This window comes from Laceyella sacchari, assembly GCF_004343255.1.
Classification (GTDB): domain Bacteria; phylum Bacillota; class Bacilli; order Thermoactinomycetales; family Thermoactinomycetaceae; genus Laceyella; species Laceyella sacchari.
Genome location: NZ_SMDD01000001.1, coordinates 115,344 through 346,029 on the forward strand (window position 1 = coordinate 115,344; position 230,686 = coordinate 346,029).

213 protein-coding genes, 6 tRNA genes, 5 pseudogenes and 2 other annotated features (2 of these 226 only partly in view) are annotated in these 230,686 nt (G+C 47.7%); of the genes and pseudogenes, 149 read left to right on the top strand and 75 right to left on the bottom strand.

Annotation, left to right across the window (positions count from 1 at the left end; genetic code table 11):
• The 6 genes from EDC32_RS00590 to EDC32_RS00615 form a co-directional block, all read left to right on the top strand.
• Positions 1-274, top strand: the end of a protein-coding gene (locus EDC32_RS00590; RefSeq protein WP_022737800.1) for an ABC transporter permease. Its footprint begins 656 nt before the window's first position; the window shows 274 of its 930 coding nt (coding positions 657-930); its start codon lies beyond the left edge, outside the window; the stop codon is at positions 272-274.
• 7 nt (positions 275-281) lie between these two features.
• Positions 282-1,208, top strand: a complete 927-nt coding sequence (locus tag EDC32_RS00595; protein WP_132219605.1) for an ABC transporter permease — start codon at positions 282-284, stop codon at positions 1,206-1,208.
• 14 nt (positions 1,209-1,222) lie between these two features.
• Positions 1,223-2,239, top strand: coding sequence for an ABC transporter ATP-binding protein (locus EDC32_RS00600; protein WP_132219606.1), 1,017 nt, complete (start codon positions 1,223-1,225; stop codon positions 2,237-2,239).
• 1 nt (position 2,240) lies between these two features.
• A complete protein-coding gene (locus EDC32_RS00605) occupies positions 2,241-3,209 on the top strand; it encodes an ABC transporter ATP-binding protein (RefSeq protein ID WP_102991571.1) in 969 nt (322 codons plus the stop codon).
• A gap of 276 nt (positions 3,210-3,485) precedes the next feature.
• A complete protein-coding gene (locus EDC32_RS00610) occupies positions 3,486-3,869 on the top strand; it encodes a hypothetical protein (RefSeq protein WP_132219607.1) in 384 nt (127 codons plus the stop codon).
• A 62-nt stretch (positions 3,870-3,931) separates the two neighbouring features.
• Positions 3,932-4,309, top strand: coding sequence for a hypothetical protein (locus EDC32_RS00615; protein ID WP_132219608.1), 378 nt, complete (start codon positions 3,932-3,934; stop codon positions 4,307-4,309).
• Between the two features lie 132 nt (positions 4,310-4,441).
• On the opposite strand, the gene EDC32_RS00620 is transcribed toward EDC32_RS00615, so the two are convergent.
• Both EDC32_RS00620 and EDC32_RS00625 read right to left on the bottom strand, forming a co-directional pair.
• The gene (locus EDC32_RS00620; protein ID WP_132219609.1) at positions 4,442-5,686 is read right to left on the bottom strand and encodes an Nramp family divalent metal transporter; all 1,245 of its coding nucleotides are present in this window, start codon (positions 5,684-5,686) and stop codon (positions 4,442-4,444) included.
• A gap of 209 nt (positions 5,687-5,895) precedes the next feature.
• Positions 5,896-6,126 carry a NifU family protein gene (locus tag EDC32_RS00625; protein ID WP_022737806.1) on the bottom strand — a complete coding sequence of 77 codons (231 nt, stop codon included), beginning with the start codon at positions 6,124-6,126 and terminating at the stop codon, positions 5,896-5,898.
• A 354-nt stretch (positions 6,127-6,480) separates the two neighbouring features.
• On the opposite strand from EDC32_RS00625, the gene cysK reads away from it, so the two are divergent.
• The 10 genes and pseudogenes from cysK to EDC32_RS00675 all read left to right on the top strand — a co-directional run bounded on the left by cysK (position 6,481) and on the right by EDC32_RS00675 (position 14,810).
• Positions 6,481-7,410, top strand: a complete 930-nt coding sequence (cysK, locus tag EDC32_RS00630; RefSeq protein ID WP_132219611.1) for a cysteine synthase A — start codon at positions 6,481-6,483, stop codon at positions 7,408-7,410.
• Between the two features lies 1 nt (position 7,411).
• A complete protein-coding gene (locus EDC32_RS00635) occupies positions 7,412-8,545 on the top strand; it encodes a bifunctional cystathionine gamma-lyase/homocysteine desulfhydrase (protein ID WP_132219612.1) in 1,134 nt (377 codons plus the stop codon).
• Positions 8,546-8,571: 26 nt separating this feature from the next.
• Positions 8,572-8,892 (top strand): YuzD family protein, encoded by a 321-nt coding sequence (locus EDC32_RS00640; protein ID WP_132219613.1) that lies wholly within the window; start codon positions 8,572-8,574, stop codon positions 8,890-8,892.
• Positions 8,893-9,212: 320 nt separating this feature from the next.
• A pseudogene (pgsB, locus tag EDC32_RS00645) lies at positions 9,213-10,355 on the top strand (poly-gamma-glutamate synthase PgsB); the annotation flags it as partial.
• 118 nt (positions 10,356-10,473) lie between these two features.
• The gene (gene pgsC / locus EDC32_RS00650) at positions 10,474-10,935 is read left to right on the top strand and encodes a poly-gamma-glutamate biosynthesis protein PgsC (protein ID WP_022737811.1); all 462 of its coding nucleotides are present in this window, start codon (positions 10,474-10,476) and stop codon (positions 10,933-10,935) included.
• 12 nt (positions 10,936-10,947) lie between these two features.
• Positions 10,948-12,117, top strand: coding sequence for a CapA family protein (locus EDC32_RS00655; RefSeq protein ID WP_132219615.1), 1,170 nt, complete (start codon positions 10,948-10,950; stop codon positions 12,115-12,117).
• 32 nt (positions 12,118-12,149) lie between these two features.
• On the top strand, positions 12,150-12,362 hold the full coding sequence (locus tag EDC32_RS00660) for a hypothetical protein (RefSeq protein WP_132219616.1): 213 nt from the start codon (positions 12,150-12,152) through the stop codon (positions 12,360-12,362).
• 34 nt (positions 12,363-12,396) lie between these two features.
• The gene (locus tag EDC32_RS00665) at positions 12,397-13,788 is read left to right on the top strand and encodes a gamma-glutamyltransferase family protein (protein WP_246026864.1); all 1,392 of its coding nucleotides are present in this window, start codon (positions 12,397-12,399) and stop codon (positions 13,786-13,788) included.
• A gap of 28 nt (positions 13,789-13,816) precedes the next feature.
• On the top strand, positions 13,817-14,437 hold the full coding sequence (locus EDC32_RS00670; protein WP_132219618.1) for a hypothetical protein: 621 nt from the start codon (positions 13,817-13,819) through the stop codon (positions 14,435-14,437).
• Positions 14,438-14,570: 133 nt separating this feature from the next.
• Positions 14,571-14,810, top strand: coding sequence for a YuzB family protein (locus tag EDC32_RS00675; protein WP_022737814.1), 240 nt, complete (start codon positions 14,571-14,573; stop codon positions 14,808-14,810).
• Between the two features lie 53 nt (positions 14,811-14,863).
• Here EDC32_RS00675 and mqnE read toward each other — a convergent pair whose 3' ends face one another.
• Complete coding sequence (gene mqnE / locus EDC32_RS00680) at positions 14,864-15,967, bottom strand: aminofutalosine synthase MqnE (protein ID WP_132219619.1); 1,104 nt, start codon at positions 15,965-15,967, stop codon at positions 14,864-14,866.
• Between the two features lie 648 nt (positions 15,968-16,615).
• Here mqnE and EDC32_RS00685 point away from each other — a divergent pair.
• The 3 genes from EDC32_RS00685 (at position 16,616) to EDC32_RS00695 (ending at position 18,193) form a co-directional block, all read left to right on the top strand.
• Positions 16,616-16,858 carry an aspartyl-phosphate phosphatase Spo0E family protein gene (locus tag EDC32_RS00685; protein ID WP_022737816.1) on the top strand — a complete coding sequence of 81 codons (243 nt, stop codon included), beginning with the start codon at positions 16,616-16,618 and terminating at the stop codon, positions 16,856-16,858.
• Between the two features lie 66 nt (positions 16,859-16,924).
• The gene (gene erpA, locus EDC32_RS00690) at positions 16,925-17,281 is read left to right on the top strand and encodes an iron-sulfur cluster insertion protein ErpA (protein WP_054096454.1); all 357 of its coding nucleotides are present in this window, start codon (positions 16,925-16,927) and stop codon (positions 17,279-17,281) included.
• 237 nt (positions 17,282-17,518) lie between these two features.
• A complete protein-coding gene (locus EDC32_RS00695) occupies positions 17,519-18,193 on the top strand; it encodes a hypothetical protein (RefSeq protein WP_132219620.1) in 675 nt (224 codons plus the stop codon).
• A gap of 96 nt (positions 18,194-18,289) precedes the next feature.
• Here the strand turns inward: EDC32_RS00695 and EDC32_RS00700 are convergent, their stop codons facing one another.
• Positions 18,290-18,553: a hypothetical protein gene (locus EDC32_RS00700; RefSeq protein ID WP_132219621.1), complete on the bottom strand. Its 264-nt coding sequence runs from the start codon at positions 18,551-18,553 to the stop codon at positions 18,290-18,292.
• Between the two features lie 210 nt (positions 18,554-18,763).
• Complete coding sequence (locus tag EDC32_RS00705; protein ID WP_132220861.1) at positions 18,764-19,750, bottom strand: NAD(P)/FAD-dependent oxidoreductase; 987 nt, start codon at positions 19,748-19,750, stop codon at positions 18,764-18,766.
• A 305-nt stretch (positions 19,751-20,055) separates the two neighbouring features.
• Here EDC32_RS00705 and EDC32_RS00710 point away from each other — a divergent pair, with 305 nt between their 5' ends.
• Both EDC32_RS00710 and EDC32_RS16175 read left to right on the top strand, forming a co-directional pair.
• The gene (locus tag EDC32_RS00710; RefSeq protein WP_029072035.1) at positions 20,056-21,243 is read left to right on the top strand and encodes an NAD(P)/FAD-dependent oxidoreductase; all 1,188 of its coding nucleotides are present in this window, start codon (positions 20,056-20,058) and stop codon (positions 21,241-21,243) included.
• A gap of 197 nt (positions 21,244-21,440) precedes the next feature.
• Positions 21,441-21,572: a YuiA family protein gene (locus EDC32_RS16175; RefSeq protein ID WP_158283162.1), complete on the top strand. Its 132-nt coding sequence runs from the start codon at positions 21,441-21,443 to the stop codon at positions 21,570-21,572.
• Between the two features lie 70 nt (positions 21,573-21,642).
• Here EDC32_RS16175 and EDC32_RS00715 read toward each other — a convergent pair whose 3' ends face one another.
• Positions 21,643-22,407: a chlorite dismutase family protein gene (locus EDC32_RS00715; RefSeq protein ID WP_054096452.1), complete on the bottom strand. Its 765-nt coding sequence runs from the start codon at positions 22,405-22,407 to the stop codon at positions 21,643-21,645.
• Positions 22,408-22,552: 145 nt separating this feature from the next.
• Between EDC32_RS00715 and EDC32_RS00720 the strand changes: the two genes are divergently transcribed.
• Positions 22,553-22,834, top strand: a complete 282-nt coding sequence (locus tag EDC32_RS00720) for a YuiB family protein (RefSeq protein ID WP_022737824.1) — start codon at positions 22,553-22,555, stop codon at positions 22,832-22,834.
• Between the two features lie 59 nt (positions 22,835-22,893).
• Here the strand turns inward: EDC32_RS00720 and EDC32_RS00725 are convergent, their stop codons facing one another.
• Entirely contained in the window at positions 22,894-23,721 is an 828-nt protein-coding gene (locus tag EDC32_RS00725) for a cobalamin-binding protein (RefSeq protein WP_132219622.1), read from the bottom strand.
• A 27-nt stretch (positions 23,722-23,748) separates the two neighbouring features.
• On the bottom strand, positions 23,749-24,231 hold the full coding sequence (locus EDC32_RS00730; RefSeq protein ID WP_022737826.1) for a divergent PAP2 family protein: 483 nt from the start codon (positions 24,229-24,231) through the stop codon (positions 23,749-23,751).
• A 344-nt stretch (positions 24,232-24,575) separates the two neighbouring features.
• Here EDC32_RS00730 and EDC32_RS00735 point away from each other — a divergent pair, with 344 nt between their 5' ends.
• The 3 genes from EDC32_RS00735 to EDC32_RS00745 all read left to right on the top strand — a co-directional run bounded on the left by EDC32_RS00735 (position 24,576) and on the right by EDC32_RS00745 (position 25,207).
• The gene (locus EDC32_RS00735; RefSeq protein ID WP_132219623.1) at positions 24,576-24,818 is read left to right on the top strand and encodes an FmdB family zinc ribbon protein; all 243 of its coding nucleotides are present in this window, start codon (positions 24,576-24,578) and stop codon (positions 24,816-24,818) included.
• A 71-nt stretch (positions 24,819-24,889) separates the two neighbouring features.
• A tRNA-Leu gene (locus tag EDC32_RS00740) sits at positions 24,890-24,975 on the top strand.
• Between the two features lie 143 nt (positions 24,976-25,118).
• A tRNA-Leu gene (locus EDC32_RS00745) sits at positions 25,119-25,207 on the top strand.
• Between the two features lie 95 nt (positions 25,208-25,302).
• On the opposite strand, the gene EDC32_RS00750 is transcribed toward EDC32_RS00745, so the two are convergent.
• Together EDC32_RS00750 and EDC32_RS00755 are read right to left on the bottom strand one after the other, a co-directional pair.
• On the bottom strand, positions 25,303-25,620 hold the full coding sequence (locus tag EDC32_RS00750) for a hypothetical protein (RefSeq protein WP_022737829.1): 318 nt from the start codon (positions 25,618-25,620) through the stop codon (positions 25,303-25,305).
• Positions 25,621-25,786: 166 nt separating this feature from the next.
• Positions 25,787-27,073, bottom strand: a complete 1,287-nt coding sequence (locus tag EDC32_RS00755) for a glycoside hydrolase family 18 protein (RefSeq protein ID WP_132219624.1) — start codon at positions 27,071-27,073, stop codon at positions 25,787-25,789.
• A gap of 85 nt (positions 27,074-27,158) precedes the next feature.
• Between EDC32_RS00755 and EDC32_RS00760 the strand changes: the two genes are divergently transcribed.
• From EDC32_RS00760 to EDC32_RS00775, 4 genes are all read left to right on the top strand, one after another.
• Positions 27,159-28,301: a glycerate kinase gene (locus tag EDC32_RS00760; RefSeq protein ID WP_132219625.1), complete on the top strand. Its 1,143-nt coding sequence runs from the start codon at positions 27,159-27,161 to the stop codon at positions 28,299-28,301.
• 156 nt (positions 28,302-28,457) lie between these two features.
• Positions 28,458-29,036 carry an Atg14 domain-containing protein gene (locus EDC32_RS00765; protein WP_132219626.1) on the top strand — a complete coding sequence of 193 codons (579 nt, stop codon included), beginning with the start codon at positions 28,458-28,460 and terminating at the stop codon, positions 29,034-29,036.
• A gap of 257 nt (positions 29,037-29,293) precedes the next feature.
• On the top strand, positions 29,294-30,766 hold the full coding sequence (gene cshA / locus EDC32_RS00770; protein WP_132219627.1) for a degradosome RNA helicase CshA: 1,473 nt from the start codon (positions 29,294-29,296) through the stop codon (positions 30,764-30,766).
• Between the two features lie 121 nt (positions 30,767-30,887).
• Complete coding sequence (locus tag EDC32_RS00775) at positions 30,888-31,817, top strand: PD-(D/E)XK nuclease family protein (protein ID WP_132219628.1); 930 nt, start codon at positions 30,888-30,890, stop codon at positions 31,815-31,817.
• 120 nt (positions 31,818-31,937) lie between these two features.
• Here the strand turns inward: EDC32_RS00775 and EDC32_RS00780 are convergent, their stop codons facing one another.
• The gene (locus EDC32_RS00780) at positions 31,938-33,437 is read right to left on the bottom strand and encodes a class I adenylate-forming enzyme family protein (RefSeq protein WP_132219629.1); all 1,500 of its coding nucleotides are present in this window, start codon (positions 33,435-33,437) and stop codon (positions 31,938-31,940) included.
• Positions 33,438-33,653: 216 nt separating this feature from the next.
• Here EDC32_RS00780 and EDC32_RS00785 point away from each other — a divergent pair, with 216 nt between their 5' ends.
• Positions 33,654-34,202 (top strand): M15 family metallopeptidase, encoded by a 549-nt coding sequence (locus tag EDC32_RS00785; RefSeq protein WP_132219630.1) that lies wholly within the window; start codon positions 33,654-33,656, stop codon positions 34,200-34,202.
• 146 nt (positions 34,203-34,348) lie between these two features.
• Positions 34,349-38,665 (top strand): PolC-type DNA polymerase III, encoded by a 4,317-nt coding sequence (locus tag EDC32_RS00790; protein ID WP_132219631.1) that lies wholly within the window; start codon positions 34,349-34,351, stop codon positions 38,663-38,665.
• A gap of 132 nt (positions 38,666-38,797) precedes the next feature.
• Here the strand turns inward: EDC32_RS00790 and EDC32_RS00795 are convergent, their stop codons facing one another.
• The 4 genes from EDC32_RS00795 to EDC32_RS00810 all read right to left on the bottom strand — a co-directional run bounded on the left by EDC32_RS00795 (position 38,798) and on the right by EDC32_RS00810 (position 40,069).
• Positions 38,798-39,199 (bottom strand): hypothetical protein, encoded by a 402-nt coding sequence (locus EDC32_RS00795; RefSeq protein ID WP_132219632.1) that lies wholly within the window; start codon positions 39,197-39,199, stop codon positions 38,798-38,800.
• Between the two features lie 16 nt (positions 39,200-39,215).
• Positions 39,216-39,413 carry a helix-turn-helix transcriptional regulator gene (locus tag EDC32_RS00800; RefSeq protein WP_022737839.1) on the bottom strand — a complete coding sequence of 66 codons (198 nt, stop codon included), beginning with the start codon at positions 39,411-39,413 and terminating at the stop codon, positions 39,216-39,218.
• Positions 39,414-39,554: 141 nt separating this feature from the next.
• Positions 39,555-39,785: a DUF2553 family protein gene (locus EDC32_RS00805; RefSeq protein WP_158283163.1), complete on the bottom strand. Its 231-nt coding sequence runs from the start codon at positions 39,783-39,785 to the stop codon at positions 39,555-39,557.
• A 14-nt stretch (positions 39,786-39,799) separates the two neighbouring features.
• Positions 39,800-40,069: a thioredoxin domain-containing protein gene (locus EDC32_RS00810; protein ID WP_132219634.1), complete on the bottom strand. Its 270-nt coding sequence runs from the start codon at positions 40,067-40,069 to the stop codon at positions 39,800-39,802.
• A 240-nt stretch (positions 40,070-40,309) separates the two neighbouring features.
• On the opposite strand from EDC32_RS00810, the gene EDC32_RS00815 reads away from it, so the two are divergent.
• Both EDC32_RS00815 and EDC32_RS00820 read left to right on the top strand, forming a co-directional pair.
• Positions 40,310-42,019 carry a cell wall-binding repeat-containing protein gene (locus EDC32_RS00815; RefSeq protein ID WP_158283164.1) on the top strand — a complete coding sequence of 570 codons (1,710 nt, stop codon included), beginning with the start codon at positions 40,310-40,312 and terminating at the stop codon, positions 42,017-42,019.
• A 279-nt stretch (positions 42,020-42,298) separates the two neighbouring features.
• Entirely contained in the window at positions 42,299-43,381 is a 1,083-nt protein-coding gene (locus EDC32_RS00820; protein WP_132219636.1) for a thermonuclease family protein, read from the top strand.
• 122 nt (positions 43,382-43,503) lie between these two features.
• Here the strand turns inward: EDC32_RS00820 and EDC32_RS00825 are convergent, their stop codons facing one another.
• Together EDC32_RS00825 and yidC are read right to left on the bottom strand one after the other, a co-directional pair.
• On the bottom strand, positions 43,504-43,959 hold the full coding sequence (locus EDC32_RS00825) for a MarR family winged helix-turn-helix transcriptional regulator (protein ID WP_132219637.1): 456 nt from the start codon (positions 43,957-43,959) through the stop codon (positions 43,504-43,506).
• Between the two features lie 143 nt (positions 43,960-44,102).
• A complete protein-coding gene (gene yidC, locus EDC32_RS00830; RefSeq protein WP_158283165.1) occupies positions 44,103-44,609 on the bottom strand; it encodes a membrane protein insertase YidC in 507 nt (168 codons plus the stop codon).
• Positions 44,610-44,642: 33 nt separating this feature from the next.
• Here yidC and EDC32_RS00835 point away from each other — a divergent pair, with 33 nt between their 5' ends.
• Positions 44,643-45,062 (top strand): hypothetical protein, encoded by a 420-nt coding sequence (locus EDC32_RS00835; RefSeq protein WP_132219639.1) that lies wholly within the window; start codon positions 44,643-44,645, stop codon positions 45,060-45,062.
• A 546-nt stretch (positions 45,063-45,608) separates the two neighbouring features.
• Positions 45,609-45,938, top strand: a complete 330-nt coding sequence (locus EDC32_RS00840; protein WP_132219640.1) for a DUF2606 family protein — start codon at positions 45,609-45,611, stop codon at positions 45,936-45,938.
• A 250-nt stretch (positions 45,939-46,188) separates the two neighbouring features.
• Here EDC32_RS00840 and EDC32_RS16820 read toward each other — a convergent pair whose 3' ends face one another.
• The 3 genes from EDC32_RS16820 to EDC32_RS00855 all read right to left on the bottom strand — a co-directional run bounded on the left by EDC32_RS16820 (position 46,189) and on the right by EDC32_RS00855 (position 55,573).
• The gene (locus tag EDC32_RS16820; RefSeq protein WP_211341879.1) at positions 46,189-46,500 is read right to left on the bottom strand and encodes a membrane protein insertase YidC; all 312 of its coding nucleotides are present in this window, start codon (positions 46,498-46,500) and stop codon (positions 46,189-46,191) included.
• A 364-nt stretch (positions 46,501-46,864) separates the two neighbouring features.
• Positions 46,865-54,913 (bottom strand): type I polyketide synthase, encoded by an 8,049-nt coding sequence (locus EDC32_RS00850; protein ID WP_132219641.1) that lies wholly within the window; start codon positions 54,911-54,913, stop codon positions 46,865-46,867.
• A 306-nt stretch (positions 54,914-55,219) separates the two neighbouring features.
• Positions 55,220-55,573 carry a hypothetical protein gene (locus tag EDC32_RS00855; protein WP_132219642.1) on the bottom strand — a complete coding sequence of 118 codons (354 nt, stop codon included), beginning with the start codon at positions 55,571-55,573 and terminating at the stop codon, positions 55,220-55,222.
• 592 nt (positions 55,574-56,165) lie between these two features.
• On the opposite strand from EDC32_RS00855, the gene EDC32_RS00860 reads away from it, so the two are divergent.
• The 4 genes from EDC32_RS00860 (at position 56,166) to EDC32_RS16180 (ending at position 58,814) form a co-directional block, all read left to right on the top strand.
• A complete protein-coding gene (locus tag EDC32_RS00860) occupies positions 56,166-57,119 on the top strand; it encodes a nucleoside hydrolase (protein ID WP_132219643.1) in 954 nt (317 codons plus the stop codon).
• Between the two features lie 102 nt (positions 57,120-57,221).
• Positions 57,222-57,587 carry a group I truncated hemoglobin gene (locus tag EDC32_RS00865; protein ID WP_022737849.1) on the top strand — a complete coding sequence of 122 codons (366 nt, stop codon included), beginning with the start codon at positions 57,222-57,224 and terminating at the stop codon, positions 57,585-57,587.
• 242 nt (positions 57,588-57,829) lie between these two features.
• Positions 57,830-58,501 (top strand): hypothetical protein, encoded by a 672-nt coding sequence (locus tag EDC32_RS00870; protein ID WP_132219644.1) that lies wholly within the window; start codon positions 57,830-57,832, stop codon positions 58,499-58,501.
• Between the two features lie 145 nt (positions 58,502-58,646).
• Complete coding sequence (locus EDC32_RS16180) at positions 58,647-58,814, top strand: hypothetical protein (RefSeq protein WP_158283166.1); 168 nt, start codon at positions 58,647-58,649, stop codon at positions 58,812-58,814.
• Between the two features lie 254 nt (positions 58,815-59,068).
• Here EDC32_RS16180 and EDC32_RS00875 read toward each other — a convergent pair whose 3' ends face one another.
• From EDC32_RS00875 to EDC32_RS00895, 5 genes are all read right to left on the bottom strand, one after another.
• A complete protein-coding gene (locus EDC32_RS00875) occupies positions 59,069-59,461 on the bottom strand; it encodes a carboxypeptidase-like regulatory domain-containing protein (protein WP_132219645.1) in 393 nt (130 codons plus the stop codon).
• A 174-nt stretch (positions 59,462-59,635) separates the two neighbouring features.
• Positions 59,636-60,019 (bottom strand): carboxypeptidase-like regulatory domain-containing protein, encoded by a 384-nt coding sequence (locus EDC32_RS00880; RefSeq protein WP_158283167.1) that lies wholly within the window; start codon positions 60,017-60,019, stop codon positions 59,636-59,638.
• 62 nt (positions 60,020-60,081) lie between these two features.
• Entirely contained in the window at positions 60,082-61,026 is a 945-nt protein-coding gene (locus EDC32_RS00885) for a trypsin-like serine peptidase (protein ID WP_132219647.1), read from the bottom strand.
• Positions 61,027-61,320: 294 nt separating this feature from the next.
• On the bottom strand, positions 61,321-61,536 hold the full coding sequence (locus EDC32_RS00890) for a YhzD family protein (protein ID WP_132219648.1): 216 nt from the start codon (positions 61,534-61,536) through the stop codon (positions 61,321-61,323).
• A 102-nt stretch (positions 61,537-61,638) separates the two neighbouring features.
• Positions 61,639-62,442, bottom strand: a complete 804-nt coding sequence (locus tag EDC32_RS00895) for a mechanosensitive ion channel family protein (RefSeq protein ID WP_132219649.1) — start codon at positions 62,440-62,442, stop codon at positions 61,639-61,641.
• On the opposite strand from EDC32_RS00895, the gene EDC32_RS00900 reads away from it, so the two are divergent.
• Positions 62,387-63,739: an MFS transporter gene (locus EDC32_RS00900; protein ID WP_246026809.1), complete on the top strand. Its 1,353-nt coding sequence runs from the start codon at positions 62,387-62,389 to the stop codon at positions 63,737-63,739. The two genes, EDC32_RS00895 and EDC32_RS00900, sit on opposite strands and share 56 nt — an antisense overlap.
• Positions 63,740-63,779: 40 nt before the next feature.
• Here EDC32_RS00900 and EDC32_RS00905 read toward each other — a convergent pair whose 3' ends face one another.
• From EDC32_RS00905 to EDC32_RS00915, 3 genes are all read right to left on the bottom strand, one after another.
• On the bottom strand, positions 63,780-65,471 hold the full coding sequence (locus EDC32_RS00905) for a serine hydrolase domain-containing protein (protein ID WP_132219651.1): 1,692 nt from the start codon (positions 65,469-65,471) through the stop codon (positions 63,780-63,782).
• Positions 65,472-65,629: 158 nt separating this feature from the next.
• Positions 65,630-66,544 carry a ribonuclease Z gene (gene rnz / locus EDC32_RS00910; protein WP_132219652.1) on the bottom strand — a complete coding sequence of 305 codons (915 nt, stop codon included), beginning with the start codon at positions 66,542-66,544 and terminating at the stop codon, positions 65,630-65,632.
• A gap of 54 nt (positions 66,545-66,598) precedes the next feature.
• On the bottom strand, positions 66,599-67,402 hold the full coding sequence (locus EDC32_RS00915) for an HAD family hydrolase (protein WP_132219653.1): 804 nt from the start codon (positions 67,400-67,402) through the stop codon (positions 66,599-66,601).
• 182 nt (positions 67,403-67,584) lie between these two features.
• On the opposite strand from EDC32_RS00915, the gene EDC32_RS00920 reads away from it, so the two are divergent.
• The gene (locus tag EDC32_RS00920) at positions 67,585-68,514 is read left to right on the top strand and encodes an MBL fold metallo-hydrolase (protein WP_158283169.1); all 930 of its coding nucleotides are present in this window, start codon (positions 67,585-67,587) and stop codon (positions 68,512-68,514) included.
• A gap of 80 nt (positions 68,515-68,594) precedes the next feature.
• Here the strand turns inward: EDC32_RS00920 and recQ are convergent, their stop codons facing one another.
• Positions 68,595-70,745, bottom strand: coding sequence for a DNA helicase RecQ (recQ, locus tag EDC32_RS00925; RefSeq protein ID WP_246026810.1), 2,151 nt, complete (start codon positions 70,743-70,745; stop codon positions 68,595-68,597).
• A gap of 170 nt (positions 70,746-70,915) precedes the next feature.
• Here recQ and lplA point away from each other — a divergent pair, with 170 nt between their 5' ends.
• Positions 70,916-71,908, top strand: coding sequence for a lipoate--protein ligase (gene lplA, locus EDC32_RS00930; protein WP_132219656.1), 993 nt, complete (start codon positions 70,916-70,918; stop codon positions 71,906-71,908).
• A gap of 84 nt (positions 71,909-71,992) precedes the next feature.
• Here lplA and EDC32_RS00935 read toward each other — a convergent pair whose 3' ends face one another.
• Positions 71,993-72,889: a hypothetical protein gene (locus EDC32_RS00935; protein WP_132219657.1), complete on the bottom strand. Its 897-nt coding sequence runs from the start codon at positions 72,887-72,889 to the stop codon at positions 71,993-71,995.
• A gap of 557 nt (positions 72,890-73,446) precedes the next feature.
• On the opposite strand from EDC32_RS00935, the gene EDC32_RS00940 reads away from it, so the two are divergent.
• The 16 genes from EDC32_RS00940 (at position 73,447) to EDC32_RS01015 (ending at position 83,729) form a co-directional block, all read left to right on the top strand.
• Positions 73,447-74,019: a TetR/AcrR family transcriptional regulator gene (locus EDC32_RS00940; protein WP_022737866.1), complete on the top strand. Its 573-nt coding sequence runs from the start codon at positions 73,447-73,449 to the stop codon at positions 74,017-74,019.
• A 2-nt stretch (positions 74,020-74,021) separates the two neighbouring features.
• A complete protein-coding gene (gene paaA, locus EDC32_RS00945; RefSeq protein ID WP_054096438.1) occupies positions 74,022-74,975 on the top strand; it encodes a 1,2-phenylacetyl-CoA epoxidase subunit PaaA in 954 nt (317 codons plus the stop codon).
• A gap of 11 nt (positions 74,976-74,986) precedes the next feature.
• On the top strand, positions 74,987-75,373 hold the full coding sequence (locus tag EDC32_RS00950) for a phenylacetic acid degradation protein (protein ID WP_132219658.1): 387 nt from the start codon (positions 74,987-74,989) through the stop codon (positions 75,371-75,373).
• On the top strand, positions 75,342-76,139 hold the full coding sequence (gene paaC, locus EDC32_RS00955) for a 1,2-phenylacetyl-CoA epoxidase subunit PaaC (RefSeq protein WP_132219659.1): 798 nt from the start codon (positions 75,342-75,344) through the stop codon (positions 76,137-76,139). The genes EDC32_RS00950 and paaC overlap by 32 nt, the downstream gene beginning before the upstream one ends.
• Positions 76,140-76,144: 5 nt before the next feature.
• Positions 76,145-76,606, top strand: coding sequence for a 1,2-phenylacetyl-CoA epoxidase subunit PaaD (paaD, locus tag EDC32_RS00960; RefSeq protein WP_022737870.1), 462 nt, complete (start codon positions 76,145-76,147; stop codon positions 76,604-76,606).
• Positions 76,607-76,623: 17 nt separating this feature from the next.
• The gene (locus EDC32_RS00965; RefSeq protein WP_054096436.1) at positions 76,624-77,910 is read left to right on the top strand and encodes a phenylacetate--CoA ligase family protein; all 1,287 of its coding nucleotides are present in this window, start codon (positions 76,624-76,626) and stop codon (positions 77,908-77,910) included.
• A gap of 50 nt (positions 77,911-77,960) precedes the next feature.
• On the top strand, positions 77,961-78,272 hold the full coding sequence (locus EDC32_RS00970) for an EthD family reductase (RefSeq protein WP_022737872.1): 312 nt from the start codon (positions 77,961-77,963) through the stop codon (positions 78,270-78,272).
• Positions 78,269-79,132 carry a 3-hydroxyacyl-CoA dehydrogenase family protein gene (locus EDC32_RS00975; RefSeq protein WP_246026811.1) on the top strand — a complete coding sequence of 288 codons (864 nt, stop codon included), beginning with the start codon at positions 78,269-78,271 and terminating at the stop codon, positions 79,130-79,132. Before EDC32_RS00970 ends, EDC32_RS00975 begins: the two co-directional genes overlap by 4 nt.
• Positions 79,122-79,871: a 3-hydroxyacyl-CoA dehydrogenase family protein gene (locus tag EDC32_RS00980; RefSeq protein WP_132219660.1), complete on the top strand. Its 750-nt coding sequence runs from the start codon at positions 79,122-79,124 to the stop codon at positions 79,869-79,871. Before EDC32_RS00975 ends, EDC32_RS00980 begins: the two co-directional genes overlap by 11 nt.
• A complete protein-coding gene (locus tag EDC32_RS00985) occupies positions 79,868-81,076 on the top strand; it encodes a thiolase family protein (RefSeq protein WP_132219661.1) in 1,209 nt (402 codons plus the stop codon). Before EDC32_RS00980 ends, EDC32_RS00985 begins: the two co-directional genes overlap by 4 nt.
• A gap of 30 nt (positions 81,077-81,106) precedes the next feature.
• Entirely contained in the window at positions 81,107-82,606 is a 1,500-nt protein-coding gene (locus tag EDC32_RS00990) for an aldehyde dehydrogenase family protein (protein ID WP_132219662.1), read from the top strand.
• A gap of 10 nt (positions 82,607-82,616) precedes the next feature.
• Positions 82,617-83,009 carry a thioesterase family protein gene (locus EDC32_RS00995; RefSeq protein WP_022737875.1) on the top strand — a complete coding sequence of 131 codons (393 nt, stop codon included), beginning with the start codon at positions 82,617-82,619 and terminating at the stop codon, positions 83,007-83,009.
• Positions 83,010-83,157: 148 nt separating this feature from the next.
• Positions 83,158-83,243: transfer RNA gene (locus EDC32_RS01000), tRNA-Leu, on the top strand.
• A 167-nt stretch (positions 83,244-83,410) separates the two neighbouring features.
• A tRNA-Pro gene (locus tag EDC32_RS01005) sits at positions 83,411-83,487 on the top strand.
• A 43-nt stretch (positions 83,488-83,530) separates the two neighbouring features.
• Positions 83,531-83,607, top strand: a tRNA-Pro gene (locus EDC32_RS01010).
• 45 nt (positions 83,608-83,652) lie between these two features.
• Positions 83,653-83,729 (top strand) — tRNA-Pro (locus tag EDC32_RS01015).
• Positions 83,730-83,763: 34 nt separating this feature from the next.
• On the opposite strand, the gene EDC32_RS01020 is transcribed toward EDC32_RS01015, so the two are convergent.
• Positions 83,764-84,612: an HAD family hydrolase gene (locus EDC32_RS01020; RefSeq protein WP_132219663.1), complete on the bottom strand. Its 849-nt coding sequence runs from the start codon at positions 84,610-84,612 to the stop codon at positions 83,764-83,766.
• A 222-nt stretch (positions 84,613-84,834) separates the two neighbouring features.
• Between EDC32_RS01020 and EDC32_RS01025 the strand changes: the two genes are divergently transcribed.
• The 4 genes from EDC32_RS01025 to queG all read left to right on the top strand — a co-directional run bounded on the left by EDC32_RS01025 (position 84,835) and on the right by queG (position 88,945).
• Entirely contained in the window at positions 84,835-85,407 is a 573-nt protein-coding gene (locus EDC32_RS01025; RefSeq protein WP_246026812.1) for a uracil-DNA glycosylase, read from the top strand.
• Between the two features lie 137 nt (positions 85,408-85,544).
• Positions 85,545-87,263, top strand: a complete 1,719-nt coding sequence (locus EDC32_RS01030) for an ABC-ATPase domain-containing protein (protein WP_132219664.1) — start codon at positions 85,545-85,547, stop codon at positions 87,261-87,263.
• Complete coding sequence (rnhA, locus tag EDC32_RS01035) at positions 87,260-87,691, top strand: ribonuclease HI (protein WP_022737879.1); 432 nt, start codon at positions 87,260-87,262, stop codon at positions 87,689-87,691. Before EDC32_RS01030 ends, rnhA begins: the two co-directional genes overlap by 4 nt.
• A 117-nt stretch (positions 87,692-87,808) precedes the next feature.
• Positions 87,809-88,945 (top strand): tRNA epoxyqueuosine(34) reductase QueG, encoded by a 1,137-nt coding sequence (gene queG / locus EDC32_RS01040; protein WP_132219665.1) that lies wholly within the window; start codon positions 87,809-87,811, stop codon positions 88,943-88,945.
• Between the two features lie 98 nt (positions 88,946-89,043).
• On the opposite strand, the gene coaA is transcribed toward queG, so the two are convergent.
• Positions 89,044-89,955, bottom strand: coding sequence for a type I pantothenate kinase (gene coaA / locus EDC32_RS01045; protein WP_132219666.1), 912 nt, complete (start codon positions 89,953-89,955; stop codon positions 89,044-89,046).
• Positions 89,956-90,461: 506 nt separating this feature from the next.
• On the opposite strand from coaA, the gene EDC32_RS01050 reads away from it, so the two are divergent.
• From EDC32_RS01050 to yhbH, 6 genes are all read left to right on the top strand, one after another.
• Positions 90,462-91,001 carry a methylated-DNA--[protein]-cysteine S-methyltransferase gene (locus EDC32_RS01050; protein ID WP_102991639.1) on the top strand — a complete coding sequence of 180 codons (540 nt, stop codon included), beginning with the start codon at positions 90,462-90,464 and terminating at the stop codon, positions 90,999-91,001.
• An 88-nt stretch (positions 91,002-91,089) separates the two neighbouring features.
• On the top strand, positions 91,090-91,566 hold the full coding sequence (locus tag EDC32_RS01055) for an amidase domain-containing protein (RefSeq protein ID WP_132219667.1): 477 nt from the start codon (positions 91,090-91,092) through the stop codon (positions 91,564-91,566).
• A gap of 55 nt (positions 91,567-91,621) precedes the next feature.
• Entirely contained in the window at positions 91,622-92,086 is a 465-nt protein-coding gene (locus EDC32_RS01060) for a tRNA (cytidine(34)-2'-O)-methyltransferase (protein WP_132219668.1), read from the top strand.
• 79 nt (positions 92,087-92,165) lie between these two features.
• Positions 92,166-92,906, top strand: a complete 741-nt coding sequence (locus tag EDC32_RS01065) for an HAD family hydrolase (RefSeq protein ID WP_132219669.1) — start codon at positions 92,166-92,168, stop codon at positions 92,904-92,906.
• 235 nt (positions 92,907-93,141) lie between these two features.
• Positions 93,142-95,040, top strand: coding sequence for a PrkA family serine protein kinase (locus EDC32_RS01070; protein WP_132219670.1), 1,899 nt, complete (start codon positions 93,142-93,144; stop codon positions 95,038-95,040).
• 60 nt (positions 95,041-95,100) lie between these two features.
• The gene (gene yhbH / locus EDC32_RS01075; RefSeq protein WP_132219671.1) at positions 95,101-96,249 is read left to right on the top strand and encodes a sporulation protein YhbH; all 1,149 of its coding nucleotides are present in this window, start codon (positions 95,101-95,103) and stop codon (positions 96,247-96,249) included.
• Between the two features lie 399 nt (positions 96,250-96,648).
• On the opposite strand, the pseudogene EDC32_RS01080 reads toward yhbH, so the two are convergent.
• Positions 96,649-97,429: pseudogene (locus EDC32_RS01080) on the bottom strand (electron transport protein); the annotation flags it as partial.
• 55 nt (positions 97,430-97,484) lie between these two features.
• On the opposite strand from EDC32_RS01080, the gene EDC32_RS01090 reads away from it, so the two are divergent.
• The 3 genes from EDC32_RS01090 to EDC32_RS01100 all read left to right on the top strand — a co-directional run bounded on the left by EDC32_RS01090 (position 97,485) and on the right by EDC32_RS01100 (position 101,839).
• The gene (locus tag EDC32_RS01090; protein ID WP_132219674.1) at positions 97,485-97,862 is read left to right on the top strand and encodes an ArsR/SmtB family transcription factor; all 378 of its coding nucleotides are present in this window, start codon (positions 97,485-97,487) and stop codon (positions 97,860-97,862) included.
• The gene (locus EDC32_RS01095) at positions 97,843-99,972 is read left to right on the top strand and encodes a heavy metal translocating P-type ATPase (protein WP_170176045.1); all 2,130 of its coding nucleotides are present in this window, start codon (positions 97,843-97,845) and stop codon (positions 99,970-99,972) included. Before EDC32_RS01090 ends, EDC32_RS01095 begins: the two co-directional genes overlap by 20 nt.
• A 757-nt stretch (positions 99,973-100,729) precedes the next feature.
• Positions 100,730-101,839, top strand: a complete 1,110-nt coding sequence (locus EDC32_RS01100) for a hypothetical protein (RefSeq protein WP_132219676.1) — start codon at positions 100,730-100,732, stop codon at positions 101,837-101,839.
• 283 nt (positions 101,840-102,122) lie between these two features.
• On the opposite strand, the gene galU is transcribed toward EDC32_RS01100, so the two are convergent.
• On the bottom strand, positions 102,123-102,986 hold the full coding sequence (gene galU / locus EDC32_RS01105; RefSeq protein ID WP_132219677.1) for a UTP--glucose-1-phosphate uridylyltransferase GalU: 864 nt from the start codon (positions 102,984-102,986) through the stop codon (positions 102,123-102,125).
• A gap of 1,000 nt (positions 102,987-103,986) precedes the next feature.
• Between galU and EDC32_RS01110 the strand changes: the two genes are divergently transcribed.
• From EDC32_RS01110 to EDC32_RS01205, 20 genes are all read left to right on the top strand, one after another.
• Complete coding sequence (locus tag EDC32_RS01110) at positions 103,987-104,169, top strand: sublancin family glycopeptide (RefSeq protein WP_132219678.1); 183 nt, start codon at positions 103,987-103,989, stop codon at positions 104,167-104,169.
• A 74-nt stretch (positions 104,170-104,243) separates the two neighbouring features.
• Positions 104,244-106,397 (top strand): peptidase domain-containing ABC transporter, encoded by a 2,154-nt coding sequence (locus tag EDC32_RS01115; RefSeq protein WP_132219679.1) that lies wholly within the window; start codon positions 104,244-104,246, stop codon positions 106,395-106,397.
• 34 nt (positions 106,398-106,431) lie between these two features.
• Positions 106,432-106,839: a thioredoxin family protein gene (locus EDC32_RS01120; RefSeq protein WP_132219680.1), complete on the top strand. Its 408-nt coding sequence runs from the start codon at positions 106,432-106,434 to the stop codon at positions 106,837-106,839.
• 51 nt (positions 106,840-106,890) lie between these two features.
• Positions 106,891-108,126, top strand: coding sequence for a SunS family peptide S-glycosyltransferase (locus EDC32_RS01125; RefSeq protein WP_132219681.1), 1,236 nt, complete (start codon positions 106,891-106,893; stop codon positions 108,124-108,126).
• 12 nt (positions 108,127-108,138) lie between these two features.
• Complete coding sequence (locus EDC32_RS01130; protein WP_132219682.1) at positions 108,139-108,543, top strand: disulfide bond formation protein B; 405 nt, start codon at positions 108,139-108,141, stop codon at positions 108,541-108,543.
• Positions 108,544-108,887: 344 nt separating this feature from the next.
• The gene (locus EDC32_RS01135) at positions 108,888-110,582 is read left to right on the top strand and encodes a phospho-sugar mutase (RefSeq protein ID WP_132219683.1); all 1,695 of its coding nucleotides are present in this window, start codon (positions 108,888-108,890) and stop codon (positions 110,580-110,582) included.
• A 317-nt stretch (positions 110,583-110,899) separates the two neighbouring features.
• The gene (locus tag EDC32_RS01140; protein WP_132219684.1) at positions 110,900-111,856 is read left to right on the top strand and encodes a threonine ammonia-lyase; all 957 of its coding nucleotides are present in this window, start codon (positions 110,900-110,902) and stop codon (positions 111,854-111,856) included.
• Positions 111,857-111,917: 61 nt separating this feature from the next.
• Positions 111,918-112,553 (top strand): hypothetical protein, encoded by a 636-nt coding sequence (locus tag EDC32_RS01145; RefSeq protein ID WP_132219685.1) that lies wholly within the window; start codon positions 111,918-111,920, stop codon positions 112,551-112,553.
• A 730-nt stretch (positions 112,554-113,283) separates the two neighbouring features.
• A complete protein-coding gene (locus tag EDC32_RS01150; RefSeq protein WP_132219686.1) occupies positions 113,284-113,610 on the top strand; it encodes a YnfA family protein in 327 nt (108 codons plus the stop codon).
• A 323-nt stretch (positions 113,611-113,933) separates the two neighbouring features.
• Positions 113,934-114,650, top strand: a complete 717-nt coding sequence (locus EDC32_RS01155; RefSeq protein ID WP_259436719.1) for an MFS transporter — start codon at positions 113,934-113,936, stop codon at positions 114,648-114,650.
• Positions 114,651-114,694: 44 nt separating this feature from the next.
• Positions 114,695-114,973 carry a hypothetical protein gene (locus tag EDC32_RS01160; protein ID WP_342774488.1) on the top strand — a complete coding sequence of 93 codons (279 nt, stop codon included), beginning with the start codon at positions 114,695-114,697 and terminating at the stop codon, positions 114,971-114,973.
• Between the two features lie 198 nt (positions 114,974-115,171).
• A complete protein-coding gene (locus EDC32_RS01165; RefSeq protein ID WP_132219689.1) occupies positions 115,172-115,651 on the top strand; it encodes a PH domain-containing protein in 480 nt (159 codons plus the stop codon).
• Complete coding sequence (locus EDC32_RS01170) at positions 115,638-117,140, top strand: PH domain-containing protein (protein WP_132219690.1); 1,503 nt, start codon at positions 115,638-115,640, stop codon at positions 117,138-117,140. Before EDC32_RS01165 ends, EDC32_RS01170 begins: the two co-directional genes overlap by 14 nt.
• A 240-nt stretch (positions 117,141-117,380) precedes the next feature.
• Complete coding sequence (locus tag EDC32_RS01175; RefSeq protein WP_132219691.1) at positions 117,381-118,010, top strand: DUF2238 domain-containing protein; 630 nt, start codon at positions 117,381-117,383, stop codon at positions 118,008-118,010.
• Positions 118,011-118,273: 263 nt separating this feature from the next.
• Entirely contained in the window at positions 118,274-118,891 is a 618-nt protein-coding gene (locus tag EDC32_RS01180) for a DUF2306 domain-containing protein (protein ID WP_132219692.1), read from the top strand.
• A gap of 147 nt (positions 118,892-119,038) precedes the next feature.
• Positions 119,039-120,271, top strand: coding sequence for a cell wall-binding repeat-containing protein (locus tag EDC32_RS01185; protein WP_132219693.1), 1,233 nt, complete (start codon positions 119,039-119,041; stop codon positions 120,269-120,271).
• A gap of 131 nt (positions 120,272-120,402) precedes the next feature.
• Positions 120,403-121,089 (top strand): response regulator transcription factor, encoded by a 687-nt coding sequence (locus tag EDC32_RS01190; protein WP_132219694.1) that lies wholly within the window; start codon positions 120,403-120,405, stop codon positions 121,087-121,089.
• A gap of 6 nt (positions 121,090-121,095) precedes the next feature.
• Positions 121,096-122,214 carry a sensor histidine kinase gene (locus EDC32_RS01195; protein ID WP_246026813.1) on the top strand — a complete coding sequence of 373 codons (1,119 nt, stop codon included), beginning with the start codon at positions 121,096-121,098 and terminating at the stop codon, positions 122,212-122,214.
• A 198-nt stretch (positions 122,215-122,412) separates the two neighbouring features.
• Complete coding sequence (locus tag EDC32_RS01200) at positions 122,413-122,613, top strand: copper ion binding protein (RefSeq protein WP_132219695.1); 201 nt, start codon at positions 122,413-122,415, stop codon at positions 122,611-122,613.
• An 80-nt stretch (positions 122,614-122,693) separates the two neighbouring features.
• Entirely contained in the window at positions 122,694-125,099 is a 2,406-nt protein-coding gene (locus EDC32_RS01205) for a heavy metal translocating P-type ATPase (RefSeq protein ID WP_132219696.1), read from the top strand.
• 84 nt (positions 125,100-125,183) lie between these two features.
• On the opposite strand, the gene EDC32_RS01210 is transcribed toward EDC32_RS01205, so the two are convergent.
• On the bottom strand, positions 125,184-126,404 hold the full coding sequence (locus tag EDC32_RS01210) for a cytochrome P450 (protein ID WP_132219697.1): 1,221 nt from the start codon (positions 126,402-126,404) through the stop codon (positions 125,184-125,186).
• 124 nt (positions 126,405-126,528) lie between these two features.
• Between EDC32_RS01210 and EDC32_RS01215 the strand changes: the two genes are divergently transcribed.
• The gene (locus EDC32_RS01215) at positions 126,529-127,056 is read left to right on the top strand and encodes a PadR family transcriptional regulator (RefSeq protein WP_022737916.1); all 528 of its coding nucleotides are present in this window, start codon (positions 126,529-126,531) and stop codon (positions 127,054-127,056) included.
• Positions 127,057-127,148: 92 nt separating this feature from the next.
• Here the strand turns inward: EDC32_RS01215 and EDC32_RS01220 are convergent, their stop codons facing one another.
• The 3 genes from EDC32_RS01220 to EDC32_RS01230 are packed head-to-tail and all read right to left on the bottom strand — an operon-like array spanning position 127,149 to position 130,868.
• The gene (locus EDC32_RS01220; protein ID WP_158283172.1) at positions 127,149-128,261 is read right to left on the bottom strand and encodes a Ger(x)C family spore germination protein; all 1,113 of its coding nucleotides are present in this window, start codon (positions 128,259-128,261) and stop codon (positions 127,149-127,151) included.
• The gene (locus tag EDC32_RS01225; RefSeq protein WP_022737918.1) at positions 128,258-129,358 is read right to left on the bottom strand and encodes a GerAB/ArcD/ProY family transporter; all 1,101 of its coding nucleotides are present in this window, start codon (positions 129,356-129,358) and stop codon (positions 128,258-128,260) included. The genes EDC32_RS01220 and EDC32_RS01225 overlap by 4 nt, the downstream gene beginning before the upstream one ends.
• Positions 129,342-130,868 (bottom strand): spore germination protein, encoded by a 1,527-nt coding sequence (locus EDC32_RS01230; protein WP_132219699.1) that lies wholly within the window; start codon positions 130,866-130,868, stop codon positions 129,342-129,344. Before EDC32_RS01230 ends, EDC32_RS01225 begins: the two co-directional genes overlap by 17 nt.
• A gap of 232 nt (positions 130,869-131,100) precedes the next feature.
• Between EDC32_RS01230 and EDC32_RS01235 the strand changes: the two genes are divergently transcribed.
• The gene (locus EDC32_RS01235) at positions 131,101-131,646 is read left to right on the top strand and encodes a hypothetical protein (RefSeq protein ID WP_132219700.1); all 546 of its coding nucleotides are present in this window, start codon (positions 131,101-131,103) and stop codon (positions 131,644-131,646) included.
• A gap of 88 nt (positions 131,647-131,734) precedes the next feature.
• On the opposite strand, the gene EDC32_RS16565 is transcribed toward EDC32_RS01235, so the two are convergent.
• Entirely contained in the window at positions 131,735-132,892 is a 1,158-nt protein-coding gene (locus EDC32_RS16565; RefSeq protein ID WP_342774496.1) for a polysaccharide deacetylase family protein, read from the bottom strand.
• Positions 132,866-133,495: pseudogene (locus EDC32_RS16570) on the bottom strand (lytic polysaccharide monooxygenase); the annotation flags it as partial. The pseudogene EDC32_RS16570 and the gene EDC32_RS16565, both read right to left, overlap by 27 nt.
• A 356-nt stretch (positions 133,496-133,851) precedes the next feature.
• On the opposite strand from EDC32_RS16570, the gene EDC32_RS01245 reads away from it, so the two are divergent.
• Positions 133,852-134,919 carry a glycoside hydrolase family 64 protein gene (locus EDC32_RS01245; RefSeq protein WP_246026814.1) on the top strand — a complete coding sequence of 356 codons (1,068 nt, stop codon included), beginning with the start codon at positions 133,852-133,854 and terminating at the stop codon, positions 134,917-134,919.
• 91 nt (positions 134,920-135,010) lie between these two features.
• Here the strand turns inward: EDC32_RS01245 and trmB are convergent, their stop codons facing one another.
• Positions 135,011-135,652, bottom strand: a complete 642-nt coding sequence (gene trmB, locus EDC32_RS01250; RefSeq protein WP_132219703.1) for a tRNA (guanosine(46)-N7)-methyltransferase TrmB — start codon at positions 135,650-135,652, stop codon at positions 135,011-135,013.
• 327 nt (positions 135,653-135,979) lie between these two features.
• Entirely contained in the window at positions 135,980-136,780 is an 801-nt protein-coding gene (locus EDC32_RS01255) for a hypothetical protein (protein WP_158283173.1), read from the bottom strand.
• A 317-nt stretch (positions 136,781-137,097) separates the two neighbouring features.
• On the opposite strand from EDC32_RS01255, the gene EDC32_RS01260 reads away from it, so the two are divergent.
• The 16 genes and pseudogenes from EDC32_RS01260 to EDC32_RS01335 all read left to right on the top strand — a co-directional run bounded on the left by EDC32_RS01260 (position 137,098) and on the right by EDC32_RS01335 (position 151,524).
• Positions 137,098-138,165 (top strand): carbohydrate binding domain-containing protein, encoded by a 1,068-nt coding sequence (locus EDC32_RS01260; protein WP_132219705.1) that lies wholly within the window; start codon positions 137,098-137,100, stop codon positions 138,163-138,165.
• 195 nt (positions 138,166-138,360) lie between these two features.
• Positions 138,361-138,556, top strand: a pseudogene (locus tag EDC32_RS16530) (CD3324 family protein).
• 211 nt (positions 138,557-138,767) lie between these two features.
• Positions 138,768-138,869, top strand: a pseudogene (locus EDC32_RS16805) (alpha/beta hydrolase); the annotation flags it as partial.
• Positions 138,870-139,011: 142 nt separating this feature from the next.
• Positions 139,012-139,680, top strand: coding sequence for a type II restriction-modification system restriction endonuclease (locus EDC32_RS01275; RefSeq protein ID WP_211341880.1), 669 nt, complete (start codon positions 139,012-139,014; stop codon positions 139,678-139,680).
• On the top strand, positions 139,673-141,460 hold the full coding sequence (locus tag EDC32_RS01280; RefSeq protein ID WP_132219706.1) for a class I SAM-dependent methyltransferase: 1,788 nt from the start codon (positions 139,673-139,675) through the stop codon (positions 141,458-141,460). The genes EDC32_RS01275 and EDC32_RS01280 overlap by 8 nt, the downstream gene beginning before the upstream one ends.
• 519 nt (positions 141,461-141,979) lie before the next feature.
• Complete coding sequence (locus EDC32_RS01285) at positions 141,980-142,933, top strand: ABC transporter permease (RefSeq protein ID WP_132219707.1); 954 nt, start codon at positions 141,980-141,982, stop codon at positions 142,931-142,933.
• Positions 142,923-143,873, top strand: coding sequence for an iron chelate uptake ABC transporter family permease subunit (locus tag EDC32_RS01290; protein WP_132219708.1), 951 nt, complete (start codon positions 142,923-142,925; stop codon positions 143,871-143,873). The genes EDC32_RS01285 and EDC32_RS01290 overlap by 11 nt, the downstream gene beginning before the upstream one ends.
• Positions 143,867-144,625, top strand: a complete 759-nt coding sequence (locus EDC32_RS01295; protein WP_132219709.1) for an iron ABC transporter ATP-binding protein — start codon at positions 143,867-143,869, stop codon at positions 144,623-144,625. Before EDC32_RS01290 ends, EDC32_RS01295 begins: the two co-directional genes overlap by 7 nt.
• Before the next feature lie 12 nt (positions 144,626-144,637).
• Positions 144,638-145,582, top strand: coding sequence for a siderophore ABC transporter substrate-binding protein (locus EDC32_RS01300; protein ID WP_158283174.1), 945 nt, complete (start codon positions 144,638-144,640; stop codon positions 145,580-145,582).
• 227 nt (positions 145,583-145,809) lie between these two features.
• A complete protein-coding gene (locus tag EDC32_RS01305) occupies positions 145,810-146,352 on the top strand; it encodes an RNA polymerase sigma factor SigX (RefSeq protein WP_132219710.1) in 543 nt (180 codons plus the stop codon).
• Positions 146,349-147,518: an anti-sigma factor family protein gene (locus EDC32_RS01310; protein WP_132219711.1), complete on the top strand. Its 1,170-nt coding sequence runs from the start codon at positions 146,349-146,351 to the stop codon at positions 147,516-147,518. Before EDC32_RS01305 ends, EDC32_RS01310 begins: the two co-directional genes overlap by 4 nt.
• A 184-nt stretch (positions 147,519-147,702) precedes the next feature.
• Positions 147,703-148,653, top strand: coding sequence for an ABC transporter ATP-binding protein (locus EDC32_RS01315; protein WP_132219712.1), 951 nt, complete (start codon positions 147,703-147,705; stop codon positions 148,651-148,653).
• Positions 148,637-149,497, top strand: coding sequence for an ABC transporter permease subunit (locus EDC32_RS01320; RefSeq protein ID WP_132219713.1), 861 nt, complete (start codon positions 148,637-148,639; stop codon positions 149,495-149,497). The genes EDC32_RS01315 and EDC32_RS01320 overlap by 17 nt, the downstream gene beginning before the upstream one ends.
• A gap of 275 nt (positions 149,498-149,772) precedes the next feature.
• The gene (locus tag EDC32_RS01325; RefSeq protein WP_132219714.1) at positions 149,773-150,102 is read left to right on the top strand and encodes a PadR family transcriptional regulator; all 330 of its coding nucleotides are present in this window, start codon (positions 149,773-149,775) and stop codon (positions 150,100-150,102) included.
• Entirely contained in the window at positions 150,089-150,643 is a 555-nt protein-coding gene (locus EDC32_RS01330) for a DUF1700 domain-containing protein (RefSeq protein ID WP_132219715.1), read from the top strand. Before EDC32_RS01325 ends, EDC32_RS01330 begins: the two co-directional genes overlap by 14 nt.
• A gap of 2 nt (positions 150,644-150,645) precedes the next feature.
• Complete coding sequence (locus EDC32_RS01335; protein WP_158283175.1) at positions 150,646-151,524, top strand: DUF4097 family beta strand repeat-containing protein; 879 nt, start codon at positions 150,646-150,648, stop codon at positions 151,522-151,524.
• 342 nt (positions 151,525-151,866) lie between these two features.
• Here EDC32_RS01335 and EDC32_RS01340 read toward each other — a convergent pair whose 3' ends face one another.
• A complete protein-coding gene (locus tag EDC32_RS01340; RefSeq protein ID WP_132219717.1) occupies positions 151,867-152,202 on the bottom strand; it encodes a hypothetical protein in 336 nt (111 codons plus the stop codon).
• A 1-nt stretch (position 152,203) separates the two neighbouring features.
• Positions 152,204-152,416 carry a hypothetical protein gene (locus EDC32_RS01345; RefSeq protein ID WP_132219718.1) on the bottom strand — a complete coding sequence of 71 codons (213 nt, stop codon included), beginning with the start codon at positions 152,414-152,416 and terminating at the stop codon, positions 152,204-152,206.
• A gap of 246 nt (positions 152,417-152,662) precedes the next feature.
• On the opposite strand from EDC32_RS01345, the gene EDC32_RS01350 reads away from it, so the two are divergent.
• A complete protein-coding gene (locus tag EDC32_RS01350; protein ID WP_054096157.1) occupies positions 152,663-154,069 on the top strand; it encodes a helix-turn-helix domain-containing protein in 1,407 nt (468 codons plus the stop codon).
• Positions 154,070-154,182: 113 nt separating this feature from the next.
• Here the strand turns inward: EDC32_RS01350 and EDC32_RS01355 are convergent, their stop codons facing one another.
• The gene (locus EDC32_RS01355) at positions 154,183-155,079 is read right to left on the bottom strand and encodes a DMT family transporter (RefSeq protein ID WP_022737947.1); all 897 of its coding nucleotides are present in this window, start codon (positions 155,077-155,079) and stop codon (positions 154,183-154,185) included.
• Between the two features lie 320 nt (positions 155,080-155,399).
• Positions 155,400-155,963 (bottom strand): TVP38/TMEM64 family protein, encoded by a 564-nt coding sequence (locus EDC32_RS01360; protein WP_158283176.1) that lies wholly within the window; start codon positions 155,961-155,963, stop codon positions 155,400-155,402.
• Between the two features lie 253 nt (positions 155,964-156,216).
• Between EDC32_RS01360 and EDC32_RS01365 the strand changes: the two genes are divergently transcribed.
• The 6 genes from EDC32_RS01365 (at position 156,217) to EDC32_RS01390 (ending at position 165,256) form a co-directional block, all read left to right on the top strand.
• The gene (locus tag EDC32_RS01365) at positions 156,217-156,417 is read left to right on the top strand and encodes a cation transporter (protein WP_132220873.1); all 201 of its coding nucleotides are present in this window, start codon (positions 156,217-156,219) and stop codon (positions 156,415-156,417) included.
• 173 nt (positions 156,418-156,590) lie between these two features.
• The gene (locus tag EDC32_RS01370; RefSeq protein ID WP_132219721.1) at positions 156,591-158,054 is read left to right on the top strand and encodes an erythromycin esterase family protein; all 1,464 of its coding nucleotides are present in this window, start codon (positions 156,591-156,593) and stop codon (positions 158,052-158,054) included.
• A 298-nt stretch (positions 158,055-158,352) separates the two neighbouring features.
• On the top strand, positions 158,353-159,315 hold the full coding sequence (locus EDC32_RS01375) for a trypsin-like serine peptidase (protein WP_246026815.1): 963 nt from the start codon (positions 158,353-158,355) through the stop codon (positions 159,313-159,315).
• Positions 159,316-159,762: 447 nt separating this feature from the next.
• Positions 159,763-161,187, top strand: a complete 1,425-nt coding sequence (locus EDC32_RS01380) for an RtcB family protein (protein ID WP_425460149.1) — start codon at positions 159,763-159,765, stop codon at positions 161,185-161,187.
• 167 nt (positions 161,188-161,354) lie between these two features.
• Complete coding sequence (locus EDC32_RS01385; protein ID WP_132219723.1) at positions 161,355-163,118, top strand: VirD4-like conjugal transfer protein, CD1115 family; 1,764 nt, start codon at positions 161,355-161,357, stop codon at positions 163,116-163,118.
• Between the two features lie 563 nt (positions 163,119-163,681).
• The gene (locus EDC32_RS01390; RefSeq protein WP_132219724.1) at positions 163,682-165,256 is read left to right on the top strand and encodes a hypothetical protein; all 1,575 of its coding nucleotides are present in this window, start codon (positions 163,682-163,684) and stop codon (positions 165,254-165,256) included.
• A 48-nt stretch (positions 165,257-165,304) separates the two neighbouring features.
• Here EDC32_RS01390 and EDC32_RS01395 read toward each other — a convergent pair whose 3' ends face one another.
• The 7 genes from EDC32_RS01395 to EDC32_RS01425 form a co-directional block, all read right to left on the bottom strand.
• On the bottom strand, positions 165,305-167,356 hold the full coding sequence (locus tag EDC32_RS01395) for a chitosanase (RefSeq protein WP_132219725.1): 2,052 nt from the start codon (positions 167,354-167,356) through the stop codon (positions 165,305-165,307).
• A complete protein-coding gene (locus EDC32_RS01400; protein WP_132219726.1) occupies positions 167,349-167,858 on the bottom strand; it encodes a hypothetical protein in 510 nt (169 codons plus the stop codon). Before EDC32_RS01400 ends, EDC32_RS01395 begins: the two co-directional genes overlap by 8 nt.
• Before the next feature lie 15 nt (positions 167,859-167,873).
• Positions 167,874-170,282: a VirB4 family type IV secretion system protein gene (locus EDC32_RS01405; protein WP_132219727.1), complete on the bottom strand. Its 2,409-nt coding sequence runs from the start codon at positions 170,280-170,282 to the stop codon at positions 167,874-167,876.
• Entirely contained in the window at positions 170,221-170,580 is a 360-nt protein-coding gene (locus EDC32_RS01410; RefSeq protein ID WP_022737198.1) for a hypothetical protein, read from the bottom strand. The genes EDC32_RS01405 and EDC32_RS01410 overlap by 62 nt, the downstream gene beginning before the upstream one ends.
• A gap of 8 nt (positions 170,581-170,588) precedes the next feature.
• Positions 170,589-171,587: a conjugal transfer protein TrbL family protein gene (locus EDC32_RS01415; RefSeq protein ID WP_132219728.1), complete on the bottom strand. Its 999-nt coding sequence runs from the start codon at positions 171,585-171,587 to the stop codon at positions 170,589-170,591.
• 84 nt (positions 171,588-171,671) lie between these two features.
• Positions 171,672-171,929 carry a pilin gene (locus EDC32_RS01420; protein ID WP_022737200.1) on the bottom strand — a complete coding sequence of 86 codons (258 nt, stop codon included), beginning with the start codon at positions 171,927-171,929 and terminating at the stop codon, positions 171,672-171,674.
• Between the two features lie 126 nt (positions 171,930-172,055).
• Complete coding sequence (locus EDC32_RS01425; RefSeq protein WP_132219729.1) at positions 172,056-172,835, bottom strand: hypothetical protein; 780 nt, start codon at positions 172,833-172,835, stop codon at positions 172,056-172,058.
• A gap of 579 nt (positions 172,836-173,414) precedes the next feature.
• On the opposite strand from EDC32_RS01425, the gene EDC32_RS01430 reads away from it, so the two are divergent.
• Positions 173,415-175,607 carry a DNA topoisomerase III gene (locus tag EDC32_RS01430; RefSeq protein ID WP_132219730.1) on the top strand — a complete coding sequence of 731 codons (2,193 nt, stop codon included), beginning with the start codon at positions 173,415-173,417 and terminating at the stop codon, positions 175,605-175,607.
• Positions 175,608-175,762: 155 nt separating this feature from the next.
• On the opposite strand, the gene EDC32_RS16185 is transcribed toward EDC32_RS01430, so the two are convergent.
• A complete protein-coding gene (locus EDC32_RS16185; protein WP_158283177.1) occupies positions 175,763-175,915 on the bottom strand; it encodes a hypothetical protein in 153 nt (50 codons plus the stop codon).
• A 124-nt stretch (positions 175,916-176,039) separates the two neighbouring features.
• Between EDC32_RS16185 and EDC32_RS01435 the strand changes: the two genes are divergently transcribed.
• Entirely contained in the window at positions 176,040-176,225 is a 186-nt protein-coding gene (locus EDC32_RS01435; RefSeq protein ID WP_132219731.1) for a hypothetical protein, read from the top strand.
• 239 nt (positions 176,226-176,464) lie between these two features.
• Positions 176,465-177,310, top strand: coding sequence for a YitT family protein (locus EDC32_RS01440; protein WP_054096184.1), 846 nt, complete (start codon positions 176,465-176,467; stop codon positions 177,308-177,310).
• Between the two features lie 96 nt (positions 177,311-177,406).
• Here the strand turns inward: EDC32_RS01440 and EDC32_RS01445 are convergent, their stop codons facing one another.
• The 8 genes from EDC32_RS01445 to EDC32_RS01480 form a co-directional block, all read right to left on the bottom strand.
• On the bottom strand, positions 177,407-178,501 hold the full coding sequence (locus EDC32_RS01445) for a Ger(x)C family spore germination protein (protein ID WP_132219732.1): 1,095 nt from the start codon (positions 178,499-178,501) through the stop codon (positions 177,407-177,409).
• Positions 178,498-179,589: a GerAB/ArcD/ProY family transporter gene (locus EDC32_RS01450; protein ID WP_158283178.1), complete on the bottom strand. Its 1,092-nt coding sequence runs from the start codon at positions 179,587-179,589 to the stop codon at positions 178,498-178,500. The genes EDC32_RS01445 and EDC32_RS01450 overlap by 4 nt, the downstream gene beginning before the upstream one ends.
• Before the next feature lie 25 nt (positions 179,590-179,614).
• A complete protein-coding gene (locus EDC32_RS01455) occupies positions 179,615-181,123 on the bottom strand; it encodes a spore germination protein (RefSeq protein WP_132219734.1) in 1,509 nt (502 codons plus the stop codon).
• 121 nt (positions 181,124-181,244) lie between these two features.
• Positions 181,245-182,195, bottom strand: a complete 951-nt coding sequence (locus EDC32_RS01460; RefSeq protein WP_132219735.1) for a cation diffusion facilitator family transporter — start codon at positions 182,193-182,195, stop codon at positions 181,245-181,247.
• 14 nt (positions 182,196-182,209) lie between these two features.
• Positions 182,210-182,518: an ArsR/SmtB family transcription factor gene (locus EDC32_RS01465; protein WP_022737210.1), complete on the bottom strand. Its 309-nt coding sequence runs from the start codon at positions 182,516-182,518 to the stop codon at positions 182,210-182,212.
• Positions 182,519-182,660: 142 nt separating this feature from the next.
• Positions 182,661-184,961 (bottom strand): glycoside hydrolase, encoded by a 2,301-nt coding sequence (locus tag EDC32_RS01470; protein ID WP_132219736.1) that lies wholly within the window; start codon positions 184,959-184,961, stop codon positions 182,661-182,663.
• A 63-nt stretch (positions 184,962-185,024) separates the two neighbouring features.
• A complete protein-coding gene (locus tag EDC32_RS01475; RefSeq protein ID WP_132219737.1) occupies positions 185,025-186,422 on the bottom strand; it encodes a sensor histidine kinase in 1,398 nt (465 codons plus the stop codon).
• Entirely contained in the window at positions 186,415-187,062 is a 648-nt protein-coding gene (locus EDC32_RS01480; RefSeq protein WP_054096140.1) for a response regulator transcription factor, read from the bottom strand. The genes EDC32_RS01475 and EDC32_RS01480 overlap by 8 nt, the downstream gene beginning before the upstream one ends.
• Before the next feature lie 231 nt (positions 187,063-187,293).
• Between EDC32_RS01480 and EDC32_RS01485 the strand changes: the two genes are divergently transcribed.
• From EDC32_RS01485 to EDC32_RS01500, 4 genes are all read left to right on the top strand, one after another.
• A complete protein-coding gene (locus tag EDC32_RS01485; protein WP_132219738.1) occupies positions 187,294-187,914 on the top strand; it encodes an RraA family protein in 621 nt (206 codons plus the stop codon).
• A gap of 222 nt (positions 187,915-188,136) precedes the next feature.
• A complete protein-coding gene (locus tag EDC32_RS01490; protein ID WP_132219739.1) occupies positions 188,137-189,495 on the top strand; it encodes an MDR family MFS transporter in 1,359 nt (452 codons plus the stop codon).
• Between the two features lie 168 nt (positions 189,496-189,663).
• Positions 189,664-190,089 carry a MarR family winged helix-turn-helix transcriptional regulator gene (locus tag EDC32_RS01495; protein WP_022737216.1) on the top strand — a complete coding sequence of 142 codons (426 nt, stop codon included), beginning with the start codon at positions 189,664-189,666 and terminating at the stop codon, positions 190,087-190,089.
• Between the two features lie 105 nt (positions 190,090-190,194).
• Entirely contained in the window at positions 190,195-191,805 is a 1,611-nt protein-coding gene (locus EDC32_RS01500) for an MDR family MFS transporter (RefSeq protein WP_132219740.1), read from the top strand.
• A gap of 57 nt (positions 191,806-191,862) precedes the next feature.
• On the opposite strand, the gene EDC32_RS01505 is transcribed toward EDC32_RS01500, so the two are convergent.
• Both EDC32_RS01505 and EDC32_RS01510 read right to left on the bottom strand, forming a co-directional pair.
• Positions 191,863-193,386 (bottom strand): flotillin lipid rafts scaffold protein FloT, encoded by a 1,524-nt coding sequence (locus tag EDC32_RS01505; RefSeq protein WP_132219741.1) that lies wholly within the window; start codon positions 193,384-193,386, stop codon positions 191,863-191,865.
• A gap of 8 nt (positions 193,387-193,394) precedes the next feature.
• Positions 193,395-193,895, bottom strand: coding sequence for an NfeD family membrane protein (locus EDC32_RS01510; RefSeq protein WP_132219742.1), 501 nt, complete (start codon positions 193,893-193,895; stop codon positions 193,395-193,397).
• Between the two features lie 213 nt (positions 193,896-194,108).
• On the opposite strand from EDC32_RS01510, the gene EDC32_RS01515 reads away from it, so the two are divergent.
• From EDC32_RS01515 to cdaS, 5 genes are all read left to right on the top strand, one after another.
• The gene (locus tag EDC32_RS01515) at positions 194,109-194,648 is read left to right on the top strand and encodes a superoxide dismutase family protein (RefSeq protein WP_158283179.1); all 540 of its coding nucleotides are present in this window, start codon (positions 194,109-194,111) and stop codon (positions 194,646-194,648) included.
• A gap of 141 nt (positions 194,649-194,789) precedes the next feature.
• Positions 194,790-195,557, top strand: a complete 768-nt coding sequence (locus EDC32_RS01520) for a dioxygenase family protein (RefSeq protein ID WP_132219744.1) — start codon at positions 194,790-194,792, stop codon at positions 195,555-195,557.
• A 277-nt stretch (positions 195,558-195,834) separates the two neighbouring features.
• On the top strand, positions 195,835-197,355 hold the full coding sequence (locus EDC32_RS01525) for a class I adenylate-forming enzyme family protein (protein ID WP_132219745.1): 1,521 nt from the start codon (positions 195,835-195,837) through the stop codon (positions 197,353-197,355).
• A 153-nt stretch (positions 197,356-197,508) separates the two neighbouring features.
• On the top strand, positions 197,509-197,940 hold the full coding sequence (locus tag EDC32_RS01530; protein WP_132219746.1) for a GNAT family N-acetyltransferase: 432 nt from the start codon (positions 197,509-197,511) through the stop codon (positions 197,938-197,940).
• 108 nt (positions 197,941-198,048) lie between these two features.
• Positions 198,049-198,666, top strand: a complete 618-nt coding sequence (gene cdaS, locus EDC32_RS01535; protein WP_132219747.1) for a sporulation-specific diadenylate cyclase CdaS — start codon at positions 198,049-198,051, stop codon at positions 198,664-198,666.
• A gap of 225 nt (positions 198,667-198,891) precedes the next feature.
• Here cdaS and EDC32_RS01540 read toward each other — a convergent pair whose 3' ends face one another.
• Positions 198,892-199,098 carry a DUF1657 domain-containing protein gene (locus tag EDC32_RS01540; protein WP_022737225.1) on the bottom strand — a complete coding sequence of 69 codons (207 nt, stop codon included), beginning with the start codon at positions 199,096-199,098 and terminating at the stop codon, positions 198,892-198,894.
• A gap of 142 nt (positions 199,099-199,240) precedes the next feature.
• Here EDC32_RS01540 and EDC32_RS01545 point away from each other — a divergent pair, with 142 nt between their 5' ends.
• The 5 genes from EDC32_RS01545 to EDC32_RS01565 all read left to right on the top strand — a co-directional run bounded on the left by EDC32_RS01545 (position 199,241) and on the right by EDC32_RS01565 (position 202,914).
• Positions 199,241-200,101: a DUF421 domain-containing protein gene (locus EDC32_RS01545; protein ID WP_132219748.1), complete on the top strand. Its 861-nt coding sequence runs from the start codon at positions 199,241-199,243 to the stop codon at positions 200,099-200,101.
• Positions 200,102-200,112: 11 nt separating this feature from the next.
• Positions 200,113-200,601, top strand: a complete 489-nt coding sequence (gene spoVAC, locus EDC32_RS01550; protein ID WP_132219749.1) for a stage V sporulation protein AC — start codon at positions 200,113-200,115, stop codon at positions 200,599-200,601.
• Position 200,602: 1 nt separating this feature from the next.
• Positions 200,603-201,622, top strand: coding sequence for a stage V sporulation protein AD (gene spoVAD, locus EDC32_RS01555; RefSeq protein WP_132219750.1), 1,020 nt, complete (start codon positions 200,603-200,605; stop codon positions 201,620-201,622).
• A complete protein-coding gene (spoVAE, locus tag EDC32_RS01560; protein WP_132220877.1) occupies positions 201,622-201,972 on the top strand; it encodes a stage V sporulation protein AE in 351 nt (116 codons plus the stop codon). Before spoVAD ends, spoVAE begins: the two co-directional genes overlap by 1 nt.
• Before the next feature lie 282 nt (positions 201,973-202,254).
• Positions 202,255-202,914 (top strand): CBS domain-containing protein, encoded by a 660-nt coding sequence (locus tag EDC32_RS01565; RefSeq protein WP_132219751.1) that lies wholly within the window; start codon positions 202,255-202,257, stop codon positions 202,912-202,914.
• A gap of 243 nt (positions 202,915-203,157) precedes the next feature.
• On the opposite strand, the gene EDC32_RS01570 is transcribed toward EDC32_RS01565, so the two are convergent.
• Positions 203,158-204,798, bottom strand: a complete 1,641-nt coding sequence (locus EDC32_RS01570; protein ID WP_132219752.1) for a SulP family inorganic anion transporter — start codon at positions 204,796-204,798, stop codon at positions 203,158-203,160.
• A gap of 294 nt (positions 204,799-205,092) precedes the next feature.
• Between EDC32_RS01570 and EDC32_RS01575 the strand changes: the two genes are divergently transcribed.
• The 5 genes from EDC32_RS01575 (at position 205,093) to EDC32_RS01595 (ending at position 212,522) form a co-directional block, all read left to right on the top strand.
• The gene (locus EDC32_RS01575) at positions 205,093-205,773 is read left to right on the top strand and encodes a response regulator transcription factor (protein ID WP_132219753.1); all 681 of its coding nucleotides are present in this window, start codon (positions 205,093-205,095) and stop codon (positions 205,771-205,773) included.
• 2 nt (positions 205,774-205,775) lie between these two features.
• Positions 205,776-207,179: a sensor histidine kinase gene (locus tag EDC32_RS01580; protein WP_158283180.1), complete on the top strand. Its 1,404-nt coding sequence runs from the start codon at positions 205,776-205,778 to the stop codon at positions 207,177-207,179.
• Between the two features lie 116 nt (positions 207,180-207,295).
• Positions 207,296-208,000 carry a response regulator transcription factor gene (locus EDC32_RS01585; RefSeq protein WP_132219755.1) on the top strand — a complete coding sequence of 235 codons (705 nt, stop codon included), beginning with the start codon at positions 207,296-207,298 and terminating at the stop codon, positions 207,998-208,000.
• The gene (locus EDC32_RS01590; RefSeq protein WP_132219756.1) at positions 207,997-209,325 is read left to right on the top strand and encodes a sensor histidine kinase; all 1,329 of its coding nucleotides are present in this window, start codon (positions 207,997-207,999) and stop codon (positions 209,323-209,325) included. The genes EDC32_RS01585 and EDC32_RS01590 overlap by 4 nt, the downstream gene beginning before the upstream one ends.
• Positions 209,326-209,417: 92 nt before the next feature.
• The gene (locus EDC32_RS01595; protein WP_132219757.1) at positions 209,418-212,522 is read left to right on the top strand and encodes an MMPL family transporter; all 3,105 of its coding nucleotides are present in this window, start codon (positions 209,418-209,420) and stop codon (positions 212,520-212,522) included.
• A gap of 78 nt (positions 212,523-212,600) precedes the next feature.
• Here EDC32_RS01595 and EDC32_RS01600 read toward each other — a convergent pair whose 3' ends face one another.
• Together EDC32_RS01600 and EDC32_RS01605 are read right to left on the bottom strand one after the other, a co-directional pair.
• A complete protein-coding gene (locus EDC32_RS01600; RefSeq protein WP_132219758.1) occupies positions 212,601-213,908 on the bottom strand; it encodes an amidohydrolase in 1,308 nt (435 codons plus the stop codon).
• Positions 213,909-214,189: 281 nt separating this feature from the next.
• A complete protein-coding gene (locus tag EDC32_RS01605) occupies positions 214,190-214,579 on the bottom strand; it encodes an HNH endonuclease (RefSeq protein WP_132219759.1) in 390 nt (129 codons plus the stop codon).
• Positions 214,580-214,985: 406 nt separating this feature from the next.
• Here EDC32_RS01605 and EDC32_RS01610 point away from each other — a divergent pair, with 406 nt between their 5' ends.
• Complete coding sequence (locus EDC32_RS01610) at positions 214,986-217,178, top strand: Piwi domain-containing protein (RefSeq protein ID WP_132219760.1); 2,193 nt, start codon at positions 214,986-214,988, stop codon at positions 217,176-217,178.
• A gap of 357 nt (positions 217,179-217,535) precedes the next feature.
• On the opposite strand, the gene EDC32_RS01615 is transcribed toward EDC32_RS01610, so the two are convergent.
• Positions 217,536-218,768 (bottom strand): threonine synthase, encoded by a 1,233-nt coding sequence (locus EDC32_RS01615; RefSeq protein WP_132219761.1) that lies wholly within the window; start codon positions 218,766-218,768, stop codon positions 217,536-217,538.
• Positions 218,769-218,945: 177 nt separating this feature from the next.
• Positions 218,946-219,752 carry a Cof-type HAD-IIB family hydrolase gene (locus EDC32_RS01620; RefSeq protein ID WP_132219762.1) on the bottom strand — a complete coding sequence of 269 codons (807 nt, stop codon included), beginning with the start codon at positions 219,750-219,752 and terminating at the stop codon, positions 218,946-218,948.
• Positions 219,753-219,952: 200 nt separating this feature from the next.
• Between EDC32_RS01620 and EDC32_RS16190 the strand changes: the two genes are divergently transcribed.
• Complete coding sequence (locus EDC32_RS16190; protein WP_158283181.1) at positions 219,953-220,108, top strand: hypothetical protein; 156 nt, start codon at positions 219,953-219,955, stop codon at positions 220,106-220,108.
• A gap of 183 nt (positions 220,109-220,291) precedes the next feature.
• Positions 220,292-220,540: a binding site (T-box leader), on the top strand.
• A gap of 64 nt (positions 220,541-220,604) precedes the next feature.
• Positions 220,605-220,852, top strand: a binding site (T-box leader).
• A 154-nt stretch (positions 220,853-221,006) separates the two neighbouring features.
• Positions 221,007-222,350, top strand: a complete 1,344-nt coding sequence (gene brnQ, locus EDC32_RS01625) for a branched-chain amino acid transport system II carrier protein (RefSeq protein WP_132219763.1) — start codon at positions 221,007-221,009, stop codon at positions 222,348-222,350.
• A gap of 85 nt (positions 222,351-222,435) precedes the next feature.
• On the opposite strand, the gene EDC32_RS01630 is transcribed toward brnQ, so the two are convergent.
• Positions 222,436-223,293: a DUF6612 family protein gene (locus tag EDC32_RS01630; protein ID WP_132219764.1), complete on the bottom strand. Its 858-nt coding sequence runs from the start codon at positions 223,291-223,293 to the stop codon at positions 222,436-222,438.
• 264 nt (positions 223,294-223,557) lie between these two features.
• Between EDC32_RS01630 and EDC32_RS01635 the strand changes: the two genes are divergently transcribed.
• The gene (locus EDC32_RS01635) at positions 223,558-223,878 is read left to right on the top strand and encodes a hypothetical protein (protein WP_132219765.1); all 321 of its coding nucleotides are present in this window, start codon (positions 223,558-223,560) and stop codon (positions 223,876-223,878) included.
• Between the two features lie 321 nt (positions 223,879-224,199).
• On the opposite strand, the gene EDC32_RS01640 is transcribed toward EDC32_RS01635, so the two are convergent.
• Positions 224,200-224,820, bottom strand: coding sequence for an NAD(P)-dependent oxidoreductase (locus EDC32_RS01640; protein WP_132219766.1), 621 nt, complete (start codon positions 224,818-224,820; stop codon positions 224,200-224,202).
• The gene (locus EDC32_RS01645) at positions 224,817-225,587 is read right to left on the bottom strand and encodes a sporulation protein (RefSeq protein WP_132219767.1); all 771 of its coding nucleotides are present in this window, start codon (positions 225,585-225,587) and stop codon (positions 224,817-224,819) included. Before EDC32_RS01645 ends, EDC32_RS01640 begins: the two co-directional genes overlap by 4 nt.
• Positions 225,588-225,956: 369 nt before the next feature.
• Between EDC32_RS01645 and fadR the strand changes: the two genes are divergently transcribed.
• From fadR to EDC32_RS01670, 5 genes are all read left to right on the top strand, one after another.
• Complete coding sequence (fadR, locus tag EDC32_RS01650) at positions 225,957-226,661, top strand: fatty acid metabolism transcriptional regulator FadR (protein ID WP_375163174.1); 705 nt, start codon at positions 225,957-225,959, stop codon at positions 226,659-226,661.
• Positions 226,658-227,317 (top strand): sterol desaturase family protein, encoded by a 660-nt coding sequence (locus EDC32_RS01655; RefSeq protein ID WP_132219768.1) that lies wholly within the window; start codon positions 226,658-226,660, stop codon positions 227,315-227,317. Before fadR ends, EDC32_RS01655 begins: the two co-directional genes overlap by 4 nt.
• 133 nt (positions 227,318-227,450) lie before the next feature.
• A complete protein-coding gene (locus EDC32_RS01660) occupies positions 227,451-227,735 on the top strand; it encodes a hypothetical protein (protein WP_132219769.1) in 285 nt (94 codons plus the stop codon).
• A 53-nt stretch (positions 227,736-227,788) separates the two neighbouring features.
• The gene (locus EDC32_RS01665) at positions 227,789-228,430 is read left to right on the top strand and encodes a lysoplasmalogenase (protein WP_158283182.1); all 642 of its coding nucleotides are present in this window, start codon (positions 227,789-227,791) and stop codon (positions 228,428-228,430) included.
• Positions 228,431-228,556: 126 nt separating this feature from the next.
• Positions 228,557-228,982 carry a hypothetical protein gene (locus tag EDC32_RS01670; protein ID WP_132219771.1) on the top strand — a complete coding sequence of 142 codons (426 nt, stop codon included), beginning with the start codon at positions 228,557-228,559 and terminating at the stop codon, positions 228,980-228,982.
• A gap of 134 nt (positions 228,983-229,116) precedes the next feature.
• On the opposite strand, the gene EDC32_RS01675 is transcribed toward EDC32_RS01670, so the two are convergent.
• Together EDC32_RS01675 and EDC32_RS16195 are read right to left on the bottom strand one after the other, a co-directional pair.
• The gene (locus tag EDC32_RS01675; RefSeq protein WP_132219772.1) at positions 229,117-229,467 is read right to left on the bottom strand and encodes an aminotransferase-like domain-containing protein; all 351 of its coding nucleotides are present in this window, start codon (positions 229,465-229,467) and stop codon (positions 229,117-229,119) included.
• A gap of 21 nt (positions 229,468-229,488) precedes the next feature.
• Positions 229,489-229,626 carry a hypothetical protein gene (locus EDC32_RS16195; RefSeq protein ID WP_158283183.1) on the bottom strand — a complete coding sequence of 46 codons (138 nt, stop codon included), beginning with the start codon at positions 229,624-229,626 and terminating at the stop codon, positions 229,489-229,491.
• 385 nt (positions 229,627-230,011) lie between these two features.
• On the opposite strand from EDC32_RS16195, the gene EDC32_RS01680 reads away from it, so the two are divergent.
• Positions 230,012-230,686: the 5' portion of a homoserine dehydrogenase gene (locus tag EDC32_RS01680; RefSeq protein WP_132219773.1), read on the top strand. Its footprint extends 627 nt past the window's final position; 675 of the gene's 1,302 nt are visible here — the first part of the coding sequence; it begins with the start codon at positions 230,012-230,014; the stop codon falls past the right edge of the window.

Here is a 230,686-nt window from a genome sequence, read left to right on the forward strand (position 1 = left end):
CCGCCATGCATTGCGCAACGCGTTGATTCCTGCGGTGACCGTACTCGGACCGCTTGCGGTGAACATCATCACCGGATCTCTCGTCATCGAGCAAATCTTCGCCTTGCCTGGTTTGGGCAAATTCTTCGTGCAATCGATTCAACAAAATGACTACACCATGATTATGGGTGTGACCGTTTTCTATAGTGCACTTATCATCATTGTCATTTTCTTGGTGGACCTGCTGTACGGATTAATTGATCCGCGCATTCGCATTTCTGGGGCAAAGGAGTGATTGGAAGATGGAAAAGGCAAAAAATTTGAGTCCTGATTTGTTTAAACCGGCGCAGATAGAAAAAAAAGAACAAGACGCTTTATCGAGAAAGCCGGTCGGCTATTGGCAAGATGTATGGGGCCGCTTCCGCTCCAACCTCGGTGCGGTGCTGGGATTGTCCTTGATTGTCCTTACCTTGTTATTAGCTATTTTTGGTCCATTGGCCAATGACTATGACTGGCAAACGCAAATGCTGGAAGTCGCGAACAAAGAAAGTTTTTCGGACCATTATTTTGGAACGGATCACTTAGGCCGCGATATATGGCAACGCGTGTGGTACGGGGCGAAAATCTCTTTGACCATTGCTTTCCTGGCGGCATTTTTGGATGTGGTGATCGGGGTCACATTTGGAGGAATATCCGGTTACTTTGGTGGCCGCGTAGATATGATCATGCAGCGGATTCTTGAAGTCATGTACTCTATCCCAAACCTGATTGTGATCATTCTGATGTTATTAATTTTTGATCCGGGCATTGTCCCCGTAGCGATCGCGATGGCGATTACCGGTTGGGTGCCAATGGCACGCGTGGTGCGGGCGCAGGTGATGAAACTGAAATCACAAGAATACGTGTTGGCGGCGCGCACTTTGGGAGCGAGCCATGCGCGAATCTTGCTGAAACACCTGATTCCCAACGTGATGGGCCCCATTATTATCGCTGTTACCTTTGCAATCCCATCCGCGATTTTCTTTGAAGCCTTTTTGGCCTTTATCGGATTGGGGATTCGCCCACCAGAAGCGAGTTTGGGTGTACTGATTAACGATGCGTCTACGTATCTACAGATTTTCCCATATCAATTGATCTACCCGTCGGTGGTTCTGTCCATCATCATTTTGTCGTTTAACCTATTGGGTGATGGATTGAGAGACGCACTAGATCCAAGAATGCGGAAATAGGGGGGGAATCGATAATGAGCAAAATTTTGGAAGTCAAAGACTTGCATGTGTCTTTTAAAACATACAAAGGGGAAGTCAAAGCGGTTCGCGGCGTTGATTTCCATTTGGACAAAGGAGAAACCATCGCGATTGTAGGTGAGTCTGGTTGCGGTAAGAGTGTGACGTCGCAGACGATTATGCGGCTAATCCCCAATCCACCGGGGGTAATCAAACAGGGGGAAATCATTTTTGAAGGCACTGATTTGACCAAAGCGTCAGAAAAGCAGATGGAGAAAATCCGGGGGTCGGAGATTTCGATGATTTTCCAAGATCCGATGACCTCCTTAAACCCGACGTTGACGATCGGCACGCAGATCATGGAAGGGCTGATCAAACACCAGAAGCTGGACAAAAAGACGGCGCGGGAAAAAGCGATTGAAATGTTGCGCCTGGTAGGGATCCCTTCGCCTGAATCACGATTGGATCAATACCCACACCAATTTTCCGGTGGGATGAGGCAACGGGCCATGATCGCGATTGCGTTGGCTTGCCAACCGAAGGTATTGATCGCGGACGAACCGACAACGGCGCTGGATGTGACGATTCAAGCGCAAATCATTGACTTGATGAAAGCACTGCAAGAGAAAACGGGTACTTCCATTATCCTGATCACCCATGATCTCGGGGTGGTGGCGGATATCGCCGACCGTGTTGTTGTCATGTATGCGGGCAAAGTAGTGGAAAGCGGCAAACTGGAAGAGATTTTCTACCAACCAAAACATCCATACACGTGGGGATTGTTGGGTTCCATGCCGCGTTTGGACTTGTCCCGCGACCAAGAATTGCTGCCGATTATGGGGACGCCGCCCAACTTGCTTGACCCACCCAAAGGATGCCCTTTTGCGGCCCGGTGCCAACATGCGATGAGTATTTGCACGCAAGAAATGCCCGAGCTGGATGAGGTGTCTTCCACACACCAGGTGGCATGTTGGTTACAACATCCGATGGCGCCCGAAGTCAAACCGCCAACGGCTGCAGTAGGAGGGGAGTAAGATGAGTAAAAACAAAGAAGTGATCTTGTCCGTTAAAGAACTCAAAAAGCATTTTGATGTGGGCGGCGGCCAAATCGTCAAAGCGGTCGACGGGGTCAGCTTTGATATCTACCGTGGCGAAACACTTGGCTTGGTGGGAGAATCGGGATGCGGCAAATCGACCATCGGCCGAACCTTGATCAGATTGTACAATCCGACGTCTGGTAGCGTCACTTTCAAAGGTGTCAATGTGAATGACTTAAAAGGCCCGGAGCTAAAGAAATTCAACCGCGAAATGCAGATGATTTTCCAAGATCCATACGCGTCCCTCAACCCGCGGATGAATGTGTTGGACATCATCGCCGAGGGTATCGACATCCATGGTTTGGCGACAGGGGAAGAGCGCCGCAAACGGGTGGTAGAGCTGTTGGAAACAGTCGGTTTGAATGCCGATCATGCCGAACGGTTTCCGCATGAGTTTAGCGGCGGCCAGCGCCAGCGGATCGGAATTGCCCGTGCATTGGCGGTAGAACCGGACTTTATCATCGCCGACGAACCGATCTCCGCGTTGGATGTATCGATCCAAGCGCAAGTGGTCAATCTGATGCGCCGTCTGCAAAAAGAAAAAGGGTTAACCTACCTCTTTATTGCGCATGATTTGTCGATGGTGAAATACATTTCAGACCGCGTCGGCGTGATGTACTTGGGTAGCATGGTTGAATTGGCGGATAGTGACGCACTCTATGATGAACCGTTGCACCCTTACACCGAGGCATTGTTGTCGGCGGTGCCAATTCCTGATCCAGAAGTGGCCAAAACGCGGGAACGCATTATTTTGGAAGGGGATGTACCAAGTCCCATCAACCCGCCGAGCGGTTGCCGTTTCCGTACACGTTGTCCCAAAGCGATGGACATCTGCGCCACGGCGGTACCAGAGTGGAAAGAAGCGAAACCGAACCACTTTGTCGCATGCCATTTATATAACGAATGATCTGTTGAAGCCTGGACCTTTTAAGGTCCGGGCTTTGTTTATCTGGAATGGTGATAGACTTAAATTTAAATAGCAGTAAATACAAGCCTAAGCATCCAATGTTTCATTACCTTTTTAATAGAACATTTAAACTAATTAGTTACCATTATATAATATAAAAATTAATTCGTGTAATAAATTGAAAATTATACAACTATTGATAATATTAAGTTATTTGTTTATAATGAAAATGTTTAATTTGGTATTCGAAATATATTACTAAGGAGGGGTTGAAGATTGAAAAAATGCTTGTATCTACTGACCATGTTTTTGTCTGTTATTGCGTTACCTTTTTCTGCTTCAGCTGAAGGCTGGGTGTATAATCTTGCAGAAGGGACTAGGTGGGGAACTAGCAGTTGTACAACCAGTTACAAATATATTAATTTCGAGATTACTCCTACAAAATATGGATATGCAACAGCATATCTGCAAAAGGATACAGGTGGATCTTGGATAAATGTTTTGCCAGGAGAAGATTTATATTCCTGGCCACAAATATTGTCAGCGCCAGCTAGTAGCTCAAGTACAAAATATCGCGTTTATATTAGTGTAGGATTAAATGGAGCAGTCAGTGGAAAAGTAAGGTGTTATGGTAGTAATACGCTACCAACATCAAAGTGATTTTTTCCAGTTTCGTATGAATCGACACGAGAGCTTTTATATAAAAATTCATGGAGGTTAGTATGAAAAAGAAAAGATTTGTTTTACTTATGCTCGTTGCTTTTTGGGTTGCGCTAGTACCTACTTCAGCATTGGCAGTTGGTTGGAATTATGATCTTGTACAGTGGGATCATTGGGGTTCTTCAGAGGTAACTACTGCTTATCCATACTTAGCATGTACCATTACTAACGAATTAGGTAAAGGATTTGCTAGAGTAGAAGTGAAACAGAATGGTGAATGGAAAAACGCTCTTTATCAAACACCTGAACAACCTTCATTGTCAAAGAATACCAAAGTAACGATAAGAACTCCTGCCAACAGTTCATCTGTTTACAGGGTATTTATTTGGACTCAAATATCTGGAGCACGTGGAGGGGTTTCTTGTAAAGGATCATACTAAATCAATCGATTAAGAGTTACCGATCATACTCCTTCAGGTGTTTTGCTTGTCGGCAAAGTTTGTTTGATTGCAGACTTTGCCGACATTTTTTTGTAATAAACTAGGTGATTCACTCCTCCTAACTGATGAAGATCACTGAAAGAGCTCTAAGCATTCTTTGATTGCCAAGATTGCGAACAGGAGGATTCCTACCCACAACATCAGATTGGTTAGCCAACGATTGCGATAAGCATCGTCCATCTGCTTGGCGTTGAGCAGGAACAAGAGTGTGATGGCTAGAAAAGGCATGAACAGGGCCCCTAGCACACCGTATAGAATGACGAGACTGACGGGTTTGCCCCAGAAAAGCAAGAGCATCGGCGGAAAGGTGAGCCAAGCGACATAAAAGCGGTAAGTGGGTGAGGTGGTGCTGATCGGAGTGGTGTCCGGTTCACGTTTAATTTGGCGCATCCAGTCGGCAAAAAGGTAGGAGACGCCATTCCACACCCCTAGCACGGATGTGAAAGATGCGGACCAAAAGCCCAGCAGGAACAACCAGCGAACGGGAGTGCCAAACTTGTCGCCCAACATCCGGGCCAAGGTGATCAGCCCTTTTTCATCTTGGATGACGATGCCGGAGCCATAGAGGAATTCTGCACCCACAATAAGTAACGACAAGGTGAAAATGGCCGTCAACGCATAGGCTAAGCCCGAATCGAGACGCATGACTGACAGCCAAGCCGGGCTGGACCAGCGTTTTTCTTTGATCCAGTAGCCATAAGAGGCCATGGTGATGGAACCGCCCACCCCGCCGATCAGACCGAGTACAAAGATAAAAGAACCATCGGGAGCGTTAGGAATGAGACCTGAAAAGATTTTTGTCCAATCGGGGAAGATCAGCACTGCCGATCCAACCACGGTTACAAACATCAACCCAGTCAAAGCGGTCATCACTCGTTCAAACAATTGATAACGGCCTAGAAAGATGAGGACGAACGCAAGCAAGCTGTGCACGATGGCCCATGTGTTGAGCGATAGTTGTGGAAACATCGCCGTCGCAGCCAGAGCGGTGGAGGTGGGGCCAGCAGCGCCATAGATGAAGCCCCATATCATGAGGTAAGCACCGAAATATACGAGCGTCCAGCGGCCAAGGGTGCGCCAACCCTGCAAAAGCGTTTGCCCTGTGACCAAATGGTAGCGACCAACCCCTTCATTTAGCGTGTATTTCAACAGGGAACCTAGCAGAATTGCCCAGATGAAGGCAACGCCATAATTCGTTCCGGCAACGAGAGCGGCGATCAGGTCGCCCGCGCCTACACCGGTGGCGGCCGCAATCAGTCCGGGACCGAGTAAGGGCAGTTTGTCCTTCAATGAGGAAGGGGGAAGTGGTTCATGCATGGAATGTCCCTCCTAATGATCTGAGTTGTGGAAAAATGTGACCGACAATTTTGCCTTTCACAGGGACTTTTATCTCATTGTAGCAAACGGGCACCCACTGTTAAACTCACTATTCGGAAAAACGTCTGATTTCAAATAATACCTATCAATTTTCTTCCTTTTTCTGTAAAATAAGAAAAACCCCTCTAACGCGTAGAGGGTTTTTGGTCTTAGAGAACTTGTTCAACTTCGCGCACTTCTGGAATTTCTTCCATCAACGCGCGCTCAATGCCGGCTTTCAGCGTGATTGTCGAGCTTGGGCAGCTGCCGCAAGCGCCAAGCAGTCGAACGCGAACGATGCCATCATCGGAAATTTCCACTAATTCCACGTCACCGCCGTCGCGCTGAATGTACGGACGCAATTTATCTAATACTTCTTGTACACGCTCTTGTACGTTCATGGTAACAAACAACCCCTTTCCCACAGAGATGGGTTCACTCAATAAAGCAGGTGAATCACATTCATTGTAGGTTACTTTCTCAACAAAATCAATGTCCATTTGGCATGCCTTTGTTTGTCGTGACAAAACGGGATGTGTCGAAGTCTTTTTAGTTGACATATTTCTTGTTAAGATGAGTATATCGTCCTATATATTATGAGGATGACAATGTATGGAAGAAGGGGATTGACCGGCGCGCTTGCAGCCTGGCTTCGGCTTAACAGCTGAAATGCTCCCCATGCCTGGGCTGGCCCGCGTGTCGTGATAAATCGATCCACCCTCTTTCTGTATCATATGGTTAAAGGGGCAACTCCTATGAAAAAAAAGATTGTTGACGATATTAGAGAGTTGATTGGCCACACACCGATGATCCGTTTGCATCGCATGGGGTTGGCCAAAGGGGTCGAGCTGTATGCCAAACTGGAGTATTTTAATCCTGGAGGCAGTGTCAAAGACCGCTTGGGCATGGGCCTGATCCGGGATGGGGAACGGAGCGGACGGCTCAAGCCGGGTGGTACGATCATTGAGCCAACAGCGGGAAACACAGGCATCGGCTTGGCCTTGGCAGCAGTGGGCACTGGTTATCGCGTCATTTTTGTCGTGCCGGAGAAGTTTTCGGAGGAGAAGCAGGAGCTGATGCGTGCGCTGGGTGCGGAAGTGGTTAACACCCCGACCGCTGAGGGCATGATCGGAGCGATGAACAAAGCGCTGGAATTAACGAAAGAGATTCCCGGGGCTTATTGCCCTCAACAATTTACCAATCCCGCCAACCCACAGACGCATTATGAAACAACAGGGCCGGAGATCTGGGAGCAGATGGATGGCAAAATCGACATCTTCGTCGCCGGGGCGGGTTCTTCGGGTACGTTTATGGGAGTGGCACGCTATCTGAAGGAGAAAAACCCGGACATTCAAACGGTGATTGTGGAGCCGGAGGGTTCAATCATTGCTGGTGGGGAGCCTGGACCACATAAAACCGAAGGAATTGGAATGGAGATGTTTCCTGAGTATTTTGATTGGAATATGATAGATGAAGTGGTCACTGTATCAGATGAAGACGCGTTTCGGCTGGTGAAGGAATTGGCCGCGAAAGAGGGATTGCTGGTCGGCAGCTCTTCCGGTGCGGCGTGCTATGCGGCGTTAAGTTTGGCGGCAAAGGCACCGGAAGGAACTCGAATCGTCACGGTCTTTCCTGACAGCAGTGAACGCTATCTCAGCAAAAAAATTTACCAAGGCGGTGTATGAGATGAAGTTGGATACAAAAATGATTCATGGTGGTGTCTTCGGCGACCCTCACACAGGCGCGGTGAGTGTGCCGATCTATCAAGTGTCGACCTACAAACAAAAAAGAGTGGGAGAACATGCGGGTTATGAGTACTCGCGCACAGGAAACCCCACTCGGGCTGCTTTGGAGACGCTGATCGCTGATCTGGAAAACGGAGCGAGAGGCTTGGCTTTCTCGTCAGGCATGGCGGCGATCTCCACTTTCCTGTCTCTCTTTAACACCGGCGACCACTTGATTGTGGGTGACGATGTGTACGGGGGAACGTACCGGGTGATCAGCCGTGTCTTCAACCGGATGGGTCTCAATGTTACCTTCGTGGACACCAGCGATCCGGATGCCGTCCGCGCGGCACTAAAGCCCAATACAAAAGCGATTTATATGGAAACCCCCAGTAATCCTCTCCTTAAAGTGAGCGATATTGAAGCATTGTCGCATATTGCGCGGGAAGCGGGTGCTTTGTTGGCCGTGGACAACACGTTCCTCACCCCCTATTGGCAAAACCCGCTCGACTTGGGAGCTGACGTGGTAATTCACAGTGCCACCAAGTATTTGGGTGGCCACAGCGATGTGGTAGCCGGCATCATTGTGACCAAAGACGCCCAATTGGGGGAAGAACTGCATTTTCTGCAAAATTCGATTGGTGGCATTCTCGGCCCGCAAGATTCATGGCTATTGATGCGCGGGATTCGCACCCTTGGCTTGCGGATGAAGCAACATGAACGAAACGCCCACATGCTGGCAACATGGCTAAGTGAGCATGACCGCGTGCAAAAAGTGTACTATCCCGGCCTCGCTCAGCATCCAGGGCATGAAGTGGCGGCTAAACAGGCCCGAGGCTTCGGGGGGATCGTCTCCTTTGACGTCGGCAGTGCGGAACTGGCTGACCAAGTCATGGAAAAAACGCGTTATTTTGTGTTAGCTGAAAGCTTGGGAGCGATCGAGAGTTTGATTTCCGTGCCTGCGCGGATGACGCATGCTTCCATTCCTGCCGAACGGCGGCGTGAGCTGGGGATCACCGATGGATTGATCCGCATCTCTGTGGGTGTGGAAGATGGAGAAGATTTGTTGATGGATTTGGAACAGGCTTTATCCTAATCTTCCAGGGGAAAGAGTTGACATCAATGAAAACGATAACCGTATTTGTGTATGGCGCTGAGCAGATTTGCCCCAGTTGCGTCAATTTCCCTTCAGCCAAAGAGACATCGTCTTGGCTGGAAGCGGCATTAAAAAGGAAATACGGTGAACAAGTGGATGTGCACTACGTGGATATCCATGAACCGGTTGGCTCGGCGGAAACGGTGGCGTTTGCCAAACGGGTGCTGGATGAGGATCTCTGGTATCCGGTGGTCGTCATCGAAGGAGAGATTGTAGCGGAAGGAAATCCCAAATTGAAAGAAATCTGTCAAAAAATCGAGCGTGTGGGGGTAAAGCAGTTAAGTTGAACCCGCAGAAAAAGTTCTGGCATCAGGCCAGAGCTTTTTTTATTGTCAACCATAGTTGGAGGTGAGCTCCTCTTTGTAATGCGCTCCAACCATTAGTCTTGATTAATGATATTGTTTTTATGGTAAATATTGATGGATTCAAAATTTATTATTGCTCCGAATAAAGAAATACAGGTAGGATAGGTTGTTATTCCTTTATATAGCAGGAGATTCATGATGTAGACAAATTTTAGATGTAGCAACTCTTTTAGAATTCTTTATTATATAAGATGTTGTGGTGCACTACGGATTGATTAACTCTTGAATAGGAGATGAGAAGTATGTGGCTCATCCCCATATTTATGGGCATTCTTTTATTTTTAGGAATTTGGGAAAAGCGAAAACACCAGAAGAATATTGATTCGATTCCGCTACGTATCAACATCAACGGAATTCGCGGTAAATCAACCGTTACGCGCCTGATCACCGGGGTGATGGTGGAGGCAGGATACCGAGCGGTCGGCAAGACGACAGGAACGGCGGCGCGTATGATTTATTGGTACAAGGATGAAGAGAAGCCGATCAAAAGACGGTTGGAAGGCCCCAACATTCGCGAGCAAAAAGTGGTGGTGGCTGAAACGGCCCGGATGGGAGCCAACTGTCTGGTGAGTGAATGTATGGCGGTCAATCCTGACTATCAGATCATTTTCCAAGAAGAGATGTTACAAGCCAATGTTGGGGTGATCGTGAATGTGCTGGAGGACCACATGGATGTGATGGGACCTACCCTGCGCGAAGTGGCTGACGCCTTTACAGCCACCATCCCATACAATGGCCACTTGATCGTCTCAGATGGGCCGTATGTTCCTTTTTTCAAACGTGTGGCAAGGCAACGTAAAACACAAGTACATGTTGCCGATAACTCCCGTATTTCCGAGAAATTTTTACGTCAATTTGATTACATGGTTTTTCCTGAGAACGCCGCTTTGGCGCTAGCAGTTGCAGAAGCGGTGGGAATTGATGAAGAAACGGCATTCCGTGGCATGCTCAATGCGCATCCCGACCCGGGTGCCATGCGGATTCTGCCATTGGAACATAGTGACACACCCTCTTACTTTGTGAATGGATTCGCGGCTAATGACGCGGCTTCCACCTTGAATATCTGGGAGCGGGTTAAAATGCTGGGCTATCCGACGCAAGATCCCATTGTGGTGATGAATTGCCGTCCGGACCGGGTGGATCGCACAGAACAGTTTGCTAGAGATGTGTTGCCGCATATGCAGATCGATACGTTGGTGGTGATCGGCCAAACGACGCAACCGATTGTGGATGCCTATCAGGCAGGTCTCATTAAATGCAACACATTGTTAGATTTGGAAGACCAACCGACGGAAGCGATCATGAAGGCTATCAAGCCGAAGCTGCAAAATCGGATGGTGTACGGAGTTGGCAATATTCACGGTTCCGCCGAACCGTTGTGCGAGATTTTTGAGCACATGAATCAGCAAGCGAAAGAAGAGCGAAACCGGGCTTATAAAAAGAAAGAATCCCTCGGGAAAAAGGTCAAAGTTGCGCAAATTGTCAGCTAGGAGGAAGATTTCGTTGTTCGGTTCAGACTTATACATTTCTTTGATTATCGGCGTTGTTCTCAGCCTGCTATATGCAGAAAAAGTGGGCGTCGTGCCTGCGGGCTTGATCGTGCCGGGGTACATGGGCCTCGTGTTCGATCAGCCCATCTTTGTTGGAACGGTATTGCTCATCAGCTTTTTGACGTATTTGATTGTGACGAAAGTGGTGGCGCGGTTCACCATCTTATATGGCCGCCGCAAATTTGCTGCGATGCTCATGGTAGGGATCGGATTGAAACTGATTTTTGACTTGTTCGCTCCGATGGTTGTTCCTTATGTGCCTTTTGAAATGCAAGAGTTTCGCGGGATTGGAATCATTGTTCCGGGGCTGATCGCCAACACCATCCAACGGCAGGGATTGGTTCCGACAGTGGGCAGCACATTGCTACTCAGTGGATGCACGTTCCTGATCATGTTTGTTTATCAATTGTTCTAGGAAGTGAAAGAAATGTTGACCTGGAGGCAAAAACTGCAACGATACATCAAGAAACAAAAGAAAAAAGCCACCGTTCACACCGTGATCGCGACGGTTTTCACGGTGGTGTTGATCAGCGTATTGAACGCTACCGACAGGCCTCAAGAAGTGTCAGTGAAAAAAGATCCCAATAGCGTACTGACCATCTCCATGGTTGGGGATATCATGTTTGGCCGGTATGTCGGCTATGCCATCGTTCCGCGGTTTGGTTATGACCATCTGCTCAAATACGTGAAGCCGTATTTTGCGGCATCTGACTATGTGACAGGGAATTTTGAAAACCCCATCACCAACCGCGAAGGATATCCGGAAGCAGATGTGCAGATTCATCTCAACACGAAGCCGGAAGCGGTCAACGCATTGAAAAAAGCCAAATTTTCTTCGGTCAATTTGGCCAACAACCATATTAAGGACTATGGAAAACAGGGATTGTTGGATACATTAAGAGCGTTTGACGGGCAAGATATTGATACGGTGGGCGCTGGACGTGATTTGAAAGAGGCGAGCCGTATCTCATATCAAACCGTCAATGGCATCAAAGTGGCCGTATTGGGTTTTTCTGATATCATTCCTAGGGATTATCGGGCACGAAAAGACCGTTCGGGCATTGCACCGGCGGACCCGGATGTGTTTTTTCCTCTGGTGGCCAAAGCGAAAAGCAATGCAGACCTTGTTTTGGTGCATATGCATTGGGGCTTGGAGTATGACAGCGGCTATCATCCGCGTCAACAAGGCTTGGCCCGCGCTTTGGTGGATGCCGGCGCAGATGTGGTGGTCGGGCACCACCCTCATGTGTTGGAACCGGTGGAAGTGTATAAACAAGGCGTGATTTTATACAGTCTCGGCAATTTTGTGTTTGACCAAGGTTGGTCCCGCACCCGAGAAAGTGTGCTGGTCCAATACAAACTTTTGCAAGGCGGAAAAAAAGCCAAGTTGGAACTTCACCCCATGGTGATTCGCGAAGGGCAACCCCGTCCGCTGACTGGTTGGTCGAATGTGTACCGGCGTGAGAAAATCTTCAATCAATTGACAGAGGAATTCATGTACAGTGATAAATGGAACCAGACATGGACACGCGAAGGGGATTACATATCCCGGATCATTCCGCTGTCTGGTAAAGGAAGACCGCCTGCAGGCAAATGAGGCAGCAGGAAAAGAGGGGAAGGGAGAGAAACGTGAGCAATAAAAACATGCATATCCTTCTTTCCATCCTAGTTGTGGTAGGAATGATATTTGCTTATGTGTATGAAGGAAATAAGTATAACCCCAAGGTGTTTGAACAAACGATCCCCACTCAAAAAAATTATAAGTATGGTGTCGCCGCTGCCCATCCGGAAGCGGTAAATGTGGGGATGAAAGTGCTGGAACAAGGGGGGCAACGCCGTTGATGCTGCGATCGCCGTCGGCTACGCGTTGGGCGTGGTGGAACCGTTTGGTTCTGGTATCGGAGGGGGCGGTACGATGTTGATTCATCCGTACAGCAAGAAACAGAAGCCAATCGTGATCGATTACCGGGAAACTGCCCCGTACACCGGGTTGATTCCTGCCAACGGTGTAGGCGTGCCCGGGTTTGTCAAAGGGATGGAACTGGCGCACAAAGAATATGGGTCGATACCGATGGATCGCTTGATCCAGCCTTCCGTCGAACTGGCAGAACGCGGGTTTGAGGTGACGGCGTTGTTAAGCGGTCGGTTGCGGGATGCCCAATTTCGCATGAATGTGAAGCAGTTGCCCCACTTTTATCCGGATGGCAAACCGATTCAACCTAAGCAATTGTTGCAACAAAAAGAGTTAGCTGCGACATTAAAAGCGATTCAAACCAACGGTGCCAATGCTTTTTACAGTGGCATTATCGCCAAGGATATTGAACTCGCGTCGAAGGGTGTCAAGGCAAGTGACTTAAAACGTTACCAAGCGGCGAAAAAAGAACCGTTAAAAGTGAAGTATAATGGTTTTGAAATGGTGACAACCCCACCGCCGAGCGGAGGGTTGATGTTGGCGGAATCCCTGTTCATCGCCGACCAGATCAATGTCGAAAAGACCAAAGACCTGTCGGCTGATTTTATCCATTTGCTCGGAGAAACGGAAAAGCGTGTACAAGGGGCGCGCATGAGAAACATTGGTGATCCCAATTTTATCAATGTCCCGGTGGAAGATATGTTGAGCAAAGATTATATTAAACGCTTGTCCGCCGACATCAACAATGAACGCATCTCCCTCCAATACAAACAAGTGGTCGATTCGATGGCTGATAAAGAGGATCATGACAACACGACCCATTTTGTGGTTGTTGATAAAAAAGGGATGATGGTCTCGGTTACCAACACGCTCAGTAACTTCTTCGGTTCGGGTATTTATGTGGACGGATTTTTCCTTAACAACCAGCTGAAAAACTTCAGTATCCTGTCAGGTTCGCCCAACCGGGCCCAATTGGGCAAAAAGCCGATCAGTTATACGGCGCCGACCATCTTCACCAAGAACGATCGGCCAGTGCTTGGGATCGGTAGTGCCGGGGGGAGAAGAATCACACCGGTATTGACGGAAGTAATTTTGCGGCTGTTAGAGTATGATATGCCGATGCAAACGGCAATCAACCAACCGCGTTTCATCGTTGAAGGAAATGTCATCTATGTGGAGAGAGCCTTGCCGCCGGAAGTAGAGACGGAATTGAAACGAAAAGGGTATACGATCGTGCTGAAACCGGCTAACTTGTTCTACGGCGGCGTGCAGGGGATTCGGGTGAACCGGAGCCAAAACACGATCGAAGGAGGATTTGATAGCCGGCGTGATGGAGCGTTCCGCTTCTCAGACTAATGGAATTTTTGTGGAGGCATGACGGAAGATGAAACGGTTAATCAGCATTCTCACCCCATTTCTTGTGATTGGGTTCATCATGTACATTTTGATTGATTTTCGGCGGGTCGAGGTGCTAAGTGCAGAAGAGAAACAGGCGATTGATCGCTATCGCCAAGAGTTGGTTAAAGGAACGCTACTTAACAATAATAAAAAAGATGGGGTTTTTTTAAAGCAAGATTTCGACCAAATCGCTACATCGCTTGAATTGCTACATGAGCACTCCCATTATTATGTCTTCGGTCCAGCATGGGGGGAAAGATTGGCTAACCCCGCTCGTGAATTCAACAAGATCCAAGCGATTCTCAACAAGCCTATGTATAAAGGGGACATCGCGCACCAAGCATTTTTACAATCATTGCAGGCTGATCTGGCAGAGTCGCGCAAGCAGATTAACAAGCGATTGGGGCACGATATCTTGGATGACTTGGCGACGCTGGTGTTTACAAACGAGATTACCGAAGAACGGCAATGGAGTAATGCGAAGACCATTCAGGTGATGAAAGATCTCGGCGTGAAACTGATTAAGGAAGACGCGAAGGCTGGCGTGACCCCTCCTGGTCAACAGCCTGCCAACGCGCCGGCTGGCACACAACCGAACCAGCCGTAATAAGAAGCTCTCGGGTACTTGGTGCTCGGGAGCTTCTTGTCATTTGCCCTATCTAGCGGGGTTGTTGGGAAAGTGAAGGAAGACGTGTATAATGTTTTATATGTAGTGAAGCATATTATTGGAGTGAAGATAGATGATTCCTTTGGTGGAGTTTTGTATAAACAACCTTACGCCGGAAGTGCTTGAAGTAAAGAATAAATTGGAGCAAGACCCCGGCATCGATGTGCTGGAGTATGGTTGTTTGGGGAATTGTGGCATTTGTGCCCAAGGGCCTTATGCCTTGGTGAACGGAGAAGTGGTTGCGGCTGGGACGGGGGATGACCTGTACCGCAAGATCAAAGAAGCCATCGATGAGATGGAAGTACGTTATTAAACGCGAAAACGTAAAAAGGGTACGGAGTTTAAATGCTCCGTACCCTTTTTGCATCATTCATAGACTTTGATTTCATTGTAGAACGTATCGCGTTCCACGGCAGTGCGATTAGCTCCTTGGATCAGCCAGACGAGTTCATCACGGGTGAGCGCTTGTTGTGTCAGTGCCCCTGCTGCATGGCTGATGCGTTCTTCCACCAGCGTGCCGTGCAAATCAGAAGAGCCAAAATGCATTGACAGCTGAGCCAATTGGGTACCGATGTTGATGAAGTACGCTTTGATATGCGGGAAGTTGTCCAGCATCAGACGGCTGATGGCGATGGTGCGCATGTCGTCCATGGCGGAAGTGCGACGCTTGATCGAGGCGTTGACACTGCGCGGTTGCATGGCGAGCGGAATAAAGACCATAAATCCACCGGTCTGATCTTGCAGTTCGCGGACACGCAACATGTGAATCAGGCGTTCCTCCAAGGTTTCAATCGAGCCGTACAGCATCGTGGCATGGGTTTTCAACCCCAAGCGGTGGGCGATACCGTGAATTTCCAGCCATTGGTCGGTGCTGGCTTTATCCGGGCTCATTTTGAGCCGATAGCGCTCAGTCAAGATTTCGGCGCCGCCTCCCGGCATGGTGTCCAAACCGGCATCGATCAGCTCTTTGAGAACATCTTCGTAAGAACGGCCGGTCAGACGTGAGAAAAACTCAATTTCGGCAGAGGTGTACGCTTTGATGGTGACATGAGGATAATGTTTCTTCAAAATGGAGATGGTCTCCAAGTAATAGTCAAACGGAACGGTGTGATTGTGACCGCCGACAATATGGAATTCGCGAATTCCTTGTGTGTAACGGGTGCCTACATATTCCAAGATTTCATCAGCAGACATGGTGTAAGCGCCCTCAGCGCCGGGATCGCGCCGAAAGCCGCAAAATGCACATTTGGCTTCGCAGACATTGGTTGGGTTGATGTACATATTTTGAATGAAGTACACTTTGTCGCCATTCCGTTTTAAATTCACTTCATTAGCCAATTGGCCGATGGTGAGCAAATCGGGTGATTGGTACAGTGTCAACCCGTCTTCAAGGGTCAGGCGTTCTCCATGCTGTACCTTTTCCACGATAGGAATCAAGTTTTTGTCCGTAGGGGTGATCGTGAGTGACATGCAATGTCCTCCTTCCAAAACCGCTTCTTTTTGGATTTAAGCTTTTATTGTCCCATTCAATCAGGATGATTCCACCTTATCATATCGACATATGGAAGGCATGCTGCTTTTGCGATCTATGCGACTTTTTTGCACGGGCGCCTGTCTTAGCGTGTGTCATGAGCCGAAATGCAACTGAAATGGGCAACCCTCAACTGTGAAAAATTGCACATGAATGCGTAAAGCTTTACATGCGCTTGGCAACTCCCGTCCTCTTTATTTCGATTGCCTAAATAATTGGTTGCAATTTCCCCTATCCATTCTAACACAAAGACTGAGTGCTGAAAATAAGCGGAAAAAATCGGGGGTCATGTCGAAATGCTTGTCGGGCATGCCGACTGGTGGATAGAAGCAGAAGCAAGAAATGGGTGCGCATGCCTCTGACTGCGAACAAAGAGCGAATAAATGTTGACATTTTTTTACAAATTGGTAAAAATGCCGTTTTGCCCTGTCGGTCTCCTTGACAACATGTTGTCTAAATGGTAAGTTTAATCAAACAATTTGTAAAATGAACATCTAATGTTCTGCTTTTTGTCAGTTCCTACAAAGAGAAAATGTTTTTTCGAGGTTAGAGAGGGTTGGGTCAGATTAAGGGGAGGAGGGCTTAGCGTGGAGTTTTGTGGTTCGCTCGCTGAGCGCATGGAATGTGTCCGTAAGCGGATGGAAAAGGCTGCGCTAGACTTGGGATTGGGACATCCGCAGGTGTATCAACTCAGTCAAGAATTGGATCACCTGCACAATATGTGGGAAAAGTCGTGTTCTGGTCGAAAAAGGGAGAATGTGTACCATATTCGGTCAAGTATGGTGCAATCCAAAGAAGCGAACGAGCATATAAGATATAAGGTCATGTAGCGAGTCGCTCGGTTGTGTGTCGGGGTGATTCCTTAGTATACTGGTATCAGAAGGAGGGGACACCCGATGATTACGTTGACTGAGCAAGCCGCTTTCAAAGTAAAAGAAATGATGCAAGATCAAGAGAACCCTGAAGCCCTGTTTCTGCGCGTAAGTGTGCAACATGGCGGATGTAGCGGATTTTCTTACGGGCTGGGGTTTGATGAAGATAAACAAGACGGTGATGCGTTGCTGGAACAGCATGGGGTGCGTATACTGGTCGACAAAGACAGCCAACCCTTGCTGAAGGGCACCGTGATTGATTACAAAGAATCCATGATCGGAGGCGGGTTTAGCATTGACAATCCCAATGCTATCGCCACCTGTGGCTGCGGCTCTTCATTCCGTACTGCGACCGATGCAGGTAAACCGAGTGATTGCTGACGGCAGTTGTGAGGATCGCATAAGAATAACGCTGTAACCATGGGCTCGCCCCCATCTGCTTCGCCAAGCTGCGACGCGGTGGGGGCGGGCTTCATTCATGTATAAAGCCAGCTTTACTGCATACAGGGTTGTTTTCCTTGAAAGCAGGTGTCATGGCGCGGTCACTTTTTGCGGGTAAAACGACCGCTTTTCGCTGGTATCATGGTGGATATCACTTTGCAAAAAGGGGAGAGAAGGATGCGACTGTTTGAGCGGTTTGGCAAACAGAGCAGAGATGCGGTGGATGAGCTGCAAGAGGTCTACGAGGAAATGGTACAGTTACATAACCGGCTGGAAGCTTGTGAACGCGAATGGGCTCGGTTACGGGATGTGGATGAACAGTTGCGGGAAGCTGAGTTTGTAAGGCATTCGGCCAAAGCGGTTTCTGACAAACTGAATGAAGTCTATCGGGATGTGCAATTGATCAGTGAAGCGATCCGGACAGATGACAGGGAAACAAGACGGTTTGTCGTGCAACAAGTTCACCAAATGGAATCGCTGGCCAATCAGACGATTGCTGAATCAAAGGAAGCTCTGGCAACCGAAGTAGCCGCATTAAAAGAGGAGTTGCAGAAGTGGATCAAGGAGTCGCAAGCTGAATGGTGGGCGGGGGTGGAAGCGGAATGGCAAGAACGCATGAGCCGCCTGGAAGAAAAACAGAGCCAACTCGAGTCGACGATGCAATCGTTGCAAGATCAACTTTGCGAGCAACAGAAAAAGGAACAAGCGCTGGACGATGTGGTTACGAAGTTTGCGCAAAAAGAAGCGGACTGGGAAAAGAGGTTGAAGCGAAGAGGGCGCTTGGTCATGATTGCCATACTGGTGTGCTTTGCCCTATCGGTATGGTCACTGTATACGTCGTTAATGGTCTAAAGGTGGAGTAAAGCCCACGGCGGTGATCATGGTAATGTTCCGCCGTTTTTTTATTTGCTTCACTCTTTCGTGTGTGTCACTTGATGCCAGGCATGGCTAGTACTTCTGTTCTTGAATAAGTTGCACTCCTTCATAACCGCAATGTCGGCAAGTGGCATAGTGTGGGCATTGATGAGTGCGGGCATCGATGAGCCCATCGGTCAGTTTGGCATCGTCAATGGGACGATATGGGCTGTAATCCCCAAATAGATCCATGTAACGGCCGTTGTCCACTAGTGGTTGCCCACAGGTGGGGCATGAGGCGGCAAAAGGGCTGAAGCCGTTGCAAACGGGACAAGACAATGTCGACTTGGGCTGCATGGTCATCCTCCTTTGCCATTTAATTTGCCTCCAGGTGGGGAAAACATGCAACGTGTGGAAAACGGGCGAGACGGGCTCATGACAAAGTCAAGTGTTTTCGGAAAGAATCGATGCGGATTTACTTCCCTTATCCCGAACAAGGAACATTACGCACGAAAGTCGTTTTTGACAGTGATCAAGCTTAAAACTCCCGCTGGCGCGGGAGTTTTGTCATAATTTCAAGTTGGAGCTGTGGCCGGGTTGCAGTCTTGCTTCGGGGTCTAAGTATTGTTTGGCGTTGTTTACGGCAGTGGGCGCTTCACCAAAGCCCACGGCGATCAATTTCACTTTGCCAGGATAGGTGGCGATGTCACCGGCGGCATAGATGCCTGGGATGTTGGTCTCCATGCGGGAGTTGACTTTGATGGCACCGTTTTCGATTTCCAAGCCCCACTGTGCAATCGGCCCAAGGGAAGAGACAAATCCGTAGCTTACGATTAACGCATCGGTCTCCAATGTTTCGGTCACCCCGCTCTTTTTGTCGACCAGAGTGACGCGCTCAATGCGGTCATCCCCGTGCAGGGCTTCGATTTCACGTGGGGTGATGACACGGATGCTGGAGTTTTTCATCTGTTCCACACTGTGCTCGTGGGCGCGGAATTTGTCACGGCGATGCACCACGGTGACACTGTTGGCGATTGGTTCCAACATGAGGGCCCAATCTACCGCGGAATCACCACCCCCTGCGATCAAGACGTTTTTACCGGCAAATTGTTGCTTGTCTTTGACAAAATAGAAGAGGTTAGCGTTTTCAAAGCGTTCGGACCCGGCTAACCCCAGTTTGCGGGGCTCAAAAGCGCCGCATCCCGCGGTGATGATCACAGACTTGGCGCGGTGAATTTGTTTGTGCGTGACAATCTCAAACAAGCGCTCTTCTTTTTTGTTCACTTCCAACACTTTCTCATCCAAGCAATAAATAGGATTGAAGTGTTTGGCCTGCTCAACCAGATTGTTGACCAATTCTTGGGCCGTCACGCGGGGAAAGCCTGCTACGTCATAAATGTATTTTTCAGGATATAGTGCGGATAGTTGGCCGCCCACCTGGGGCATGCTCTCAATTACTTTGACCGAAGCTTGGCGCATTCCGGCGTAAAACGCTGCAAACAAACCCGCGGGACCTGCTCCGATAATGGCGATATCAGTCACCTGCGCATCCATGTGTGGTTGTGTCATGTGAACACCTCCGCAATATTCTTAATATGGCAATTAAATCTCTATGCATTTTCTATATATAATACCTTAAACCAAAAGAAGGGGACTATACGAATTGATAAAAAATTACCAAGCCAGATACACAGAGGATAATGGTGAGGGATGTGTGACAGAATGAAAACAAAAAGCTCTTGCCAAAAGAACGTGAAAATCATATCATAAACAATGGCATGATTCAATAAGGACGATAAGGTAAGACTTCCCCAGTTTGTGAGGAATTAATCATAACAAGTAGATGGATGTGATCAATGATGAGTGTACCTAAAATTGTTATTCTGGGTGCAGGCTATGGCGGTCTCATGACAGCAAAAGGCTTGGCGAAAGAATTGAAAAGCAACGAAGCAGAGATCACGTTGGTGAACCAAAACTCTTACCATTATGTGACGACGGAGCTTCATAAGCCGGCAGCCGGTACTTCCCATCATGACCATGCGCGTCTTTCGATTCCATCCGTGATCAATACGAAACGGATTAACTTTATTCAAGACCGCGTGACGGCGATCAAGTTGGAAGAGAAGGAAGTCCAATTGGAAAGCAACGAGCCGCTCAAATACGATTATTTGGTCGTGGGCTTGGGAAGCGCGCCGGAGACTTTCGGTATCAAAGGTCTGATGGAGAACGCATTCTTCATCCGCAACATTGCCAGCGTGCGCGCAATCCGCGAGCATATGGAATATATGTTTGCGCGGTATGCGCTCGAGAAGAAGGAAGAGTTGATCACCATCGTGGTGGGTGGCGCTGGCTTCACAGGGATCGAGTATGTGGGAGAATTGGTTGACCGGATGCCTGAACTGTGCCGTGAATACGACATCCCGTTGGAGAAAGTTCGGATTGTCAACGTGGAAGCTGCGCCGACCGTGTTGCCTGGATTTGACAAAGAGCTGGTTGAATATGCAGTGAAATACTTAGAAAGCAAAGGCGTCGAATTCTTGATCAGCACCCCGATCGAAGAATGCACCGAAGAGGGTGTCATTTTGAAGGGTGGACAAGAGATCAAAGCGGCCACTGTGGTGTGGACCGGAGGGGTGCGCGGCAACAAATTAGTTGAGGAATCGGGTATCGAGACCATGCGTGGCCGCGTCAAAGTAGACGAATACCTGCGCGCGCCGGGTTATGACAATGTCTTCATCATTGGGGACAGCTCTTTGGTGTTCAATGAAGAAGAGCGCCCATACCCACCGACAGCGCAAATCTCTACCCAACAAGGACAGTACTTGGGCAAAAACTTGGCTGTGAAGTTGCGTGGCGGAGAAATGAAGCCATTCAAATATATGCCAAAAGGTACCGTTGCTTCTCTCGGCCGCAAAGAAGCGATTGGTGTGGTTGGCAACAAGAAATTGATGGGTGGATCAGCAGCATTCATGAAAAAGATGATCGATTTGCGTTGGTTTTATCTTTTGGGTGGTTTGTCATTGGTATTGCGCAAAGGAAAGCTGTAATCAGTCACCGGCCCTTCAACTGGAAGGGTCGGTTTCTTTTTGGTTTGATGATGTATTTATTTGAAAAAAAGAGAAACTACTTATTGTTATCGCTTACATCCATGTTTTTAAGAGGATACCAAATCATTTGCGTGTTTATTTATTTATTAATATCATATATAATATTCGGAAAATAGAGTAAAAAAGGGGGATGAATCATGCTGAGATCGACTAAAAGCAGAAAAGACACGTGCAAATACTGTGAGGGAAACGGTTATGTCACCTTGCTCCTGGGTGGTTCGGAGACGTGTTATGCCTGCAAAGGGAGCGGGAATAAAAAATCGCGTTAACATATAATATACAGAAATTTCACAATCTTATATAAATTATGCCCAGTCCCGTAGCCCGGGACTTTTTGCTTTATAGTGTGTTTAGCGCATCCATAATGTCTGCATGGTTAATACAGGTAAACATGGGCACGTCACGCAATGTGTAACGGCTTGCTTCGGTTTCGCGCAATTCCTGCACGAGGTTTAAGAAGTCTTTGGCGTCATCCGTTTCAAACGCGACCACAAACTCTTGGTCGTCAATGCCGAAGCTGTAAGTGGTATTCAACTTGACGGTTGGATATTTGCTTCCCACTTGGATATGCTCGTCCATCATCCCTTGACGTGCAGGGAAGGAGAGTTGGTACCAATCGCGCGTTTTGACAAAAGGATAGATGAACAGATATTTGCTCCGACCCGGAATAATGTGGGTGCGGGGATTTTGATGTTCAGGGTCCATTTTGTCCACGTATACGCTACGTTTCGTCATGGAGAGGTAAGAATATGTGATAGTTAGGTATTTACCCAAGCCGGTTCGCATAAGTTGGCTGGTCATTTCTTGGAACGTTTCCAATTCGTTGGCGATCCGCCAGAGCATGATTTCGGCATCAGCGCGAATTCCTACCAACGAATAGGACAGAACAAACATGCCTGGTTTGTTTTGGAACTCTTTCACAACCGCGGCAAACTCTTCTTTGCCTTTTTGTTGTTCTGCGTCGCTGAGGCGGCGCCATGCCGGATCTACTTTGAAGAATGTAAAGTTGACGAATTGGGTTGGGAGATTTGGGCGTTTCGGCGCTTCTTCACCGGTTTGTGCCCCTGGTCTTCCTGAGAAGGAAGGTCTGCCTTGTGGACGCATAATGAAAGTCCTCCTTTTACTTTATCCAACCCCTATTGTAGCGAAAGAGGAGAGAAAGAAGCAAACGGCTTCAACAAATCGCCATCATTTCCCGGCCGCATTTGACCAAATGGGTTATTTTCAGTACAATGAGTGAGGATTTTTAATGATGACGGAGGCGGTCAACTTGTATCTCGCCCAGTTGATTATTTCCATTCCACTGCTCTTTGTGCTGTTTTTTGGAATTGGATTTATCTTAAACATGATCCTAAAAACCACATGGCTTCCACTGATCATCTTTTTCGGAGTCGCCTTTTATGTGGGTAAAGATGTCAACCAAATATTTACAGTGGTCAACGCGGTTCTCTTTTTCTCGGGTTTGGCGGGCGCGATCGGTGGTATATGGACGATCAAGACGTTGCGCCAAAAAGGGTATCGCATGTTTTGATCTGGTGCGCGAAGTGATCCGGAACCCAAGGTTTCGGATTTTTTTTGTGCTTTGGCCGCTCATGGGCGAAGCCGTGAGTCCTGATACGGGTCTCCTTCTTCAGGCGCGCGAAAGCGATCAGGGTAAAGCAGGTGTGCCACTTGTTTGACGCCGAGCAATAGACGCGGAGATGGACGGCAAAACCATCCTTCTTCTAAAATGTGTATGTTGCCCTTTTCGATCAGGGGGGTTCCCTGCCAAGCGGGACGGGAGGTGAAGAAGGCGGGTTTGATTCGTTCTCGCGGCACACCCGTCCATGTGACTAACACATAGTCAGGTTGCCGTGCGGCCACGTCGTCCCAGTCCGTTTGCACGCTTTCGGTGTCGTGATCAGCATAAATATTGGTTGCGCCGACGAGTTGGCAAAGTTCCGTCAGCCAACTTTTTCTGCCAGGAGTAAACACGGGTTTGGGCCACCACTCAAAATAGAGCCGCGGTGGGGTTGTTTGACGTGGAATGGCAGCCTGAATGAGGGATATCTCCTGCAAAAAGCGTTGTTTGGCAACTCGCCCTTGTGAGGGCATACCGAGGGCATCTCCAAGATAGACGAAATCTTCTGCAATATCTTGCAGGGTCTTGGGATTGAGAACCAAGGCGGGAATGCCTGCTTGTTTAAGCTGCGAGATGTTTTTCTCCATTCCCGGTACACTGAGGGAGGCGATGACCAAATCTGGACGCAACGCCTTGACTTTGTCCATGTCTATGTCCAGATCTGGTCCCACCCGGGGCAGATGTTGCCATGTATGCGGCCAGTCGGAAAAGTCGTCCAGGCCGCATACTTCTTCACGCAAGCCCAAGAAGTGAAGCATTTCGGTGTTACTCGGACAGATCGATATGATGCGTTTCATTCCCATGCCTCCTCTTGAGTTGGGCTGTTAATACCAAATGTAATACATCAAAATGGCAACCAGCGTGCCGAACCAGGCGCCAGTGAATACTTCAATTGGTTTGTGGCCCAAAATCTCTTTCAACTTGATTCGGGTTTCCGAGGACGGTTTTTCATTTAGATGGCGAATCTCGCGGAGCAAAAGCGAGAAGTCTTCTGCCAGTTGGTTCAATACTTGAGCGTGCATGCCAGCTTGTCTTCTTACTCCAGTCGCATCATACATGACAATGATGCCAAAGATCGTGGCAATGGCGAATGCAGGTGAGTTCCAGCCTGAGGTCAACCCGATGGAAGTGGCCAAGGAAGTGACGGCGGAGGTGTGGCCGCTGGGCATACCGCCCGAACTATATGACCAATTCCAGTCCCACTGGCGGGTGATGGTGTAATTCCAAGGAACCTTCAGCAGTTGGGCCAGTGTGATGGCGATAAGTGATGTCCAGAGAGGAAAATTGTGTGCCAGTTGTTCCAGCATCGATCGGGGTCACCCTTTCTGAGAAGTGCGGTAAACGAATTCTACGCTTCATCGGCTCATTTTAGTTAATGTGTGTATTCGTTTTTGACGGGGGCATGATCCCCCGGGCCACCGAGGATGGTGGTTGTGTAAGTGGCGGGTTTCCGCCATCTTTTGCTATTTTGTCAGAGATAAACTATTTCATTATATTATATCCTACCCTTTTTTTAAAACGACGGATCCTCTTTTTTGAAGAGGAGATTAGAAGCGGATGGGCGAATCTTTCTTATGCCTTTTTAAACATGGATGGAAGGGGGAGAACTTTGCGGAGGCGGATTTGAATGACTTGTATAGGAGGCAAGCCAATGAATAACTATTTGCCGGGGTTCGCCCGACTGCTTGATCGATGTGAATGTCCCAAATGTGGAAAGAGTTTTGGAGTGTTGCAAGGAAAGTCTGACATCGTTCAATGTCCCACCTGCGGCGAAAGGGGTTCAAAACACCTTTTTTTAACGACAGACAGTCTTTTGTTTGAATTGGCCCTTTCGCGGCAGAAGATGGCCAAAGCGGTGTGGCAAGCAACAAAGGATGCCCGGCCCGACATGTAAAAAAATTTTTTTATAAAAAGGGTTGTCAATCGAGTAAAGCTGTGATATATTTAATTTCGTTGTTACGAGTTGCCGAAGTGGCGGAATTGGCAGACGCGCACGACTCAAAATCGTGTTCCCGCAAGGAGTGTGGGTTCGAGTCCCACCTTCGGCACCATCTTACATACCGAAAACTCACCACATATTCATTGGGATATGTGGTTTTTATTTTTTACAGCGCCTCAAAGCCGTTATCCCATTCGTTCTTGACTTAGCCGTGAACGCGTGTTAGATTGAATTTCATCAACCTGCCGATATCATGCTGGGGTGGCGGAATAGGCAGACGCACAGGACTTAAAATCCTGCGGTGGGTGACCACCGTGTCGGTTCGAGTCCGACCCTCAGCACCAACCAAGCCTTGACCTGTTGCAGGTCAGGGCTTTTGCCATTTTTACGGATCAAAAGGCAAAAACGCCCCGAAACTGTCGAGGCGTTTTTGATGATGTCAAGTGAGTGAGGCGACATAATAGGAAGAACCCGTCATGCGCAACAACTCGTTTTTGTCTGGGCCTTCGTAAATCGAGTCAAGAATATGTTTGAGCACAAGGTAAGCGGACAAGGGCTCAGCGAGGTAATTTTCCATATAGAAACGGCGTGTCTCCGGGCATAAGATGAACGCACGCAAGTCTTCCAATTGCTTTACCCGGTTTTTGATCACTTCCAAAATGTCCGGCCGATCTGCGAACAGCTCGCCTTCGCGCCATGTCAGGGTGATATGGTCAAACAGCCAGCCTTTGACAGTGAATTCTCTTCTATGTTTCATGGCTTCCTCCTTTTTCCCGATTGCTTTAGCGACCTATTATCCTATACGGCGTTAAGGAGGACATTCCTGCTATAGATAACGAAGAAATACTATTGAATCAAGAAATAATATTCGGATAAGTGCGAGGTCAGGGTTTTATGGCGTTTAGGGCGCGAAGGCGGTATACTTATCTTTTTTTGACCACTTGGAACTGATCACCGATCAAGAGCCAGTTTTGGGGGAAGGCAAGACCGAGCCGCCAATAGCTTATGCCACGAAGCCCGAGCTCTTTGACTAAATTGATTTTGGCCTGGATGGAGCGGGCGTCTTCAAACCAGACGGTATGCCGGTTGCCATCATCGTCGACATAATTGAAGTGGGGTGCTTGCGCGACAGGGTCATACTGAATCTCTACGTTTTCCCTGGCGGCGATGGCGATGGCTTGTTGTGGGCTCAAGCCCCTGGCAGGCGGATTGCCTGGGCGATATGGCAAGGTCCAATCATAGCCGTATAGATTTTGACCCAAAGAGATTTTGTTAGCAGGCATTTCGCTTAAAGCGTAATCAACCACCCTGCGAACTTCATTGATGGGGGAAACCGCCATAGGAGGGCCACCACTGTATCCCCATTCGTAGGTCATCAGCACCACAAAGTCGGCAACGCGGCCATGAAAGCGATAATCATGGGCTTCATACCATTGCCCGCGTTGACCTCTGCTGGTCTTGGGAGCGAGTGCCGTCGAAACCGTAAAGCCCAGCGGGCGCAGGCGGTTGACTGCTTTTTCAAGAAAGCGGTTGTATGGCTCGCGATCAGGGGGAGGAAGAAATTCAAAGTCGAAGTGGATGTCACTGTATCCCACGCGGTTAGCTGTTTCGACGATGTTGTCCAATAACCGATCCTGCACATCGGTGTTGTTCATGATGATGTGCCCAATCTCCTCGCTGAATTGATCTTCTTCTTGGTTGCTTATCACCATTGCCAATGCGACGCGGTTGCGGCGGGCGATGGCAGGCAGTTGGTTTGTTTCCGGGGCTTGTAGCGAGCCATCCCGCCGAACGCGGTAACTGGCGACAGAAAGGTAGGTCAGGTATGGAGAGACTTGTTCCGTCTCCCGGCGGAGTGCTTCGCTCAATTGGGTGTCTGGCTCAATGTAAGCGTTTATTTCGGCTGGTCGTTTGGCTGCTGGTGGGATGTAAAGCCGCATACCGATACGCAAAGGGGTTTGCGGGGACAAACGATTGATTTGAGCCAGCCTGAATGGGGGTACACCGAAGCGTCTGCCGATCTTGTAAAGGGTGTCCCCTCGCTGTACCCAATAATATTGCCCTGAAATGGGAATAACCATCGCTTGCCCAGGTACCAGATCTTGCGGATTGGGCAAGCGATTGGCCTGTTCGATCACATCCGCCGAAAGGGAATAAGCTTCGGCGATGCCAGGCAGTGTTTGTCCCCTGGCCACGACATGGATTTGCATGGTGAAAACTCCTTTCGCCGCAAACATTTCTTGTTTCATATGTATGAGACGGCAGATCAATTATTCAGATGGGAGAGATTTCGTGATGAGAGTTTTACTTGCTCCTGATTCGTTTAAAGGTTCTTTGGCCAGTGTGGAAGCGGTACGAGTGATGGACAGGGGATTGCGGCATGTTTTTCCCGATGTGGAGACGGTGCCTTTTCCCATGGCGGACGGGGGAGAAGGGACGGTTCGTGCGCTGCGGGAGATCATTGGCGGCCAGGATACCAATGTCTCTGTTACTGATCCCCTGGGTCGAAAGCGGTGGGCTTCGTATCTGTGGGTGGCCCAACAGCGGTTGGCTGTCATCGAGACGGCATCCGCTTCCGGCTTGCCGCTTCTTGCCGAACAGGAGCGTGATCCGGCGCGAGCGTCCAGCTACGGAACAGGATTGTTGATTCGGCATGCGTTGGATCAAGGCGCAGATACGCTGATCCTGGGCTTGGGCGGCAGTGCTACCGTGGATGGGGGAATGGGGTTATTGAGGGCGTTGGGGGCGCGTTTCACAGACTCGAAGGGAGAAGAGCTCATGGGTGATGGCGCTTCGTTGTTGCGGGTGGCACAGGCGGATTTGGCAGGGCTTGATCCCCGGCTCAGACGAGTTGATGTGATTTTGGCGACCGATGTGGAAAATCCGTTGCTTGGTCCCGAGGGAGCGGTGTCAGTCTTTGGGCCACAAAAGGGAATGCAGAGCAGAGATATCCCTGCTTATGAAGCGGGGATGAGCCGCTACGCCGAAGTGATGAGGCGGGTGACAGGCAGGGATGAGCGGTACGCACCGGGGAGTGGAGCGGCAGGCGGGATTGGATTCGGTTTGTTGTCTTGTTTGGGATGCCGGAGGAAAAGTGGGTTTGATTTGATTGCTTCGCAGGGCGGACTCATGGAGAAAATGGCCGAGGTGGATCTTGTTTTCACTGGGGAAGGGTGCTTTGACAGCCAATCTTTCTATGGCAAAGTGCCCGTCAGCATCGGGCGAATGGCTAAACGGCTGGACGTACCTGTTATTGCCTTTGCTGGCCGAATCGAAGGGGAGCAGGTGACTCTGCCGGATGCGGGTATCTCATTGTTGGTCCCCATCGTGGATCAGCCGATGTCATTGGCAGAGGCGCTCGACCAAGCTGAACCGTTATTGGAAAAGGCAGTGTGGCGGGTGGCTACAGCGATCAAGCTGGGAAGAGGGTGGGATTAACAATCTATTAGATATATATAAAAGATATATTGAATATTTTAATGATGAGAGATATGATATTTCTTGTTGTACACATTTAGCGAAGGGGTTCATCACATGAAAAGAATAGCCATTGTTCTTGTTATTAGTTTATTGTCACTGGTAGGTTGTTCAATCATGGACCAAGCTGACGCTGAAAAAGTGGTGCTGGAAATCAGCAAACTCGTTGATAAAGGTAACGCTATTAACAACCGCTTGGCTGCCACTGTTGACAATGTAGCGATGGACACGGCCGTCAACACGTTGAATATCAGCTTACAAAAGGGAAATGTGGATAAAGAGGCGCTGAATAAAGTATTGGAGTTGACGAAAAAACAAAAGGAAAGCTCTGAAAAGGAGCGCAAAGGCTTGCAGGAGATCAAGGCGCAAATTCCGGCAGTTCAAGCCAAAACAGCCAACTTGTCTGAGAACCGCAAAAAAATGGCTGACCAAACATTGGCTGATTTGCAAACCTTGACAGAGAACGAGCTCAAATTGAAAGACATCGAGATCGAAATGTTTGAGCTGAACCTGAAGTACTATGAGGCGATTGGTCAAGGCAAAGAACCTGCCGAAGACAACTATGAACAATTGGAAGGCGAAAGCAAGAAATTGGAGTCCCAAGTGAATAGCGATCTGAAGAAATTTAATGATTCTTGGAACGCGTTCCACAAAGATGTGCGCGGCACAGATACAAAAGCACCGATTGGTGGATAATTTGTCAATCTCATGCCAACCCTTGACAATAAATGGGTTGGTTTTTTCTATGGGAAAAATGGAATACATTTTCCTTGCAGTATGATATGATGAGTATTCATTCTTACATTTCTTCAAACGGCTCATCTGCTGAATGAAGATGTCAGGGATGGTTATCGATATTTTATTTGGAAATCACGCTTAATGAGACATCAGCTCCATCAATCGAATGGGGTGGATGATTTCGGTGATGGAAGCTGAAAGGGGCTTTATTGATATTGAAAACATTTCATGACTTCGGGCTTAGCCCGGATGTGTTAAAAGCGGTCGCGGGAATGGGCTTTAACCAGCCGACTCCGATCCAAGAAAAAACGATTCCGCTCGCATTGGATGGCCAAGATGTATTGGGCCAGGCGCAGACTGGGACGGGGAAGACAGCGGCATTCGGCATCCCGCTCGTGGAGAAGATTTCCCTCGATTCGGATGGGATTCAAGGTCTGGTCATCACGCCGACCCGTGAGCTGGCGATGCAAGTGGCTGCGGCGCTGCACCGGTTGGGCAAGGTCAAGCGGGTGCGGACATTGGCAGTGTACGGAGGTCAGGAGATTGAAAAGCAAATTCGCTCTTTGAAGAAACGTCCGCACATTGTCGTGGGTACGCCAGGACGATTGCAGGATCATTTGCGCCGGCGAACCATCCGTTTGAGCGATCTTCGGATGGTGGCGATTGACGAAGCAGACGAAATGTTGCAGATGGGCTTTATCGAGGAGATTGAATCGATTTTGGCACAAGCGCCTGCCATCAGGCAAACGTTGTTATTCTCAGCGACAATGCCACCGGCGGTCAAAACGTTGGCAGAGAAATTTATGATCCAACCGGTTCATGTTAAAGTAAAAGCCAAAGAAGAGACGATTCCGAGCATTGAACAATACTACATTGAATTGCACCCAAAACAGAAGTTTGATGCCCTTTGCCGGTTGATCGAAACGCAAGCACCGGAATTGGCGATGATCTTTGCGCGCACTAAAAAACGGGTGGATGAGATAGCGGAAGGGCTAACCAAGCGTGGATACCATGCTGAAGGATTGCACGGTGACCTTTCGCAAGCGCGCCGGACAGCCGTCATGCAACGATTTAAACAAGGGATGATCTCCATTCTTGTGGCTACGGATGTGGCGGCCCGCGGATTGGATATCAGCGGTGTGACCCATGTCTACAACTTTGACATCCCACAGGAAGCGGAAAACTATATACACCGGATCGGCCGTACCGGCAGAGCAGGGAAATCGGGTGTGGCGACCACCTTTGTCACCCGCCGTGAAATGGATCATCTGCGGATGATCGAACAGGTGATTCGCCGCAAAATGACACGAGCGGAAATTCCGACTATCAAAGACGCGTTGCGGGAACAGCAGCGCATCGCTGTCGAGCAGTTAGCAAAAGTGGTTGATGGGCAAACGGACAGCGATTATGCTGTATGGGCCAACCACTTGCTTGATAAGCACGATCCCGTGACGGTCGTTGCCGCGGCACTGAAACTGCTGACCAAAGAGCCCAACACCACGCCTGTGCAAATCTCGGAGGATGGTGGCGGCTTCTTCCCCAAAAAGAAAGGGATCAGAGGAAGAGGCGGCTCGCGTAGAGGTGACTGGAGCAAAGGCAAACCCCATCGCCAGAATCGCTCTGCCGGCAAAGGTAAGCCGTTTGTAACCAACAAAAAAAAGGGTAAAAACCATCATGTTGATGTGTGAAGAAACCGCCGCCCCATACGGGTGGCGGTTTTTCAATCCCCTCTGTTTGCCATTGACCCGGTCAAACGTCAAGATGTAGCATTAGCAGTGTGATATAAACAAAGAAACGGGGAGCGGACGGATGACGATGGGACAGATTCCGGCATATCCAGAGTGGTCTTGGTCGCAATCACGGCACCATCTGTTGACGGAGTGCAAGCGTAAGTATTACTACCACTACTACGGTTCCTATCCGGGTTGGCTGGCGGAGGCCTCCGATGAAGCGAAACGTTTATATCGGCTGAAACAATTGCGTACATTGAACCTTGTGTTCGGTGAAGTGATGCACCGCCTGGCTCATGTGGCCTTGCAGCGTTGGGAGCGGGAACGTGCTTTGCCGGGGGAGGAGGAATTGCAACATATCGCGCGCATGTTGTTAAACCAAGCCGTGCGGGATTCGCGGGACCCGGTGGAATGGTGGGAAATGCCAACGCGGCGGACCATGTTGCATGAACTTTATTATGGAGGGACGCTCCCGGCGGTATTGATTGCCGAATTGAAAGAGAGGTTGCCGCTGTGCATCCGCCATCTTTTGCAAAGCACCAGCCTGCGTGAGCGTTGTGACTCTGCTACCGCGGAAACAGTAGAGGCAGAACATTTGAGCAAGTGGATTTTGGAAGAGACGAAGGTGTACGTCAAAGTGGATTGGATTTATCGGGTTGGGGAGAAATGGGTGGTCGTCGATTGGAAGACGGGTGAAAAAGAGGATGCCCATGCTACGCAACTCAAGTGGTATGGGTTGTATCTGCACCAATGCTACCATGTTCCTTTGTCACAGATCGAATTACGCGCTGAATACTTGTTGACGGGGGAGTGCGAACAGTTTGGTATCACTGAGCAAGATATGGATGAGGCCTTAGGGCGGATGCATGCCAGTGTGCGAGAGATGAGAGAGTTATTGGCTGATCCAGATCGGAACGCCCCTTTGCCGGAGGAGGCTTTCCCCCCCACTTCTGACGAGCAGACGTGCCAGTGGTGCAATTTTCAAGAAGTTTGTCGTGCACGCCGATGAAAGCACTTTGTTGTCATGATGGTAAGGGAAGAATGGTTTGCGCTATATTTACTCAAATTGTTAATTCCGGAAGATGAAATAGCCGAAAGAGGAGAAAAGGCCTCCTTTTTCGGCTATGCTTTATTCTTGCCGTGCTTGTTTGCGCAACACATATTTCAATACTTTGCCCATGCCGTTTTTGGGTAATTGATCGATAAATTGCACTTGGGTGAGTTTGTATTTGGCTAAACGGGAGTGGCAATGCTCGAGGACATCGGTTTCGGTGAGATCTGACTCAGGCGCTTTTACCACATAAGCCCGGGCAAGCTCGCTCCAAACCGGGTCTGGCACCCCGATTACCGCTACTTCTACCACGCCATCGAGCTGATGAATAACGGCTTCCACTTCCGCGGGAAACACTTTTTCTCCGCTTGTCGCGATCATGTCTTTATACCGATCAACAATGTACAAATATCCTTCCTCATCGATCTTGCCTGCGTCTCCGGTGTGAAACCATCCATTTTTTAGGGCGTTGCGGGTTGCTTCAAAGTCGTTCCAATATCCATTGAACACAAAAGGGCCTTTTACCACGATCTCACCGATTTGGCCTGGCGGTAGCTCTTGGTTTGTATCGGGATCGATAATTTTGATTTCGCCCACGAGAAGTTTGCCGACTGAACCGATGTGATCCATGTCGCGTGATTGCCAAAAAGTCACACCCCCGGTGCATTCGGTTGTCCCATATCCCACATTGAGCGGATAACCCAAGGCATCAAATTGTTTAATCAGCGATTCGGGAACGGGAGAGCCGCCGCTGTATATTTCTTTCAATGTTGCGAAGTCCTGGCCGGACTTTAGCAAGCGAGGCAACATCAGGTGAAGCAGGGATGGCGCTGCGAACAGCGTGTTGATGTTTTCTTTTTCCACCATATCCAATATATAAGCCGGATGGATGTGGGGGATGAAGACCAGCGTGGAGGCAAATAGCGGTGCCGCTGAAATTGTGCACACCCCGCTGATGTGAAACAATGGGGATGAGGCTAATTGTCGGTTGCCATAGGCAGGTTGCGTAGCCAACATGGAGGCCATCGTGGCGTGGTACAGATTGGCGTGAGTGGTACACACCCCTTTCGGTTTGCCGGTTGTGCCGGAAGTAAACGTGATCACACAAGTTTCTTCCATATCTATCTCTATGTAAGGTTCCGTGTCGGGATAAAAGGTGAAAATTTGCCCAAACGAAGGATCGAGTTCATCGCCAATGCTGACTTTGATTTTCTTTTCTATATCGGTGGACAGTGAATCAACGATGTTGGAGAACGCCTCGTCATAGAACAGGAAACGGGGCTTGCTTGATTCCACCATCCAATCGATTTCTGTCGACGTTAACCGATAGTTGATTGGGACGAGAATGGCCCCCACTTTGGCAATCGCGTAAAACAGTGTGCAAAAAGGGTGGTCAGTCGCGCATAATACAGCGATGCGCTCCCCTTTTTCCACTCCTTCCGACAACAAGTAGTGGGCCACTTGATTGACACGGTGGTTATATTCACGGTAGGTGATGCGGGTTTCATTGGAAACCAATGCCTCAAGATTGGGTGAAAAGTTTGCTCTTCTTCTAAGAAATTCCCCCACTGGATACATGCAATCACCCCAGTTGATAAAAATTCAGATTTCACACAATATATATTAAACTAGCAGCTCACAAGTAGCAATCATCAGCGGGTTTCCGATTGTGTTGGTTTTTTCATTAGAGACCTTTGATAGAAAGCGATTGTTGGGGGGATTGGGCTCAGTTAAAATTGGGAAAAGGATGCGAGATGTATTCAATTTTTTAAAAAATGAGAGGGAGCGGCGCAAATGAAAAAGAGAAGTTTGCGCATCTGGCTGGGCACAGCGGTGGTCGTAGTCGGAGTGATTTTGATGGTCGTTTGTTGGCGGGTGCTGACGGCGCAGTACTCAGTGGCTGGTTTGCATCCCCAAGTGGCCCAGGCCAAGGAGCAATTGATCGAGAATTGCAGGAAACGAGGGATTTACATCCAGATCACAGAAGGGTTCCGCTCATTTGCGAAACAAGATCAACTTTATGCCAAAGGCCGGACAAAGCCGGGGAGGGTAGTGACCTATGCTCAAGGGGGCGAGTCCTACCACAATTACGGACTGGCAGTGGATTTTGCGTTATATGATCCCAAACAGAAGCGTCTAAGTTGGGATGTGGAGAAAGATGGCAATGGGAATGGGGTGCCCGATTGGGAAGAAGTCGTGCAAGAAGCCAAAGCGCTGGGCTTTGCGTGGGGCGGGGATTGGAAGGGATTTAAGGATTACCCGCATTTGGAAATGACCTTTGGGCAGTCAATCGTCGAATTGATGCTTGCCAAGAGATGGAGAGTGTGGATGGGTTGGTGGTAAGCCCATCCTTCAAGTTTACTCACGGAGGCGGAAAATCTTTGCCTCATATCCTGTTTTTTCATTTGCCGCTAGCGGTTTTTGATATAGTCGGGACTTCAACTTTTTGGTAAACTCGTCTTTGTAACGAAAAGATCAGGGGTGAGGGGATGACGGGGCAAGAGGCGTTAGTGAATTTGTTTAAGGAAGTCCAATTGCCGACAGAATGGTTAGACCAACAATTCAAAGATGGAACAATTACTGAAGTCCTGGTCGACCGGGCTGCACAAGCCTGGAAAATCCGAATCCGCTTGCCAGAACCGATTGATGCGGGGATCTGGCAGGAATTCCAAGTTCGGATTAAAAAACATTTTCAACCACACATCCAAGTCAACGTGTTGTTTGACTATGATCACATAGATCATGACACCGTATTGAATATGTACAAGGGCTTTATCCAGCGGTGGATTCAGGAAAGAGTTGCCCCGGCCGCTTCCACATGGTTTGGACAGACAGAGTGGCGGATTCATGATGGGGTGATCCGTATCGATTTCCCCAATCCGGCCACACTGCAAATGGCGGAGCAACGTGGATTGGAACGGCACATCACCCGTTGTTACCAGCGGATTACTGGAGCGGAGTTGCGGGTGCGTTTCGTATGTGAAAAGCCTGAGTCAGAGGTTTCGCCAGCCGCCTATTTTCAGGAGAAGAAGCAACAAGAAGAGCGGCAGCTAGTGGCGCAAGCGCTGGCTGAACAGAAAGAAAGAGCGGAGAAGGCCAAATCGGGAGAAAAGCCTGACGCACCTAGTCCTGTGCTTGAGAAGAAGATTGGTTACGCGATCCAGGATGAACCGGTTTCGATCGCTTCCATTACTGAAGAAGAGCGGAAAGTGACGATCAAAGGGAAAGTGTTCAAAGCGGAAGTTAAGGAATTGAAGAGCGGAAGGAAGCTGTTGACGTTTAACATCACCGACTACACCAATTCCATCGCTTGCAAATTCTTCGCTTCTCCTCGTGAAAAAGAGCAAGAACAGATCATTGCCATGATCAAGGACGGGGACTGGCTGAAGGTACGCGGTTCTGTGCAGTTTGACACGTTTTCCCGTGAGTTGGTCATGATGGTTAGCGATCTGATGGAGGTTCATGTCCCTGAACGGATGGATACGGCTGAAGAAAAGCGGGTGGAGTTGCACTTGCACACCTCCATGTCCACCATGGATGGCATCACCGCCGTTGGCAAAGTGATTGAGCGTGTAGCGAAGTGGGGACACCGTGCGGTGGCAGTTACCGACCACGGTGGGGCGCAAGCGTTTCCTGACGCCTATGACGCCAGCAAAAAACATGGGGTTAAAGTGTTGTACGGATTGGAAGCCAATGTGGTTGACGACGGGGTGCCGATGGTGATGAATGCGGCTGACCGGGTGCTCGCTGACGACACCTATGTGGTGTTTGACGTGGAGACCACAGGGTTGTCGGCGGTGCATGATGTCATCATCGAATTGGCTGCTGTCAAGTTAAAGAATGGGGAGATTATCGACACATTCTCCGAATTCGCCAATCCCCACAGAAAACTGTCGCAACAGATCATCGAGCTGACCCACATCACGGATGATATGCTGACAGACGCCCCGGAGATTGATGATGTGATTGCCCGTTTTCTGTCCTTTATCGAAGGCAGTGTTTTAGTCGCTCACAATGCTCGCTTTGACATGGGCTTTTTGCAAGAAGCGGTGAAACGCATCGGTGAAAAGCCGGTCACCAACCCGGTTTTGGACACGCTTGAGTTGGCTCGTTTTCTGTTTCCAACCTTGCGTAACCATCGCTTAAACACATTGGCTGATAAGTTGGGAGTGAAGTTGGAGCAACATCACCGGGCCATCTACGATGCGGAGGCCACAGGGCATATCTTGTGGAAGATGCTTCTCATGGCCAAAGAGAAAGGCATCACCAATCTGGCTGAATTGAATGAACAACGCAACGATACCGATTATACGCGGATGAGGCCATTTCATGCCATTTTGTTGGTGAAAAACCAGGAAGGCATGAAAAATTTGTACAAACTGATCTCGATGTCGCATTTGAAGTATTTCTACCGGGTGCCACGCATTCCGCGTAGCGAATTGATAAAACACCGGGAAGGGCTGATCATCGGTTCCGGCTGTGAGCGAGGGGAATTGTATGAAGCGGCGCTTAACAAGGCGCCCAGCGAGGTTGAAGAAATTGCCCGCTTTTATGATTACCTTGAAATCCAACCTGTCGAATACAACATGCATCTGGTTGAGAAAGGGTTGGTGGAAAGCCCGGAGCGCCTCCGTGAAGCCAATCGGTTGTTGGTCGAAATCGGGGAACGGTTGGGCAAGCCCGTTGTTGCTACATCCAACAGCCATTACTTGGACGAGCATGAAGCCATCTTCCGTGAGATCATCGCGATGAACCAGACCGGTGCTAAGCCGCAATTACCGTTGCCAAAGGCGCATTTGCGGACGACCGATGAGATGTTGGAGGAGTTTTCCTATCTGGGGGCGGAGAAAGCGAAGGAAGTGGTGGTCACCAACACCCAGTTGATCGCTGATCAGATCGACGATGGTATCAAGCCGTTCCCGGATGAAACATTTACCCCTGAGCTGGAAGGGGCAGAAGAAGAATTAACGGAGATTTGTTACAGCACTGCTAAAAAATGGTATGGAGACCCGTTGCCGGAAATCGTCAAAAGCCGGTTGGAGAGAGAGCTGGGTTCGATTATTAAACACGGGTTTAGCGTGTTGTACATGATTTCGCAAAAAATCGTGTACAAATCGCTCCAAGACGGGTTTTTGGTCGGTTCGCGGGGATCGGTTGGGTCTTCATTGGTCGCGGCCTTGAGCTTCATTTCTGAAGTGAATCCGTTGCCTCCGCACTATCGTTGCGAGAGTTGCCAGTACAGTGAGTTTATCACCGATGGCTCTTATGAGAGCGGATTTGATTTGCCTGACAAGAAATGTCCGAAGTGCGGGACGGACCTGTGGAAAGACGGACACGACATTCCCTTTGAAACCTTCCTGGGCTTTGAAGGGGACAAGGCGCCCGATATCGATCTCAACTTTGACGGCGAGTATCAACTTCGGGCTCACCAATACACCGAGGAATTGTTCGGCAAAGCTTATATTTACCGCGCGGGGACGGTGGGCACCGTCCAAGAAAAAACAGGATATGGGTACGCCAAAAAATACGCGGAGCAAAAAGAGATCACCTTGCGGCAAGCGGAGCTGGATCGGCTGGCGCAAGGATGCGTTGGAGTCAAACGTTCGTCGGGTCAGCATCCAGGGGGACTGATGGTTGTGCCCCAAAATAAAGAAGTCTTCGACTTTACCCCGATTCAGCATCCAGCCGATGATATGAAGTCGGGCACGATCACGACTCACTTTGATTACAACGCGATCAGCGGGAAAATCTTAAAGTTGGACCTGTTGGGGCATACCGGGCCGACGATTCAGCGTTATCTGCATGAAATGACGGGCATCGACCCGACCAAAGTGCCGCTCGGTGATCCCAAGGTGATCGAACTGTTCCGTAGCACAAAAAGTTTGGGGATCAGTCCCGAAGATATCAATGGCATTGAACACGGTACCTTGGGCATTCCTGAGTTTGGCACCTACTTTGCCCGCGGGATTCTCAAAGATGCCAAACCCAAACGCTTTAGTGAACTGGTGCGCATTTCCGGGCTGTCACACGGAACGGACGTATGGCAAGGAAACGTGCAGGATTTGATCAATGAGGGCGTTTGTACCCTGTCAGAAGCAATCTGCTGTCGCGACGATATCATGTTGTATCTGATTCGCATGGGCTTGCCAGCCAAAGCGGCCTTCAAAATCATGGAGAAGGTACGTAAAGGAAAAGGCTTAACTGAGGAAGAGGCGGACTTGATGCGGCAAAACAACGTACCGGAGTGGTATATCGGTTCTTGCCAGAAGATCAAGTACATGTTCCCTCGGGCCCACGCTGCTGCTTATGTGACTGCTGCGGTGCGGATCGGTTGGTACAAGGTGTATTATCCAGCAGAGTTTTATGCGGCTTTGTTCTCCACCAAAACGAAAGACTTTGATATCGAAGAGGTGCTCAAAGGATATAATCATGTATCTCGTTTGATCAAAGAGATCAATGAGAAAGGATTCCAAGCGTCTGCGAAGGAGAAGGCTTTCTTGACGGTGTTGGAATTGGTGCAGGAAATGTATGCGCGCGGAGTCAAGATCAAATCGGTGGATCTCTATCGTTCGCCAGCGGAGAAATTTACGGTGATCGATGGTGAGCTTGTGCCGCCTTTTGCTTCGATTTCGGGTGTGGGTGAGAGCGCCGCACAAAATATCGTGGAAGCGCGCAAAGAGGGCGAGTTCCTCTCAAAAGATGACTTGCAAAAGCGGGCGCGCCTGTCCAGTACCGTGGTGGAAGTGCTTGATCGGCTAGGGTGCTTGGAAGGTTTGCCACAAAGCAATCAATTGGCGTTGTTTTAAATGAAAAGATAAAGCCCCCTTCTCTTAAAGAGGGGGCTTTTTTGTATATGGTGCCTGCATCATCGCTGTTTTGCCAACGCGATCAACCCCGCCTTCGGTTGAAAGCGGGGTTGGTTGTTAAGAAGATATGGATTATCTGTATCTACGCGCTACAAAAAATTGGACTAAAGGGTGTAGAACCAGTACAAAACATAAGGCCGCAAACAAAGAGATGTTGCCGAAATCCCCTTTTCGTAAGAAAACAATCCGATCGACAATCCAAAAGACAAACAAACTGAGAACGGAAATATGGTAACTAATGGTGGCGCTGTGATGGGTGATTTGTTTCCCCATCTCATCGTTTGCCATTTTGAAATCGGTTCCCCAAGTGAACAGGTGCAGCGCCAGCACAAACAGCATGACGAGCGTCATGACATCCCCTTGATCAAACGGTTCGCCACGAAAATATTCAACCGTATTCAATCCGATGACCAACAGACATAACAACCCTACCAATGTAATGAGAATGGGCGAACGTGATAACCGCTTTTTCATCTTATCCCTCCAAGTGTCAACTTTTTTTGAACTGGAATAATTGATCCACAGTCACACCAAGCACAGCCGCCAATTGGAACGCCAAGGCTAAGCTGGGGTCATATTTGTTGTTTTCAATCGCATTAATGGTTTGGCGTGAGACATTGCATGCTTTGGCCAACTCATCTTGCGACAGGCCATGCATTTTTCTCAAAGCTTTGATTTGATTTTCCATAGGCTTCCTCTGCAATTATGTAAAATATATTTTACATTTTTAGTGTACCGCCCCGTCAACTCGATGTCAAATATTTTTTACATATAAAAGCTAAAAAAGCCCGCCACAATGGCGGACCTGTTGGACATGAGCTGCTGATGATTAGCACCAACCCAGATCACAATGCTCGACATATGAATCAGCGGTGGAAGTAGCCGGCTTGGCTGTTAATTGATACAGCTGTCCGTTTTCCAGTTGGTACGTTGGCGAGAGCGCAAGCCCTTCATCTGAAACACGCATTTCGCCGATCACTTGGCTCCCGAGGGAAAATACCAATTTTCCATTGTCCAATTTGATTTTTACTTGGTCAGTCACATTTGTTTTTCTTTGCATATATGCCATCCTCCTCATTTTTGGTTTGGTTTCCCATTAGCCGCACATTGCCCGCCTGATTGCAACATTTGTAGGACACGCAACACTTCTTCCGCATTGCGACCGACATCCCCGTCAGTGGTCATCTGAAAACGAATAAACCCATTTTCCGTGTCTGATAAATAGGCCAGCGGCTGTCGCTCCTCGAGAAAGAATTTTCCGTTGCTTCTTCTCTCTAACTTGATTTGGCATACACACCCTAGTGGGTATGATGGTGCAGGGAGTCCCACTTGTCGTTGCATCATGGCGATGCTTCCTTGTTTACCGGTGTAATATCAAGATAACAAACAATGATAATTATTGTCAATATCAAATTAGAATTATTATCTTTAAATAACTATTGTTGTTGAGTGGTCAGAGAGCTGAAAGGCGCGAGGTACGGTGTGTTGCATCAGTGTCGTTCCCGCTATAATTTGTCACAAATTTTTGGCGAAAGGCGTCCCAAATTAAAAAGAATATGCGAATGAATATAGTGGATGCAGTGGATGATTGACTGGAAAGGGGATTTTCGATTGAAGAAAAAGTTTTTCACAGGCGTTCTAGCCACAGCTGTGATCGGTTCCTTGCTTGTACAACCGGCGTTGACTGATGCCGCGCCAAGCAAAAAGGTGAATTTGGCTGATGAAATGGTAAGTTCGTTGCGTCATAAAACCATTCATAAACTAGAAACTTATAAACAGAAAAAAACGGGTTCTTTCTCTCAGAAGACCGTGCGCGCCATGACGGCCGTAACACAAGTCACGGTGGCTAACACCTTGAAGCCGAGCAACTTTCATTCTTACAAAATGCAGGTGACCAAAGGAGGTACCTTAAACGTCACTGAGCCGGCATCGTATAATTATGGATATGTTGTCGTGAACGAAGAGACCGGCAACGAATACTTCTCTGGTGACACATTGCCGGCGGGTACTTACCATTTTGTAGTCTTCAGTATGTCCATTGCGCCGGTTACCTACAGTTTGAGCGTCAGCGGTGTGACCATGGAGATGGACACCCAGTTGCCAACGCTGAGTGTGACCAGCCCAAAAACCATCGATCATCGTTTGCCGAAGAATACCACGGCTTTGACGCTGAGCGGAAGCGCTACGAATGCCAGCAACACGTTCTATGCGCTAGATGGTTCAGATGATATCTCGTTCAACAGCACCAGCTTCAACAAGCAAATTACGGTTTCCACCGGTTACCATGGGGTGGATTTGGGGGCAACCACAGCTTCAGGCAACATGGTGGTGCAAAGCCATACGGTGACGGCTCCAGGGTTGAAGCGCATCGCCGGAGCTGATCTCTATGCGGTGTCGGCTAACGTGAGCAAGGAGGCATTCCCTTATGGTGCGGATACGATTGTGCTCGCGCGCGGGGACTTGTATACGGATGCCTTGGCAGGTGGGCCGCTGGCGGCATTGAACTTTGCGCCGATGCTCCTTACCACCACCAATGCCTTGCCTGCGCCAATTACTGCAGAGATCAAACGATTGCAACCGTCCCGCGCCATCATCTTGGGCGGAACCGGGTCAGTGTCCACTGCAGTGGAAAACTCATTGAGAAACATGGGTATGACTGTGGAACGGATCGCTGGTGCAGACCGCTTCGTGGTTTCCGCCAACATCGCGTCCCGGATGAAAGCAGATGGCTTTGAAACCGATACAGCTATCATTGCCAGCGGATTGAATTATCCTGACGCCTTGTCCGCATCCAGCCCGGCCGGCCAAATTCCTTTGCCGATCTTGGAAGTGTCGACCAACTCCGTTCCGGCTTCCATCGAGACTTACATCAAAGCCAACGGCATTAAAAACTTCATCATTGTCGGCGGACCGAGTACTGTGTCCGACACAGTGAAAAACAAGCTCAAGTCTTTCGGCGGCGTGGTTGATCGCATCAGCGGAGCCAACCGTTTTGAAGTGGGCGTGAACATCGCCAACTACTTCTATGATGAACAATACGGCTTGATGGACCCCAGCAAAATTGTCTTTGCGACCGGACTGGATTTCCCAGATGCCATCTCCGGAAGCCCGATGGCGGCTAGCATCTATTCCCCGATGTTGCTCACCTATCGGGACAAATTGGACCCCATGGTAAAATCGTATCTGGAAAAGACGGTACCAAGCATCACCAAGCGTGATGTGTTCTACTTGATCGGCAACACCACAACGGTGAATACCACCGTGGAATCGTATCTGAAAAGCTTGATTGACTGATTGGATTCCCCTTAGCAAGAAGAAATCGAAAAAAGGCTGTTGGCTCTGAACCGGGTCGACAGCCTTACTTTTTTCAGGCGCGTCGGTGTTTTATGTGATTTTGGGGATGCTCGGGCTTAGCCTAAATCAGCATGATGGGCAACAAGTGATGCCAAAGGCGGATTTTTCTTAAATTAGTATAAACGTATAATTAAGAAAAAGAATATTTATAAAAAACGAAATATATTTGTGGTATATATGAAAAAGTAAGTGCTTAACTTCTAAGAGGAGGTTCACATCATGAAAAAGCGCTTGCCTGTGCTTTTCGGTATCATTGCGATTGCTATTGGAGCGAGTATTTCAGTCTTTGCCCCCACATCGAAGGCGGCCACGTATACTGCGACAGTGGACCGTGTGGTGGATGGGGATACGGTTTATTTGAAAGAGACCATCAAGGGCACGAATAAGGTGCGCATGTTGTCCATCGACACCCCGGAAACCAACTATCAAGGTGCGGCCCAAGAACCCTGGGGCACCAACGCCAAGAATTACTTGGCCCAACTCCTTCCCAGCGGTACCAAAGTGACAGTGGAGACGGACGTGGAAGAAACAGATGCTTATGGGCGCTTGTTGGCCCATCTCCACAAAGGTAGCTTAGATGTGAACAAAGAGATGGTGCGTCAAGGACATGCTGTCACATATTATATTTGGCCCAACTTGTTGCACTTCAGCGAATACCAAAATGCGTATCTCGAAGCGAAGCAGAATGGGCGCGGGATGTGGAGCGCTGCCAATCCGATCAAGGAATTGCCGTTTGAATTCCGCGATCGAATCTCGGGGCAACCTCAAGACAAATTTGTGGGCGATTACAGTACGAAGAAGTATGTAGTGCCGGCCGACTATAAGCAAGTACCTATTGAGAAACGGGTGTTTTTCTTCAGTGAAGCAGATGCGAAAGCAGCGGGTTACACCAAGTCAAACAATGGTGGGACGCCTGTGGCCAACCTGGTTATCAATGAAGTGCTGCCTGCCCCTTCCAGCACATTTACCAACGAGTTTGTAGAGATATACAATCCCACTTCTTCTACAATCGACCTGTCCGGTTATGTGATTGATGATGTGGTTGACGGCGGCGGAGCACCCTATGTGATTCCGAGTGGTACCTCCATTCCGGCCAAAGGTTATTTTGTATGGGAAACGAATAACTACTTCAACAATAGCGGTGGAGATGATGTTACGTTGAAAGCACCCAATGGGACAATCATTGATCGGTACCACTATGGTTCCACCGGTTATGATCGCTCATGGTACCGCTCGCCGGATGGTGGTGATTGGTCCGCAACCCAAGACACAACCCCAACTAAAGGAGCAGCCAATCACTAAGCGAATAAATGAATACACAAGCGCGTCCCGGATGTATGTTGGGACGCGCTTGTGTATGTTGAGGAGGGGGAATCAGGTTGCAGTTTGGGGCTTTATACTATTGTGCACCAAGGTATACTGCCTCAGGAGTCGTGATGCAACCTCCGGGTGACTTTCTGCAAGCGGTCAAATAAATGACGCGCTTCCTGCATCAATTGGGACAGTTCTTCAGGAGAGATTTCGTTTTGTTGGACGAGCTGTTCTGGAATCCGGCAAGCGTCTTCCTTGAGTTTCCTTCCCGCAGCGGTCAGGTGGATCAACACTTTCCGCTCATCTTCAGTGGAACGTTTTCGTGTGACCAATCCCATGGCCTCCAACTTTTTCATGAGCGGGGTTAAGGTGCCGGAATCGAGGTACAACCGCTGCCCCAGTTCTTTCAGCGTCACTCCATCTTGTTCCCATAAAACCAACAACGCCAAATATTGAGTATATGTGATGCCCAAGGGATCGAGGATGTGGCGGTACAATCGGCTGATCTCGCGAAAACAGGCATAAATGGTGAAGCACAGATGATTATCCAAATTCAATACTTTTTCCACCTCGTCATGGTCGATGATAGGATAGCTATTTCGTTTATATAAATCAATCTACATTCTGTCAAATGTTATTTGTGTTTAGCTGATGTTGATGAAAGGATGGTAACAAAGAAGCCCCCTGCGTCGAGGGGGCGTGTTAGCAATAATCATTTGCTTACAACCGTTGTAGCGCTGTTTGCTTTGTACATTCGTTGTGCAAGAAGGTGTTGAAAGATCGGAAACAACCCGCTCACGGACCAGTACAAAGGCAATACCGCCGGGGCGTTAAAGGAGATCAGCCCGATGAATACGGGAGAGAGATAACTCAGCATGGTCAACGACTTTTGCTGACGAGGCATTGAGCCGATCTCAGATACCTTGACGTTTAATAAGGAGACCAGTATGGCAATGATCGGCATCACTGTATCGCTGTGTCCCAAGTTGAACCAAAGAAAGGAATGTGTAGCGATGTCAGGTGAGCCGGTGATCGCATAGTAAAAACCCATCAGGATAGGCAATTGGACTAGGATAGGCAAACAGCCAAATGCCGCCACGGGATTGAAATCGTGCTTTTTGTACAGTTGCATCATTTCCTGTTGTTGCGCTTTGGCATCGTGTGGCTTGTCACCGTACCTTTCCTGGAGTTTTTGCAATTCGGGTTGTATGAGACGCATCTTTTCGTTCATCGCTAGCAAAGCGGTGAGACAATGAGACCCGTAACAGTAACTAGAATTATCCGGGAGGAAGCCTTAGCGCTTCCTCCTTCTCGCGCATTAGACGAGTATGTTGGTTATCTCATCATGGGATACGAGGAAAGCGAATTGCGCCGGGTATTTTTGGATGAAAAGAAAACCACCTTCAAAATGACCCGGTGGGTAAAGAATGGGGAACCCGTCTATGTTCCTCACTTCTCAACGGATGTTAAAGACGCTTTTCTACTCGTTGAGACCATGAGGAAAGAAGGTTGGGTCTTCCACTTTTCCAGTTTGGCAGATGGGTATAAGGCCACCCTTCAACGATCGGGCACGTGGGGAATTGAACGGTTTGAATGTGACCCACCCTATCCCAAACGCTTTACCCTACCAGAAGCCATCACCAAGGTTTGCATCATGGCCAAATCAAACTAGCCCTACTGGAATCAGTGGGGCTAGAAAGGAGGGAACCATATTGAACAATCAGATAAGGAATCAGATTCAGACCATCGCATGTAAAGCCATACTCTCCCTCAACCATCAGGATTTAGAAGAAGTTCAAGTATTGATGCAAGTGGGGTAATGTCCGAAACCAAAAAAGGGTAGCAAAAAAACTCCCACTACCCTTAAGGCCTTTTTACTACTTCATTAGGCAATATATGTTTTTTATGTTCCTCACGCTAAAGTCGCCCAATCATGTTTAACATCTGAATAATTAACTCGATCCGAACTGGGAGGAGTGGATTCTATCCATTGGGATGGGACAAAAAAGTCTGTAGAGTATACCCAATCATATGGGAACAGGAATAACATTTAAAATACTAAATGTGACTGTAAGCAACAAGACGCCACAAAAGGAAAGAATCTTCTTCACTAATGTATCCTCCCGTTGTTCAATTAGGTAAGAAATTCATGTTACAAAAAGATTATATATATTTATAAAATTAAAATAAATATGTTTTTATAGAAAGGGGATCGACATTGCGTATCTTAGCCGGTATCCTCGTTTGCTTAATGTTAGCTGGATGTGCCCATGAAGAAAGTCAGCAATCTAAGTTAAGTCCTGTTACTATTCGCGTTCTGGATAAAGAAGGGAAGCCCGTTTCTAGAATAGCAGTCAGCATTACAATGGTTATTCCTGAAGAAGAAAGGGAGAGTGTAGGTGCTATTCCTCAAGCAGGATTAACCAATGAAAATGGGGAGATTAAAGAACAGTTAGTACCAGATAAAAAGTACATCATACAAATACCAAGCATGAAAAAGGAAGTTGTCATTTCCGATAAACCGATGATAGTCGAACTTACCAAGTGAACCCAGTGACAGTTCCTTCAGACTGGTTCCTAAGTAAACCGAAACGGTCCGATATGAGATGTCTATCAGGAGTCCACCCAAGTACTGATGAAATAACGAATACGATGAGGTAAGATCTCGTATGATGTAGTCTGTCAGGGAACGGCATTGTTGGGTTTCCGCTGGGTAAACTACGGTTCGGTGATCCGAAAGGAAACGGATTCATCGCCTCCTTGGAAGCCGTGGGTCGCCTAAAATCAGATGAGATTCTTCAAATGGTGATGGAGTATAAGCAACAATACACCCAACAGTCATCAGATGAAAATCGATAAAAACAACGCTGTTTCAGCATGATTGGCAACAGCGCCAGTCTGATCAAGAGGGTGATCATGATGATGGACAAGCCGTAATTGTCACCAAACAACCCGGCCACCATCTTGATCAAGTCGGTAAAAGGCCCGGCCAAGAGGCCCGCGAACCAACCCGGATCGTGGGTGCCAGGCGCTTGGCATCCGCCCAACAACAATAGCGCCGCGGCTAGGAGTAGCATGGGGCCAAAGCGCCTGATGAACGTGCTCATCATCCTCAGGCCCTTCTCTTCTTTTTATGCTACGCGTCAGCCATTGCCGTTTGCGTATTGTTTCGCGTGGGGGCGTCGGCGCGGTAAAGAGGATTCGCTTCACCATTTGGTCCCGGCCAGCCCGGATCAGTTTGAACGCGAGTAAAAGGGTCAAGATGACGCTGATGGATACCAGCATTGGGATCATCTCGTGGAACTCAAACCACGTCCGCATTCACCTCCTCATCGGCTTTTATGTTTCTTCTCAATTATCTGGCATGGTTAGGCGGATGTCAAAAGAATGATGCATCAGAATTGCCGAGCTTGCCAGGGACAACAACAAAAGGGGTTGGCCAGATGCCAACCCCTTGTTTAGGATGGATGTCCGTTAGGACAGGACCCCTACCGGTTTTTGCGACAAGGCTTCATCAAATGCTTCGGGAATGGGAGCCGGTTGCGGGTTGCCCAGTTCGTCCCGCGTCATCCAAGCAATTTCTTGCTCTCCGTATGCCAGCTTATGTCTTTGGCCGTTTTCGTCTAATCTGTAGTATTCAAAAAACAGGCTTAATCCAGATTGATATCGTTTGACCAAGGACATGTGCACTTCAATCGTGTCAAACGGCATGGCTTCCCGCAAGTGGTGCACTTTGTTGTTCAGTGGCACCCACTCTCCATGTTCTCCCGTCCCTTGGAACAATTCCGGTGCCAGGGAGTGGAAGAAGCGGTCGCGCACCCGGTTTTGCCACACGGTATAGTTGGAGAAGTACACATTGCCGACAAGATTGGACTCTTCCAAGCAAGTTTCAAAGGTGCCCGTTTGCAACACCCAGCGATTAGCCGGACCCGACGGAGCGGTGAACACCACTGGCCCCAATAACTCTTTGGACAAAGGCGTTTCTGTGCGGGTGACCGGGCCGTTGTGCCCCATGACCGTCAATTTCTCCCGCAAGAATTGCGCGTAGTAGTCAGGGAACGGAGCAGGGCGAACCACGCCGTGGCCGATGATTTCCACCCACGTCAACCCTTGTCGGCTGGTCGCGATCAGGTCTAATGCTCCATTCGGAGACACTTTGTACCAGTAGTACACCAGCTCCATGTATTGGTTGTCCTGGATATGATCGATTTGTAAGTGAACTTCAATCACATCATCGGATGAGGCCTCACCAACAATTTCTGTTTGGGCGAAATTGGTTACCATGCCCCATTTACCGGAGGCAAACTGCTCCGTAATCCGGCTTTGGACAGTAGAGAGGGATAACTCCCTGACTTTGCCCATCCATTCGGCGAAGCGGGTGAGACTCACTTTCCGGCTCAACGTGGCCGCGTCTTTGAATGTGAGCGGGAAGCGATAGACAAAGCCATGTTCGGGATGAAACTCACCGAAGGATGGTGTGGTGTCTTTTTCCTCACGTTGACAGACGATGACAACGGCCACCATCCGCTTCACCGGTAGTGATAATTGGACCGGCAAAGTGAGGACAGTCAGCTCGGCGGTGTCTGTGATCGCACGCAGCAATACTGCTCCGTCGGCTCGCTGTCCGATTTCAAATTGCCGCACTTTTTCCCCGCTGGCCTTTTCGGCTGCCTCCCGGGCGCTCCAGATGCGGCTGCCAGCCAGTGAGACTGAATCACCGTGTGCTACCAACGCTTGTAACAGCGGATGGTGATTGGATGTCAGCAGGCGATGCCATTCTTCTTCGCCCCGTTTGTCGTCAATCGGAAGAATGTCACAACCTTGCTCTCCTTGACCGACGGTGCAGATGGAGATTTCGTCGTCATGGGAGAACGAAACATGGAAACGGACAGCTGACCCGTTTTGCCCTGTCACATGAGGTTTGCCGTTTTCATCCCAAGTGAGCGGATATGTTTCGTCTCCACCGGCCAAGGCGATTGCTCGTTGATACAACGGCAGGAGCTTCTCATGGCGCATTTCGCGCGGTTGTTGATGAATGCCGGGACAATGGGTGAGCGTGATGACCGGTACATCCACCTCCAGCGTGTGCGCATGCGACTGAATCGCCTTCGCTAATCGCTGTTCATCGATGTATGCCGGTGAGCAAAGCTCATTTGCCGTCGGCAGTTCTGGGAAGCGCTCCATCAAGTGTACTTGGTAGCCGTTCAGGCGCTGGATGACTCGGTTGTGTTCATCCAACACATCTACCATGTAGGTATAGGAAGTATCTGTTTGCTGTTGTAGCTTTGTTACCGCGCGTCGTATTCCCGACCCGGCCAGACCCTGTCCCAGGTGTTGGAAGGAATCGATTTTCACAGGCAAGCACAAGTCTTGCGGTGTGATGATTCGCGCAGATTGCAACAAGGCATCGTGGAAGTAAGGATCACCGAGCACATATTCCCCTTCACCAGTTTGGGCGGTGAACAAGCAATGACCGGTTTTTTGCTCCGGATCGTGCGATGCTTCGTATACATCCGCCAACCGATGGAAGGAAGGACCTTGGAACAGGAGTGGTCCGTACAGATCGGTTTTTGGATCGATGGGCAATGCTTGTGCCGGGAAGGTGATGGGTTCCGTGATCGTCTCACGCTCAGCCGGGAACGCAAACGTCGCCGTGAAGTAAGGTTTGGTAAACCCATTTTTCTCTGTACGAATTTCCGTTTTAACCCGACCATCTTCCAATACTTCCGCGCGGATTTCTATCAGCGCCCCAGTGTGCGGATCAAGCGTGATCGGCAAGGAGAAGCGAATGTCCTCGATTTGGGCATGGCTGAAATCAACGATGCCAGTGACATAAGAGACGGCTTGAGCCATCGCTTCCAGACCAAATACGGCAGGGAACAGATAAGTGCCGTTGTACACGTGATCTTTTACATACGAGTCTTGCTCCAACGTTAAGCGAACACGGGTGATGAGCTCCACTTCGGGATGATCGTAAAGAATGTCCCCGATGTATCGGTAGGAGCGCTCTCTTGGCACAGGACGAGGATGCCAAGTGTCCAACCCGCCCAGCTTGGCTGTGATAATTACTTGTTTCGCCGCTGGATCGTGCAGGAACAGATGGACAAACCGGCCCACTCCTTCCGCGACAGGAATGGCATAGGTTCCCTTCTTCTCCAAGAAGTCGATGCTACCGGCCCGTACACCCATACCGACTTCATCCCATACGCTGAAAGCGACGGAAAGTACTTCGGTTTCTGGATGCTCCATGCCAAATCGGCGCAAAATCAATTGCAACGCTTCGTTGGAGAATCCATAGGAAGTGTTTCCAGCCATACCGGTGACACCCGCCAGGGAGGAGATGCCTACAAACAGCTTGGGCGGTTGATCTTGGAGTGCTTTCACCAGGTTAAACGCGCCCAACACTTTGGGGCCGATCTCTTCCATGAATCCAGCCAAAGTGATTTGTTCAGCCCGTCGCGGCTTCATTAAGGCAGCCCCATGGATGACCCCCGTCACTTGTCCCAGTTCTTCGCGCACGCGGTTAATCAGCAACTCGACTGCGGCTTGATCGGCCATGTCGCACGCATAATAACGGCAAATTAATCCTGCTTCTTGGAATCGCGCCAGGGTTCGACGCACATCCGGATGGTCTGCGCCGGAACGGCCCACCAAGGCCATCTTCACGCCGGTTGTCCGGGCTACTGCCAATGCACATTCTGCCGTAATTCCTTTGGCCCCACCGGTTACCAGCACCACATCCTCACCAGTCCAGGAGATAGCGCGGGCAGGGTAGGTTTGAGGCTGTTGAACGACAGATTGCGGAACGCGTCTGATTTCGTTTTGATCATAACCGACGGATACAAACGTTTCTGCTGCCATGATTTCTTCCAAAATCGGTTTCGCCATGTTCACAGGAGATAACGCCGGGCTCAGGTCAATCACTCGAATGGCGGCGTTTGGACGTTCCATGTGAAGGCTGGCGGCAAAAGAGTTAGCAGTGCAGGTAGCCAGCTGAATCGGTTCGGTGCCGCTTCCGAACAGGCCACCGCCAAATTGGATATAACTGATCGACGTCCGGTAACTTAGTCCGTTGCCGGGGGTGATCACGCATTGCAACCGTTTGACCATCTCCGTCAATTCTTCTTTGTCATCCGCTTGCGGCAAAATGACCACGGCATGGCTGATTTCTTCCTGCCGCGCTTGCTTTTGTGCGGACAATTCTGCCAAGGTGGACAGCTCTACTGGTATCTGGTGGCTGGATAATTCCGCAACCAGTGCTTGCGCCCAGGCTTGCTCCGACGGTTCTGCGACCAGCAAGAAGCGTGTCGTCTCCGGGAAGGAGAGAGGAGCTGAGCTGTGGCGCGGTGCTTCGACATAATTGATAACAAAGTTTCGCACCCATGCGCGTTCCCCATGCTCTGATTGAACCGGTGCCGGTACAGGGGCAACAACAGGTTGCTGAACTGGCGCCGGAGTGAGAGCTTGTTCGATCTCTCTCAAGGTAGCGTTAGCGAAATCGCTCGGGTCTACTTTTTCCTCTACGCCCATTTCTTTGGCCACATGGCTCACTAATTCAGCCGATTTGATGGAGTCCAAATTCAAATCATCCAACAAGCGCATATCCATATCAATGGAATCAGCCGGATAACCGGTCAGTTGGGCAGCCCAGCGCAACAAAGAATGGGCGGCGTCAATCTTTTCGATTACTTGGCCACTCGACGCGACATGTGGTTCCAGTGCTTGGCACACTTCTGCCAAAGTGGCATTGGCAAAATCGCTGGGATCCAATTTGTCAGCCACCGCAAATTGTTGCGCCAGGGAAGAGACGAGCTCCGCCGACTTGATGGAATCCAAGTTCAAATCATCCAGCAAGCGCATGTTCATGTGAATGGAATCAGCCGGATATCCAGTCAGTTGGGCGGCCAATTGCAACACGGTTTCCGAAACATTCGGCAGCCGGTTTCGGTTTGCGGCTGGAGCGATGTGCATCTCCAGCGCATGGCATACTTCTGCCAAGGTGGCATTGGCGAAATCGCTGGGATCGATTTTGTCAGCGACTGCAAATTGTTGCCCCAAGGAAGAGACGAGCTCTGCCGATTTGATCGAATCCAGGTTCAAATCATCCAACAAACGCATGTCCATGCGAATCGAATCCGCCGGATAACCAGTCAGTTGAGCGGCCAACTGCAACAACGTTTGAGATATGTCCGGTTGCCCGGTTTGGTTCGCGACTGGAGCGATGTGCATCTCCAGCGCTTGGCACACTTCAGCCAAGGTGGCATTGGCGAAATCGCCGGGATCGATTTTGTCAGCGACCGCAAACTGTTGCGCCAAGGAAGAGACGAATTCCGCCGATTTGATTGAATCCAGGTTTAAATCATCCAACAGCCGATGATTAAGCGTGATCGATGCGGCCGGATACCCCGTTTGTTTTGCGGCCAACTGAATTGCCGCTTGAGTGACAGATGGGGCGTTTGTCGATGGCGCTGTGGGCTCTGTGGATGTTGGCGTCGGCCGAACAATGGACGGCGTCGGCGCATGCCCGGTTTGCTGCCCGGAAGAGGGCGTCAGGCGCATATGTTTGAGATCAGCTTGAATCACATCGTACAAAAAGGCTCCTCGCTCTTCCAGATATCTTTCCCACACCCCTGGCGGCAGGTCGGATGGTTCCGGCAAAGATACAGTAGCCGTCCCGCTGAATGGGGATTCGGGAATGGTTAACGGGTTTTCACAAGGATTTACAATAAATGCTTTTTCAGCAGCTGGTACAAACGGACGGATCAGGCGATTTGCATACAACCATGTCCATTGCACGTCTCCACCGTGTGTAAAATACGCCGCCAAAAAGCGATGCAGATCTTGCAGCATGCCCGGTGCTGATTCGACAGGGAAGCAGGGTAAGTTGATGGAACTCTCAGCCACCAATCCCGTCAGCACCCGTCCAGGACCGACTTCCACCAGCAAATCGCATTGGTTTTTTACTGTGGAAAGCAGGGAGACAAAATTCACTTTTTCCACGATCTGCTTGGCGAAATAATCGTTTCCGTCTGCAAGTGTGTCCATCCGCTCACCGTCAATGCCAGAAATGAAGGGAACAGCCAACGCCACTGGCTCAGCAGGCAACGGAGCTTGTTTACGCAACGAGAGAGAGGCTTGTTCGACCAATTTGGAATGGAAAGCATTGGACACAGACAGTGGGATTGCTTGAATCTGGCGTGCTTGTGCCCGAGCTACCACTTCGGCGACCGCTTCTTTTTCACCGGATATTACGGTTTGCGACGGGCTGTTGAGGTTGGCGATCACCACGTAACCCGGCACATCAGCCAACAACGCCTCCGCTTCTTGCCGATTACAACGCAGGCTGGCCATCGTTCCTGCCTCTTCCGCCGGAGCAGACATCGCTTTGCCCCGGGCTGCCGCCAGACGGAACAGTGTCGCTTCATCATAAGCACCCGCAGTGTGTAAAGCTGTCAGCTCGCCTAAGCTGTGTCCGGCGGTGAATTGGGGTTGAATGCCCAACTTTTCCAAAAATGTTCGCCACAGCGTAGATGCTAAGCAAATGGCTGGTTGAGCCACTTCTGTCTGGCTTAGTTCTTTGGACCATGTGTTCAGTTCCTCACGATCTCGTGCCCGATCAAGGGGACGGAACATTTTTTTCTGTGCTTTTGGAGCGGCTTCCCACGCCCGCTCGGCAATTTCCCGCGCCCAAGGGAAGCGTTCGACCAGCAGTCGGGCCATGTTCAACTTTTGCGATCCCTGGCCTGGGAACAAGAATCCGACACGGTGCCGACTTACTTGATTGCTGATCCAGACCTGTTTATCCATATCAGTGAATACTTCCCCTTTTGCCGGGAAAGCCTGTTCCAGCTTATCCGACACAAAGGCCAGTTTTTCTGCTAAACGGTCAGGATGGTCGGCGATGAGTGCAGCCCGAACCTTCGCTTTTGGCTTTACCCGCTCAGCGAGCAGATGGGCCAAATCGGCCAACTCTGCGATACTGATGCCAGCCGCAAGCTGTTGGGTCTCCTTGATTTGAGCCAGCAAGTCCTCTTTGTTGTCAGCGGCAAATACAAACAGCTCCGTGTCCTGGTTGGAAACGAGCAATGCTCTCTCGTCAAGCTCCGGTTTGAGCTCTGGCTTGGGCAAATCGGCCGACTCCAATGTGACATGGCAATTGATGCCGCCAAAACCCATCGCGGAAACCCCGGCGCGAAGACGTTCTTCTGGCGCGCGAATTTCCCCTTGCAGGATCGGATAGATGCTCTGCGCAGTGGTTTGGAAAATGTCATTTGGTTCATGGCAAGCAGCAGTTGGTGCAAGTACGCGTTGGTTCACGCACAAAACGGCTTTAATCAGTCCGCCGATGCCGGCAGCTGCTTTGGTGTGGCCGACCAAAGATTTGAAGGAGGTGACCCCACAAGAGCGCGCCTGCGGTTCTCCATATGCTGCTCGTGCTTGGTTGATGGCTTGCAATTCAATGCGGTCGCCAAGGACGGTACCGGTACCGTGTCCTTCTATGAAATCCAGTTCATGCGGAGAATAACCGGCCATTTCGTATGCGCGAAGCAGAGCCAGGGCTTGTCCTTCCGCTTTGGGGGCAGTGATGCCGCCTTTGCCGTCGGAAGAGATGCCCCATCCTTGGATGACAGCGTAAATATAATCGCCATCCCGCTTGGCGTCTTCCAACCGTTTCATCATGATGAAGCCACAGCCTTCACCCGGAATAAAACCGCTGGATTGACGGTCATACACATTCATATCGTTTTTGGTCAATGCGCCAGCTTTGGCGAAACCTACCACTTCCAATGGGTCAAGGCTGATGTCCACTCCACCGGCCAATGCCAGATCCAGCTCGCCATTCGCCAATTTTCCGGCAGCCGTGGCCACAGCCAGCAAGGAAGAGGAGCATGCGCCGTCAACGACATAGCCGCCGCCGTGCAGATCATAATAGTTGCATATTCGTCCGGCGATGGTGTTGGACAATCCGCCAGCCAGCGTATCTTCCGTAACCGGTGGGAAAGCTGACTTATAGATGCTCTCCATCTGTTGTTCCAATTGTTTAATCATCGCGTCGGATAAACCTTGGGACTTGCCGGCAGCCCGAAGGGTCTTGCGGACATACGGCCAGCGGAGCCGCAAGGTGTTGGCGCGGGTGAACTCGCCGGTCAAGGTGTTGCCTACGATGACCCCTGTTTTGTCTTTAGGGATCTTGTCCCGGGTGTACCCTGCGTCGGCCAATGCCTGTGAGGCTACCTCCAACGCCAACCAATGTACAATATCGGAACCTTCATAAGTGGCCTTAGGAATGCGTCGCTGAGCCCAATCAAATGAAAAACCGTCAATCACTGCGGCAAAACGGCCGTATGTTTTGTCAGGGGCGTCAGTTCGTCGATCATAATACTCATCGAGCGGCAACCGTTGCTTAGGCATTTCTCGAAATTGCCGCCGTCGGGATAGGATGTTTTCCCAAAGTTCTTTTAAATCGGATGCACCTGGATAATGACTTCCAATTCCGATAATAGCAATAGAACTCGGCTTCACGTGAATGTTCACCTCTATGTATGGGTATTCAATATTTTAATTATACTATTTCATAACACAAGTGAGCTAATTTTTTGACCAGAAATACATATAATTATAAATTCAAATTAATATTTTTTGGATTTGTTTATTGCAATCAATTAATAAATTCTATGAATGGGTAGGATTGGAAATGAGGAGAAAAGCGCAAAAAGAAGCAACCTTCGCTGCCGTTTGCGAAGGTTGCTCAATATGATATGGATCAGACCATTGTTCTATTTGTAATAGATAAGTGCGGAACCAAGGTGTGGCTTTCAATTACAGGCATTAAACGTTTTCCGGCGTATAGTCAACAATGCAGGAAATGTACAAGTCGGTGTATTCGGACGCTTTCACGATTTCATCCACAAGATAAGCGTTATTGAAAGAATTCATCGCTTGCTGGAAGTCGATGACACTATCATAATAAATGTCCATTTGCAGCACATGTTGTGGCTCCGTTTGGGCGCCATCCTGTGTCATTGCAAAGGTAAACGGGGCCAAATGGCAAAGCTCGACGTGAGAAACTCCCTCGACTTCTAAGATATTGGGAATGATGTCGTTTTGTAAGAATAAGGTGTATCGGTCAGTATCTCTTGTTTCTTCATGGTTCCGAAACAGAAAAGAGAACTTCATCTTCATGGCAAATCCCTCCTTTGTGAAAAAAATGATAGGTTGGATCATATTTTTCATCCCATCAATCTATAGATTACACTGTTTTTTCTAATAAAAGAAGAGTGATTTCTGATATTTCAAGATGAATTAAAGCGCTTAAACGATGGAAAACAGACTTTTCCTTTAATTAGGGCAGAATTGGTAATTTTTTTGGGCTAAGTTATGACCGCAATTTTCATTGCTGAGTGAGCAGTTGTTGGGGTGTGTCTGGCATGGGGAAGAAGCGGTTTTCTCGGGGAGCGCTTCCGCCACGCGTGAAGCGGATGAGAAAATGGTTTTGGAGCCGCTGGCTTATTCATCAGACACGCTCTAAAAGATTGTTGGTTGCATCTATTGCATTTTCCCGGCAAGCAGTTGACTGAATTGTCGATAAACAGATGAGTGCCGTGAACGGAAGCAACGCTGAAACGGACGCATACAACCGAAAATTTGACGGGTGAAACAGGCATAGGCGGTCATATGTTATTCATATCAGTACTCAATCGTTCGGTACTGCCATGAGCATTGGCGTATTTGACGTACAAGAAAATAAACACAGCTGATCAAAGGAAGGGTGGATATGGATAAGAAAAAAGTGTTGTTGTTTGCCGATGTCGGCATTGATGATGCAGTCGCATTAATCTATGCTCTTTTGCATCCCCGCATCCGCGTGTTGGGGGTTGTCGCCAGCTTTGGAAATACTCCCAGAAAATATGCTATCCGCAATACCCAGTATATTTTGAAATTGGCAGGCCGCCAAGATATCCCTGTCTTTGCAGGGGCAATGCAACCTTTGGCCGGTTTGCAGCCCGCCTTTTACCCGGATTTCCACGGTCCGGCGGGTTTGGGATCATTGCGTCCCGCTCCGCAACGCATGCCACTTTACAGTGACCAAGAGCTGTTCGGATTGATTCGGCGCAATCAGGAAGACGTGCACATTGTGAATTTGGGTCCGCTGACTTCATTGGCACAGATGTTTCTCAAACATGAGAAACTGATGAAACAAGTAAACCATTATTATATGATGGGAGGCGCGTTTTTGGTTCCAGGCAACGTCACTCCGATCGCCGAAGCCAACTTTTGGCACGACCCTGTTGCGGCCAATATTGTGTTGCGCCGTATCCGGCCGAAGTGCGCCCGCATCTTTCCCCTCAACGTCACCCAAGCTGCAGTTGCCACTCCCTGCATGGTCGATCAGATCGACCGCCGAAAGAAAACCCGCGCGCAAATCATCATCAAACCTGCGCTGAATTTCTATCTTCAGGCATACAAACATACCAACCCTTCGTTTGGCGGTGGCCCCTTGCATGACTTGGTGCCGGTCAGCGCCGTGGTCAACGAAGGTTGGTTTACTTTTATTGATCGTTCCGTGGCAGTCGTGCAATCTGCCACATCGGTGGCCAGAGGAGCAAGTGTGGCCGATTTCAGAGAAATCCCTGCCCCTAGTGAACCTGGGAAAATCATACACCGGATCGCCATCAGCATGCAGAAGAAGGCATTCATGCAGGAATTTTTGCAGGTTATGACCAAATGAAGCAAACGCCCCTTCCGCTTTTTTCTATGTATAAAACCAAGTCGTGTGTTCATAATACAAAGGGAATTGCAACAGAAAGAAAAAAGTGGAGGGAACAGGGTTATGCCTCAAACAAGCACGCTCTACGAAAAGCTTGGCGGAGAAGAAACCATTGCCAAAGTCGTTGACTACTTTTATGAATTGGTATTAGCAGATGATACAGTAAACCATTTTTTTGAGAACACCGACATGGAGAAACAGCGCCGCCATCAGACCAAATTTATCAGCTTCGCATTGGGCGGTCCAAATCAATACAGCGGTCGGTCCATGGCAAAAGCACATGAAGGCATGAACCTGCAACCAGAGCATTTTGACGCGATTGTGAAGCACTTGCATGATGCCCTCGCTCACTTCGGTGTGGCTGAGTCGGATATCGACACCGCATTAAATAAAGTGGCGACTTTAAGAGATGACGTTTTGTACAAATAAGCAAGCGATCAACCCGATGCCAGTTTGTCATCGGGTTTGTTTGATGTGCGGAGATGACTATTAACATAGCGGAAATAAGACTGATCTTATCGTAAATGATTTATCGATTATAGTGACTAACTATTAAAATGAAGACATCATTAAGCTTTTAACCCGGCAACCAACTCCTCACCTGACACAACCATTCCATTCCACCATCTTCTGACATGGCCTCACTCGCTGATTTTATGCAAGTGGATACTGTGATCCCAGAACCTGATACATGGGCTAAGGTGAATCATGAAGAGATTCGCTTCCAGCAGGTTTTGGACTCTAATAACACCAGAGAAAGTGCTCAAGTCACTAAGAAAAGAATCGTTGATGAAATATTTGCCCGAATCACTAACCCTGATCTTTTTTCCGGCTTGGAGAGGTTGGCCAAGGATTTGGCGGACTATTTCATTCACATCCAATATCCGGATTGCTTGGCGAAGGAAGCGATTGGCAAGCTGATCTGCCAATGGGCTCAAACGTCTTCCAAAGGCATGCTGGCGGAGGCGATTCAATTGGCCGCTCGCGACACATTTGCTTTGGATCAAGCCGATGTCAGCCGGTTTACAGGTGCTAGCACCAATCCATTCTACAGTCATGGAGCGACCATTGGGGAAGTATTGAAATTGATGAAAGCTCACACCGCAGATTACTTCAGAAAGATTGGAGTCACTCAGTTAATTGCTTTATGCCGCGGCATTAACTTTCCAAAGAGTGAAAATGTGGTGGCCAATGGCGTTGTCTTTCGACATGCGCTCCAACCACTCTCTTCATTTACCATCGATCCTGATGTCGCCAAGTTGTTCGCTCACGATTACGCAGATCCGAACAGAACCGATGCTAAAAGGGATGATCAACCTATTTATCTTCCTGACAGGAACTAACCAAAAGTCTCCTTACTTGTTGGGAGCGGTTGAACTATTCCCCTAAGTGCATATATCCGGCAGGCTGTGCATACAGCTCGTAATTTTTTGAATCCGAAACATTTTTTGTTATTTTCGTCGTATTTAATGGAGGTGGAAGTAGTTCATGCGTAATTTGATCATCATTTTCTGTTCTATTTTCGTTTTGGCAGGGTGTACAATGCATGAAGAATCAAAGAAAATCAATATAGTCAAAGTCGAAGATCGCGCTTTTCTCATTTCGGAGCAGCAGTTTCCTGAAAGAGCTTCGTTTTTTCAAAAAAGCTTTCAATGAAACGAAAAACACTGCTTGTACGTTGAACAGGCTGAGAAATGGTTACAAAAAGAGTTAAGCAAGTATTCTGATGGGACACCTCTTTTCTTTCATATTGGAGAACGACCAAAGATGAATATCATAACAGATAAAAAGGACTGAAAATAAATAATCGTGGTTATTAGCTTGAAAAACCTCTGACGCCAATGTGGTCGAATGGATTACTCAAGCAAACCGTCGGTGCAACAAAGCCCCCATGTGAAGGGGGCTGTTTGTTATGTGGACGGCATCAGTCGCACGGTGATTTGTGCCTTTGTCTTGGTGGTGTCGACGGAGATGCGTTGCCCTAAGTATCCGTTGCGCTGAAAGGTAAAATCGTAGGTGCCGGGTGGCACCGGCCAGGTGAATTTGCCATTGGCGTCAGTATAACGCACGATGCGCGGCAAGGCGACAGGGTGCGATCCGGTGGGAATGGGGGTGACGATGACACCAGGGAGAGGGTTGCCCAGCTGGTCCAAGACTTGCCCGGATACGTTGGTCAGTGTCTTCGGGTGTGAGGCTTGCTCTGGTATGGCAGATGAGTGCGGGTTGGTCGTTTCCGCCGTTCCCCCGCAAGCGCTGAGCAGGCAGCAGAGGAGCAGGATGAGCGGCGTGGTTGTGCGCATCATTATTTTTTATCTCCTTTCAAGATGGAGTGGCCTGTCAATCATGGTCGGAGTGGAGCAATATGTTCAACGTTATCTGAGTTTCCTTAAGATGTAAACACGATACATCCTGTTTTTGCTCATGATCAAAGCAGTTACCCCGTTTTCTGCCTCTGGAAAACGGGGAATTCTTGCGGATCAATTTGGTTTGAGTTGCACTTGCAGGTGGGGGGCTTGTTTGCCAGGTATGGCTTGTACCCGCTCCTTGTGAATGGCGTATCCTGGCTTGCGAAAGACAAAGTCATATGTGCCAGGAGGAACCGTCCAGGAGAAACGGCCTTCCGCGTCCGTGTAGACGGCGATTTCGGGAATGGGTCCGCTTTTGTCGTCGGCAGGTTCAGGCATGACAAGGACTTGGGCGATAGGATGTCCGTCTGTGTCCACGACAGTGCCCGTGACAGTGATGCGTTGCCCCGGTTGGGGATTGGGCGCGTCTCCACTGAGATTGCTGCATCCAGTGCTGACCAACATGCCGATTGAAAGCAGAGAGAGGAAGAAGCTGGAGAAGCGTGTCCGGTTCATGATCATGATCCTCCTTTAACAAAAAAAGATAGAGGGGAAACTCCCACCCTATCTTATAGACGTCATTGCGCTTTCCAGGTGTTCAAATTTTCGAAAACCTCTTTTGTGATTCTTGTGCCGCGGTTATAGCTGGAGCCGCCGTACACACCGTTGGTATGGATCGCGATGGAGCAGACACCGCAATAGGCATAGCTGTTCTGGTAAACAGGAGAGCCGCTTTGGCCGCCATAGGTGTCGTTGGCGTATAACAGCTTGTGTTTGTGTGTGTCGCGAATGCGATCGGCGTGTTGCCATTGGGTTCCGTAAGGCTTGTCGCCGGGATAGCCGCTGATGTTTTCAGCTGTCCCGTTCATGGAGCCGGACTGGTATCGGTATCCAAACCAACCGGTGGAGTCGCCGATGCGTTTGTCCAGCTTGATCGCACCATAATCATAGTTGGTGTTGCCATCATGCACCCAGCCGGTGACCGAGAAAAATTCTGTGCCATCGGCGGAGCCATAGGGAAGGTAGTCGCCGTTTCTTCCCGGATAGACGGTAGCGAAAGAGGCCCATTTGTCTTCGTTGGGATCATACAAGCAATGGCCGGCGGTGGCCACGGTGTCCGGACCGATCATCCAACCGGTACATCCACCGATGTCGCTGACGATATGTACAATGGCGCTATAGGGGTAGATGGCTGTGTTGTTGACCCGGGTGCGGTTGTCTGCGCCGATGATCGATTCGGTACCAGAGCCGCCTTTTGATTTGGCTTCAGATGGGGAGGCTGTGAGATCGAGCCGTTCTTGGGTGCCCTTGTGTCCTTTTGTGTAGGCTCCATCGCGTTGTTTGACTGTATCCTTGCCGTATGGGACGGGTTGAATGGTGGCACCTTTATTGGAAACGGGAGTGTGGGGGGATGGGGCTTCTGTAACCGTCGCATAAACGGCAAAGCCGCTGGATGAAAAGACGATGGCGCAAACGAATGACAAGGAGGCAGCTAACGCAAACAGCTGTTTCTTGTGCAACATGAATGAATCACTCCTTTAAGGGAATTGGGTCATGGGAGCGGAGACGGTGAGTAGGGAATGAATAAACGATATGAATATTATAGGGAATATGGAAAATATATACAATCCGAATGTTCCGTTAATTATTTACGTTTTTGTGACCCATGGAGTGAGTATGGAAACAAGCGTCGAAAAACCTTTACTGGAGCGAATGAGAAAATGGTTTTGGAGCCAGGCCTATTCGTTAGACAGGCTCTGGATTAGTTCCAACCAAAGGCAAAATCCCCGGCAAGCGGGGATTTGGGGCGGATTGGATCAGATTGTGGCTTTACCTGTTTTGGTGTCAAATTGGTGCGGCTTAAACATGACAAGGCGACCTGTGCGATGGAAGACGCGATGTGGTTTTGTCTCGTAACCTTTTTCTTGCAAGATCCGATGTGCTTCCTGTTTGGCAGCGGTATCGGTCGTAGCTTCCACGGCTTGGTCAATCAATACCTCCCCGTTCTCACTATACACGGTCATATGATACATATACCTCTCTCCTTTCCGCAACACAATTGGTAATAGTCTTATTATAGCCAATATGCGCAGAAAAGAGGAGATGTTTGCCGGTTCATGCCTTTTGCGTGCGGCCTAGGTTGCGCTGACTCTAGCGAATTCACTTTGGTCCAGCGCCATTTTCAGTTCTTTGCGCATTTCCCGCTCCACGCGCGCCTGCTCTCCGTTTTCCGTGCGGGCGTAAACGCGAATCACGGTTTCGGTCGTGTTGATGTTTTCCACTCCCAACACGGAGGGTCCCTCAACAATTGCCGGGATGTGGTGTTTCATTTTGCGGCACGTCTCTTCCAAGTATGCGATCATTTTCTCCACATCGATGTCCGCTGGCAAGGGGAGATCGACGGTGGCTTGCATCACGCCACGGGAGTGGTTGGTGAGCGATTTGATGTCGCGGTTGAGCAGGAAATGAAGGTCACCGTTGGCTGAACGAAGTTTGAGCGTTCGCAAGCCCACATGCTCCACGGTGCCGCTAAAACCGTTTACCGTAATTTCTTCCCCAACATGCACTTGGTCTTCCATCAGCATGAAGAAACCGGTGACGATGTCGCTGACCAAATCTTTGGCCCCGAACCCGATGGCCAGTCCCAAAACGCCAGCACTGGCGAGAAGAGCAGAAATATTGATGCCAAATTCAGGCAAGATGGAAACCAAAGCGATGAAGAAAATCACATAGGAAGTGATGTTTACCAAGAGGCTTTGGATGGTTTGAATGCGTTGCTGGGTGCCTTTGTTCAAGCGTTTGCTAGACACGGTGGCGCGAATGATTACTTGCTTAAGGACGGCGTAGGCGATGCCGGCCAAGACCAGGATGATTATCGATTTGATGATTGAACCAAAGACACCACTGAATAGGCCATTGGCTGAAAAAGTTGTAAACAATGGGGTTCCTCCTGTCTTATTTTATTTCGTATTGCTAATTTTCCTGTCAAGCACTATAATCCTTTGCGGAGATGATGAAAAGGTGGCTGATGTTGATATGAGTCAAACATGGTCAATGAAACGGTTTTACATATTGGTTTTTGTCGTATGTATTACCGGGTCGACACAAGGCTTGCTGATTCCTTTGCTGACGACGTTCTTGGAGGAGCGGGGCGTCAGCGCGGATGTGAACGGACTGAGCGCAGCCGCACTGTACGTGGGCATCATGATTGCCTCACCGCTGTGCGCGTGGATGGTAGGGCGTTACGGCTACAAAAAGATGATCTTGTTGGGCCTTGGCATCACCACCGTGGCGGTTGGATTGATCCCCTTATTCACCAATATCTGGGTGTGGAGCGTTTTGCGGTTCACAGTGGGGATTGGAGACAGTTTTCTTCATTATGCTACCCAATTGTGGATTACCTCAACCGCACTGCCAAATGAACGAGGAAAGCGTATTTCCCAGTACGGTTTTTTCTACGGGTTGGGGTTTGGGATCGGCCCGTTGGGTCTGAATTTGCTGTCGCTAGGCGAAAATGTCCCTTTGTGGACGATGTTTGCGCTTTTAGTTGGTACGATTGGCTTAGCAATGCAACTAAAAGAAGACCAAGAAAAGGTCACCAGCGAAAAAAGGGAAGAGAAGGCGGCCAAACATCATGTCGCCGTGGTGTACCGGATCGGCTTGGTCGCTTTGTGTCCAGCCATGTTGTATGGTTTTTTGGAAGCGTCACTGGCAGGCAACTTCCCAGTGATTGGACTGCGTGAAGGTATTTCCAAAGGATGGATTTCCGTGTTGATTTCCGCCTTTGTGTGGGGAAGTTTGGTCTTCCAGATTCCGCTTGGCATCTTGGGCGATAAAATCGGCCGCAAACGGTTGCTCATGGCTGTGTGCGCCTTGGGGGCCGTAGGCATGTTCCTCATCCCTCATCTGATGCCCAACGCTTGGGCTTTGTTTGTCGCTTTCTCCCTCATCGGTGGGTTGATCGGTTCCATTTTTTCCTTGGGACTGGCTTATGTGACCGATCTGTTGCCTCCCCGTTACCTCCCTACAGCGAATATGATCGCCTCCGTTCATTTCAGCTTAGGGAGCATGCTGGGGCCCTATATGGGTGGACTGCTCATTAAAGGGTGGGGAGGACATGCCCTGTTTTACCTGATTTCCGCTTCTCTGGCAGCCTTTGTGCTGTTGGCACTCGTATACCGGCACACGGAAGCCTCCGAATCCTCCCTACCCGTACAGGAAAAGCAGATTGGCTAACTGGAGTGGCTCCTTCTTGCGGTCGCAGAAGGGGCTTTGTTTAATGTTCTCTTCGTTCCCACTCATTTCCTGTCATTTTGAGAGGGAGTATCTCGCCGTTTTCCAGCTTGACAGTGGGTTGGTCAACATACCATCCCCGCCCGTTGATTGAAACATCCGTCTGATAGCGGAAGCGAAGGTAGCGGGCGTTGGCAGGCAGGGACAAGCTTACTCGATTCCAGCCTTCACTCCTGCCAGTGACCGAATGCAAGGGTTTCCAATTTTTACCGTTCGCAGATGTTTCGACAATGCCAAAATCAGCATTGGTTTCGAGATGATGCCAAGTGGCGAAGGATAATGTTTTTTTGGCGGACGAAGCTGGCAGATTGGCTGTCAGCGTGCGGTTTAACCCATCGCCGTACCCTGCGAACCAAGCCGGCCTCCGCATGGCGACAGGTATGGCGTCAGCGGCCAACCGCGCCGCTTCCCTACGAACGGGGTTGAGTGAAGGCGTTTCCCGGGTGGGATGTACCCGATTGGTTAGCAGAATGGCGATGGTGGCTTGCTCCCGGTTAACGACGAGGGATGTGCCAGTAAAACCTGTATGGCCAACAGTATGGGGGCTGGCGAGGGCGTCCATGTACCATCCCTGATTCAGCTCCCAGCCGAGGCCGTGGTCATCACCGGGGAAGTCGGTGTTAAAGTTGTGTTCCATTAAGGCCACGGTTTGTTCATTCAAGATGCGGGTGGTTCCGTATCGGCCACGTAATAGGAAGAGATGGCCCAACTTGGCCAAGTCGGTGGCTGTAGAGAATACACCGGCATGGCCCGCCACGCCATCCAAGGAAGCGGCGTTTTCGTCATGCACTTGACCCCAAACCAGCCCACGGTCGGGATTGGACTGGTATTCAGTGGCGGCGATGCGATGCTTGTAAGACGCGGGTGGATTGTACATCGTATCAACCATTCCCAGAGGCCCTGTGATTGTTTCTTTCACATATTGATCCAGCCGCTTGCCAGTAAGGCGTTCCACCAGAGCGCCCAACGTAATCATGTTAAGGTCGCTGTACACATAGGTGCTTCCGGGAGCATGGTCGAGCGGGCAACGGAACACTTCTTGCAGGCGGTCATTTCGGTTGCCATTCACCTGATATAAGGGAAGTCCGGGGCGGAATCCAGATGTATGCGTCAGTAATTGTTTGATGGTGACGTTCGCTTTGCCGTTTGTCGCGAATTCGGGAATGTAGCGGCTTACGGGATCATCGAGTGCGAACTTGCCTTGTTCATAGAGCTTCATCACGGCGATGGCGGTGAAGATTTTACTGATCGAAGCCACGTCAAACAGGGTATGGTTGGTCATGGGAACGGGTTGGGCGAGAGGGGTTCGTGAGGAATCGCGGTACTTGGCGGCATAGCCGTACGCTTGGTGCTTGACGATGACACCACGGCGGGCGACCAGCATCACCGCACCAGGCATATGGTTTTGTTCAATGGCCCGGTTCAGAGCGGTGTCCAATGCACGTAGTGGTTCGTTTCGCATTCCTGCTGCTGATGGTGGGCCCGCACGTAAGGTCGGGCTGGTGGGGAGGGGGAAATCCCAGCTTGCCGGGAGGGCGACATTCACTTGCTTTGCGGGTGGGAGTGGCTTGCTTTCTTTTTCTGATAAAGGGGCATACGCGGCGAGAACGGGAACCGGCATCAAGCAGGCCAGAAGCAGGCTAAACAAGGATACCCCGAAGGGATGGCGGCGCATGGGGCGTTCTCCTCCTTTGTGTGATGGATGCCTTATTGATATATTTTACCAAAACGTGAGCGGTTAAGACAAAAAGTCGTTCCTGTAAAAAACAGGCGCCTCATCGATAGGCGCCTGTTTTCGCCGGGTAGTTGATGAATGGCCTGGTAACGAAACGCTCATAATTGATACCGGAACCCGTCATGTGCGATCTGGACGGCAGAGAAAACAGTTTGTGCTTCTTTCAACAATTGCGCATGATCCTCTTCCATGAATCGTGAACTGATGTGGGTTAGTATCAGCGCTTTGGCGTTGGCATTTTTGGCCACAGTGGCCGCTTGGACACACGTGGAGTGATGGTGGGCGGTGGCCAACTCTTCCTGACCGGCCCCGTAGGTGGACTCATGAACCAACACATCGGCGTGGTGCGCCAAGGCTTCTGATGAAGGAGTGGGTCGGGTGTCTCCGAGAATGGTCAAGATGCGCCCCGGTTTGGGGGGATGGATGTAATCTTGTCCATTGATGACGCGCCCATCGGGGAGAGTTACCGTTTTCCCCTGTTTAATCTCTTGATAGTGAGGGCCAGGTGGGATGCTTTGGGCTTTCAGTTTCTCAATATCCAAGGCCCCAGGTTGCTCCTCTTCTTGCAAACGGTAGCCGAAGCAGGGAATGCCGTGATCCAATTTTCCCACCGTCACTGTAAAAGGGCCTTCCTTCAATGTGTCCCCTTCTTCCACTTCATGAATGGTGAGGGGATAACGCAAGTAGGTGCAACTGGTTTGCATCGCCACTTCAATAAAGGAACGCAAACCTTTGGGGCCATAAACGGTTAATGGCGTCTCGGCTCCTTGAAAACTTCGGCTTCCCAATACGCCGGGAAGCCCGTAGATATGATCCCCATGAAGGTGGGTGATAAAAATCCGGCTTATCTTTCCTAAGCGGACGGGATGTTCAAGTATTTGATGCTGGGTGGCTTCACCGCAATCAAACAGCCAAGTGTCTCCTTTGTACTCCGGCATGATGAGAGCGAGGGATGAAACATTTCGCTGTTTGGACGGGATGCCAGCGCCGGTGCCCAAAAACAGAAGTTCCATCGCATAATCCCTCCTTTCTTCAACAGGAAAGTTTAGTCCGATGAGGCAAGGGGTTCATTTTGCTGAGATTTGGCTGTTGTACGCCAATACCCAGCGGGCTGCTTCCGCTACAGAGGCTACGGTATGGGTCGCTTCCCGTTTTACTGCGGTATCGGCGACCGCCATTGCAAAGCTGTGCTTCGTCAGTCGGAGCATGGAGATGTCATTATAGGAATCGCCGATGCAGGCTACTTCCTCTTCCTTCATGCCTAAGTGATCGATCAGCCGTTTGAGACCCACCCCTTTGGAGACGCCAGGAGGCATGAAATCAATGCAATGCCGGTCGGAAATGAAGGAGTCAACCCTGTCGGCAAAATGTTCTTTCACCGTGGCTTCCAACTTTTTGATTTCGTCCATGTCGCCGATGTAGCATAGCTTGCTGGCGAAGATGGAGGTGCCTAAGCAGTCGAGCACATCAGCCCGTTCTTCAATCGGCATGCGCATCTGGGTTTCAATCTGTTGAACCATCTCACTTTTACGCGGTACAAACATGCCATCTTCTTGGCTAATGAAGCCAACCAGCTGATAGGGTTCGGCGATCCGGAACAACTCGCGGGCCGTGTCCCCGTCGAAGTGTGCGGAATACAGGCGTTGATTATTCGTGTCATAGATGAACGCGCCATTTTGGCTGATGCGGTGGAACTCGCCTTGCAGTTCGTTCATCACACTAACCAATTCTTTATCCATGCGCCCGGAGGCGAGGCAGACTTGCACTCCAGCGTCGGCAAGTGCCATTAAGGCTTCTTTGTCCTCCGGATTCACAGTTTTTTTGTCATTGAATAAGGTGTTGTCTAAGTCACTCACAAATAAACGGATCATATTGGATGACACTCTTTCTGTTGTGATAATAGATGCATCTCTGTTTAGGTTAACATAAATAAGTGGATAAACACATCATCCAGGAGACTTGCCTTATTTATATGAATGTTTCATTTTATATGCATAATGGGTTAATCAAAATGGGTTATGGTAAAAAATATAAAAAAGCAGGGGATGGGAACATGAGCCTTTTTCTGTGGTTTATACTCATAGCGGCATTGGTTGCGGTGCTGTCGGTTCGCCGGGCCAAGCGGCGGACGCGGTTGGTGAAGCCGGACCGGTTGCTCAAGCCGGCCGAGTGGTCTGCGGAAGAAGTGACAGTTGGTTGGATCGGTCACTCGACCGTACTGATGAATATATACGGGGTGAAAGTAATCACAGATCCGGTGCTAGGCAGACGTGTCGGACAGCATCTGGGGATCGGCGATTGGCAGATCGGCCCTCGCCGTCATGTTGAACCAGCAGTCACTTATGATGATTTGGGACAAGTAGATGTGATTCTGTTGTCCCACGCCCATTTTGACCATTTTGATATTCCTACGTTAAAGCGGCTGGCGCACCCTGATTTGTTGATGGTCGTGCCCAAAAACACGTCCAAGCTGTTAAAAGGTTTGCCATGTCGGCGAATTGTGGAATTGAGTGGGGAAGAGGAAGTTCAGCTGGGCGAATGCGGCCTGACCATTAAAGCGGTGCCGGTAAAGCATTGGGGAAATCGTTATCCATGGAATGTGGATTATGGGTATACCGGGTATTTAATTGAAAAGCGGGACACGCGGATCTTCTTTCCGGGAGACACCGCCTACACCCCGGATTTTTACCGTCTGCGCGAGCGGGGGGAGATCGATCTGTGTTTCATGCCCATCGGTGCATACAGTCCAGACAAATACCAATGGGCACATTGTACCCCCGAACAGGCGTGGCAGATGTTTCTCGATACAGGAGCCAATGTGTTGGTGCCGATTCATTGGGATACGATTAAGTTGTCGCAGGAGCCTTTGCACGAGCCATTGGAGCGGCTACTCGCTGCCAGCGGAGAACAACGGGATCGAATTGTCATCACAAAACATGGGGAGGTTTATGTGCTGGTCAAGGATAAAGTCAGCCTGTCATAACGCTAGCTTTGGTGTATTTAAGGCGTGTTCCGGGGAAGCGGTGCCAGAACACGCCTTCGTGTTGGATGAAGTGGGATGGATCACTGCGTTTGCAGTTCGGCTAGCTCTTTTTTTAAGATGGCAGCTTTGATAGCCATATAGTCTACCTCGTCTGGCAACGCGTCTTTGAGCGGACGGAGTTTGTGTGCGCCCAGCTCGTCGATTTTGCGCATAATCAGTGCTTCCCAGCGAGCGGGGATGAAAGCGTCCCAATCCAGAGGATGACCGTCCAGGCCAGCGCGGATGAGATGATCTTCGATCGTTCCCCGCGTCAGTTGCCGCAGTTTGGCGATCTCATCGATCGTTTTTCCTTCTTGGAATAAACGGTAGGTGAGCAGGTGGCTCTGTTCTTTTTCCGGCTGTTCGGGAGCAGAAGGTGTTCGTCTGCGTCCATGCTTGTCCACGTATTTTTGAATCAAGGCCAGAAAAGCATGGCCGTGTTTGGCATATTTCAGCTCACCCACACCGGGGATGGCTCGCATCTCCTGTTCGGTGATCGGCAGGCGGCGGCACATCTCTTTAAGCGTGCTGTCTTGGAAAATGATGTATGGTGGCAATTGTTCCCGCTCGGAAATCGATTTCCTGAGTGCTTTCAGTTCTTCAAACAGCAGGGAACCTCGGCTGAGCTCAACTGTCGGCGTGCGCGTTTCTTCGCGGTGGAGCAATACGCGCCGGGAACCTTTTAAGACGTCGATCGCCAAGGGCGTCAACTTGGCAACGGGCACGCTGGGGTGTGACAGATCCAGGGTGAGGTAATGGTTGCTCACCAACTGGTGGCAAAGCTGGATGATTTCTTTTTCGGTTTGGTCTTTCATGATGCCGTAGGTGGAGAGGCGATCCAACCCCCAGCTGAGAATGCGCTTGTTTTTGGACCCGCGCAACACCTTGGATACCACGGTGAAGCCGAAGCGTTCATTCATGCGTTTGATGCAGGAGAAAATCTTTTGCGCATCAATGGTGCGGTCTTCCGCTTCACCCAGCTTTTTGCGGCAATTGCCACAGGTGCCGCAAGTGTAGGGATGATCATTGCCAAAATACTGGATAAATGCTTGCTGGTAACACTCATCAGTAAAGCAATAATCCACCATGCACCGTAATTTGCTAAGTTCCAGTGTTTTGCGCTCCGGAGTCATCTCAGAATGGTCGATCAGGTATTTTTGCGTTTCAATATCCTTCGGTGAGAACAGCAGGATGCACTCGCTTCGGTCGCCGTCTCTTCCGGCCCGTCCCGCTTCCTGATAGTAACATTCCAGATTGCGGGGCAGGTTATAATGGATCACGAAGCGGACATTGGATTTGTCGATCCCCATGCCAAACGCGTTGGTAGCGATAATGGTTTGAATCCGGTCATAGGAAAACGCTTCTTGGGCCCGATTGCGCTCCTGATCGCTCATGCCTGCATGATATTTGGCGACGGGAAAACCTTCCTCTTGCAAATAGCGATGCAACTGATCTACTTCTTTGCGGGTGGAGCAATATAGGATGCCGGTCTGCCCTGGGTGGTCGCGCAGATATTGCGCGATGAATTCACGCTTTTGCCCGTCGCGGTGGACATAAAAAGAAAGATTGTTCCGTTCCAATTTAGTCGAGAAAATATGCTTGGGCGAGATTTGCAACAAATTGGCGATATCATCGCGCACATCGACCGTTGCTGTCGCAGTCAAGGCGGCGATCAACGGTCTGCGCGGCAATGTCAGCAATCGTTCGGCCATGGAGCGATAGCTGGGGCGAAAGTCATGTCCCCACGTCGAGATACAGTGCGCTTCGTCGATGGTAACCAAATAGATGGGTAATGTCTCAAAAATCGCTTGGAAGCGCTCTGATTCCAAACGCTCAGGAGCGATGTAGAGCAATTTGACTTCGCCGGAGCGAAGCGCTTCGATGCGCTGGTCGATCTCATGGGGTTGTAGCGTGCTGTTGATGTATGTAGCGGAAATGCCTAGTTGCTTTAAGCCGTCCACTTGATCTTTCATCAAGGAGATCAAGGGGGAAATCACGATGGTGATCCCTGGAAACATCAGCGCCGGAATTTGGTAGCAAATGGATTTGCCCCCGCCAGTCGGCATGATGCCCATCGTGTTATGCCCGGCCAAGATGCTCTGGATGATTTTGCGTTGTCCCGGACGGAAAGTAGCGTAACCGTAAAATTTTTGCAGGAGTAGTTCCGCTTGTTCGATTGACACTCGTTTCACCCACTTACAAAGCATAGCTCGACATGATATGCAATCATTTTACATGATTTTTCTGATGTTGGCATGATGGAATTCCCCAGGAAGCGCGCTATCATCCTGGCTCCCTTGTAAGCAGAGGGCGTCCAAGGTTATCCTATACAATGAACGCAACAAGAGTGGAGGAACGAAACATGTTATTCATCGACAATCGGAACATCACCGATCCGCGGATCAACTTGGCGATAGAAGAGTATGCCCTCAAGCATTTGGATATAGAGGAGACATATCTCCTGTTTTATATCAATGAACCTTCCATCATTATCGGCAAACATCAAAACACAGTGGAAGAAATCAATGTCGATTATGTGCGGGAGAAAGGGATTCATGTGGTGCGCCGGTTATCTGGTGGTGGAGCGGTGTACCATGATTTGGGCAATCTCAACTTCAGCTTTATCACCAAAGACGATGGCAAGAGCTTTGCTAATTTCCGCAAGTTTACAGAGCCGGTCATCTCCGCGCTGGAGAGTTTGAACATCAAAGCCGAATTAAGCGGGCGGAATGATATTTTGGTCGATGGGAAGAAAGTGTCCGGCAACGCCCAATTTTCAACGAGGGGACGCATGTTCAGCCATGGCACGCTGATGTTTAATGTCAATATCGAAGAAGTGGTTAAAGCACTGCAAGTGAAGAAGGAAAAAATCGAATCCAAAGGGATCAAATCGGTGCGGAGCCGGGTTGCCAATCTGGTGGATTATTTGGCGGAACCGATGTCCATCCAGGAATTTCGGCAGGTGTTGTTGACGCACATCTTCGACGGAAAGCAACCGATTCCGCAGGTTGAACTGACCGCCGCAGATTGGGCCGAGATTGAAAAAATCGCTGACCGGCGCTACCGGAATTGGGATTGGAATTTCGGCGAGTCGCCGGAATTTAACGTCCAACACAGCAAGCGGTTCCCGATCGGATCGATTGACATCCGTCTCGATGTCGGGGAAAAAGGCGTCATCCGCCAATGCAAAATCTATGGGGACTTTTTTGGTGTGGGAGATGTGGCCGATATTGAACAGCGCTTGGCAGGGATTCGATATGACCGGGATGCCATCGAGAAAGCGTTGGCAGATGTGGATGTGAAGCATTATTTTGGTGATATCACCAAAGAGGAATTTATCGACTTGGTTTATTGATGACCAAACACGCCACCCAAGGAAAGAAGATAGTTGGTATTGACACTGGAAAAAGCGATGTCGTCAGCGGGACATCGCTTTTATTTATACTATGTGTTTCAATTCCCCTTCTGCTAAACGTTTGTTGAACGCCGTCAAAAATGCTTCTTGCTTATGGTGGAGCACATGTTCTAAAACGAATTCCTGATAGCCTTGTTCAAGGAGGAAATATAATACGCTGCGGAATAGTTTGGGGCCGTGGGGGTTGGTGGGGTCGATGAGTTGGAAGCTGGAATTGTACTCTTTGATCGTTTCCAGTAGAAAGAGGGTGCTTAAGCGCCCATTGGGCAAGGTGAACGCATATTCTTCCAGTATATAGCGATTGCGGTTGCCGCTGAATTGTACGCGTTCTTTGGGGATCAATGGCGGATGTTGTTGGTTTAGGACATGGGGCGCGATCGTCAAATCGAGCCGGTCGTGTTGGGTTGAGATGAAGCGACGAACCGCTTTGTAGTTGTTGAGGGCGGGAACAAGGGAAATGCGGCCGAGGAATGTTTGGATGATCAATTTATCATCGATGATCTTATAACCAAACAATATGTCTTGATCGATAAAGCCCCAGCCTTTTGGTGACAAGGTAATGCGGCCCAAATGCAGGAGCTGTTGCAATCTGATTCGCAGCAGGGAGAGACTTGGGCAAGGACTGATTCGCTCTGTCCAACGTTCATACGCATGGTTGTCGATGTGAACGGTCAATTCCATGGATGCGGTGGAAATGCGTGTGCGGGGCGTATGGCGGCGTTGCCGTTTTACCACGCGCATCAGTTCATGTTTGTTGAGATAATGGTCGTGATGAAGAAAGCATGTCCAATCGGCAAGTTTAATTTTTTTATTTATAAACGTCTTACTATTTAAGACCTGATAACTTAACGGATTTCGCTTTAACTCATTAAGCCAATTTTTGGAAGGGAGTGGTGTGTCAAATGGCCTGTGGCTATGCATGAAAGCCACTCCTTTCTGTATTTGGTCAAGTTGGAAGCCTGCCAATTTTGTTTGCATCCGTGTCGATAAGCGGAAAAACCGATCTGTGGAGGGCGGTGAGCCCAGGTGCAAAGGGGTTACTTGGTGCACTCCACCATCCATATCTCTCCATCCAAAAGATGGGTTAAACCTTTGAAAAAAATGGGGTTGTATATTCATATTACCATAAATAACCCAATTTATGCGAATATTTTTATACATTAATAAGAGTAGTTTTTCACGTCAATCCGTTGTGGGGTGCGCCTTTTTTGATTGAAATTCAGCCAAGAGAGCCGGTTTGAACAGATGGGAAAATCATTCATTAAAACGTAGGTAAGTCACAACTTGTCTAGGTCGATGGTATCGGTCGGGCAAGCGGTGGATGAAAGGAATCGGCTGGCGTATGTTAATGCTGTAATAGATTAATACCCGTTTTGTAGGAAAGTTATGATTAAATTCTCATAAAACCTTGACAAAACTCTGAATATTCTATTACGATAAAAACAAACAAGCGCTTGTTTTAAAGAAGGGATTTAGCTATGCCAAAAAAAGGGAGAAGAGAAGAAATCCTAGCCATCGCTTGTCGCTTGTTCAGCCAAAAAGGATACCATGGCACCACGATTCGTGATATTTCCGAGGCTTGTGGAATTTTGGCGGGCAGCTTGTATGCCCATATCAATACCAAAGAAGATTTGTTGTTTGAGATTACCAATCGGGGGGCGGATGCTTTCTTGCAATCATTGGCCCCGATCGTGGAGAGCCGGGTCACGGCCAAGCAGAAGCTGAAGCAAGCCGTTCGCGCGCATATCCAAGTGGTGGAAGCCAATCTTGAAGCGGCCACGGTGTTTTTCCATGAATGGAAGGCATTGACGGGTGAGCGGTATAAGCAGATTCAGGAGAAGCGGGATCAATATGAAGGCATGTGGTCGGCCATTTTGGCGGAGGGTGTGCAAGAAGGGATCTTCCAATTGCAAGATGAGAAATTCGCCCGCCTGTTAATTTTATCGGTGGGCAACTGGATTTACCAATGGTACCGCCCTGATGGCGGGTTGAGTGCCGAAGAAATCGCAGATCGGTTTGTAGCGTTGATGCTACACGGATTTGTGAGATAGGGATGGGAGGGAGAGACTTGCAAGAACAAGATTACCGTTCGTTCATGGAGCGAATCGAACGTGGAGAGAAGATCGAGGCGACCGAATGGATGCCGGATGAATATCGCAAGCTTCTAGTCAAATTGATCCACATGCATGCAGTAAGTGAGATCATGGGCGCATATCCGGAGAAAGAGTGGGTTCCCAAGGCTCCCAGCTTGCGGCGCAAACTGGCGATTATGGCCAAGGTGCAAGATGAGATGGGCCATGGGCAGTTGCTGTTGCGCGTTGCCGAGGATTTGTGCGCCCCGTGGGGCAAAACGCGTGAAGAGCTGATTTCCGACATTTACAGGCAACGGGTGAAATTTCACAATGTCTTCCACATGGAAGCCCGTACTTGGGCAGATGCGGGTGTGATCGGTTGGTTGGTCGACGGCGCCGCCATCATTAACCAAGCAGCGCTCCTAGAAACCTCTTATGCTCCTTACGCCCGGGTGTTGAAGCGGATCTGTGCTGAAGAGAGCTTTCACATGCAACATGGGGAGAACATCATTTTGGCGCTGGCCATGGGGACAGAAGCGCAACGGGAGATGTTGCAAGAGGCCGTTAATTACTGGTGGGAATCGTTGCTGTTCTTTTTCGGCCCCAAAGAGGTCACCCCGGCGGCTGAGCGTATGCTTCATTACCGCATACGCATTAAGACGAATGAGGAGTTGCGGCAAAAATTTTTGGACAAGTATGTCCCGCGCATCTGGTCGCTGGGCTTGACGGTGCCCGATCCGCAGTTGCGTTATGACGAGGAAGAGAAGTGCTGGCGCTATTCGGAGCCCGATTGGGAGAAATTCGGCCGGATTGTGCGCGACTGTATGGGTCCCAAGTCGCAGGAGCGGATGGCGTTGCGTCGTCGCGCCCACGAAGGTCAACTCTGGGTGCGTGAAGCGATGATTCGCTCCCGGGCTTTGATGCATGCGGTGTGAGGTGGGATCAAATGACTGAAAAAATGGAATATGGCGTCTTCGAGGTATTTGTGCAGCGGACGCATCTAGATCATCATGTCCATGTGGGAAACTTGCTGGCCCCTTCCGCCGATGTGGCAGCGCAGATGGCGCGGGAGAACTTCTTGCGGCGAGAGAAAGTGGTCAGCCTGTGGGTGGTTCCCCGGGACCAGATTACCGCTGTTTCTGAACATGGAGAGTGGTTGGGGCGCGAATTGGATCGGAGTTACCGTGAAGTGTCCGGGTACACCGAAAACGGACGGCTGTGGCGCATGTTTAAAGAGAAAGCGCTAACATTGGAGGAGATCGTGGCATATGTGGAACGGCGGAGCGAAGGAGGGAGAAGGAATGGAAATCAAAGACGCCCATCAGGCTCGTGAGCATCCAACTTATCACCAGGCATTGATCCGGTGGATCACTCAGTTGGCCGATGATGAATTGACATTGGGCCATCGGGACTCGGAGTGGCTGGGACTATGCCCTGACATTGAAGGAGATGTTGCATTTAGTTCGATCGCGCAAGATGAAGTGGGACATGCCACCTTCTACTTTGAGCTCTTGCATGAATTGGGTGAACCTGATCCCGACAGGCTGGCCTTTGCCAGGAAGAGCCACGAACGGCGCAACGCCAAGCTGGTGGAACAGGAAAATGGCGATTGGGCTTACTCCGTTCTCCGCCACACCCTTTACGATATTTTTGATGGGATCCGACTGGAAGCGATGCGCCAATCCAGTTACCTGCCGCTCAGGCACGGTGTGGCGAAGATCCAGCGGGAAGAGGCGTACCATTTGTTGCATATGAAGACATGGATGGTCCGCATGGGCAAAGCGGGCGGTGAAGCGAGACAATACTTGGAGGAAGCGGCAGTGCGTCTATGGCCGCAACTGGATGACCTCTTCTCCTTTGGAGATGCGGATGAGGAAACGCTGTTGCGGTTTGGGATCATCGGATTTGGCTCCGCCGAATGCAAGAAACGATGGGAAGAACAGGTGAAAGCCGTTTTCAGCCAAGCGGGTCTGCCCTGGCCGGGGGAGATTCCAATAAGTGGGCGCGATGGACGGCTGGGGCAACATGACCCCGCATTGGCCCAGTTGCTGGAGACGATGACAGAAGTATACCGCCTTGACCCCGTAGCGAGGTGGTGAAGGAAATGGTGACGGAGGCGGAATATTGGAAACGGTTGCAAGAAGTGAAAGACCCGGAGATTCCCACAGTGAGTGTAGTGGAGATGGGGATGGTCAAGCGGGTGGAGGTGAAGCCGGGTCGGGTGCTTGTCGAGATGATGCCCACCTTTGTGGGATGCCCGGCGCTCGACTTGATCCGCAAGCAAGTGGTTCGCCAATTGTCTGAGCCAGACGCTTCCGTTGAAGTAGAAGTTGATTTTGTTTTCGATCCCCCATGGACGAGTGAGCGCATTACTGCGGAGGGCGCACGGAAGCTGAAGGAGTTTGGGATCGCACCACCTGGTTCGCAGGTGGATGAGCTGCCATCCTGTCCATATTGCGGGGAGGAAAAGGGGCAAGTAGAGAATTTGTTCGGACCGACGGCCTGCCGCGCAATCTATTATTGCACGCGTTGCCGGCAACCGTTTGAAGGCATGAAAAAAGTGTGATCAAAGGAGTTGGCGCCATGTACCAACCCGCAGTGGAGGCGATGGAGAGGCGGGAGCTGAACCAGTTGCAGGAACGGCGCTTGTTGGAAACGGTGCGTCGCGTGTATGCACATGTGCCATTTTATCGGTCGAAGCTGCAACAAGCAGGCATTGATCCCGAGTCATTTCGCGGTTTGGCCGAGCTTACGCGGCTGCCATTTACCCGCAAATCGGATTTGCGTGACCAATATCCGTTTGGCTTGTTCGCCACGCCGCTCGCCGACGTGCGCCGCCTTCACGCTTCATCGGGAACAAAAGGGAAGCCGACGGTAGTCGGTTATACTGAACGCGATTTGCGCTTGTGGAGTGAAGTGTGTGCACGGGCGCTGGTGACGGCTGGAGGCCAGCCAGGAGATGTATTTCACAATGCTTATGGGTATGGCTTGTTTACGGGAGGATTAGGGATGCATGCCGGCGCCGAACGGTTAGGCATGGTCACGGTGCCGGTTTCTGGCGGCGGGCGCATGAGGCAGTGGACGTTGATTGAAGATTTCAGCCCGCGCGTGATTGCGGGAACACCCTCATTTATTTTGAGTCTGGGTGAAGCGATGATTCAAGCAGGCAAACATCCCCGCAACAGCTCAGTCAAAGTGGGGATTTTCGGCGCCGAGCCGTGGTCAGAAGAGATGCGGCAGGAATTGGAAGCGTTGTGGGGCATCCATGCGGTGGACATTTATGGTTTGTCAGAAGTGGTTGGGCCGGGAGTGGCCATTGAGTGCTGGCAGGCAAAAGAGGGCTTGCACATCGCTGAAGACCATTTCTTGGTGGAAGTGATTGACCCGCACACCGAAGAAGTTTTGCCGGAGGGCGAGGTGGGTGAGCTGGTGTTTACCACATTGACCAAAGAAGCGCTTCCTGTCCTCCGTTACCGAACGGGGGATTTGGCTAGTGTTACGAGCGAACCCTGCCGTTGCGGGCGGACACACCGCCGGATGTCCCGTGTCAAAGGGCGGATCGACGACATGTTGATCATCCGGGGAGTCAATGTGTTTCCGATGGAGATTGAGCCCATCGTGATGGCCCAGCCAGAACTGAGCCCTCATTATCAGCTGGTTGTAGAGAAAGAAGGATCGATGGATCGGTTGACGGTTGAAGTGGAAGTATTGGAATCTTCATTTAATCTTGTTGATTTTTCCGCGTTGACCAAACGGTTGGAGGAGGCGCTGAAAGAAAATTTGGGTGTCTCTGTCCGTGTGCGCGTGACGATGCCGGGATCATTGCCGCGTAGTGAAGGAAAGGCTGTTCGCATTCTTGATCGGCGGTAAGGTCTGTACGGCGAATTTATTAAACTATCCAGTTTGGGAGGATGATCAGTATGGTAAAATTGGTCGCTCTGTACAAACAACCGGAAGACAAGCAAGCGTTTGATAAGCATTATTTTGAGGTTCACCTGCCATTGACCGAAAAAATGCCCGGGTTGATCAAAACGAAAGTAACCAAGTTTTCAAGCACTCCGATGGGAACCGAGTCCCCGTTTTATTTGCAGGCCGACATGTACTTTGAGTCGGAGGAGGCACTCCAAGCGGCAATGAAATCCCCTGAGGGCAAGGCGGCTGCCAAAGATGTGATGTCCTTCGCCGGAAAGCTGATTACCATGATCATCGGGGAAGAGGCGGAAGCTGAGTGAGCGGGTCGTGGCTGACAACACCGGCAGTGGTTGGCGCCGGTACGATGGGGATGGGGATTGCGGAGGTGCTGGCGGCGGCCGGCTATCCGGTGTTGGTATGGGAGATGTTGCCGACGATGATGGAGCGCGCCCGCAAACAATTGAAGGAGCGGTTGGCGGCGCGGGTAGCCAAAGGACGCTTGTCCGCTGAAGACGCGGAGGGGATGTTTGAGCGCATCCAACCGGTGGAGAGTCTTGATGAGCTGGCGAAATGTGAGCTGGTGATTGAAGCGATCGTGGAGAGCTTGGAGGCAAAGCAATCCTTATTCGCGCAGTTGGATGAGCTTGTGTCCCCCACCGCAGTCCTTGCTTCCAACACCTCTTCGCTGTCGATCACTGCGATCGCCGGTGCCACCAAGCGACCTGACCGGGTGTTGGGTATGCACTTTTTCAATCCAGCGCCTCGCATGCCCTTGGTCGAGGTCGTACATGGTGCGCAAACAGCGCCCCACATTCTTGAACAAGTCTACGGGTGGTTGTCTGGCCTGGGCAAAGTGCCGGTGCGGGTGGCAGATGCTCCCGGCTTTCTGGTAAACCGGGTAGCCCGTTCGTACCATACCGAGGCAGTCAAGTTGGTTGCCCAGCAGTCAGCTCGCAAAGAGCAGGTGGATCGCATTTTGGAGGGAGCTGGCTTTCCGATGGGGCCCTTCAAACTGCAAGACCTGATCGGAATCGATGTCAATTTGGCGGCGTCTGTTTCCGTATATGAAGCGACTTTTCATGAAGCGCGGTTCCGTCCGCATTATCACCAACAGCGGATGGTGGAACAAAAGGCGCTAGGACGCAAGACGGGAAAGGGGCATTACGAGTATGGCGGATAAGGTGGTGATTTTGGGGGATGGCCCTTTCCGGGAGCCGCTGGCAACATTTCTCGCGTCGCAGCAAGTAGCTTGCATCTCGCCGGAGCAGGCGGATGGCCGTGACGTGTTGGCAGTGATTGATGTGCAAACCGGGTGTGACGGGGGCAAACGCGATTGGCTGGTCGGTGCGGAGCGCGTGATCTCCGAGCAGACGCCCATTTTCACCTCTGTCTTGCACCGGACGGCTACCGAGATCGCCTCTTGGTTGGCCCATCCCGGGCGGGTGGTGGGATTTTCACCCGTGCAGTTCGCGGACATGCCGGTGGTCGAAGTGTGCCGCCCCCTGCAAGCGGAGGAGGATGCCAGCTGGACAGATCATCTGCAAGTACTTGCTGGTTGGGGGAAAGAGGTAGAAGAAGTGGGAGATGAGCCGGGGTTGGTGTTTCCGCGTACCTTGGCGCTATTGGTAAATGAGGCGGCTTTTGCACTGGCGGAAAAAATCGCTGACAAAAAAGATATCGACTTGGCGATGCGCAAAGGAACCAATTGGCCGTACGGGCCGCTGGAATGGGCAGACCGCATCGGCATCGACCAGATTGTCGCCATATTGACCGGATTGGAGAGGGAGCTGGGAGAAGAGCGTTACCGTCCGGCGCCGCTGTTGCGCAAAATGGTTTACGCCGGGTATCTGGGCCGGGCCAGCGGCCGCGGGTTCTACTGTTATGATGAGCAGTCGGTGCGGAAGGGAGCAGAGGGATGAGGCGTCGTGAAGCGGTGATAGTGGATGCCGTGCGCACCCCGATCGGCCGATATCGAGGGGGACTGAGTCGGGTGCGCCCCGATGATCTGGCGGCTCATGTCATTCGGGCTTTGGTTGAGCGCAATCCGCAACTGGATCAAGCAGAGATCGAAGATGTTGTGTTCGGATGCGCCAATCAAGCGGGGGAAGACAATCGGAATGTGGCTCGGATGGCGCTGTTGTTGGCTGGATTGCCAGAAGAAATCGGGGGAGTCACGGTAAACCGTTTGTGCGGTTCGGGATTGGAAGCGATCAATCAAGCTGCGGCGGCAATCCAGATGGGGAGCGGCGATGTGATGATTGCCGGGGGAGTGGAGAGTATGACCAGGGCGCCGCTGGTCATGATGAAGCCGGAGCAAGGATGGGCCCGTGGTGATCAGGTGTTGGTGGACACCACTTTGGGTTGGCGGTTCATTAATCCCCGGTTAGCGGCGCGCTATGAACCGATCAGCATGGGAGAAACCGCAGAAAATGTGGCTGAAAAATGTGGCATCACCCGCGAGGAGCAAGATGCATTTGCCTATCAAAGCCAAAAGCGGGCTGAACAAGCACGCGTGCGAGGCACGTTTCAGGCAGAGCTGGTGCCTGTACCGGTGGCAGAGGAAAAGGGGGAAACCGTCTGGGTATCTGCGGATGAACACCCCCGGCCTCAGACGACTCTCGCCAAGCTGAGCCAGCTTCCACCGGTGTTTCGGTTAAACGGCACGGTGACTGCTGGCAATTCGGCAGGTATTAATGACGGAGCGTCAGCACTATTGCTGATGGAACGTGAAACGGCCATTCGCTTGGGTTGCCGTCCGTTGGCCCGTGTGGTGGCATTTGCTGTGGCTGGTACCAACCCGCTGACCATGGGGCTGGGGCCGGTACCTGCTGTGCGCAAAGTGTTGGCGCGGGCAGGGCTTACGGTGGACGATCTGGATTTGATCGAACTGAATGAAGCATTTGCCGCCCAAGCCCTTGCTTGCATACAAGAATTGGCGTTGGACCCGGACAAAGTGAATGTCAATGGCGGCGCGATTGCACTTGGACATCCACTTGGAGCCAGCGGCGCACGAATCATGACGACATTGGTACACGAGTTGGTACGACGAGAAGGGCGATACGGTTTGGCAACCATGTGTATTGGTGTGGGACAGGGGATTGCCACGGTGATTGAACGTATTTGAAGCATCTTATCAACCAAAGGAGCGTGTGACATGCATATGGAGAAAGTGGCTCTTTTAAAAGAAAAATACGATTTGCTGATCAATGGAGAAGCTGTACCAGGTAGCTCCGGCGAGACGTTCACCGTCTACAATCCGGCCACGGGAGAAGCGATTACGGAAGTGGCGAAAGCGACCCGTGCGGATGTGGATCGTGCCGTGGAAGCGGCTCGTGCGGCTTTGACGCAAGGCAAATGGGCACGCTGGCCCGCTTCGCGCAGAGGACAAATCTTGAACAAGATTGCTTCCATCATGCGGAGCCGTTTTAAAGAATTGGTGGAGTTAGAAGTGTTGAATACGGGGAAAGCGCTTTCCGCGGCTAAAGGGCAAGTGATGCAGGCGATTGAAGACTTTGAGCTTTACGCGGGGGCAGTCTCCACCATCCAAGGTCACACCAAACCGGTGCCAAACGGATTTTTCCATTATTCGGTCAAAGAGCCGGTCGGCGTGTGCGCGCAAATTATCCCTTGGAACTATCCATTGATGATGGCGGCATGGAAAGTGGCTCCCGCCCTGGCCGCAGGATGCACAATCGTTTTAAAACCGGCGAGTTTGACGCCATTGACCGCGCTCGCTTTGGCCGATATTTGCCATGAGGCAGGGGTGCCCAACGGAGTGATTAACGTCATCACGGGAAGCGGCTCGGATGTGGGAGCGTACTTGGTGGAACATCCCGGGGTGGACAAAGTGGCGTTTACCGGGGAGACGACGACGGGTAAAGACATCATGGCTAAAGCATCCGAAACATTGAAACGGGTTACGCTGGAGCTGGGAGGAAAATCGCCGAACATCATCTTTGCTGATGCTGATTTGGAAGCGGCGGTCAACGGTGCTGTCTTTGGAATCTATTACAACACCGGGCAATCCTGTGAGGCGCGGTCCCGCCTGTTGATTCACGAGGATATTTATGACGCGTTTATCGAACGATTTATTGAGAAAACAAAACAATTGCGTCTGGGTGATCCGTTCAGCGAAGAGACCCACGTGGGAGCGGTGATTTCGCAAGCGCAATGGGATACGATCCATAGCTATGTGCAAGCGGCGGAAGCGGAAGGAGCACGGGTTCTTTGCGGCGGTAAGCGGCCCGAGGGGAAAGAGTTTGAGCGGGGGCATTGGTATCTGCCTACTTTGATTGGCGATGTGACCAATGACATGCGAGTTGCGCAAGAAGAAATCTTCGGACCGGTAGTCGTGGCAATCAAATTCAAAGATGAGCAAGAAGCGATTCGTTTGGCCAACGACACCGTGTACGGATTGGCGGCAGCTGTTTGGACGCGCGACCACGCGTTGGCCCACCGGGTGACCGGACAGTTGAAGGCGGGTGTCATCATGGTGAACAATCCCTTCTCCACTTTCCCAGGCTTGCCGTTTGGCGGATATAAGCAATCCGGGTTTGGCCGGGAGCTGGCGCTGGAATCGCTGGACTTGTACATGGAAACCAAAAGCGTGCTCTCTTATGTCGGGCCAAAACCGCTCAACCCTTTTGGTCTATAGGAGGAAGAGCATGAAGCAGGGGCTGGAACCAGGACATCAAGAAACCATCTCCATTGTCGTAACTGAGGAGATGGCCGCCTCTTTCGCCGGGCAGATGGTGCATCCGGTTTTGTCCACGGTGCATATGGTGTACTACATGGAGTGGGCTGGCCGCAAAGTGATTCTGCCGTTTTTGGAAGAGGGAGAAGAAGGGATCGGGGCTACCATTCACATTCGTCACATCGCCCCCGCCCCCATCGGCAAACGGGTGGATTTCACTGCGACGGTCATTGAGCGGACTGACAACAAAGTGGTGTGCCAAGTGAAAGCCGAACACGACCGGGCCGTGGTGGGAGAAGGGGAATTTGTGCAGGTTATTCTGCCACTCTCCAAGATCGAGGCCAACATCAATCGGATGAAATAAGTGCAAACCGCCGCAATATATTGCGGCGGTTGCTGATTTTATGGAAAAATGATGTGGGCAAAAAAAATTGAAAGTACCTGTTGACATTATCTTAGACACATGATAAATTTATAAATGTCGCTACGACATAATGAAATTTCATAAACGAGCCGAAGTGGCGGAATTGGCAGACGCGCACGACTCAAAATCGTGTTCCCTCAAGGAGTGTGGGTTCGAGTCCCACCTTCGGCACCATATTTAAACTAGAGATGATTCTCTGGTTTTTTTATTTTTGCCAGATTTACTTGATCGCACGCCAAGGATAAGAACAATAAAAAAATGTATGTAAGGTTGTTGACTTTATCTACAATGCGTGCTAAATTATATCTTGTCGCTTAAACCATGACTGTGAATAAGTTTGTCGGGATGTGGCTCAGCTTGGTAGAGCACCTGGTTTGGGACCAGGGGGTCGCAGGTTCGAATCCTGTCATCCCGACCATTTTCTTTGTTTAACGCCGTGATGCGATGAAATATATATCCATCGGGATGTGGCTCAGCTTGGTAGAGCACCTGGTTTGGGACCAGGGGGTCGCAGGTTCGAATCCTGTCATCCCGACCATTTTCTATTTGTTTAACGCCGTAGCGCGATGAAACATATATTTATCGGGATGTGGCTCAGCTTGGTAGAGCACCTGGTTTGGGACCAGGGGGTCGCAGGTTCGAATCCTGTCATCCCGACCACACAAAAAAGGAGGCCGTCTAAAGGTCTCCTTTTTTATTTTGCCGTTTTTTTCGATGCGGTTGGCAATAAGTGGTGTTCGATGAGATGGGAGACAGCATGTTCATCATGGCGAGCCACGATCACATCTGCCTGCTTTAAGACTTCGGGATGTGCATTGCCGACTGCAGCCCCCAGACCGGCCAATTTCAACATGTCCAAGTCGTTGCAGTGGTCGCCGATTGCGGCCAATTGTTTCGGCTCCATCTCTAGTTGCTCTATGAGCTTAGCGGCGGCCGCTCCCTTGGACATACCGCGCGGCAATATTTCAAAATAATTATCGTAAGACAGAGTGGCGTCGATTGGGAAGGCGGTCAGCGTGTCCGACCATGTGATCACTTGGTGCATTTCCTGCGGATCAGCGATAACAACCAGTTTGAGGTACGGGACATCTGGGAGATCATTAAACGAAGGCAGAGACACCACGTTCAGGTCTTCCGTTTTTTCAGCGGCTAAGGCGGCTTCCGTAGCGGGACGTAGCTGGGTGATATAGATGGCGTCGATGCCATAGATGATCAAGTCCATCGGACAGGATAAGCGTTCTAAGGCGTTGGCTACCAACTGCCGGATCATGTCGGCTGGCAATGTGGATACAGGTGACAAGTGTCCGCTTGCCGGATCAAACAGCAGTGCTCCGTTGCAGAGAATGACTGGAACCTCCAGGCTTAATTCGTCAATGAAGCGTTTTGCTTCCATATAGGTGCGACCGGTGGCCAGAGTGAAGATGCCCCCGTGCTCCCGAAACCGTGCGATGCTACGTTTGTTTTCCGATGATATCCGATTGCCGGTGCCAAGCAAAGTGCCGTCAACATCAGATACCAACAAGGGATAAGGCAACAAACTCATCACAATCCACTCCTTTATCTCTTTCAGTGTACGGGTATAAGGTCAAGCGGAAATTGAGAAATGATTCATTTTTGATGAAGCTTGCCAACCAAGTATATCATGCCGAAGCTCTCTTCGCCGCCCTTTCCATTGGCGGCCGCACATCGTACAATGAAAAGGTCTTGACAACACGTTCCGCCGCCAGTGAAAAAACTTGGGACAAATAGAGAGGAGATAGAGAGGATGCAGATGGGATTGGATGAATTATTTCATCGGGTGCAACATTGCACGATGTGCAGATTGCATGAGCGGCGAACACAAGTGGTCCTTGGAGAAGGCAACCCCCATTCCCCGTTGATGATTGTGGGTGAAGGGCCGGGAGCGGACGAGGATATCCAAGGGCGCCCCTTCGTCGGGAAAGCCGGGCAGTTGTTGAACAAGATGTTAGCGGCGGCGGAAATCCCGCGGGAACAGATTTACATAACCAATATTGTGAAATGCCGTCCGCCAGGCAACCGGACGCCGACCGAGGATGAAATGAACACTTGCATCGTCATTTTGCGGCGGCAATTTCTCGTGATTCGTCCCAAAATCATTGTGACATTGGGCTCGGCTCCCACCCGGGCATTGATTGATCCTAAGGCGAGAATCACCCGTGTCCGCGGTCAATGGGTGGAGAAGAAAGGTGTGCGGTTCATGCCGACGTTTCACCCGGCATACCTGTTGCGCAATCCGGAAGCCAAACGGGAGGCCTGGGCGGATTTTCAGCAGATTCGGGACGCATACAAAGAAGTGTTGGCCGGTATGAACAGTTGATGAAGACGTGTCTGGTGAATGGGTAAGCAGGATTACACGTGACAGCGCTCATTGAGAAAAAGGCTTTTCCTTCCACTGCACCGCTTGTTTGCCAGGCATGCCCCATACGCAGAATAAAGGAAGCAGGTGATCAGACGATGGAACGATTGCGGAGCATCCTGACCCGCATCGATGGAAAAGGATACAAAGCGTATAAAGATTTAACAGGAGAATATCGGTTTCCCCACTTCCAATTGTTTGTCGACTATGTGCAGGGAGATCCTTTTGCCTCGCCGTCCCGCATACGCGTGCGCATTCCCGGTGCACGTATCTCTTGGAAACAGGATTGGATGGCAAGCACTTTCCGCAGGACGGCCCTGGAAGACTGGTTTGTCCGCAAATGGGTACGACAGCTTGACCGATCGGCACCCCGTATCTCAGGCACAGGCAAAAGCGGCCTGATCGCCATTGATCGTCCTGGGCAAGCGATTTTACAGCGTACGGCAGTCGTCGTTACACCGGAGTGGTTGGAAGCACGCCTCCACATCGGGTTGCCGGCGCGGGGGCGGACGGTGATGGGCAAAGCTGCCGCTGAGATGTTGTGTACCGTGTTGCCTCAGTGTGTCCAGCAAGTGGCGACCCTGAGTGAAGCGGATCAGCGGGCCATCGAGCAGCGGATGTGCTTGGTGGACAATCAGCAAGCGATTCGCCAAGCGATGCGCGAACGGGGTTGGGTGGCGTTTGTGGCAGATGGGGCAATTTTGCCACGCGAAAGCGGCATCAGTGACCGACCCTTGCGCGGAGAGCAGGTCATACCGTTTGCCGCTCCCCCGTCCCTGCGACAAACCGTGCCGGTTCCACATGGGGAATCCATCAGCGGGATGGCGATTCCCCGCGGAATCACCTTGATCGTCGGCGGAGGATATCACGGTAAAAGCACCTTATTGCAAGCGATGGAACGAGGTGTTTACAACCATATTGAAGGAGATGGACGGGAATATGTGCTGACCGATCCCGACACGGTCAAGGTGCGTGCAGAGGACGGGCGCCGAGTAGAGAGAGTAAATATTTCACCCTTCATCAATCAATTGCCTTTGATGCGAGATACGACACGTTTTTCCACCGAGGATGCGAGTGGTAGCACCTCGCAGGCTGCCAACATCATGGAGAGTTTGGAAATGGGTTGTCGTTGCCTGCTGATAGACGAGGACACCAGCGCCACCAACTTTATGATTCGCGACGCCCGAATGCAGGCCTTGGTAGCTAAAGGAAAAGAACCAATTACTCCATTCATCGACAAAGTGCGTCAGCTGTATGAAGAAAAAGGCGTGTCCAGCGTGCTGGTCATCGGTGGATCAGGAGATTATTTTGATGTGGCTGATCTTGTGATCATGATGGATCAATACCTGCCTCAAGATGTGACTGCTAAGGCGAAAGAGATTGCTGGCAACCAACAGAGCGGACGTGTGCGGGAAGGCGGTGCGACTTTCGGGGAGATCACTGCCCGTTCACCGTTGGCCAAAGGGCTGGAAGCGGATCGCAAAGGGCGGGAAAAAGCGGAAGCGAAAGGCCGACATGCCATTCTTTACGGTACGCAGGCGGTTGACTTGTCTGCCAGTGAGCAATTGGTGGATACCAGCCAGACCAGAGCGATTGCACTGATGATGCGTTGGATCGGCGAACGTGCAGATGGACGAGCGAGTTTGCGGCAGCTGATTGAAGCTGGTTTGAAAGAGGTGGAAGCACACGGATTGGATGTGCTTTCGCCATTCCGAGGGAAGCATCCGGGTGATCTGGCTTTGCCGCGTAAGTATGAGATCGCCCAAGCAATTAATCGCTTGCGTTCTCTGCATGTAAAAGGAGGGGACAAAGGATGAAGGAAGTGATCATCTATACCGACGGTGCCTGCTCACACAATCCGGGGCCGGGCGGATGGGCGGCGGTGCTCTTGTATGGTCAGCACCGCCGGGAGATTTCCGGAGGGGAACGGGAGACGACGAACAACCGGATGGAATTGATGGCCGTCATTGAATCCCTCAAGTTGCTGAAGGAACCATGCCGGGTCAAATTGCATTCAGACAGTGCTTATATCGTGAATTGTTTTCAGCAAAAATGGTATGTCAAATGGATCAAGAACGGTTGGATGACCGCAGGCAAAAAGCCAGTTGAAAACAAGGATTTGTGGCAGGAGTTGCTGGCCTTGTGCGAGGAGCATGAAGTGGAGTTTATCAAAGTGAAAGGGCATAGCGATGTCGAATTGAACAACCGCTGTGATGAATTGGCCCGCGCGGCCGTGCCGAGATAGGGGAGAAACTGGCAAGAGCGCAGGGAGATCGCCATGGTATAATAACATCTCGAATTGTCGACGGAAGGGGCAGGTGCCGCCAAGCGGAACAACATCTAAGGAAAAGGAGGGGACCGTGTGAACAGTGCAGATTTGAAACAGAAACTCATCAGCAAAGCAAAAGAAATCGGCATCGACAAAATCGGATTCACCACCGCTGACCCATTTATCGCGTTGCGGGAGCGGCTGAAAGAGAGTCAGGAGAAGGGATATGCATCAGGATTTGAAGAGCCGGACATCGAGAAACGGGTTAGACCAGAACTGTCGTTGCCCGAGGCTAAATCGATTATTGCCATCGCACTGGCCTACCCCTCCAAACTGAAGAATCCACCCCGTTCGGAGTCGGGTGCGTATCGAGGCATTTTCTGCCGCGCGTCGTGGGGCGAGGATTACCATCATGTTCTGCGGGAGAAGCTGAGCTTGCTGTCCGTTTATCTCCAAGAGTTGGTGCCTGATGCGCGAACCCAAGTGATGGTGGATACAGGAGCTTTGTCAGATCGCGCGGTTGCCGAGCGGGCTGGTATTGGATGGAGCGGGAAGAATACATCCATCATCACGAAGGAGTTCGGCTCATGGGTGTATCTGGGGGAAATGATTACGGATGTATACATTCCACCTGACACACCGGCCACAGATGAATGTGGGGATTGCACAATCTGCATCGATGCCTGCCCCACTGGGGCAATTGTGCAGGCAGGGCAGTTGAATGCGCAGGCCTGCATCGCCTATCTGACCCAAACAAAGGGTTTTCTGGCGGAGGAATATCGGAGTAAGCTGGGCAATCGTTTGTACGGGTGTGACACGTGCCAAACGGTATGCCCGAAGAATCGTAAACGCCACTTTGACCATCAGACTGCGTTTCAGCCGGATCCCGAAAAAGTGAAGCCGCTGTTAAAGCCGTTGCTCCAGATGAGCAATCGAGAGTTTAAAGAGAGATTTGGACGGATGTCAGGGGCTTGGCGTGGCAAAAAACCGATTCAACGCAATGCTATCATCGCGTTGGCTCATTTCAAGGATCAAACGGCGATTCCCGATCTGGTGCGGCTATTGGCAGAAGATCCTCGCCCGGTGATTCGGGGTACTGCCGCATGGGCTTTGGGGAAAATCGGCGGAAAAGAAGTGCTGGAAGCATTGCAAAAAGCCCAGGAAAAAGAAGGGGACCAGGAGGTCCTGCATGAGATCGGCAAGGCATTGGACATGGCGCAAAACGCATGAAAGTACACAACCCCCCCCGGCGGGACGTCAATGTGACCGCGGGGGGTTGTTGTGTAGGTAGCATCTGTTGCCGGTTCATCTGGCAGACGGAGGCTTTTTCACCACGTCCGCCAATAGATTTTTTCCACTTGATGGTTGGCACCTTTTTTTATGATGAGTTTGGCCCGATGGCGCTGGGGATGGATGTAGGTTTGCAAGTTGGGCAGATTAATCTCCTGCCAAGCTTGCTCGGCAATAGACAGGGCTTCTTCATCAGGCAACTGGGCCAAATCGTAATAATATGATTGTGGCGCATTGCGCGCCAGATTCCGAAACTCCTGAAACCGTTTCATAAACCAGTGAAACAAGTGCTCCGGCTCTGCGTCAAGATAGATGAGCAAATCAAACAAGCTTTGGATCGGCGTAGCGGACAAGGTTGTTTGCGGATGAAGCAAGTTGACACCTTCAATCAGCAAAATGTCTGGTGCAGCAATGGATTGCGACTGATCGGGAACAAGATCATACAAAAGGTGCGAATAGACGGGAATCTCCACTTCATCTGCGCCGGTCTTTATATCCAACATGAATTGGAGGAACCGCTTCCAGTCGTAACTCTCAGGAAATCCTTTCTTCTCCAATATGCCCCGCTCATGCAAGATGCGGTTGGGCAATAAAAAGCTGTCCGTCGAAACAATCTCCACACGGGGTTGTTCGGGAAAACGGTGGAACAACTCTTTCAACACTTGGGCGAAGGAGCTTTTGCCCGAAGCACTGCTGCCCGTGATGCCGATCAGATAAGGGATGTTGGGCCAAGGGCGTTGGAAAAAGTTCTCCCACATATGTTGCGATGATCTCGTTTGCGAGAGTTGGAGATACAACAATTGGGAGAGAGGAAGATACACCTCGGCCATTTCTTCATCAGAAACCAGCAGCGAGAGCGGAGCGGATGGCAAATGGGAGGATGCCGTATATGCGGGCAACCACTGTTGAAAGCTTTGCCGGTCAAATGTAAAAAAGGCCTTATTTGACATGCGATCACCTTTTTTCCAGTAATGGTCTCATCAACCGTGTGAGAGAAGGTTTCCTGTGCGGCGGGATGCGGTTCTCTTGAAGTAAGGGAAACATTTTCTTTCATTATAGTGGATTTGTGGGGGAACACGCACAGCACAACGAGGCTGATTGAAAGAGCAAGGAGTTGATAAACGGCAAAAAATTCAGATAAACATAGAAAATGGGCTCCTTGCAACGGGGTAAACCTTTGATGCGTCAGCATCTGAAATGTTTTACATACGAGCAGTATGGATGAGAATTTCTTCCGCTAAGGAATTCATGTGCCAATTCGGAGTGAAAAGAGGTAAGATAGATGGGAGGAGAGAGTAGAGCTTGACTGTTCATGTTTTGAAAAAAATGAAACTTCCTATGCATTGGTAACGTCTATTTTAATTGGAATCAGTAGATTGCAGTGGGATATTGTCTCGCGAAAGTCATAATTTCATTGTAAAATAACAAAGACTTGCAAATAGGGAGGGTTCCTTTGATGACCCCTGGGTCACAGAGCATAGTCTGGAGTCAAATTGACAGTCCGATCGGGCCGCTAACCTTGGTAGCCAGTCACCACGGTTTGTGTCATATCATGTTCAGCCGCAAAAACTCGCCAACAAGAGGCTTGCAGATGTGGTTGAACAATTGGTTTCCAAATCCGAGATTGGAACGGAACGATCACGAGTTGCAACCGTACATCATCCAGTTGGAGGAATATTTCAGACGGGAACGGCGCGAGTTCGACCTGCCGATTGATTTATACGGAACGCCATTTCAAAAGTTGGTCTGGCGTTATTTGCGTACCATTCCTTACGGGGAAGTTCGCAGTTATAAAGAGGTGGCCCAGGGCATTGGCGCTCCCAAGGCGGTGCGCGCGGTGGGTGGGGCTAACAATAAAAATCCCGTTTCCATCGTGATACCTTGCCATCGAGTGATCGGTTCCAATGGGTCACTGGTAGGGTATGGTGGTGGACTCCATATCAAGGAATATTTGCTTACTTTAGAAGGCTGGCTTAAGCCAAACGAAAGGGACTGAAGTGGAGCAGCGTAGGCTGCTTTTTCTTTTTGTAATAGATGCGCACTCCTTCTCATAAAGGTTTTATAAAGATGGGAGGAGTGGGAACATGGCTTATGATCGGGCACGCGCGGTGGAGTATGCAGAAACGTTTTGGAGTCGGCCCAACCCTTACTACAAGGCGTTTGCGGACGATTGCACCAATTTCGTGTCACAATGCCTGCGAGCTGGAGGATTACCCATGGCCCGCGGTTGGTGGTATCGGCGGGGGCGGAACGGACAGGCGAGTTGGAGTCACTCGTGGGCGGTGGCCCATTCGTTGTGTCTCTTCTTGAAGCGTGGCGGACCGACGGGGAGAACGCGGGAGGTAGGGGATGTCGGCCAGTTGCAATTGGGGGACGTAATCTGTTACGACTGGGAAGGAGATGGCCGGTGGAATCACAACACCATCATCACCGCGTTTGCCGAGGACGGTAGTCCGTTGGTCAACGCCCGCACCATCAGCAGGCGGCATTTCCCATGGGATTACAAAGCCTCTCATGCATGGACCCCGCAGACGCGCTACGCTTTTTTACATATTGAATAGGTTGCGGTAAAATAGGAACGTGATCGAGTCATAGATAGATGGAAGGGATGTCGCTGTGCCGTTTCATATTGTGCTGGTAGAACCGGAAATTCCACAAAACACAGGAAATATCGCCCGGACCTGTTCCGTGACAGGGGTGCAACTGCATTTGGTGCACCCATTGGGCTTTAAGATTGATGATGCCAAACTGAAGCGGGCTGGGTTGGATTATTGGCATGACTTAAATATTCAACATCATGATTCATTTGCTCAACTGAAAGAAAAATACCCGGACGGGCGTTTTTTTTGCGCAACGACCAAGGCGAAAAAAACGTATACTGAACATCAGTACCAACCAGGGGATTTCTTTGTGTTTGGCAAAGAGACGAAAGGACTAGCCCCGGACATCTTGTCCGCCCATGCGGAGACGTTGATTCGGATTCCGATGAAGCCGCAGACCCGTTCACTGAACTTGTCGAACTCCGCTGCCATTGTTGTGTATGAAGCAATGCGTCAAATCGGCTTCCCGGGTCTTGTATAAGAGCGTCGCCGCCCCTTCTGGGGAGGGGTGCGGCTTTAATTGACCGATCAGTATAAATGTAGAGAGAAGGGGAACAGGCATGATTAAAGCGTGCTTATTCGATCTGGATGGAACACTGCTTCCCATGGATACGGAAGCGTTTGTGAACGTGTATTTGGGTGCCTTGGCTCCGCAAGTAGCCCATGTCATTCCACCGGACAAGTTGGTGAAAATGATTTGGCACGCCACAGAAGAAATGATTAAAAACACCGATGAACAACTGACCAATGAGCAAGTCTTCGAGCGGACTTTTCTGGAAGTGTCCAAGGTGAGCAAAGAAGAGATTTGGCCTGTGTTTGACCGGTTTTACCGTGAGGAATTCCCGAAACTACAAACCCATGTTGGCCGGGAGCCGCTCATGCGCGAAGTGGTGCAGGCCGCGTTGGAGCGAGGATACAAAGTGGCTGTGGCTACTAACCCGGTTTTCCCCAAAGAAGCAATTTGGGAACGGATGCGCTGGGCTGGGGTGGATGATTTGCCGTTTTCGCTTGTGACAGTGTATGAAGAGATGCACTTTTGCAAACCACAGCCCTGTTATTATCTGGAAGTAGCTGATGGCTTGGGTGTAAAACCGGAAGAATGCGTCATGATCGGCAATGATATGCAAGAGGATATGGTCGCTTCCACGGTGGGTATGAAAACCTTTTATCTACAGCAACACCGCATTGACCGTGGCCAGCCTGTTTACCCTTTTGATATGGAAGGAACCGCCGCCGAGCTGTTGTCAGCGATTCGCGAGGGCAAAGAGTTGTTTGCCGCGGAGGCATTGAAGGTGAGATAACCATGAGTGAGTGTGGAAAAACCTTGGTTTTTGCACCAAGGTTTTTCTATCTTTTTCCTTTATTTTTTGATAAAATAGAAGTAACAACTTTCGATCTGTAGCATATATATGCTATAAATCTACTCGTTCACTCTCTATCATTCATTCTCTATGAAATTGAAAATCTTTTCAGATTTTTATTCAGAAAAATCAAACACCTTGTTTGGTCGCTTGACCGAAGGAGAGGAGGCTTTCCATGGATATTCTCAAGCGCATTGCCGAGTATCGAAACCGTGAGAAAGAACTTCAATGGGAAGGAACCTTCGCCGAGTACCTGGATATCATAAAGAAAAATCCCCGAGTAGCTCAAACCGCGCATTCCCGCGTTTATAACATGATCGCCAAAGCCGGTATTGAAACCGACTCGCAAGGGAATAAAAAATACCTTTTCTTCAGCAAGGAATTATTCGGACTGGAGCGTGCCATTGAACGCCTCGTCGAAGAATATTTCCACTCGGCCGCGCGCCGCTTGGATGTGCGCAAACGGATTCTGCTGTTGATGGGACCTGTCAGCGGCGGGAAATCTACCATTGTCACTTTGCTCAAAAAGGGGTTGGAAGAATACTCGCGCACCGATGAGGGCGCCCTTTACGGCATTAAGGGATGCCCGATGCATGAAGAACCGCTCAACTTGATACCGCGTGAACTTCGTCCGGAATTTGAACAAGAGTTTGGCGTCCGCATTGAAGGCAATCTATGCCCCTCTTGCCGCTTTCGGTTGCAAGAAGAGTATGGAGGCCGTATCGAAGATGTGATCGTTGAGAGGGTACTCTTGTCCGAAGATGAGCGCGTCGGAATCGGCACATTTAGTCCCTCTGACCCAAAATCGCAAGACATCGCCGACTTGACCGGTAGCATCGATTTCTCCACCATCACCGAGTATGGTTCAGAATCTGACCCACGCGCTTACCGGTTTGATGGAGAGCTGAATAAAGCCAACCGCGGACTGATGGAGTTTCAGGAGATGTTGAAGTGCGATGAGAAGTTTTTGTGGAATTTGCTTTCCCTGACGCAAGAAGGGAACTTCAAAGCAGGCCGCTTCGCCTTGATCTCCGCCGATGAAGTGATTGTGGCCCATACCAATGAGACGGAGTACAAAGCTTTTATCGCCAACAAAAAGAACGAAGCGCTACAATCACGGATCATTGTAATGCCGGTGCCGTATAACTTAAGTGTTACGCAAGAAGAAAACATCTACAAAAAATTGATCCAACAAAGTGACTTGGCTCACATCCACATCGCCCCACATTCGCTTAGAGCTGCCGCTATCTTCTCCGTCCTGACCCGCCTGAAAGAATCCAAGAAGCAAGGTGTCGACCTGCTCAAAAAGATGCGCCTTTATGACGGCGAATCAGTCGAAGGCATGGCCGACATCGATATCGAGGAACTGCGCAATGAGCATCTCGACGAAGGCATGGACGGGATCGACCCTCGCTATGTGATCAATCGTATCTCCAGCGCATTGATCAAGACAGAGGCCAACTTTGTCGGAGCATTAGATATCTTGCGCTCCCTTAAGGAAGGACTGGATCAACATCCGTCCATCACCCCCGAACAACGTGAAAAATTCCTCAACTTCATTTCCATCGCCCGCAAAGAATATGATGAAATCGCCAAAAAAGAAGTGCAAAAAGCTTTTGTCTACTCCTATGAAGAATCGGCCAAAACCTTGATGGACAATTATCTCGACAATGTCGAAGCATATTGCAACTGGCAAAAGATCCGCGATCCGATTACTGGAGAGGAGCTGGAGCCGGATGAAAAGCTGATGCGCTCCATCGAAGAACAAATCGGCATTTCTGAAAACGCCAAAAAAGCATTCCGCGAAGAAATTCTTATCCGCATTTCCGCTTATGCGCGCAAAGGCAAGCGTTTTGACTACAACACCCACCCACGCCTGCGGGAAGCAATCCAGAAAAAGCTGTTTGCCGACTTGAAAGACGTAGTAAAAATCACCACTACCACCAAGACGCCAGACGAAAACCAATTGAAAAAAATCAATGAGGTGATCAATCGTCTGGTCGAGGATTACGGGTACACTCCGGCCAGCGCCAATGAACTGCTTCGCTATGTAGGCAGCCTGTTGAATCGTTAAGCTGGTGTTACAAATGGTTCCCTTGTTAGTCACCCAGATTCCATCCGGGAGGTGAAAGGTATGTCACACCCCCATTTCAGCGTGTCAGAGGAAGACTGGTCGCTTCACCGCAAGGGTTATGAAGACCAACGCCGCCATCAAGAGAAGGTGAAAGAAGCCATCCGCAAAAATTTGCCTGACCTGGTCAGCGAAGAAAGTATCATTATGTCCGACGGGCAACAGATTATCAAAATCCCCATCCGCTCCATGGAAGAATATCGCTTTCGCTACAACTACAACAAAGGTAAACACGTCGGCCAAGGCAATGGCGACAGCAAAGTTGGGGATGTATTGGGCAAGGATTCGTCGTCGGGCCAAGCCGGGCCGGGCAAAGGTCAAGGCGCCGGTGACCAAGCGGGCGTGGATTATTATGAAGCAGAAATCTCCATCGCTGAGCTGGAAGGGATGCTCTTCGCCGAAATGGAGCTGCCCCACCTCGAGCGCAAAGAACAGTTGGAAATCACCACTGACGACATCCGGTTCAACGACGTCCGCAAAAAAGGCCTGATGGGCAACATCGACAAACGCCGCACTTTGCTCTCCGCCATCAAGCGAAATGCTATGACTGGTCGCAAAAAAATCCGTATCCATGACGACGACCTGCGCTTCAAAACGTGGGATGACGTCGTCGTACCCCACTCCAATGCTGTCGTCATCGCCATGATGGACACATCTGGCTCCATGGGCGTCTTTGAAAAATACATCGCCCGAAGCTTCTTTTTCTGGATGGTTCGTTTCCTCCGCACCAAATACGAAAACGTCGAGATCGTCTTCATCGCACACCACACCGAAGCCAAAATCGTGAGCGAAGAATCCTTTTTTACCAAAGGGGAAAGCGGGGGAACCATCTGTTCCTCCGCTTACCGCAAAGCCCTCGAAGTCATCGACAGCCACTATCCCCCAGACCGCTACAACATCTATCCCTTTCACTTCTCCGACGGGGATAACCTCAGCTCCGACAACGAACGGTGTGTTGGACTGGTCAAGGAAATCCTTAAACGATCCAACCTCTTTGGCTACGGAGAAGTAAACCAGTACAACCGCAACAGCACCTTGATGAGCGCTTACCGGCATGTAAAAGAAGATCGGTTCTCTTATTTTGTGATCAGAGAAAAAGCGCAAGTATATGAGGCGTTGAAGCATTTCTTTGGGAAGAAACAAGAGGGTTAAATTCGAGGAAACAGTTCAACTTTAGACTCATCAGCTTTTTTTCTAAGATAGGTCGCTTTCTCAAGTACAGACTTGAGGAGGCGATTTTTTTATACACATCATCCGTTTCACGGTAGGTAGACAAACGTTTTTTACTTTAGGAATGAACTTGTTTTTTCTTTTCTCTTTTGAATCTCCGATTCAATTTCTTCTTCAAGTGCTTCTATTTGGTTTTGTGTTATGCTGATTTGATCTTTAACAATCTTTTGTCGCTTCATGAACGTTTCAAAAGTGTATTGCTTTGTTTCAAGTAGTTCGTGTTGATAGTTTTCTTTTGCTTGTAATTCGTAAAGTACTTGTTTTAGTTTTATGAGTTGGACCTTTTTGAACTTGATAAACGATGATGAATTTTCTTTATTTGGATCGGAGGATAGCACCCAAATACATATCTTTATCGATACCAAATAACGGCTTACTGATCTTGGATTGAGATAGTGAATCAGAATTTTGTGCGTGCACATTGATGGAGAAAGTACTTAACCCATGGAAAGGGCCAGCAGACGCGAAACCACTCCAACCAAAAGGATAGTCACCAATAATGAATGAATCGGGGATTTTGGTTGGGTTGCTCTTCAAATCAATCGTTGAATCGAAAAAGCCCGGTGGCCACTTTAGAAAGGTTCGATCTACCTGTTTTTCCACTTTTTCAACATCAGGTAAATTAACCTTTTTCCCCTTTTGTTTGAGGTGATGGCGTAATGATTTTAGCTGATTGGGAGTGAATTCTGCGTGAGTAAAATATACGGCTGAATTGGTCGCCATCGCCATGAGAAGACCATTATTCAAGTTCAGATTAGGAGCTCCTTCCACAACGAGGCCAGTCTCCCTTTGCATTGTCGCATGACAGGCTGCACAACTGATTCCTACCTTCATCCAGCCTTCTGAAAGCTTAACAGGCACCTAGCGGAAGATATGTCCCCTTTGGAACATTGATTATCGTATCGACCAATGTTCCTTTTCTAAATGTTTTTCCACCTACAGTCACCGTTTTTGCTAGTTCTACTTTAAGGTTATCCGTTCCTTTTCCTCGTAATTTGATAATCGCTTTCATGATCGCAGGGACAGAAATCGCACCATCGACCATTCCCATGATGTCGGTCAAGAAGGCTTCGTTGCCAAACGTTTCTTTATAAAACGCTTCATGGTTAAAATATAATCGAATGATCATTTGACTGTTTAAGTGAGGTGTTTAATCCATGAAGAAGGACCAATGTGAAATTTACTGTTATGACGAAGAAAAGGTCAAACAGGTTCAAGCTTCGTTAAAAACTGTTGATCCGGTGGATACAGCAAAACTCTTTAAAGCTTTAGCTGATCCAACCCGCTTGAAAATTGCTTATGCATTGGTGGAAGAAGAAGAGCTATGTGTCTGTGACGTAGCCAATATTATTAATTCCTCTTTGGCTACTGCTTCCCTTCATTTGCGCTTGTTACGCAATATGGGGCTGGCCAAGTATAGAAAAGAAGGAAAGCTGGTTTTTTACTCGTTAGATGATAATCATGTAAAGCAAATGGTCCGTTTGGCCTTTGATCACAATAAGGAGATGAGTGAGTATGGAGCAAGCGCAAGATAAAAAAGTGTATCGTGTTCGAGGCTTTACTTGCGCCAATTGTGCGGCACAGTTTGAGAAAAATGTAAAAGACATCCCTGGCGTAACAGATGCAAAGGTTAATTTTGGAGCCTCTAAAATTGCGGTATATGGTACTCAACCCACGATTGAGCAATTAGAGAAAGCAGGGTCTTTTGAGAATCTCAAAGTGGCTCCTGAGAATCAAAAAATCCGAGTGGAACGGGTTCCTTTCTGGAAAAACAAAGAAAATATTCGTCTCTTTCTTTCCCTTGCACTTCTGTTAGCGGGTTGGGGAGCTAGTGAGTTTTATGGCGAAGAAGGATTACTGACGATTTTTCTTTACGCTTCTTCTATTCTCATTGGTGGATACCGACTCTTTATTAAAGGAATTCAAAACTTATTCCGTCTCCAGTTCGATATGGGTACCTTAATGACGATTGCAATCCTTGGTGCTGCGGCCATTGGTGAATGGGGAGAAGGAGCAACCGTTGTTATTCTCTTCGCCGTTAGTGAAGCTTTAGAACGGTATTCAATGGACAAAGCTCGTCAATCCATTCGCTCTTTAATGGATATCGCTCCCAAACAAGCTTTGATCCGACGGGGAAACGAAGAACTAACTGTTCCAGTGGATGAGATTCACATCGGGGATATCATGATTGTGAAACCAGGACAGAAGTTAGCGATGGATGGAGTCGTAGTGAAAGGAACCTCTTCCATCAATCAGGCAGATATTACAGGTGAGTCGATTCCAGTTGCGAAAACAGTCGATGACGAAGTGTTTGCAGGAACGTTGAATGAAGAAGGATTATTGGAAGTCAAAGTAACGAAGCGGGTTGAGGATACCACCATTGCGAAGATCATTCACCTAGTGGAAGAGGCTCAAGCGGAACGTGCCCCTTCTCAGGCTTTTGTTGATCGGTTTGCAAAAATTTATACGCCTGCCATTCTGATTTTAGGACTACTTCTAGCTACGGTTCCTCCATTACTCTTTGGCGGAGAGTGGAGTGATTGGATTTATCGTGGGCTAGCCCTGCTAGTGGTTGGATGCCCTTGTGCTTTAGTCATTTCCACTCCAGTTTCGATTGTGACAGCGATCGGAAATGCGGCTCGAAACGGAGTTCTCATTAAAGGTGGGATTCATTTAGAAGAAGTAGGAGCACTCTCTGCTATTGCCTTTGATAAAACAGGAACCTTAACGAAAGGTGTTCCTGCGGTGACAGACATCGTGGCATTTGTGAAAGAAAAAGAAGATGAATACTTAGCGATTACTGCTGCGATCGAGAAAAATTCGCAACATCCTCTTGCTTCTGCGATTATTCGAAAAGCAGAAGAAAAAGGGATGGATATTAAGTCACTGACAGTAGAAGACTTTACCTCCCTTACAGGTAAAGGGGTTCAAGCGAACGTTCAAGGAAATCATTATTATGTGGGAAGTCCAGCATTGTTCAATGAGCTATTACCTAATGGGTTATCTGAGGAACATTCTCAGCTGATTCTCCAACTTCAAACCCAAGGGAAAACAGTTATCGTTCTGGGAACCAAAATCGAGGCTCTTGCTCTGATTGCGGTGGCAGATGAAGTTCGTGAAAGCAGTAAAGAAGTAATTCAACAACTTCATCAATTAGGAATTAGGAAAACCGTGATGTTGACTGGAGATAACCAAGCAACTGCAAATGCGATCGGTCAGCGCTTAGGAGTTGGAGAGATCCAAGCCGATCTCCTTCCTCATCAAAAGTTAGAGTTTATTAAGCAACTTCGTTCAGATGGTTCCAGAGTTGCGATGGTCGGTGATGGAGTCAATGATGCTCCAGCACTCGCGTCTGCTACTGTGGGGATTGCCATGGGTGGAGCGGGTACGGACACTGCTTTGGAAACAGCCGATATTGCACTCATGGCGGATGATCTACGAAAACTACCATTTACAATCAAATTAAGTCGTCAAGCCTTACGGATTATTAACCAAAACATTTCATTCTCCTTAGTGATTAAAGCGATCGCCTTATTACTCATTGTTCCAGGTTGGCTCACCCTCTGGATGGCGATCTTTGCAGATATGGGAGCAACGTTAATCGTAACCTTGAACGGACTTCGGTTATTAAATGTAGCTAAGTAAAACTGAAACAGCCGATTCTATAGAACGTAAGACAATCGTCTGTTTCATCCACAGCTAATTTACTGCCAATGGAGTTTTTAACAAAAGATATGGAGATGGCATGGATGGAGAATTTGACACCTTTAAAAGCAGCTATAGATATTTGGAAGATGAAACATGGCAAACCGGAAGTCATACTCTCCCGGCAACGATCTCGTTTGGCCGACCTCATCCGTTTTTGTGATTGAACTCCCCTTATTATGCGAAGAGTTACCATAGAAAGTGTAAAGGAATTCGTGTCAGATATGTCGTTAGTCGGACATCTTTATTTAGGACGCTATATGGTTTCGACCACTTCAGGGTCAACCGGAGTGCTTGGGATCTTTATTCAGGATAAAGTTTCAGATACGATCATGAAAACGTTGATGGATACTCGAGGAACCAGAAAATTAAAATGGAGTGACATGTGGAAAATGGTGGTCAAAGGCGGCCGGAATGCGGCAGTATGCGCTACAGCGGGACATTTCACAGCATACAGCACGACTGAACGTATGCTTTTAAAACGCCCCCCCTAAGTGATCGTGCATAGTAATAAAGTTCTGAGTCGGGGCGAAAAAGACAGTGATCTCACTCAAAGGGATCGGGTTAAGGAGAAAGTGAAAGCACGAGAAAACAAAGCTTTTCAAACGAGTCTTAGAATGATCAGGGAGCCACAGCCAATACGGCTCCCTGAATATTATTGGTTAAAATCAACCTTCACAAGAGGAGTCGCATAAGAATGAAAGCGCATAATGCAGAAAAACCATTATCCTCCCCAAAGGAGTTGGAACCTGGAGAATGGTGTGAATATTATCGGCAAAGTCGAAGGGCTTATCTACACCCCGTCAAAGATGAGCTGTTTGTAATAAAGAACAGCGGTCAGCTAGGTCGTTGGCGTTATATACCAGAGCTCACATTTGTGGATGGATTTGAAACAGCCGATATCCAAGATTTAGTCTTTTCCCCAGAGGGAAAGTGGTTTGCCATCATGGTTCAGTCGCTTAGTCGGATTGAGATACGAAGTACAGCCGATCTAAGTTGCTTGCATCAGATCAAGAATGAGTTCATACACGAAGAAGCTTTTGATATGTGCCTTAGTCAGGATGGGCGCTGGCTGGTGGTTGATACCTACAAATATTATGGAGAGGCCGATGAAGCAGAAGGGATCGCTTGGATTGATTTAGAGACAGGAGACTCATTTGCCCGTTCGTGGTGGGAAATGAATTATATTGAACCGGAAGAGATTGGTTATGGAGCTGTTGTTCATAAAATGAGTATTTCACCTGACCAAAAGCAGCTGGCGGTGAATGAGTGGAAATATTGTAGTAGTGCAGTGTTGCATCTCTTTCCGAACTTGCATCATAAACATCAACCCGTGGAAGAACAGCCATTAAGTTATCATATCGGTGACAGAATTTCTGATTTTTGTTTCCACGCCAATTCCACCAACCTGTTCTGTTTTAAGACGATGGGTCCGAGTGAATGGAAAATGAGTGATCGTCAACACTATTCCTCTGGATGGCTAGGAGAGTTGATCGCCCTATCAACAACGCGTCAGGATGAATTGTGGCGGGTAACGATCGATTATCGCTTGACCGGCTTGGAATGGGGAATCTCAGAAGGTACTTATGGTTCTAAAGGATATGCAGGCAAAGTATTGGTTGGAGAAAAGGAAGTAGTTTGCACAGCCCCGGGTGGTCAGTTGCTATTCTTTGATATGGAAAACGGAACATTGAAGCTGAAGATGAAAGTGAACGGAAACTACATTTACGCCATTGGCTGGCATCGTGATGGGGACAAAATCCGGGTGGCGACAGATCAAGAACTGCAAGTGATTGAGTGGAAGTGAGGTGAGCAGTTTAGTTGCCATGTAGAAGTTTATTATAGAAATGAACATGTGCGGTATTCAATTTGTTCTGATAAGTCTGATGTAACGAAGTTTTGTATAGAAAGGAGAATGAGTAAAGGTAAAGTCCACCTCTCCGGGCAGCAGCTTGGGGAGGTGGTTTTTTAACTTCATGGATCACTAATGGTGGTAAGTTGACTAAAATCAAGAGAATTTTAAAAGGTAAAGGAGGAAATAAGACATTTAGATACTACCTAAAGAGGTCAAATAGTTAATGATGGCAGAATTACTCAAAACTTTGTAAGTATCTTTTAACGTTATGATTGATTTCTTGATCTTCAATAGCAAAATCAACAACAGCTTTTACAAATCCAAACTTATTTCCAATATCATAACGCTTGCCTTGTATAATTTGCGCATATATTCTTTTGTTCATTGCCATTTCATTTAGTGCATCAGTTAACTGTATTTCGTCGTTTACGCCAAATTCTGTTCTAGACAAGAAATTAAATATATCACTATCTAAAACATACCTGCCTATTACTCCTAAATTTGATGGAGGATTCATTTTGGGTTTTTCGATTAATTGACGGACTGATACTAAATCTCCTTTTAAATTCTTACTTTCAGGGTCTATTACTCCATATCTGTGTAACTCTTCTTCAGGAATTTTTTGGATACCTATTATTGGACGTTGAAGCTTTTGATAACTGGTTATAAGCTGGCTCAAACCTGGTACTTCACTTTTAATAATGTCATCTCCTAATAATACGGCAAATGGTTCATTGTTAATAAATTCTTTTGCACATAAAATGGCATGACCTAAACCGAGTATCTCATTTTGATAAACATAATTTATATTTGCTAAATCGGAAAGCTTCTTGACTATATTCAAATATTCATTTTTGTTTTTCCTTTTTAAAAATGCCTCTAGCTCTGCAGATTGAGTAAAGTAATCTTCTATTGATTTTTTATGGCTACTCACAACTATAATGATATCTTCGATTCCTGAATTAATTGCTTCTTCAACAATAAATTGAATAACTGGTTTATCAACAATTGGAAACAACTCTTTAGGCAAGGACTTTGTTGCAGGTAAAAGCCTTGTCCCCCATCCAGCAGCCGGAATAATTGCTTTTTTAATCGGCATTAATAACGTCCTCCACATTACTTGTTTATAGATGAGTACAATGGTGAAAGTAAAGAAGCCGGTTATTAATTAACCAGCTAATTAGAGTGTATCTGGTGAATCGATTATGAATTTCCTGGAATGTTAACAACAAAAACAAGAACCGAGCCGTTTTGAACGGAATTTTGCGGAAGGTTGGAATAAGAATTATCTAGTACGAAATCACTTCAGACTTATTACCAAGCCGTTTCCAATGTTGATATGTTTGTCTGATCCCATCAGCACGTCGTAGACTCGACAAAAAAGGCGGGCATTACTTCTAGTATAAGGGACTTGAATAAAACCATAGAGGTCTGATAATTTAAATCCATCTTACTGGTGAGAGATGGTTTACCGCCTGCTTTTACAATTACTCCCTGTCATCAACATGCCTTTACCCAATTACCAGAATTACTCAATGCCGTTTCCTTTCCAAGTTGTGCTCAACAAGGCTTCGCACTAGGCCGGATCATCTTATTGACGATCAAGTCTGTTGTAATTCGTCATGTCGTCGATTTATTCAAAATGTCGGAAATCTCACACCCCCTGTAGAGATAAAGTGGAGCGTCAGGCTCAAAAGCTGGGGCGTCTCTGACTTACAAAGAATCATATTTACGCAAATGCTATTATTTGTTTTTATTACCAAATAAAAAACTACATAAATCAATTATTAAACATTTTTTATAATATTATTATCGAAAATAAATGGAATTTATAAAATGATTATCGGTTTAATGTAAATTATTTTTTATCATTGGTGCATTTCACATAATCACCCCCTGAAATGGCTCTATTTAATTTATTATAACAACTTATGCTTACTAATTTACATAAAAAATCATGGTAATAATAAATCGATTCGATCGTAAAATGAATAATTTTATATAATTTTGTTAATTAGTTATTGACTATTAAAGTATGTATTTATTAAAATGATGGAGTACAAAATAATTTTATTCAATTCTTTACAGAGGTGATATTGATGGATCAACTATTTAAAGAATTGAAGTTGGAAGAATTGGAACAGTATGCTGGTAATGGTTTTACTGCAGCTCAATGTGCAGCATTTTTTGTTCAATGTGCAAGTGGTGGAACCATCGGATGCGGTGGTATGTGGCATGGAAGACCTGCTGCCTGTGATCTCTATGATCAATATTGCAAATAACTAAATTACATTGAGGAGGAAGGAGTTATCCGCCCTCCTCATATTACATTTATTTTATTTTTGAGGGTAGAATTATGGGTACTAATAATTTTATACATACACAACAATATAGAAGTCATGATTGTGGTTTGGCTTGTGCATCTTCAATACTTAAGTATTATGGTTATGATTTTGGGATAGATTATTTAAGAGACCTCATTATAGATAAAAAAGGGTATAATTTAAAAGATTTAGTTTCTATCTTTAAGAGCTTTGGTACATTTACTTGTAAAGCGTTTGAAGTAAATAAAGAAAAGCTAGTAGAGGTTTTTGATCATATAGACAAACCTAGCATTGCTTTAGTAAAGGTAGATAATAATAATGATCAAGAAGGGCATTACATTGTCATTTATCAAAAGAAGGGCTTAAATCTCATAATTAGCGATCCACAGAAAAAAACATTAACCAAACTTCCAATTGATGAGTTTAACAAAAACTTTACTGGTATTTTACTTGTTATTGAGCATAACGGTTCTACTTCCGAGGCGAATTATAAAGATAAGAATAGCAAAATAAACATTATTAAAGATTTTATTTTAAATAATAAACTGTTTGTCTCGGCGATTTTCTTTTGTTCCCTGGTAATCGTGTTTGTAGCAGTCATTGTCTCTTTATTTTTAAAGTCGATAGTGGACTTTATCATTCCTATGTACTTATATGATATGTTAAATATTATTGCTTTAATGTTTTTAGGTGCCAACATTCTTAGAGTGATCTTCTCTTACCTCAGAAATCACTTTATTATTAAATTATCCTGTACACTGGATAAAAAAATAAGCGACAGCTATTTTAATAAAATAACGAAGCTGCCAATCAGATTTTTTAAAAATAGAGATGATGGAGAGATTATTTCTCGGTTCGACGATAGTATTTATATTAGAACCATTTTTAGTACGAATGTAATTGCCGCTGTGTTAGATTTAATTATTATTCTTGGTATCGGAACAGTTTTGTATAAAATTAATCAAACTTTATTTCTTACGACGCTATTGCCATTATTATTGCTTGTCACTTTAACTATTTTGTTTTATGAGACCTTGGATAAGAAAAATAAAGAATTAATGCAATCTCGTGCTAATACAACTTCATTTTTAGTCCAATTCATTAAAAATATGCCAACAATTTATGCATTTAATAAGAAAGATTATTTCCTTAAATCCTTCAAAGAAATATATTCTAATCAATTAGATGCTATGTCAAAGGAAATGAAAGTAGTATCTATAAATGACACTCTAAAAATTCTTGTACAGACTTCTTTTTCAATTATTGTTTTATGGGTTGGAGCACAACAGGTATTAAATGATTCTATTACTTTAGGAACGTTATTGTTAATTAGTTCCCTTGTGAGCTTTATGATGGGATCTTTAGATAGTTTAATCAGTATTCAATCAGAATTGCAAAAAGCATTTGTGGCTGCTGAGAGATATTCTGAAATTATTAATTACCCAGTTAATTCTCCAACACAACAAATGAAAAAGTTAGATAAAGTAAAAAAAATTGAGTTTAAAAACTTCACTTATAGCTTTGATCACATAAATAATACATTCGAAAATGTGAGTGCTTCATTTTATGAAAATGAAAAAATACTTTTAGCAGGGAAAAGCGGTGTCGGGAAAAGTACATTAGTACAGTCTTTAGTTAAATTCTATAACATCAAGAATTCGATGGTGTTTGTAAATGAGATCGATATTAATTACTACGATCATAATGAATTAAGAAAAGAGATTATTTACCTTAACGAACATCCCTTTTTATTTAAAGGGACAATTAAAGAAAATCTCTGTATGGGGGCTGATTTTACAGAAGATGAGATAATCATTGCTTGTCATTTGGCTGGTATTTATGAACATATTGCCTCTTTGCCTAAAGGATTACAATATTATTTAAATGAACAAGCTACTAATCTTTCAACTGGACAAAGACAAAGGCTCTCTTTAGCAAGAGCAATTCTTCATAAACCAAGTGTATTAATATTAGACGAATCACTAAGCAATGTAGATCCAGAGAGTTTAAAAGTTATAGTGAATAATTTACTAAGCTTAGATTGCATGATTATTTTTATTTCGCATAACATAGAATTTGTGGCAAATTTTGATCGTAAATTTATCCTTGAAAATAATAGTTTAATTGAAATCTCTGGTGAAAGCCCAACGAAAGTTATTCAAAAACAACCTGAATCTCCTTTATAAGTTGTTATTGTATAGGATTTGAGGTGATAGGATTATGAGAAAATATATTGTACTCTCTCTATTATTAATTACTTCTGTTGCTATTGTGTTTATGATATTTAACTCTAAGAACCTAGAAAAGCCACTTTATGAAAAAGTAACATTAGCGACATTAAAAAAACAAATAAAATCCAATGACACTTTGACTGTATATATATATAAAACCAGCTGTCCAGCATGCCAACAAATGAAGCCTATTTTAAATAAGATAATCAAAGAAAAAAATATTAATATTAAAGCTCTTAATACAGAGGAAAATGGTAATTATGACTTATCCTATTTTAAGGATAATAAGATATCGAAGACACCGACAATAATACATTATAAAAATGGCAAAGAGGTAAGTCGGATAGAGGGTTTTCATTCAGAAAAAGAAACGGCTGAGTTTCTGATGAAGAAGTAATAATGTAAGTTAGAAAGGAAGATTAGATTGAAAAGCATAGGTAGTCTTTATATGGAGCTAAAACAGCATTATCCCCAGTCTTCCCTGTATTCTGATTTAGGTTTCATTCTAAATGTTGAATCTTGTAAGCATATTGAATTGCCATATGTTAATGATTTAAAGTCATTGGTTGCTAACTACGAAAAAGCTGATGTCCCGGATATTTGTTGCGGCATTATGACATACAATGAAGAAAGGTGTATTTACAGGTGTTTAAATAGTATAGTAGGCGAGTTTGATGAGATTATTTTATTAGATTCTTTTTCAACGGATAATACTGTAAAAATCGTAAAAGAGAATTTTCCTGAGGTTAAAATTTTTTTCGAACCCTGGATAAATGATTTCTCTCATCATAGGAACCAAATTATTAAACATGCTTCTACGCAATGGGTTTACTTTATTGACGCAGATAATTGGTATGATACTGAAAACAAAGGTAAAGCAAAGAGGATTGCAAAGCTGATCGAATTCCTGAATATTAAATGTTTGATTAGTCCTCTTATTCATGAGCATAATGGGAACATACAAATAGATAACAGGAAAATGTTTCCGTTAAAATATGATATTAAGTTTTACGGTAAGGTTCATGAAGAACCTCTTTTTCCTGACTATACGGTTCCCCTTAATATCGATGTAAATATCAAAGTACACCATGATGGGTATGATGCAACAATAGTTGATCAGAGAAAAAAGATCGAAAGAAATTTGAATTTAATAAAGGAAATGATAGAACAAGAACCACAAAACCCTAAATGGTTTTATTTTTATGGAAGGGAATTATATGAATATAAAGAGGATATACAGGTAGTAAAGAATATTCTCTTGAAAGCAGTTACTCTGTATAAATCAAGTTCCTACAAACGATACTATTTTGAAACAATTCTATTGTTTTGTGATGTTCTATTACAAACGGGCGATTTTAAGATGTTATATGAACATATAATGTTATTGGAAAAAGAGTTCCCCGAATGTATAGACACAGACTACTTTAAAGCATCTATGATATTTGTAGACATTAGAAATAAAACTAAAAATTTGATCGATTCTTTGGAAAAAAGCATCGGAAATTCCCAAAAATACAGTGTGATGAATCCAAAGCTAGATCATATCAGATATTTAATATCAAATATGTATTTGTTTCTATTAGATATAGATAGTGTAAAAAGAACTTATAATCAGATTGAATCTGATGATTTTAAAAACGCATTTAAAAATAATGTTGATGAAATAAAAAAGATTGATTTATAAAGGATGTAACCAATGAAACAAGTATCCCAAAACATATATTTAATCCTTTCTTTATCCATCTCATTGGTAGCTCTTGTGGGGAGTTTGTATTATAGTGAGGTGGTTGGTTTAGTTCCTTGTGAATTATGTTGGTATCAAAGGATTTGTATGTTTCCATTACCACTCATTATAGTCATTTCTATTTTAAAAGAAGACCCAAATGTCAAATATTATACTGGAGCACTTTCTTTAATAGGTCTTACTATATCGTTATATCAGTATGTAATTCAAATGCTACACACAAAGAGTAGTTTTTGTAACATTGCTAGTGACTGTTCATCCATTCAAGTTCAATATTTTGGCTTTATTACTTTGCCGTTATTGAGTGGATTTGCTTTTCTGTTAATCTTAGTTTTCTCATGTCTTATTAAGAAATAAATAATTCTTAAATAAAACTGTTGGTTCCAACTAAATTTCGATTGAAGGAACCCCTGAAAATATAAAAAATTCGACTGTCAAACCAGGTCCAAAACCGGCGCAATTAACTTAATTTGCGACGGTTTTATTTATGGGTTGGGTAACTAGAACGTGTCTAGTGAAACAAGGCGGAAAAAATTTTTCCCAATGAGTAGCAAATGGTAAATCGCTTTTGGAGTCTCTGACCAAATAATAAGACTTGTTCTAAAGAAATGTTGAATGTCCTGAATATCCTATTAGAAAATAAACCGCCCAAAGTGACTTTAAGGAATGTATAAGAATAATCAAATTGAGTGGTGTTTTGTATGGATTACATGAAAGAATACGAACGCTGGATGATGGATGATCAGTTGAATCCAGAGCTTAAGCAGGAATTAGAACTAATAATGAATCAAGACAAGGAAATAGAAGATCGTTTTTATCAGTTTCTCGAATTCGGCACAGCAGGCTTACGCGGAATAATGGGGGCGGGAACCAATCGAGTGAATGAATATACGGTGCGAAAAGTTGCTCAGGGATTATCTCAATATATAGCCGGGCAAGGGGAGAAAGCTAAGCGAAAAGGAGTAGTCATCGCTTATGATTCCAGGCATAAGTCTCCGGATTTCGCCCGGGAAGCGGGACTCGTGTTAGCAAAAAACGGGATTAAGGTCTATGTGTTTGAGGGGGTTCGTCCCTCACCGGAATTGTCCTTTGCTGTACGTTATTTGAATGCAACAGCGGGGATTGTCATAACAGCGAGTCACAACCCTCCGGAATATAATGGGTTCAAAGTATATGGACCTGATGGGGGACAAATAACCACGGAATTGGCCGATGCCATTACGGCGGAAATTGCGAGTGTTCCAGATGAATTAAAAGTGAGGGCAGCCTATATGAGTTGGGCTCAGGAGAAAGGGCTTTTTGAGTGGATTGGGGAAGATGTGGATGAAGCTTATCAAGCGAAGCTTCGAACACTTGCTACGCAACCAAAGGAATACAACAAGGATTACAAAGTGGTTTACACTCCACTCCATGGAACAGGCAATCAACCGGTGCGCCGTTTACTTGCTGATCTTGGGTTTAACCATATCTTTGTCATACCGGAGCAAGAGCATCCCGATCCGAATTTTTCCACAGTTCGATCTCCAAATCCTGAAGAGTATGATGCATTCAAATTGGCTATTGAAGCCGCAGAAAAATGGGGGGCGGATATAATCATCGGAACTGATTCAGATGCTGATCGGGTTGGAGTCGTAGTTCGGGATGAAAAAGGACGGTTTGCCATGTTAAATGGTAATCAGTTGGGAGCGCTTTTATTGGAATATATTTTGTCACAACGTGCGCAAAAAGGAGATTTGCCACCAAATAGTGTAGTCATAAAGTCTATTGTGACTTCGGAGATAGGCAAAGCTATTGCCACACTATATGGTGTGGAAGCGATGAACACGCTAATCGGATTTAAATATATCAGTGAAAAGATCAAACAATTTGAAGAGACGAAAGAAAAAACATTCATATTTGGATATGAAGAGAGCAATGGTTATCTTGTTGGTGATTTCTGTCGCGATAAGGATGCGGTGCAAGCATGTATGGTCGTAGCAGAAATGGGGGCATATTACAAGAGACGAGGGTTAACCCTGCACCAGGCTTTGCTTCGTTTATTTGAGAGGGTAGGTTCTTTCAAAGAAGAAACGGTATCTATCACGTTAAAAGGCATTGAAGGTCGACATAAAATCAATCACATTATGGAACAGCTTCGAAAAGAATCTCCGACATCACTTGCAGGTATTTCAGTCATAGACTGTAAAGACTATATGCAGGGGATTGAAGGCCTCCCGAAATCGAATGTGTTGAAATTTTTTTTGGAGGATGGTTCTTGGTTTGCTGCCCGTCCGTCGGGAACTGAACCAAAGATCAAATTTTATTTCGGTGTCAAGGGAACAAGCTTACGAGATTCCCAAACAAAGCTGGATAAGTTAAAAAAGAATACTTTAGCTTTATTTTTCGGCAAGTCATGAGACCTCCTCTAATTTAAGAGGAGGTTTTAGTTCATCTTAAAGATACAATACTATACATACTATAGAGAAAGAAAAGAACAGGTTGTTGCGGGTCTGTAATCACCATTCTTCAATTTTTTTGTCCTTTTACTGCAACTTCGTTCAGATGGTTTAAGAGTTGCGATGGTTGGTGACGGAGTGACGCTCCAACATTTGCTGAAAATACCTTACTCTGTATTTTGTATATCTGTCCCTCGCGTGATTTCCGTACTATACCACTTCAAACTTCGAATAATTATCTATAATATAACTATTCCGAGGGAATGAGGGAGTGCCATATGAAACGAAATGTTAGTTTTTCTGATGTTCTAGAGGCGTTGGAACGATTAAATGGTGTAGCTCATCGAACGCCAGTTGTGACCTCACGTATCTTGAATAAGATGAGTGATCAAGAAGTGTATGTGAAGTGCGAAAATTTCCAGCGTGGGGGTGCGTTTAAATTTCGAGGTGCGTATAATGCGATCAGTCAGTTATCAAGAGAAGAGAAAAAAAGAGGAGTCGTTGCTTTCTCATCTGGAAATCACGCGCAAGCTGTTGCTTTGGCTGCAAAAGAATTGGGTATACTTGCTGTAAATTATATGCCAATAGATTCTCCTTCAATAAAGAAAGAAGCGATGAAAGAGTATGGGGGTGAGGTAGTCTTTTATGATCGGATGAATGAGGATCGTGAAGCAATCGCCAGGAAATTTTCAGAAGAAAAGGGGATGACTATTATTCCACCTTTTGATGACCCCAGAGTGGTTGCGGGAGCAGGTACATCTGCACTTGAGTTGCTCCAAGATGTAGGAACAGTTGACGTAATGATGGTTCCTATTGGTGGAGGCGGATTAATTTCCGGGACATCTATTGCTGCACATGGTTTTGATGCCCGTATTAAAGTGATTGGCGTGGAGCCAGAAGGTGCACATGATACTCTTTTATCGTTAAGAGCGGGCAAAAGGGTTGGCATCCCACCTTCAAATACGATTGCCGATGGACTACGTGCCACGATTCCAGGGCGTTTTACCTTTCCTATTATAGAAAAACATGTAGAAAATATAGTTACTGTCAATGATGATGAAATCATCGAAGCTATGAGATTTGCTATGACCAGGCTAAAAATGGTGGTAGAGCCATCTGGTGCAGTTACTTTGGCAGCTTTACTGTCAAAACGGTTACCGTTTAAGAATAAACGTGTTGGCATTATTATTAGTGGTGGAAATGTTGATCCTTCTCTGGTAGCTCGTAGTCTCTAAGTGAAGCAAAGGGATCAAGTCCACGATGACAGCGGTTATGGTGAAGGTGGAGGGATGTTATATGATCACAGTACAAATTGAAGAAATAGATGATATATCAATAGATGTTGGATCAGAAGATGACGTACCACCATTATATTTATTAAGTAAAAAGAAAAACGGAGTGAAAATTTACCAAATTAGTCCTGCTGATCATGAGAAAAGACCAATAGAAGCAGTTAAGCATGTGCTTACAAACTTCCTTATCCAAAAAAATAAATTTCCTATATATTTGTATCTTGAAGTTTATCCTGATTTGATGGTTGATTTTAAACATGAAAATATTGATTTTGAAGTAGTACACTTGGAGGACTTTAAAAAACGCGATTATGAAGGAGATCGATTTGTTGGTTTTTATCAGGTTTTGCGAGTAAAAATTGATAATGAGTCTGTCCTTCGACATATTATTAATAGAACTTACAATTTGGCTACTATTCATTTCCTTTACCAATTATCATATAATGAGCATCTGGATTTTAAAGTGTATAAATCTCCTGTAGATGCAGTTGTGCCGATTTATCATATGCTAGAATCCAGTTCGTATATTATCGCTGGTTACGATGGTCTATATTTAGAGTTAATTACCAATGAGCCGGAATTTATGGAATTGCATCAATTAGCTAGGTTTTTATCTGCGATTGTTAATGTAAAGATTTGAGATAATAATATCGCTGTATGTGGATGAAGGCTTGAACCCGCCTCTCTAAGCAGAGAAGCTTAGGGAGGCGGGGATTTTGGAATTAGTGAAAATTACCCAATTTGTTTAGAGGATGTTGCCCAACAAATCACTCAAGAGGATAACAACGCTACTCACAATATTTTGTTCTTCCATAACATAGCGGCACGCATGGGTAGCTAAACAAGGGATACCTACAACCCAAAAGAATAGGATGAAACTCATATGGAAAGTTATGATAATTACCCAATCACTTAATTTGAATATATATTTAACGATAATAAGTGGGAGTAAAAAAATAATCAAAGCGACAAGGTAATTAACTAAATAATTCTCCAAATAGACGGGTAGCGTTTGAGATGGATTTTCTGTAGGACCTAGATGGATTTGTCCAATCACTATGCCTACAAGGACAGAGAGGGCAACAAGAGAAACAGAGCTGAGAATAAACTTACTTAGTATATGTTTGATCATTGAACCACGTTCCTTTAGGAATTTTTTATATTTTATATGATACCGACACATAGCTCACTTCTTCAATATCGGTAAAATATCAATGGGTGTTTGCAAGAAACCTAAATGAAAAGATGAGTACCCATTCAGGCTTGCATCGCTTAGATCCCAAACGTTAGTCTGACAAGGAGACCTCCTCTGAATTTTTGAGGAGGTTTTAGTCTATTCCGAACCAATATAAGGGAAAGGGAAGATTAGCATGTTAAAAGCCATGATATTATTTCTTTTTGCGGGTTTGGCGGAAATCGGTGGAGGTTATCTTATATGGCTATGGTTAAGAGAAGGCAAACCATTGTATTGGGGTGTTTTTGGAGGAGTAGTTCTTGCGTTATATGGCGTAATTGCCACGCTCCAATCCTTTCCGTCTTTTGGCCGAGTATATGCAGCTTATGGTGGCGTTTTTATTCTGCTCTCAGTTTTATGGGGTTGGGGGATCGATAAGAAAACACCTGATCTCTATGATTGGATAGGAGCAACCATTTGTTTAATCGGTGTGAGCGTTATACTCTGGGCTCCAAGGAATTAAGAGATCTCTCTCAGATTATGTTGCGCCCTAAAAGCTTGTTGAAAGGATTTGGGGGATATATTTAGAAAATAGAATTTTAGACAATACCAAAAGATAGCCTTTCGGAAATTAAGCAAATTGGAAAGAGGTGCATGGGGTGAAGAGTGGGCTGCTACGACGAAATCTATATTTTCGTTATCTATGGTTTGCACAGTCAGGCAGTTTTTTGGGGGATTGGTTTAATCAAGTGGCGATCACGCAAACGGTATTGAGCTGACTAATTCCGCTTCGGCCGTCGGCATGTTGCTTTTATTTCGCGCATTGCCTCATGTGATCTTAGGTCTATTGCCAGTCCACTTGTAGACAAATGGTCTAAAAAAAACATCATGATCGTGACAGATATCGTCCGAGCTTTTCTTGTGTTGAGTTTTATATTAGCAATTTACTTCAAAAGTGTATGGATCTTATATGTTAGTTCATTTGTCTTCGGGTTGATGAGTGTGTTATTTAATCCAGCCAAACAAGCCTTTTTGCCATTGATCGTTGACCGTAAGGATTTGGCAGAAGCAAATGCTTTTTCCTCTGCAACAAGCGCAGTGGTAAATATTATTGGTGCGGTCTTGGGTGGGATCGTATCGGCCGGTTTTAGCCCAGTGACGTGTTTTATTGTAAACTCCTTGTCCTTTTTCTGGTCAGCGCTTTACGTATACAAAATCAAGTACCAGGAAAGTAAGAAAGTGGAGGAACAAAAAACGCCGTATCTCCAGTCATTGAAAGAAGGGTTTGTGGAAACGAAACGGAATAATCTGGTTCGCTACATCATTTTGATTGGATTGACTTGGGGGTTAGTTGGTGGCGGATATTACATTTTGATCCCCTATCTTGGAAACAACATTTATCATATGGGCGGACTGGTAATTGGGGCGCTGTATGCGATTGACGGGCTGGGGATTTTGTTGGGGACCTATTTCGTCAAAAAATATATCAACAGTCATATCAAACGGGCCTTAACCAGTTTTGGTATAGCCTATGCATTCCAATCCATTTTTTTGTGTTGTTAACACAAACCACCGATTTTTATTATGGGGCTCTATGTTTATTTTTAATGAGAGTTTGCGGTGGAGTCATTATTCCCTTAAGCACTTATATGGTTCAGCTGGTTACCACCGATGAGATCCGCGGTCGGGTTTTCGCTGTCTATGATTCTTCCTATACGGGTGTGATGCAAGTTTCATATTTAGGAAGTGGTTACGCTTATGAACATTATGGCGTTCCCATTGTTGGAGCTGTCAGTGGAGCGGTGTCGATGTTGTGCGGGGTGATATGGTTGTCTCAAGTAATGAGAGGGAAGTTTCATTTGTTTTTGGAGACGGCGGAAAAATAGATTTTAAAATATTTATGTATTTATAAATTGATATTCTTGTCGAAAGTGGTTATGCAACGGTTTTAATCGGGAATATTGCAAACAAAGTGGGATGATCGAGGTGTAAACCAAGATTGCAAACAATAGGGAAAATCATGTTGTAAATGTCGAAAAACTTCGATCTTGCAACAAGAAATTGCCTATCGAGGAGAGGGTTAAGTGAGTAACGATCAATTTAAGCGATTGGACCCGAAAATGGTGGCGGCTAAAAAGCAAGAAGGTGTCATCACTTTGTTTGTATATGGATTGATTTGCCTTGCATTGCTTTACTGCACGTTTCAGTGGGATTGGCCGATGTGGATTTTCGTTGTTGCAATAAGTTTGACCATCGCTTCTGCACCGTTTGATATTTATTTTGTGCCGAGGTGGACATATCAGCGATGGAGGTATTGCATCAGCGAAACCAGTATCCAAATCGAAAAAGGCATCTTTTTTAAACGGAAAATATTAATTCCCATGGGGAAAATTCAACATGTTGATGCAAAACAAGGGCCTATTTTAAAAAAGTATGGCTTGTCCACCGTGATCTTATCGACAGCTGCAGGCAGTCATGAAATTCCGGGGCTAGCGGAAGAAACAGCCGATTCTATCCGTAAAGAGATCGAAAAGCATGTGAGGTTAGACGATGAACAAGTCTGAAAAGGTAGTGAAGCACCACCTCCATCCTGTTTCTATGCTCTATTTTATGGTTACCGTTGTGAAGGAGTCTTTCTCATTTATTTGGCTGTTTCCGCTAATCGTTTTATATGTGCACCAACACATCAGTGAGCAAATTTCCTCCTTAGCCATCGGGATTGTTTCTGTTGTGGTCCTGCTGATGTTGTTTTTGATTGTTGTTTTTTTAAGATGGCGATCATTTACTTACGAAATTCACGAACAGGCGATATATATTGAATCGGGGTTGTTTGTAACGAAGAAAAGATGGGTGACGCCAGATCGCATTCAATCGATCGATTCTACCGTGCGCGTGTATGACCATTTCTTTTCCACGCGAACCTTAACCATTGAACTCGCCGGAGGAGAGGAGTCCAGTATCACTCTCAGCTGCATCTCCAGCGAAGAAGAAAAGCGCATCCGTGGGGTTTTGGGGGCGCAAGCCGGAGACAAGCCCGCTGATCCGTTTGGGGAGTCCGTGATTCGGTTGTCTAAGAATGACCTGATTTTGCACAGCCTTTTCTCCCCTAGATTCGGGGCTGTGTTTACACTCCTGTCTGTCGGGTTCTTCAAGTATTTGGATGTGACGGAAGAGGCGGATCGCAACCTTTTGATTCATTATTTATCTAGCTGGTTTGGCACAAACTGGATCATCCTGACGCTTGTCATTCTGTTGTTTTTATCATTTGCCATTTCTTTGCTGACGACTTTTACAAGTGATTATGACTTCACGTTGCATAAGAATGACAAAGGGGAACTTGAAATCACGCAAGGGCTGTTTGAAAAGAAAAAGCGGACGATTGCCCAAAACCGTATTCAGGCCCTGTGGATCATCGAGCGGCCATTGCCTCGCCTCTTGGGATATGTGTCAATCGAAGCGGTTGTTATTCGCAATGGACAAGATAAAGAAACACAAAAAAACATCACTCTTCTTCCCTTTGTTCAAAAAGATATGGCCCTGTCCATGCTGGAACCTTTAACAGGATATCATGTGGATAGTCATTTGCACCGTCTCACAAAGAAAGCGAAGTTTTCTTACATGGGGATTCCATTGATCCTGGGATGCCTTCTTGCCATTCCAGTCTGGTTGTTTGTACCAGGCCTGTATCATTATGCGGCTCCGCTCATCCCGCTGGGATTGTTCTTCTCAGGGTGGATGGAATACCGGAAGATCGGTTGGAATCAAAGTGAGAACTTTTTAACCTTGCAATTTGGAAAGGTGACCCGCAAAACGGCGTTGATTAAACGCGGGCGCGTACAATGGGCATCCCTGCGCCAAACAGCGTTGCAAGCAAAAAAACACTTGGCATCTGTGCGGGTTGCGGTGGCCTCTGGGAAAGTGAAAGTAAGCATGGGATTGCGTCATATCCCTCTGGCGGAAGCAGACAGGATTTATCGATACACGCTCAAACCAAAGAGAGAGACCAACGTGGCCAGTGTGGATCAGAGTGCGTCACGCGAGGCAAATGGGTGATAGTATTGATTGTTGCTAAGACATAGATTGGTGATTCGCTTAGGAAAGTCTACGGATTTGTAGACTTTCTCTTTTTGTGTCTGCTGGATGAATGAGATTAACAGCATCAATTGACAATGGATTGTCTCCGGTTGTCAAAATCGCGCAAATGGCTCTGCATGCCGTGGAGGAAAAATTGTATGATTTATTGCTTTTTTGCCCAATATAATACTGAATCTGAGGATAGAAGAGGACGGCTGGATGAGAGAGCGAGTTTTGTATATTTTGATGATCATCTCCGTATTGGGGGTGTGGATTTGGTCTGCGATTCAGCCGGCTGATCGCAAGCTGTGGTTTTATGAAATGATTCCGGCTGTGTTGTTGCTGTTGGCACTCATTTTTACTTATCGATCACTGCCCTTTACTCCCTTAACTTACTTTTTCGCTTGGGTTGGCATGATCGTAATGCTGATAGGGGCGCATTATACATATGGTAGCATGCCTTTGTTTGACATGTTGAAAGATGCCTGTGGTTTTTCGAGGAATCATTTTGATCGGTTGGGGCATTTCTTGCAAGGGGTGTTGCCCTCTCTTTTTTTCAGAGAAATCCTGATCAGAAGAAACCTGGTTCACAGAGGTTGGGTCTGGTTTTTTATTATCAGCATCAGTACGTTTTTTAGTGCAGGATATGAGATATTCGAATTTCTCTATGGACGGTTGATGGGCGAAAACATGGAAGACTTTTTGGGAACGCAAGGGGACCAGTGGGATTCGCATTGGGATATCATCTCTGCCATGTTGGGCTCTACATTTGTTTTATTATTTTTGAGTGGGTGGCAGGATCGGCTTATTCAAAAAGAAAAACAGATGTCAACGCGCGTCTCTGGTTAAAAATAAATGAAGGGTTCGCCCCTTCCAAAAACAGAGATTCGGCTTCGAGCCATATTGTCAACCAAAGCAAGCGCCTTCTTAAACATAAGAAGGCGCTTTTTTGATGTTCTTCACCAAACAGCATTTCTTTTTGGTGAAGAAATGAAAAGGTATGCTGTATAAGTGGTATATGCTTTGGTGTTAAATAACACTTTCTCAACCATTTGATTTTCTTTATCATTGAGTATGATGTCTGAATCCCATTTGTATAAGGAGTCGTATTCATGAAGCGCAAACTGTTTATAGCCATTCTGTGTTTCATTGCAATGATGTGGGGACTTCATACTCTGTCCAAAAATTTTATGGTTGACCCGTCGTTTCATTCGTTCTTAGCTAAAAAAGATGTCGCTTTGACCAATCAAGAAATCTGGATTTTGATGATCCGGGCTCATATCCTGCTCGCTTTGGTAACCTTGATTGCGGGGCCAATCGGGTTGAGCAAACGGATTCGTGTCAGATTTGCGCCCGTTCATAAGTGGAGCGGGAGAATCTATGTCTTATCCATTCTGTTGAATTTCTTTCCAAGCTTATATGTGTCTTTCTTTGCTTCTGGTGGCATGCCCAGCACGATCGGCTTTCTATTGCTAAACACTCTCTGGTTAGTAAGCACTGTGCTTGGATACACATCGATCAAAAAGAAGAATATGGTTCAACACACCAAGTGGATCATTCGCAGCTTATTTCTTTCTTTCGCCAATATGACCATTTATATAATTGTGGCTATCACGCATAATGGTTTTAAGCTTGAATATGGGTTGGCTTATTCGATTGCCGTTTGGCTGAGTTGGATGGTCAATTTGCTCATTGCCGAATGGACGATCAGGAGAAAATTGATTGTTTAATATGTACAAATGCAAAGAAACCGACTCCTGGCTTACAGGTTAGTCGGTTTCTTTGCGTTTCATCTTCATAAGAATCTCATATTTTTAGTTTAAGATTTTCGTGAATATACACAGTGGTGATAATGATGTCAAAGGGGGAACTGTCAGATGAAACGACTCACTCTCATGTCTGTTCAATTGCTGATGGGCATGGCTGTCGTTTTGACGGCTTGCAATAATGGAAACCATACTGACAACATGCAAGGAACGGATCATAGCAAGATGGGTCATGGAAGTAGCGGAGTGACGGAGCAAGGAGTAACGCAAAACCTCCTTACGCTAAACACGAAAAATGTGACACGGGTCAACCATGATGATCCTGTCAAGGTGGCTGTAACAACCTCACAAACCGTTTGGCCGGCGACCATGGATCAGAATCGGCCGAGCACTGTGATTTTGGGTTTGAAAGGGGACTGGAAAGTGAATTTGCCTTCAGTCACCTTGATCCATCATCCTAACAACGGCCCGTTGCTCTATGCTGAGAAAGACCGCATCCCGGCCGATACGATGAAAGAGATTCAAAGATTAAAGCCATTGGGAAGCCCAGCAAATGACGGCGTTCAGGTGATATTGATTGGTGATTTCGCTACCAATGTAAAGCAGCAGTTGGTGGAAAAAGGGTTTAAGGTGGACAGCATTGCCGGGAATGAACCGGCGCAAATGGCGAACAAACTGGATGCATATTACGCCGAAGCAAGCGGCGGCAAGCTCCCTGAAGGAGTGATTGTCGGCTCATTGGACGCACCGCAATACACCTTGCCTGCGGCCAACTGGATTGCACACATGCCGGAATCCCTCCTTTATGTGAAGAAAGACAGCATCCCCAATCCGACGGTCGATGCATTGAAGAAAAGAGCGGGGAAAGCTAACATTTACATATTGGGGCCAGAACAAATCATATCCAAAGCGGTGGAAGAGCAATTAAAAGAATACGGCAAAGTGACACGTATCAGCGGGGCCAATCCGGAAGAGAATGCAATTGCGTTTGCCCAATATAAAGACGAGGACACGGGCTTTGGTTGGGGTGTGACGGAACCTGGGCATGGATTTACGTTTCATCGAGCTGACCATGTGGACGCGGCCATCCCCACAGCCGCTTTTGCTCATCTGGGGAAACATGCTCCAATGCTGATCTTGGATGGAGAAGGTGTTTCAAATAAACTGCACAAATATCTCATGCGGCTGCAACCCACATTTAAGGATGATCCCACCGTGGGTCCGTATAACCATGGCTATGTGATTGGCACCAGTAAATCGATTTCATTTGTCACGCAAGGAATGATTGATCAAATGCTTGAAATTACATCTGAGGGCGGAGGCGGCCATGGTGGCCATCACTGAAGCGATCAGTGGATGAAATAAAGAGGCGTTTATTTAAAAAAAAGTGGCCCGGAGCGGATGGTAGCTTCAGGGCCGTTTTTGCGAGAAACTGATCCGCTGTCCAATGCAAAAAAGGAGATGGGGAATCAGAAATGAGAAAAATTTTGATTGTGGATGATGAGGAAAAGATACGTGAAGTGTTGGTTTCCTACCTTGAGAAGGAAGGTTACGCAACGCTGGAGGCGGCAAACGGGACTGAGGCACTAAAGTTGTTTAATGAAGAAGCGCCTGATTTGGTAATCCTGGATCTGATGTTGCCGGATGTTTCCGGGGAAACGGTCTGTCAGCGCATCCGCGGGCAATCGCCTGTTCCGATTTTGATGTTGACGGCAAAAATCTCGGAAGGGAGCAGGATTGAGGGATTTGCTTTAGGTGCGGATGATTATGTGATTAAGCCGTTTAGTCCCCGGGAAGTGGTGGCCCGCCTAAAAGCCATCTTGCGCCGTTCGCATCAGGACTTGTTGGCGTCGCGTATCTCTTACCGGGACGGGGAGTTGATGATAGACACGGACAGGAAAGAAGTGTTTATAAGAGGAGAGGCGGTTTCTTTAACACCAGCCGAGTTTAAGCTGTTGTTGATCCTTGCCCGTCATCCCGATCGCTCCTTTTCCCGTGAGGAGTTGATTGAAAAAGCGTTTGGCATGAGTTATATGGGCGATGACCGCATCATTGATCAGCATATCAAAAATCTGAGACAAAAAATTGAGCCCAACCCTAAAAAGCCACAGTATATCATAACCGTGTATGGCTTTGGTTACCGGTTTGCGTCGAAGGGGTGAGTAAGTGTGAAAAAGCGCTTGGCGTGGGCCTTTGTTTGGGTGGCGTCTGGAATGATCTGTTTGTCTGCTGCCATATTCATCATGGGTATGCATTATCATTTGTCCATGTTTTTAAAAGAGATTCCATTGCCCAACCCGCAAGTGATCAATTTAAGCCATCACTTCGAACAGGCCTTGATTCAATCGATAGTGTGGACGTCGGTGGGCACGATCATCTTGGCTGTAGTGATCAGTTTTTATGTCGCCCAAAAGATTGCTGCCCCTTTGATTGAAATGAGAAAGGTGGCGGAGAAAATCACCCAGGGGAATTTGGAGATGCGGGTCCATTTGGAAGGTAAAGACGAATTGTCAGAGTTGGGACAAGCATTGAATCATTTGACGGAGGAACTGAAAAAACAAGAAGCATTAAGGCGCATGCTGACCTCGGACATTGCGCATGAGCTACGGACGCCACTTGCGACTCTGAAGAGCCACATGGAAGCATTTGAGGACGGCATCTGGGAACCGACGCCGGAACGAATTCGGTCTTGCCACGAAGAATTGGAGCGATTGATTCATCTGGTTGGGGATTTGGAGCAATTAACCAATGTGGAATCACCCGGATTCACATTGAGCAAAAAAAGAGAGTGTTTGGGAGAGATAGTCGAGCAAAGTGTGAAAGCGATGGAAACCGCATTTCGGACAAAGAACATTCAATTGAAGAAGGTAATTTCGACTAAGATACCCGTATGTGTTGATCGGAACCGGATCATGCAAATATTGATTAACCTGTTGTCCAATGCTTTGAAATTCACACCACCAGGCGGAGCAGTTTCCATCGAGGTGAAAGAAGAAGATGGCAAAGCATGCATCATTGTGAAAGACACAGGCGTGGGAATGCCCGCTTCAGAGACGGCAAAAGTGTTTGAGCGGTTTTATCGCGTGGACAAGTCGCGTAGCCGAAAGTCGGGTGGTAGCGGGCTTGGCCTTACGATCGTGAAAAAGTTGGTGGAAGCGCATGAAGGAACGGTAGAAATCCAAAGTAACCTAAATGAAGGAACGCGTGTGGTAATCATGTTAAACAAGGATCAACCTGCTGTGGCTGTTGGGTGCAAACAGGAAGGGAACGGACAAAATCCAAATTGAACAATACGTCTTTACATACCTTATGGGGGTATAGTATATTGGGGGTAAGCAGAGAACACGCAATGAATCGTGCCTGATTTGACCTGGTGAAATCTAGTTGCAAGAACACATGCTGCTTAAATTCATGTGAAAAGTAGTAGTCGGCCGGCAGGATGGAGACACTAACGTTAACGATGAGATAAAAGGAGAGTACGCAAAATGAAAAAAGTTGAATTGCAGGTAGAAGGCATGTCTTGCGGCCATTGTGTCAATGCGATTGAAGGCGCATTGAAGAAACTGCATGCACATGCCGTGGTTGATCTGGCCAACAAGACCGTCACTGTGGAATTTGATGAGAATGACCTAAGCGTGGAGCGGATTAAAGAGGTGATTGAGGAGCAAGGATATGATGTGATGTAACGCCTCTTATTGGAGGGCATTTTTTTAGGCTCCAATATACCCCGTAGCGGTATGTTGGAGCCGCGAAAGGGGATTGGAGCATGTACACTAGACAAGCGAACATACGGATATCTGGCATGACGTGTGCTGCTTGCGCCAATCGGATCGAAAAAGTTCTGAAACGAATGGATGGAGTGACTGAAGCCAATGTGAATTTCACTTTGGAGAAGGCCACTATTTCTTATGATCCGGAGCTTGTCAGCCTCTTGGCACTGGAAGAAAAGATTGCGTCCCTGGGTTTTGAGACAGTGAAAGAAACGGCTGAACTCGAATTAAGCGGCATGACGTGCGCCGCTTGTGCGAATCGGATCGAAAAGGGATTAAACAAAGTGCCTGGCGTAAGCAAAGCAACAGTAAATTTCGCTTTGGAAACGGCCAGAATCGAGTATCAACCCGATGAAGCAAATGTACAAGACTTCATCAATAAAGTAGAACAATTGGGTTACCAAGCGAAGGTTAAAGATGAAGGCATTCAAGAGGATCAACGGCAGAAAGAAATCCAAAAACAGCAACGAAAGTTCTTATTCTCAGTTATTCTTTCTTTTCCGTTATTGTGGGCGATGGTGAGCCACTTTACGTTCACTTCATGGATTTGGTTACCCGAGCTGTTTATGAATCCATGGTTTCAGCTTGCTCTGGCCACACCGGTGCAGTTTATTATCGGCGGACATTTCTATGTTGGTGCGTATAAAGCGTTGCGAAACAAAAGCGCCAACATGGACGTGTTGGTGGCGCTTGGTACGTCGGCTGCTTATTTTTACAGTATCTATCTAACGGTTCAATCGATAGGGCACGGCACGCATCAGATGGAATTGTACTATGAAACCAGCGCGATTCTTATCACGCTGATCATTCTTGGCAAACTGTTTGAAGCTCGAGCCAAAGGACGGTCTTCCGAAGCGATCAAGAAGCTCATGGGATTGCAAGCAAAAACGGCGTTGGTGATCCGTGACGGCAAAGAGGAAAGCGTTCCGATAGAACAAGTGGGAGTCGGTGACCTGCTGATTGTCAAGCCGGGAGAGAAAATTCCGGTTGATGGGGAAGTAGTTGATGGCTTATCAGCTGTTGACGAATCCATGTTGACAGGGGAAAGCATCCCTGCTGAAAAACGAATCGGAGATACCGTGATCGGTGCCACGATCAACAAGCATGGACGCTTGGTTGTGAAGGCGACCCGGGTGGGGAAGGACACGTCATTGGCGCAAATCATCAAAGTGGTAGAAGAAGCACAAGGATCCAAAGCGCCGATCCAACGGGTGGCGGATCGAATTTCAGGGGTGTTTGTGCCGATTGTGGTTGCGATAGCTTCCGTTTCGTTTCTGGTGTGGTATTTGCTTGTTGATCCGGGGCAATTCGCAAATGCTCTTGAAAAAGCGATTGCTGTGCTGGTGATCGCCTGCCCCTGCGCCTTGGGCTTGGCCACTCCCACCTCGATCATGGCAGGTTCCGGACGGGCGGCGGAGCTGGGTGTTTTGTTCAAAGGCGGGGAACATCTTGAAACGACCCAACAAATCGATACGGTTGTTCTTGATAAAACAGGAACGATCACGATGGGCAAGCCGCAACTGACGGATGTGATTCCGGCTGAAGGAATGGACGAAACGGAATTTCTTGCCTTGGTTGGGTCCACAGAAAAACTTTCTGAGCATCCACTGGCGGAGGCGATTGTGGAAGGGATTCAAGAGAAGGGTATCTCCATTGCACGTGCGGAAGCGTTTGAAGCGCTCCCCGGCTTTGGGGTGCGTGCAACCGTTCAAGGCAAAGAAGTTTTGATCGGGACAAGGAAGTTGATGGCAAAACATCAAGTAGATGTAGAAGAGATTTCACCCCGGATGTCTCAGCTTGAATCCGCTGGAAAAACAGCCATGCTGGTCGCTGTTGACAAGCAGTATGCCGGTTTGCTGGCTGTCGCTGACACGGTGAAAGCGACCTCTAAAGAAGCTGTTCGCCGTTTAAATGACTTGGGAGCCGAAGTGATCATGATCACGGGGGATAATCAGCGGACGGCGCAATCGATTGGTGAGGAAGTAGGAGTTGACCGGGTCTTGGCTGAGGTGTTGCCTGAGGGGAAAGCCGAAGAAGTGAAAAAGCTGCAACAAAGCGGAAGAAAAGTGGCCATGGTCGGAGATGGGATTAATGATGCACCAGCTCTTGCCGTGGCAGATATTGGCATGGCGATGGGGACAGGCACGGATGTGGCCATGGAAGCAGCTGACATCACGCTGATCCGCGGAGATTTAAACAGTGTCGCCGACGCTATGTTAATGAGCAAGAAAACGATGAGAAACATTAAGCAAAACCTTTTCTGGGCCTTTGCTTACAATGTGATCGGCATCCCTGTGGCCGCGTTTGGGTTGCTCGCACCTTGGGTTGCCGGTGCTGCCATGGCGCTTAGTTCTGTCTCGGTTGTGTTAAATGCATTGCGCTTGCAGAGAGTGAAGGTATAAAGCGGGATCACGAGCCAGTGATCCCGCATTCACAAAATGGTTTGGAGTAGTTGACTAGTGATTGTTATACGGACAAACAAGCGTTTAAGCCGTTTCTACGCAGATCGGCAAACTCTTCAGGGATTGGCCTGTGGCCGATTGAATCAGGTGTTCGGTCACGTCAAACGCTTCCACCGGGCGAATGTCGGCAAATCGTTTTACAAAGGTGGACAAAGCGATGTTCGCTTCCATACGAGCCAGCGGAGCGCCCAAGCAGAAATGAGGGCCGGCACCAAAGGTGAGATGCGTTTGATTGTTAGGGCGGTGAATATCGAATGTTTCTGCATTGGCAAATTGCGATTCATCTCGGTTTGCGGAACCCATCCACGCGATGATGATCTGTCCTTTTTTCATCTTGTGCCCAAAGACGGTGGTATCTTGAGCCACTTGGCGATCTATGGCAACAGGAAACCGGTAGCGCAACACTTCTTCAACCAACTTGGGAATCGCTGTTGAATCGGCTCGCATCTCCTGATAGATGCCTGGTTGGTCAAACAACATGGAGTAAAACATATTAGAGATCAGCATGGTTGTGGTTTCATTTCCCGCGCCTAAGAGTCCTATGCCGGACATCACCACTTCCATATCTGTCAGTTGTTCGCCTTCTAAATTCGCTTTTGTTAAGTCAGAGAGGATGTCATCGGCGGGATGTTTCCGTTTTTCTTGCACGATGGGGTACAAGTACTCTTGGAATTCTTTCATGGCTCGCGCCTTCTTGTCGGCGATGTCACCAAACGCTTCTCTCTCATAGGGGTAAAAGAGAATGTCTGACCAGGCTTTGATCTTTTCTCTGTCTTGGGAAGGGACACCCAACAATTTGGCGATGACAATCACGGGCAGGGGAATAGCCAGCTGTTGCACAATGTCCACCGTCGTCTGACCTTCCATATCTGCGACCAACTCGTCAGCAATGGCTTGGATCCGCGGTTCCCATTCTTTCAGGCTTCGAGGTGTAAACGCTTGGGCGAGGAGGGCTCGGCGATGCCGGTGTTCCGGTGGATCGCAAAAATTGACATTGCTTCGGTTATTCACTCTGGGAACGGGAATTAAACTGCGTTCTTTTTTGTTGGAGAATAGCTGGTGATCAAAAAGCACGCGTTTGGCATGATCATACAAAAACACATTCCAGACGTCTTGTTCGGCATCATAAAACACCGGGTTATGTTCTCTCATTTGTTTATACCAGGAAAAAGGGTTCCATTGGTCCAGTTTTGAATTGAGCTTGGATATTTCGTGCAAAAGGATGGTTTTACTCGTTGAACGCATTACAATCCCTCCTTGTGTTAAAATGACCTATGTTAAATATACATATGCCAACCTATGTTAATTTAACATATTAAATAAGTGCCAGAAAACCATTTTCACAAAGAATTCAGAATGGGTGATGACAGTGTATGCAGAGATTTTAATCTTGGGACAACTCCTGACAGGCCCCAAACATGGTTATGAGATAAAGAAAAACATTCAAGAGGCGCTCGGTGAGGAATTTGAAATCAATAATAACCTGTTGTACCCTACTTTGCGCCGATTTCTGGAGATGGGAGCCATCTCCAAAGAAGTTGTCAAGGTTGAAGGCAAACCAAATCGACATGTCTACTTTATAACTGATGTCGGGGAAGAGATATTTAATGAAATGATCCGGGAATTCCCAAGCAAATTGGCTGCCAACCAATCTGAATTTTTGGTGCGAGTGGCATTGTTTGACTGGTTGGAACAAGATATGCAACAGGAGATTCTTATGAAGAGACAAGAAGTGTTGCAGAAAAAGCTTGACTTCTACCGCCATATTGAAGCGATTCATCCTAAAAAACCTTATGTGATTGAAGTGGTTCGTTTTCAAAAGTCTCAGGTTGAACATGAATTGGCCTGGATTGAGGCATTGCGACAAAAAGGGGAAACGCTCGAGATAAAGGGTTGATGTCAGCATCATCGTCGATCAGATGCCTCCCGGCGAAATCCAACGGGGAGAACAAACCTTTAGCAAAAAAAACAGCTGCCTGATTCAGGCAGCTAATAAATGATCCCTGTTTCCAGGATTTTGATTTTCAATTGGGGATGGAAACGGACCTTGGCATAATCTTTTTCCCAATCTTGTTTTTTCCAGAATTCGGGATGATATGCAGCGAGATGGCGCCCGATGCTCAAGGCATCACAGTTCGCCCGCTGTATTTTGTCCAACACGCGTTTGACCTCAAGGCTCAATGCCCGGGATAACTCACGGTTAAGCTGTTCCAGACGCCCCGATTCAGCTAAATGGTCTTCCGGAAATTCGGCCACTTTTGCATAGATCGTGCCGGAATAAAAGACATCAATTCCTCCGCTGGGAGAGATCTTCACTTCTCTCTTCAGTCGGGGCTTGAGCATGTCGATCGTGATGTAACTGAGGGGGGTTTCCCCGTGTTGCGGGTGGATTTTTATCGTCAGTTGCGCCTTCTTTTTGATTTCATTGATCAGTATCAAATACAAAACGGATTCTCTCCGGTTTAACTCGCCTGTCCATTTGTCCCCGTGGAATAGGGCCGTTCCCACTGCGGCCACTTCGCCATTCCCTGTTTTTCTCAACAGCGGGATCAGGAAGTCTTGCCCCGGTTCCAGAAGCAGGGGACAAATGCTTTGCACATTGGTCCTGGGGAGGACACCGGCTTCTTCTTCGCTTTCCAACACTTCGTCCACATGCTCGGCAATCAAGGTATCACCCACGCGGCGCAGGTAGAATACTTCGCTGGCTTCTCCGTCAACAATGGCTATCCGGGAGTTGAGGGAGGCGCGGGGATCACGGTAAAACACATCCAGATGGGGGAAAATCCCTTTTTTAGCGATTCCTTCCCCTAACAATAATGCCCTCACCTTATAAGTTTCCAGTTTTTCAGAGATACTGCTGTCCAGCAGATCGCGCGTCTGGCGTGCTGTGTTTCCAATCACGCTGTGAACTTCATTTGAAGGATTTTTGCGATCCCCAGAGGGCATGTTGCGGATTACTATGGTTGCTTTCACCTTTCCTTGCGGCGCCTGGTCAAACGCCACCCCATAGATTAAACGGGCGTCTCGCAAAGAGGATCGATCCCAACATCCGGGCAAAAACAGGAGACTGACACTGACCAGAAGCAACATGATTCGCTTCATGCATTTGTCTCCCCTTTCACTTTGAACAGATAAGACCATCCCAGTAGCAAAAGCGGCACCACCATAATCATGATGAAACTCCCAATCGAGAAGATTTTGTCGTACAACTGGATCTTCTCAGGTTGCCCAGCCCACATGGCAAGTATGAAACAAATAATGCCCGCCCACCACGCCGCTTTTTTATGATTCCCTTTGTGATAATATTGTCCCAGGCCCATCATGCTCATAAAGATGTAAGAGATGAACGTGGTGAATACGCTCACGCTCCAGATGGACAAAAAGATCAAATCAATGCGCTCAATAACATTGAAAGTGAAGCTCTTTAACATGTACAAAAGGGGTTCAGGAATCACTTCGATCTCTCTGGGACTGAAGATGACTAAGCTGGTGAATGTCATAAAGGCGTACAAGAGAGTGACGATCAAGTTTGCCAAGGAAATGGCTTTCAGTTTCCCGCCGCTCTTCCCTTCGACAAAAGGATAAGCCAATAGGATCAGCTCAAACCCCACCATGGAAAAGAACGCTTTTTGCGAGCCTTTGATAATATTGAGCCACCCTGCTTCCGTCAGCGGGAAGATGTAATCCGGATGGATGTTAACCGTCAGCGAATAAATGGTCAATGCCAAGAAAACGGGAATCAAAATACTTGTTGCCACTAAAAAGCGGGAGATGGTGCGCAGGTTTTCCACCGCCATGTACATGCAAGTGCCGATCACGATCAATATGACTACCCATCTCGGGGTTGCAGGCAATATCCAACGGCTGACGATGTCGCTGAACAAGACGAGGATATCCGCTGCGGTAAAGAGGGCATACGATACATATGCCAATCCCAGAATGGTGCCTGCGAACTTTCCAAACAGTTTTGGGAGAAATTCGTAGATCGTTGAGTAAGGAAAACGCTTGACCAATGCCCAGAGGAGCAAAATGACCAGTTGGCTGATCAACCCAGCGATTAAAATAGATATCCAGCCAGCACCTTTCGCCTCAGATTGGACTTGATGGGGCAGGGATAACACACCCACCCCAATCTGAGTTTGCAAAACCAAAAACATAAATTGCCCTTGTGTAATGGTGTTATCAGTTATCTTCATCATCTTTCCATCCTCTCGATGGCTCCTCTTGCTTCATGCGTTGGGGATGGGGGTCATGTGGGCGTTGATTCAATTTCCAAATAGGCAGCCGGATAAAGGTATCCTTCATGTCTTTGACGCGAAGCGGCGCAAAGGGTGCTAAGTATGGCGTGCCAAAAGACTCAAGCTTAACCAGGTGCATGAAGATAATGACCATTCCTACCGCAATGCCAAAAAAACCGAAGGAGAATGCAGCCAGCATTTGTGGAAACCGCAACACCCGGATAGCTGTGCTCATCTCGTGGGATGGCACCACGAACGAAGAGATCGCCGTGAGCGCGACAACAATTAACATCGTATTGGAAACTAAGCCCGCTCGGACCACTGCGTCCCCAATGACCAGACCGCCGACAATACCAATCGTTTGCCCGACGCGGCTGGGGAGACGGATTCCCGCTTCCCGAATCAATTCAACGGTTAACTCCATCAATAAGGCTTCAATGATGGCGGGAAAAGGAATTGGTTCAATCGAGCTTTTCAAGCTATATATCAATGAGATAGGGAGAACTTCGGGATGAAACTCCACAATGGCGATATATAAAGAAGGAAGCAAAAAAGCGATCAAAAAACTCATCAGCCTTACAAATCGGACAAATGATCCGATCATCCACCGGCTGTGATAATCGTCCGGTGTTTGGTAAAAAGCGAATAATGTTACGGGAAGCACGACGGCTGTGGGATCACCTTCTCCCAGCATGACAACGCGCCCTTCCATTAGGTTGGAGACGACTCGGTCGGGCCTTTCCGTATACAATACCTGAGGGAAGGGGGACGCCGGGCAGTCCTCCATAAATTCTGTCATAAAACCGGGTGAGATGATGGTGTCAGTCCGAATCGCGTTGATCCTCTTTTCGACCTCTTTCACCAAATCAGGGTGAGCCAGATTACGCATATAGATCAAGGCCAGTTTTGATCGGGTCTCCGACCCTACACGGAAAAATTTCACCGTGAGATTTGGGTTTTGGATTCGGTGGCGGATATTGTACAGATTTACCCTGATGTTTTCCACCAATCCGTCGTGCGCTCCGCGAACCACGGTTTCGTTGTCGGGTTCCCTCAGGCTTCTTTTTTCAGTGGCGTCCGTTCCGACGATGAAGGCTTGTTCGGATCGGTTAAACAATAAGATGCTGTCTCCGCGCACCAAATGTTCAATGATTTCATCGAAGTTCTCAGTCTGCCGTAGATAGGTCGCGATGATCACTTCTTCCAGCTTGCCTTCCCGGACTTTTAACAAGGGCTTAATGATCGATTTTTGCACCTGGCTTTGATCCGTTAAGGGTTCAATGAATACAAGAACGCCTTTTTGGCCATTGAACTCGATGGAACGGAAAACCAAATCTTGCGAACGGCAAAGCTTTTCATTTATGTTATCGATATTTTCCTGCAAAGAAGAAGACACGCGCGTGGTAGTGTCTTCCACTTTGGCAGTTTGCTCGCTTTTTCGTCTTTTTCTTCCTCTAAATATGGATCTCATTGTCGCTCCCCATTTGCGTTGAAAACGTTGTTTATAATAAAATTGTGACCCAATTTGGAGATGACAATTCGTCGTGGGTTATAAAATCATTTATCTAAGTGGGTTGAATTTGTTGGTATACTTAATGGATGAATTTGTTTACGGCTGTAAAACTATCCGAATAAGAATATTCTTCTGATATAATGTAATCGGGCTGTTTACCATATATAGATAGATGAACGGGGTGTGCAATATGAGCAGCATTACCATTGATCCAGATCAGGGATTGGCTTGGTGTGAACGGCTGGCGCAGTTTCGTGTGGAACTGGAGCAAATCTCAGGATACATAAAAGAGGAAGAGAATAGATCAATTGAATGCACGTTAAAAAAAGATAAAAGAATGCATGAACCAAACGAGTCGGTAGATGTGGTAGATCAATTAGCTTTTCACACTCTGAATGAGGATTGCCAAGCCGATGAACCGGTTCAGGAACCCGTGTTTTTCAATAGACGTCCGGTTAAGTTGTTTAAACGGGCTCGCATGGTTGAGCATCCATCATCTGGAGCCCTTCAATCCAAGGCAAGGGGAGCGATCAAAGAGCTTCACCATTTGTCCGAGCAGGTTGAACAGCAGTTGAAGCATGGAAAAATCGATAAGGACCAATTGATCAAGCTAAATAAAAAATTGGGTGAATTCCAGATCAACTATGGACATATCGCCGCTGTCGCGGTCACCATATCTGCCATGATCAGCGGTTTAAACGATCTGGTTGAATTGATTCAAAAGCTGCAACCTTGACCGGATGAAACGCCGAAACCCACCTCGTTTTCGCTTATGCGAAAGAGGTGGGTTTTGTTTTCAATGAAGGGATATCCGATGAAGTTTTTTATTTGTAAGCCGGTTTGCCCAGCAATTGGTTCACGGTGACAAGTTCATACCCTTGGCTTCTGAGCTGGGAAATGAGGGTACGCAAGGCTTGTACGGTGCTTGTACGGTCGCCTCCGGCATCATGCATGAGGATGATGCTTCCGTTTTGTGCATTGGAAATCACTGTTTGCACTATTTCTTCTGGTGATTTGCCCTTCCAATCTTCGGTGTCCACATCCCATTTGATCACAGATAAATTTCTTTCTCCAAGCGTGGACAATACTTCGTCATTCACTTCCCCATAAGGTGGGCGCATCAGGTTCATCTCTTTTCCCGTCACCTTTTTTACAATGTCTCGGGTGCGATCCAGCTCCTTGGCAACGTCTTTTTTGGCGATTTGTGGGAGATGAGGATGATTCCAAGAGTGGCTAGCGATCACATGACCATCATCCACAATTCGTTTGGCAAGGTCGGGATGGTTCTTGACACTGCTTCCCAGCACGAAAAAGGTTGCTTTCGCTTTTTGTTCTTTTAAGATATCAAGAACTTGCGGAGTGAATTGCGCGTTTGGCCCGTCATCGAAAGTAAGGGCGATCCGTTTGGCGGTGCGGGGTCCATTCTCAATAACGGTGGCTGGTTGAACGGGTGAGGTCGATGGCTTTTTATTTTCGTCAGTATTGGGCTGTTTGTTTTCATCCGTGTTTGTTTTTTTGTTTTCATCGGGATTTGGCTTTTGCTGTGTATCTTCAGCCGGTGTTTTTTCTTTATCTGCCAAGTATTCATTGATTTTCTTCATCAATCGTTTAATCTCTTCTAACAGTCCTTGCTCTTTATCTTCTGGTTCTGTGTTTGCAGGCTTCTGGTATTTTTGATGGTTGTGATGGTGGGTCTGATGATTGTCGGCAATGGGTTTCCACAATGCTGGTACGATAGACGGTTGCCAATTTGGCAGGGAGGAATGAGCTTGGATGCATTCGTATGTGGTGCCATTGAAGGTGACGATATCGCCCACTTTGTAATCGTGGTACGCTTTCCAATCTGTTTTAACGGAATCGGTCGGTTTTTTCTCAGGGGTATTTGTATTAGGTGGTATGGGTGGTTGCTGAGTTGTGTCCTTTTTTTCGTCGGGTTTGTTCGTTTGATCTTTGTGGTTGTCTTGGGTGCCGTTGTTATTCAAATTTACATCAATGACTTGATAAAAAGCATTCGACGTGTCGGCGATTTCCCAAACACCGAGGATCAAGTGATAACCGCTGTGGTCAGTCGGCACATTGCATTTGTGTTCTTCGATGGCAGAGGGGCGTTTGCCACCGAAGTCATGCGTACAAAACAATTCGAGATTGGCTCGGGTTAAGCCCATTTCAGGCTTCCAGCCCTTTTTGGTGATGTAGTATTTCCAATTTGACGTGGCGTGTGCTGCGGTCAGCATCCATTTGAAGGTTTGTTCGCCACCATTTAAGTTGACTTTTGTCCAGCGATCCGGCGCTTGAACGTCCAGCTCTGCAAAATCTCCCCGGACACCGCCGCTGGCGATTTTGTTGTCTGCCGGCCCGCCGTTCGGGAATCCTTTTGGCGCTTCGATGCTTTGCGGCTCATATTGGATTTGGCCGCAATTGACGTTTTGGCCCTGTTTGCACAGATAAGAACGGCTGGCAGGTGCCTCGATATAACCGTGAGCAAAGGTGCTTTCAGCAAACAAAAGCATCCCGGCTCCGGTTAGCAAAAGTATTCCAAACGCCGTAAGGAGTTGCGAACCTCTGCACAACAGTTTTTTTCTAATTGGTTGCTGCGCCATGATTACTGCCTCCCAACAATCTTGAAAGATATGATTTTGAAATAAGGAAAATATATCATAAAAAGATTTTGTTATAAATATTCTAAATCAAATTTTTGTGAAGAAACCATTAAAAATTAAAATGGTGTTTTGGCATAATTGGCGAGAATGACAAAAAAATGCAGATTATCGTCGGCAAAAATTGTAAAACGATCACTTTTTTATTGATATTTAAAAAGAAATTATTGACTAACTATTTGGAATATCATATTATTTTTTTACTGATTCATGGTTATTCGCATCTATGCGTTTAATCATGGATGAAGCATTTCTTCAAGGAGAATCACAAGGAGGTCAAGTGGATGTTCAAAAAGAGATTCCTCTCGCTCTGTTTGGGTCTCGCTTTGCTAGGAATGAGTTTGTCCATCACTTCCCCTACGTCAGCCGCATCTCCTTCAGTCGGATCGATTCCGGCGTCTTCCATTCCTGCTCCGACTGGCAATGGCGTCATGACAGTGAAAGTGATGAATGGAACCAATGGTGCTTATAGTGACGATCAAATTTATTGGGGTGTCATTGGTATTGATCCGGCCACAGGCCGTTGGAGCTATTTGGACTTGAATGGCTATCTGCATCCAATCTCCACTGCATTGAACGACGCCCCTGGGCATTTGACGAAAAATGGCGTGAACTATGCCAACATTTATCACAGAGTGAGTGATGCCGAGTGGGTCAGCCTGCCGAAAATCACTTCTGGTAGAATGTTTCTTTGCGTAGGATCGCCGTGTTACATCAAAACATATGACAACGGCTTTGCTGGACCGGACTTCAACAACCCCACTGATCCCAACTTAGATGTTTTCTTGGATTTTGTAGAGTTTACAGTGGATGATGCCGGCTATCATGGCAATACCACTCGTGTGGACGGATTTGGATTCCCTATTCAACACAGATTGGTGAATAAAGCAGGAAACTATGACAGAACAGTCGGTGAACTTGAGTCGGAGACCCGTGCAGGCTTATTTAGCAAATATGTGAATGAAGTGCCTTCAGAATTCAAATCGTTAGCCTCATTGCAAGCTCCTTATCGCATTGTTGCCCCCATTTACGGACCTTTTGCTCCTGGACGTGAACATAGCAATTACTTCGCCAGTGTCACTTCTATACCGACCCAGGATATTTTCCGCTGTATTGGTGCAGCTGCCGATCCTCGGACTTGCGCCAATCTGAACCGCAATGGCTACGATGACCAGTGGAACGGGCCGCAAAACCCCGCAAATCCCGCTCCCGCTAACCATTATGCGGCTTTTTGGCATAATCACAGCATCGACCGTTTGGCTTACGGATTCCCCTATGACGATGTAAATAATCAAGCTGCGTATCTGGAAGTCGGCGATCCCAAAGGGTTGATCATCCGGGTTGCGTGGTAAGTTGCACAGAATTGTTTAACAGAAGCCATCCTTTTCCCGTTGGGAGAAGGGTGGTTTTTTCTTGGGGACGATAGTGGGGTAGGATGTTTTTTTATCGCGGAGGAACCACTCGGGCGTAAAAAATATTATAACCCATGTCAATGGAGATCTCTTCCCACTCCGACATCACATCCGGATTGTGCCACTCGCTGTGAAGAAAATCATCCGTCTGTTCTAACACTTCCCAGCCTGACTCGGCGAACGCTTCCATGGAGAAGTCATAAAAGCCGGTATGATCCGTTTTGAAGATGAGATCCCCGTGGTTGGATAACAGATCGTGATAAATCTTTAAAAAGCGAGGATGGGTCAATCGTTTTTTGACGTGTACCTTTTCTTCCCACGGTGTGCTGAAGTTTAAGTAGAAGCGGTTTACCTGTCCCGGTGTGAAAATTTGTGGCAATTGTGCGATATCCATCCATATGTAACGCAGGTTGCTGTACGGTGTGATCTTTCTGTGTCGTAGGGCTTGGAATAGGTGTTCCGGTTTTTTCTCGATGCCGATCCAGTTGGTTTTGGGGTGTTTCCGGGCGGATTGGGTTAAAAATCGTCCCTTTCCCGTGCCCAAGTCCACATGAAGGGGGCGGTTCGGATGGGCGAACAAAGCGCGAACCTCGCCTTTGCTGAGGGTTTGTCCCTGTTTGTAAGGGGTGGTGACCAACACCGGATCGGCCAAAGGGTTTTTGGAGAATGTCATACGGTTTTATCACTCTTCCCATAAATTTTACCAGTGATAAGCTTTGGCAAGTTCTGAAGGATAGCAACGCGCTTGACTGCTGATAACGGAGCAGATGCGTGAGGTGGCGCGAAATTGAACTGGGTTTGGAGAATGAAGGCATAAGTTTGGCCTGCGAGCAGTCCATTCTTTTTATCGAATGTTCCACCGCAGGCACTTTTTTTTTTTTTTGTTATGTTTGTTTGCTGAAAAAAGACAAGAAACGATTGCTGAAACGATTTGCTACATCTTCATACTCACTGAAGGAACGTGCGCATTTCAACAGAATCACGGCTGTGCTGTTGTGATTCAGGGGTTTTTCTGTCCAAAGACCTTGGGCCAGGTGACATGGTTGTAGATGATGAGATTGATCGCCGTTACTAACGCGACCAATACGGTAAAGAGGGCGACCATCCAATTCCGTGTGGTGTACTTCATATCGTGATCGGCCTTTTGCATATCCTTTTGGGCCTTGTCCATGTCCACATGGGCCTTTTGGATGTCCACATCGGTCTTTTGGATATCCCGTTGGCCTTTGGCAGTGTCTACTGCGGCCTTGTTGGTCTCCTCCACCGTCTTCTTGAGCGTCAGAATTTTGCTCTGAAGCTCGACGAGTTTGGTTACCTCATCTACTTCGCAGTTGCCCAAGTGCTGAAGCATCAGCTCGGTGATCTGCTCGACGGAGTTGCACTGACCAATTCCTCTGAAAAACGCTTCGTAGTCAGAGAGCTTTTTTCCAGAGGTTGGCTTGGCTGCAGTTGAAGCGTTCGCACCACTGGCACCAGGTTTCGGAGCGAGGCTGTTCCCAATTGAAATGAACGCTTGGGAAAGCTTGCTCATGATCTCGGGCAGTTGCTTGTCCTGTTCCGAGATTTGAGCACGAACGTCTCCAAGCAGCTTGGTCAGCTGCTGGAGCCCATCGCCAGACTCCTTGGACAACTTTTGCACCTGTGCCGAGAGATGTTGGGTCGATTTAACGACCTCGTCCAACTTTTGTTGAACATCTTCGGCTTTGGCAGTGTCTTGGACAAGGCGTTGGAGAGTCTCGACGATTCTCGCAACGTCAGCAGAAATGTTGGTTCCTTCAGGATTGGTAGATTGGTGATTCATGTTGATGGTGGCTGCGTGAAAAGCTGAGATGATGTGATAGATTGGGTTGCGGTGTTTTGACTGGAACGGATTGACGCGTCTGCAGATGTGAAAGCTAGTGTTTGGACACTTGTATTATAAATGATAAAATGCATATAGTAAATTGATTTATAATATTCGGAGGAAAAAATTTTTTCTCTTATCCGCTGGTTGAGGATGGGGTGCATTGAAGAAATGACAACAGGTTGTCAATAACGATCGAATTATTCCCTATTGAAAAAATATTATAATGAATATTAATTGGTAAGAAACTCTAGATGAAAGAAAGGAGGAGCCTTGTGAGGAATAAGGCACCACAGGAAACAGCGTTCTCCTCCTTGAAGGGGTTTGATACGTCCCAAAAAGGTGCAGGCCATCTTATCAAAGAAACGAGTAAAAAATCGGCTCCTTTCTCCGGATTGGACGTGATAGGAAAGGTGGGGGAAGGATTGGCGGCGATCCCACTGAAACCCGTGTTGATTGGTGCAGTGGCTATCGCAGTTGTGGCTGGTGGAGGGTATTTTGCCATGCAGTGGAAGAGTGCCAGTCAACAAGCAGCAAGGGCGCCTGAATCGCAAACACCACCTAAGCCGGTCATCGCCCAAAACCGACAGTTTCACCCGAAGCTCTGGGTGTACAGAATGGGGATCGAGACGGGAGCGCAGGGGAAGTTGACGGCAGTAAGTGAACCGGAAAAAACAAAAGACATGAAAGATACAACCCCAGTGGAGGGAGGCGAGAAATCCGCAGCTGAACAGACCGACTCGATGGTCGCGAACAAGGCAAAAACGACAGCGGAGGCGCCAAGCCGCGACCAAGCAGAAAGAAGAACGCAACCGGCAGGGACAAGCAGTGCGACGGTGGCAAAAGCTTCAACGGTGCAAAAGCCTGCCACTAATGCTTCCAAGCGGCTCATCGGGGTAAACGTGTTGAAAAACAGCGGGTTTGAAAATGGTCTTACGAACTGGCTCAGTTGGAATCCTGCGGGCCAAGGGCCGATTCACGCCATTGCCACGGATTATCCCTATAAGGGCAAGGGCGATTTGGTACATTGGTCTGACCGTGCTTACCAACATAAAACATATCAAATAATCACTAATTTGCCGGATGGAACGTATGTTGCACGTGTGTGGGTGCGCTCTGGCGGCGGGCAAAGAAAATTGACCTTGGAGGTGACCCGTCACAATCATGGTGAAGGGTCCGTGGTAACCGACATTGGAAGAAATGCCTTGCCCGACAAGTGGAAACAGATGACCTCCCCCAAAATCAAGGTGCGGGGTGGTACGGTACATGTCGGGGTATATTCCGACGCTCAAGCCGGTAATTGGGCCGACTTTGACAACTTGGAGTTTGTACGTGTGGAGTGATTTCACTACAAGCGAAGGTGGCCCGTCATGTGGATGGGAATGAAACGCTTAATTAATCTTTGAGAAAGATTCATTAGGCGTTTTTTATTTATTGGCAAGGAGGTGCTGGACAAGGCAGGAAAAAGAAGATGCCGGAGTCGGCGCCGACACATGCAAAGCCTGTTATTTGCTATCAAAGAATAAGGAGTGGCGCAAGTGGCCTACATCAAAGCGGAGGCAGTTTTGCCAGAAAAGCTGTTTCAGAAATTCAAAAGTATGTTCAGGGAGAAATGATTTATATCCCTAAACCGAAACATGCCCATGAAAAATGGGGTGTTCGCTCAAGGGAGAGAAAGTGGATTGACGATAGAAACTCTGCGATGCATTTGCAAACGGGAGGACAGTAGAATAGTTGGCTGAGGAGCACCATCTCGCCGTTAAAACAGTCGAAAAAATTGTTTATGCAAAATAGTTGCCACTGCACTGGTTCGATGAGCCAGTGCGGTTTGCTGTGCGGAGTTTGTTTAAAAGTTGTTTTCGCCATATGAGATCATTCCCAAATCATTTAACCTGAAAGTGGGATGGTGCTAACCATGCAAAGCACCAAATGAGAAGGGATGGGGATGAAAATGGTTAAAACAGGCATTTTATCCGTGCTTGGTTCTCTTTATTATGAGGTGCGCGGAACAGGACCTGTATTGTTGATGATCCATGGCGGGGGAGGGGGCTGATAAGCTTTATGCTGTCACCCCCGCAATAATCTCTATTGAATAAGTAGTAACAAACAGTTTTTTCTGATTACTAAACATGGTATATGTTATATAATCATAGACGATATAAAGAGATTACAAACTTGGAGGAAGAAACATGACAGATATTAAACAATTAACTCTAGATTTACTAAAAATGGAAGCTAAAGAATTTTGTAATTATCAACAGAATAATAATATTCCTAAACTATATGGAGTTAATGATGGGAAGGCTATAGGTACGCATATTGAGCAAGGGTTTAAAAAATATTTAAAAGAAAAGTATGTGTTTGAAGATGGTAATTCTGCTAAAGGAATTGACCTGCCAGGTTTAGAAATAAATACAGACATTAAGGTTACATCAATTAAACAACCACAATCCTCAAGTCCATTTAAATCAGCTAGAGAAAAGATTTATGGTTTAGGATATAACCTGTTGCTATTTGTCTATGAGAAGACAGATGATCATGAGACTAAAACTGCCAACTTTAAATTTGTAAGTTGTGCATTTATTAGTAAAGAGCGAACAGCAGATTATCAAACAACAAAATCAATTTCAGACATACTAAAGAATAATGGCACAAAAGAGGATCTAATAGCCTTTTTTGAAGACAGAAACTTGCCAGGGGATGAAATTGTATATAATATGTTAGCTGATGAAATTCTAAAGTCTCCACCTTTACAAGGTTACTTGACTATTTCTAATGCTTTACAATGGAGACTACAGTATCAAAGAATTGTAAATATGGATCCAAATAGTGTGGAAGGAATTGATAAGATTGTATGAAAAAGACCAAAGTTTTTTAGAGGAAATTTTAGAGCAAGAAAATGACTTGTTTAAGTTAAATAAACAAATGCTTAGAGCGACAAAGATTAAAGATTTTTTTAGAAGTAAAGAAGAGCTAAATGTATGGAGAGACTGGTTAAATAAAGGTCAGCTAAATGTTGGGCCAAGGGAGTTTGGTGACTTTCAAACTCCTCCTAATCTAGCTGAAAGAGTCTGTAAAGTTATTTTGTCCCATAATATTAACCCAACTGTAGTAATTGAGCCTACATATGGAAAGGGGAATTTTATAAATACTTCTTTAAAGTACTTTAGAGACTTAAAAAAAGTATATGGTGTTGAAATCCAAAGGCATTATGAATACTTTTTCAAAATGTCTAGAACTATGCTTGCAGACAATCTGGAAAATGAATTGAATAATGACTGTGTCATTGAGGTATACCATGATGACTTTTTCAAGCATGAGTTTCCTGAAGAGCTTTTAACAGAGAATGATGAATTGCTAGTAATAGGAAATCCACCTTGGATAACTGTTGCAGAGTTAAGCAGATTAAGCTCCTCTAATATTCCGGAAAAATCCAATTTAAAGGGTTTTAGTGGAATTGAGGCTATGACAGGCAAAAGCAACTTTGATATATCTGAGTATATTCTTATGAAATTGCTTGACCTTTTAAGTAAGGTTAAAAAAGGCACATTAGCAATACTTTGTAAAAATTCCATTACTAAAAATATTGTTCATTTAACATCTAGAAGAAATTGGAATATAACAACAATGAAACTTTTCAATTTTGATGCTAAGAAAGAATTTGGAGTTGCTACAGATGCATCATTATTTTTTGTTAGAGTTGGAGAAAGTGGAAAAGAAAGAATTCAGACTTGCGAGGTATACAACCTTGATGATCCTGATAGTAGGATCAGAGTCTTTGGATGGGTTAATGACAGGTTTGTTTCAGATGTAGAGAGCTATAAAGAGAGTTACAAAATTGACAATAAGTGTCCTCTTGTTTGGAGATCAGGTGTTAAACATGACTGCTCAAAGATAATGGAACTGAAAGTTCAAGATAACAATGAGCTTCAAAATGGGTTAAAAGAAGTAGTTGATCTAGAAGATACTTTAGTTTACAGCTTGGTAAAGAGCTCTGATCTGAAAAAAGAAACAGTCAATCAAAGCAGAAAGAAAGTAATTATTACTCAAAGTAAAGTTGGACAAGATACTTCTTATATTAAAGAAGCATCTCCAAAGCTTTGGAAATACCTAAATGAGCATAGAGAACATCTTGATAAGAGAAAGTCAAGTATATATAAAAATAATCCTGACTTCTCTATTTTTGGCATAGGTGGTTATTCATTTGCTCCTTATAAAGTAGCTATTTCTGGTATGTACAAAAAATCTAAGTTCTCATTGGTATCACCAATTAATGGTAAGCCTGTGATGCTGGATGACACTTGCTACTTTCTAAGTTTTAATAGGTACTTAGATGCAGTATTTACCATGTTAATTTTAAACAGTGACTTGGTCCAAAAATTTCTAAGTTCAATTACATTCCTTGATACAAAAAGACCTTACAACAAGGATAACCTGATGAGAATAGACCTCTTAAAAGCAGCTAAGAATATTTCTTTTGATGAAATCTTAGAAGCTATAAAGGACTATGGCCTTTGTGTGCCTGCTGTATCAGAAGATGACTATAATGACTTTATTGAAAGGCTTGAAAAACAACCTTTGTCTTTTTTTAAAGATGAATTAGAGGTAGCAAACTCACAGCTAGCATTACAAATATAAAAAATAACAATGGTAGAGGGAGAGGATAAAAACCTCTTTTTTTACCCTTTTTTTCTGGACTGATGAATAATTTTTCCATTTTTGTCTTCTATTCTCTATCTATCCAGTAATCTCTCACATAGTCCTGATCGGGAATTTCAGATGAAGGCGACAAGATCATGGACTGTGGATAGTTTCTGCGTGTGGGAGCCAATCTCTGGCAGGGGGGAGATTGGCTCTTCAGCTTGAGATGGGGATCATCGACTCGTTTCAATGATTGGAGAAAAAAGGGTTGTGTTTTAGCAATCAAACCATCGATTTGGTTAGAGAAAACAAAGGGGAATGAACCACCCTTTTCCAGGTTATGTGAGGAGAACTTGTTAGTATCCGGAAAATCAGGTTGACAAATGATAATGATTACCACTATCATCTTAATTGTTGAATGCTTCATCTAACTTGAACCAGAAAGTTATTTTTTTTGGCTAGTTATTGATAATGATTCTCTTTCGCAAAAAATGTTGTAAGGAAGTATGCCCAAGAATGAAAAAAAGATATTTGATCGCAGCGTTGATTGTGTTGTCGTTCTGCTCCGTATTCATCGGCGTCAAAGATGTAAATCCGTTGGTTCTGTTCCGCTTAGACGAAGAGGCAACGCAAATATTGCTGATCAGCCGGTTGCCGCGTTTGGCCAGTATCATCATTGCTGGGGTGAGCATGAGCATCGCCGGTTTGATCATGCAACAATTAAGCAGAAACAAATTTGTGTCGCCGACGACTGCTGGAACGATGGATGCCGCAAGGATGGGGATTTTGGTGTCTATGATGCTGTTCGCCTCAGACAGCCCTTTGCAAAAAATGTTGGTGGCCTTTGGATTCGCCTTGGTTGGAACATGGGTGTTCATGAAAATACTGGAGAGAATCAAATTTAAAGACACCATCTTCATTCCGCTTGTAGGCTTGATGTTTGGGAATATCGTCAGTTCCGTTACCACGTTTTTCGCGTATAAGTATGATTTGATCCAGAACATCTCTTCATGGCTACAAGGAGATTTTTCGTTGGTCATCAAGGGGCAGTACGAGCTGATCTATGTGAGTGTCCCGCTGTTGGTGATCGCCTATGCCTTTGCGAACAAATTTACTGTGGCCGGCATGGGGGAGGAATTTTCCATCAATCTGGGGTTGAACTACAAACAGATCGTAAACATCGGCTTGATCATCGTCGCCCTCGTTACTAGTGTGGTTGTGCTTACTGCGGGCATGATTCCTTTTTTAGGGCTGATCATCCCCAATATCGTCAGCATCTACCAAGGAGACCATCTGAAAAAAAACCTTTCCCACACCGCTTTGCTGGGTGCCGTGTTTGTGCTGTTTTGCGATATTCTGGGCCGGGTCATCATTTACCCGTATGAAATTTCCATCGGTCTGACCGTCGGGGTGATTGGTAGCGCAATTTTCCTTTATTTACTGATGAGGAGCAAGAAATATGCATCATAAAGCGAAGATCGGGGTTCTGGCCATTGTTTCAGCTATGTTGATCGCCATGTTCTTATTTCTCAATGCTGGTGGCAATTGGGATTATATTCTACCGAGAAGAATATATAAGGTCTTGGCCATCATGTTGACGGGGGCCTCTATCGCATTTGCAACGGTGGTGTTTCAAACCATTACCAACAACCGGATCTTGACCCCAAGCGTATTGGGATTGGATTCGCTTTACATGTTGATTCAAACCGTCATTATTTTTACGTTTGGCTCCGCCAACCTGACCATTGCCAATAAGCAAATCAATTTTCTTTTATCTGTGGGTCTCATGATTTTGTTTATGGGGGTGTTCTACAAAATCCTTTTCAAAAGAGAAGGGCAAACGATCTACTTTTTGCTTTTGGTCGGGTTGATATTTGGCACATTGTTCAACAGCCTGTCATCATTTATGCAGGTGTTGATCGACCCAAACGAGTTCTTGATCGTACAAGACAAAATGTTTGCCAGCTTCAACAACATCCATACCGATCTGCTCATCATCACTTTTGTCGCCTTGGTGCTCATTTCTATCTATGCTTCAAGGTACCTCAAATATTTGGATGTGTTGTCACTGGGCAAAGAACAGGCGGTTAACCTTGGGGTGGATTATGATTTCATCGTGAAAAGATTGTTGGTGTTGGTTGCTGTGCTGGTTTCCATCTCAACGGCGCTGGTAGGGCCAATCACCTTTCTGGGATTGCTGGTGGCCAATCTCGCCCATGAGTTTTTGAGAACGTATCGCCATACATATCTGATTGCTGGCTCGATGTTGATCAGTGTGATTGCTTTGGTTGGAGGACAACTGATTGTAGAAAGAGTGTTTACGTTTTCGACGACGTTGAGCGTGATCATCAATTTTATCGGGGGCAGTTACTTTTTCTATCTTCTATTAAAGGAGAACAGAGCATGGTAGAAGTGCGGGGAATTAGCAAACGATATGGTAACAAATATGTGGTCGATCAGGTAACGTTAAACATTGCCAAAGGGAAAATCACTTCATTCATCGGCCCCAATGGCGCGGGCAAAAGCACCGTCTTGTCCATGATGAGTCGCCTGATCAGCAAAGACGCCGGGGAGATCCTGATTGACGGGAAAGAAATCGGCGAATGGAAAAGCAATGAACTGGCCAAAAAAGTGTCTATTCTCAAGCAATCCAACCATATCAATATCCGGTTGACGATCAAGGAACTCGTTTCGTTCGGGCGTTTCCCTTATTCGCAAGGGAATTTGACAGAAGAAGACTGGAAGCATGTAGATGACGCGATCAAGTATATGGAGTTGGAAGACATCCAAGACAAGTACTTGGATCAGCTCAGCGGAGGGCAGAGGCAACGGGCGTACATCGCCATGATCATCGCCCAGAATACGGAGTATATCTTGTTGGATGAGCCGCTCAACAACCTGGATATGCGGCATTCAGTGCAAATTATGAAAGTGTTGAGGAAGTTGGCAGACGAGCTGGGCAAAACCGTGATCATCGTGATACACGATATCAATTTTGCGTCCTGCTACTCCGACTATATTGTGGCCTTGAAGGATGGCAAGGTGATCAGAGAAGGTCCTGTTGATGAGATCATTGATCCCGCCGTCTTGAAAGGGATTTATGATCTGGACATTCAAGTGGAGACCATCAATCAGGACAAAATCTGTATTTATTTTTCATAAGAGGTGATAGTGATGAAAAAATTATGCGCAATTTTTCTCGCATTGGCGTTAGCCTTGATGGCAACGGCATGCAATGCAAACAGCACCAGCGGCAAAGGGAATTCATCCGCAACGGCGCAAGAGACATTGACCATCAAGCATCAATTGGGAGTAACAAAAGTGAAGAAAAACCCACAAAAAGTGGTCGTATTTGATTTTGGGGTGCTGGATTCGCTGGATAAGCTGGGGATCGAAGTAGCCGGTGCCCCGAAAAACAATTTGCCATCTTACCTGGCAAAATTCAAAGACGCCAAAGTTGAAAATGTGGGTGGCTTGAAGGAACCCGATTTTGAAAAAATCAACGCAATTGCTCCTGATCTGATTGTGATTTCCGCAAGACAAGCGGAGTCGTACAAGGAGTTCTCCGAGATTGCGCCAACGATTTATCTGGGAGTGGACTCCACTCGCTACATGGATTCATTCAAAGAGAATATGGATACCCTTGGCAAGATTTTTGGCAAAGAAGCTGTTGTGAAGCAAGAACTTGATAACATTGATCGCGCGATTGAGAATCTGAATAAAAAGGCTAGCGTCAGCGACAAGAAGGCCTTGATCGTGTTGGCCAATGAAGGCAAAGTGAGTGCATATGGTCCAGGTTCCCGCTTTGGGCTCATCCATGATGTGTTCGGAGTGAAACCGGTGGACAGCAACATTAAGGCCTCAACACATGGACAAAGCATTTCTTTTGAATATATCGTGGACAAAAATCCGGACTATCTATTCGTCATTGACCGGAGTGCGGTCGTAGGTGGACAATCCGGTGCGAAACAAGTGATTGAAAATGAATTGGTGAAAAAGACGACTGCGTTTAAAGAAGGTCACATCGTCTACCTAGATCCGAACTATTGGTATCTCTCCGGCGGGGGGCTCGCCTCTGTCGCTGAGATGGTACGGGAAATAGAGCAAGGTCTGAAGTGATGACCCATATCCTTACTATCCTCCTTGGCGACAAGGAGGATTTTTTATGCTGTTCGTAGCAAAGGGTGGTCTCTGGTTAAGGTTTGGGTGGAGACAAGTGGATTTTTAAAAGAAGGTAGGCGTGATATCGGTTCAGAGGGGTTGGGAAAAATGATTGGGCTAAGGTGTCATAAAAAATTGCTTGGTGGTTTCTATAAAATGAAGGCGGTAGAAAGGAGGTTCCAACTATGGGAAAGCCATCTCCTTCAGAAACGGACCAAACCCTGGAAGATCATAACGAATTTGAAGAATTGTTTCGGACTTATTATCCTTTTGTGGTGCGGCAAGTGATGCGAATCCTGCCGTCGACATCGATCGCTGAGGATATCGCCCAAGAGGTGTTTGTCCAATTTTATCATACCGACCGTACCGTGATTGAGAATATCCCTGCTTGGTTGGCCAAAGCAACGATCCATGCCACGTATAATCATTTGCGCTCAGAAAAAAGGCACCTGGCTCGGGTGAAAAAGGAATCGCTTTATTTGCTCGATTCGTTTCCTTCAACAGAAAGCGAATGGTTGAGTCGGGAAGATGTGGTGATGGTTCGCCGCGCGCTGCTTCAGATGGATGATCGGGAGCGAACCCTTTTGCTGATGAAGTACGCCGGCTTTAGTTATGAAGAGTTAGCACAGGTGATGCAAATAAAAAAAGGGTATGTAGGAACCCTTTTGTCTCGGGCGAAGAGCAGATTTCGCAAGTTGTTTCAACAAGTGAGGGGGGATGGGGAATGAAATGCTTGGATGAAGGGCGATTGCAAGCTTATCTGGATGGAGAGATCTCACGCAAAGAGCGGAAAGAGATCGCCGTCCATCTGGAGCATTGTCGGCAGTGTCAAGCATTGCTGAAAGAAATGAAAACGTTGGATGATTGGGTGCGGCTTCGCTTGGAGGGAAGCTTTGTGCTTCCATCCCAACCGCTGATCCAAACTGATCAGGCTTGGGGACGGTTCAACCGCCATCTGCAAGAATCAGGGGCGAAGAAGCCGTCGCCGTACACAACACGAACACACAAAAAAATGAAATGGGGATGGAAAAACATGAAACAAGGGACAAAACGGTGGATTTCCGGTATTGCCGCAGCAGGTATCATCGTGGGAAGCTTCAGCATTCCACAAGTGCAAGCGGCTGCCAGTGAATTCTTATCCATTTTCCGCGTGAAGCAGGTGGAGTTCGTCAAGGTGACGGAAGACGATTTGAGCGAAATGGCTAGCTGGCTTGATGAACGGAAGACTGGCACGCTGGATTTGAAAGGGCTAGGAAAAGTGTGGACGGATACGGATGCCAAACAAGGGCAAAACCAAACTTATCAAACGGCGGAGCAAGCGATGAAAGTGGGCCATGCCGTACCAAGCCTGCCTAAAGGCTATACAGTGATTGAAGTGAGCGTGCAACAGCCTGTCACGGTGAATTTAAAACTGAACACCGATGCAGTGAATAAGATGTTGCGCCAATTAAAAACAGGTGTCAGCCTCGACGCGAAGCTGAATGGAAAAGTATTTTCGCTGGACGTGCCCAAGCAAGTGCAGATGCAGCTCAAAGATGAGCGTGGTGTGTATTTCGAATTTACGGAGATCGACCCGGTGAATCTGAGAGCGGACAAAGGCGTCGATCTTGCGGAATTGCGTCAAGCGTTGCTTTCGCTTCCCTTCCTTCCTGAAAACATCAAAAAACAGTTGATCGATATTAATGATTTTGATAGTACGCTACCTGTTCCCGTCTTTGATAGAGGAGGGAAAATCAAAGAAGTGAAAATCAATGGTGCCAATGGTATGGTACAATCGGATCAAATGGGAAGCTCCGTGTTCTGGGAAAAAGACGGAAAGCTCCGTGTCTTAACCAATTATCAAACTAATGGCGATTCCCAACAATTGGTGCGACTTGCGCAACAAATGAACTAGGGTATGTCTGGGTCATCACGTTGGTGAATAACGCCTTTTCCCGATGAGTGCTTTGTTACGTGTGTAATGAATGGGAAAAGAATATGGAAGCCCAGTAGATATACACGAATTTATGAACGCAGGCTGGCAGAGTGACTCCGAATATGGGGTGGCTCTGCTTGCTGTTTCAGGAGGAAGAATGCTCATGAGCGATTATGTAATTAAAACCCAGGATTTGACCAAGTTATATGCTGGCGACAAAGGTTGCCGCGAGATCACTCTTCAGGTGCCGCGTGGCGTGGTGTATGGGTTTCTGGGGCCGAACGGAGCGGGGAAAAGTACATTTGTGCGCACCTTGTTGGGATTGATCCGGCCGACCAGCGGGACAGCTTCGATAATGGGACATCCCATTTCATCTGTCGCATCCCGGCAGCAAGTCGGATATTTACCGGAGTTGTTTCGTTATCCGGATTGGATGACCGGAATGCAACTGCTGAAATTCCATGCCGACTTGTGCAAGGTGCCGCGCACCGAACAAAAAGCGAGAATCCATCACTTGTTGGAACGGGTAGGTCTTCATCAACGTGGAGAGGAGAAGATTCGTGGTTATTCCAAAGGCATGCAACAGCGGATCGGTTTGGCATGTGCCCTGGTTTCCGACCCGGCGCTTGTGTTTCTGGATGAACCAACCTCGGCGCTCGATCCCATCGGCCGCAAAGAGGTGCGCGAGTTGATCAGCGATCTCAGGGCAGAGGGGAAAACGGTCTTTTTAAATAGCCACTTGTTGAGCGAAGTGGAGAATGTGTGTGACCATGTTGCCATCATCAACAAAGGGCGGTTGGTTGTCCAAGGAGATTGGCGGGAGCTTCGTACCGTGCAGGCGCAGGTGGAAGTAACGATCTCCGATGTAGAGGACGAGTGGTGGGCCTCTTTGTCTGACCTGGTTACCGGGTGGAAACGGTTAAGCCGCTGGGATGGCAAAAGTGCGTGGCTGTTAACCCTGTCTGAGCCCTCCCAGATCCCGGCTCTTGTCTCGACCTTAACTTCCCGGCAAATAGATGTGTATCAAGTCACCCCGAAACAACAAAACCTCGAAGAGATTTTCATGTATTGGATTAACAAGAAAGAAGGCGCGGAACATGTGGACAATCGCTAAAATAACGGTAAAGGAAATCTTGTATAAATGCATTTTTATTGTGATCTTTTTGATGTCTTTAGCCTTTCTTTGTTTTTATGGCATTGGAACGCATTATGCGGGGAAAGAAATGGCGTCTTCAGGAATGGGAAACATCCAGAATGTGTTGGCAAACAATTTTTTCGCGACGCAATTTTTGGGCATGGGGTTGTATTTTGCCGCGTTTATCACATCCTTGCTTGCGATTTTCAGTAGTGTAGGCAGCTTATCCAGGGAAATAGAGAGCCGCCAGATTGAATCGGTCTTGTGCCGTGCTCTTCCTCGCCATGCATTTGTGTTGGGGAAACTGATCGGATTGGGTGGCATTCTTCTGCTGTTCGCCGCGTTTTTATTTGCCGGCGTCCTGCTCATCAATCAATGGTTTGGAGGACAATTGCGCGTCGTTTTGGACTTTGGCCAACTCATGCAGGCATCCGGATTGTTTCTTCTGCAAGTTCTGTTCTTAACGGCCGTTTCGCTGGCGTTTAGTGCGCGGATATCGACGCTGAACAGTGGCATCATCATGATCATGTTGTATATCATCAGCATGATCGGCGGGTTTATTGAGCAATTTGGTGCTGTGCTGAAAAAACAGGTGTTGATTGACACCGGCATTGTGATTAGCTTGATCTTTCCCTTGGACTCTGTGTTCCGCAAAATGATGGTCTGCCTGTTTGACTCTGCGGATAATCCGATTTCCTTTGTTTCCCAAGGACTGTTGGGCAGCATGTCTGTGCCCAATGCTTTGATGATCATTTACGCTTGCTTATATGGCCTCATCGCTTTAGGTTTGGCGATTCGCACGTTCGCGGCCAGGGACATCTGAAACCCAAGGGCTGTTGCGCTGATGCCATCCAGCGTTGATATCGTAATGTACAGAGGAACATTTGCATCGTAATCAAAAAGTACTGCGCCACCTGCGCAGACTGCATCAGCCGACGGGTTTAGCTGATAAGCGGGCCTGTCGGCTGTTGTAGCAAGGAGAATAAGTTGGGGTAAAATTTTATATAGTACCTTGCATTGATTAATAGCTGATGATACAATCTAGTCATAGATCAGTACCTGTTATTAATTAATACCTCGGGGAAGTTGGGTGATCATGTGAATGTGCAATTTAAAAAGGGAGTCCTCACGTTGTGCGTGATGGTGCTTACTTCCAGTAAAGACCGGTATGGATATGAATTGGTAGACCGGATCTCCGAGAAATTCATGATTGCGGAAGGAACCATTTATCCGCTCCTGAGACGGTTGACCAAAGAAGGGTACTTCACTACTTATTTGGTCGAGTCTCAAGAAGGTCCTCCACGCAAATATTATCAGCTGACGGAGGCCGGCAATAACTATTTGAAGGAATTGGTTGAGGAGTGGAAGATGTTTTCCCGTGCTGTCGACCAAATCATAGAGGAGGGGCTCCAACTTGAAAAAGAATGAGTTCATCAACCAGCTCCGCGCCCAACTAAAGGATCTTCCAGCGGCTGAACGGGAAGAGATTATCTCTGATTATGAAGAGCACTTCCGCCATGCTAAGGAAAAAGGCCGAACGGATGAAGAAGTGATCAAAAGGCTCGGCAATCCCAAAACGATTGCGAAGGAGTTTACCGCCGACTACCATCTGGGAGAAGCGAAGGCCAATCATTCATTGCCCAGCCTGACGCGTGCAGTGTTCGCTTCGCTTGGATTGGGGCTGTTTAATCTCATTTTGGTGCTTACGCCTTTTGTTGCCGTTGTCGGTTTCATTTTTTCGTTGTATGTCTTGTCGGGGGCTTTTGTATTGACGCCGTTGGTGGCGGTTGCCGCTTTCGCCTGGGAAAGCTCGGTAGCCAAAGCAATGTTTAACCTGTTTGTGACACTGATTCTGGCAGGCGCGGGGATGATGCTATATGCTGCCATGAATCGCGTTTCCAAAGCATTGATTCGATGGTTTACCCGTTATCTGCAAGCCAACCTGAAAATAATCAAAGGGGAAAAATGAGTATGAATAAAATCGTTCGTATCGGAGCGATCACCATGGCTGTTGGCATCATCGGAGTAGTTAGCATGGTGTTCTTCCTGGGATATAACTTTTTTTTGGATGATGTTAAACACGTGAATTTGCATAAAACAGTTAATGCGAAAGAGGCTACGCAGATCGAGATCAACTCCAATGTTGGGGACATCAACCTGCATCTCAACAAGCAGGATGAAGTGTTGGCAGAAATGACGGGCAAGGTGCCGAAAAGGAATGAAGTGAAGTTTGAGGTATCTGAAAGCAATCATAAAATCACGGTTACCATGGAGCAAAGAGAGAAACGCTTATTTGATTTCTCATTTGGAAAAATAAGTGAGCCGCCTGTGCTCAATGTCTACATTCCCGAAAAAATGTATGAGTCCCTGTATGTAAAGACTCGCCTTGGCGATATCCATGGGAATCATGCATTGTTGGCCAAAACAATGACCGTAAATACCGCATCAGGCGATATTTCGCTTTCTGGCTTCCATGGCGACCAATTGAACGTCCGCTCCAATCTCGGCGACATCGAGTTAGGCCAGATCGACGCGACAGTCGATGTGACAGCGGACAGTGGCGATATCACAGTTCGCCCGCTTCTCAACGCCAAAAAGGATAACCGCATTCAAAGCAAACTCGGTGATGTGACTGTGCAACTCCAATCGCTTCCAAAATCGCTGTATGTCGATTTGGCAACCAACTTGGGCAGTATTGATACCGACTTTCCTGTGACTGCCGTGACGAGCGGCAAAAAAGAATTGGTTGAAGTCCATGCAGGATTGAAGGGTTATATCGGGGAGCAATCTGACAATAGCGCACAGTTGCATGTGAAAACAGATTCGGGCAATGTCATTTTGCAAAAATGACCCTTGATGCTCACACCGCCATGAATAGAAAGACCCTTTCATCAAGCAAGAGCATTGCCAACCATGGTTTAACCCGCTTTGTTGACAAGCGGGTTGTTTTTTTGCGCATCTGAGATGACCACTTAAAATGAATCAAGAATAAGCACATAAGAGATCACACAGGATAAAACGCCCCACCCGAAGCGTGGAGCAACGGACAGGGCGTTGGTTGTATGGGTGTGATTGATCGAACCTGGTCTAATTAGCAGTCGTGACACATGCCTGAATGTTTTTAAAACATAAGAAGCTTACGCTTGGGGTGGCTCCCCTTTGTAACGTTTCACCATACTCTTTCACCTCCTTTCACTCCGTTTCTATGTCATCCATGATGATCCACGGAGGAACATCTGGTTGGATGCCGATATCTGACAGGCGTTGGCAAGTTTCTTCAAATGGTAGATAAATGAGCTTTTTATTCGTGTTAAAATAACCTTCTCTTAACAGCCAAAAGACATCGTTTACCATTACAACGCGGAATTCAGTGCGGTTTATTGGGATACGATAATTTCGCAAGCATTCGCAAAACAAAATATAAGACCACTGCAAACCGCGTGCCGTATAAAATGTGAATGTTTTTCCCTGGGGATTGTGACCATCTTTTCTCCAAAAGGTATATTCATATGAAACAATGCGGTTCATGCTACTCAGCCCTTTGGGATGCTTCTGTTGCTGTTGGTAACCATGCATTCCACTGTGATTTAATCTGATTAATCAATTGGGTGTATAAAAGGGTGTGATGATGATTGGTGATTTCATTGTCATGTTGAATTTGTTGTTCAAGTGATTTCACAAGTGCTCTTTTTGTTTCGTTTGTGAGTTCCAAGGTGATCTGCCTGGTGATCAAATCCGTCATACCCCCTCAAAATGTGCCTCTTGTTCTTGTCCTCATCTTCGCATATTCAGAAGAGTCAATCAAAAACCTTGAAGGGATAAATGATTATTTCGATTGCGTTTTATTATCATGAATAAATGGTGAGTAAGCTCATTTTATTGGAGATAGACCAACCTTTTGTTGCAGGATTTTCATATAACACCGTTAAATTCCAACTATGATGCACAAAATTTTTTTTGGAAAAAGATTTGATGAGGGAGAGACGAAATGGGGAAAAATCGCATTTTTGTTTCGACGGAGCTGGGGGAGTTTTTTCGTAGCGCAAGAAAAGAGAGAGGATTAAGCCAGCTCGAACTTTCGGCCGAAATTGGTGTGCACCAAGGGATTATCTCTAATATTGAGCGTGGAGCTTATCAAGCAGAACCAAGTCGGTTAGAAAAGCTATGTCGATTTTACGGCCTGCAAGTGAGCGATTTAGAAAACTATCGTGTGCGTAAGTATAGAGATCAACTTGATTCGGGTCTGAGATTGATTGCGATTGAACACGTTCTACTCGTGGATAGAGAAAGCGGGTACACCCAACTGCGTGAGTTTGAAGAGGAAAAGAAAATTGAAAATGGAAGCAAGGACACAACTTTTGATCCGACTCGTGCCGTCACTTACCATCTTAAAGGGAAATATTATGAACGGAAAAAGGAATGGAATGACGCACTTGAACATTATGAGCTCGCAGTAAAATATGTGGATCTTCATCCTGAACTATTGCCGACCAACATCAAGGCTGCCAGTTATAATGCGCTGGGGCGTGTATGTAACAGAATGAACCACTTGGATCGGGCTCTTTATTATATCCAAAAAGGATTGGACTCGTTTGTCGAAGGTGGTGCTCGATCCCATATTCGCGCTCATTTACAAATTACCAAAGCTATTGTATTAGAAAAACAAAATCGAGATGGGGAAGCATTAAAGATAATTGAAGAACTGTGGAGCGAAAAAGACCAATTAAAAAGTGGATCAGCTCGATTGAATATCACTCAGATCCGAATTGAATTGCTTAACAAGCTAAAGAGGTATGATGAAGCGATAGAATATGCACTCGCGGATTTGCATGATGCTCGATTAAATGGTTTATATGACCGTTGCTTTGAACTTTGGACTTCATTAGGAGAAAGTTATGCCAGTATTGGTCAAATATCTAATGCAGAGCTATGTTATAGAACTGCACTTAAATTGGAACCACAAATTAGTGAAAATTACCTCACAATCACCACCTACACCCAATTAGGTTTGCTATACTTAGATCAAGAACAGATCGAACTCGCTCAGTCTACTCTAGAAGAGGCAGTTAAAAGGGGCAAAGAACATAAAGATAGTTATCGTTTAGCAAAAGCACTAATTGCCTTAGCAGATTGTTGGATAATGCAAAATGAAGACGAGAAGGCATTAGAAAATTACCAAGAAGCACTAGAATTATCTGAAAAACATTCTTTTGATGTACTGAAGTTTGATATTTTATTAGAAATAACGGAAATAGCTAAAAGAAATAATCTTTCTATTTATCAAAAATATATAGACGAATTCCGACAATCTGCGCTATCATTACGTAATAGAAGGGGAGGTAAAACGAAAATGAAAGCTAAAATTAATCTAAGTGATCCGCCGATTGAAGATTAAAAATTTCTAAATAAAAGGGAGTTCGGATAATTGCCGAATTCCCTTTTTATATTGATATTGCAAGGGTTAAAGTAGATGACATAAAATGTGAAAAACATAAATTCGCAAACAAATTATACGACCTTTCCTTGTTTATTAATTAGGAATAGACCGATAATAATAAACGCCATTCCTAAGCAAGCCACTAACGACAGTTGATTTTTAAAAATTATGTAATCCATTAGTGCAGTGACAGGTGGGACGCCATACAACAAACTAGTGACGTTTGTCAGATTCCCTTTTTGGATCATAAAGTACAATATCATTGAAGCTCCTACCGAAATAACAAAAGCCATCCAAAACAAACTGAGGAGGAAAGTGGAATTCCATTGAACGTGCCATCCTCCAAAAAACGGGAGAAGCATGAGGATTATCAAGAGGCCTCCGGAATATTGAATGGCCATGTTGATTGGCTGACTGATCTGGATTTTCTTTTGCATAAAAGTACCGATCGTTATACAGACCAAACATAATATTGCACTGATTAAGCTGTATAGTGTAAAGTTTGGTTTTGTGATATTATCGGCAACGACTAGGATTAGTCCACTTAACCCTAAGAAAAGCCCAAACCATTGATAGTATCTAGTTTTGGTTTCTCCAAAAAAAGCCGTAATAATCGGTTGTGCACCTAAGATGATGGCTAAGATTCCAGGCGACATGTGTTGATCTAGTGCGGTGAAATAAAAAATTTGGTATCCAGCTTGCAATAGAAGACCCGTAACTACAATGTACCCCCACTCTTTCACTGTTTTCGGATAAGTGGTACGGATTGTCAGACAAATCCCCCAGAGTAATATTGTTGACAATAGAAAACGAAGAAATACGAACGTAAAAGGATTGGCATACTCTAAACCCAGTTTGACAAAGATTGCTCCACTGCTCCATGTTAAGATAAAACTTACGGGAACAATCCATTTCCAATTGCTTAACTCTTGTGAGGGCTTAGGCTGCAATTGAATATTCTTTTTCACTTTCATTCACCTCATTAAAAATGGGCTCTGTCCTAAGACAAAGTCCATTTTAATTTATGTAGTTAGTTCTTTCCAGTTGTTAATAGAAAATTGCTCGCCCAGCTATTACCTTTAATGTAATACGAAATATAATATCAATTATGTTTGCTTAATAATGAAATTAGTGAACAAAGACTTTAAATGGATTTTGTGTCGTTTCAACATTCTAAGTGACCGGGGCATGGGCAACACAGGGGGAGACTGTATATCAAGAGGCGGGCATCGGCCTGTCCATCGTCTCGCTGATGGTGCGAGTAGAAGGAGCGGAGCCCGCATGTCTTTTATTGCCCGTCGTTGGCTTTGGCGCGCCTTTTTAACACCACGTATCCCACTGCGACGGCAATCAGGGTGAGTGTGACTTGCACCGCATTTTGTTCGATGTGGATGAGACCGTGACTAAACCACACTTCCAAAGCCATTGACGGAATCTTGCCGATCGCGGTGGACAAGAAAAACACCGACAAGGAAACAGTGGTCAACGCACCAACGAGGTTGACGGCCCCGGCAGGAATGAACGGAGTGAGACGGGCCAGGATGAGCGCGAGCCATTGTCTTAGGGGAGATAGATTGTTTAAGGTCTGCATCCATCGCCAATGCGTATGCCGCTCCACCTTTGCTAGTTGAATACCTTTGCGGTAAAGGAGAAAAGCGGCGACCGAGCCGATCACTTCCCCCAGCCAAGATAATAATCCGCCAAGCCAAGGCCCCCAAATCAACACATTGACGGTGGTGAGAAACACTGAAGGGATAAAACCGAGGACTTGAATGATGCCATTGAGTAACAAGCTGGCGAGAATCGCCCAATATCCGAGCTCGGAGAACAGGTGCGCCAATGAGTTTTCCATTAAAACCCTCCAATCCAAGACTTCCATCTTACATGCCTTTTGATTTGTTATAACATAAAACCGTTCCCGACATCGCCTTTCGTCGGCCATTGCCTAAAAACGTCCTTTACATACTATGGTGGGGTATAGTACCATGGGTGAAAAGGAGCTGATAAGTCACTCGATGCGATCTGTTTTATATGCGGCAGAGTGAGTGTTGAGCGTTGGGCTCCTATTGAAAATAATGAAGAAAAGAGGCGGATTCCGCATGCGCATGATCAAAGAAACCTTGCGGGTGGAAGGCATGTCTTGTAATCATTGTGCCAATGCTGTCACCGGGGCGCTTAAGGATTTGACAGAGGAAGCGACGGTTGATTTAAAAGCCGGCATGGTTACTGTGGCATACGATGAGAGTCGGGCCAATATCGAACAAATCAAAGCGGCAATTGAAGAGCAAGGGTATGATGTGATTTAATCGCTTGATATCTGTAAAGTGAAATTGTCAGGCCGTGGGTATTCACAAATCGTAATGCCCACGGCCTGCTCGTTTTGTATCGTCTTGTAGCGCGGGTTCACCATTTGTTCAACTATTGTTTATTTAATGTTAAGGAAATTCGGGTAATAAAGGATACGGAAAGGGGTGCTTTCATGAACAACAAGAGAAAAAGATTTGCTCTTGCCATGGCGGCCTGTTTGTCTGTAACAACGATCTTGTCAAGTAACATCAGCTTTGCCGCAACGACTGCTTCGACAGAAGATCCTGCATGGACAACCTGGTTGCAAAAGCGTTCTCATGCTGTGGAAAAGCTGGCTCCTAGCCAAGGGGACACCTTTCGCGATTTACGCTTTTTGAAAAAGGTTCTGAAAGGCAAACGAGTCGTCATGTTGGGGGAAAGCTCACATGGTGCTGCTGAGTTTAACTCCTCTAAAGCGAGATTGATCCAGTATTTGCATGAAGAGCTGGATTATGATGTCATCGCTTTTGAATCGGGTCTGGTTGAAACGGCCGCCGCCGATTTGCACGCAGGACAAGCGACTCCGCTAAATACAATGCAGAACGCCATTTATGGCATATGGCACACAAAAGAAACACTCCCGCTATTTGAATATTTGAAAAAGGAGAAAAGCGGCAAAGATCCGCTCACGCTTGCTGGATTTGACATGCAACCACAAGGCAATTATCAAGAATTTTTGAAGAAATGGTTTGAGTCTGTCAATCCAGCCATGGCGGAAAAAGCGTATCAAACGGAAACTCGTTTTCTGCAAACCTATGCCACGGAAACCGATGTGGAGCGGTTCCGCGCTGAAAAAGGGTCATTGATCAATAATTATAAGGAGTTGCTGAAGTTTGTTCGGGACAACAAGCGAGCCTTGTCCAGCCGTTACCCGAAACATCCCAAGTTGATCACAATTACTGAATATGCTCTGCAAGACCGCATTCACACCATCGATCACATTTTGGAGAAATATATCCTGTTTGCCAAGTATATGCAAGAGGAGAAATACGAAGAAGCTCAAAAAGCGTTGGACGAAGCCTCCGTGTTGCGGGATCAAGCAATGGCGAAGCACCTCACTTGGTTGGCCGAAAAGCTGTATCCTGACAAAAAGATCATTGTATGGGCGCATAATATCCATATTCGAAAAGCCAACACCAAGACCGTTAACCCATACAGAGCTTCCGTACCCACTATGGGGCAACTGTTGCCACACCACCTGAAAAACAAATCGTATGTGGTGGGTCTGTACATGAATCGTGGGGTATCCGCACTTAACAACAGGGAGCCTGCGCCGGTGCGCTATCCTCATCCGGAAGGCAATCTGGAGTCCATTCTGGAGAAAGCCGGACACACCAATTTGTTTGTGGATTTGTTGCGTCAAGGCAACACACCAGGTACCAAATGGATGTACACGGAACGTCAAGCCTTAGACTGGGGGCTGTGGGATGAGAAGTTGGTGCCACGCGAACAGTATGATGGAATTTTATTTATCGATGAGACGCACATGCCTGCATATATAGACAATCAAAACAAATCTCTTAAGTCCGCGCCCTCCGTTCGTTCTGCATCCGGGATGGAGCCTTGGGTTTACGGATCGATTTGGGGACACAGATAAATACATGCTTAACCAGCGGCCCAATCCCAAAGCAAGGGATTGGGCCGCTGGTTGTCGTTGGAATAGCATAAACCAGTCAACAAAAAAAGGTGGATCAAGCTAAATACTCAATAATTTTATCCATATATTTCATTATAAAATACCAAAAGTACAAAGGAGATGTTTGTTTTTTAGCTTAATTTATTATTATAACAGTTAATTCATTTAGAATTTATAGAATATATCTTGACAATAATAGTTATCTGATGAATAATATTTTTGGAAGTTGAGTTTAACATTTTAGAAAGGTGTGAATATATTGACCAAAAAGAAGCGCATAGGGCTTTCGATTGTTTCTCTGTCCCTTTCGGCTGTTCTCGCTATGCCGTTTGCAGTGGGGACACCAACCGCAAGTGCGACATCGGGCAAGCTTTCACCACATACGCCTGTGTCCAGTGACGGCACCGTTTTTGAAGCGGCGAAGACCTTTAGCGGTGTTGTGACCGAGGCCAATGGCTCCTATGTGAAAGGGTATGAAGGAACAGGCAAAAAGTCCCCGGTAAAGATCAAAGGTGGCAAAGTGGCTCCCGTCCGTTCCGCTGAGGGGAACGAAGGCGACGTGAGCACCGAATCCGTGATCGGCACGGATGAACGCACCCGGGTGACCAATACGACTACATATCCCTACCGCGCTATCGCTCATATTGAAAGCGATATCGGTGGTTGTACCGGTTGGATGATTGACGCTGACACTGTGGCGACGGCGGGTCACTGCATTTATGATCCGGGTTCCGGCAAATGGGCTTCTTGGGCAAAAGTATACCCTGGGCGCAATGGAAGTACCGCTCCGTATGGCTATGCCAATGCGGTCAATTTCTTCTCCGTCACGGGCTGGACGCAAAATGGCGACACCAACTATGATTATGGTGCGATCAAATTGGATAAGCCCATCGGCGACAGCACGGGATGGTTTGGTTTGCGCGTGGTATCCGGTTCGTTGAATGGGATGGCGCAAAACATCAGCGGTTATCCCGGTGACAAAACCTACGGCACCCAGTGGGAGGATGCCGACCAAGTACGTGAAACGTACACATATAAAGTGCACTATGCTAATGACACCTACGGTGGACAAAGCGGCTCGCCGGTTTACAACTCCAGCAGTTGCGGCACTTGCAGCATCGCGATCCACACCAATGGTGTATACGGCGGCAACCCATACAATCGAGGAACTCGTATTACTCAAGAGGTATTTAATAATCTGAACACTTGGAAAAACAGATAATCCCATATAAATATGATTACCCTTCCCTGAGTGGTGCTGTTCAGGGAAGGGTTGTTTTAGCCGTGTGGTATGGAGATTGTATTTGAAGCAGGGAGCCATGTGCTACCAGCTACCGGAGCAATGGATAACATTACGTAAGAGAAACACCACTTGTTTCGACAGGTGGTGTTTTCTGTTTGACTACCTGGAGTGCGTTTGGCAAATCAAGTTGGCAGGGAAGAAGCGACGGAAGACCCTTTTCTCAAAAGGATCGTTTATATTTTTAATAAAAATAAGTTTAATCAGAAGTGCGTTTTTATTTAATATTGATATATACCTTTTATGTTGTATGAAATGTATTGGGCGGCTGGTGGTAAAAGGCTGATGAGCCAGAGGCTGAAGGGTCGCCGAGGTGAACATCAGTCTTTCTGACGATGTGCGGCGAAATCACAGACAGGAGCGATGAGCATGGCCAGGGAAGTTGGGAAATACCATCAGACGGTAAAGTTGCGCAACGGGGTGTTGCATTTGTTTGCCAATGCGGAAGTGCTCGCTTCGTTGGACAGAAAAGTATACAAGATGGCGGATAACAATCTGCGCATACCACGCAATCATTTTATGAGTTATACGCCGGATGCGCACGTGTCGTCTGGTGCGTGCGTAGGCACAACGGCGGTGTGGAAGATGAGCGATGGTTTCGTGTCCCCGTCCATTGTGGGCTCAGATATTGGTTGTGGCATCAGGGTTCATTTGACCCCCTTACATAAACGGGATCTGCAAGATAAAAAGGTGCGGCGCAAGCTGATTAAAAGAATTGAAAAATACGTTCCAACCAAACGGATTGCCTCTCCTTTTCGCAACATTGAGCTGGAACGGGTGGTGAAAGAGGGGGTTTACGGTCTGCCTGCGGAGTATCTGCCCGAACGGGGTGACGTGAGTGCCGTTCGCTCCGTTACTCATTTGGAGCATGCCCGGTTTGCGTATGATATGGCTGCGCTGGAGATCCTTCCTGAGCGTATATGGAAACAAACAGGCAGGGAATTGGGGACGTTGGGCGGGGGAAATCATTTCATCGAAATTCAGCATGTACGGGTGGATGAAGGGCAACGGAAGATAGCTGAGAAGTGGGGGTTGTTTGACGGCCAGGTGGTAGTGATGATCCACTCCGGGTCTCGCGCTTGGGGGCGAATGTTGAGGTCGGAATATACGAACCGCATCAAAGACGCGATGGAGATGTGGGGCATCGGCACCCGTGATCCCAGGCTTATTTATGTCCCGATTCATGCAGAAGAAGGGAGATGGTACCTCAATCTGATGTATTCGGCTTTAAATTATGCCGTCGCCAACCGGCACATGATCGCGTTTGGCGTGCGAGCAGCGTTCCAAGAGGTGTTCGGCACCGATCTGGAAATGCCCGTTTTGTATGATTTGATGCACAATTATGCGTTGGAGGAAACACATCGTGGCCAGTCGATGTTGGTTCACCGCAAAGGAACGACCCGCGCATTACCTGCCGGACATGAATTGAATCCCGAACCTTATCGGGCAACGGGGCATCCCGCTTTGATCCCAGGTTCGATGGGAACGGCGTCGTATATCATGGTGGGAGCGAAAAGCGGGGAGAAGAATTTTTATTCCATCTGCCATGGTGCGGGGCGCATTTACGCTCGGGATGCGGTGCGGGAACATGTGTCTGTGGATGCGTTCGCCCATTCGATGAATGTGGGGACGGAAGAAGAAGTGGTCGTCAACCGCTGGACATTGGAGCATATTTTGACAGAGTGTCCGCAAGCGTATAAAGATGTAGATCAAATCATCGATTCGGTAGTAGGAGCGGGACTAGCCTCGGTGGTAGCGGAATGCCGCCCGATGGCAGTGGTGAAAGGAACGTGACCGGAGAGGGACTATTTGACTGATTGATTTCAAATCATTTTTATAGATTAACTATTATAATAAATAATACAATGCTGTTAAATGAAAATCAGAGGCGAGGGGATTCGCGTGAAAGCGAACCGCGCGCCAAATTATAACCATTCAGTAAAACGAAAAAGGTGAAGCTCATGCTTAAAAAGCTGAACATTTCTCCGGGCGCGGCGGTGGGCGCGCTGGTGGTGTTTTTGATGATGTGGGGTGCAATCGGGTGGCTTGGCGCCGGAATTATGCATTGGGGGCCGCGCCTTAGCAAGCAGGGACCTCCGGATGGGGTAGTGTTTTGGAGTTACATGTCTAACCCGGTCAGGGTTTTTCAAGAAGCTTGGCAACAGGAAAGCTTTACAGAGTTTTTGGCGTTTGCTTGTGTTATCGCGTTGATCTTGGCCTACTTGGTTTATCGCTTTTTTGCTAGGGATACTGTGTACAAGGAAGCTTCTTCATATGGAGCGTACGGAACTTCCCGGTTTGCCAACAGCCGTGAGATATTTAACGACAAGACGTTTGCCAAGCGCACTAAAAATATGAGCGGCCCCAAAAATATGAACAATCCCGCCGGGCTGATCTTTGGCTTGTATCGCAACAAACCGGTGATCTTGCCTGAGACGACAAAGATTCCCAACCGCAACGTGTTTATCGTAGGTTCTCCCGGTTCGGGCAAAACACAGTCTTATATCCTTACCAATATCATACATGAACGAGAGCGGTCGATTGTGGTGACCGATCCCAAGGGAGAGATTTACGAGGCGACCGCAGAGTTAAAACGGCAACAAGGCTATGAAGTTCGTTTGGTCAATTTTAAGGAGATGACTATCAGCGACCGGTATAATCCCCTTGACTATATTCACAAAGAGATTGATGCGGAGCAAATCGCCACCACGATTGTCTTGAACTCTCAGACTGACATCAAACCGGATTTTTGGACGCGGGCTGAAATCGCCTTGTTGAAAACGCTGTTGTTGTACGTGAAGTACGAGTATCCGGAAGAGGCGACGATGGCCAAAGTGAAGGAGATCCTGACGGTACAAGGGGCCAATCCCAAGCGGATGGACAGCACGTTTAGGAAATTGAAAGAAGACCATCCGGCTTATCAAGCCTATTTGGTGGTGAAGATGGCAGAAGAGCGGGTGCGAGCCAGCATTTTCATTTCTTTGGGCGTCACATTGTCCAAGTTTGATCCCACCGATGTCCGCAAGTTTACGGAAACAAGCGATTTCAAACTGGATGACATCGGCAAACGCAAAATGATCGTCTACTGCATCTTGCCTGTGGCTGATGCCACCTGGGAACCACTTATCTCCACTTTTTTCAGCCAAATGTTTCAGCGCTTGTATGATGTGGCCGACAAAAACTTCAACCGGCTGCCAGTCAAAGTGAATTTGTTGTTGGATGAGTTCCCCAATCTGGGTACGATTCCCGGCTATGAGGAAATCTTGGCCACTTGCCGCAGTTATGGCATCAGTGCCAGCACGATTATCCAGTCGATCGGTCAGCTTATCGACAAATACAGCCAGGACAAAGCCGAAGCGATTGTGGGCAATTGCAGCTTACGCTTTTTGCTGGGAGTGGGGGACAAGCTGACGGCGGAATATTTCAGCCAATTGATAGGACAAACGACTGTTAGAACGTCGTCCACTTCTTCGTCCATCCAACTGGGAGATCCGGGTTCGGTTTCGAAAAGTTATTCGGCCAGAAACTTGCTGACACCAGATGAATTAACGCGATTGCCGAGGGAAGAAGCAATCTTGTTGGTCGCCGGCATGCATGGCATCCGATTGCGCAAGGCATTCCAATATGAGTTTTTCAAAGGGGTTTTAAATGAATCCAATTTGACGAGCCGCTTTGATTATCTTGCTCTCAGGGAGTTTCAATCTCACCAAACGACCTCGTTTTGACATCGACGAAAGAGAGATGGAAAGGTTTCGTATGTTGATAATATATAAATTTATGCTATAATTAAGGCGCTTTTATCACCACAACCATTTGCAGCAATGACACAACCCTTTTCAAACTCAAACAAATCACTTCTATAGCGTGTCTGGTGAATAGGCCAGCGGCTCCAAAACCATGTTCTCATTCGCTTCACTTGTCCATCAGCGCTTCTTGAGAAAAGGTTTTTCCTGCCAACCTGATTTGCCAGACACACCTTACCATCCCTATCCATTTCAAATTCGAGTCAGGGAAATGAGAAAGAAGAGACAACAAAAACCTTATCAACGGTGGATGCATGCAACAGGCTTGATTCGCATGGATCAATGGTTGATAAGGTTTTTCCTGTCTTCATTTGAGCTGGACGGCTGAAGTGAAAGGGTATTATTTGTTTGAAGTGGATTATTTCTTTTTAGTGAAAATCAACTAGCGGCAAATCGATGTTGTTAAAATTTGTGATATTCTCAATTTGAAAGGGATGTTAGTTTTGGTTTTTGCTTGATGTATGCGACAGAGCTGGAGGCGAGAGATGTTGTCATTGTTTCGCGACGAACATGCTTATAGAGGTTGTTATCACATCGAACAGACCGTTTCATTCTTTGATGGGCAATTGGCCATTGCCAAGTCCGAATCTAAGCGATATTACCTGCAAGCCGTTCTCTTGCGGAAGCCAGCTTCTTCTTGGGCGATTCAACAATATCGATCATTGAATCATCCATTGGTGATTCCTTGCGAGGAAGTGTTTGCTGATAAAAACTACCTGGTGCTGGTTCGTCCGTATGAACCGATCCATCCTTTGTATGAAGCGGTGGCCGAACAGCGGGATGAATCCCAGTTGATTGAATGGACGAAGCAGTTGCTCGATTTGGCTAAGAAGTTAAAGGAAAAATCGTTGCCGATGTATTTGTTGCCCGATCCTCGCAATATTGGCTTGAACCAGCATCATCAATTGCGGGTGTTGTTTTGCGGGATAGAGCAAATCACTTCTCCACAACCACCGATGAGTTGGGGCACTTTTTTGTTCAGTGCCCTGTCAGGTGAGTTTCCTGATGCGCCACTCAAGCGGTTGCCGCGGGGTTTTTCCGCTTCCAGGCCGATGATTCGGCTTATTGAAAAAACGTTGGGCGAGAAATCGTTTAACCAAATATTGGAACAGATCGACCAGTTTGAGAAGCGAAAGGAGAATCAAGGAAGCGGAACCCTGTTCAGTCGCTGGTTTAGTGGAAGTGAGCCGACGGGGGTGAAGTCACCGCCACCCGTACCGCCCATGCCGGCAACCAAACAGATTGAGTCGAGCGGGTCACAAACGCTGCCGCCAGCTGAAAGTGAGATGGTGCTTGAGGAAGAACCGCTACAGCAGGACTATGCAGAGCAATTGCGGCTCCAATACGAACTGCTGCGGCATGAACAGTTGGAACAGCAACGCTTGGAGATGGAACAGCAGATACGGCAAATGCAGGAGATGTTGGCACAACAGCAGCGGGAGCTTGAGAAATTGCAACAGGAGCAGAGGAACAAACTGAAAGCAAAACCGAGCCAAGCATTGCAGGTTGATAGCCCACCAGAAAAGGAACAAGAGCGGGAAGAAGAGCAGGAGAAGACGACAGAGAAGCAGAAGCGGGCAAAATTGGAGAAGAAAAAAAGGCCAACCAATGAAAAAGCGCCAGCGGAACAGGAGGCGCAGATCCTGCCGGAGTCTGAAACGCCAGATGCAAAGGCGGATTCGTCAGAAACGAGTCACTCCTCTGCCGATGACAAAGAGCGAGCGAGTGAAGAGTTGAAACGGTTGAAACAGGAATGGACAGAATGGAAGGCGAGAGAACATGAGCGGCTGGAGAAGGAGCGGGAGCAACGTCGTGCCGTGGAGAAAGAGCTACGGCAGAAGTTGGAGGCGCTCAAAAAGGAACGGTTGGAGTGGGAACGACAGGAAAAAGAAAAGCAGGATTTGAAGCAGAAAGAATACGAACAGCGTAAACAAGCATTGCTCCAACAACTGGGCTTAGCTACAGAGGAGAGTGGGCCATCAACGGGCACCAAACCGCGGAAGAAAAAGAGAAATGCCAAACAGGCAAATAGCCATTCAACAGAAGAACATAAGGAATGAGAAAACAGGGCGATCATCTGATCGCCCTGTTCACGTTGTGCGCTGAGATTACTGAATCGTATATGGCTTGTTTTCCCACTCAAAGGTGAAAGGGCCGTTCAGGTCAAAGTTGCCACTTTTCACGATTTGCATCAGGGAGCGAACTCGGCCCACCGAGCGAGACCATTCATCGCGGGTGTCGGGGTTGTGCGCATGGGACAAGACATCTTGACGTACCGTTAGAAACATTGTGACCCACTCTTTTTCATTGACCCCAGATTTGGGTGTGCCGTTGGCTTTGTTGCTGGTTTTCTCAATCAGTGCGGGAAATCCGTCTGGGTCGTCCCCTTCCCCGTGCTGGATGATTGAATCGTAGAAAATTGCTTTTCCCAGCGCGGTTGTTACACCCACACGTTCGGCGTGCTTAAGGGCTGGGTTGTAATACATTTGATCGGTAACCGCGTCTTGTGCAGCCAGGAATTGGGGGTCTTTGGCGGCTTGTTTCCACGCTTTTTCATACCCGACCAAACCGGAGATATCATCGGGGGCAGTAGCTGAGATGAGCCGTTTTAGCTCCGGTAGGAAACGGGCGAGCGGATTGTCAGGGACGCGGTTGGTATATTGGCGGACAACTTCGTAAGCATCACCGGTGCCGGTGGTGAATCCGGCCTTCCCGCTGGTGTATCCCCGTCCGTCGTTTAAATATTCCACATAGTCATATTGGATCTCGGTTGTGCCGTTTTCAAAGACACTGGTGATTTGTTCCGTCCGTCTTTTCTGCGCTGATGATGAAGGTGGCAGGTTGGATTTGGCGGGAGGTTTCGTTTCACCAGACGGCTTGTCCGTTTGCTCGTTGCCTGGAAAAACGACTTTCCCGGTCAGGTAAGGCATGGGGTCCACCGGAGTTCCGCGAATCCGCACTTCAAAGTGCAAGTGCGGCCCGGTACTCCAGCCAGTGGACCCGATCAGCCCGACCGTTTGACCATTGCGCACCGTCGAGCCTTTGCTTACCAAGATTTTTTGCAGATGGCCGTATAGTACGGAAATGCCGCCACCGACATCGATCACCACCGTGTTGCCATAGCCGCCCATCTGTCCGGCGAATACCACTTTCCCATCGGCGACAGCCGCCGCCGGTTTGCCGGCGATCCCCGGTGCCGCAATATCGACACCAGTATGCAACCGCCGGGTTTTCTTGATAGGATGAACACGGTAACCGAAGGGAGAGGTGATGGTGCGGGTGAAGGGGGTTGGCCAGCTCAGGTTCTCGGGCGGATTGATATCGGTGGGGATATCAGAAACCGGATCTGAGCCGTTGCCATAGCCAGGCACGTCTACCACTCCGCTATCAATTGGTCGGATGGTGTAACTGTTTGCATCGGAGGCTTGCTTTTCGATCTCATGGTAGTAGTACAACACATCTTGTGCATATTCTTGGGCCTGGAGATCGGTACCGTCGCGATTATCCTTATAGTAAGCGATCAAATGTTTTCTGAGTTGATCATCCGATTGGTTGAGAGCAATGCCTTTCACTTGCATGTAGCGGGCGGCGGTGAATACCGCATCCCAAGTTTGTTTTGGGTCGGCGTAGCTGTCTTGATCGGCATCAACACCATAACCACCAGCATCACTGATACGCTTTGCTGGGAAATATTCCACATCTTGCTGTTTGTACGGGGTGTAATTGGAGCCGACCCAGATTTTGCGCCGCAGGTTGAAGGAACTTAGATGTGTATTATCGTTTAGTTGTTCCCCCACTTTATTGTCGGAGTTTGGCGTTACTTTGCCTCCGAATCCCGATTCTTTGTAATGGACGGCGGCTACCAAGGCCCAAGGCACTTGATATTGCTGTTGTGCTCCTTGGTAATATGCTTGCAAGGTGCCGGTCATTCCCAAGGGGCCGATCTGGGATTCCGCCTGTTGATCTGCTTCTCGGTCCACATCGCTGGGAATGTCAATGCTGTGACCAGTGATCAAGGTGAAGATGGGGCCTAAGATCATGGCCAAAAAGGCGACGAAGGCGACGATCAGCAGAAAAGGGATCAAGAAAATGATCATGCCCGATCCGGCGATCGCGGCTGAGACCATTGCGAACAGTCTGGCGAGGACTTTTTCACCCATCGGAGCTCACCTGCAACTCGCTTACGCGCCATTTCCCATCGCTGTCCTTCACCACGGTGACCCAAAACCATTCTTCATCATCCATGGTCGTTCCGCTCTTCAGGGTGAGTGCCTGAACTGTCACCACATTCCATTCCATTTCGGTTGCATTGCCCCCGTCAACGGGAAAAACCTTCAATGCTTTTAATTCTTTTTTGGTAATTTCGGAACCGGTCAATGAGCCGGTTTTTGCAAATCGCTTAAAAAAATCGTTGGTGACAAACGGTTGGATCTTGTCGATGTAGGCCAAGGGATTGTCCGCATCATAAGGGACATAGTGGCGGACGAATGACTCTGCCACCTCTCGAGACTTGATCGCATCCTGCTCCGTCGCTGTCGGTTTGGTTTCCGCGGGGGAGCCGCCACCCCCAATCACCCATGAGAAAAGGTTGACATGGCTGAATCCAAAGCCGAACAGCCCGAGGATGCCAATGACGAGCAGGATTCTGACATGTTTGTTCATGGTCGCCTTCCCTTTCTACAGTGATTGGTGAAGTGCGCGTTCCATTTGCTCTTTGCGGCTAAACTTGTTTTCTGTCACTTTCAGATTGAGCACTTTTTGTTCATCCGGCGAAGACTTCACCTTCATTTCAATCCGTTTCCCCGCAGCAATGTGAATGCAATATCCTTGCTGTTTTCGCTTGCCGAGGATGCTGAGCTCTTTTTCTGAGAAATTCATGAAGCGGGATAATTCTTCGATGTCCTTCTCAGACATGCGCATAAATGTTTTGATAAACGCGTTGTTAAAGATGGCGGTGCCGTATTTCCCGATGGTCAGGAAGTCGTCGACGTTTTGCGTCGCCGTGGTCAGGAAGCCGCCGTATTTACGCACCCGTTTGGCGATTTCGCGCAGGAATTTCATCGTCTGCTGGTTGTCTTCATCCGCTAAAAGCCAGGCTTCATCAACATACAACCCTTTTCTTTCGGAACGGTCAATCTTCATCTCTTCCCAGATTTCTTTCAATAACAAGTCCATCAAGGGACGTTTCACTTCATCGCTTAACTCGTGGATGTCAAAGATGGTAACCTTGCCATCCATGTTCCAGTTGGTCTGCCCGTTGAACATGCTGGAATAGGGGCCGGTCACGTATGGTTTCAAGGTGGCGATAATCTCTTGGGATCCCTCTTGCTTTTCCAAGATCCGAACCAAGTCACTCAAGGTGGGGAATTGGTCGGGCATCTTCGCATCATCGCCATGCAAGGTGAGCCCTTTCTCCTCATAGGCCCGTTGGATCCCTTCTGTCAGCAGGGCTTTTTCAATCGGGCTTAAGTTGGGGCAGATCCAGGAAAAGAAGCTCATCATTTCCGCGATTTTTCGCCGCAAGTACTGTTGGATGTCATTTTTTCCGTCAGTGGTGCTGTCATCGCTGTCCACGACTGTGGAACGGATGTGAAATGGGTTGGTCGTGAATTCTGACCCCAACCGGAACAAAATCCGCTCGGCATGAGGGATAAAATATTCGCGCTCGGGATCGATCACGAAGATGCGCTCGCTGCGCCCGGTCGTGATGTGGCGCAACATGTCCAGACGTAAGTAAAAACTTTTCCCCGAACCCGACTCCCCAAACACCACTTCGTTGGGGTTGTTGAAAAAGAGGTTGTTGTAGCGGTCATAGATGACCGGGCTGTCCGTTTTGCCGTTCATGCCTTTTAAGACCCCTTCATTAAAGTTCAGGTCTGAAGAGTTGAATGGCAAAATGGATGCGACCAAGGTGGATTGCATCGGCCAGCCGACACGGCGTTCAAATTCCAGATCGGCGGCATAGCAGATCGGCAGGAGATACCACATCAACTTATGCCCTTGGTACAAAAGCTTTTTGGCGCGGAAGCGGCTGGATGCGATCGCCGTTTCCAACCTTTTTTCGGCGGACTTCAGCTCATCCATGTTCTCCTCTTTCACACAGATGATGAAGGTGGTGCTGAATAAGTTTTCTGCATCGGATTGCAGACTTTGCATCAATTCTTCCAAGCTCTGCCGCTCCCGCTCATATTTTTGCTGGTACATGGGGGGAAGGGAGCCCATCAATTTGCTCTCCAGCTCAATGATCTTGGCACTGGTGGAGCGGACGAACAGGGTTTTGTCAGTCGGGCGCAAGATGATGGACAAATCCAGGTTAGCCTTGGTACTGACAACGCGTTTAAGCCAGGCGGCACCCACTTCATCGGGGAAATTGGAAAAGGTGTAGAAGCTGTGGTACATCTCGTCCATTTCCAAGTAGCGACCTTGGTGATCCCGGATTGCAAGGGGAGCGATTGCTGACAGCTTCATATCGGGATAGTAAGGCTGTCGTTGCGATGTTTGAGGGTTCAGTTTTTCATAACAAACTTTTTTGATTTCATCCCCGGAAGCAGGAATTGCTCCCATGCCCCCGGACTCCAGGTATTCCATCATGGACAGGGACATGTCGTACAGCTGGTCGTGCGCGTCCACGGCATTTTTGACGTTGGAATGCAAGATGAGGTAAAAGTTGTGAATGTTACGGGCATTTTGCGCATAGTTCTGCAAAAACAGTTTTTTGGACAAAATGCGTTGCAACAGATAGTTGTCGTCCTCCTCTTCTGCTTGCTCCGCTTTTTTGTCCAGATATTCGAAGTATTGCTCGATGTCGATCCGCTCGGATGAGATGAGGATTTGCACGGCATTGTCAATCGTCACCGCATTGAGGCAGGATTGGATCGCTTCCACCGCTAACACGATGTCGTCATCCGACAACAAATCAGAGTTAATGGTGTCTGTGATTTTCAGCACCATTTTATAATATCCGTCTATCGTTTGAACGTAATGGGATTCAATGCTTTGAATGGGTATCTGTTGGACTTCTTCCTCATTCTCTTTCCCTTTTTTTGAGGTCAACCCTAATTTTGAGAGTATCGATTTTTTCGCCATGATGTTGTTCCCCCCAATAAAGTCGCACTTTTTGTGAATAGGCCCACTTTAAGATGTCAATCAAGAAGGCGCCGTTCATTGCGCCGCTCCGTTCATCGGTCATGAACAGATAGAAGAACATGCCCCCAAGTGTGCCGGCGACCATCACGCCAGCGACCGGCGTTTGGGTCAGCAGGTAGCATCCCCAGCCGATCGCACCGCATGCCACCGCGGTCGGGGCGAAGTAAATCCACCCCTTAAACTCCAATCCGAGAAAGCTCTGCCCTTTTTTCACATTGCGCGGAATGGTGTACCGCATGATTTCACCTACTTTCCGCTTGCTGCTTTATTTGTTTTCGCGGTTGCTCTCGCATACCTGAACCTAGTCATCGCCTGGCTGGCTTTTGATCTGACGATTGAACCGGCTCCACCCAGGCCAGCGCCTTGCAAGTATTGGCGCAGGAGTTTCGGTCCTTGCAAAGCCACCATGACGATGGCGACCGCCAGAATCAGTTTCGAGAAGAAGGCCCCGTTCAAGCCCAGTTCCATATTGCGTATCAGCATCAACAACAGGGTCAGCAAAAAGAAGTGGAGGCTTTGCGTGAAAATGACGGCAATGCTTTCCGTCCAATAAGTGGTGTACAGATTGCTGCGATTGGTGTAGGATGTGGCGAACAACGGACCCAAGAAATACAGCAAAATCAACTCCACATAGCGCATCGCACTCGCATATGCGAAAATAGCGAAGGCGATGAACAGAATGATGCGGGTAAACACGCGTTGCCACGGGTCTTCCAAGGCGCAGAAGTCGACCATCTTGGACAAGCTCTCGCCGGATTGAATCTTATAGGTGCCCGAAATGCTGATAAAGCTGTTCAACATGTCGACATTCAGTTTCAGCAGGAAATTGGAGAAGATGTATGGAGTCGCCATCACGAGTACCAGACTGACTGCATAGGAGCCCACGATTTCGGCGAAGTTGGGCTCTGATTCTCCAGTCAAGTTATCGCGCAACCCTTTCAAGATGCGGACGATGAAAAAGATGGTGGCAAGGGTAAAACCTCCCGTCACAAACCATTTGTCCAATGTGGTGAAGATGGCTTTGTCTTTGGTGAAGATGGTACCGATCGAGTTGATGAAGTAGTTGTTGCCCCCGCCGTGTGCGCCGTCCATCTGCACAAACGTGGCCAAAGCGGTGGTCAGCCATGTGCTGATGGGATCGACAAACACGATCAGGATTTTGTCTAAGACGAACCCGAGCAAGTCGACGACGAATCCGATCGGGTCGCTGAAAATTTTCCAAAAGCTTAATCCGCTTTTGCACATGTCTTCATGCCTCCTTCCGCAGAGGAAAAACAAACCCCCATCCCGGCTCATGGGATGAGGGGAAGAGAAAATGGAGTATCCCCGTTATTGGCCGCCGCCCAAAATCTTCCAAATCCAGTTTCCCAGCCATGTGGCGCTCCCAGCCAGCGCAGCGCCGATGATGGCTCGGGTCATCCGTTCCTTGATCGCGTTGGTCTCTGAACCGTCTTCCGCTTTGGCCAGCATCAGGCCACCGATAACCAATGTCAAGATGATGACCCCCGGCACCAAAAACAGCATCCAACTGCTGATCGATTGTAAAATCTGTTGCAGTCCGTTAACAAACTGTGGTGTTCCGCCCAAGATAATCCCTCCTGATGTGTGTGACACAAATGAACATTTTTAATAGGAATACAAATATCATGATATCGAAATATTGAAACCGAATGATTTTTTAATTAGCTTGTAAACCCATGTGAACAAAGCGCTTCACTTAATCCTGTAAAATTGCACATCGTCAAAATCGGCCCAGTTTTCCGCTTTGGCTTCGCTGTAGATGAACACGGTGGCTGTGCCCGAGGTGACCTTGATGTCGGGTACGGTGAATTCCGTCCAGACATCGGGGATTGCTTTGTTTTTGAGGTCAATGGACGCCTTTTCACCTTTTTCTTTTCGGTCGTAACTTCTCACGCCGAATTCCAGGTGGCGTTGCCCGCCTCCGCTGCGCAACCAGATTTTTGCTTCATAAACGCCGTTTGGCAGGTTATCTAATTTTTGGTATATTCTTTGCTTGTAAGGTTTGTCCGACCAGTAGTTCAGGTCTTTTTTTCCGGTGTGTGGGAAATCTTTTACAATGCTAGTGACATGATTTTGCCCGTCGGGAGCCCATCTGCGCCAACCCTGTAGGTCATTTTCAAAGCTGGGGTTTTGCACGAGGTTTTGCCGCAATGGAGGATCTGTCGAGCGGTTTGATTCTTCTGTCGTTTTCTCTTTGGAGACTGGCGGCTTCTCGCCCATGGTGGTCGGTTTCATTTGCGTGTTGGGCGCCAAAAAGAAAAGATAGCCACCAACGGCCAGCAGGGCGAACAAGATGAGACCGCCCGTCAGGAGAATCCAAAATTTGTAGCTACGAGTTGATGTCGATTCGGGTTTGTGTTGGGGTGAAGGAGGTGTTTTTTTGGAAGTGTCCAGTTTAGTGAATAGTGCTATCGTGTCAAATTTCTTGTCGGAAGACGGACCCTGCTGGTGACGGCGGTTGTTCTTTTTCACGATTTCCTCCTTTTCTTTTTTGGATTCTCTTCCCCTACCAGAGTAATGCAGAAAGGAGAGGAGATTGGATGACTCTTGTCAACCATATCCTTGCTGAGTTAATCCCATTATATAAACGAATAAAAAAATAGTAAATATTTATTGTTGACGATAAATAGATAATTTAAATTAACAACAAAATAATTAGATTATATTTTGGATTTATACAATAGATCCTCCTTGCAACCAGTGGGAAAGGCGGTCGGCTTTGCCATGACTGCGCTGGAACATGTGCGCAACTGAACATTGATCGCGAAGATCCATGTGGTGATATGTTGTCTTGGTCATCACATCGATTTGTTTATTGATGCGGCATCATTACGCTAAATCGATGGAAAGCACAGGGGAAGGAATCATAAAGAGAGCAGCAGTGAGGGATTGAATTTTTATAAATGTATGAAAATCAATCGCCGGTCGAAAAGAGGGGAAGACGAAGATGGGGTTTGGTTTCCAGCTTTTCTTTGTTATACAATGTTGATTGTTGATGACTTCACAAGATGGTAGAAACAGCAGGCGCGGATGCATGAAAGGATGTTATAGATGAGCAAAACAGTGGTGTTGGCTGAAAAGCCTTCTGTTGGTAAAGATATAGCCAAGGTGTTGCGCTGCCATAAACAAGGCAATGGGTATTTCGAGGGGGACCGGTATGTGGTGACCTGGGCCTTTGGACATTTGGTTACCCACGCCGACCCGGAAGCGTACGGAGAGCAATATAAGACATGGCGCTTGGAGGACTTGCCCTTGCTCCCTGATCGCTTGAAATTGGTGGTGATCAAAAAGACGGGCCGGCAATTCCAACAGGTGAAGCAATTGATGTCCAGGCCGGATGTGAAAGAGATCGTCATCGCCACTGACGCAGGGCGCGAAGGGGAATTGGTGGCGCGCTGGGTGATTGAGAAAGCGCATATCAAAAAGCCGATTAAGCGCTTGTGGATCTCATCCGTGACGGACAAGGCGATCAAGGAAGGATTTCAACGCCTCAAGGACGGCAAAGAGTACGAGAACCTATATCATTCTGCTGCGGCGCGGGCGGAAGCCGATTGGTTGGTGGGAATCAACGCGACGCGGGCCCTGACTTGCAAGTATAACGCCCAGCTTTCTTGCGGACGGGTGCAGACACCCACGCTGGCGATGATCGCCCAACGCGAAGCGGAAATCAAGAACTTTAAGCCCAAAGCTTTCTATGGGATGGAAGCGGTGGCCGAAAATGGCCTCAAACTGGTGTGGCAGGATGGCAAATCGAAGGATTGGCGCATCTTCTCGCAAGAAAAGCGCGATCGGTTGCTATCCATGTTAGGTGATCGGGAAGCGATTGTTACCGAAGTGCGGAAGAGCAAAAAGAAGCGTTTTGCCCCATCGCTTTATGATTTGACCGAATTGCAAAGAGAAGCCAATCAGCGGTTTGGTTATTCCGCAAAGGAAACGCTGTCCACCCTGCAATCGCTGTATGAATATCATAAAGTGGTCACGTATCCCCGTACGGATTCCAGGTACCTCTCCTCAGACATCGTGAGCACCTTGAAGGATCGCATCGAGGCTTGCCGGGTCGGGCCGTATGCCAAGCTGGCCCAACAGGCCCGCCTTCATCTGAAACCGGGCAAACATATTGTGGATGACAGCAAAGTATCGGATCACCACGCGATCATTCCTACAGAAGAACCGGTGTTTCTGGACAAGTTGAGTGTCAAGGAGCGGAAGATCTATGATCTTGTCGTCAAGCGGTTTTTGGCGGTGATGTTCCCGCCGTTTGAATATGAGCAAACCACGGTGCGGGCAAAGATTGGTGGCGAGACATTTGTCGCCAAAGGGAAAGTGATCTTGGCGCAGGGTTGGAAACAGGTGTATGGCGATTTAGTGGAAGAGGAAGAAGAAAAGGAAGGCATCAAAGAGCAAATCCTGCCGAATCTGACGGAAGGACAGCGACTCGCCATTCGCGCGATCAACCCGACCCAAGGGGAAACCAAGCCGCCGGAACTGTTTACGGAGGGAAGTCTGCTCGCGGCGATGGAGAATCCAGCCAAATTCATGGGCAATGAGCGGAAAGATTTGATTAAAACATTGGGGGAAACCGGTGGATTGGGTACAGTGGCTACCCGTGCCGACATCATTGAAAAATTGTTTGACAGCTTCCTGATCGAAAAAAACGGCAAGCATATCCGCATCACTTCCAAAGGAAAGCAACTCCTCGATTTGGTGCCGGAAGAATTGAAGTCGCCGGCATTGACGGCCAAATGGGAGCAAAAGTTGAGTGCCATTGCTAAAGGGAAGCTGAACAAAGCCGCTTTTGTCTCGGAGATGAGGGGTTATGCCAAGGCCGTGGTCAACGAGATCAAAGAAAGCGAGAAAACATTTCGGCATGATAATCTGTCAACCAAAAAATGCCCGGACTGCGGCAAACGGTTATTGGAAGTGAAGGGCAAAAAAGGGCAGATGCTGGTTTGCCAAGATCGGGAGTGCGGGTATCGCAAGAGTGTCTCTATCATCACCAATGCCCGATGCCCTGAATGCAAGAAGAAGCTGGAACTGCGTGGAGAAGGGGAGGGCCGGATCTTTGTCTGCATCTGCGGCCACCGCGAGAAGTACGCAGCATTCCAACAACGCAAGGAGAAAGAGAAAAAAGGCAAGGTGTCGCGTCGGGAGATTGCCAACTATATCAAACAGCAAAACAAGCAACAAGAAGAAGGGCATCCTGCTTTGAAAGAAGCGTTGTCCAAGTTGTTTAAACAAGATTAATTTCGTTTGGCACAAGAAGCCGTTAACTAATTAAAAACCGCTCGCCTTCTGTCATCTGATGTGGAGGCGGGCGGTTTCATCACTGATTGTATCGGCGATCCGTCGAAACCGAGTGTGTCTTGGATAACTGGGTGGTTTACTCAGGTATCATGGCACTAGCTGAATTTTTTAAGAATTTGCCGCAAGGCGAACAATGACAGCAAGAAGGCAGTAGAAGACAACGTGAGCGAGGCACGGGCAAAGAATCGTTGCACCGCGTGGCTACAACCATGGGTGTTCACCCGTAAGATGCGTGTGAATGTTTTCATATTTCACTCTCCTGCTTGCGGAATAAAGCAATACATTGGACTATAGGCATGTGTATTTATATTTATATAAAACATTATATCACCCGTAATGAAGAGAATCATAGCGGTGAAGGAGGGTGAATTGATGACAATGCTGGAACAACTGTGGATCGCGGAGAAAAAAATTCTTTATGAAGAGATGTCTGCTCCAAAAGCGAAAATCCGTGTAATCAAAGGCTTTTTTGTAGGTTTGTGGCAGGTCGGAAAAGGGAGCTCGAACCATTTTGTACCGATTGTAGCCAGCGTCAAGTGCAAATTTGTGTTAAACTAAAACAAAAGAAAGTAATATGTTAAGTGTTTTTTGGATACAGAAGGTGTGCTGACGGTACCCCCTCGAGGGATTCCCATGCTGCCTGCGTCCGAAGGATGCACTGTGGACATGTGATGGCAAAATATGGGTGTTGCCATCCGTCCCAAATCTAACCAAACCACTAGTCAAAGGAGGAATGGCATTTGATTGCTGTTGCTGAGAAAAGAAATGAAGGAACCAAAGAAGAAGAACGCAAGAAGTTGGCATGGCTCAAAAGCTTGAAGCGGATCACCTTCATTTTGCTGGGTGCGATTCTTGTAGCCGTGGCGTTGGAAATTTTTTTGGTCCCCAATGATGTAATTGACGGAGGGATTGTGGGTATTTCCATCATTTTTGCCCACCTTTCCGGTTTAAACTTAGGGGTCTTATTATTTGTACTCAACCTTCCCTTCTTCTTTATCGGATATAAACAAATCGGGAAAACCTTCGCCCTGTCTACTCTGTTGGGCGTTATTGTCATGTCTGTTGGAACCAACTTGCTCCACTCGGTACCGGGTTTAACAGATGATCCTTTGTTGGCGGCGGTATTCGGAGGAATCATTTTGGGGATTGGCGTCGGCTTGGTCATCCGCAACGGAGGTTCCTTGGATGGAACGGAAATTTTGGCCATTCTGTTTAACAAAAAATTGCCGCTTTCCGTGGGTCAAACAGTGATGATTTTCAACCTGTTCATCCTTGGCAGTGCAGGGTTTGTGTTTGGTTGGGATCGGGCCATGTATTCCTTGATGGCTTATTTTATCGCTTTTAAAATGATCGATGTAGTGATCGAAGGTTTTGATGAAACGAAATCCGTATGGATCATCAGTGACAAACCGGAAGAGCTGGGGAATTGCATATTGCAACGTCTGGGTCGGGGCGTCACTTACTTAAACGGTGAAGGCGCCTACACTGGTGACTCCAAAAAAGTGATTTTTTGCGTCGTGACCCGTTTGGAAGAAGCCAAACTGAAGTTGATTGTAGAAGATGTGGATCCCCAAGCTTTTCTGGCGATCGGCCATATTCATGATGTACAAGGCGGAAGGTTTAAAAAGAAAGATATTCACTAACACAACAAGCTCTTTTCCCTTCCCATCCGGGAACGGGTTCATAAGCATCGCCTGTTCAAGCGACGTCTTGAACAGGCGATTTGTCGTATTTATGGGTTAATCCAATCCGTCAACCACCCCGATCTCAACGATGTTCACCCGGGGAACAATTCGCACTTTGACCCGCGGATACTGTTTTTGCCATGTTTTGAAGTCCCAGTTTCGGGTGCGGCTGCGCACATAATCCCCGAGCCCCAGGGGATCGATCCCCAATTGTTGAAACGTGCGGATCAGCTGATGTCCTTGTTGCGAAACCTGCTTTTTCAATGCGTGTGCCGTCTGGCTCACATGTTGGGGCTTCAAGTGTTTCCCGGAGAATTCGTTGATCGAACCTCTGATGTTTAAGTCGATGGTGATTTCGGGAGTTGTTTGCGTATTGCGGATGGAGATTCTTCGGCTTGAGTTGATCACCCGCATCGCGACGAATTTATCCCCGATTTGCACTTTGATGCCGGGAAAGCGATTGTTACCATAGAGGGTGTTGAAGGTGAACTGGTGACTACGGTTCAGTTGGAAGACCATACGGTCTTTTTTAAAAAAAGCCAACCCTGTCAGCATGATTTCCCCATCAGTTAATTTCAATAACGGCAAGAAGGGGTCCTTGCCCTTGGTGTAATACGCAGACAAGAAATAATGCAGACTGTTATGGGGGATCAGGCCGTTTTGGGTGTTGTGTTCAAGCATGGATGCGATGTAATGGCCCGTGTCGCGTGTGCCGAACGATTGGTTCAGTATTTCTTTGGTGTTTTCATCCGTCACGGCCAAGCTGAGGCTGGTTCCGATGTTGGGATCGCGATGCAAGATGTCGATCGTGTGGAGGAGCCCGCGCTTGGCCATTTCCTTGTTGAATAGGGCGACTTCCAATTTTGCGTTGGCCAGGTTGGCGCTACTTTCTCTGTTCAATGAGGTCAAGGCTTCTTTGCCTAAGTTGGCGGTAATGGAAAGCGTTTTGTTTACAATCGAGGCGTCGGATCTGAAGACGGGGGTAACTGCGGTCATTGTTGCCGTTTGTTCATCGATATAATCATAACCGACGGCGGTGACCAGTTGAATTTCATCCAATACGTTTTTTCTTACATTGCCGAAAATGATAATACAGATCGCAATGATAATCAATGTGATGGGTTTCATCCATTTGATCCACTTCTTCATGATCTCTTCCTCATTTTGTGTCGGATGTGGTAGATGATGAACAGAATGGGGATGTAAGCGTACAAAAGATAGATGCCGATCATGGAGACAAGGGAGTTGAAATGGTCAATCTGCATCCGGTTGTTTAACAGGCAGGTGATAATGAAGCTCCCTGCAAGCAAAATGAGCAAGGCACTGCGTTGAGTGATTTGGAAAATCCGTTTCACCCCGCGGCTGGCAGCCCAAAACGCGGTGCAAATATTGGGTAGGATGATGATGGTCCACGCAGATATGGCGACATACTCAATCCGCTCAAGCACCGGCAACTTAATCACCTTCCACATGGTCAGGGTGGGCCATATTTCAACTTGTAAATGATCTTCGCCGTAATAGGCGAAGGTGACGATAGCGACTCCCGCATAAATCAACGTCGTGAACAGATTGCCGTAATGCGCCCATTTTTGCGATTTCTCTGGTTCGATGAAATACGGGTAATAGAGCATCAACAACTCGAATCCCAAAATGGTGAATGTCATTTCTTCCACGGACTTAAGCAAATCTGTGACGGAGTGATCCATAATCGGTAGCAAATTCCGGAAATTGGCGAATTCCAATGGGGCCAAAAAAGTGGGTATCAAAATGAGCGGAATGATGGCCCCAAAATAGCAAGCTCCCGCAATGGCACGAAATCCATTGCTCACGATATAGTACACAGAGGTCAAAAACACCAGGGCGAACGGCCATGTTTTGAACAGGGGAAACACCCACACCTGAATTACTTCAATGAAAGTCCGTAACACCGTCGTCCCGGAGATAAATACTTGGAGGATAAACAGAAAGCTAAGCAGGTTGCCGATCCATTTGCCAAAGACGGTTTGATGAATGGAGATCAAGTCGTTTTGTTCTTTGTTCAGTATTTGGTACATCATCCATAAAAGCAAATGGATGATGAGCCCGGACAGGATGACGGCAATCCATGCGTCATGCCCGGAGGTTTTTGCGATATAGCGTTGGAATCCCAACACTCCCACGCCGAATTGCGTTTTATATATCAAGAAAAATGCTAGGTAGGGTGAAACGCGATATTGTCGATTCACATGCGCTTGCATCGGATCAGCCTTCCTTCTTGCGGAATCATTCATCTATATCCCGCGGTTTCTGCCTCCATGGGGGTGTGAGGCCCTGTTTGTTCTGTGTCTGGAGATATGCAGGGCGATAAGATTGTTTATTGAAAGGTAACCGAATGAAAGAGTCGCGCAAGTCTTTCAAGCGGAGAGGATAGATGGGCTCCAGATAAGGGCGCCCCAACGAAGTCAGCCGCAGCAGATGCCCCATCACAAAGATGAACGCAATCGCTACCCCTATCAATCCCCATAACTGGGCAAACAAAAGAAACGGAAACCGGAGCAGACGAATAGCGTTGCCCATGCGATAAACCGGTGTTGTGAAGGATGCCAGCGCCGCCAGCGCGACGAAAATCAACAGCACGTTGCTGGTGAGACCCGCTTGCACGGAAGCGGTTCCGATGACAATCCCGCCGACGATACCGATGGTTTGGCCTACTTTTGTCGGCAAGCGGGCCCCTGCTTCACGCAACAATTCGATCGTCAATTCCAATATCAACGCTTCCAATATCGGGGGAAACGGGACGATGCTCCGCGACGTAACCAAGGTGACCATCAAATCAGTTGGAATCAGTGCGTAATGATAAGTGACCACCGCGACATAAATGGGGGTGATCAGGATGGAAAACAAGACGGAAAACAACCGGACAATCCGGAAGAAGGATGCCATTTGCCAATTAATGAAGTAATCTTCAAACGCTGAGAAAAATTCGACTAGCGTGGTAGGAGCGATCAGGGCATGGGGGGAACCGTCCACCATGATGACAATGCTCCCTTCGGCCAAAACGGCGGCTACGCGTTCAGGCCGTTCCGTGTCCAACATCTGCGGAAAAATAGAGTTGCTGTTGTCTGTGATAAGTTGGGAAATGTAGGAGCTGTCAAGGATTTGGTAAAACTCGATCGCTTTGATTCGTTGTAATACCGTGTTGACATTTTCTTCATTGGCCACTCCGTCGATATACAACACTGCCACTTTGGTTTTGGAATATGTTCCGACGGTGAACTCTTGTAACTGTAACTCTTTGATGGGCAAGCGTTTGCGAACCATATTTAGATTGGTTGTCAATGACTCGACAAACGACTCCTTCGGGCCGACGACGGAAAATTCTTCTTGGGGAATGGAGACGGCCCGCGATTTGTCCAATTCGGCGCGCGCCAACACTCCTTCCAGAACCCGGTCACTAAATCGAATCCATACGTACCCGCGCAACAACAAGTCTTGGATCTTTTCAAGATCATCCGTAATCTCTTTCTCCTCAATGGGAATCACGGATTCGACTTCTTGCAACGTAGGAAAAGATAGTTTGTTTAAATAAGGCAAAATGTCCCGGTGCAACACTTCCGGGTCCACCAACGAGGTGATGTGTGTAATCCAGTACGGATGGGTTGTATTCGTATGATGGGTATGGGTGAAATCACCGCGTTCCCAAAAAGGTTCAGCCCACGTGGATGGCGGTTCAGCCGTTTCCTGTCTGTTTTTTCTCGGTCTTCTGATGCCGGTCACCCCCTCGCGACGCATGATTATCCTTTATCGTTGCCCGGTTGGCGTTTTTTTATTTGTGTTCGGTAAGCTAAAATGGCTAAAACGCAACAAGCCCACTTTCGCCTTGATGGAAAGTAGGCTTGTTGGCGCAAAGCACTCAGGTGCTCGCGCATTGTCCGCAAATGTCATGTTGGCACGATTGGTGGAAGTCAGAAGTTTCTACTTGGATGGTAGTGTGTCGAATGAGGAAATGCGTTTCAATTTGTTGGATGGCTTGCCGTAAAACAGTTTGACTGTCGGCGGTGTCTTGGATGAGCAGATGGCATGACAGGGAATCAAAGCCAGAAGTGATCGTCCAGATGTGCAAATCATGCACATTGACCACTCCGGGAATGCGCATCAAGATTTCTTCTACTTTTTTGCGATCTATGGTGATGGGAGTGCCTTCCATCAGGATGTGCACCGAGTGGGCGATAACTCCCCAGGCGCCTTTCAATATCAAGACGGCTACCACCGCGCTAATCAGTGGATCGGCTATATACCAGGAAAAGGAGTGCATCAACAAGCCGGCGAGGATGGCTCCGACCGAGCCTAAGGCGTCGCCTAGCACGTGCAGGTAAGCGCTTCGCACGTTGACATTGCCCTCCGTGTCTCCCTTCATTAAGGCCCAAGCGCTCAGCAAGTTAGCGATCAACCCGACGGCGGCGATGGCCATCATGGAACCACTGGCCACGCGCGGAGGCTCCAGCAAGCGGTGAAATGCTTCCCACATAATCACTCCGGCAATGGCGAACAATGATAGGCCATTGAAGAGAGCGGCCAAAATTTCAAAGCGGTAATAGCCGTATGTTTTGCGGGCGGAAGGAGGGCGCACGGCGAACCACATGGCGGCAAGACTGAGGGCGAGTGAGCCGGCGTCGCTCAACATATGCCCTGAATCGGACAAGAGAGCCAAGCTGTTGGTCCACAGTCCGCCAACAAACTCCAACAGCATGATGCCGGCCGTAATGGCCAAGGCAATGGTCAGCCCTTTTCGATTGGCATTGCGGGTGTGGGTATGACTGTGATCGTGCCCGTGGGCATGGTGATGGTGGTGATGATGGTGCATCGGCCATCTCTCCTTTATAAATGTTCAACATGGCTAATTGTTTGCCGCAACAGGTTAACCACATGCTCATCGTCACAACTGTAGTAAATGATGCGCCCTTCGCGCCGCGTTTTGACCAAGCGCAAGGAACGCAAGAAGCTGAGTTGATGGGAGATGGCTGAGTGGGAAAGACCTAACACTTCGGCGATGTGGCTGACGGAGCACTCTTCTTCGGACAGTAGGTGCAAGATCCGGATGCGAGTGGGATCTGCAAGAGCTTTAAAGATCATGACAGCATCTTCCACGGATCGTGCTGCCAGCGTCTTATGCTCCTCTTTTTGCATGATGCACACTCCTTCATCTCCAATATTTTAATATATGAGCATATGTTCATATATGATTGTAAAGGTCAACGGAAACAAGTTCAAGTGAAAAAACGGTTGCCATTGAAAACCCCCATGATCGACAAGGATCATGGGGGTGAGATCATTGGTTGTCAAATTGGGCGGCGTTGAAGAGCTGTTTTTCTGTTCCGGTGTAAATCACTGCCGATTTGGCAGGGATGGTCTCGCCCTGATAAGTGTAGACATGGGTGGAAAAATTGGCGATGACCCGCATGTCCTTGCCAAAGCGAGTCTCCTGCACGAGACGGTCCGGGCTCAATGTCTTAAAAGAGGTTAACTCACGTTGTACGGCTTCTCGGTGAAAGGGAGACCACACTTTGATGAAGGCGCTGATCCGTTCTTTGTCTTTCTGCCAAGAACGTTCATCCACATGATAAAGGGGCGGGACATTGTAGAGTAGTTCCTTTAACATGCGGTCAGAGATTTCTCCTTTAATCTTCAGGCTTCCCCATTCCCAATGGTGCGTGGTGATCACGGAGTCGTTGTACACCAACTTATACAGCTGAATGGAGTAGACGGGATCAAGGTAGATGTGTTGATAACGTTTCTTGATGGGTACGGGTTTGCCGAACCGATCCGGGGTTCCGCCTTGCTGAGACCAATATGCGCCGATATAATACGGGCTTTGTTTATGTTGGCGCATATCTTTGTCACTCCAGGCGATCACGGGTGTTTCGATTCCATGCGCGAAGGCGATGACCCGGCTGGCGAAGTCGTTTCCACCTTCCGAACCAACCACCATGTGATAGCGTGTGGCGATGACATTCATCCGCTTCAATCTCGCCTGTAGATCTTGCGCTTGCGTGGTGAGATGTTCGGGAGTGTAATCATCATATATCTCACCAGTGGCATCACAATCCACAAACCAAGAATTAAAGGCGATGCCGTTTTTGAGAATGTCACGGACACGTTGGTTTACGGCGGGCAGGGAGAGGGTGGGGTTCAACTTGCGGCCCCGGCCCAGGAACCCTTTCACTTTTTGTCCGTTTATATCTGTGATGGTAGCTCGTTCATACAGAGTGGGGTCTTTGAAACTGGCTGTGTTCCAATCCATGTTTTGCTCTTTATGAATCGAGTGGTAAGAATCGTAAGGGCCGATTAGATAACCTGTTTTATTGGCGGTGTTCACGGCAACCGGATTCATGAGCCCGTCAGCCCAGTTGGGCAGTCCGATCCATGCCCGGTTCAGCCCTGAGCGAGACATGTCACGCATGAGATCAGATATGCTTTCCCCCCATGTCTGGACATCAGTCACACTTTCTCCCAACGCGCTTTTTAGCAAGTGCTTGTTTAACGTATACAGCTCTTGCTCGCTTAACTTGTCGATCCCTTTGGCCAAAAGGGCACGGGCCTCTTTATCGGGATGTGGGAAGTGGTTGGGTTCGTATAATGTTTTCAGTTTCAAGGCGGTGTTTAACGCTCTTATGATGACTTGCTTTTGGTAACGATCCCAAGCTCCGGGGGTATGGCTTTTTATAACTTGGGCCAGTTCTTGCCCGCTGTCAGAAGCGTTGGCATTCAACACTTCCACAATCCGGCCGAAGGTGGGGCCTTTCAAGAGCGAATCGAGTTTCTGCCAGCGCAAATCGGAGTCGGTCAGTATCCCATCATTCCACAGATAGATGTGGGGAGCGCCAAATAGCTTGGCTACGTTGCTGTTTTCTTTTGCTTTTTGGGCAAGGCTTTTAAACTGGCCCAGTTCCTGAATATGCCGGCGATAGATTTTGGCGATTTGCGTTGGGTCTTGATCTGTCAGATATAAGCGGAAACCATACGTCTTTTTCTTGTTGATGATTGGAAATTCATGTGAAAAATGAAGTTCCAGGTTCGGGTTGTTTTGGAACGTCACTTGATCGTTGAAAATGTCATCAGCGATAAACACAACAGCATGTCGGTTTAGATTGGCCGCCAAAAATCGCATGGAGAAATCCTCTCTGAAATGTAAGGTTTCGCCGCCGAGATACGCCTGCCAATGGGGGTCTCGGCTGGGAATTTGTTTCCCTTCCCACAGAGGGAGGGTGTAACTTTTCCCTCTCAACACGGGCCATTCAAATTTTGACGCGCCAGTTGATTGAATGCGTACATCCAGATAAGTTTTTTGTTTGGTCAGATTTACACGGATTTTTTGATCTGGGTATTCCCAAGATGCCTGCGTTTGGTTCTGTTCAAACCGGGTGACGCGCATCGGGGTAAGTGGCTTGGACACTCTTTCTTTTACGCCGTTCCGGGTGAGTGTGATGTCAAAGGTTTCAGGCTGAACCTGAAATGTAAAATCGTAATCATGCACCTCTATTTTTGGATTGATCGTGTCAACGGTCTGGCATCCGCTGAGCAGGGCTGTAACCAGTGCACCGCTCAGACATGCAGAAATCAACTTTTTCATTTCAGCACCTCCTGCCAGACCACTTTAAGCGGTGAATGTTACATCAGTTTGACATTCGCCGGATTAATTATGGTCCGTGTGAGGCACCAGGGTCATGCCGATTGAAAACGTGATCCAACCATCGTGTTGCTTGACGTTGTAGCTATAGCCATGGCGTTCCAAAATCGTTTTTACGACGGCTAGCCCTAGACCGGTTCCGGAACGGCCTTTGTCCCTTGCTTCGTCTAAGACGAAAAACGGTTTCCAAATATGGTTCAAGTGTTTTGGTTCCTTCGCCAGCCCATTGGCAATATGCAGGAAAAGGTGTTGTTCTCCGGCAGACCAGTGAATTTCAATCTGCCCGTTTTCCGTGTATTTTGTTGCGTTGCGTAGCAAGTTGTGAAAAACGATTTTCAATTTTTCCGGGTCGGCCCGAATGTGCCATTGGTCTGGCTGAGGCGGTTCAGTATAATGACAGGTGATTTTCTCCGTTTTGAAGATGACCCGATGCTGAGCCAGGCAGGATTCCCACAACGCTACCGGATGACAGAGGGTTAAGTGAAGGGGGTCTTGTTCCAATTTCGCATAGCTTAATAATTGATCGATTAAGCTGGACATCCGTTCAGCCTGGGAAACGATCGTGTCGAGATAGGTGCCGTCATCCAAATCATCTTTGATGCCCATGGAGTAGGCTTGAATCAAAGCCAAGGGGGTCTTCAATTCATGTGTCACATCCGCTGTCAGGCGCTTTAAGTCTTGGTTTTTCTGGGTCAGCTCCTGATGTGCCTGTTGCAGCTTTTGGCTCATCTGATTGATGGAGTGGGCCAGCTCTTCAATTTCATCGTTGGTTTGGATGGCCACTTGTTGGAATTTCAGGTCCGCGATCTCCTGTGCTGCCTGTTTAAGCTGATCCAATGGCTTGGTGATGCGCCGAGAGAAGGCCCACACCCAAATCAACGTGACGACAAGCGCCAAGGTGAACAATAATCCGTTGAACTGATTTACCATCTGAATGATTTCGTTCATGTGGGCCAAGGAAATGCCGATCAAGATGATGTTATTTCCTTTTGTTATATATCGCACATAAAAGCTGGATTTTTGCTTCTTTTGGTCATAAATTTTGTTGACGGAGTGTCTTGAATCAAGTTGACTGATCACTTCAGTTGTGATCCAAAACCGATTGAGGGAAACGCCCTGCCGTGAAAGCAAGCGGGACGCATATTCATTTAATGCATCAAGTGACTGTGACCGGGGAACGGCGACGATTGCCACGTCACTGTGTTGGTTGAGCGATTCGATTTTGCGTGGCAGATTTTCTGTGGACGTATCAGCCAGTTCTTGCGAGATTTGCAATAATCGTTGTTTGGTCTGATGCAGGTAATAGGGACGAAGGAAGAAATGGGAGACAAGCAACAAGCACACCAGCAAACTTAAAATGACCGCTGACACGCTGATGGCGATCTTTGCACCCAGCTTATTCATTGGTCGTTTCCCAACTATATCCCAAGCCGCGATGCGTTTTGATCCAGCCTGCTCCGATCTTTTCGCGGACACGGCGGATGTGCGTGTCTACGGTTCGTTCTTCTCCGATGTAATCAAGTCCCCACACCGTGTCCAGCAGTTGCTTGCGCCCGAAAATTTGTCCCGGATGAGTAGCCAAGCATTTTATCAGTTCAAATTCGGTTTTGGTCGCCATCACGTCAACCCCGTCACAGTAAATTTTATTTGCCCCCAAATCGATCATGAGCGCTCCATAGCATAATCGCTGATCGGCGCCGAGTAGCCGTTTGGCCCTGGCCAACAAGATGCGCGGATCAAAGGGTTTGCGAAGGTAATCATCTGCCCCCGCTTCCAAAGCCAACAGTTCATCTTCCACTTCACTCTTGGCAGTTAACAGCAACACTTTGGTTTCCCTGATTTTTTTCATTTCCTGGCACACATGAATCCCAGAGCCGTTGGGCATCATCCAATCTAAAATGGCCAGGTCGATCGGCTTGCTATAAAACAGGTGCATGGCGGTCTCACCGTCTCCCGCTGTCATCACCTCATATCCTTCTTTTTCAAAATAAGCTTTTAAAATCAATTGCATCGGCTTTTCGTCATCAGCTATCAACACTCGCATGGTTTCATTCCTTTGCTGAGAAATATTTCATACATAGACCTGTTTGGCAAAATAGGGTACGTATCGTAGTCTACCGCAAACGAACGCCTTGATCGGTGAATTTTCTTTTGACATCCAGAAAGTCATGTTGGATAAAATAAAATATATTTTCTGAAAAATGTTATAATAGAGAAACCGTTTCGGTTGTGATCTACCGACTTCTCATCATGGACCAGACAAGGAGGAAGCGGGATGGAGTCGATCATCAACCAATTTAAAGACATTCCCACCACTTGCATCTCCGATGCGATGAAAGGGATGAACAGCCTTGATCCTGCCATCAAACCGTTGCAAGAAGAGTATAAGATCGCTGGCCGGGCGTATACGGTCAATCTGCCGGCGAACGACAACTTGGCCGTTCTGAAGGCGATCAAAGAGGCAAAGCCTGGGGATATTGTGGTCATTGATGCCAAAGGCTACATGAATAATGCCATAGCTGGTGATTTTGTGGTGGGCATGGCCCAAACGATGGGGTTGGGCGGGCTGGTTGTGGATGGTGTCATTCGCGATTCGGTCGACATCAAGGCGTTAAGATTTCCCGTCTTTTGTCGGGGGACGACTGTGGCCGCCAGCAGCAAAGCGGGAGCAGGACAAACGGGTGTGCCTATTTCCTGTGGAGGGGCTCCGGTCCATCCGGGGGACATGATCGTTGGTGATGCGGATGGGGTGATCGTGATTCCGCGCGCATCGGAACAGGAGGTATTGCAAAAGGCGTTGAACAAATTGGCAAAAGATGAAGAACGTGCCCGTTCTGTATTGGGAAATCCCGATGCGGTCATCCGCTACATCGACCGCATGCTGGATGCAAAATGAATCGAAAAGAACATCCAATCCCCTGGTGGTTGGGTGTTCTTTTCGGTTCATTGATAAGAAGAATTTTAGAAGAAGCACGGTTTTTTCGCTGTGAGAATAGGGGGAAAAAGTTTCTCTGTCATCGAATTTCATTTTACTGTTCACAAATAATGAAAAAATCATCGGCGATATTTTTTATTGGAACATTAAAATTGAAATAGGGGCTGCGGGGTGATATTTGTAATGATTGAAACGAAATCATACCCATCGCGCGCAGACAGATATTTACAAAAACACTTGCATCCGCTGGTTATTTTCCTCCTATTTGGAACGGCGCTCATCCGCGTTGCCGCTTTTATGAGTTTGCCGTTTTTAGCCTTTTACTTGACGTCGACATTCCATTTTAACTCCTTTCAAACAGGGGTTGTCATCGGTATGTCCGGCCTTGGAGGGGCAGTCGGGGGGATCATCGGCGGAGGATTATCCGATCTGTTCGGGCGTAGGCGTATATTAAACCTGACTATGATCGGGTGGACAAGCATTTTTTTCATGTATTTGTTTGCGTCGGAGTATGTGCATTTTATTGTGTTAAGTTTTTTGCATGGATTGTTTCGGTCATTTTTTGACCCGATTTCACAAGCATGTATGTCAGATTTGACGTCAGAAGAAAAGCGGTTGCAAGTATTTAGTTACCGTTATGTGGCTCTGAATGTGGGGATGGTGACGGGTCCCATGCTAGGGGCGTATTTGTTTCACTGGCTCGGCATTCAGACCTTTGCCGTCGCAGGAGCCATTTTTGCCTTGTATAGCGTGATGCTTCGGTCTCGGCTTTCCCGTTACCGCCATCGGCTAAACAAGCCTCCGGCCAAACGGAGGGCGCATTTGGTCAACTGCCTCAGGGTTATCACCCGAGATCGGGCATTGGGTTATTATATCTTGGGAGGCATGCTGTTTTTTATGGTGTACGCCCAGATGGAATCCAATTTGCCCATCTATTTGTCCAATGAAATTCCGGACGGCAGCAAGATTTATCCCATTTTGCTCGTGATTAACGCGGGTCTGGTGATTTTAATGCAACGCCTGATCTCCAAATGGTCAGAAAAGAAACATCCGCTAAGCAGCATCGTGTTGGGTTCTTGTTTGTATACACTGGGCTTTTATTGTTTTTCAGTAAATGAAAATCCAATCATGTTTATAGCGGGCATGTCATTTCTCACCTTTGGCGAGATGTTTATCTTTCCCGTCACCAACCAATTGACGGATCAATTGGCAGATGAGAGATACCGCGGCGCTTATTATGGGGCAGCCAATTTTGCACAGCTTGGTTTGTGCGTGGGCCCGATTCTTGGTGGGTGGCTCTTGAAGCAGTTTGATGGCTTGACTATGTGGAACATTACCGCGGTTATTTCCATCCTGATCTTGTGGTTTTACGCCATGGGCTATCGGAAATATACTTCCAGGCGGCAGGTGGCGGTGGTGGACATTGTCTACCGGGTGTTGTTGGATCTCAAGCTCGTGTTTGTTGTCAAAGTGTTTCTCAAATTAATTCCATTTGCCGTTTTCTCTGGGATCATCTGGCATCTAATACATAAATCCCCCTAATCGATGAGCACTCCCCGTGTTGGCTTTTGCCGCACGGGGTTTTTTCTGTCTGGAGTGAAGATATTTTCTTGACAAAAAGGTTAACCGACATTAATATTTAGGTTTGTGTTATATTTATGTCATATAATTAATTGTGCGGTTTAATATTTGGGGTGATGATCAAAAAATATGGACACCTACATCAACCGATTGTTCCGAGCCATCTTGCTGGCGATGGAGCAAATGAAGCCTGGGTTGAAAAAGAGCTTGGAAGAGGAAGGTGTGACTTCGACCCAATTTTACATTTTGCTCTATCTGCTGAAGAATGGGGGAAGCAAAGTGTCCGACCTGGCCAAGTGGATGGAGGTGAAACCCAGTGCGGTGACGACGATTATCGACCGACTGGTACACCATGGGTTTGTCTCGCGTGAGCATGATGAGGCGGATCGCAGAATTGTTCGTATCCGTTTGACTGAGGGTGGCAAGGAACGATTGGAAGGGATCAAGAGCAAGCGGTTAAACATTCTTAAAGAGCAGTTGACGCATCTGTCTGAGGCCGAGATTCGGATGCTTACGGACTTGTGTGAAAAAATCGCAGGCATTACGCCTGAATAGAAAGGAGTTCGCAAGAGGAAGAACAAAACAAGATGTTTTTCCTCATCCGCGAACGATTAAAAACCATTGTTTGTCAAATTTATATATTTGAAATGAGGTACTCATATGGCAGAAATTTCTCAGCAAGCCACGATTGAGTCGCCGCAATCGAAAGAGGCCAACCGCGGTTGGTTGATTGCAGGACTGATTATCGCCATGCTGTTCGCAGCATTGGAAGGCACGATTGTGGGGACGGCGATGCCGCGGATCGTAGGAGATTTGGGCGGTTTGAGCTTGATGACTTGGCTGACCACCGCTTATATGTTGACATCGACCACGATTGTGCCCATCGCCGGTAAATTAGCGGATTTGATGGGGAGAAAGGCGATTTATATCACCGGTTTGGTGATATTTATGATCGGCTCCGCTATGTGCGGACTGGCGCAGGATATGACACAACTGATCATTTTCCGTGCGTTCCAAGGCCTTGGTGGCGGGATTATGATGCCTATGGCCATGATTATCATCGGGGATCTGTTTGTCGGTAAAGAACGCGCCAAATGGCAAGGTGTTTTTGGCGCATTGTACGGGATTTCTTCCGTGATCGGGCCGCAAGTGGGCGGTTGGATTGTGGATTATTGGGATTGGCACTGGGTGTTTTATATTAATTTGCCTGTCGGCATTGTAGCGACCATCTTGATCGCCAAGGGTTTGAAATCGCATAAGGCAACCGGCCCAGTCAAGATTGATGTGGGCGGTATTTTCACCATGGTGATCGGGGTAGTCAGCTTGTTGTTGGCCCTGACTTTGGGGGGAGTCGATTATGATTGGGATTCCTGGCAGATCTTAGGGATGTTTGCTTTGGCGTTTGTCTCCCTTAGCGCTTTTGTAGTAATTGAATCAAAAGTGGAAGAGCCAATCTTGCCAATGCACTTGTTTAAAAACAAGCTGTTCACTTTGCTCAACGGAATCGGCTTTTTCATGAGTGTGGGCATGTTTGGGGCCATCATGTTTGTGCCGTTATTCATGCAAGGTGTAGTGGGTGTGAGTGCGACCAAATCAGGGACGATCATGACACCCATGATGATTACGATGATCGTGTCCAGCATTATTGGCGGCCGCATTGTTTATAAAATCGGCGTCAAGGCGCAGATTGTCACGGGCATGATTATCATCGCCATTGGCTTTGGTTTCATGACGACCATGACCGAAACCACTACCCAGCTGGTGGCCACTTTGTATATGATGGTGATGGGCTTGGGGATGGGTCTGGTCATGCCAACCATTACCCTGGCGTTACAAGAGAGTTTTCCCAAAAACCAGTTGGGGGTAGTTACCTCTTCCAGCCAGTTTTTCCGTCAGATTGGCGGCACTTTTGGCATGACGGTGTTGGGGGCGATTATGAACCATCACTCTACTAAAACGCTGAGTGACCAGTTATTGCCCCATTTGGAGAAGTTGCCGGCGGGGGCGAGCCAGTTGACGGCTCACTTCAAAAAGATGGTGGAGACGGACCCGCAAGGGTTGTACTCTGGCTTGTTAAACCCTGATATGTTTCGGCAAATGCCGGCGCAGGTGGCAGACATGATTGTCCCCATTCTGAAGGACGCACTTGTCTCTTCCCTCCATCAAGTGTTTTTGTATGGATTGATCTTTGTTGTGGTAGGAGCTATGTTCACGCTGTTTTTAAAACGAATTCGTTTAAGTGAAAAACGGGAAGACAAACAAGCTGCTTAAGCCGAACAATAGTTGAAAAAAACTCCAGGCACGCGACAGTGCCTGGAGTTTTTTGTTTTATTCTTTTTCTGTTAATTTCGCAGTCGATTCTGCCGATTTGCCTGGAGTCTTGTTGGTTTGGATCAACCCTTGAATAATTTGATTCAAGTCGATGCCGGAAACGCTTTTCAGCATTTCTGGGGTTTGTGCCATCAAATTGGTGACATAATTGCTTACTTTGGAGGCGCCTTGACCGTTTTCACCAGAAGCGTCAACCACGGTCAACTTATCGATGTTGCTCAGCGGTTGAGCGACTTGTTTTGCCAGCTCAGGCAGCATTTTGGCGATGAGATCAAGTACGGCGGCTTGCCCGTAACTTTCAAACGCTTCCGCCAGCTTTTGTTTGGCTTCTGCTTCTGCCAACCCTTTGGCGCGGATGACTTCTGCTTGGGCAATCCCTTCCAATTTCTCTACTTCCGCTTGTGCCAACCCTTTGGCTTTGACTGCTTCCGCTTCGGCATTCCCTTTGGCCTTAATGGTAGAAGCTTCTGCTAGGGCGCGGGCTTCCTGTTCAAAGCGGAGAGCTTTGGCTTCTTGCTCTTTGGCGTAGCGGTCAGCGTCCGCTTTTTTGCGCACTTCGGCATCGTATTGTTTTTCACGGCGTGTAATTTCTTTCTCTTCCAATTCGATCATTTTTTGCTTTTTGACCAGTTCGATTTCCATCTGTTCGCGAACCACTTGCTGTTTAAAACGGTTTTCTTGCAAATTATAGGCTTGGTCTGCTTCCGCCCGTTTCATATCCTGTTCGATTTTAAATTCGGAGATGCGCAGTTCTTTGTTCTTTTGCGCTTCAGCGATGTTGGTTTCAGAAATGAGAGAAGCTTTGGTTCCTTCTTCACGCGCTTTGGCGGTTTGGATTTCCGTGTCGCGGATGGCGTTGGCTTCAGCGATATCGGCGTCGCGGCGAACCATGGCGATGCGGGGACGGCCGAGCGCTTCGAGGTAGCCGTTTTTGTCGCGCACGTCTTTGATGGTGAACGACACGATCTGTAAGCCCATTTTCTTCAGGTCACGTGCGGCGACGGTTTGCACTTCTTGGGCAAATTTCTCCCGGTTTTTGTACACTTCCTCTACGGTCATCGTACCGAGAATGGCACGCAGGTGCCCTTCCAGCACTTCACGGGCTTCGTCGTTTAACACATCATCACTTTTGCCCATGAACTGCTCGGCTGCTGTCGCCACATCTTCTAAAGCCCCGCCGATCTTGATGATGGCGACGCCGTCCACCATGATCGGCACGCCTTGTTCGGTGTAGACTTCAGGGGTGGAAACCGTCAACTTATGGGACAGCAGGCTCAATTTTTCGGCTCGTTGGAAGATGGGAACGATAAAAGCGCCACCGCCACGAATAATTTTGATTTTCTTGTTATCGCCATCGGTCAACACATTTTTGCTTCCCAACATACTTCCGGTGACAATCATGGCTTCATCTGCGCCTACGGTTTTGTAACGGGCCCAAAAGGCTATTCCTAGAAAAACCAATGCAACGAAAACAACCGAAATAATTTCAAAAATTTCCAAAAGAATCGATCTCCTTTCCATTTTGATCGCTAGCGTGGAGTTACATATAATACTTGGTCTTTCACGTCGATGACGACTACGGTGGAACCCATCGGAATTTCTGTTTGCTCGTAGCTTGCGGCAATTTGATTGGTTTGGCCAGAGGCGGTAAGAATCATGACTTCTCCAAAACCATGGCTGGGAATGGTGACGGTCACTTCTCCTTTTTTACCCCGTAAATCGGTCAAGCGAAACCCAGTTGAATTTTCCGCCAATTTACTTGGCCGCACAATCCCGATGTATAACAGAATGGAGGAAATCACGGCTAAGATGAGCGCCCCGGCTAGACTGGCAATGCTGGAGAGCGAAGTGAATTGGCTTAGAATTAACCCAGCTCCGCCGAATACGGTGATCGCCCCAATCAGGGTGACCGGATGAATGGCTGGGATGCCGATGTCGACATCCATAAGGCCGTCTCCAATCAAAAGCATGATAATGGCGAACAGGAATCCGCCGGCTAGACACCCCCAAAAAATAATGTGCAGATCCATGCGGCGCCTCCTTTGTAGCTTCTCTTTTTATTATACGAAAAGGAGAAATAACGAGGCTTGTCAATTTTAGAAATATTATTTTATAGAAAATAATCTTGGTAAAAGGTCTGGACAGCTACTTTGTAGTGAGTGTGATTTCCCAACTCTCGCTTGACACGCGATCGATATTGTTAAAATAATGAATAAATGGAAAAGTCAAGGGGAGTGGGAAGTTTGCATATCAAATGGGGTTGTCTCATTTTGGCTTGCTTAGCCGTGACTGGTTGTGCCGGCAATGTACCCGTTAGCGATGACAAGCCGTCTGTCACTGTCAACCTGTTGAATTCGCAAGGAGTCAAGATCGGCACCGCGGTGTTAACAGAAGAGAAGGTCGGAGAAGGGGTGAAAATCCAGCTCAAGGCGTGCCAGCTTTCTCCAGGGCCACATGGCTTCCACATTCATGAAACGGGTCAATGCACACAGCCCGATTTCAAATCGGCGGGCGGACATTTTAATCCTCATCACAAAGCGCATGGAAAGTTAAACACCAACGGCGCCCATGCCGGCGATTTGGATAATATCGTCGCTGATGCAAAGGGTAATGTGCACAGCGAGCAAGTGGCCAAGGGAGTCACTTTGGCCAAAGGCCAACTGCATTCGTTATTTAAAAGCGGGGGGACGTCCTTGGTGATCCATGAAGGACCAGATGATTTGAAAACCGACCCTGCGGGAAATTCGGGAAAACGCGTTGCCTGTGGCGCTATCCAGCCATGATTGGGTTTTGCTCATCTCCGGTTCGTTTTGGGCACAATAGAGGGAAGCTGAGCAGCGCTCTTTCTTGACGCAGGAAATTTATTTATATAAAGTAACTAACATAAAGTAATTTTAACTTATCGTACGTTCGGAGGGGTTTTCATGCTTCCCACCTTATTTTTGGCACATGGATCGCCGATGTTGGCAATCGAACAGACAGATTACACGCAGTTTCTTGAGCAGCTCGGCCAGACGTTTAAACTGAAAGCGATTGTCATTTTTTCAGCGCATTGGGAAAGTGAAGTGCAAAGCATTTCTTACACTGACGGCGTGTATGAAACGATTTGCGATTTTTATGGCTTTCCAGAAGAGCTATATGCCATTCGCTACCCGGCCAAAGGATCGGTACAGTTAGCTGAGCGGTTGACTGAGATGTTTGCTGATGGTGGGATCGAGGTTCGTAAAGATCGCTCACGGGGATTGGATCATGGTTCATGGACGCTGTTGCATCGCATGTACCCGCAAGCCGATATACCGGTGATCCAGCTCTCTGTCAATCCTTTTTTGCCTCCTGAGACACAGTTCAATATAGGGGCATGTTTGCGCGGAATCGGAGACCAAGGGATCTTGGTGATCGGAAGCGGTGTGACCGTGCATAATTTACGGGCGCTCAAATGGGAACAGACCTCCCCTGAGCCTTGGGCCGTCGCCTTTGACGATTGGCTGGTGGAAAAGGTGCAAGCCAAGGATTGGGACGACTTGTTCCGATACGCAGAGTTGGCCCCTTATGCCGGCATGGCCGTCCCCAGACCAGAACACTTTGTCCCGTTTTTCATCGCTATGGGTAGTGCAAGTCCGCAGGCGGAAGCGAAAGTGCTACACCGTGGTTATGACTTGGGAACATTGAGCTATTTGTGTCTGCAATTCTAGGGAGCAATTACCTGATTACCAAGGAAGAGACTGGGACTGTCTGGCAATGCAAGTGGGCGCGTTCATCAGGTATGAAGTAAATGGTAAACTTTTTATCAACTATACCTTAAATTAAAAGTCCTTTTTTCGAGAAGTTTCGGAAAAAGGACTTTTTTGTATGTATAGATGATCGTGATAGAATTCAGTCCATCGAACGGAAAGATTCTGGTTTGTATATTATTTGGATAGGTATTATTATCATTTATATCTGACATGCATCTTGGGGGAGGTTAACAACATGACAACAATTGGAAAACTGTTGGATGCACGTGCTGCATTATCACCAAGATTAGAAGCCTTGGTGAGTCACGGTGAACGAATAACGTTCCAGGAATATAAAGAAAAGGTTAATCAATTGGCTAACTATCTATTGGATTTGCACGTGGAACCTGGTGACCGTGTTGCATTTATTTGCAAGAATACATACGCTTTTCCCATCATATATTTGGCTGCAGTCAAGATTGGTGCCATTGCCGTGCCGATCAACACACGGTTGAAACCAGCAGAGGTTCGATATATCGTCGAGGACTGCCAAGCGAAAATTCTGTTTTACGATGAAGAGTTCAGGGAGGCACTGACCTCGCTTCCCCCCTGTGTCGAAAAAGTGATCCGCGCAGCGGTGGGAGAAGAGATGGACGAGCATTTCAAGAGCATCTTTGAAATCGCCTCCACTAAAGAGCCGGCCGCGACGGTCACTGAATGGGATACGGCCATGATCATTTATACATCTGGTACCACTGGTCAACCCAAAGGCGTGATGTGTACCCATGCCAATGTGTACGCGGCGGGAATAGCCAATGTCAACACGCTCGATTTGCGTTTTGCTGACCGCTTTTTGTTTGTGACGCCACTGTTTCACATCAGTGGGATGATGTTTATCGTCAACGCTTTGATTCGCGGTATCACGTTGGTAATGGCGCCCAACTTCACCCCTTCCCAATTGTGGGAGCTGATTGATGAAGAGAAGATCAACAACATGATGTCGGTGCCGGCGATGTTGCCGTTTATGTTGGAAATGTTGAAAACGATCGACAAGGACTTGTTCAGCCTGCGGGGAATTGTCTGCGGCGGGTCCCGGGTTCCCGAACGACTCATCAGGGAGTTTGACGATCTGGGCTTCTCTATCATCCAAGTGTACGGCGCGACGGAATACACAGGAGCGATTACGTACTTCTTGCCGGAGATGGACTTGAATCGATGCCATTCGGCCGGCAAGGGGGTGTATCTGACCCAAATCAAAATCCTTGATCCGCTGACAGGCCAAGAATGCCCAACGGGGGAGGTCGGGGAGATTGTGGTGCGCAGCGACTCGGTGTTTGCGGGCTATTGGAACAATCAAGAGGAAACGGATAAAGTGCTGAAAAACGGCTGGTATTATACCAAAGATGTGGGGAAATTGGATGAAGACGGCTACCTGTATGTGATCGACCGCCTGCGGGACATGGTGATCTGCGGAGGAGAGAAAGTGTTCCCCGCCCAAGTGGAAGACGTGATCCAGCAACTGGACGGCGTTGCGGAAGTGGCTGTAGTAGGGGTCAAAGACGCTGTGTGGGGTGAGCTTCCCCGGGCATATGTGGTTAAAGCCGAGGGTGCCGTGTTGACAGAGGATGACGTTATGGCCTATGCGCGGCGCCATCTGGCCGATTATAAGTTGATCGATGTGGAATTTATCGATGAGTTGCCAAAAAACAGCATGGGCAAAGTGTTGAAGTATGTGTTGCGGGCCCATGCGAACAATGAGAGCCCCTCTAAAGCATAAAGGGATGGTTAGGAAACGCGTCTGCATCAAGCAGGCGCGTTTTTTACGTGTCAAAGTTTGGCGAGCAGCTGGCAGTCACGTTCTCAAAAAAATGGGTATGGATTATACTGAGGTAGTTGCGGGCATGTATGTAGCTGAAAGGATGGTGCATTGATGCAAGCGAAACGGGTAGTCGGAAAAGAGGAATTGGAGGCGGCATTTCGGATTAGGCGAACCGTGTTTGTCGAAGAACAAGGTGTGCCGTTAGAAGATGAATTTGATGAGCATGAGGAACAATCCGAGCACATCCTCGTGCATGCCGAGGGGAAACCGGTCGGAACGGGAAGGGTGCGAATGGTGGAGGGCGTTGCCAAATTGGAACGCATCTGCATTTTACCCGCGTACCGCAAACACGGATTGGGCAAAGTGATCATCCATGCGCTGGAGAAAGTGGCGCGAGAACAGGGCGCCACTTCGGCCAAATTGCATGCGCAAACACATGCGGAAGGATTTTACAAAAAGTTGGGCTATACCACTAAGTCAGCTGTGTTCATGGAAGACGGTATTCCCCATGTGCTGATGGTTAAGACTCTGTCAGAAGCTTAGCTGCGGTGACGATCTGTGCTTGTGGATAAGGTGGGAGGAGCCGGGGAACGCTGGTTGATGAGTGGATCAGGTGCATCCCTTCCCATCTGTTATGTTTGAGGTGTAAACATGAGTGTGAACGATTGCGATACGTCGGTTTTGAAAAAACAGCTTGTCCGAAATTTGTTGGCTGTTGCCGATCAGATCAGCCGCTTTTTGGAAGTGGTTGATGATGAGGACAAATGCTTGTTGGGCGAGTTTAGAAGCATAAGAAATCAAATCGTGATGAGTGAAGCGTTGGCTTCATCTTTTTACTTGCAATGCTATCTGTCACCTTTCACTAAGCAATATGTAGGCTTGCTACAAAGTGTCGCCCATCTGTCAGAGCGGAAGCATGGAGCGTTGATCGTGGTACAACGCCAAGACCCGCTATCTTCCTTTCTTTCTCATGGGACGATGATTCAGGCGAAGTTTTCCAGCTCGCTGTTGGAGTCGATTTTTTATCCGGGTAGCCCCTTGCATGATGGCGCGGTGTTGATCCAAGATGACAAGATTGTTTCCGCCGCTCACGTGTTGCCTTTGTCAAACAAAGAGGTGGAGAATGACCAAAAATTGGGTACTCGGCATCGGGCGGCTCTGGGATTGAGCGAATTGAGCGATGCGATTGTGATTGTGGTGTCCGAAGAAACCGGGCGCGCTTCGTTTGCCTTGAACGGTCGGCTGTATGTGATTGGAATGGCCACTTGAATGGCTTACCGCCTGTCTCACAGATGTTCGTCGCCTCTCAGATCCAAGCGGGCCTTTTCTTTTTGGCGCCGGTCGCCAAGCCTGGAAGTCTGAGGCTCTTAACTGAACCGTCATGTGCAGTACTTCGGTAATTGGTTAAGCATGAGTTAAACATATCAACAAACGCAATAAAAGAAAAACCCGCTCCCATTCTCTGTTCTGGGGGGCGGGTTTTTCTTTACGCGCTTAAAATCCTTTGTATTGGGGTTCTTCGTTTTCCAATTGTTGTACACGTGGTGTGATTTGATCGATGATCTGTTGGGTCTGTTGCGCAGCTTGCGTATACAGTTGTTTGGCTTGTTTGTTTTCGGTGCTGAGTGCGAATTGCTCTAAGCTGGCTTGGGCGCTTTTGAGCGAGGCGACACAGGTTTTGACATCGGATGCGATCGTCATATGAAAACCTCCTTCTCATCATTGTCATAGGCTTAATCTGCGCAATGAACGTCTGATTATAATGCCAAAAAAATGCATACCCGTCCGGAAAGAGATCATACTAAGCAATAACGATTTCACCAATCAAGGGGAGGCGGGCTTCATGCCGGATTGGATTGCAGTGGCGCTGAAGACGTTGGTGGCGATCATCATTCTTTTCGCGCTAACCAAGTTGCTGGGAAAAAGGCAAGTGAACCAGCTGTCACTCTTTGAATACATAACCGGCATCACCATTGGCAGCTTGGCGGCCTATATTCCTCTGGAAATGGGAGAAAAATGGCACTTGGGCATTGTTTCATTAGCTATTTGGGCAGCGGTAGCGTTCGGAATTGAAATCCTTCAATTGAAAAGTAAAAAAGCGAGGGATTGGCTTGACGGCAAAGCCACCATCTTGATCAAAAACGGAAAAGTGCTGGAAGATAACTTGAAAAAAGAACGGATCACTATTGAAGAAATGATGGCACAACTTCGGAACAAAAACATTTTCAATGTGAGTGATGTTGAATTTGCCGTGATGGAAGCCAACGGAAATATCAACGTATTGCCGTATAAGGATAAGCGTCCAGTCACGGCCAAGATGTTGGGGCTTCAGGTCGGTCATGAAGACGAACCCCATGTGGTAATCGAGGACGGCGCGATCTTGGATGAAAAATTGGCCACCCGAGGGTTAAACCGCGGATGGTTGCAAACGGAGCTGGAGAAGCAAGGAGTAGCGTTAGAAAATGTGTTCATCGGCCAAGTCGACTCAGACGGCCAGCTGTATCTGGATCTGTATGATGATCAAATCCAGATCCAGCCGCCACAAGAAAAAGCGAAGTTGCTGGCCACACTGAAGAAATGTGAGGCCGATTTGGAGATGTTTAGCTTGTCGACAGACGATGAGCAAGCCAAAAAACTGTATGCGCAAAGCTCACAACAATTGCAAAAAGTAATCAACGAAATCAAACCACAGTTAATTAGTTAGGGAGAGAAACGATGGCAAACAATCAAAAGAAAAAACTAACACCTGTACAACAAGAATATCAAAAGCTAGCTAAAAAACATGAACCTCCGCGCCCTGTTTTCAAAAATTGCCTGCGCGCTTTTATTGCCGGGGGAGGCGTGTGCATCGTAGGACAGATGTTGCAAGATATGTATTTGAAATGGGTCGGCCTTCCCGAAGACCAAGCGTCTACCGCAACAGTGGCGTCACTGATCTTGTTGTCCGTGATCTTTACCAGCTTGGGCGTATACGACAAGTTCGGTCAATGGGCTGGAGCGGGCTCAGCGGTACCCGTGACAGGCTTTGCCAATTCCATGGCTTCGGCTGCGATTGAACATCGCAGTGAGGGGATGGTGTTGGGGGTAGGAGGAAAAATGTTCAAATTGGCGGGATCGGTCATCGTGTTTGGTACCGTTGCCGCTGTGATTATTGCGTTGTTGCATTTGTTCTTCAATCCCAATATAGCAGGTGGGGGTTCATAACATGCGAAAAGGTCATCAGAGTTGGGTGTTCGAAAGAAAGCCGGTCATCCAGTCGACGGCCACGGTTGTTGGCCCCTTTGAAGGACGGGGTCCATTGGGCGAAGATTTTGATGTGGTCCATGGAGAATCCACGCTAAACCAAGATAGTTGGGAAAAAGCGGAGAAAATGCTGATTGAGGAAGCAGCGCAACTGGCTATTGACAAAGCAGGGCTCACAAAAGAGCAGGTTCAGTTTTTCATTGCCGGAGATTTGATGAACCAGATTGTCAGCACCAGCTTTGCGGCGAGAACCTTGGGGATGCCTTACTTGGGGATTTTTGGGGCATGTTCTACCTCGATGGAGAGCTTGGCGCTGGGTTCGCTTTTAGTGAATGCGGGGGCGGCCACTGACGTGCTGGTAGGAACATGTAGTCACAACTCGGCGGTGGAAAAACAATTCCGTTACCCCACGGAATATGGTTCCCAAAAACCGCCCACCGCGCAATATACGGTGACGGGCGCGGGGGCGGCGGTCATCTCCGAGAAGGGAGAAGGCCCGATCGTCACCTCGGCTACGATTGGCCGCGTGGTCGATATGGGCGTGACCGATCCGTTCAATATGGGGGCGGCAATGGCGCCGGCAGCCGTCGATACCATCCAAGCACACTTCCGCGATTTGCAGATTACGCCAGACCATTATGATTTGATTGTGACCGGTGACTTAGCAAAGGTGGGGCATGGCATTGTCTGCGATTTGCTCGAGAAACACCGGATTCCGGTCGATCTGGCAAAATACTGGGATTGTGGCATGATGATATACGACTATGACAAGCAAATGGTGCAAGCGGGAGGGAGCGGATGCGCTTGTTGTGCGGTGGTCACATATGGTCATCTGCTTAGCCGCATGAAAAAGGGAGAGTTTAACCGCATCTTGGTTGTGGCGACTGGGGCACTGCTGTCTCCGCTGTCTTATCAGCAAGGGGAGACCATCCCCTGCATTGCGCATGCTGTTTCAATAGAAAGGGGGAACATAAGCGGATGATGCAATATCTATGGGCTTTTCTGGTTGGTGGAGCCATCTGTGTAGTTGGGCAACTGTTGTTTGATGTGGCTAAGTTGACGCCAGCCCATACCATGGCGACATTGGTGGTTGCGGGCGCGATTGTCGACGGTCTGGGCTGGTATGAGCCATTGATCAAATTTGCCGGTGCAGGGGCGACCGTGCCGATCACCAGCTTTGGCAATTCATTGGTGCATGGGGCCATTCAGCAGATGAAGTTGGATGGATGGGCAGGCGCTATCACGGGGATTTTCAAGATCACCAGCGCGGGGATCACGGCGGCGATTTTTTTTGCATTTTTTGCCGCGTTGTTTGTGAAGCCAAAAGGGTAATCAAAGCTTCAAAAGGACGACACGCTCCAAAGTATGAGTGTGCCGTCCTTTTCGATGGTTGTGCTTGACCTACAGACAGAAAAACATTGTCGAGAAAAAAGACTTGCAAAGATACATTCATAAAGGTATGATTTGCGTTAAATATATATGTCGCTATTTGCTGAATCTTCCCCCGCCGCGAACAGAGGTGGACAGCTTTCGCCTAGAGCATGGGCTTTTTTGGAATTGCTGGCCTATTTATCAGCCATGTGCTAGCAAGAATCTCTGGATATTGGGAAGTATGTGCAAGTCACCCATCCCGCCAGCTTGGCCGAAGAAGGGACGGGAGAGCGACAAAAGCCCGCAGACCATGATCCTGCGGTTTTTTCATATTCAAAAGAGAACGCCTTTTTACACTATCTCGCAAAAGGGGTTACCGATATGTTTGCCAAAAACGCTTACCTATTTTCACAAGGAATTGAATCGTTGATCATTCCCAAAGAATGTGTGACTACTGTTCATCCTGAGTTGTCACTGGATCAAGCGCTGCGGGTGTTGACAAAGGAAAAGCTGAGCTCCGTTCCGGTCATTAATGATGCGGGAGAGGTGGAGGGAGTGATAAGTAAAACCAACATCTTGGATTTTGTCCAACAATTAAACCAACGCGAAGGCGATTTCTCCGGATTGAAAGAACATGCGGTAAAAGAAGCGATGAACAAAACTTGCCTGGGGATCTTGGCCAACTCTATCTTCTCATTTGCGTTTGAAGTGTTGCTCAATCATTCCTACATACCCATTATCGATGTCAAAGGGCGTTTCTTGGGCATTTTGACCCGGAAAGTGATGATGGAGCAAGTGATTGAGTTTTTTGGGGCCGAATCGGAGATGGGTGCCAGCCTGTCGGTAAACAAAGTGGATGAAGGGAGAAAATGGAAAGTCAAACATAAGAAGTTCTTTTCCTAGGCCGTCATCCCCATGCATGTAAGATGGGATGTGCAGAGAGACGTTGTTGTTAAGGAAACCCGGAGTGCGCATGGGGCGTAAACTTCGGGTTATCGCTACAAGGAGACAGACCCTTTTTTTATTTAAGATCACAATCATTTAAGGAGGATGTCATAACTCCTACCTTAAATGATTGTGATTTTTTTACCCACCAAGTATGCGATGGCCACCTTGTAAGGATGAAGAGATTGCGGAGCTTGGTACTCATCTGGCCGCTCGCTGAGGGATGTTGGCTTGTTGCTCAGCAAACCGAAGCGCGTCATCCAATTGGCTGAAAAAGTGCGCTGAACCGATTTTGCGCATCCAACCGGCGCGTTCCAGCACTTGACGGGGTTGGTCATTGAGGCCGCTGATGAGCAGGGTGTTGCCTTGCTTATGGCATTTCTCGGCCAGTTTGGCGAATATCGCTTCTCCGGTTGCGTCCAGATAGGGAACATGGTTCATGCACAAGACCAATGTTTGACGGTCGGGGAGGTCTTGAATGGATGACATGAACCGTTTTGCCGAGCCGAAGAAAAGAGGCCCTTCAACATGCACCACATGCACGTACGGGTGAGAGGACGATTTCACTTTTAACGCCGTGGGATCGGAGGTGGCCTGCGGTTGGATGATCAATGCTTTGCTCATTTTGATGACAAACAGGATGACGGACAAGCCGATGCCACCTAACACACCGAAGGTTAAATCCGTCAGTACGGTTAGCGTGAAGGTGAGCAGAAGAACGGCGGCATCCCCGGATTTGCTTTTAAGGATATGGACGAATTCGTTCCGTTCAGACATATTCCAAGCGACAAACATCAAGACAGGTGCCATGCTGGACAGTGGGATTTGAGAGGCGAGTGGCGCAAGCGCAAGCAAGACGAGCAAGACAAACAGGCTATGTATGATGCCTGAAATGGGGGATTGGGCGCCGTTTTTAATATTGGTTGCGGTGCGCGCAATGGCTCCGGTGGCTGGAATGCCCCCGAACAAAGGAGTGACCATGTTGGCGATTCCCTGACCGATCAATTCCCGATTGCTGTGATGCTTGGTGTTTCCCATGTTGTCTGCGACCAGCGCGGACAGCAGTGATTCAATTCCACCTAACATCGCGATGGCCACCGCCGGGATGAAGAGTTCTATCCCTTTTTCCAAAGTGAATGTGGGAAAGGAGAAAGTGGGCCACTCATTGGGGATGCCGCCATACACGGTGCCGATGGTGGCCACTTTACCCGGGAAAAACAGGGTGGCAACCAAGGTGGATAGGATTAATCCCACTAACGCACCGGGTAGCTTGGGAAACCACTTGGTGGTGATCAGTATCGTGATCAAACAGATGATAGCGGTGATGACGCTATATGGATTGACATAGATGAGGTTGTTGATGAGCTCTTTCATTTGCAACAGAAAGGTTGATTCCTTTTTCAATTGATGCAGGCCTAAGAATGAGGCGATCTGTCCGGAAAAGATGATGACGGCAATGCCCGTGGTGAAGCCGATGGTTACTGGACGGGGCATGTAATGGATGAGATTGCCCAGTTTGAATATCCCCATGCATATGAGTATTGCCCCAGCCATAAATCCGGCGATCAACAAGCTCTCATATCCATGTGTGACCACGATACCCAACAGCAGCGGCACAAACGCGCCGGTCGGCCCTCCGATTTGATATTTGGAACCGCCCAACAGGGAAATGATGAAACCGGCGATGATGGTAGTGTATAAGCCGTATTCGGGACGGACGCCCGAGGCGATGGCAAATGCCAATGCCAATGGGAGTGCGACAACGCCGACAACGATGCCGGCCATGACATCTTTGTGAAAAGATTGGATCGTGTAAGCATGAAATCTTCCGTCTTTGAACATTGTTATTCCTCCTTCATGAAATAATCATTCGGTGAACAGTAGTATTTTATAGTGCAAACATAGTGATTGGGGGGATTGTCGCTGTTTCGACAAAAAAAGAGGTCTGTGATACCATCACATCAAACCATTTTGATTATTCCGATGATTGCCGTGGCGATTTGCGGGTTTACAGGCGAAGGGCTTTGGCTTTTCGCTCCGTCATTAACATAGGGTAATGGAAAATTTTGAAGAAACGATGAAGGAGTTGAGTGGAATTGGTAGATAGTCCGTCAAGTGGTTGGGTGGGTGTGGTGAATGAAAGCGTCCGTGTTGATTGTTGATGATGAGACACGCATGCTGGAATTGCTGTCCATGATTTTGGAGCCGGAGTTCAGCGTGACCGTGACCAGTTGCAGCCGGGAGGCTTTGCACTTGTTTCGGAGCCGCTCCTTTGACTTGTGCCTGCTGGATATCATGATGCCGGGCATGGAGGGAAGAGAGTTGTTGCGCCAATTGCGGAAAGAGCAAACGGATTTGCCCGTCATCTTTCTTTCCGCGCGTTCTGATTTGGAGGATCGGGTGGAGGGATTGGAGCTGGGGGCGGATGATTATATCACAAAGCCCTTTGAACCCATGGAGTTGGTGGCCCGCATCCACGCGGTGTTGAGACGGACGCGAAAGCGCGGCCAGAAACAAGAAGGGCTGGCAAATGGGTTACACATCGACTGGGCGAGAAGGGAAGTTTGGCATGGCGGGGAAGAGATCAAATTGACCCCGATTGAGTTTGATTTGTTGCGTACACTGGCTCAGCATCCCAAACAGGCCTTTCCCCGAGAGCAACTGTTGGAGAAAGTGTGGGGGTTCGATTATTACGGCGACGCCCGCACGGTAGACACCCATATTAAAAACTTGCGCACCAAATTGCGCCAAGCGGGGCTCCGGGAGGAAGTGATACAGACAGTCTGGGGATTTGGTTATAAATGGGGTGTGATGTGAAGATGAAGCATGTCACGACCAAATGGATGGCGATGATCTTGGTCATTATGATCACCGGCCTCGGGCTGTTGGGGTTTTTGTGTTTCTTGATCATTAAGGAAGAGTACAAATTATACATGAAAACTTTTTTGGGGGATCGTTCCCGCTCTTACGCCGTTTTTCTGGCTCATGACTTTAGTCAAGACGCGCTCAGGCATGTGCTAGGGATGGAAAATGGCCCGACTACCGGCCTATGTGTCTTGACCACTGACGGGAGAAGTTGGGTCAATGCCCCCGTTGCGATGCGGGAGCGGTTGCTCGCCTTCGCGAAGGCCGAGCGAAAAAGAGCGCGTTCGGTAGAACGATCGCTCGTTCGCTTGTTGGAGGTGGACGGGCGGGTGTACATGATGGCATCAAGCCCCATCATCAAGGATCAAACCTTGTCGGGGATGGTGGCTATGGGCGCTGAGTTGACCTTGCTGGAGAGCACGCTTCACTCTTTTAAATTCATGATTGTGCTGGCTGCCGCTGGTGTCTTGGTTATCGTCATGGGAGTGGGCATGGTCCTGTCGTGGCGGATCAGCCGTCCAATTATCGAGATGGGTAGAATCGCGGAGCAATTAGCTAAAGGCAATTACCACGTGCGCGTCCCGATCAAAGGGCAGGATGAAGTGGCCGCATTGGGCAGGCAAATGAATTTGCTGGCGGAGAGTTTGTTGTATTACCAGTCTTCTCGCAAGGAATTTTTGACCCATGTTGCCCATGAGTTGCGCACGCCTCTCACATATGTCAAAGGGTATGCAGCTCTGTTGCGGCGCGAGAACCTTCCCACGGAGGATGCCCGCCGTTTGATGGGGATTATCTATGACCAATCGGATTGGTTGGAATGTCTTGTTGAGAATTTAATTGTATTGAGCCGATTGGATGAAGGGAAGTTCGCGCTAAGTAAGCAAAGGATTGACATCGCGCCGGTGATCCGTAAAACGCTGGAGGAGATGGAGCCCTTCACTGCTGAGTGGGGAATTCGCTTGGAACGAAACCTTGAACCATCCATCCGCATCCAGGCTGATGTGAACCGCTTTCGGCAAATCATCATGAATTTGGTGGACAATGCGCTACGTTACTCCAAGCCACAAGGCAAGGTGCTGGTCGAACTGTTCAGGCAGAGGGGAGAAGCGGTGATAAAAGTGATCGATGAAGGCATCGGTATTTCCGAAGTGGAAGTGAACCGGATCTGGGAACGCTTCTACCGTGTGGAAAAGTCACGTTCGCGCAAGCATGGTGGTACGGGCTTGGGATTGCCGATTGTCAAACACCTAGTGGAGTTGCACGGGGGATCGATTGAGGTGGAGAGCCAGTTGGGGCGGGGAACCACGTTTGTCATGCGATTTCCGTTGGCCGATGCGGAAGAGGAATGCGCTTCATGACCCCTGACTGTTTGGCAGTGGGAAGGGGAGCGGGATGTGTTACTCTTAGAAAGGGGTTGCCAGTTCTGAGTACACACGAGACCCTTATCACAAACACAAAAGACAGGAGGCAATCGATGTCGGCAAAAAGTATCCTGATTGTGGATGATGACCAGGGCATTGTTCAACTATTGACCGAAGCCCTTACCTATGAACAATACCTCGTGTTCGCTGCCAGCAACGGCAGACAGGCGCTGGAATTGGTAGAACAGCAATCCATCGACTTGATCGTGATGGACATCATGATGCCGGAGATGGATGGATTAGAAGCGATCCGCCAGTTGCGACGGAAATATCACATGCCGATTATTCTGTTGAGCGCGCGCGATCGGGAGATCGACAAAGTGATCGGTCTGGAGATCGGTGCTGATGACTATGTCGCCAAACCGTTTGGGGTGCAGGAGTTGGTGGCACGGATCAAAGCTCACTTTCGCCGTTCGGAGCGGCTTAGCCAACTTCAAGGCGATGTGAGTGCTGCTGAAGTGCCGTCTCAAAGCGGATTATCCATGAATGAAAACACCTATGAGGCGTTCTTGGATGGACAGAGATTGGATCTGTCTACCAAGGAGTTTCAGATTCTCTATTTTCTTTATCAGCATCAAAATCAGGTTTTGTCGCGAGAACAAATCTACCAGCGCGTCTGGGGAGACGACGAGGGTGACATGAATACGGTCACGGTGCACATAAAAAACATCCGCAAGAAATTGGGCGCTGGTAATGCGATGATTAAAACCATCTGGGGCGTGGGCTACAAGCTGCTGTTGCATGGTGAGGACAAATGAAACTGAAGTATAAGATTCCTTGTCTCTTTTTGGTGTTGGCCGTGGTGGTTTTTTTGTGGGTAGTAGGTTTCTTGGTTTTTTATGTACATCATGTGTTCATCCAACAAGTGGCTGACCGGACGGAAGAGGATGTTCAGGACAATATCGCAATGGTGAGACAAGTGGAAAAGCTTCACCGTCAACCGGAGGCTTTGAAGCAAGCGTTGCGTCGGATGGCCGCCGAGGAGGGCATCCGGTTGGAATACCGTGGCGAGGTGGGTCTCTTCGCAGAAGGAACCCTTGCGCCCAACCGGTTCACCGTGGCTTTATCATTGCCCGTGAATGACGGCCAGAGAAAGGTGGGGGAGTTGAAGATCATCCGCCAACCGCGATTGGTTGAGTTTGGGGTGGGACGGTTAATCAATTGGACGGCGTTTGCGTTTGTTTCCATATTGGTCATTTTTCTCATCGGTATGACGATTCATTTCCATCATTTCATCACCAAACCCATTCAAAATTTGAACAAGCGCTTGTCCCAAATCCGGTTGCGGCGGCGCCCCCAACCGATCCATTATCGGCAAAACAATGAAATCGGTGATCTGTACCGCCATGTTTATGCCATGGAACAACGGTTGGATCGCGCTTATGGGGAACAGTTGCACATGATCACTTCGATTGCGCATGATTTGAAAACACCCCTGACCACTATTCAGGGGTTTTTGGAATTGTTGGCGTCTGGGGTGATCAAAGATCCGCATAAACAGGAGGAGACCATCCGGCTGTTGCAGACCAAAGCCGCCAGCATGCAAAACTTGGTGGCTGAGTTTTCAGCCTATGGCAAACATGAAGCAGACCTGATCGAGATGCAGACTTCGTTGATTCGTGCCGATGCTTTTTTTAACTCGATCGCTACTGAATATGAAGCCGAGTGCGCCGGATTGGGCATCGGCTTTCGCGCTCATCACTTGTTTACAGAGGAAACGCGCCTCGACGCCAACCCAGAATGGCTGCGCCGGGTGGTGGCCAATTTGATCAGCAATGCGGTTCGTTATGCGCAAACAGAAGATTTGATGATCCATTTTACGGGCTATATCGATGCGGGCATGGCCCAGTTTCTGATCGAAGACAACGGCGTGGGTGTGCCGCAAGCGGAGCTGCCGCATCTGTTTAACAAATTTCACACTGTCGATCGGGCCAGGCAAGCGGAAAACGGCGGTACCGGTTTGGGGTTGGCGATTTGTCGCACGATTGTGGAGCGGCATGGCGGAGAGATGGAGGCTTTTCCGGCCCGTTTGGGCGGGTTGGCGGTCAGATTTGCCATCCCGATTGCCCAGTCATCGGATTGACCCACTTTTTTTATCTTTTTTCATATTTGATTTAGATTTGATTTATTTTTCCTTGCTAAAGTGTGACCAGTGAGTCAACTCAGGAAGGAGAGATGAAAGGGTTGAAGTGGGTTCTCAAACGCAAGTGGTTGTTCTTTGCGTTATGGGTGGTGGCCGCCGCTGTTCTGTTTGTGACGATGCCCTCCACTGATAAATTGGTTCGCGAAAAAGGGCAACCGCACATTGCGGATGAATTCATGTCAAGCAAGGCCGCCAAATTGCTCGCCGAGATGGATGGCGATGACCATGGCGATAAAAACGTGCAAGCGTTGATTGTATTCCATGCGGACAAACAACTGGCTTCATCGCAAATGACGGAGATTGAGCGGAAGCTGGTTGCGCTGGAAAAGAGCAAACAACTGCGGGTCACTTCCATGTTGCAGCCCTTTGGCAACAAAGAGTCGGAGGAGCAGTTGATTTCCAAAGACAAGACGACGGTAATGGCCATCGCAGAGATTGAACAGGGCGAGCGCACAGTGGCCGAATTGCGGGAACAACTCGCCAAGGCGGTGCAAGTCGAAGGCGTTCGCACCTATTTGACGGGCAATGAGTTTATCAACGAGGATTTTGCCCAAACGTCTCTCGATGGAGTGAAGAAAACGGAATTGTTGACCGTGCTGTTTATCATTACGGTATTGGTCATTATATTCCGCTCTCCGGTGACGCCTCTCATTTCACTGCTTACCGTAGGGTTGACATACCTCGTGTCGATGGCGACGGTTTCCCACTTGGTGGAGGCAGTCGACTTCCCGTTTGCCAATACGACGCAAACCTTTTTAATCTTGGTGCTGTTTGGCATCGGCACGGATTATAACATTTTGTTGTTTATGCGCTTCAAGGAAGAACTAGCCAAGCGGGACGATGTGGCGGAAGCGATTATCGCCACTTATCAAACCGCGGGCAAAACGGTGTTTTTCAGCGGGCTGGCTGTGCTGATCGGGTTTAGCATGCTCGGCTTTTCCAAGTTTAGCGTTTACCAGTCAGGAGTGGCGGTGGCCATCGGAATCGCCTTCCTGTTGCTGGCTCTATACACAGTGGTTCCGTTCTTCATGGCTGTCATGGGTCGCGCCATTTTTTGGCCCTCCCGGAAGCTGGACAGTCACGGGGAGAACGGGTTGTGGCGCAAGCTGGGCGGTTTCTCTGTCAAACGCCCCGTCATTTCCATTGTGTTGGTCGGGGTCTTGGCCGGCTCATGGTTTTTCCATGAAGGGCGCTTGTCATTTGACAGCCTGCAGGAAGTAAACCCGGATTATGATTCGGTGCGCGGCTTCCGTATCGTGGCCGATCAGTTTGGCCCGGGTCAGACCTTGCCGACAACGGTGGTTATAAAGAACGATGAACGGCTGGACTCGCCGGAAGCACTCGCTTTTCTTGACCAGCTCCATCAGAAACTGAGTCGCCTGCCCGGTGTGAAGACGGTGTATGGCCCGACGCAGCCAGGTGGGGAGCCGATCGACCAGTTCTACCTCAACGATCAAGCCAAAGGGGTGGAAAACGGGATCGGCAAATCGACCGATGGGCTGGATGCCATTTCGGCTGGACTATCCCAAGCTTCAGAAAAAATGGGTGCTGCCACCACAGGCGATTTGAATCAAGTCAGCAAATTGGTGGACGGCACAAAAGCGGCGCGGGATGGGCTGAATCAAGTGCAACAAGCGATGAAGCAGATTCAAGCCGGATTGGGCCAAGGGAGCGCCAAGCAACCAGGATTGGCCAAAGGATTGGCGCAACTGGAGAGTGGACTGAAGCAAATCTCATCCAGCAATGAAAAGTTGGTGGGTGAATACATGAAAATCTCCGGTGGGTTGGATCAATTGGCCGCCGGGGCGGACGGGTTGCGGCAGCAGGTAGCCGGGATCAAAGCATTGGCCACCCAGATCAACCAAGCCGCGGATAAATTGGACCCCAATGATCCCAATGTGCAAGAAATCAAAGAGAAAGCCAATCTCTTGTTAGCGCAGGCGAGCGGTGTGGAAGCGGGGATGAACCAATTGCAAGGTTCCCTGTCTCGCACGGCGCAAGGATTGAAAGCGGCCAATGGCGGTTTGGCAGAGATTGCCGTTGCCCAAAAACAGATGAGTTATGCGGCAAACCAAATGACGCAAGGAGCGAAACGATTGGCCAGCGGGCAGGCTCAAGCCGTTGATGCAGTGGATCAAATCGAAGATGGATTGAACGCAATCAATCAAGGCCAGAAACGCTTGGATCAAGGGTTGGGGCAATTTGCCGCCAGCATCAAGCAATTGCAGTCAGGCTTGTCTTCCAGCGCCAAAGGGGTAGAAAAAATCTCTGCTGGGCTGTCTGAAGCAAACAAGTATCTGGGCCAAGTGACTGGTTCCGGCGCGACGCGTACCTTCTTTGTTCCGGAAGAGGCCCGCAAAAACAAAGACTTCCAGAAAGCGCTCGATATGTACATGTCCAAGGACCGCCAATCGGCCAAATGGACGGTGGCGCTGGCCGAGGACCCTTATAGCGAAGAGGCGATGCAAGTGGCGAAAGCAATTGAAGAGACCGTACGCGCGACATTGAAACAATCGCCATATGAACAAGCGGAATTCGGTGTCGGCGGGGTTTCCTCCATCAACCGCGACTTGCAAGGGATGTCTGCCGAGGATTTCAGTCGCACTGTGATCTTGATGTTGGTTGGAATCGGCCTGATGCTGATTGTGCTGTTCCGCTCCTTCTGGTTGTCTCTCAGCGTAATCGCGGCCTTGGTGTTGGCTTACTTTAGTTCGCTGACAGTGACCGAATTCGGGTTTAGTCACTTGTTCCAATACCCGGGTTTGTCGTGGACGGTGCCGTTTTTCTCCTTCATCATGATCATCGCTTTGGGTGTTGATTACAGCATCTTTGTCTTGATGCGGTATAAGGAGTATGGATTGCATCGACCCACGATCGCGATCAAGGAAGCGATGAAACACACCGGCAGTGTAGTCATCTCCGCCGCCGTTATTCTGTGTGGCACCTTTGCGGCCATGCTTCCGTCCGGGGTGGTCACTCTGTTGCAAATCGCTACCGTGGTCATCCTGGCGCTGATTTTGTTATCCGCATGGATTTTGCCACTCTTCATTCCGGCGGTTATTGCGCTCGCCGAGCGGCTGGCTCAGCCCAAGGTGAAAAAGAGCACCGTTTCGGAACCTGCCGGAATTGAACTGTAGATGTCAGAAGCCACTGGGCATTGCTCTTTCTATGTGTGACAAGGCCACCCCCGCCTTTGGGTAGGGGTGGCCTTGTTTTTATTGCAGATGTTCCGCATAGAGCCGGTTAAGTGTCCGGCTGACGCGTTCTTCATCCAATGTTAGCAATTGCTTGTCTTTCATGAGAAACTGCCCATTTACCACATTGTCTTCTACATCTCGGCCGTTGGTGGCGTATACCAGATGCGACAACGCGTGGTTGGAGGGGGTGAAGTGGATTTTGCCGGCGGGTTGGATAGTGATAAAATCGGCGGCAAATCCAGGTTTGAGCATGCCTGTTTTCGCTAGGCCCAACCCTGTGGCCCCTTGGTGTGTGGCCATATGCAAAATGATGTCCACTGGAATCAATTCAGGATTGCGGTGCGTTCCTTTCTGTAGCAAGGCTGCAATCCGTAGCTCTTCAAACATGTCCAGATTGTTGTTGGATGCGACGCTATCCGTGGCGATGCCGACATGGATTCCTTCCTCGAGCAAAGCGGCAACATCGGCGATCCCTGATCCCAACTTCAAGTTGGAGACGGGGTTGTGGGCGATGGTGGTGTTTGTCTCGCGCAAGATTTCTTTATCCTGCTCATCCAGTACCACACCGTGTGCGAAGACGGCCGGAGCTTGGAAGAAACCGATTTCCCGCAGATATTGCACCGGGGTCAGTCCATGTTGTGAACGGATGAGATCCACTTCATGTTCTGTTTCCGATACGTGGATATGAAGGCGTAACCCCAATTCCGCCGCCAGCTCGGCCGATTTTTGCAAGAGCTCGGTCGAACAAGCGTAAGGACTATGCGGTGCAATCATTGTGGAGACCAGTGAGTTGTCCCGCCGGATGCAGTTGGCGACGTCTCTGGCTCTGGCCAAGGTGTCGGCTTCACTGCTTCCGTCCGGGGGAGTGAACAGTGTGTAAGAAAAATATCCTCGCAATCCCGCTTGTTTGACGGTTTCATACAGTCGCATACAATCCAGACCGATCGGATTGTACATATCATTAAAGGTGGTGGTGCCGGACTTGATCATTTCAATCAGGGCCGCTTGAGCACTCACTTCAGCGATCTCATCGGTGAATTTGGATTCCAGCGGCCAGATCTTTTCGTTGAGCCAACGATGCAGACTCAAATCTTCCGCGGCGCCGCGGAGAATGTTCATGACAATGTGCACGTGGCTGTTTACCAAGCCGGGCATCACCCACTTACCTGTCCAGTCGATTTGCTCATCACATGCTTGAACGAAGGCATCGTGGTATTCACCGACATATTCGATGGTGCCGTCGTTGACGATGATACAGCCGTTTTCATATTGGGTGCACTGTTCATCCAGTGTGAAAATATTGCAATGAGTAAATGCCTTCTTCATCATGCGTACTCCTTTGTCTTAAAATGGCTTGGCAACAATGGTATGGTTTTAATTTGATATCATATATGATTTTTCTTCTGAATGAAAGAGTAATGTTTGGAAGAAGGCTTCTCTGCTTTGGATGGACACCATTGGCTTTGTCGCCGGGGGACAGCACGGTGAGGGGAGAGGACTACTAGCTTAAGTACGACTGGTGCAATAAGTGGGTGAGTGAAAGCGCCGGCCTTTTTCCGGCGAGCGCCTCATCACACGTTTCTTGTAACCTTTCGTTGATATGTTGATCAATTGCCAATAAGGGACATCTCCTTCGCTAATGCCGCTTCTTTCATGGACTCATCCTGTAGACAGAGTGATTCGTAAGCTTTGCATGCAAGATGACAGCGTTCGATCACGGCTATTAGTTGAGTCTCATTGATCGCCTTATCAGCAAGCAATTGATCAACATACCAATTTAAAAATTGAAAAGGTGTATTGATTGAACCATATTCATCATGAAATTGCTGGTGACAACCGAAGCGACATAACGTAATCCCATTGTCCTTGTGGTTCTTCAAAGCTGGATAAGCACTTTTGGAAAACAAATGATGAGCGGACGGATGTTTTCTACTGCCACAAACGACGCATCGATAACCATCTCTTTTCTTTATTCTCTTAGCCCATTTTGTGTTCAATTTACTACCCCTCCTTTCAACCTCTATCATCGACAGGTTGTTGAATAGTTATACTTATCTGATTTATGTTTTGGTTGAAAACGGGGAAGGGTAGTAACAGAAAAAGAAAAGAGAGTGGAAGAAATGTATGTTTCATCGAATCTTGAGTAGAAATAGAGGCTTCTAATGATGGAAAAGAGAAATGGTCAGTAATAACTCTAAACTGGATGTTGATCTTAAATGAGTTTCTCTATCCAAGGTATATTAGCCATCACTTTTCCATTTCCACAATATCGACTAATTTTATGTCTGTTTTTTATTGTATGTAAAGTGTATAATTAACAAAAAAATTGATCTATTCATTAAATTGAGAGTCGAGCTTGGCTTCCAGCTATATTATATACACGTCTATGAAAGGTGATCTATTATGGAGTCATTTCTGATTACTGAACTTATGTTTATTACCCAATCAAGTGATCTACCGATTCATATCCTTGAACCTTATCCTCGAGAGTTTGCCAAATCACACACTGAAAACTATGAAGTATGTAAAGATCTTCGTCAACGAAATAATAATAGGGTTATTGTATTTTATGAGAATTTGATCGCTTCTTTCGATGAAATTAAGTATAAAGATGACTCATTGTTTCAATCGGTGGAATATCGTACAATTCATCTTGATTCACATATAGAAAGAGAACTGCTGAGTCGCTTGATTTTACAAGAAATTGGTCACCTTGCGTCTCAATCTAAGCATATTAGTTACGGACAACGCTGTTTCACCTTTCTAGAACCAATTTGTGATGAAAAAACTGGTGAAATCATCACAGATAACAATGGTACACTCGTTTATCCAAAGCTAACTGTTGATTGTCGCGTTGATCATGACGGCAAAATCTACTTTGGTTTTGACTTAGCTCATTCTTTTCAAAGTAAAGAAACATTATTAGATTATTTAAATAAAAACAAGGATTTACCAGAAAACAGCAATGTTATTGATATCTACGGGAATTATCGATATGCTTTTCAACGATTTGGGCCACAGACATTATCTGATCCAAATCCTACACCCCGCATGAAAGAGTCAGTAAAAGCATATCATGAAAGGCTGAATGTGAGTTGGAAGTTAAGAGGAATTACCAATGTACCTGTTGCCTTTGTAAAAACAGAGCATGATGAAGAGTTAGCATATGCACCGCAATGTTTACGTGTAGAGATGCCTTTCAGTAAAATCAAATCAAAAAAGTTAAGAGATACGTGTAAACTCGGTCCCGATGCAAAAATCAATAAAGCACTTAGTCTTGCTAAACGCATTCTTAGTTATAGTCCCCGTTATGAACGCAGGTTTTCTGGATTAAAAGTACAGAAACAAGGATACGAGTATACCACCTGGGCCCCGCCAAATCTTCGTTTTAGAAATGGTAGTAGCATAAATATTAAGAATGGACTTAAAAAATACAAAGTTGTTAGCAAAGTAGATAAACCTGTTACTTTTTCTGTTCTTATGGACAAGCATCTCATTGAGCAATTAAAACAATTTAGACAGATCAATACTTTTACAGATATTTTAAATGAAATGTGTGATTTGTCTAGTCAATGGGGAGTTCCACTTAAATCTGTACGATTAAATATTTCCAATATCTGCTTTGAATTGCCGGACAAACTAAGCTATGAGTTAAAAGCGCTAAGTGATGAGAAAAAAACATTGATTCAATCGCAAGATATCCTCTTAGTTGTTGGCCCAAAGGAAGATATGGAGTCGGAAAATTCATATTATAGTGTGATCAAACAGGAATTTGGTCAATCAAATGTTTTAACCCAAGTCGTATTATTAGAAAACCTAAAATTACAAGAACCCAAAAATAGACTATTTATTCTCGAAAATCTCGTGCTTGGCATCTATGCAAAGTGTGGTATTCAACCTTGGCTTTTAGATCAGCCTCTTCATTCAGACATGTTTATTGGATTGGATGTAAGTCATATTAATAAGAAGCATGCATCTGGTTGTATTCAAGTTATGGGGTGTGATGGGAGATTTTTAAACTCAAAGCCATATGAAGGAAAAGAGTCGGGTGAAATCATTAGTAGAGAAACACTATCACAGATCATTAACCAAGCTATTGTTGCTTATACTAAACACTATCCTGATAAACCTTTGAAGCATATCACGTTTCATCGTGATGGAAAACCACTTCAGAAAGAAGTCGATGCTATTAGATCAATCCTACAGCAGCACGGTATTGAATTCGATTATGTCTCGATCATAAAAAATACAAATCGAAGAATGGCTTTCAGGGGTATAAATCCTAATACCAATAATGAAGAATGGATGACCTCAGAAGGACTAGTATATATGAAGGATAATTACGCATATCTGTGCAGTACTAATCCTTCTACATCTGTCGGTATGGCGGATCCTATCAAGGTGGAGAAATATGTCGGTTCAAGATCTATCGAACAAATCACTAAAGATATTTTTTATCTATCATTTATGAACATCCACTCTATGCGTAAATCTAGACTTCCAGCAACGACAAACTATGCGGATATGAGTTCAAAGTTTTACAATAAAAACTGGCTTCCTCTTTTGCCGGCAGATAACAGCCTGCCTTTTGTATAGAAATCAAGATATGTTGAAAGGGGCATGGCTAGCGCAACAAATTGGTGAGTGGAAGCGGCGGAAAAACTTTTTCCCAATGAGCGCCTCGTCATGCGTGAAGCGAATGGGAAGTCGCTTATCTATTCTTCAGACACGCTCTAAACAAGATTGTGGAGATTGTTATGCAGAAAAATTGGATAATGCAATATCTCATACATCCTCCTTTTGAATCGCCGCTGAACGAAGGTAGCGGGCAGCGATTACTTCTGTCATAAAATGTTCCATTTGCCCGCTTAGCCTGAATTTGTAATCATGTCATTCTGTTTTTAAAACCATGCTTCTCTATGATTTGGTTTGATACTGTTTTCGAAGGCTCAGTTAATCCTTGTTGTCGGTGAGGTGCGAGGAAGGGAGAGATTGGCCGGGTTGCAATATTGGCAAGTTGAGTTTGACGCTGTCCGGATATTTGATGCCAGCCCCGGTGTTGAGCACAACGACTGTCTCATTGGCGCCAATCCAACCGCTGTCGCGCAATCGTCGCGCTGCTGCAAATGCGGCCGCTCCTTCAGGGCACACGTAGGCGCCTTCCAGTCGGGCGATCCGCTTTTGTTCTTGCAGGATGGTATCATCTTCCACTGCCAATGCGCATCCCGCGGTTTGATAAATCGCTGCCAGCACCAAGAAGTCGCCAAGCGCTTTGGGGACGTTGATCCCAAACGCGACAGTGGAGGCACCGCTCCAATAAGAGGAGGTCTGCTTCTGTTCAGACCATGCTTTGACAATGGGTGCGCATCCTTCTGCTTGCACGGCGACCAAGCGCGGGAGACGATCTCCTATCCATCCCAATTCACGCAATTCCAGCAAGGCTTTGTAGATGCCGATCAATCCCACGCCGCCGCCGGTCGGATACAAAATCACGTCCGGAAGTTGCCATTCCAGTTGTTCCGCAATTTCGAAGCCCATCGTTTTTTTGCCTTCGATACGATAAGGTTCTTTGAGCGTGGATGCGTCATACCACCCATGTTCCTTAATGCTTTGGGCGATCGTGTTGCCTGCATCGCTGATGAGTCCGTTAATCAAGGTCAGATGGGCACCGGCGATGGCGCATTCGACCTTTGCGGTGTGGGGCGCGTCCAGTGGCATCACGATATGGCACTGAATGCCGGCTTTGGCCGCATAAAGCGCCCAAGCCGCTCCGGCATTGCCGTTTGTCGGCATGGCCAACTCTTTGACGCCCAGTTCTTTGGCTCGGGATACGCCAACCGCTGCACCTCGCACTTTGAAAGTGCCGCCAGGGCTTATGCCCTCATCTTTCATGAGCAAACGAAAAATGCCCATATCATCGGCAAGTCGGGGCAAGGGGAGCAATGGTGTCATCCCTTCGCCAGACGAAACGATGTGTGTGTGATCCTGTACAGGCAACAACTCATGGTATCGCCACAAACTGTGTACCCGATTGCGCAAGTCGTCCGGCCTTAATCTGTTGCGCAACTTCGTCAAATCATATTGGACGAGTAGCGGAGCTCCACAACGACATTGTTGCGTGATCTGGTTGATTTCGCTTGTGCCTCCGCACTTGGAGCATGACAAGTGGGTGGCGTAACTGAACACTGGATCACCTCCGTATGAGAATGTTGTTCACATTCACACCTTATGTCACAAGTGGGCAGAGGGATTCGTGATATGGATGGCTTTTGGTGCAAGCAACAAAAAGCCCGGCTGAAGAGCCGAGCTTTTTGTCTGTGAAGCGAGGTGTTCATCGATCATGTTTGACAAAGGGAAGTGTCACTACCACAACACTTTTTCTAAGTACTGGGCGATCCCGTCTTCTTCATTACTCGATGTGACGGCGTAGGCCACTTCTTTCAAGGCGTCGATGGCATTTCCCATGGCGACACCTTGGCCTGCATGCTGAATCATTTCCAGATCATTGTCTCCGTCGCCGAATGCAATGATGCGGTCACGAGGAATGCCGTAATAGGCGGCGATCCGTTCTATACCGACCCATTTGTTGACGCCGTGCCGGATGATTTCGATCACATGCCACGGTGTTCCCCAACTGCGCTGTTCAATCACTTCGGCGTGTGCGTTTTGCAATTGGTGGAACAAGTCGTTCATGTTGGATTCTTGCGGTTGAATTAGGATTGAAGTGCAATCTTCCGTCAACAATTGGCTTAAATCGCCTTGATGGAGGGGACGATCGGCAATGAAAAATGAATGGTCTTTGATGATGTCTTTCTCGCGGATGTATACGTTGTCTAACAATTCAACCATGATATGGCGTACGTTGAAACGTTCACAGGTGGCAATCACTTCTTTGACAGTGGACAAAGGCAATGTTGTATGATAAGGGCCGAAGTTGGGATCGTGCGGATGGTGTACATATGCCCCGTTGAAATTGACCAAGGGAGTGTCGAGCCCCAACTCTTCATAATACGCTTTGCTAAGATGATGTGGCCGGCCTGTGGCGATGCAAACTTTGTGTCCCTCTTCGGCGGCGCGGCGCAGTGTTTGTTTCGTTTTGACGGAAACGGTTTTGTCATTTTTCAACGTGGTTCCATCTAAGTCGATCGCAATTAAGTATGGTTGCTTCAATGGTTTTTCTCCCTCCTGCTATCGGCGGAAAATCTGCCTGTCTCTCTCTATCATCTCACGAAAGATGGCTGTGTTCCACACCTGAAGACTAATTGGACACACTCACGAAGCCCTTGCATATTTTGTGCGCTGGATTAAAAAGCTAAGAAAGGGTTTGATAGCGATGGGCAACATCATTTCAGTGAGAAAAGAGGGATTGGATGAATAAGGAAAAAGATTTGCAGGCTCAAGCAGAATGGACGGATGGGGAATTGGCCGATTATCCCGCCGATCATGATCCTGATACCCATGTCACGGCTGGTATTCAGGAAGCGTACAATCTTCATCCCATTGAGGAAGAGGAAAACCAATCATGACTAGGGAGTGCGGCCCATATTCGTTTTACTGGTGCATCGGTGCTCCTAGAAAACGTTTTTCTGCCGCTGGACCATCTCATTTGGAGATGGTTTTTCTTGTCACATTTTTATTTTGAAAAATATATTGACTATAAAAAAGAATGGAATTATAATTCGTATAACAAATCCCGGATGATTCATCTAATGCTGGCGATGACAAGGAGAGTAGGCGATCAAGGGAGTCGACAGAGAGCTGCCCCAAGGCTGGAAGGGCGGTGATGACCGATCGTTGAAGATCACCTTGGAGCTTCACCCGTGAACAGGCTGATATGCAGTAGCGGGTGACGGAGGGTCCCGTTATCAGACCGGAGTCCGACCATGGACTTACAGAGCCCGCTTTCCGTGAGGAAGACGGGGAAACTGGGTGGTACCGCGCGTTCTCACGCCCCAGCGATTGACAAGCGTTCGATCGTTGGGGCGTGAGAATTTTTTTATGATGGTAAAAAGTTCATTTGATAGATTAGCGATGACAAGGAGAGTAGACGATCAAGGGAGTCGACAGAGAGCCGCCCCAAGGCTGGAAGGGCGGTGGCGACCGATCGTTGAAGATCACCTTGGAGCTTCACCCGTGAACAGGCTGATGTGCAGTAGCGGGTGACGGAGGGTCCCGTTATCAGACCGGAGTCCGACCATGGACTCACAGAGCCCGTTTCCCGTGAGGGGGATGGGAAAGCTGGGTGGTACCGCGATTCTCCCGCCCCAGCGATCGGCATGAACGATCGTTGGGGCGGGAGAATTTTTTATGGCCCGGTTGGTTTATGTGATGAATGACAGCAGTGGGCGCTCTGTCTCGATAGTAAAACAGTGTAAACCAATATGTTTAATAGGAAAATGCAAAATGGATTGAGGAGGTTACATGATGGAGCGATTGACGAAAAAAGAATGCTTATGGGTAAGCTTAATGGTTTTCTCTTTGTTTTTTGGCGCCGGCAACCTGATCTTTCCTCCGTTTCTGGGGCAAACGGCAGGAACGCAATTATGGCCAGCTTTGGGAGGATTCATTGTGTCGGCGGTGGGTTTGCCGATATTGGGTGTCGTGGCAGTAGCCAAGTCGGGCGGGTTGCAGTCCTTGGCCAAACGTGTTCACCCTGTCTTCGCTTTGGTCTTCACTTTGCTGGTTTATCTGTCAATCGGGCCGTTGTTGGGGATTCCGCGTAACGGAGGGTTAGCCTTTGAAATGGGGGTTTCTCCCTACCTGCCCTCGGCGTGGCCAGAAAGCGGGATGGCCTTGTTTATGTATTCATTGGTGTATTTTTCTGTTGCGTTTTGGCTGTGTTTATCCCCGGCCAAATTGAGCGACAGGCTTGGGAAGTTGCTCACTCCGCTCTTATTGTTGCTATTGGGTGTGATCTTCGTGTGCAGTCTGGTCAATCCGCTGGGTTCGTTTGGCCCACCGGTAGGCGGATATGTAACGGGCCCATTTTTCAAAGGGTTTTTAGAAGGGTATATGACGATGGATACGATTGCGGCTCTAAATTTTGGCATGGTCATCGTGATGGCTTTGAAGCAGAAGGGAGTTAAGGGTGAAAAAGCGCTCATCACCTATACGATTTATGCTGGCATATTTGCGGGCGTTTTGCTGGCAGGCATCTATGTGTTGTTGGGGTATCTGGGGGCCTCGGGTTCCAGCTTGGCAGCTGGAGCGTCCAATGGAGCTGATACGTTGACGCAAGTGGTCTTGTATCTGTTTGGCACACCAGGGATTGTATTGTTGGGCCTCGTGTTTACGCTGGCTTGCTTGTCTACATCCGTCGGCTTGATCACCTCTTGCAGTCAGTATTTTAGTTCGTTGACGCCTCGCATCTCATACAAGGGATGGGTAGCGATTCTCTCCAGTGTCAGCATGCTGTTTGCCAACTTGGGGTTGGATGGGATTTTGGCGGTTTCCGTACCGATTCTGTCTGCTGTTTATCCGATGGCGATCACGCTCATCATGCTGGCTTTAATTGACCGTTGGATTCATGGCCGCCGGATGGTGTACGTGGGAGCGATGGTGTGTGCCGGAGTGGTCAGTGTTGTTGACGCTTGTGTAAAGGCGGATTTTTTCAGCGGCCGCCTGGCAGGATGGCTCAGCCTGTTGCCTCTTTATGAGGAAGGATTGGGGTGGACGGCCCCGGCTTTGGTTGGCGCTGCCATCGGGCTGGCCTTGGCAGTGATGGTCGAAAGCCGTGCAGTGAAACGGACACGAATTAACCCATCTTAATATGAGGAAATGATAAAAAAACGGCCCTGTCTTTGTGGACAGGTGCCGTTTTTGTTTTGTGACGCACGAGAGGCCTGGCGACTCCTTACATGTCAATAGCTTTTTCTTTCACTTCGTCAGGCACTTGGATGGTTTGCGTAAACGGACCGTTATAGATGAACTCGTATTGGTCGTCGACCAGATGCTGATTGGTTTTGTCGCTGGTGCTCAAGTCGGCGTCATATTTGATTTTTAGAGTGCTTTTGATATAATTGAAGCTTTTTTCATCGATCCAGATTTTAAACTCAAACGATTTGGTTTTTACTTTGCTCATGTCGATGATGCCCGTGGTAGAGAAAACAGCCGCAGTGTAAAACTCTTTTTGGAATGGTTCGCCGGCAGTTTGGTCGACGGTTATCACATATGTACCGGACTCTTTGGTCATTTTCAAGCCCTTGCCGTCCTTGCCTGCTCCGTCCAGAATCAGTTGCAGGGTGTCATCCGGCTTTTGATAAAACTTGGCTGATATTTTGTGGTGTTTCTTCCATCCATCGCTCATCCGAGAATAGCTGATGCCTTCGGCATAATACCCCTCATCAGTTCCGGTCACATTTAAACCGTTGTCCGTCTGGTTTACCAATTGACCTTTACGGTAAGCGGTCAAAGGGGTGGTGGTGAAATCTTGGGTGCCCTCATAACTCGATACCGACTTTTTGCTGACATTGACCAATGGATTTTCTTCATTTGTTTCAGTGCGCACAGCGGTCGACTCGTACTTAACACGAATACTGTGCCCTTTCTCTTTGCGCAATTGTTGTAGCGACTTGGTGAGCACTTCCGTCGCCGTGAGCGGTTTATCAGCTGCTTCTTCGTTTTTCTTCCCTGTCAGCACACCACATCCGCTTGCAAAAATAGAGAATGGTACCATGAGTGCGAGAATAAAGGCAAATCGTTTGTTAAACATGTGCTATCTCCTCATTTTGTTAAAAATGTGGTTTGTCTTCGCTTCAAGTCTCATCGTAAGTGATGACTTAAAACGGACCCTTTTTTTATACCCGGAATACCAGAATCAACACGTCTCGATAAAAAGTAATAATATTCAGATAACCATAAGGGCCCTTTACGCGCTAATTGACGATGTTTCGTCAAAACTTGTCAAAACCAGAGAAAGGAACCGACAAGCAAAAGAAAGAACTGGAACAAATGTAATAGATAGGGAGGAAAGAATATGAACGCGTTAGATTATAACCCGCGAACCACTTTTATGGATTCTTTGGTGAGAGAGATGAGTTTGCAGCAAATGTACGTGAACGAATACTTTCTCAAGCATGGGCTACAAGCGAATAAAATCTATTTTGATGAAGAGGCGATGCGTTTGGTCCATCAAGCCTTGCTGAATGAATTTTTGCGCACAAATAATACGCATTTTATCACCTTGGCTCAGTATTTAGAGCACAAAAGCCATACACGAAGCTTTCTGGCGCAAATCAAACCGTGGAAACCGCACCGGGGCAACGAAGATAGCGATGTGGATCGGTATAAAGCATAGGGAAAGAATATGAAAAAGCGGAAGCTGTCATGACCCTGACACTTCCGCTTTTTCATGTTCGGTTGCCGGCTTGTGGCGCTTCTAAGAGTCTTGGTGAACCGTTTCGGTTTATCTACGCCGATTGCCCATTGATGCTGGGATTACAGACGAAGCTAAACACTGAGACGGGGAACATCCTTCTGTGCATGCAGCGCAGGGGATAATCTTTTTCAAATGGAGGGTGGATGGAGCAGGCATAATAAAACGCGCCTCTGGGTATGCAGGTACCTGAGGCGGGTTGATGCGTGCTTGGCAAGTTGTCGATGGTTTTGGAGCGGTCTGCTAGTAAGCGATGCCTACGCGGGCTTGGACGTAGGTGAGATCGTTGATTTGACGATAGACGAAGGCCCCTGTGTCAGCAAAGGAAATCCAGGTTCCGTTTTCAGGCAAATAATCGCGTTGCACCCGAACAGGTGCCGGCGATGGCTCTTCTTTCAAAGCAGTTGGACACACGATCGTCCATGCCAACGCTGTTTGGGAAAGAAGTTGATAGGCGCGGTGGTGTTCCTCGGCGGCGGAGGTGATGCGGCGCCTGGATTCGGATGATTGGTAACGCAACAGGGCGGGGTCGACTCGGCTTTGCAGAATGCCGGCCGTTCCCACTGTGATAATCCGGTTGATGTGCTCCTGTTCCATGGCTGGCACGAGCGCGCGCACGCTGTCGGTCAGGGTGGTTGTCCCGTCTGTGCCAAGGGCGCTGATGACCACCTCTGCCCCAGCGACGGCTCGGCTAATGTCTTCCGGACGCCGTGCATTCCCATGCAGGAGGGTCAGGTTTGGGTGTGAGCAAGGGATGCGATCCGGATTGCGTACGAGGGCGGTGACATGATGTCCGTCTTGCAAGGCGAGGCGAAGCACATGCCCACCTACTCGCCCGGTAGCGCCCAATAGTAACAAGTTCATGGTAATAGTCCTCTCATTGGTTGATTGTCAAGGCGTTGGGTCAGTATTTGTTGCACCTTGTCCATGGGGTCTGTCAACGTTTGATGATTGTCCACGTAAACGGCCTGGTTGGTGCCTTGATACTGCCATTCCATAGTGGTCATGTACGACTGCGTCGAACGAATGAGTTCAATATTCATGACCAAGTGCGTTTCATTCATATGAAAGTTTACCTTCAGCGCATCCAAATAACCGTGGTATTTGCCGATTGGTCGGAATTCGTATATTTGAGCGAAGGGTTGCGCTTTAAGGGTTGGGTCATATTCATTATAGATGCGATAAAGAATAAATTGGGCATCTTCGATTTGCTTTAGCAACTTCTGAACCAGCGGGTGGGGAAACACTTCAATTTTATCTGTGTCGCTAGGATCGATGGCGTGTTTGATATCCAGTCCCGTTTTCAAGTAGATGGGATAGCTTCCTGTCGACAGCGGGGTCGACAGTGGCAGTCTGATTTGGAATGGAATTTCTCTTTTCTCGTTTGGTTCGATGACAAACGGTTGAGCGAGTTGGTACTTTTCCAAGGTATGGGATGTTTTTTTGTCGTTTTTTAGATACTGAATGACAAGATAGAGATAGATATGATCGATTTGTTGGGGAACATTGCCCCCTTTGATCACGATTTTCCCTTTTACTTCTCCTCCGGCGCTGGCTTGGCTATCCGCCAATTGCGTGTCAACCGTTGCGGCACCAATTCCCAAACTGGCAAGCGGACGATATAAGACCATAGTTACTCCCCCATTCTCTGTTTCGTATCGTAGAAGGCTTAAAGCAACGCCTTTCGCATGTGCGGAGAAGCGGCACGTCCGGGCCTTGTCGCTTGCTTGCCAGCCCGATGAAAGGGTGAAGCCGCTCCCGTGTTCGCTTTTTGTTTCTTCATCATTTATTTACCCGTTTGTGAACAATTTTCTACATATATCTTAAAGGAGTTCTGGTTCTCCATTTTTCAGTTGCACAGGGATAGTTTACCATAATGGTTAATGAAAAAAGGAGATACAAATATTCTGTTATTTACATAGACAATAATTAGAATATTAAATAAAATAATAGTAATACCGCAAGTGTATGCTGGTAAGACCATGATGGGAGGCGGGAGCGTGCAGGAACTGGTAAGACCCTACCGTTCGTCGGACCGGGTGGAGAGGCAGCTGATCAAAGCGATTTTGGAGGCGGAATACCCGGCTGGCAGCCCCTTGCCGTCGGAACGGGAACTGGCGAATCGCCTTGGTGTGGGACGACCCATCGTCAGGGAAGTGATTCAGCGCTTGGAGCGGGATGGTTGGTTGGAGGTGCGTAAAGGGCAACCCGCTATTGTAAAGGATTTCTGGCAACACGGAACACTCAACACGCTTGTCAACATTGTACGCAATAGTGAGAAAATAACGGGTAAAGTCATCACCCACTTGCTGGAATTGCGAATCTCCCTGACTCCGGCATATGTCAGGGATGCAGTGGCGAATCAGCGCCCCAAAGTAGTTGCGCTTCTGTCCACATTGGAGCTGTTGGAAGATCATGCGGATGCGTTTGCGGCATTTGATTGGCATTTGCAGAAGAGTCTGGCCAGTCTGTCGCCCAATCCCATTTATGTGCTGATATTGAACAGCTTCGAGCAGGTGTACCTAAAGATGGCTCGCCTTTATTTTGCCGAGCCAGCGCGCCGGGAGGCATCGCGGCGTTATTATCACGATCTGCTGGAGGCGGCCTTGGCGCAAGAGGCGACGTCTGTGGAACAGCTGGTACGCGCAATGATGGCTCAAAGCTTAGAGGAATGGCAAAACGCCATGGCGGGGGAGAGACGATGAATGTGAAGACAGTGAAAGAGTTTTGGCTGTTTCCGGATATTTTGCTGATGGGTGTGCTCTTTGTGAGCGGCTTGATCGTGACAGCGCCGCAATTGACTTCGGTTAAAGGGTGGGGGCCATTGGGAATCGGGATGCTCACTTATGCGGCGAGCGAATATTTTATTCACCGCTTTCTTTTCCATCTGCCGCCCCCCAAACATCCAGTATTGTTGAAATGGCTCAAACGGCTTCATTATGACCATCATGCGGATCCTCATAAGCTGGATTTGTTGTTTCTACCTGCTTGGTACAGCTTGCCGTTGATCGCGATGGCCGCGGGGGTGGTCTATTCGATCACATCCAGTCTGTCGTGGACGGTGTCTTATGTGACAGGCGTGATCGGTTTTCTGCTTTATTATGAATGGTGTCACTATGTTGCTCATCGCCCTATCACGCCGCTCACTCCTTGGGGGCGGTGGATGAAAAAACTCCACTTGCGCCATCACTTCAAAAATGAGCATTACTGGTACGGGGTTACCAGCCCGGCGTTTGATTTGCTGTTAGGAACGTTTAAAAGCGAAAAGGAAGTGGGGCGAAGCGATACCGTCCGTGATCTGGAACACCATGCGCGGCAAAGGAAGGTGCAATCAGCACAGGGACGCATGGAACAGGAATAAGCCCGGGGAATTTATCAGCCAGGTTGCGGCGCTGAAGCTGGTTACTGCAGATGGACAGGTTCTCACTTGCTCACCGGACCGGCATCCTGAAGAGCTTCAAGCGACTCGGGTTTCATTGGGGGTGCTGGAAATTGTGGCTTGGATTGATCTGCAGGTGGTGCCGGTTCACTATTTGCGTTACCGGAGCGCCCGCATGCCCCTGCACCAGTGTTTGGAACAGCTGGATTATTACAACCAGACACATCCCCATTTTGAGTTTTTTTTGGTTTCCCCACACCGACAGGGTACATGTGAAAAATGGTTGGATCGGCCGGAGTCACTCCCGATGCCAGACCGGACTTGGTTCGCGTGGAAAACATGGGCCGATTTTTTAAGGGTTCGCGGGCGGGGTTGGGCCGCACGGGGTGTTTTTGAGTGATGTTGTGTGCACTTTATTTGGCTTACGGTGAAAAAGAAGAGGAGGAAAAGGTGATGCCATACAGTTGGTTAGGGGTTATCATGCTGTCCAGCTTGGCGTATCTGACGGTGTTGGCCAAGGGGTACCAGACGGGGAAATATGTGCTCAAGCCCGGTACGATGGGGCTGATCATCGCCATGGCGGTGGCTGGTTTGGATGGGGGAGATCGGGCGGGTTGGCTAATCCTGATCGGCTTATGCTGCTCCTTGATCGGGGATATTTGCCTGATGTTGCCGAAGGAGCGTTTTTTGGAGGGATTGGGTGCGTTCTTCTTGGCGCATCTTTGTTATGTGGCCGCGTTTTCCACGTTGGGAGATGCGCCACTGCCGAGAGGGTTGTTGGCCGCATTGGTGTGCGTAGGCGTAGGGTATATGTTGGTGTTGCGGGCGGGCGTCGTCCGGGAGGGAGGAACCCTCCTGTTGGTGGCGGTTGGATGCTACATCGCCGTGATCACTTGGATGTTGGCGATGGCGGTGCAGACCGGTTCCCCTCTCCTCATCACCGGTGCTGTCGCTTTTTACTTGTCGGATGCGGTATTGGCGTGGAATCGGTTTGTGCGTCCGTTCCCATGGGCGGAACTGGTGCTGATGGCGCTGTATTTTTTGGCGCAGGCGCTGTTGGCGCTAGCCGTATGGGGAGGATTGCAAACGGCCTAATGGGGAATATATTAATTCCATTCCGTTTATTTACAAATATGAAATAATTAATAATTATGGATAAACTCTTTTGTTTTAATATACAATTAATTAGAAGGACTATTTTCGTTGAAAGGAATGGTTTTCATGGTGAAAAAAGGGAAAGGGTTCACTTACGCATTGGTTACGGCGATGCTCTTGTCTGGGTTTTCATTTCCGTCCATAGCCGGAGCGGCCGTATCCGGCCATGTGTACTGGTCCGGTGCAGGCGTATTGCATCCGGGCGAGTCGATCCATTCCGGAAAAGTGTTTTTGCCAAAAGGAACCAAAGTACTCGAGATCACGCAAATCGCTTCCGGGCGGGATGGGGAAGATCCCTGGCAAGGTTCCTTTGAGATTAAGCTGTTAAACCGCCGAGGCCAAGTAGTGGATTCTTGTTTGGGAGACAACTACAACTTCCAAACCACGGGAGAGTGTTATTTGGAAGGAGTGAAAACAGGCATTCATGAGGTGCAAATCACTAATCTGTCATCACCGGAGATGAATGTCCTCTCTGCTAAGCTTCGTGACTGAATAGGGAGTGAACACGGCTCGGTTTCAGTGCCTTCCTAGAAGTTGTATACGCATACCCATAGAAAGAGGGGGAGGTCATTGGCCTCCCCTTTTTGCGCTTGTCCGTACAAGCCCCAGAATCGTCGGGCATGGTTCTATCTCTTGTGATCCACCGCTTTTTTGATCACTGCAATCCCCTTGTCGATCTCCTCCTCTGACAGCCCACCGAATCCCAACACGATTTGATGCTGGTGCCGGCCTTTTTGTAAGGCGTAATGTTCCACGGATTCCACAAACACCCCTGCTTGGTGAATGTCAGCGAGCAACTCGTCGGTGAACGCCAAGCCGGGGAACTCCGCCACCAGATGCATCCCCGCTTTGCTCCCCAAGATGTTGACTTGGGGGAAGTGGCGGGTAAGTGCTTTGATCAAATGATTGCGCTTTTTGTGATACACCTTTTTCATGTTGCGTATGTGGCGGTCCAAATGCCCTTTTTGATCCATCAAAGGCGAGTAACGATCCAAATATCATTTGTGCTTGCGGAACGGGGATACAAGTGGTGGCGGCAGGATCAGATATCCGATCCGGATTGCAGGGGACAGGATTTTGCTAAATGCGCCGACATAGATTACTCGTTCCGGGGCCATGCCTTGCAAAGAAGGCACCGGAGTTCCTTCAAAACAAAATTCGCTGTCTTAATCGTCTTCGACAATATAGGAGTCATGAAGCCGTGCGTATTCAATCAGCTTCACCCGCCGTTGAATGGACAAGGTGCAAAGAATTACTTATCAGGGGCGCCGATCACAAAAACCCGCCTTTTCCTGAGTGAAAGGGTGGGTTTTTGCAATGGGCTAAGGTACCACGCATGCAAAGAACTAGCCTAGATCCGTGGGCTTTATGAAACATTTACAAAACAATTTGATTTTTAGGTATTGTCATAGGCACTCGACTTCGTTATACTATTCGCATCCAGTAAACATTTGTCCATTGTATAGAGACATTCGGTTTGCGTAGTTTATTATTCTTCCACTTTGACAGAGGAGGTTCAAGATGCAACGGACATCAGTCAATGTCGGCTTGTTGGGGTTTGGAACAGTGGGAACAGGCGTGGTGCGGATTATTTCAGCCCATCAGGAAGACTTGGTCAAACAAACGGGAATGGGTGTGAACATCCATAAGATCCTCGTCCGCGATCGGGACAAGCCGCGGAGCGTTCCCGGCATGGAGCATCTTGTTACCGATCGGGCGGAAGAGATTTTGCAAGATCCCGCCATTGATGTGGTGATTGAGGTGATGGGGGGCATCCATCCGGCCAAAGAATACATCTGTGCAGCGTTGGAGCAAGGGAAACATGTCGTCACGGCTAATAAAGATCTGATGGCGCTTTATGGAGCGGAGATTTTAACTTTGGCCAAAGAGCGGGGGAGTGACGTTTTTTATGAAGCCAGTGTGGCTGGAGGCGTGCCGATTCTGCGGGCGCTGGAAGAGAGTTTCTCCTCTGACCGCATCACCAAAATCATGGGGATTGTCAATGGCACTACCAACTACATTTTGAGCAAGATGAGCCAAGATGGGGCCTCCTATGAGACGGTGCTGAAAGAGGCACAGGCTCTGGGATTCGCGGAGGCCGACCCCTCTTCCGATGTTGACGGGATCGATGCTGCGCGTAAAATGACCATTCTGTCCACATTGGGATTCCGGGTACCGGTGACGCTGGAAGAAGTG

Bases quoted from the DNA above. Each gene is read 5' to 3' on its own strand.
- EDC32_RS00595 (WP_132219605.1), top strand. From the start codon at position 282: ATGGAAAAGGCAAAAAATTTGAGTCCTGATTTGTTTAAACCGGCGCAG.
- EDC32_RS00600 (WP_132219606.1), top strand. From the start codon at position 1,223: ATGAGCAAAATTTTGGAAGTCAAAGACTTGCATGTGTCTTTTAAAACA.
- EDC32_RS00605 (WP_102991571.1), top strand. From the start codon at position 2,241: ATGAGTAAAAACAAAGAAGTGATCTTGTCCGTTAAAGAACTCAAAAAG.
- EDC32_RS00615 (WP_132219608.1), top strand. From the start codon at position 3,932: ATGAAAAAGAAAAGATTTGTTTTACTTATGCTCGTTGCTTTTTGGGTT.
- EDC32_RS00620 (WP_132219609.1), bottom strand. From the start codon at position 5,686: ATGCATGAACCACTTCCCCCTTCCTCATTGAAGGACAAACTGCCCTTA.
- EDC32_RS00625 (WP_022737806.1), bottom strand. From the start codon at position 6,126: ATGAACGTACAAGAGCGTGTACAAGAAGTATTAGATAAATTGCGTCCG.
- cysK (WP_132219611.1), top strand. From the start codon at position 6,481: ATGAAAAAAAAGATTGTTGACGATATTAGAGAGTTGATTGGCCACACA.
- EDC32_RS00635 (WP_132219612.1), top strand. From the start codon at position 7,412: ATGAAGTTGGATACAAAAATGATTCATGGTGGTGTCTTCGGCGACCCT.
- EDC32_RS00640 (WP_132219613.1), top strand. From the start codon at position 8,572: ATGAAAACGATAACCGTATTTGTGTATGGCGCTGAGCAGATTTGCCCC.
- EDC32_RS00655 (WP_132219615.1), top strand. From the start codon at position 10,948: ATGTTGACCTGGAGGCAAAAACTGCAACGATACATCAAGAAACAAAAG.
- EDC32_RS00670 (WP_132219618.1), top strand. From the start codon at position 13,817: ATGAAACGGTTAATCAGCATTCTCACCCCATTTCTTGTGATTGGGTTC.
- EDC32_RS00675 (WP_022737814.1), top strand. From the start codon at position 14,571: ATGATTCCTTTGGTGGAGTTTTGTATAAACAACCTTACGCCGGAAGTG.
- mqnE (WP_132219619.1), bottom strand. From the start codon at position 15,967: ATGTCACTCACGATCACCCCTACGGACAAAAACTTGATTCCTATCGTG.
- erpA (WP_054096454.1), top strand. From the start codon at position 16,925: ATGATTACGTTGACTGAGCAAGCCGCTTTCAAAGTAAAAGAAATGATG.
- EDC32_RS00695 (WP_132219620.1), top strand. From the start codon at position 17,519: ATGCGACTGTTTGAGCGGTTTGGCAAACAGAGCAGAGATGCGGTGGAT.
- EDC32_RS00700 (WP_132219621.1), bottom strand. From the start codon at position 18,553: ATGCAGCCCAAGTCGACATTGTCTTGTCCCGTTTGCAACGGCTTCAGC.
- EDC32_RS00705 (WP_132220861.1), bottom strand. From the start codon at position 19,750: ATGGATGCGCAGGTGACTGATATCGCCATTATCGGAGCAGGTCCCGCG.
- EDC32_RS00710 (WP_029072035.1), top strand. From the start codon at position 20,056: ATGAGTGTACCTAAAATTGTTATTCTGGGTGCAGGCTATGGCGGTCTC.
- EDC32_RS16175 (WP_158283162.1), top strand. From the start codon at position 21,441: ATGCTGAGATCGACTAAAAGCAGAAAAGACACGTGCAAATACTGTGAG.
- EDC32_RS00715 (WP_054096452.1), bottom strand. From the start codon at position 22,407: ATGCGTCCACAAGGCAGACCTTCCTTCTCAGGAAGACCAGGGGCACAA.
- EDC32_RS00720 (WP_022737824.1), top strand. From the start codon at position 22,553: ATGATGACGGAGGCGGTCAACTTGTATCTCGCCCAGTTGATTATTTCC.
- EDC32_RS00725 (WP_132219622.1), bottom strand. From the start codon at position 23,721: ATGAAACGCATCATATCGATCTGTCCGAGTAACACCGAAATGCTTCAC.
- EDC32_RS00730 (WP_022737826.1), bottom strand. From the start codon at position 24,231: ATGCTGGAACAACTGGCACACAATTTTCCTCTCTGGACATCACTTATC.
- EDC32_RS00735 (WP_132219623.1), top strand. From the start codon at position 24,576: ATGAATAACTATTTGCCGGGGTTCGCCCGACTGCTTGATCGATGTGAA.
- EDC32_RS00750 (WP_022737829.1), bottom strand. From the start codon at position 25,620: ATGAAACATAGAAGAGAATTCACTGTCAAAGGCTGGCTGTTTGACCAT.
- EDC32_RS00755 (WP_132219624.1), bottom strand. From the start codon at position 27,073: ATGCAAATCCATGTCGTGGCCAGGGGACAAACACTGCCTGGCATCGCC.
- EDC32_RS00760 (WP_132219625.1), top strand. From the start codon at position 27,159: ATGAGAGTTTTACTTGCTCCTGATTCGTTTAAAGGTTCTTTGGCCAGT.
- EDC32_RS00765 (WP_132219626.1), top strand. From the start codon at position 28,458: ATGGACCAAGCTGACGCTGAAAAAGTGGTGCTGGAAATCAGCAAACTC.
- EDC32_RS00775 (WP_132219628.1), top strand. From the start codon at position 30,888: ATGACGATGGGACAGATTCCGGCATATCCAGAGTGGTCTTGGTCGCAA.
- EDC32_RS00780 (WP_132219629.1), bottom strand. From the start codon at position 33,437: ATGTATCCAGTGGGGGAATTTCTTAGAAGAAGAGCAAACTTTTCACCC.
- EDC32_RS00785 (WP_132219630.1), top strand. From the start codon at position 33,654: ATGAAAAAGAGAAGTTTGCGCATCTGGCTGGGCACAGCGGTGGTCGTA.
- EDC32_RS00790 (WP_132219631.1), top strand. From the start codon at position 34,349: ATGACGGGGCAAGAGGCGTTAGTGAATTTGTTTAAGGAAGTCCAATTG.
- EDC32_RS00795 (WP_132219632.1), bottom strand. From the start codon at position 39,199: ATGAAAAAGCGGTTATCACGTTCGCCCATTCTCATTACATTGGTAGGG.
- EDC32_RS00800 (WP_022737839.1), bottom strand. From the start codon at position 39,413: ATGGAAAATCAAATCAAAGCTTTGAGAAAAATGCATGGCCTGTCGCAA.
- EDC32_RS00805 (WP_158283163.1), bottom strand. From the start codon at position 39,785: ATGCAAAGAAAAACAAATGTGACTGACCAAGTAAAAATCAAATTGGAC.
- EDC32_RS00810 (WP_132219634.1), bottom strand. From the start codon at position 40,069: ATGATGCAACGACAAGTGGGACTCCCTGCACCATCATACCCACTAGGG.
- EDC32_RS00815 (WP_158283164.1), top strand. From the start codon at position 40,310: ATGATTGACTGGAAAGGGGATTTTCGATTGAAGAAAAAGTTTTTCACA.
- EDC32_RS00820 (WP_132219636.1), top strand. From the start codon at position 42,299: ATGAAAAAGCGCTTGCCTGTGCTTTTCGGTATCATTGCGATTGCTATT.
- yidC (WP_158283165.1), bottom strand. From the start codon at position 44,609: ATGCGTCTCATACAACCCGAATTGCAAAAACTCCAGGAAAGGTACGGT.
- EDC32_RS00835 (WP_132219639.1), top strand. From the start codon at position 44,643: ATGAGACCCGTAACAGTAACTAGAATTATCCGGGAGGAAGCCTTAGCG.
- EDC32_RS16820 (WP_211341879.1), bottom strand. From the start codon at position 46,500: ATGATGAGCACGTTCATCAGGCGCTTTGGCCCCATGCTACTCCTAGCC.
- EDC32_RS00855 (WP_132219642.1), bottom strand. From the start codon at position 55,573: ATGAAGATGAAGTTCTCTTTTCTGTTTCGGAACCATGAAGAAACAAGA.
- EDC32_RS00860 (WP_132219643.1), top strand. From the start codon at position 56,166: ATGGATAAGAAAAAAGTGTTGTTGTTTGCCGATGTCGGCATTGATGAT.
- EDC32_RS00865 (WP_022737849.1), top strand. From the start codon at position 57,222: ATGCCTCAAACAAGCACGCTCTACGAAAAGCTTGGCGGAGAAGAAACC.
- EDC32_RS16180 (WP_158283166.1), top strand. From the start codon at position 58,647: ATGCGTAATTTGATCATCATTTTCTGTTCTATTTTCGTTTTGGCAGGG.
- EDC32_RS00875 (WP_132219645.1), bottom strand. From the start codon at position 59,461: ATGATGCGCACAACCACGCCGCTCATCCTGCTCCTCTGCTGCCTGCTC.
- EDC32_RS00880 (WP_158283167.1), bottom strand. From the start codon at position 60,019: ATGAACCGGACACGCTTCTCCAGCTTCTTCCTCTCTCTGCTTTCAATC.
- EDC32_RS00885 (WP_132219647.1), bottom strand. From the start codon at position 61,026: ATGTTGCACAAGAAACAGCTGTTTGCGTTAGCTGCCTCCTTGTCATTC.
- EDC32_RS00890 (WP_132219648.1), bottom strand. From the start codon at position 61,536: ATGTATCATATGACCGTGTATAGTGAGAACGGGGAGGTATTGATTGAC.
- EDC32_RS00900 (WP_246026809.1), top strand. From the start codon at position 62,387: ATGATTGAACCAAAGACACCACTGAATAGGCCATTGGCTGAAAAAGTT.
- EDC32_RS00905 (WP_132219651.1), bottom strand. From the start codon at position 65,471: ATGCGCCGCCATCCCTTCGGGGTATCCTTGTTTAGCCTGCTTCTGGCC.
- rnz (WP_132219652.1), bottom strand. From the start codon at position 66,544: ATGGAACTTCTGTTTTTGGGCACCGGCGCTGGCATCCCGTCCAAACAG.
- EDC32_RS00915 (WP_132219653.1), bottom strand. From the start codon at position 67,402: ATGATCCGTTTATTTGTGAGTGACTTAGACAACACCTTATTCAATGAC.
- EDC32_RS00920 (WP_158283169.1), top strand. From the start codon at position 67,585: ATGAGCCTTTTTCTGTGGTTTATACTCATAGCGGCATTGGTTGCGGTG.
- lplA (WP_132219656.1), top strand. From the start codon at position 70,916: ATGTTATTCATCGACAATCGGAACATCACCGATCCGCGGATCAACTTG.
- EDC32_RS00935 (WP_132219657.1), bottom strand. From the start codon at position 72,889: ATGCATAGCCACAGGCCATTTGACACACCACTCCCTTCCAAAAATTGG.
- EDC32_RS00940 (WP_022737866.1), top strand. From the start codon at position 73,447: ATGCCAAAAAAAGGGAGAAGAGAAGAAATCCTAGCCATCGCTTGTCGC.
- paaA (WP_054096438.1), top strand. From the start codon at position 74,022: ATGGGAGGGAGAGACTTGCAAGAACAAGATTACCGTTCGTTCATGGAG.
- EDC32_RS00950 (WP_132219658.1), top strand. From the start codon at position 74,987: ATGACTGAAAAAATGGAATATGGCGTCTTCGAGGTATTTGTGCAGCGG.
- paaC (WP_132219659.1), top strand. From the start codon at position 75,342: ATGGAAATCAAAGACGCCCATCAGGCTCGTGAGCATCCAACTTATCAC.
- paaD (WP_022737870.1), top strand. From the start codon at position 76,145: ATGGTGACGGAGGCGGAATATTGGAAACGGTTGCAAGAAGTGAAAGAC.
- EDC32_RS00965 (WP_054096436.1), top strand. From the start codon at position 76,624: ATGTACCAACCCGCAGTGGAGGCGATGGAGAGGCGGGAGCTGAACCAG.
- EDC32_RS00970 (WP_022737872.1), top strand. From the start codon at position 77,961: ATGGTAAAATTGGTCGCTCTGTACAAACAACCGGAAGACAAGCAAGCG.
- EDC32_RS00980 (WP_132219660.1), top strand. From the start codon at position 79,122: ATGGCGGATAAGGTGGTGATTTTGGGGGATGGCCCTTTCCGGGAGCCG.
- EDC32_RS00985 (WP_132219661.1), top strand. From the start codon at position 79,868: ATGAGGCGTCGTGAAGCGGTGATAGTGGATGCCGTGCGCACCCCGATC.
- EDC32_RS00990 (WP_132219662.1), top strand. From the start codon at position 81,107: ATGCATATGGAGAAAGTGGCTCTTTTAAAAGAAAAATACGATTTGCTG.
- EDC32_RS00995 (WP_022737875.1), top strand. From the start codon at position 82,617: ATGAAGCAGGGGCTGGAACCAGGACATCAAGAAACCATCTCCATTGTC.
- EDC32_RS01020 (WP_132219663.1), bottom strand. From the start codon at position 84,612: ATGAGTTTGTTGCCTTATCCCTTGTTGGTATCTGATGTTGACGGCACT.
- EDC32_RS01025 (WP_246026812.1), top strand. From the start codon at position 84,835: ATGCAGATGGGATTGGATGAATTATTTCATCGGGTGCAACATTGCACG.
- EDC32_RS01030 (WP_132219664.1), top strand. From the start codon at position 85,545: ATGGAACGATTGCGGAGCATCCTGACCCGCATCGATGGAAAAGGATAC.
- rnhA (WP_022737879.1), top strand. From the start codon at position 87,260: ATGAAGGAAGTGATCATCTATACCGACGGTGCCTGCTCACACAATCCG.
- coaA (WP_132219666.1), bottom strand. From the start codon at position 89,955: ATGTCAAATAAGGCCTTTTTTACATTTGACCGGCAAAGCTTTCAACAG.
- EDC32_RS01050 (WP_102991639.1), top strand. From the start codon at position 90,462: ATGACCCCTGGGTCACAGAGCATAGTCTGGAGTCAAATTGACAGTCCG.
- EDC32_RS01055 (WP_132219667.1), top strand. From the start codon at position 91,090: ATGGCTTATGATCGGGCACGCGCGGTGGAGTATGCAGAAACGTTTTGG.
- EDC32_RS01065 (WP_132219669.1), top strand. From the start codon at position 92,166: ATGATTAAAGCGTGCTTATTCGATCTGGATGGAACACTGCTTCCCATG.
- EDC32_RS01070 (WP_132219670.1), top strand. From the start codon at position 93,142: ATGGATATTCTCAAGCGCATTGCCGAGTATCGAAACCGTGAGAAAGAA.
- yhbH (WP_132219671.1), top strand. From the start codon at position 95,101: ATGTCACACCCCCATTTCAGCGTGTCAGAGGAAGACTGGTCGCTTCAC.
- EDC32_RS01090 (WP_132219674.1), top strand. From the start codon at position 97,485: ATGAAGAAGGACCAATGTGAAATTTACTGTTATGACGAAGAAAAGGTC.
- EDC32_RS01095 (WP_170176045.1), top strand. From the start codon at position 97,843: ATGGAGCAAGCGCAAGATAAAAAAGTGTATCGTGTTCGAGGCTTTACT.
- EDC32_RS01100 (WP_132219676.1), top strand. From the start codon at position 100,730: ATGAAAGCGCATAATGCAGAAAAACCATTATCCTCCCCAAAGGAGTTG.
- galU (WP_132219677.1), bottom strand. From the start codon at position 102,986: ATGCCGATTAAAAAAGCAATTATTCCGGCTGCTGGATGGGGGACAAGG.
- EDC32_RS01110 (WP_132219678.1), top strand. From the start codon at position 103,987: ATGGATCAACTATTTAAAGAATTGAAGTTGGAAGAATTGGAACAGTAT.
- EDC32_RS01115 (WP_132219679.1), top strand. From the start codon at position 104,244: ATGGGTACTAATAATTTTATACATACACAACAATATAGAAGTCATGAT.
- EDC32_RS01120 (WP_132219680.1), top strand. From the start codon at position 106,432: ATGAGAAAATATATTGTACTCTCTCTATTATTAATTACTTCTGTTGCT.
- EDC32_RS01125 (WP_132219681.1), top strand. From the start codon at position 106,891: ATGGAGCTAAAACAGCATTATCCCCAGTCTTCCCTGTATTCTGATTTA.
- EDC32_RS01130 (WP_132219682.1), top strand. From the start codon at position 108,139: ATGAAACAAGTATCCCAAAACATATATTTAATCCTTTCTTTATCCATC.
- EDC32_RS01135 (WP_132219683.1), top strand. From the start codon at position 108,888: ATGGATTACATGAAAGAATACGAACGCTGGATGATGGATGATCAGTTG.
- EDC32_RS01140 (WP_132219684.1), top strand. From the start codon at position 110,900: ATGAAACGAAATGTTAGTTTTTCTGATGTTCTAGAGGCGTTGGAACGA.
- EDC32_RS01145 (WP_132219685.1), top strand. From the start codon at position 111,918: ATGATCACAGTACAAATTGAAGAAATAGATGATATATCAATAGATGTT.
- EDC32_RS01150 (WP_132219686.1), top strand. From the start codon at position 113,284: ATGTTAAAAGCCATGATATTATTTCTTTTTGCGGGTTTGGCGGAAATC.
- EDC32_RS01160 (WP_342774488.1), top strand. From the start codon at position 114,695: ATGAGAGTTTGCGGTGGAGTCATTATTCCCTTAAGCACTTATATGGTT.
- EDC32_RS01170 (WP_132219690.1), top strand. From the start codon at position 115,638: ATGAACAAGTCTGAAAAGGTAGTGAAGCACCACCTCCATCCTGTTTCT.
- EDC32_RS01175 (WP_132219691.1), top strand. From the start codon at position 117,381: ATGAGAGAGCGAGTTTTGTATATTTTGATGATCATCTCCGTATTGGGG.
- EDC32_RS01180 (WP_132219692.1), top strand. From the start codon at position 118,274: ATGAAGCGCAAACTGTTTATAGCCATTCTGTGTTTCATTGCAATGATG.
- EDC32_RS01185 (WP_132219693.1), top strand. From the start codon at position 119,039: ATGAAACGACTCACTCTCATGTCTGTTCAATTGCTGATGGGCATGGCT.
- EDC32_RS01190 (WP_132219694.1), top strand. From the start codon at position 120,403: ATGAGAAAAATTTTGATTGTGGATGATGAGGAAAAGATACGTGAAGTG.
- EDC32_RS01200 (WP_132219695.1), top strand. From the start codon at position 122,413: ATGAAAAAAGTTGAATTGCAGGTAGAAGGCATGTCTTGCGGCCATTGT.
- EDC32_RS01205 (WP_132219696.1), top strand. From the start codon at position 122,694: ATGTACACTAGACAAGCGAACATACGGATATCTGGCATGACGTGTGCT.
- EDC32_RS01210 (WP_132219697.1), bottom strand. From the start codon at position 126,404: ATGCGTTCAACGAGTAAAACCATCCTTTTGCACGAAATATCCAAGCTC.
- EDC32_RS01220 (WP_158283172.1), bottom strand. From the start codon at position 128,261: ATGAAGCGAATCATGTTGCTTCTGGTCAGTGTCAGTCTCCTGTTTTTG.
- EDC32_RS01225 (WP_022737918.1), bottom strand. From the start codon at position 129,358: ATGATGAAGATAACTGATAACACCATTACACAAGGGCAATTTATGTTT.
- EDC32_RS01230 (WP_132219699.1), bottom strand. From the start codon at position 130,868: ATGAGATCCATATTTAGAGGAAGAAAAAGACGAAAAAGCGAGCAAACT.
- EDC32_RS01235 (WP_132219700.1), top strand. From the start codon at position 131,101: ATGAGCAGCATTACCATTGATCCAGATCAGGGATTGGCTTGGTGTGAA.
- EDC32_RS01245 (WP_246026814.1), top strand. From the start codon at position 133,852: ATGTTCAAAAAGAGATTCCTCTCGCTCTGTTTGGGTCTCGCTTTGCTA.
- trmB (WP_132219703.1), bottom strand. From the start codon at position 135,652: ATGACATTCTCCAAAAACCCTTTGGCCGATCCGGTGTTGGTCACCACC.
- EDC32_RS01255 (WP_158283173.1), bottom strand. From the start codon at position 136,780: ATGAATCACCAATCTACCAATCCTGAAGGAACCAACATTTCTGCTGAC.
- EDC32_RS01275 (WP_211341880.1), top strand. From the start codon at position 139,012: ATGACAGATATTAAACAATTAACTCTAGATTTACTAAAAATGGAAGCT.
- EDC32_RS01285 (WP_132219707.1), top strand. From the start codon at position 141,980: ATGAAAAAAAGATATTTGATCGCAGCGTTGATTGTGTTGTCGTTCTGC.
- EDC32_RS01290 (WP_132219708.1), top strand. From the start codon at position 142,923: ATGCATCATAAAGCGAAGATCGGGGTTCTGGCCATTGTTTCAGCTATG.
- EDC32_RS01295 (WP_132219709.1), top strand. From the start codon at position 143,867: ATGGTAGAAGTGCGGGGAATTAGCAAACGATATGGTAACAAATATGTG.
- EDC32_RS01300 (WP_158283174.1), top strand. From the start codon at position 144,638: ATGAAAAAATTATGCGCAATTTTTCTCGCATTGGCGTTAGCCTTGATG.
- EDC32_RS01305 (WP_132219710.1), top strand. From the start codon at position 145,810: ATGGGAAAGCCATCTCCTTCAGAAACGGACCAAACCCTGGAAGATCAT.
- EDC32_RS01310 (WP_132219711.1), top strand. From the start codon at position 146,349: ATGAAATGCTTGGATGAAGGGCGATTGCAAGCTTATCTGGATGGAGAG.
- EDC32_RS01315 (WP_132219712.1), top strand. From the start codon at position 147,703: ATGAGCGATTATGTAATTAAAACCCAGGATTTGACCAAGTTATATGCT.
- EDC32_RS01320 (WP_132219713.1), top strand. From the start codon at position 148,637: ATGTGGACAATCGCTAAAATAACGGTAAAGGAAATCTTGTATAAATGC.
- EDC32_RS01335 (WP_158283175.1), top strand. From the start codon at position 150,646: ATGAATAAAATCGTTCGTATCGGAGCGATCACCATGGCTGTTGGCATC.
- EDC32_RS01340 (WP_132219717.1), bottom strand. From the start codon at position 152,202: ATGAACCGCATTGTTTCATATGAATATACCTTTTGGAGAAAAGATGGT.
- EDC32_RS01345 (WP_132219718.1), bottom strand. From the start codon at position 152,416: ATGACGGATTTGATCACCAGGCAGATCACCTTGGAACTCACAAACGAA.
- EDC32_RS01350 (WP_054096157.1), top strand. From the start codon at position 152,663: ATGGGGAAAAATCGCATTTTTGTTTCGACGGAGCTGGGGGAGTTTTTT.
- EDC32_RS01360 (WP_158283176.1), bottom strand. From the start codon at position 155,963: ATGGAAAACTCATTGGCGCACCTGTTCTCCGAGCTCGGATATTGGGCG.
- EDC32_RS01365 (WP_132220873.1), top strand. From the start codon at position 156,217: ATGATCAAAGAAACCTTGCGGGTGGAAGGCATGTCTTGTAATCATTGT.
- EDC32_RS01370 (WP_132219721.1), top strand. From the start codon at position 156,591: ATGAACAACAAGAGAAAAAGATTTGCTCTTGCCATGGCGGCCTGTTTG.
- EDC32_RS01380 (WP_425460149.1), top strand. From the start codon at position 159,763: ATGGCCAGGGAAGTTGGGAAATACCATCAGACGGTAAAGTTGCGCAAC.
- EDC32_RS01385 (WP_132219723.1), top strand. From the start codon at position 161,355: ATGCTTAAAAAGCTGAACATTTCTCCGGGCGCGGCGGTGGGCGCGCTG.
- EDC32_RS01390 (WP_132219724.1), top strand. From the start codon at position 163,682: ATGTTGTCATTGTTTCGCGACGAACATGCTTATAGAGGTTGTTATCAC.
- EDC32_RS01395 (WP_132219725.1), bottom strand. From the start codon at position 167,356: ATGGGTGAAAAAGTCCTCGCCAGACTGTTCGCAATGGTCTCAGCCGCG.
- EDC32_RS01400 (WP_132219726.1), bottom strand. From the start codon at position 167,858: ATGAACAAACATGTCAGAATCCTGCTCGTCATTGGCATCCTCGGGCTG.
- EDC32_RS01405 (WP_132219727.1), bottom strand. From the start codon at position 170,282: ATGGCGAAAAAATCGATACTCTCAAAATTAGGGTTGACCTCAAAAAAA.
- EDC32_RS01410 (WP_022737198.1), bottom strand. From the start codon at position 170,580: ATGCGGTACACCATTCCGCGCAATGTGAAAAAAGGGCAGAGCTTTCTC.
- EDC32_RS01415 (WP_132219728.1), bottom strand. From the start codon at position 171,587: ATGTGCAAAAGCGGATTAAGCTTTTGGAAAATTTTCAGCGACCCGATC.
- EDC32_RS01430 (WP_132219730.1), top strand. From the start codon at position 173,415: ATGAGCAAAACAGTGGTGTTGGCTGAAAAGCCTTCTGTTGGTAAAGAT.
- EDC32_RS16185 (WP_158283177.1), bottom strand. From the start codon at position 175,915: ATGAAAACATTCACACGCATCTTACGGGTGAACACCCATGGTTGTAGC.
- EDC32_RS01435 (WP_132219731.1), top strand. From the start codon at position 176,040: ATGACAATGCTGGAACAACTGTGGATCGCGGAGAAAAAAATTCTTTAT.
- EDC32_RS01445 (WP_132219732.1), bottom strand. From the start codon at position 178,501: ATGAAGAAGTGGATCAAATGGATGAAACCCATCACATTGATTATCATT.
- EDC32_RS01450 (WP_158283178.1), bottom strand. From the start codon at position 179,589: ATGCAAGCGCATGTGAATCGACAATATCGCGTTTCACCCTACCTAGCA.
- EDC32_RS01455 (WP_132219734.1), bottom strand. From the start codon at position 181,123: ATGCGTCGCGAGGGGGTGACCGGCATCAGAAGACCGAGAAAAAACAGA.
- EDC32_RS01460 (WP_132219735.1), bottom strand. From the start codon at position 182,195: ATGCACCATCATCACCACCATCACCATGCCCACGGGCACGATCACAGT.
- EDC32_RS01465 (WP_022737210.1), bottom strand. From the start codon at position 182,518: ATGCAAAAAGAGGAGCATAAGACGCTGGCAGCACGATCCGTGGAAGAT.
- EDC32_RS01470 (WP_132219736.1), bottom strand. From the start codon at position 184,961: ATGAAAAAGTTGATTTCTGCATGTCTGAGCGGTGCACTGGTTACAGCC.
- EDC32_RS01475 (WP_132219737.1), bottom strand. From the start codon at position 186,422: ATGAATAAGCTGGGTGCAAAGATCGCCATCAGCGTGTCAGCGGTCATT.
- EDC32_RS01480 (WP_054096140.1), bottom strand. From the start codon at position 187,062: ATGCGAGTGTTGATAGCTGATGACGAAAAGCCGATGCAATTGATTTTA.
- EDC32_RS01485 (WP_132219738.1), top strand. From the start codon at position 187,294: ATGGAGTCGATCATCAACCAATTTAAAGACATTCCCACCACTTGCATC.
- EDC32_RS01490 (WP_132219739.1), top strand. From the start codon at position 188,137: ATGATTGAAACGAAATCATACCCATCGCGCGCAGACAGATATTTACAA.
- EDC32_RS01495 (WP_022737216.1), top strand. From the start codon at position 189,664: ATGGACACCTACATCAACCGATTGTTCCGAGCCATCTTGCTGGCGATG.
- EDC32_RS01500 (WP_132219740.1), top strand. From the start codon at position 190,195: ATGGCAGAAATTTCTCAGCAAGCCACGATTGAGTCGCCGCAATCGAAA.
- EDC32_RS01505 (WP_132219741.1), bottom strand. From the start codon at position 193,386: ATGGAAAGGAGATCGATTCTTTTGGAAATTTTTGAAATTATTTCGGTT.
- EDC32_RS01510 (WP_132219742.1), bottom strand. From the start codon at position 193,895: ATGGATCTGCACATTATTTTTTGGGGGTGTCTAGCCGGCGGATTCCTG.
- EDC32_RS01520 (WP_132219744.1), top strand. From the start codon at position 194,790: ATGCTTCCCACCTTATTTTTGGCACATGGATCGCCGATGTTGGCAATC.
- EDC32_RS01525 (WP_132219745.1), top strand. From the start codon at position 195,835: ATGACAACAATTGGAAAACTGTTGGATGCACGTGCTGCATTATCACCA.
- EDC32_RS01530 (WP_132219746.1), top strand. From the start codon at position 197,509: ATGCAAGCGAAACGGGTAGTCGGAAAAGAGGAATTGGAGGCGGCATTT.
- cdaS (WP_132219747.1), top strand. From the start codon at position 198,049: ATGAGTGTGAACGATTGCGATACGTCGGTTTTGAAAAAACAGCTTGTC.
- EDC32_RS01540 (WP_022737225.1), bottom strand. From the start codon at position 199,098: ATGACGATCGCATCCGATGTCAAAACCTGTGTCGCCTCGCTCAAAAGC.
- EDC32_RS01545 (WP_132219748.1), top strand. From the start codon at position 199,241: ATGCCGGATTGGATTGCAGTGGCGCTGAAGACGTTGGTGGCGATCATC.
- spoVAC (WP_132219749.1), top strand. From the start codon at position 200,113: ATGGCAAACAATCAAAAGAAAAAACTAACACCTGTACAACAAGAATAT.
- spoVAD (WP_132219750.1), top strand. From the start codon at position 200,603: ATGCGAAAAGGTCATCAGAGTTGGGTGTTCGAAAGAAAGCCGGTCATC.
- spoVAE (WP_132220877.1), top strand. From the start codon at position 201,622: ATGCAATATCTATGGGCTTTTCTGGTTGGTGGAGCCATCTGTGTAGTT.
- EDC32_RS01570 (WP_132219752.1), bottom strand. From the start codon at position 204,798: ATGTTCAAAGACGGAAGATTTCATGCTTACACGATCCAATCTTTTCAC.
- EDC32_RS01575 (WP_132219753.1), top strand. From the start codon at position 205,093: ATGAAAGCGTCCGTGTTGATTGTTGATGATGAGACACGCATGCTGGAA.
- EDC32_RS01580 (WP_158283180.1), top strand. From the start codon at position 205,776: ATGAAGCATGTCACGACCAAATGGATGGCGATGATCTTGGTCATTATG.
- EDC32_RS01585 (WP_132219755.1), top strand. From the start codon at position 207,296: ATGTCGGCAAAAAGTATCCTGATTGTGGATGATGACCAGGGCATTGTT.
- EDC32_RS01590 (WP_132219756.1), top strand. From the start codon at position 207,997: ATGAAACTGAAGTATAAGATTCCTTGTCTCTTTTTGGTGTTGGCCGTG.
- EDC32_RS01595 (WP_132219757.1), top strand. From the start codon at position 209,418: ATGAAAGGGTTGAAGTGGGTTCTCAAACGCAAGTGGTTGTTCTTTGCG.
- EDC32_RS01600 (WP_132219758.1), bottom strand. From the start codon at position 213,908: ATGAAGAAGGCATTTACTCATTGCAATATTTTCACACTGGATGAACAG.
- EDC32_RS01610 (WP_132219760.1), top strand. From the start codon at position 214,986: ATGGAGTCATTTCTGATTACTGAACTTATGTTTATTACCCAATCAAGT.
- EDC32_RS16190 (WP_158283181.1), top strand. From the start codon at position 219,953: ATGAATAAGGAAAAAGATTTGCAGGCTCAAGCAGAATGGACGGATGGG.
- brnQ (WP_132219763.1), top strand. From the start codon at position 221,007: ATGGAGCGATTGACGAAAAAAGAATGCTTATGGGTAAGCTTAATGGTT.
- EDC32_RS01630 (WP_132219764.1), bottom strand. From the start codon at position 223,293: ATGTTTAACAAACGATTTGCCTTTATTCTCGCACTCATGGTACCATTC.
- EDC32_RS01635 (WP_132219765.1), top strand. From the start codon at position 223,558: ATGAACGCGTTAGATTATAACCCGCGAACCACTTTTATGGATTCTTTG.
- EDC32_RS01640 (WP_132219766.1), bottom strand. From the start codon at position 224,820: ATGAACTTGTTACTATTGGGCGCTACCGGGCGAGTAGGTGGGCATGTG.
- EDC32_RS01645 (WP_132219767.1), bottom strand. From the start codon at position 225,587: ATGGTCTTATATCGTCCGCTTGCCAGTTTGGGAATTGGTGCCGCAACG.
- EDC32_RS01655 (WP_132219768.1), top strand. From the start codon at position 226,658: ATGAATGTGAAGACAGTGAAAGAGTTTTGGCTGTTTCCGGATATTTTG.
- EDC32_RS01665 (WP_158283182.1), top strand. From the start codon at position 227,789: ATGCCATACAGTTGGTTAGGGGTTATCATGCTGTCCAGCTTGGCGTAT.
- EDC32_RS01670 (WP_132219771.1), top strand. From the start codon at position 228,557: ATGGTGAAAAAAGGGAAAGGGTTCACTTACGCATTGGTTACGGCGATG.